Genomic DNA, 226,362 nt, shown 5'->3' on the forward strand with positions numbered 1-226,362 from the left:
TGGCTGGGATACCAGGATTCGAACCTGGGGATGCCGAGATCAAAACCCGGTGCCTTACCACTTGGCGATATCCCAATCTAAAGCTTTTTCGAAAAACCCGCTAATGCCAGCCTTTCTATATAATGGTACGGGAAGAGAGACTTGAACTCTCACACCTTACGGCACCAGAACCTAAATCTGGCGTGTCTACCAATTCCACCACTCCCGCACTGACTCTGTTTAACATCCAGAACACGATGCTCATTTAACCTTGAGAAGGTAGCCAGTCATATTTCTAAAACCTTGCGGCCTTAACTAACCAGCGAATCTCTAGTTTGACATCTTGAGAAGATGGTAGCAATGGCGGGACTTGAACCTGCGACCCCAGCATTATGAATGCTGTGCTCTAACCAGCTGAGCTACATTGCCACTTTATCTTACGTTGCCCTCGTCGTGAGGACGGGGCGTATTATGCTTATTCAGCGTATCGAGGTCAACTGCTTTTTTTAGCTATTTTCATCAATTGGCACTGTTCGGCTATAAGTTCACCAAACTGCGTAGCAAATCGGCATATTTGACCAAAAAAGTTAACCTCGACCGCTTGTTTGACTAATTAAAGTCTGCAAATACTATTTATACGTTGAATAAGAAATGCATTACATCGCCATCTTTAACGATATAAGCTTTACCTTCTACGCGTAACTTACCTGCTTCTTTAGCACCTGCTTCACCATTAAACTCGATAAAGTCATCATAGGCCATTACTTGGGCGCGAATAAAGCCACGCTCAAAGTCGGTGTGGATCACACCAGCAGCTTGTGGCGCACTGGCGCCTACTGGCACAGTCCATGCTCTTACTTCTTTTACACCTGCAGTAAAGTAAGTCTGTAAGTCCAATAATTCATAACCACCACGAATAACGCGATCAAGCCCTGGCTCATCAAGACCAAGGTCTGCCATAAACTCATCACGCTCTTCAGCGTCCATCTCAGCAAGCTCAGACTCAATAGCAGCACATACTGCAACCACCACGGCGTTTTCTGTCGCAGCAATGGCTTTAACAGCATCTAAATGTGGGTTATTCTCAAATCCATCTTCAGATACGTTAGCAATGTACATGGTTGGCTTTAGGGTTAAGAAGTTAAGGTAGGCAATTGCAGCCATTTCTTCTTTGCTTAACTCTAATGAACGCAGCATTTGGCCTTCATCTAAAGTTGGACGCATTTTTTCAAGTACTTCTACTTCAAACTTAGCATCTTTGTCGCCGCCTTTAGCGCGCTTTTGCTGACGGAAGATAGCACGCTCTAAGCTGTCTAAATCCGCTAACGCAAGTTCAGTGTTGATAACATCAATATCGCCTGCAGGGTCAACCTTGTTAGCAACATGAACGATGTTGTCATCTTCAAAACAACGTACAACGTGACCAATGGCATCCGTTTCACGAATGTTAGCTAGGAACTTGTTACCTAAACCTTCACCTTTTGATGCGCCAGCAACTAAACCTGCAATATCCACAAATTCCATTGTAGTCGGTAAAATACGTTCTGGATTAACAATCGCTGCTAATGCATCTAAACGTGGATCAGGTACTGGAACCACACCCGTATTTGGCTCAATGGTACAAAACGGGAAGTTAGCAGCTTCGATTCCTGCTTTAGTTAACGCATTAAATAGTGTTGACTTACCAACATTTGGCAAACCCACAATGCCGCATTTAAAACCCATATTTTTACCTTTATATAATTAAACTCACCTAGGAAGTGGTAAGTTGTGTCAAATCAATAATCAAAGCGCGGCTAATTAGAGCGCTTTGAATGTGTGTAATCGGTGCATCGCTTTCGCCATGTCTTGTTTAAACAATATTTCAGTTGAACGCACCGCTTCATCTATTGCTGCGTCCATCTTTTCTTGATCGCTCGCTGGCGCTTTACCTAAGACATAACCACTGACGCGGTTTTTATCTCCAGGGTGACCAATACCAATACGTAATCGGTAAAAGCCTTTTTCATTGGCAAGCTTAGCAATAATATCTTTTAAGCCGTTATGACCACCATGACCACCGCCCAATTTAAACTTGGCAACGCCCGGCTCCATATCAAGCTCATCATGGGCCACTAATATCTCTTCAGGTAAAGTACGAAAAAAGTTCGCTAATGCGCCCACTGACTTACCGCTTAAATTCATAAACGTAGTAGGTATAAGTAGACGCACATCTTTACCATCAATAGTGACTCTGGCGGTTAAGCCAAAATATTTACTGTCTGGCGCTAAGGTGGCGCCACATAAACGCGCTAACTCTTGTACATACCATGCACCCGCATTATGACGAGTGTGGGCGTATTCTGCACCTGGGTTAGCAAGGCCGACAATTAGTTTTATTTGACTCATTAGCACTCAATTTCAGTGGTTAAATGACTGCGTTATCTTCAATATCATTTATCCATCTTAATAGTTATAGACTAAGATTTTGTGATTTGAAGGCGCTAAAGCGCGGCATTTTAACACTCAAAACTGAACTCAACAAATACACTGTGATAATTAGACAGAATGGGGATAACCTCACTGTGAAAAAGTTCACAGTGAATATAGTTAACCGCCATTAGAAATTGCGTGGTGGGGAAGGCGTGATTGCTGATTAAATAGAATAAGTTACGCTAAACCCAATGCGTATTTAAGCACTTTCTGTTTGATCGGATTATCGTAGTTTGCCAGTTTCAACAACCCATTTCTTAACAGTTTTATTGGTAATAAATCATTACTAAAGCCTGCATAGAATGCATCCATTGCTGACATCATCAATAAATTATCGCTATAACGTTTGCATTGATACTGCTTTAAACAAGATGCTGTCCACCAAGGTTTATCATTGCCTACTGCATCGGCAATGGTTGCAATCAATACATCGACATCTTTAAAACCAATATTGACGCCCTGCCCTGCAAGCGGGTTAATGGTATGGGCTGCATCACCTAAAATCACAATATTATCTTGGCAATAATCTTGGGCATGACGTCTTGTGAGCGGGAAACTGCCTCTAGCTATAACGGTAAAGTTCTCATCAAGCCTTGATGGAAAGTTAAGCTTAATTTGCTCAGCCAGTTGTTTATGATTGAGCTGCATAAGCTGCTTAATGCGACTATTACTGTCATACCATACTAATGAGGCGTTATTACCCGGTAATGGCAGTAATGAGCGTGGCCCTTGAGGGGTAAACTGTTGCCAAGTTATGTCTTGCTGCGCGGTGTCAGTTTCAACATTAATGAGCATGGCTGACTGAGCATAATCCCAGCCAGTAATACCAATACCGGCCCATTGTCTTACTTGTGAGTTAGCCCCATCTGCGCCAACTAATAATGATGCATGTAATTCAACGCCACTTTTAAGGGCCGCTTTCATTCCTTGAGACAATGATTTTACGCCACTATTGCTCATTTCAATACGCTCGAACTTAGCAACGCTATCAGGGCAATAACAATGCACATTGTCCATCTTTTCAATTTGCTGCCACAGACTCAGTTGAATTAAGCGGTTCTCAAAAAAATAGCCCAGATGTGATTCATCGATCTGATCAGCATGAAAACGGGTAATGCAATCATCGAGCTCCCAGGTTTCTAAACCTTTATAGGCCACATGACGCATAGTGCGTAATTGCTCCATTACGCCCAAGCGTTCAAGTAATTGCTCAGAGGCCACACTAATAGCTGATACGCGTAAGTCTAAGGGCTGCTCAGGTAAATAGGCTTTAGGCGCGAATGCTTCAACCATGGCAACATTTAAGCCAAGCTGACCTAACCCCACAGCTACAGCTGCGCCCACCATACCTCCGCCAACGATGACGACATCATGTTCAACTACATTCGATGCTTGATGCATTGTTTATTTACCTTAATAAAAAGCTGTAATACTGAAACGCCATGACAGCGGCTACTATTATGTGCCAATAAGCGTCACTTAAACTATGTACAAAGATGTCTGTAACGCCTCAATCGTATCGATATGTTGCTATCTTGAGTTTGAGCAACACTTGCTTACACTGATTAAACTTTGACCACCAAACCTTACCTTATACTGAGACTGTCTAGTATGACATGCCTTGCAACCAACCCCTTAAATGCCAAGGTAAGAGAGGATAGTATGTTCAGTCAAAGCACCTATGTACAATCTAATAATGGAACCCTTAAATCACTAACAAGCAGCCGTAATACGTTAATGAGTTATGTAAAAAAGTTTACTAAGTCACTCTATACTATGCCGCTACTTGCAGGGCTTGTTGCTGGCGCAGCCATTATGCCAATGACAGCACAAGCCGAAGTACAACCGATGGAAACCATTACGGTTATTCACCGTTCATCCTTCGATTATGCCTTATATCAACAAACCACGGAAATGCTTACGCAGTTTAATAGAGAGCTAGCGCAAAAAATAATTGTTCAAGCAAGACAAGATAACGTCACAATGGCGAAACAATTTGGCTATTTTACCAATCAATCAAATGAGTTAGCCCAAATAGATAAACACCCTGAAAATATAGGGGTATTAGTCATTTCAGAATAATGCCGCTTAAGTGTGCACAAAGGCTAGCCAGCGAGCCTTTGTGCAGTTAAAATACTCGGCTATTTTTCTGTGGTAATAGAACGGCGTAACTGATGAGTAAAAAACTACACATAAAGACCTGGGGCTGTCAGATGAATGAATATGATTCATCTAAAATGGCTGACTTGCTGGACGATTATCAAGGTTATACCTTGACTGAGGATGCTGAAGAAGCAGACGTACTGCTACTAAACACATGTTCAATTCGCGAAAAAGCGCAGGAAAAAGTGTTTCATCAGCTTGGTCGCTGGAAAACCCTCAAAGACAAAAAACCTAATCTAATTATCGGTGTAGGTGGTTGTGTTGCATCACAAGAAGGTAAAGCCATTAAAGAACGTGCTCAGTGCGTTGATATTATTTTTGGCCCACAAACCTTACATCGCTTACCTGAGATGATCACCCAAATTAATAATGGCGATAAAGCAGTTATTGATGTGAGCTTTCCTGAAATTGAAAAATTCGATCGCCTACCTGAGCCTCGCGCTGACGGTCCATCGGCGTTTGTGTCTATTATGGAAGGCTGCAGTAAATACTGTTCATTCTGCGTAGTGCCGTACACCCGCGGTGAAGAAGTTAGCCGCCCGGTTGATGATGTCATTTTAGAAATCGCACAACTTGCTGAACAAGGTGTACGTGAAGTAAACCTGCTTGGTCAAAACGTGAATGCGTTTCGCGGTGCTACCCATGATGATGATATTTGCACCTTCGCAGAGTTATTGCGTCTAGTGGCATCAATTGATGGTATCGACCGTGTGCGTTACACAACGAGTAACCCCATTGAGTTTTCACAAGACATTATCGATGTTTATGAAGACACCCCTGAAGTGGTGAGTTTCTTACATTTACCAGTGCAATCGGGATCAGACCGCATTCTAACTAATATGAAACGTGGTCATATGGCAATTGAATATAAATCAATTATTCGTCGTTTACGTAAAGCGCGCCCTGATATCCAAATCAGTTCCGATTTCATTGTCGGCTTCCCTGGTGAGTCAAATGCTGAATTTGAAGACACCATGAAGTTGATTGAAGATGTCAGTTTTGACCACAGCTTTAGCTTTATCTACAGCGCCCGTCCAGGAACACCAGCGGCTGATTTGCCAGATGATGTCACCATGGAAGAAAAGAAAAAGCGCTTAGCGATTTTACAAGACCGTATTACCCAACAAGCCATGCGCTACAGCCGCCAAATGTTAGGCACTGTTCAACGTATTTTAGTTGAAGGCCCTTCAGTTAAGAACCCTATGGAGCTTCGCGGCCGTACTGAAAATAACCGCGTAGTGAACTTTGAAGCTGATCCTAAGTGTATTGGCGGTTTTGTGGATGTTGAAATTGTTGATGTATATACAAACTCGCTGCGCGGCGTATTTATTCGTGGCGAAGACGAGATGGATTTACGTCGAAGTTTACGTCCGTCAGATATCGTAGCCAAACACAAAACTGATGATGATATTGGTGTAAGCCAATTTACCCCAGGCAGCTAATTTAGCCATAAAACGGGTTTATCATTATTTAATAAAGGCGGCCTCGAGCCGCCTTTATTGTGCTTTTCAGTTAATACCGTGGTATTTTAACTTTTATACCTATTCGCATTCTTTTTCTTTTGGAGCATTATTTTTGTCCACTAAAGTTACTACCATGAATTTATACCTCGAGCCTGCTGAAACTCGAAGAATTGCCTCATTATGTGGTCCATATGATGACAACATTAAACAGCTTGAACGTCGTTTAGGTGTTGAGATTATCCATAAGAATAATCATTTCAAAATCGTTGGCCTGCCAAGACATGCCTTTAATGCTAATAATTTACTGAAACAGCTATACATTGAAACCCAAACTGTTAAAGGTAGCACCCCAGATTTAGAGCCAGAGCGAGTGCATTTAGCCATTCAGGAGGTCATTAACCTCGAAGCTGAATCATCGGCTGAAGATGACACCCTGCATATCAAAACTAAACGCGGCATCATCAAACCTCGCAACCCAAACCAGTCTGTGTATGTGGCGAATATGGCCAAACACGACATTACCTTTGGTGTGGGACCTGCCGGTACCGGTAAAACCTTTTTAGCAGTTGCCGCAGCTGTTGATGCCCTTGAAAGACAAGAAGTAAGACGAATACTCCTTACCCGCCCAGCTGTTGAGGCTGGCGAAAAATTAGGTTTTTTACCAGGGGATTTAAGTCAGAAAGTCGATCCCTATTTACGCCCGCTTTATGATGCCTTATTTGAAATGATGGGCTTTGAGAAAGTTGAAAAGCTACTTGAACGTAATATTATTGAAGTCGCGCCTTTAGCCTATATGCGTGGTCGAACCCTAAATGATGCGTTTGTTATATTGGATGAAAGCCAAAATACTACTGTTGAGCAAATGAAAATGTTCTTAACCCGTATCGGCTTTAACTCGAAAGCGGTGATCACCGGTGATATTACCCAGATAGATTTGCCTCGCAGTCAAAAATCAGGGCTTCGCCAAGCCATTGAAGTATTGAGTGAGGTCGATGAAATCAGCTTCAACTTCTTTATGTCTCAAGATGTGGTGCGTCATCCGATTGTGGCAAGAATTGTCGAAGCTTATGAAGCCTTTGATTCAAAAGAGCTAGCACAAAAAGCTGAAAAAGAGCGCCAGTATAAACAACGTCAAACGGCCTTTAATGAACAAATGGCCAATGTGGACGTTAACGCCAACGAGATCAGTAAAGACGGAGCAATAAATAATGAGTCTTAAACTTGATTTAGATCTGCAAATTGCCGTTACTGACAGCAGTAAGCTCCCCAGCCGAAGTGAATTTGAGCTATGGGTAGCGACAGCCCTTGGTAACACTATGGCGCAAGCTGAACTGACCATCAGAATTGTTGAAAATACTGAAAGCCAGCAACTTAATAATACTTACCGTGGTAAAGACAAGCCGACTAATGTATTGTCTTTCCCCTTTGAAGCGCCTCCAGGGATTGAGTTACCGCTATTAGGCGATCTCATCATTAGTGCTGAGGTGGTAGAACTTGAAGCAAATCAACAAAATAAGCCCCTTGTCGCACATTGGGCCCATATGGTTATTCACGGCTGCTTGCATTTACTAGGCTATGACCATATTATCGATAATGAAGCTGAAGAAATGGAGTCATTAGAGACTCAACTCATTGAAGGCTTAGGTTTTTCAAATCCATATAAGGAAGCGTAAATAAATCAGACGACTGCATATAACATGCTGATTTTGATTTAGTAAAATATTATGAGTGACGACATCCCACCGAGTACCAACGCCCGTAAGAAGAACTGGATTGGCAAAATTAGTCAGATGTTTCAGGGCGAACCTCAAAATCGCGAAGACTTAGTTGATGTAATTGCTGGCGCAGAAGAGCGCTCTTTAATTACTGAAGACACCCGCGAAATGATGAATGGCGTATTAGAAGTATCAGGGTTGCGGGTACGCGACATCATGATCCCTCGAAGCCAAATAGTCACATTGCAAATCGATAGCACTGTTGAAGAGCTACTAGAAACAGTCATTGAGTCTGCACACTCCCGTTTTCCTGTGGTCAACGAGGATAAAGATCATATTGAAGGTATTTTGCTTGCAAAAGATTTACTTAAATATGGTTTCAAACAATCAGCTCAACCTTTCTCATTGCATCAAGTCATCAGGCCTGCGGTTGTTGTGCCTGAAAGCAAACGCGTTGATGTACTGCTAAAAGAATTCCGCTCCCAGCGATATCATATGGCCATCGTGGTCGATGAATATGGCGGTGTATCCGGTCTAGTGACGATTGAAGATATCTTAGAAGAAATCGTCGGTGAAATCGAAGACGAGTTCGATCATAGTTCAGTAGAAGATACCGAAATCAAAAAGATCAGTAACACCGTGTTTATGATTAAAGCACGTACACCGATTGATGAATTTAATGACGCTTGTGGCACCCAATTTAGCGACGAAGAATTTGATACCGTAGGCGGCTTAGTTTCACACGCATTTGGTCACTTACCAGAGCGAAATGAAACTGTCGTTATCGATAATATCGAGTTTAAAGTCACCAATGCTGACACCAGACGTTTAATTCAACTTAGTGTGAAGTTACCCGATCAAAAACTGCTAGAAGAACTCGACGACTAACTCTGTGCTAAAAAATAAACTTTCCAAGTCATCAGTGATTAAAATGGTGACTGCATTTGTTGCAGGTGCTTCAACCACACTTGCTTTTGCCCCCTACGCTATTTGGGCTTTTTACCCCGCAGCAATGCTGTTTGTTTTATGGCAAAGTCGCAGCCTAACCCCGAAAGAAAACTTCTTTCATTGGTTAAGCTTCGGCTTTGGCTGTTTTGCATTTGGCATTAGTTGGGTACATGTCAGCATTGATACCTTTGGTGGTTTACCGCTAATAGTATCAATGGCATTAATGGCAATATTGGCGCTTTATCTGGCCTTATTTCCAGCGCTAGCAGGTTATCTCACTGCGAAACTGTCCCAATATCAGCAAACTCAAGGCTGGCAAGTTTATTTTCGTTACTTAGGGTTATTCCCCGCACTGTGGGTATTTACCGAGTGGATGCGCGGTTGGGTTCTCACAGGTTTCCCTTGGTTATGGGCAGGCTACAGTCAAACCCAAGGGCCATTGTCAGAGCTTGGCAGTATAATTGGCGCATTAGGCTTAAGTTATGTTATCGCACTGGTTTGTGGCAGTATCGCACTGGTGTTATATCAACGTTTTGCCAGTGTTATCATCATATTCTCTTTGATATTTATCAGCACTTACCTTGCGCCGCACATCTCCGACATAAGCCCACGAAATGAAACGGTTAAAGTGGCTTTAGTACAAGGCAATATTGAGCAAAGTATGAAGTGGGAGCCTGACGCACTATGGCCAACTTTACTCAAGTATATGGATTTAAGTCGGCCTAATTTTGATGCTGATATCATCATTTGGCCTGAAGCCGCGATTCCAGCGCCTGAAGCTATGGTGGCAGACTTTTTACATAATACCGACAAGGTGGCTAATTTAAATAATAGCGCCATCATTACCGGTATTATTAGCATGCAACAAAATGACTTTTATAACTCATTAATTGTATTGGGCAATGCCTATCATCCTCAGCAGACTGAGGGCGATTACGTTGGAAGTGGCATTAATGATTACAAGAAACATCATCTATTACCAATAGGTGAGTTTGTCCCTTTTGAAAGCCTTTTACGCCCAATAGCCCCGTTTTTTAATTTACCCATGTCATCTTTTGCACGTGGCACCTATGAGCAAAAAAACCTTAATGCTTTAGGCTATCAAGTGGCACCGGCTTTATGCTACGAAATCGTCTTTCCTGAGCAATTACGCGCCAATGTGAATAAAGACACTGATTTTTTACTCACAGTGTCTAATGATGCCTGGTTTGGTGACTCTATCGGGCCACTGCAACACATGGAAATAGCCCAAATGCGCGCAATTGAGTTGGGGCGCCCCTTAGTCAGAGCCACCAACAACGGTGTTACCGCTGTGGTCGATATTAAAGGCCGTATTACTCACCAACTGCCACAGTTCAAATCTGGAGTATTAGTGGCTGACGTTGCCTTATATGACGGTGAAACTTGGTTTAAGCGAATAGGCCAAACACCGTTACTCATATTATGTAGCTTGATAATTTTATTTAGTTTTATATATCAACTATTATTAAACAAAGGCAGAAAAAAATAGCAAGGAGGCCATGATTGCAGCAAGCATTGCCAGTTAAGCCAAATATATTCAATCCAAATGGATTTACATTAATTGAGTTAGTGGTGGTCATTATCATTTTGGCCGTCATTGCCATTATTGCTGCGCCAAAGTTTATCAACTTTGCCACTGAAGCCCGAATTAACGCATTATCACAATTACAGAGCAGCGTTAAAGCAGCTAATACCCTCGTTTATGCACGCACGCAAATGCCCAGTATTTCTACCCGAAGTGTTCCAGGTCGTGATGATTTAACCGATATCGATTTAGAAGGCGATGGCAGTTTCAATACCCGTTTAATAAACGGTTATCTTGATAATACTGATATCGAAAAATGGATTGTGTCGATGGACGATTGGGAAATCCAATATCGAGGTGCACCTGAAACCTATATTGGATATGATCTCAATGACGATGGTGAAGTGCGTGATGACAACTGCTATTTTTTGTACACCCAGGCCAGTAGTGAAGCTAACCCGCCAACATACCAAGTTAGCACCTCGGGTTGCTAAATATGCGCTTTAAACTCAGTTAATCGATAAAAAATTGACCATAAAACACTATTGCATAAACATAAGACGTAAAACACTATTACATAAACATAAGACGTAAAGCACTATTACATAAACATAAAACGTAAAACACTATGCCACTTAAGTCAGCTAGCATAGTTGCTGTCTCAAACAATCTCTAAAATCGTGCTATTGTTTGAAATAGGCAGCGCTTTAAGGCGTTAGCGCTTCTCGAGTGAACATTTCATTATCGCATTGTGGGCAATCTGGAATAATACTGGGGAATTCAATTTTCATTTCATGATTACACTCAGTACAAATCACTTTACCTTGGTTAATCACCTCCCCTGACATATAAAAACCCTGATGCTTAAAGTCTTGGGCAATTTCATGCCACTCTACTTGGCTGCGATCAGTAATTTCACCCAGCCAGTGCCATAAGGTGTTTTCAATACCAATGACAGTTGGGCTAAAACTGAGGTTATCGGCATTTTCCTCTTTTATGTAGCTGGCGATGTCACGCTTTAAAAAATCTTCTGCTAAAGCAAGCTCCTCGGCATCGGCGGCTGACTTTAATTGCAAATAATCTTTACACTGGGTCACAGAAGCAAAAATGCTCTTTGCCGTCAATGAGTTATCTTCATCATATTGTTTCTTAACTTGCTCAAAAAGCGTCTTATATAGTGCTAATAACGCTGAACTTCGTCCACTCATAGTAAATACTCCTTCATCTGAACCTTTTTAATGCATCACTTCTAGTTTATTCTATGCAGATCTTACTCGCGCTTTTTAGCGCTAGATCAAACAATGGGCGGCATTGGCCGGAATAGAGTGATGCAAGAGCAATATAATCCCTCAGAAATTGAAGCCTTGGTGCAAAAGCACTGGGAAGACAAAAAAACCTTCGAAGTAACTGAAGATGCAAACAAAGAGAAATTTTACTGTCTCTCTATGTTCCCTTATCCATCAGGCCGACTTCACATGGGACACGTGCGTAACTACACCATAGGTGATGTTGTTGCTCGTTACCAACGTTTGCAAGGTAAAAATGTGTTACAACCTATCGGTTGGGACTCATTTGGTCTACCTGCAGAGAATGCCGCAATCAATAATAAGACTGCGCCTGCGCCATGGACTTATGAAAATATCGACTACATGAAGAACCAACTTAAGCTATTAGGCTTTGGTTATGATTGGAGTCGTGAAATCGCGACTTGCACCCCTGAGTATTACCAGTGGGAACAATGGTTCTTCACCCAGTTATTTGAAAAAGGCTTAGTCTACAAAAAGACCGCCTCAGTTAACTGGTGTCCAAACGATGAAACAGTACTGGCTAACGAGCAAGTACAAGACGGTTGCTGTTGGCGTTGTGACACTGAGGTGGTTCAAAAAGAAATCCCTCAGTGGTTCATTAAAATCACCGATTACGCTGAAGAGCTATTAAACGATATCGATAAGTTAGATGAATGGCCTGAGCAAGTTAAGGCGATGCAACGTAACTGGATTGGCCGCAGTGAAGGGATTGAAATGACTTTCGGTGTTGCTGGCAGTGACGATAGCTTTGATATCTATACCACTCGTCCTGATACCGTGATGGGCGTAACCTATGTTGCAATTGCCAGTGGTCACCCTCTTGCTGAAGCTGCAGCAAAGAATAACCCTGAGCTTGCTGCATTCATTGAAGAATGTAAAAACGTTGATACTACCGAAGCGGCTATGGCTGCAATGGAAAAGAAAGGCGTTGCGACCGGTCTTAATGCAATCCACCCATTAACCGGCAAAGAAGTGCCTATTTGGGTCGGTAACTTTGTATTAATGAACTACGGTACTGGCGCAGTAATGTCAGTTCCAGCCCATGACCAACGTGATTATGAGTTTGCTAAAAAATACGGTTTAACCATTGAAGCTGTGATCAAGCCTGCTGATAGCGATGTGGATATCAGTGAAGCTGCCTTTACTGATAAAGGCGTGCTATTTAATTCAGGTGAGTTTGACGGTTTAGAGTTCCAAGCTGCATTCGATGCTATTGATGCCAAACTGACTGCTGAAGGTAAAGGTAAGCGTCAAGTGAACTTCCGTCTGCGTGACTGGGGGGTATCGCGTCAACGCTACTGGGGCGCTCCTATCCCTATGGTTACGCTTGAAGATGGCACTGTAATGCCAACACCAGCTGAGCAACTGCCGGTTGTATTACCTGAAGATGTGGTAATGGATGGTATTCAAAGCCCGATAAAAGCTGACAAAGAGTGGGCTAAAACCACGGTAAATGGCCAGCCAGCACTGCGTGAAACTGATACCTTTGATACCTTTATGGAATCATCTTGGTATTACGCCCGTTACTGTAGCCCCCATGCAGATCAAATGCTTGATCCTGCTAAAGCAAACTACTGGTTACCAGTGGATCAATATATTGGCGGTATCGAGCATGCTTGTATGCATTTGCTATACTTCCGCTTCTTCCACAAGTTGCTACGTGATATTGGTTTAGTTGACTCTGATGAGCCAGCCAAACGCTTGCTGACTCAAGGTATGGTATTGGCTGATGCTTATTACTATAACAACGAGAAAGGCGCCCGCGTTTGGGTTTCACCATCTGACGTTACAGTACAAGAAACTGACGATAAAGGCCGTGTAGTAAAAGCGGTAGACAGTGAAGGTCATGAACTGGTTTATACCGGCATGAGCAAGATGTCTAAGTCTAAGAATAACGGTATCGACCCACAAGAAATGGTTGATAAATACGGTGCTGACACCGTGCGTTTATTCATGATGTTTGCAGCCCCACCTGAGTTAACCCTTGAGTGGCAAGAATCAAGCGTTGAAGGCGCACATCGATTCATTAAGCGTTTCTGGAAAACAGCTCATGATCATATCGCTCAAGGTGATGTGGTTGAACTTGACCCTAAAGCACTTGATAACAATCAAAAAGCACTTCGTCGTGAATTACATAAAACCATTGCTAAAGTCAGTGATGATGTTGAACGCCGTCAAATGTTCAATACCGCCATTGCCGCTATCATGGAACTGATGAACAAGTTGCAAAAAGCCCCGTCTGCTAATGAGCAAGACAGAGCCCTGATGCAAGAAGCATTATCAGCAGTAACACGTTTGCTTTACCCAATCATCCCACATACTTGTTTCAGCATGTGGACAGCCTTAGGTAACCAAACTGATATCGAAGATAGCCTATGGCCAACAGTTGATGAGTCAGCACTAGTTGAAGACAGCAAACTGATTATCGTGCAAGTTAACGGTAAGCTGCGTGCTAAAATCACAGTAGCTGCAGATGCTGCTAAAGAAGAAGTAGAAGCCCTAGGTTTAGCTGATGAAAACGTACAAAAATTCACTGATGGCGTCACCGTACGCAAAGTGATTTATGTACCAGGCAAACTGCTAAACATCGTTGCTAATTAATCATTTATAAGTAACGATAGCTTGAAGGTGACAAATGACAAGCAATTAGCCTCGTCATTCGTCGCCTTCATAAAGTTAAAGATGTAACCTAATACCCATCTTATGCATGTACAGTTAAAGGATGCCAAAAACAGTGATGCTAATTAAACGCATTAACTTGGCCTTGTTGGCGCTCGTCATTATGACCAGTGCTGGTTGCGGCTTTAAATTACAACGTAGCTATTCAATTCCTGCCGAACTTGAAGAATTGCACCTGCGTTCCAATGACCAATACAGTGAACTGACCCGTCTAGTTAATGAACGCTTACGTATTCACCGTGTGGCAACCGTACCCGCATCAGATGAAACACCCACTTTAAGCCTCATCAATGACTCACTAGAGCGTGCTACCCTGTCTTTATATCCTACGGGTAACGTAGCTGAGTATGAGCTTATTTATGTGGTTAATTACACTGTTATGTTCCCAGGCAGCGAGCCACAGCGATTCGTATCTGAAATTCGCCGTGATTATCAAGACGATCCGCGTACAGCACTCGCAAAAAGCCGAGAAATGGAAATGTTAGTCAAAGAAATGCGTATTCAAGCGGCTGATAATATTATCCAAACTCTGGCCTCAATCGAGGTGAATTGATGCGGGTTTACCCAGATCAATTAAATCAGCATCTCAAAACACTCCATGGTTGTTATTTACTCTTTGGTGACGACCCATGGTTACTTGAAAACTGCAAAGCGCAAATTCTCAGCGCGGCTAAAAAACAAGGTTTTGAAGAGCGGGTACATTTAACTCAAGACAACAGCTTTAGCTGGAATGATTTGCAACAAGAGTGGCAATCAATGAGTTTATTTGCCAGTCGCCGCATCATCGAGTTGACGCTTCCCCAAGCAAAACCTGGCACCGAAGGTTCGGCAGCGTTAACAGCCATGATGCAAAATCCTAATCCGGATATTATTCTGATTATCCATGGGCCAAAGATATCTGCTGAAACCAAAAGCAAATGGTTTAAATCCCTTGATAACGACGGTATTTATTTACCTTGCGCTACCCCTGAAGGGAAACAGTTCCAGCGCTGGTTAGATAATCGCATTCATTTTTACAAGTTACAGGTGCAGATGGACGCCAAAGCCATGCTGTTTAACTTGTTTGAAGGTAATTTGTTGGCTGCTGAGCAAGCCTTGCAATTATTGCAATTACTCAGCCCTGATAAGCCAATCCACAGCGATCATTTAAACGATTATTTTGAAGATCAGTCGCGCTTTACTGTGTTTCAGTTAACCGATGCGCTACTAGGAAACCACCAAAAACATGCCCAGCATATGTTGGTACAGCTTAATGCTGAAGGCACTGCGATGCCAATTCTAATGTGGGCATTGTTTAAAGAGTTAAATGTATTACTCAGTTTAAAATCTGCAGTAGAGCAAGGCGAGCAACTGAATAGTTTATGGTCTAAACATCGTATTTGGGATAAGCGTAAACCCTTTTATCAAGCGGCATTAACCCGACTGAGCCTCAGTCAAATCGAACACATGCTAGCCTTTGCCTCAAAAATTGAGCGCAACCTCAAGCAGCATGGGGTAGAAGATTGGACCGCTATCAGCCATTTAAGTCTGTTATTTGATCCTAATGCCCACAGACGATTAGCCCATATAGAACTGCAAACATGAAGATTGGGATTTTAGGCGGCACCTTTGATCCCATTCATTATGGTCATATCAAACCTGCCATTGAAGTAAAACAACAACTCAATTTAGACAAAATTTGGCTAATGCCTAATCATATCCCGCCTCACAAACAAACCACTAAAGTTAGCAGTGAGCAACGCTTAGCTATGGCTGAGTTAGTTTGTCAGCAATATGATGAGCTTGAAGTGTGTGATATCGAAATTAATCGTGATAGTCCATCTTACACTGTGACCACTCTTGAGTTATTAACCCAGCGTTATCCCCAGCATCAATTTTATTTCATAATGGGCACAGACTCTTTTATTCAGCTAGCGTCATGGTATCAATGGCAGCAATTATTTGCCCTGTGCCATTTGGTGGTTTGTCGCCGCCCTGGTTGGTCAGCGAGCCATGACCATCCGATGATGCAACTGCTTAAACAAAAGCAAGTAGATTGTCAGCAAGCTGAGTCGATTGAGGCTAAAGTTGGCAATATATTCCCAGTTGAAGTGACCTTGCAAGATATCTCCTCTACTGAAATAAGGGCGCAGCTGACTCAGATAATGGCTAACGAAACTCACTTACCCACCCAAAGCACTAAACTACTCGCACAAAGCACTCATTTTTCCGCTGATGGCTCTTTGAAATTAGCAAAAGGCTCATTAAATAAAAAACTCCCAGCGTGCATCCAAGCCTATATTTTACAACATCAACTTTACCGTTAACCCCTCGTAATTCCCGCCTCAAAAATCGCTGCTGTTAAAATCAATTTCAGCTTCAATTGCGCTCGCATAGGTATTTTGCGTATAATGCCCCGTTATTTTTATATATCGAGGTAAGTGACGTGCAGAGCACGGAATTAAAAGATTTTGTTATCGATAAAATCGATGACCTGAAAGCCAAAGACGTTGTGGTATTAGACGTTGCAGAACAATCACAAATCACTGATTTTATGGTTATTTGCTCTGGCACATCAAAAACACACGTTCGCGCAATTGCGGAAAATATGATCGTTGAATCTAAAACTGCAGGCTTACAACCATTAGGTGTTGAAGGTCGTGAGAGCAGTGAATGGGTACTGGTTGATCTAGGTGGCGTAATCTTACATGTAATGCAAGACCAAACACGTGAGTTTTATGATCTAGAAAAACTATGGTCTGAAAACAACGCATAATGAAGTTACAACTGATTGCTGTTGGCACCAAGATGCCAGATTGGGTAACCCGCGGATTTGAAGAATACCAACGTCGTTTTCCTCGTGATATGGCGTTAGAGTTGATTGAGATCCCCGCAGGAAAGCGCGGTAAAAATGCTGATATAGCACGCATTCTTCAAAAAGAAGGCGAACTAATGCTAGCAGCAGTACCCAAAGGCAATCACATTGTAAGCCTAGACTTGCCTGGTAAGAACTGGGAAACCCCACAACTTGCCGAGCAACTCAGCAAATGGCAGCTTGATGGCCGTGATGTCAGTTTATTGATTGGCGGTCCTGAAGGTCTTGCGCCAGCATGCAAAGCTGCTGCAAGCCAAAGCTGGTGTTTATCCGCCCTCACTTTGCCCCATCCATTAGTTCGAGTACTGGTTGCCGAAAGCCTTTATCGAGCATGGAGTATAAATAACAACCACCCCTACCATAGAGAGTAAACCTTATTGGTCAAGGCTCTGGTAAAAGCAAAGCTAATTCAGCTAATATAACAAATCTGAATTTATTAGCCTGAATCTCATCGGAGAAAGCTTAAGTGTCGCCAAAAAAGCGCATTGCCATGCACGACCACGCTGCCGAGTCGTCGCTATTCAAACGTCGTGCTTTGTTCACTTTCCTGTGCGTGTTTATTCTCATCAGTGTTTTACTGTCTAACCTTTATCAACTGCAAGTTGTCTCATACACTGATTATGAAACCCGCTCTAATGACAACCGTATCCGCGTTGTGCCCGTAGCCCCGAGTCGCGGCTTAATCTACGACCGTAACGGCCAACTGCTTGCTGAAAACCAGCCGTTTTATACCCTAGAAGTCATCCCAGAAAAGTCTAAAGATATTACTGCGACCCTAGATAAACTCAATGAGGTTATTGCCCTTACTGAAGAAGAGCGTGAAAGTATCACTGAAAGATTACGTTATCATCGCCGCTTTAAACCATTAACCATCAAAAGCCGATTAACTGAAGAGCAAGTTGCCGCATTCAGTGTTAACCAACATCAATTCCCCGGTTTTAGAGTCGAAGCAGGCCTTAAACGCCATTACCCCTATGAAGATTTGATGACTCACGTATTGGGTTATGTGGGTAAAATTAACACCCGTGATCGCGCATCTCTTGAAAAATCGGGTACCTGGAAAAATTACGCCGCCACTAATGATATTGGCAAACAGGGGATTGAAAAGTTCTATGAGAGCCTATTATTAGGCACCCCTGGTCACCTTGAAGAAGAAGTGAATAACCGTGGCCGCGTGATCCGCACCTTGAAGGTGACCCCGCCAACGCCTGGGCAAGATATTTACCTCACCTTAGATTTAAAACTACAGCAAAAAGCTATGGAACTATTAGATGGTCGCCGCGGCTCAGTGGTTGCAATCGATCCACAAGATGGCGGCGTACTTGCGATGGTATCAAGCCCAAGTTATGACCCTAATTTATTTGTTCACGGTATTAGCAGCAAGGCGTATAACGCACTACTAAACGATAAATCTCGCCCTCTTATCAACCGTGCAACCCAAGGCCAATACTCACCAGCATCAACAGTAAAACCGCATATTGCACTACTGGGCTTAGAACAAAAAGCCATTAGCGAAAAAACCCGCATCTGGGATCCAGGCTTTTGGCAAATCCCCAATGTCGAACGTAAATACCGCGACTGGAAACGCTGGGGCCACGGCTGGGTTGATGTATACAGTGCCATCATGGACTCCTGTGATACCTTCTTTTATGACTTAGCCTATAAAGTCGGTGTCGATAAGATTGCTGATTTCATGAACCAATTTGGTTTTGGCGAATCAAGTGGCATTGATATCTACGAAGAAGCCAACGGCATCATGCCATCAAAAGATTGGAAGCGCATGCGTTACAATCAGCCTTGGTATATTGGTGATACGATTTCGGTGGGTATTGGTCAAGGCTACTGGACCTCTACACCATTACAGCTTGCTAATGCCGCCACCATTTTAGCCAATCACGGCACCCGTTATACGCCGCATTTATTAAAATCATTTAAAGATGACACCGCTAAAATCGATACCCCGATTGATGAGCGTGAACCAATAAAATTAAACGATGATAATAACTGGGAAATCATTAACGAAGCGATGCGAAAAACGGCTGATAAGTCTCGCTTTACTGATGCCAAATATACCGCAGCAATGAAAACCGGTACTGCGCAGGTATTTAGTGTTGCCCAAGATGAAAAATACGATGCTGATACCGTGTCAGAGTTTTTACGAGATAACGCCTTAATTATTGCCTACGCGCCTTATGAAAACCCTAAGATTGTTCTCGCGGTGGTTATTGAAAATGCTGGCTGGGGCGGAGTCAATGCTGGACCTGTCGCCCGGGCGCTATTGGATGAATACATGTTACGAGATCAATGGATGGTGGAACAATGAATACCTCACACCACCCACACAAACAGACTATTTGGCAAAAACTACACATAGACTTACCGTTATTGTTGGGCCTACTCGCGCTAATGATTTTTGGCTTGTTTGTGATTTATTCTGCCAGCGGTGAAGACTTTGCCATGATGGAAAGGCAATTAACCCGCTTTGGCTTGTCATTATTTGTCATGTTTATCTTTGCCCAAATAAACCCTGAAATTCTCAGGCGCTGGGCTTTACCCATTTACGTGGCAGGTATCATCCTACTGCTAGGGGTACACTTTTTTGGCACCATTAATAAGGGCGCACAGCGCTGGCTAAACTTAGGCTTTATGGAGTTTCAGCCATCAGAACTTATCAAACTCGCCTTCCCTATTACTATGGCGTGGTACATCAGTAAATTTCCGCTACCACCGAAAAAACGTTATTTAGCCGGTGGTTTGGTTATTCTGCTAATTCCTACGTTACTGATTGCTAAGCAACCTGATTTAGGCACCTCAATTTTGGTCGCCGCTTCGGGGATTTTTGTGCTGTTTTTATCAGGCATGAGCTGGGTAATTGTCGGCAGTTGTGTGACCGCGGTTTTAGCCTTTTTACCGGTACTGTGGTACTTCTTAATGCACGACTATCAGCGCACTAGGGTGATGACCTTGTTTGATCCTGAGCGCGACCCTCTCGGCGCGGGTTATCATATTATTCAATCGAAAATCGCCATTGGCTCAGGTGGTCTATGGGGTAAAGGCTGGCTGCAAGGCTCACAATCACAACTTGAGTTTTTACCAGAGCGCCATACCGACTTTATCTTTGCTGTTATCGGTGAAGAGTTTGGCCTGATCGGCAGTTTACTGTTACTTGCCCTGTATATGTATATCATCGGCCGCGGCTTGGTTATCGCATCGCGAGCGCAAACCTCCTTTGCTCGCTTACTGGCAGGCAGTATTACCTTAACCTTCTTTGTTTATATTTTCGTCAATATTGGTATGGTATCTGGCATCTTACCTGTTGTGGGAGTGCCCTTACCTTTAATCAGTTATGGCGGCACCTCGATGATGACATTGATGATAGGTTTTGGCATTCTGATGAGTATTCAAACCCATAGACGCTTTGTGGATAGGTAATCCCAGCCAAATCTAATGAAATAACTTAATAAGGAAAACTGCCGCACAGCTGAATTGACTTCACTTAGCGGTAGTCCAATTACACAGGACCTTAAATGCAAATAACAACTAAAATCGCAACAGCGCTGGCATTACTTCTCAGTTCAACAACACTTTTTGCGGCGCCAACGCCGCCAACAGAGCAAGAAGTCAGCGCACTAAAACAGGCTTTTATCACTGAACAAGTGAGCAAGGGCTTTACCGAACAAGAAGTTCAGCAATTCTTATCATCTGCTAATCATAATCAAGCCGTACTTGATGCTATTTCCAAACCTTGGGAAGCCAAACCTTGGCACCAATACTATCCCATCTTTTTAACTGACTCCCGTTTAGAAAAAGGCTTAGCCTTTTGGCAACAAAATGCTGAAACCATCAAGCAGGCCTCAGAAAAATTCCAAGTTGACCCGCAAATCATTGTTGCCATTATCGGTATCGAAACCTACTACGGCGGCTACATGGGTAACTATAAAGTACAAGATGCGCTGTATACATTAGGCTTTTACTATCCTCCTAGAGCCACCTTTTTCAGGAAAGAATTTGGCAACCTGATGTCATTAATTAAAGAAGAGCAATTAGATAATGACAATCTTAAAGGCTCTTACGCTGGCGCTATGGGTTATGGCCAGTTTATTCCTTCAAGCTATCGTCACTACGCGGTTGATTTCAGCGGTGATGGCCGCCGAGATCTATTGAATAGTAAGCCGGATGCTATTGGTAGTGTTGCTAATTATTTCCACCAACACGGCTGGAAAAAAGGCGCACCTGTTGCCCTTAAATTAAATCACACCGTTGAAACCGCGCCTAAAGCCAAGGTATGGCTTAAAGGCAAGCCGACACAAACTGTGGCTGATATCTTGACCCCAAGTTTATCCCTAGCGGTTGCCAAAGATATTGATGCTTCGCAATCTGCATTACTGATCAAACTTGAGCAACCCAAAGCAACAGACTACTGGTTAGGGCTTAATAACTTTTATGTGATTACCCGCTACAATCGCAGCCCACTATATGCCATGGCGGTATATCAATTTAGCCAGCAATTAGCAGCTGCGTACCACTCAGGTGCAGCCCCTGCACATGACAACAAATAAGATGCGCACTCACATGAACGGTCAAATAAACTGTCACATTAAATATGACATGCTAAAAAAGTCACTCATTAGTCTCGCCGTGGTTGGGTTGTGCGGTGCATTGGCTGCGTGTTCAAGTTCACCGACGCCAACTAGCCAAGATGACCGCTATCAGCTCAAAGATGATCGCGCCCCTAAAAGTGCCCCCGATGTCAGTAAGGTTGAAGATGCCCACCCAAAGTATGAGCCCTATAGTCGCCAAGGAAACCAGCAAAACTATACTGTGCGCGGCAAGTCATATCAGGTGATGTCGAGCGCGAAAGGTTTTAAACAAACGGGCGGCGCATCTTGGTATGGGTCAAAGTTTCATGGCCACCTAACATCAAACGGCGAAACCTATGATATGTACTCCATGTCAGCAGCCCATAAAACCTTGCCATTACCAAGTTATGTGCGAGTCACTAATGAGGCTAATAACAAACAAGTGATTGTCAGAGTCAATGATCGTGGCCCATTCCATGAAGGGCGCATCATTGATTTATCCTACGCAGCGGCCTACAAAATTGGTATGTTGCAGCAAGGCACCGCTAAAGTCAGCATTGAAGCCATTCATATTGAGTCACCAGAATCAATGGCACTAGATGAACTAAAAGACTCCAGCGTGCATTTTATTCAAGTGGTGGCCTCTAAAGATCTGCTGCGGATTAATGTGCTGGCAAAAGAGCTTGAACAAAAGTACCAAGTGCCGGCAAAAGTTGAAGCGGCTAATGGCTTTTATCGCCTACAACTCGGGCCAATTGGACAGCGTTATTTAGCGAATAAAGTATTAGTGCAGCTAAAACAAGATGGCCACCCTAATAGCTATATGATGTACCCTAAAAAATAACCAGTTTTTGAAAAATAATAAATTAGCCTGCCTGACAGTTTATTTATGTTAATGAAGCTTAATGTCAAATTGTCAGCGACTAATGATATAATGTTTTTAATTATGTCGTTTATTCATTTAAACCTACTAAAGATGTTTTAAAGTAATAATCTTGCTTGGTTTTTATGCTATTTTTGATAAATGCGTTTGTTGGTGCTTTCACTAGCACATCAAACACGGTAAGTTAAAAATAAACCCTAAACGACGTCACCTTCTACATTGACCAGAGATGTGCCAATTTAATGATGAATATTGTTAACACTCCCCTAAAATCTTTGCTGTTGCTTTCTGCGGTATCTTTTTCATCTCAAGCAGCCAACGCAGCTAATGCACCTATGGTTATGCCTAATGCGCCGACTGTCGCCGCTAAAGCTTATGTTCTAATGGATTACAATTCAGGGCGCGTGATTGCTGAAAGCAATGCCTATGAATCACTTAACCCTGCTAGCTTAACTAAAATGATGACCAGTTATGTTATTGGTCATGAAGTTAAAGTCGGTAATATTTCTTTAGATGATGAAGTAACCATCAGTAAAAAAGCTTGGTCTAAAAACTTCCCAGATTCGTCAAAAATGTTTATTGAAGTGGGTAAAACTGTCACGGTCGAAGATTTAAACCGCGGCATTATTATTCAATCAGGTAACGATGCCTGTGTGGCAATGGCAGAACATATCGCCGGCACCGAAGATGGCTTTGTTGACTTAATGAACTCATGGTCAAAGCAACTGGGCATGACCCAAAGTTACTTTGAAAACTCACATGGTTTAGATTCTGATAATCACAAAACCACCGCCTATGATATGGCATTGCTAGGCGCAGCGTTAATTCGTGATGTGCCAGATGAATACCGTGTTTATTCAGAAAAATCTTTCACTTTTAACGGCATTAAACAATATAACCGTAACGGCCTATTGTGGGATAACAGCCTTAATGTTGACGGCATCAAAACTGGCCATACATCAGGTGCGGGTTACAACTTAGTGTCTTCAGCGACCAATGACGGTATGCGTCTCATTACCGTGGTGATGGGTACTAACAGCGAGTCAGCCCGTAAAGCTGAAAGCAAAAAGCTGCTTAACTACGGTTTCCGTTTCTTTGAAACCATTACCCCATATAAAGCTGGCGACACCTTTGTTACCCAAAAAATCTGGTATGGTGATCGTGAAACGGTTGATTTAGGTGTCGTTACCGACACGCCTATTACCATTAATCGCGGTCAAGCTAAAAACTTACAAGCAAACTTTGAGCTAACTAAGCCACTAACGGCGCCGTTAGCGAAAGGCGAAACTGTTGGCCGTGTTTTCTTCCAATTAGATGGCAAAGACATAGCTCAATTCCCATTAGTCACTTTAAATGAAGTCAATGAAGGCAGCTGGTTTAGCAAATTGATGGATTACTTCAAGCAAATGTTTGAAGGCTGGTTTGGTGAATAATAAGCTAAGCTATTTTCTAAATAATTAGTAAAATGGTCAGTTAAACAAACTGATATCTACAATAAAGCCACCTTCGGGTGGCTTTATTGTTATCGAAGCAGCTGCGCAAAACTAACGCCTTAGGTAATAAATTACAATGGCGCAGTAAAAATGACCATCAAACGCTGCTCGCAGACTTGTATTACAGTATAATTACCCCATATAGAAGTGATAACAGCTTCAACTGTACCTGCTGTAATATCTACAAACAGGCGCATTCAACCGTAGAGAGCAAACACATGTTAGAAACAAACTTTGGCGAACTAATGGATTTTCCAAATTCATGCCCATTCAAAGTCATCGGTAATGCTGACGATACCTTAGCTGATCGCATCGTTGCTGTAGCGCAAAAACTCGCACCTGGCGATTATGCGCCAACAGTCAAAGCATCAAGCAAAGGCACCTACTACGCAGTATCAATTCGTATTACTGTTACCAGTAAAGAACATATTGAGCAAGTTTATACAGATCTTGCTGCAATTGAAGGTGTAAACCGCGTACTTTAACACCGCTCAAAATGGTATAAAACGTGATCCACCTATCACTTTGATGTTATTTCAGTGATAGGTGCGTATAATAAGCCAACTTTTTTGAGGGAGAGCTTGCCCTTGCAAACTCAGACGTTACATATCAGGCATCTTGGCCGCCAAGATTACGAGTCGGTCTGGCATGCCATGCAAAGTTACACTGACAATCGCGACAGTGACAGCAACGACGAGCTATGGATAGTTGAACATTCACCGGTATTCACCCAAGGCCAAGCAGGCAAAAGTGAACACATTCTCAATCCTGGCGATATCCCAGTGATCCAAGTGGATCGCGGCGGACAAGTCACTTATCACGGCCCCGGCCAACTGGTTGTCTATCCACTCATTGACATAAAAAGAAGTAAACTCGGTGTGAGACAATTAGTGAATAATATCGAGCAAAGCATCGTTGATATGCTCGCCATGTACGATGTCAATGCTTACGCCAAAGCAGATGCACCCGGTGTCTATGTTGACGAGCGAAAACTCGCGTCATTAGGGTTACGCATTCGTAAAGGCTGCTCTTTTCATGGCCTTGCCCTCAACGTCGATATGGATTTAGCACCATTTCTGCGCATTAATCCTTGTGGTTATGCCGGACTTGAAATGGTGCAATGCAAAGCCTTAGGCGGCCCACAAACCGTGACTGAAGCTGGCGATAAACTGATTCAAACATTAAGCCAAGTATTAGGCTACCAAGAACTTGTACATCATCAAGGATTAGCAGAATAAAATGAATAGGCCTGAAAGATTACAACCCGGTGTTAAATTGCGTGATGCTGAAAAAGTCGCGCGTATCCCTGTTAAAGTGGTTCCATCTGAACGTGAAACCATGTTGCGTAAACCAGATTGGTTAAGAGTAAAACTCCCTGCATCAAACCAGCGAATTACTGATATAAAATCAGCACTGCGTAAAAACGGTTTGCACTCAGTATGTGAAGAAGCCTCATGCCCTAACCTTGCTGAATGCTTTAACCACGGTACTGCCACCTTTATGATCTTAGGGGCGATTTGTACTCGTCGTTGCCCTTTTTGTGATGTTGCCCACGGCCGTCCACTAAAGCCTGATGCAGCTGAGCCTAAGAAACTCGCGCAAACCATTCAAGATATGAAGCTTAAATATGTGGTGATCACCTCTGTAGATCGTGATGATTTACGTGACGGCGGCGCACAGCACTTTGCTGATTGTATTCGTGAAATCCGCATCTTAAATCCTGAAATTAAAATTGAAATTTTAGTGCCTGATTTCCGTGGCCGTATTGACGCCGCTTTAGATATTTTAGCCACTGAGCCACCAGATGTGTTCAACCACAACCTTGAAACAGCGCCAATGCATTACCGTAAAGCGCGCCCTGGGGCAAATTACCAGTGGTCATTGGATTTACTAAAACGCTTTAAAGACCGTCACCCTGATGTTCCAACTAAGTCAGGTTTAATGATGGGCTTAGGGGAGTCAAACGAAGAAATCGCCGATGTATTACGTGATTTACGTGCTCATAACGTCGAGATGTTAACCTTAGGTCAATACTTACAACCAAGTAAGTTCCACTTACCGGTTGAGCGTTACGTGCCACCAGCAGAGTTTGATGAGCTAAAAGCATTAGCTGACGAGATTGGCTTTACCCATGCAGCCTGTGGCCCGCTTGTACGTTCAAGCTACCATGCGGATTTACAAGCGCAAGGTAAAGAAGTGAAGTAAGCTTTATTTGCTTCCTAAGAGACTAAAACGGCGCCTAGAGCGCCGTTTTTAATGTCTGTTATTAATAGTATTACTTACCAGCTTGAACCATTGCTTTAATCACATGGGCTTTAACGAAATGATCAAGTTGATGAGTTTCAATCCACCAAGTCGCAGCTTCCATCAATAATATCGGGTCATCGTTCTTATTGGCAAAAAAGGCATAAAATGATAAACCAACATTATCGCCTTTGGCGGCAATTTTTTTATCGCACACTTGGATTATTTTGGCTCTTAACGACTCTCTCATTTAACGCTCTTTATTGGTTTAACAATATTAATTTACTCAGCATATGATTCATTCAGTCATTTATTCTGGCAATAACCTGTAATCCATCAAGATAGCATCTTCACGGCCAGTTACGCTTGGGTAATAACCCGTGCGGCGACCTGCTTCAACAAAACCTAATGTATTATACAAGCCAATTGCAGCAAGATTAGACTGTCGAACCTCCAACATCACCACCACTGCCTGTTTCACTTTAGCATCATAGATAACATGATTAAGTAGCTGCTTTCCTAGACCCTTTCCTTGTTGATTCGGCGCAATACAAATATCTAATAACGTCAGCTCATCGACAATTTGCTGCACAATGGCAAAACCAATAAGCTCATCTTTATCAAAGACTCCATAAACGCGATATAAGCGGCCAAAACAGTCTTCTAAGCTTGCTAAACTCCAAGGGTGAGAATGTGCAGCAGACTCAATTTCAAACATTGCAGCTGTGTTTTCAGGAGATAATAACGAAATTGTTAAACTTGTTTGAGGAGAAGCTGAAGTCATAAGGTTTCTTCAATAGTGGAAGTTTGAATAATCGAAGCTTTAAATAATCGAAGCTTTAAATAATCACTGTTTTATATCGTCAATGTCAGTAACTAAATTCTAAGCTGACTTATCTGTATCAATCGAAGCCGTTTTATCAAGCTGCAAACCAAGCTGTTGCCACAGGTCTCTCTTACCTTGATGGCCTTGCAATAACGCCTCAATAGGATCGGTAATAATCCAAGCCACTCGTGGACGGACGCGCATTTTGCGCATATCCCAAATCACCTGCATGCCTTTGACCATTTCAGTATCAAACTCACATTGTGACTCATCAATATGTAATAGCGACAACACGCTTTTAACCAAACTATGCTGGCTAATATCATCACCGTCATCATGAATAATTAAATACGGCTTGCCTTGGCTATCAGCGCTGCGCCAACGGGTTACGCCCATGGCATCTAAAAAAGCTGATTTTTCCATAGTAATTCTCTATCAATGATCTCGTCACTAGAATAGCAGTTCATTAACCACAATGTGAGAGCAAATCAGCTTGAGCGGGTAGATTTAATCCAATTAAAGCCTTAACAACAAAAAACCGCAATAATTTAAAAACCTTGGTAAATACATATCTGGTTAATAGGAGCCCTAGGTTCTTCAGAATGAGCGATATTCACCACTCGCGATTCTAGTTTTAAGAATAATGATCCCTTAACTCTTTTCAACATCTAAAACAGATTCAGGTAGTGTGGTTGTCGGTAGATGAGATTGATAATACTGATGGGGCATTTCATTCTTTTTTGCGTGATACATGGCGATATCGGCATACTTAATTAAGGTTTTGCTATCTTGCCCATCCTCTGGATACTGAGAAATTCCAATACTGGCGGCAATGACAATCAAATGTCCAGCACAAGGAATGTCAATTAATAGTGCAGTTTCAATATCTTTCGCCACATCAGAAATATTCAGAGTGGCGGTATCAGGAATAATAATCGCAAATTCATCACCGCCAATACGGGCCGTTAAGCTATTTTCAGGTACGACTTGCAAGATCCGCTGGGCAATCACTGTTAAAATTCGGTCCCCTTCTGGATGCCCAAACGTGTCATTAATCATTTTAAAATTGTTAATGTCTAACATTAAGCAATAAAAACCTTCACTTTTTAGCGCTAACATTTGATCCATATGGCGATAAAAGTGCTGACGATTGGCTAATGTGGTTAACAAATCATGGTTCGCTTGATGGTGCTTTTGCTGCAATAACACATCAATATCCATAATTGTTTGCTTACTTAGGTTCGTCACCAAGTACACAAAACCGCCGCCAGCGAAGAAAATACCAGCCACCACTAATTGTATAAAATCAATCTCACTGGTAGAGCTAAATAATAAAGATAAATAACTGAGGTAACTGACAATAAATAATCCAATTAACAATAACAGCGTCAACCAGCCTTTATTACTAAACTGAGAATAAGCACAGATGACATAAGCTGGGCGTAACGATAACACCAGCCCGATGCTTCCAACCAGCACCAAAAATAAAGCAACATAATCCATAGCACACCCAAACAGTTGTCAAAATCACATTCGATTCATTTTATTCAGTTCTCGAAGCTCTTTGCCATAAAAGACATTGGCGTTGGAATTCACTGAAACCGATAAGGTTAATTAATATAAATATTGTTATATATTAACCTATTACATAATTTAAAGTATACCAGTTCATCGCAACCATCGATATTCAAGGTTTAGCCAACGGCCTACTAAATAAAGAGGGAGCATTGCGCTTTCGAGATGAATATTAACCACCAAAGTGCTACAGCCCTAGAGTCAAAGGTCTCTTTTCAAAACAAAGCAGTTAACATTTTGGTAACAGTGTGGCATTTTGTATTTAAGATACGCTAAAAACACAAATAATAAGAACATGGACCGGTTTAATCATGCTTAAGAACTATAAATTACTATTACTTACTTGCCTTTGCCTTCCCCCGTTAACAAGCCTTGCCCAAAGTAAACTTATCAATAATATCAATGGCTACACTGTCAGTAATGGTAAATTAGTTGAGTTTAAGGCATTACAATTTAACGGCGATGTCATTGAAAAAATCTACCTTGAAAATGAACATCTTCCCTACAGTACTAACACCAGTATTGTAAGAATTGATGGACAAGGCAAAACCTTACTACCAGGCCTTATCGATGCGCATGGTCATGTTTTAAGCTATGGATTAAGCCTGATGCGAGCCCAGTTACGTGGCAGCGTGACTGAACAACAAGCCGTTGAAACTGTTGTAGCATTTAGGCAATTACAACCAACAATGCAATGGATACAAGGACGCGGCTGGAACCAAGTGTTATGGCCACAACAAAACTTTCCCGTGGCTGCATCACTGGATAAAGTCTTTCCCGATACCCCTGTATGGTTAGTTCGCATTGATGGCCATGCTGGCTGGGCAAATAGCGCTGCGATGAAAATCGCTGGTATTAGCTCTGCCACCACCAGCCCTGAAGGTGGTGAAATTATCAAATATGCTGATGGTCAGCCGACAGGGGTATTTATTGATAATGCCATGAGCCTGATCACTACTAAAATCCCACAACCTTCTATCGACGAGCAACAAGAAATACTGCTAACAGCTCTTACTTCGCTGGCTAAGCAGGGATTAACAAGTGTCCATGATGCAGGTATTGGCAGTGACACTATCGCGGCTTATCAGGCACTTGATTATGCCGATAAACTGCCAATTCGCGTGTACGCCATGATAGATGCTCAAGACCCTGAATTTGACAAGATGATGCAGGCAGGACCGATGGCTTCTGGCTCAGATAAATTACACATCAGCAGCGTAAAAATATCCGCCGACGGCGCCCTTGGCAGTCGCGGCGCTGCATTGATTGAAGACTATAGCGATTTAGCTGGCCATAAAGGTTTATTACTCTATTCTGAAAAAGAGTTGGGCGATACGATTCAACAAGCGATGGATGCAGGCTTTCAGGTCAATACCCATGCCATTGGCGATAATGCCAATCAAATAGTGTTGGATCACTACCAAGCCAATATCGCCGCAAGTAACAGCCGTCATTTACGCCATCGAATTGAACATGCCCAAGTGTTGCAATTAGCCGATATTCCACGTTTTGCGCAACTCAATGTTATCGCATCAATGCAAGCAACCCATGCCACAAGTGATAAAAACATGGCATTAGACCGAATTGGTAATGCCCGTATAAAAGGCGCCTACGCTTGGCGTAAGCTACTTAATGCCAATACGATTATTGCCGCAGGCTCTGACTTCCCCATTGAGTCGCCAAATCCTTTTTATGGCCTGCACGCCTCGGTAACTCGTCAAGATCACGACAATCAACCTGTTGATGGCTGGTATCGCCGCGAAAGCATGAATTTAACCGAAGCATTAGCCACATTTACCACCCACGCCGCTTTTGCCGCCCATCAAGAGCAAATGATTGGCCAACTTGTCCCTAAGCGTAAAGCAGATTTTATTCTGATTGATAAAGATATCTTTGCTATTAACCCTGAAGATATTTGGAAAACTAAGGTGCTGGAAACTTGGGTTGATGGTGAGCGAGTAGAATAACGCCGCAATCATTTTTAATATGCCTAACCTAAAAGCCTAGCGATTAATTTAACTAGGCTTTTTTACGCCTATATTTTGCATTAAACGCCAAACGCCTAAAAAGTGCTTATTAAAAACTGACTTTTCTTAATTAGGTTTTATCGCGTCAAAAATAAAATTCAATAAATTAACCCTTTTCAAATTTGCTCTCGTTTATAGCTATAACAAGGTTACTACCAACCTCATTTATTGTTTGGAGCACGACATGACAACATCAACACATCGCATTATAAAAACAACCTTAATGAATGGTTTGCTAGCAACAGGATTACTATTTGGTTCACTGTCTCAAAATGCTATTGCTGCTGACTATAATTTTCCACATATTGAAACGGTTGGTACGAGCCATTTAAAAATAGCCCCTGATATGGCGGTAATTTCAGTTCAAGTCAGCCTAACTAAAGATGATGCTAAGCAAGCTAAAGTCGCTGTTGATCAAGCCGTCGCTAAATTCATCAAGCGACTCAAGGATGCTGGAGTCGATAAAAATGCGATATCTAGCGCTAATTTGAGCATTCAGCCGCAATACCATTACCCCTCGAAACAACCCAAAGAGTTAGTGGGTTACCGCGCTAACAGACAAGTGATTGTTACCATCAAGCAGTTGCCTAAGCTTAATGACATTTTAGATTCCGCATTAGAAGAAGGCATTAATCAGGTGCAAAATATCAGTTTGAAATCATCAAACGAAACTGCAGCGATTGAACAAGCAAGACAAGCCGCTATTAAAGATGCCAAACAAAAAGCCCAATCATTGGCCCAAGGGTTTGAGCGTGAACTTGATGGTGTTTGGAAAATCCGTTACTTAACTCAGCAGCCGGTACAACCTGTGATGATGCGTATGGCGGCAATGCAAAGTGACACGGCCGAAAGCTATCAATACGGTCAAGTCAGTGTCGAGGAGCGTGTTGAGGTCATTTACAAATTAAAATAGCTATAAACGTAAGTGGCGATTAACAGCAACAGTTCATCGCTGCCTTACTCGGTGGTATAAAGAACAGCGCATAAAGAACAGCAGCATTTATGCGCTCTAGTTAACACTCTTAAAAAATAATCACACATTTGTCATATTTATTGTTTTTAATCAATACCTCTATTGTCCCGCTGCATAAACTACCTCGCAATTTACACATGCTTTTTTATTGTTTATTCCACCAAGAGGACGCTTCATGAACATCGATTTATCCACTGAAATTGCTGGTATTAGCTTAGACAGTTACTTAATGAATGCCTCTGGCCCCAAGTGCACCACTTGGGATGAACTGCACACGATTGCCCAATCTCATTCGGCTGCTGTGGTCACTAAATCTTGTACCATGGAAGCGCGCGAAGGCAATCCTGAGCCACGCTATAAAGATTTACCATTAGGTTCGATTCAATCGATGGGCTTACCCAATTTAGGTTATAAAGCTTATTTAGCAATGGTGCCTCAATTAAAAGCATTAGGTAAACCTGTTGTTGTAAGCATTTCAGGCTTTAGCATTGAAGATAATATTGAAATGGTCAGCGCCTTTCAAAACAGTGATGTTGACCTAATTGAAGTTAACTTCTCTTGCCCTAATATCCCCGGTAAAGCGCAGGTCGCCTATGACTTTGAACAAACTGACAAAGCACTCGCTGCCCTAACAGCGCTAGGCAATAAACCAATTGGGATTAAACTGGCGCCTTATTTTGATATGTCACATTTTGTGGCAGCAGCCAATGTCATCAAAAAATATCCAGTAAAATTTATCACCTGCATTAACTCAATCGGCAACACTTTAGTTATCGACCCGTACACTGAGCAACCCATAATCAAGCCTAAAGGCGGCTTTGGTGGTTTGTGTGGTGATTATATTAAACCTGTCGGTTTAGCCAATGTGCGCGCCTTTCGTGAACTGCTGGATGATGACGTACAAATCATTGGCGTTGGCGGGATAAAAACCGGAATCGATGCCTTTGAATACCTACTCGCCGGTGCTGATGCGGTACAAATCGCGACCTGTTTTGAAAAAGAAGGTGAAGCTTGCTTTGAGCGTATTGAAACAGAACTCGCTGACTTCATGCGCGGTAAAGGTTACCAGTGTATTAATGACGCTAAAGGCAAATTAAAACCGCTTTAATGATACCTGTGGCACATTAAGCCTCTGAATATCTGTATTGAAACTCCCCCCTTCCCCTTTAAAGCCACTGTATTTACAGTGGCTTTTTAGCCGTTTCAAAAACATTGCATATAAATAAATTCAGTAAGATATTTATTGTACAAATTATCCCTAATCCAAACTAACACTGTTAATATTAAACTTGAGCAACAACTTTGTAGCATTATCAAAACATTAGCCTGCTAACGGTTAATGTGAGTTTACCCTCAAGCCCAGATAATAAATGGAACATAACTGTGTTTAAAAAATTACTTGCGATGACCAGTTCAACCCAAATGCTAGTGGCTATGTTTGTCGGCTTTGCTGTGGGGATATTCTTTGGCGAGTCCGTAGGCTGGCTTAGCGCTATCGGTAATGGCGTTATTTTATTAATGCAAATGACCGTATTGCCTTACATAGTGGTATCGCTTATTGGCGGTATAGGCAAACTGCAAAAAAGCACGGCCATATTAATTTTTAGCCGCGCTGGCGCCATTATGTTATTGCTGTGGTTAGTCGGTTTAGTTCTCACTGCGTTAATGCCATTGTCTTTTCCGTTTATTGAATCAGCATCGTTTTTCAGCACCAGTATTATCGAACCTGCCCAGCCGATTAATTATTTTAAGCTCTATATTCCTTCAAACCCGTTTGAGTCGATGGCGGAAGGCTATGTTCCTGCCATGGTGGTATTCAGTATTGCCTTGGGTCTCGCGTTAATTAGTATGGAGGGCGACAATAAAAAGCTGGTGTTAACCTTCATGCATACCATCACAGAAGCCTTTTCTCGGATCACCCAAGGCTTGGTTAAAGTGTTGCCTATTGGTATTTTTGCCATGTCAGCATCGGCAGCTGGCACTATGGGAGTTGATGAATTTGCCAGTATGCAGGTTTACCTTATTAGTTACTTTGCTTTGTGCTTATTGCTCACATTTGCAGTGCTACCTTGGATAGTTTCGTCATTAACGCCAATCACTTATAGGCAGACGGTTAACATAAGTAAAGCCAGTTTAGTTACCGCCTTTGCCACAGGTAATATCTTTATTGTTATTCCGGTAATTATTGCTGAGTGTAAGCAAATTATGCGTGAGCATAATAACTTAACTGAAGATGGCGTCACCCTGATTGAGATTTTGGTGCCTATTGCATTTACCTTCCCCAATATCGGTAAATTAACCGTTATCTTGTTTGTCTACTTTGCTGGCTGGTTTAATGGCACTCCTGTTGATATCAGCGCTATGCCATCATTGTCTGTTAGTGGCTTATTATCTTTATTTGGTAGTGTGTATGTCGCCATTCCTTTTATGTTGGACTTAGTGCAGCTACCAGCGGATCTATTTCAGTTGTTTGTCATGTCAGGCTTTATCACAGGCAAGTTCAACTCTATTGCCGCAGTAATGAACCTATTCGCCCTCACCCTATTAACCGTGTGCTTATTCCAAGGGACACTGAAAATTCGTCCGCCGCAATTAATTAAAATGTCGGTTGGGCTTTTAGCCAGTACCGCGGTCACCATTGTTGTTTGCCGCATAGGTATGGGATTATTTATACATAGCCCTGATATCACCAGTGAGGTGATCGCCAACATGAAAGTGGCTGACAAAGTGCCCACGAAAGTGACTCGCCAATACCCTGAAATCGGTAAAACGCCCACTCAAGCAATCGCCAGCGTCCATTCCATTCGCCAACGTGGCTTACTAAGAGTCGGTTACATTCCCAGTAATGTGCCTTTTAGTTACTACAATAATGCCGGCCAGTTAGTGGGCTTTGATATTGCAATGGCCACTAAGTTGGCGGAGGACTTGAAAGTCGAGGTAGAGTTTATCCCGTTCAAAAAAGATAAGCTCGCAGCGTCATTACAGGCTGGCTATTTTGATGTCGCCATGTCGGGGCTGTCAATGGATATCAAACAAATGGACAGGCTTAGTTATGGCGAACCAGTGCTAGAGCTTAACATCGCCATTGCCACTCAAGATCATCGGGTTAATAGCTTCAAAACTGATGAGTCCATTCTCGAAATGGAAAATACCACCATCGCCTATGTTGAACATGATGATAAAATTGCCGATGCCAAGAAAAAACTGCCTCATATTAATTTTGTTAAAATTGACGGTTATAAAGATTTCTTTAGGCAAAAAGCGCCCAAATACGATGCGGTGGTGATCAGCGCTGAAGCAGGTTCAGCTTGGACATTATTCTTCCCAGGCTACGGCATTGCCATTTTAGAAGGTAAAAATCGCTATCCTGTGGCTTATGCTGTCGCACAAACTAATCAGTCACTATTAAACTACATTAATAACTGGCAAAAACTGCGCCGAGTCGATGGCCACCAGCAACAATTTTATGATTATTGGATGCTAGGAAAAGGCGCAACCACACCAGTGCCGCGATGGTCGATTATTCGTGATGTACTGCATTGGGTTGACTAAATTAACCATCCATTAAAAAGGCTCCTTCGGGAGCCTTGGTGATAATGATTAGCCAAGGTTATTGCTTATGTACTTTACCTGATTTCATGACAAAATGAACATCAAGTAAGGCATCAATACTTTCAAGGGGGCTCGCTTTCATTGCAATAATGTCAGCATGCTTACCTTGTGCTAGCGTGCCTAGAGTATCGCTCATATCAATAAGGTCAGCAGCGTTAATGGTCGCGCTGACTAAGATATCTTGATTGCTCATCCCCGCCTGACTCATCAGCACAGCCTCTTTCGCATTATCGCCGTGGCGTGATACGCCGCTATCTGTACCAAAAGCAATGTTAACCCCCGCTTTATAGGCATTACCAAAGTTGTTTTGCATATCATGACCGACCCTAATCGCTTTGGCTTTAATTGCTTCAGACATAAAGTTGCCATCACTTTTAGCCATTTGAACCACAGTGTCACCCGCTAACAGGGTTGGCACTAAGTAAGCCCCTGACTTTTTAAATAGCTTAATCGATTCTTTATTGGCGTAACTGCCATGTTCAATGCTATCAACACCTGCTCTCAGAGCCGCATTAATCCCTTCAGCCGCATGGGCATGGCTGGCGACTTTACGCCCTAATGCATGCGCTGCATCAATGACTTCTTTTAACTCGTCATTGGCCATCTGCTGGCCTGTGCCGGTATTGGTATCTGACAACACGCCGCCTGTAGAGGTAATCTTAATCACATCAGCGCCATATTTTATCGCTCGACGCGTAGCACGGCGGCAATCAAAGGGACCATCACAAATGGTTTTAGAGGTTAGCATATCCAGTAAGTCAGGGCTTTTCCCATCCACATCACCATGACCACCAGTGACAGAGACGCCGCCTGAGGCAATAATTCGAGGGCCTGCCAACCAGCCTTTGTTAACCGCATCACGAAGCGCATAAATCTGCTCAGGCTTGGCGCCTAAATCTCTTACTGTGGTAAAACCAGCTAACAGTGTTTTATTTGCAAAATAAGCACTTTTCATTGCCACATCGGCATCTGACATGCGTAATGCTTCGCTGTCATTATTGGGCCCTAACTCCCCTTGTAAATGCACGTGCATATCCATTAAACCCGCCATGACAAAGCTGTCTTTGAGGTCAATATATTCAAGGGTATCTGCTTCAGTTATTTGGCTGGATGGAAGCTCAATATAGCCACTATTAATGGCGCTGATTTGACCATCTTTAATCACTATCGATTGCTTAGTTGTCGGCTTTTCACCTGCAACAGCAAGTAACTCCCCGGCATGGATAACGGTAAAGTCTGCTGCTTGAAGCGCAAATGGTGTGCTGCATAAACTCACCAGCAATCCCAGTTTATAGGCTTTTTGATAAGGCTTTTTGTTAGAAAGCGCATTTGTGAGTCTTGAATTAAACCTTGTCATAATTCCCTGCTTCTTATGAGTTAATTTCCTGAGTATTAACATGCCTAACCACAGGCGTGTTTACAAGCTATTCACATCTTCAGCAGCAAATTAATCCCGTTATTTAATGATAAAGTAATAGCTAATACCTTGCTAAGTTGATTTCACCACATAAAAAAGCCCGAACAATTGAGTATTGAGCGGGCTTTTTTCTATCCAACTTTTTCAAGCGTAAATTTTCCCTAGGACTAGAAACGAAAATCAATGCCAAAATACACTTGCTCGCTATCATTTAGGGACAATGACAAACTGTTGTCGTTACCAGCACTGGAACTGAAGTTATGTTTTAAATAGCGAAAACCAAGTTCAGAACTAAAGTCATGGCCTAAATCAAACAATAGCCCTGTTTGACCACCAAAAACGTAACTGCTACTGCTGTCTTGATAACTGCTATCTAAATTGGTGAGTTGAATTTGGTTACCACTTAATCCCGCCGATGCCCCAATAAACCAATTGATATGATGTGCATCGTCAATAGAAAATAGTTTGTCATAGGACACTAAAATCCCTTCATGTTGATTCATATCATCAGAGTTATAGGAATAAGCGCCATAGAGTCGATTACTGGGGTTAAGTTTAATGCTACTTCGATATTGGTAATTAATGCCACTTTCTTGAGTATCAGAAAGCCCCACAGAAGAAGCGCTATAATCGGCATAACCCACAACGCCGCCCACAATGGCCTCAGCACCATGACCAACACTGGGCAGCAAGCAAATAAAAGTCACCTTGAGTATTAACGCCAATTTGCTGTTATAAGCACGAGTCATTATTCCTCCACAAAGTTAGTGACCATCATTAATTTATACGCCCTAGCGCTGAGCAAAAAACGAACTAAGATCAAACTTTGATGATTAAGACGCGCTTAAAATACAGCTTTAATACAAAATTGTGAGCCGGTTACAATTTAATCGACAATTAATCAAACATTAATCTTGCCAACATAAGCCCTAAACGCAAAAAAGCCGCTTAAAAGCGGCTTTTAACATCCTAAACAAGGCTGATTTTAGCGATATTAGTTAGCGATTTTTAAATCCGCTTTATCGGTAATTATGTTCATATCAAAATCAAACTCATCAACTCGGATCGCACGTTCACGCTTTAAGTTGTAATCTTGCAGCTGCTTATGCTCATCGGCTGTAATAACCTTAGCTTCAAGCGCGGCATCCAGTGTTAACGAGAAACGAACCCCAGCTTTAAATACACGCTGTTTAAGGGCCTTTTTCACTTTAGCTAGCATAGGTAAACATGCCATTTTAGCTAAGTAAGCTTGCTCATTAATGTAGTTACCATCACCAGCAACAGGCTTAATTAAATGAGTTAACTGCTTTTTAAATGTGGTATCAAGCTGGGCTTGATGGGCAAGCTCTCTGACCAAATCATCATTCACTTTTGGCATTTTAGCTGAGTAAGTCATGGTGATTAAACGCATGAACTGACGAGTCGGCTTAGATGGGAAGTTCTCTAGGAAGCCTAGTAGTGCTTCTTCAGCTTTACATAGCGCCCAACGAGTCGCGTAATCAAAGTATGGCTTAGCTTGCGTGCGCTCATCTGCTGACACTTTTTGCTCGTAAAAACGAATCGATGCCATCGCCGCATAAAGGTAACTCATTACATCACCTAAACGTGCTGAGATCATTTCAGCCTGTTTAAGCTTGCCGCCTAATACAAGCAACGAGAAGTCAGCATAAACAGCCAGTTTAGATGCAAGCTTGTGTACTGATTTTTCGTAACCAATAACTTCAGGCAATGCAGATGAAGCTGGAGCAGTAAATGGCAATACGCCTAATTTGAATGCGCGTAAACTATTACCAACACTGTAACCTACGGTTTGTCTGAAAATACGGTTAAAGGTTTTATCAGCATCACTTGCATCACTATGAATTGATTCAACCATACTTTGTAAGTGAGGATGACAACGCATCACCCCTTGACCAAAAATCATCAAGTTACGGGTTAGAATGTTGGCACCTTCAACGGTAATTGCAATAGGTTGCGCCACATAACCTGATGCTAAGGTATTTTGTGGTCCACGTTGAATCGCTTTACCAGCTTGAATATCCATAGCAGAATCAAGAACATCACGTCCAAGCTCTGTCATGTGATACTTAGCAATAGCTGTTACTACAGAAGGTTTTAAGCCTAAACCTAATCCTTCAGTGGTTAGCACTCGCATCGCCTCTTGCAAGTAAGTTTTACCGGCAATATCTGCAAGCTTTTCTTGAATACCTTCAAACTTACCAATTGATAAACCAAACTGTTCACGCACAGCGGCATATTCAGCAGAAGACTTAAATGAACATTGGCTAACTGAAACACCTAAAGCCGGCAGAGAAATACCCCGACCTGCGCCTAAACAGCTAACCAGCATTTGCCAGCCGCGACCTATGTTGCTTTGACCACCAATAATAAAGTCCATTGGAATAAACACATTCTCACCACGGGTAGTACCGTTATAAAAACGACAGCCCATAGGATCATGACGGTTACCTAATTGCACACCAGGGTGCGCCTTAGGAATAAGCGCACAAGTAATACCAAGCTGTTCTTTGCCACCTAATAAACCTTGTGGATCTTCAACTTTAAACGCTAAACCGAGTACCGTAGCGATTGGCGCTAAGGTGATATAACGCTTATCCCAAGTTACTGATAAACCCAGTACTTGCTCGCCTTGATACTCACCCATGGTGACGGTACCAATATCAGGAATACCACCAGCATCAGAACCCGCTTCAGGGCTTGTTAACGCAAAACATGGAATTTCTTGGCCGTTAGCTAAACGAGGCAACCAAAAGTCACGTTGGCTATCTAAACCGTAGTGCATTAATAACTCGCCAGGACCTAAAGAGTTAGGCACCATGACCGTAACAGCAACCGCAGAACTTTTAGCAGCAATGGTCGCTACGATAGTTGAGTTAGCATAAGGGCTAAACTCAAGTCCACCGTAAGACTTAGGAATAATTAAAGAGAAGAATTTGTTCTCTTTTAAGTAAGTAAGAATATTGTCTGGTAAGTGTTTACCATTTTGAATCTCAAAATCATCAACCATTTCGATTAATGTTTGCACCGGGCCATCGAGGAAAGCTTGCTCATCAGCTGACAGCGTTGCCCCAGGAATGTCACGTAAGGCGGCAAAATCAGGAATGCCCTGATAAATAGACCCTTCTAACCAAACATCTCCGGCATCTAACGCTTCTTGTTCTGTCGTCGAAATACTTGGCAATACTTTTTTAAATGTTGTTCTTAAGCTCATAGTTTTACACTCATCAGACCAGACTAATAGTGTGCATTACGTCACAAAAATTAAATTAGATCAAACATTCTAATTAAAAATAAACTCAATAATTACAACAACAAAGTAACATTTAAAGAATAATACCAGCATTTCATAAACTTACACGTGTGCGCTGAAGCAAAAAATTTTTAAAAAATTTATACGCTCGTTTGAATTTTTAAAGTCGAGAATGCTATTTAAGCAAATTTTCAAAGCTACTCGACACAAATCATTAGTCAAACTCATGGGAAAAAATGCTACTTTAAGTGAATGGAAATAAAAAGGGGCCGAAATGATGTGTGGCAGAATTGAAATGCTATTTGATGGCATGAAGCAAACACTTGATGACTTGTTTGATATGCCACTGTCGATACAAACAAACCTTGATTTACGCCCAACAGATACTGTTACCTGCATCACTCGTACTTGCCCTGAAACAACCCCATCAATAAATGCCGCAGACCCTAGTAGCACTGCAATTGCAACAATAAGTCACTCGGCAAATATTCCGCCTTTAACTGTCATAAATAGCCTTTGGGGGATAAAACCTAATTGGTCTAAAAAAATCATTATTAATGCCCAAGGAGAAACCGCGGCCGACAAAGCAACCTTTGCCAATGCCTTTAAACAGCAGCGCTGTATCATCCCTTGTAGTGCTTGGTTTGAGTGGCGCGATGAACGCCAGACTAAAAAACAAAAGTATCGCTTCAGTCACGCAGCTAATAAGCCATTGTTTATGGCTGGCATACTGTACCCTGAAGAAAATCAACTGGTTACACTTACCATTAACCCTAATGATAAATGCGCTCAGTATCACCACCGCATGCCATTGTTTATTCCGTCTACCGAGATTAACAACTGGCTTTATCATGATGTTTCGCAGCTCCAGCCATTACTTAATCCACTACCAGATAAATGGATTAAGATCTGTCGCGCCTAAATGATTAAGCCGCTTTCTCCAAAAATTTCCCCCTGTTAATTCTGAACTCGGATAGGGTTAACACATTTTAATTTTCTAGAATTTTATTAAGCAGATCACAACCTTGAGAATTAACTAAGCTAGAAAATGCAAAACTGTAGCTTTAAGGGCAATTTTAAGTTTCAATTAACATAAATCGATAAGATAGTCTTCGAGTAAGGCAGTTTAGGCTGTATTACAAAGACTAATTTAAAAAATGTGCTATCCAATTTTCAGTGTTCTTAGTTTTAAAGTAACGGATTTATTTTCATTAAGATATTGGTTCATTGAGTATGCGCAGTTTGTTAAGGCCAACTTAGGTTCTTAGCATGGGCGATTAAGCCCCTTAACTGATGATGGAGTTACTATGAAATATTTATCTATGATTGCTGCACTTATGTTTGCAGGTTCTGCTTTTGCTGTTGATTGTGTTGATTGTCACAATGCTATCAATGTTGAAGAGCATGCTGAAATGGAAGCAAACATCGAAACTTGTAATGATTGTCACAGCCTAACTGACGCTCACGAGTTAGATACTGATCTACATACACCAGATCTTACTATTACTGAATGTGCTGATTGCCACACAGTAAAATAAGCTCCTTAACCTTGATGTAGCTTGACCATAATCCAGATTTGGCCAAACTCACAAAATCAAGTGTTAAACGCTCAGTAAGAGCACTTAAAAACCAGTTGCCTTGCAACTGGTTTTTTTGTGCCTGTCATTAACCAAAAATAACTGATAGTTACTCAGCTAACAGCTTGTTAATCGCTTTAAGGCTGACATTAACGTCTTTATAATCCAATGGAACACAATAGCTTTGCTGATCAATCGCCAATACCAGTGACGGAAAACCCTCATTAGGTAAAGACTGAGCAACATTAAGCTCAGACAGTAATTGCTGCTGCGTGGCACTGGAGGTTAATTTCGCCCTAAAGTCTGCTTCATCAATACCCAGTTGGCTTGCGAATGCAATGAGTGTGCTGTCATCTGAGGGGTTTTGCGCCTGCAAATAATAGCCTTGTTGAATGGCAAACAGCATTTGCTGCTCTAAACCATAGTGCCTTGCCACAAGGCAAGCCCGACAGGCGGGATAACTCGAACGCCTTGGCTTGCATTGACGCCAAAAATCAAAATTAAATTGGGTTCCTAGCTGCGTCGCTATTTTTTGCCAGGTGTTAGCTAAAAATTGCTGCATTTCTAGTGGCATTGGCACATCGGAGTCTGGGGCTAAGCCGCCTAACAGGTATGTCAGTTGCACCTGAGGCAACTGCAGCTTGATTTGCTCAGCTAATGCCAGCCAAGTGGGGCGATATCCCCAGCACCAACTGCACATAGGGTCGTAAACGTAAAACAATTGCACTTGCTTACGGGCTAATGGCTGATCCACTAACGGGCTGCTGAGTCGTTGAGGCATGTATCACTCATCTGTTTTAAAGGGACTAAGCTAGCTGTTATACCATCAATTCAACTAAAAATCAGAGTCAAACTCGGGCGATTAAATTCGATTCAAATTTTGCCATTAAACAAGGTATAATCTGGCCATTATTGATTGGAGAGTCCCCATGGCCAGAACCGCTGCAGCACTGCACATATTAGTTAAACACAAAACCCAAGCAGAAGACTTAATCAAGCAACTTGATAATGGCGCTAAATTTGATGTGCTAGCAAGAAAACATTCATCGTGCCCTTCAGGAAAAAGTGGCGGTAACTTAGGTGAATTTAAAAAAGGTCAAATGGTACCACAATTCGATAGAGTCTGTTTTACTGGTGAGCTTATTACCCCCCATTTAGTTAAAACCAAGTTCGGTTGGCATGTGATAAAAATTTTGTACCGCACCTAAGGAGTCACCTTAGTTTATTGCGTTTTCGGCGCACATTTAACTCACCATACCCAAGCCTAACATCATTGTTTCTTGAGTATTAATCGAGAGCAATCATGTCCAAAGTGTTTATCATTGGTTTGCCCAGAACTGGCACCACCAGCGTGAGTGCTGCCTTACTTGAACAGGGATTAAAAGTCGCCCATATCGGTTTAACCAAACGCGCTTTTGAAGTGGCCGATGTGGTTTCAGATGTGCCCTGTTTTTGTGATTACCCACAGTTAGATCAGTTATTTCCCGATGCCAAATTTGTCTACATCGACCGACCTATCGACACTTGGGTTGCGTCAATACAAATGCTGCTCACAAAAATGAGGCCAAACCTTGCCGATAAAACCGGCACCTTCCATCCGATCCTTAAGCGCTGTTTCAAACAAACTTTTGGCCCGTTAGACGCTGATAATCTGCTAGATCAAGCGCGTTTAAAAGCTTGCTACCTTGCGCATCAACAAGCTGTTTACCATTACTTTAAGCATCGAGATGACTTTCTATCGATAAAACTTAGCGATAACAATAGTCTGCAAACTTTACTCAACTTCATTGGTATACATGACAGCCCCACTGCTGAGTTTCCACAGCTTAATGTTGGCACCCATGTGGCAAGCTGGGGCGAATATAAGCACCCTAATAAAGTGAATACCAACTTAGCAGGCCCTGAACATCGCAAGTTTTTTGATTATCGAATTCCTAAAAGTTAGTTATGCCTAAGTTGTAACTCAGGCGAGCTTTGCTATAACTTAATGGAACGATTAAGCATTGTTTTGAACAAATAGTCACTGCTCGCTCAGCATCATTCAATGCCAATAGTGACCATACCCACTTCTAGCCATAATGAGAACACCATGAAATTACATCCACTTATCATCGGACTCCTCGTCATCATCACCAGCCCTGCAAGCTTTGCCGCTAGCGTATTAGATATTCCTAGTAGTGTTGATGTATTGCTATTGAATGGCCAACAATTGGATACTGATGAAGTGACTTTGGTTGAAGGTGACAATCAGCTGCTATTTCGCTATCAGGTTAATTACCGTGATAGCGGCATGCAAACGCAATTTAAATCTGAAGCGGTGATCGTAAAGTTTAGCGCCAGTAATGATACCTATCGCCTTAAACTGCCAAGCATACGCAATCGAAATGCCGCCAATAGCTTTAATAAATCGCCCCAATTAACCCTTACCAATAGCCAAGGTCTACCTGTGGAGTTTATACAAGATTTACTCCTAAAAGATGGGCTGCAATTAGGCCGCGATTTTGAGCTTGAGCTCAGCCAGTACAACCTTAGCAATAAACCTGCCGCCATGAGCTTTACGCCGCTAAGTGTCGATAACGCCAATCTCGCGACTAAGCCAGCGTTAACTGCTGCACCAACAATAACCTCGACAGCAACGATAACTCCTGCGTCAACGACCACAGCAGCACCTGCCACTGTCGCGGCTGCGCCAGCATTAGCTCCGACAGTGATGACACCTAAGACAATTGCTCAAGATCAGGCAGAAATCACTGAAATGCTCGATTATTGGTACAGTAAAGCCAATCAAGAAACTCGCGCTAAATTTAAAGCCAAAATTAATCAGCAATGATTAACTAACCCTAATTTATAAACGCTATTTTATAACGTTAAGTTATTTTGCTATAAGCAATAAAATGCTGTTAACAAACTAGTAACCTTGGTTATCATAGACTCGAATATTCTTTAGGGTCATAACCATGTCTATTAGCTTTACCAAGGTGTTGCAATCTAACGTCACCAAATACACGCTCACCAGCCTAGTCGTACTGATCATGCTGGTGTTATTAGCCATTTATAGTGTATTGCGCCTAAGTATGCCCAGCTTAAATACAAGCTTTAATAGCCAAGATATAACAGCGCCTGTCACCATTGAACGTGATGAACTCGGCACGGCGATTATCAGCGCCAGCAACCGCCTTGATGCCTCTTATGCCCTTGGCTATGCCCACAGCCAAGACCGCTTTTTTCAAATGGACTTATTACGACGCAATGCCGCAGGTGAACTGGCTGAAATATTTGGTGAAAAGGCACTTGAGCGCGATAAAAACCGCCGCTTTCATCAGCTACGCAAACGGGCACAAATGATATTTGATGGCTTAACCACAAAAGAAAAGCAAACCCTTAGGGTTTACACTAAAGGGGTAAATGCCGCACTGAAGGCGCAAACTCTGTCCTCATTTGAATACCTACTCACCCAATCAAGTCCTCAACCATGGCATGAAACCGACAGCTTATTGGTCATATTTAGTATGTATCTTGATTTACAAGGCAATACCATTAAGCGAGATATGGCCTTAACCCAAATAAAACAGACCTTTGGCCCCGATATGCTGGCATTTTTAACCCAAACAAGCCACCATCAGGCAGCTCTTGATGATAGCCAAATCCCCTACTTTGACGGCGATATCCCAACACTTGAGCCCCAGCTTTTGGCTCAAGCAAACAGCAGCACAATCACCGCCCCATTAGAGGTCGGCAGCAATAACTGGGCAGTGACCGGAGAGCTTACCAAGTCTGGCCGGGCAATGTTATCTGATGATATGCACTTATCGTTTGCCGTACCTATTATCTGGTATCGAGCGCAATTAAATTACCCCAGCATTAGCGATGCTAAAACCAATAATGTCCCAAATAATACCAATCCATCGGCGCAAATAACTGGCGTCTCATTACCCGGCGCGCCAGCCATTGTTGTGGGCTCTAATGGCAAGCTCGCTTGGGGATTTACCAACAGTTATGTGGACACCGCTGACTGGGTTGAAATTGACGCCAACACTGAAATAGCGCTTGAATATGAGCCGATTAAACTGCCCAGCTCAGAAGTGATGCATACAGTACAAGTCAGTGAATATGGCCCGGTAAAAACCGTTAATGATAAAAACTACGCACTATCATGGGTCGCCCATCAAGACTATGCGGTTAATATGGGCTTAATTGAACTAGAGCAAACAACCACAGTCGATCAAGCCATGGCATTAGCCAGCAGTATCGGTATTCCAGCACAAAATATGTTGTTAGCAGACAGCCAAGGTAACGCGGGCTGGAAGATAGCTGGCGCGCTACCAAGTCGTAGTAATCCTGCCAATGTCGCTCAAACAGCAACTGAAGTGCAAACCCAAGCTTGGCAGCAACCCCAACCCAATGTCCCAAGTGTCATTAACCCACTCAGCCATCGTATTTGGACCGCTAATTCACGGGTGCTCTCCACCCAAGATTTAGCCCAATTCGGTGATGGCGGCTATGCTCTTGGGGCCCGCGCTACGCAAATTCGGGACAGATTACATGAGCAAGAGCAATTTACTGAAACTGATTTTTTTAATTTGCAGCTAGATAATCAAGCACGATTTTTACAGCCTTGGCAGCAATACCTACTTAATCTGCTAAGCCAACAACCCAAACGGTTCGCTGAAGATGTTAAGTTCATCAATCAATGGGGCGATTGTGCCTGTGCAGACTCGGTGGGCTATAGCTTAGTAAAACATTTTCGCGCCGCCATGATAGATCAAAGCTTTGCGCCGATTGAAACTAATCTAACAAGCCAAGGCAGCAGCTTAGCTGTGATTAAGCGCTATTTAGAAACGCCTATGTGGCAACTGATCAATCAGCAGCCTAAAAGCTGGCTACCTAAGCAATTCCAAAGTTGGGATGAATTTGCCATCAGCGCCTACAAACAGGCTAAAACCGCCTTACTTAAACAGCACAGTCAAGATAGTCAGCTAGCTGATTTACGCTGGGGTGAGGTAAATAAGCTCGACATTAAGCACCCATTTTCAAAACAGATGCCCTTACTGAGCCATTGGTTAGATATGCCTGCTGCACAAGGTTATGGCGACAGCTTTATGCCAGCGGTGCAAGGTGCCTCATTTGGCGCCTCACAGCGATTTATTGTACAACCGGGCAATGAGCAAGATGCCATCATGAGCATTCCTGGTGGGCAATCTGGCCACCCGTTATCGCCTTATTATCGTAGTGGCTATCAGCAATATGTTAATAATCAAGCTACGCCATTATTGCCACAAACTATTGAGCACACATTAACCATTAAGCCGCGCTAAACTTGCGCGGATTTTGCCCTTCGGGGTTGGAAAAAGTGTAAATAGCACGCGGCCACATACACCACTACCACGGTGGCTATCGATAATTCTATAATAGCCAGTATCCGCACTTGCTGAATGTATTGCTCAGCCATATTAATGCTTTGCATCCAGCTGATCATTTTAAATAATGCTGTCGCGCCTATGACCATAGGGAAAGTAAACGCGGCATAGCCAGGGCTAAAAGGGAGGGTTAGTAACTTAAAGAAGGCTAAATAAATAATACTGGTCATCAGCACTGCAATGCCAAATAGTAAGGCAATGATAATGGGTGATGGCGTAGCCGTTACCGTTAAATAACCCGCTAGTGATAAGCTTGCTGGCGCCGCTAAAATTGCCATGGTCGGTTTAGCCGCATCAGGCACTTCATGGGTAAATATCAAACGATAAATCATCACCGGCAGCATCAAGGCATAGGCAAGCATGCCAAATACCAAGGCGATATGGGCGACTAATGTCAATTGCGGGTTACCTGAAAAAGACACATCGGCCACGATAATCCCCACCGGCGGCACAAACCAACTTGGCACCATATGATGTAGCTCAAATACTTTAGCGCGGTGATATAAAAAGCTAATCAAAAATACGATATGAAGCCCTACTGCAAATAACCATAAAGCATCACCGACTTGAGGGTAAAAATGCCCAACTGAGTTAGATACTACCATGGTGGCCATGGCAAAGGTCGGTACTACACTGCCAACCACAGGGTGCGCTAAATCTGCCTTTAAGGTATGAGACAGCAATAAAAACTTCAGCGTTAACACCAGTAATAATAGGCTCGCAATAGCAGCGCTGCCCCATTGACCATAACCCTGAAAATCGGCGAGATTCTCCCAGCACCAACCTAAGCTAGCAATCGCCAATGCTAAGCCTGCCATAGGGGTTGGAGCGGTCATTAATTTAGCTTTAGCGATGTTTATCATGGTGGCCTCAACTTAACTCTCGGATAAACCCCTTTGTTAGCAATCAAAGAGATTGCAATAAAAGAGTTTCAACTTTTTAGCTTGAGTTGATATTACTCTTGCTAATTGTTCAGATATATCCAATTATTTAAAACATGCGTTAAGTTTAATTGAACGTATAATTAGGCCATCAACAAAACAACTGACAATAAAAGCAAACTGGCGTTAAACCTAAGTCAGCGCTAATGATAACCATGAAAAGCGGGGATGATAACACCATGGCGATACTGATATCTTTGCGGCAGCTCAATGTATTTAACGCTATTACTCAGCACAACACCTTAACTGCAGCAGCTGAAAAACTATACTTATCAAAAGCGGCGGTAAGCATGGCGCTAGCAGAGCTTGAAAAACACTTAGGACAGCCACTATTTGATCGCGTAAATAATCGACTTATCCTTAATCAAGAAGGTCAAAAACTGCTGCCTTTGGCCGATGAATTACTGGATCGCGCCCAGCAAATCAATACCCTCTTTGATGATGAGCACGCCAATAGCGGTAAACTCAGGCTTGGTAGTAGTGACACCATAGGCAACCATGTTAGCCCTTATTTACTGAGCCAGTTTCGCCAGCAACAGCAACACTTCAGCCAAAGTTTATTCATTTCAAACTCCGCTACTATTTGCCAAAAACTGCTTGATTTTGAACTAGATGTCGCCTTAATTGAACGAGATAATTACCACCCTGATCTCCTCTCTGTGCCCTTCAGTGCCGATAACATGTGTGTTATTAGTGCTTCTGAGCACCCTCTAGCTAAGCTTGAAAAGGTAACTATTAACGATTTAGACAATCATGATTGGGTGTTAAGAGAGCCAGGTTCCGGATCGCGAGAATGCTTTATCAATACGCTGGCACCACAACTTAAACACTGGCAACTGGCCTTTGAGCTTAATACCACAGAGGCGTTAATTAGCAGTGTCTCAGCAGGGCTGGGCTTAGGTTGCTTATCCACCTTAGCCGCGCAATATGCTATAGAAAGTGGTCGAGTTAGTTTACTCAAACAACCAATTGAAATGCCGCGCAGCTTTTGGCTGCTGGTACATAAAGACAAATACCAAAGCCCACTACTCAAACGCTTTATGACGTTTTGTTTGCAATGGCAATCAAGTGTTCAGCTTTGATATCAATAAGGTATTGCAGCGGCAGTAATGCCGCCCATTTGTTTCTGATTGCTAGTACATAAAGACAAATACCAAAATCCACTACTCAAACGCTTTATGAGGTTTTGTTTGCAATGGCAATCAAGTGTTCAGCTTTGATATCAATAAGATATTGCAGCGGCAGTAATGCCGCCCATTTGTTTCTGATTGCTAGTACATAAAGACAAATACCAAATCCCACTACTCAAATGCTTTATGAGGTTTTGTTTGCAATGGCAAACGAAAAACTAAATAACTTGTTCATCGAGTCGAGCTGAAAATCACTTCGTAGTAGGTGCCGCTACCGTTATACGCTCTTGGTTAGATAAGCGAATTTGAATGCCATCCACAGTGGTAATACGCTGCGCTTCAATGTCTTTTTTGCGCACATAATAAGTTGCCGACATCGCTTCAACAGGCGATGAAATGGTCACTTGCACAATTTTATTATCGTCATACCATGACCAGCCCCAAAAGGCTGCAGTTACTAGCATCGAAACAGCGATCATCGGATAAATAATCAACTTTGAAAATAGCGGTGAAGAATCACTGCCCATTGACACTAAAGCCGGCTTTTTCTTTGTGCCACGACCGCTGCGTATGTACAGCACACAAGCGACGATCACTAACAAGGTTACCAGTATTTTTGTAAGCACAGCGTGTTCCACAGTTAATTAGCTTAAGTATAATTATACTGATTTTAAAGATATAAACCGTTATATAAAACACAGCCCGTTAAATTAACTATTGCTAATGGATAATGTTTTAACCCCAAAGCCAATAAGCCAGTCACAGCCGCTATTTCGATCTATTTAAGTGCGTTAATTATTCGCACTGCACCATTACGTAACAAAGCAAACGACCAACTGAGCGCCATCACAGACTTTCATTGGTTTAACTTAGTTACCGCTAGGCAATAGTAATGCTGCAACGCTATAACTTGTTAGCCTTTTGACTGAGTTAACATTGCGCACTGGCCACGTTTTGGAATGTTAGTTGCACTTAAAAGCAAGTATTTATGATTGGCGCTGATGAGCCATTACTTTTAGCTTAATAAGAAAATATATGACTCGAAAGCTCACCGTTTCAATAGGCCAATATTCCAACAAAGGCATTAAGGAAATCAATCAAGATTTTCATGGCGCCACGATCCCAAAGCAACCACTATTGACCTCTAAGGGCATTGCTATTGCCATTGCTGATGGGATCAGTAGTAGTGATGTGAGCCAAATTGCCAGTGAAGCTAGCGTAAGGGGCTTTTTAGATGACTATAGTTGCACGCCAGAATCTTGGTCGGTTAAAAAGTCCGCCGCTCAGGTGCTAACCGCCACAAACTCTTGGCTCTATTCCCAATCCCAAAAAAGTGAACATCGATTTGATAACGATCGTGGTTATGTATGTACTTTAAGCGCGATGGTCTTCAAATCGACCACTGCCCATATATTTCATATTGGTGATAGCCGCATTTATCGGTTGCGGGATAATGAAATAACTCAGCTTACTGAAGATCACCGCCTGTGGATAAACGCTCATAAAAGCTACCTTAACCGCGGCCTAGGTATCAGCCCCTTCTTAGAAATCGATTATGATGCTAAGGCACTAGAACTCGGTGATACTTTTATCTTAACAACCGATGGCATTTATGAATTTATTTCCGAAGACGAAATTAACTCATTAATAAAATTACATCATCAAGCCTTAGATATTGCCGCCCAAGTCATTGCAGAGGTTGCACTGGCCAATGGCAGCCAAGACAATTTAACCATTCAAATTATCCGCATTGATGACTTGCCGCTGCAAAGCGCTGATGAAGCTTTACAAAAACTCACCGAACAACCTTTTCCACCTATTCTTGATGCCAGAATGAATTTTGACGGCTATCAAATCCTCAGGGCTTTGCACCATAGCAGTCGCAGCCATGTGTACTTGGCCATGGATATCGACAACCTAGAAAAAGTTGTCATTAAAACACCATCAATAGATTTACAAGGTGATCCTGCTTATCTTGAACGATTTTTAATGGAAGAGTGGATTGCCAGAAGGCTAAATAATGCCCATATCCTTAAGCCTTGTCCGCCCACTAAACAGCGTAATTATCTCTATGTAGCCATGGAATACATCGAAGGCATTACCCTGAGCCAGTGGATGTTAGATAATCCACAACCCGCTATTGAAACCGTGCGTGATATTGTCGAGCAAATAGCTAAAGGCTTGCGGGCTTTTCATCGGCAAGAAATGATCCATCAAGATTTACGCCCTGAAAACATCATGATTGACATTAATGGCATGGTAAAAATCATAGATTTTGGCGCCACCAAAGTAGCTGGTCTTGCTGAAATATCATCCCCAATCGTACATGCCGATATTCTCGGCACAGTGCAGTATACCGCCCCCGAATACTTTGTAGGTGAAGTTATCACCCATATGGCTGATAACTTTTCACTGGCGGTGATCACCTATCAAATGCTCAGCGGCAAATTACCCTTCGACGGTAAGATGTCCCAAGCAAGGACCAAAGCGGCGCAAAACCGCTTGGTATATCAATCAGTACTGGATGATGAGCGCGACATCCCGGCCTGGATTGATGATGCGTTAAAAAAAGCGCTCCATCCTAATCCTTATAAACGCTACAGTGAATTATCAGAATACTTATACGACTTGCGTCATCCCACTCAAGCTTTTTTAAATAAAACCCGTGCCCCACTTATCGAGCGCGAGCCTGTTAAGTTCTGGCAAGGGATTTGTGCAATCTTAAGTCTCATCATCTTGCTATTAATATTTCGCTGATGTGCTAATTAACTTTACCTTAACTATGTCACTTAAACTGGAGCTGCACTATGGAAATCAACACCCTAAGTAAAACGATTTTAGCTGCCAAAAAAGCACAAAAACTCACCTTCAATGATATAGGTCAGATGGTGGGCCGAGATGAGGTCTGGGTGGCGGCATTATGCTACGGCCAAGCCTGTGCATCTGAAGCTGAAGCAATTCAAATTGCACAAGCCTTAGGTATCGAAGCAGAGCAAATGATGCCACTAACCAACTCCCAACTTAAAGGCTTAGGCCCGACAGTGCCTACCGATCCATTGGTGTATCGCTTTTACGAGATCATGCAGGTGTATGGTATGCCGATGAAAGCTGTGATCCATGAAAAATTTGGTGACGGGATAATGAGCGCAATCGATTTTAGTTTAAACATTGATAAAATTGAAGATCCCAAAGGCGATCGCGTATTAGTGACCATGAATGGTAAATTTTTACCTTATAAGAAATGGTAACTGGCAATTACAACTGAGCTAGACAAGGTGTAACTACCTAGACCATGCCTCGCCGATTAATAAATCCTATCGCCATTAATGGGCGGTGGGATTTTTGTAACAGTGACGCGATAAAGTTAACCGAAGCAGTGCTATTACCTTAATACTTTTGTGCCATCTATGTTGGGCAAATAACTGACGGGTCAAAGCCAATTGGCTATAGTGCCGAATATAATGCTAATTCATATTATTACTTCACCTTATTGCACTGTAAAAAAAGCCAATTTAAAGCCAGTTACAAATCTGGTTAAAACGCTTCCCTCGTCCACAGAAAAAGCTTTGTTACATTCGTAACACATTATATTTATTGCACTTTTTAACAATTCGATAACCCAAAAAATCTTGTATCCCCGTATTAATGAGCTTATAATTCAGCCGCTACATCATTGAAACAAAATTGCTAACTACCGTAAACAAAATGCGAACATCATACGATTTTCAATCGGCACACTTTACTAAGACTCTTTATGACTAAAATTTCAAAGTTCGTATTCATGTTAATTAGCTTTTTGATGATGATGAACGTATTACTGGTGTTAAGTTTTAGCCAGGGTATCGATGCTATTCATACTGAAAATTTTCACCACAACGTAATTAAGATTGCACCTGCCAATGTCATAGATACTAATTCCAATTGGGAAAAGTGGCTGTTTTTAGAAAATGATATCGTGAAATCTGGGCAGCATTACTTTGCGGTACTGGCTCGGGATGACAATGAACTCACCGTAGTCAAGGTCACAGACGTGTTTGGCGCTATGATGATGTTCAGTAATGTGCCATTACTACTCATGTTTCTATTTGCCTGCTTTATCCCTTTTTATATCAAAGCCAGTTCTGATAAGAAGAACAGTGCATCACTTGAATTTATCAGTAATGAAACCGATAAATTGTTAGCGACCTTCAAAATAAAGCAGCCAAACAATCACACTAACAATACTCTGTCACACATTAGCGTGGCATTAAATGAGTTAAATAGGCATGTAAAACAACAAAATATTGATACCCAGTTAACTATATTTCAAGACAAGCTCACCGGTCTTGTCGATCGCCATGCCTACCTTGAACACTTAGAAAAACAGTTACAACGCGCCCAAAAAGATGGCACCAAACAAGCCTTACTATTCATAGACTTAGATGGATTTAAACAGGTTAATGACTCCTTTGGCCACAGCTTTGGCGATGAAGTGCTCATTCAAGTTGCCAATCGATTATCCACAGTGATCAGAAACCATGACCTTAGCTATATCGGCTCTGGGGTAAATTTAGAGCTAAATCTATCCCGCTTAGGCGGTGATGAATTCTCTATTTTTATTGATCACATTGACGATGACAACCGTGCAGTGGAAGTCGCTAAAAACGTGCTACAAGAAGTTGAACGAGATTTCGTACTTGGTAATAAAATCATAAAAATTGGTGCTAGCATTGGCATTGCTAGCTACCCTGACAGCGCATCAAACCCCAATACACTATTACAAATGGCCGATGTGGCCATGTACCGCGCCAAAGCCGATGGTCGCGGTATTTTTCGTGTCTATTCGCCAGAAATGGGTAATAAAATTCGCCGCTATCACTACCTACTCGAAGAAATGCGTTTAGCCATTGCCAGCCAAAATTTCAGCTTATCATTTCAACCGATTGTCAGCGTTGATGACTGCAGTATCGATTACTTCGAATGCTTAGTCCGTTGGAATCACCCTATTGAAGGCCCAATCACCCCAACTGAATTTATCCCAATCGCAGAAGACTCAAACTTGATCATTGAACTGGGTAACTGGATTTTATTTGAAGCCTGTCGCCAAATGTCAGCTTGGCACAATGCCGGCATGAATAAAGTCCGAATTTCAGTGAATATCTCAGGGGTGCAATTAAAGCATGTGCCGTTATACGACTGGATTATGGACACCTTAGCGAAAACAGGCTTACCAGCTAGAGCATTATTATTGGAAATAACAGAATCATGTTTAATCCATGCATCTGACACTATTATTAATGATTTACAAAAACTACGCCGCCAAGGGGTATTAATTGCCATCGATGATTTTGGCACTGGCTTTAGCTCCCTTTCAACATTGGCTAATTTACCCGTTGATGTGATCAAAATTGATAAGCTGTTTATTGACCAAGCTACTATTAACCCTAAATACGAAAAGATTTTAGATTCGATTAGTAACTTGGGGAAAACCCTTGATTTAAAAGTGGTTGCTGAAGGCGTTGAAGTGGCCTCTCAATTTGAATTAATCAAAAAACTGGGCATTCATTGTGTGCAAGGTTACCTCATCAGTCGACCTGAAACCTCATTCAATGTTGGTTCTAAAGTGATTAAAAACAACCTCAACCATATTGCATTAACGGGCACAGGTGTGTGTAATCCGATTATCAATAAAGATGAATAAACCTAACCGCAGCTAGCCTTAATAAAGGGCATGATAGCAGCATCTACCTTGCCCTTCATTTTTTGGGATACGTCAAATTGACCACACTCAGTGAATAGAATGGCTAATCGCTATTACTGATCATCAACTGACTTCTAAGCTGGCTTTTTAACTTGCTGTACGACCCAATTTAGGCATAAAAAAACCGATGCATACATCGGTTTTTGGGGCTTAAATAACATCTTTTATGTGATTGCTTAACTGCGATCACCTAATTGTTATCATCTATCGTTTAAATCATTGCAGAATTAGCCGATATCAGAGCCTATTAAGCGTGCGCGACTTTACGTTTACTGTGGGCAATAATCAGCCCTACTAAACATATAATCCCAACAGCGATACCCACTGGCTGGCTTAACTCTTGTGGTAAACCAAGGCCAACACCCGCAGTCATAATATAAGAGACTGTGATAGAAGTACCGACGATTGCAGGTAAACTCACAATCCAATGGAAAGTACCACGGTTAAATAAGTACTTAGTTGCCAACCACAGTACACTGGTTGAAAGTAACATGTTGGAGAAGGCAAAATAGCGCCAGATTAATGAGAAATCAATCTTAGTCATAAAGTATGCAATCACCAGAATTGGAATGGCTAATAGCAAACGGTTACGCATACTTTGCGGGATTTTAAACGCATCAATGATGGTCAAACGTAATGAACGGAACGCGGTATCCCCTGAGGTTATCGGGAAAATTGCTACAGCAATAATCGCCATAATACCACCAGCAACGCCAAGATAAGTGCTCGCAACTTGGTTCACTACAAGGCCAGGCCCACCCGCATCAAGAATACTCTTAAGCTCAACATATCCACCAGGGAAAGCCGCAATACCTGCTGTTGCCCATACGCAAGCAACAATACCTTCAGACATCATTGCGCCATAATAAACTGGGCGAACATATTTTTCATTGGTTAAACAGCGAGCCATAATAGGGGCTTGAGTAGAATGGAAACCACTAATGGCACCACAAGTTATGGTGACAAATAATAACGGCCATACTGGTAAACCATCAGGATTTGGCTCCAGTAAATCATTGTTGTAATGGCTATGGTCAAAATAAGCAAAAATATCTGCAACCTCGGGCAATTGCGGCGCACTGATAAGCAGTGCCACTGCAATTGATACTGTCATCACAATCATGAGTAGACCAAATAATGGGTACAATTTAGTGATAATTTTATCAATGGGTAACAGTGTCGCTAAGAAGTAATAGCCTAAAATAACCAATACCCAAAAGGTATTGTTAGCCAAGATGGTACCTTCAAATAACTCTAAGTTACTTAACAGTCCCGCAGGACTCATAATGAACACCACACCAACGAAGAACAATAACATCGCAGTGAATACCAACATCACCCCTTTAAAGTACACATTAAAATAGTGACCGGCGATTTCAGGTAAGCTTTTACCGTCTTCTTTGATGCTCATAACTCCAGAGAAGTAATCATGCACCGCGCCGCCAATAATATTACCCAATACAATCCACACTAAGGCGATTGGACCGTATAATGCCCCCAGGATAGGACCAAAGATTGGCCCGACACCTGCAACGTTTAAAAATTGAATAAGGTACGCTCTAACGGGATGAACTTTGACGTAATCAACCCCATCGTCAAAACGTGTTTGAGGTGTTTTTGCATTTGGGTCAATGCCCGCTTGGCGCTCAACAAAAGGGCTGTAGAATTTATAAGCGAGGACTAACATCGCAATACAAATAAAGAAAATTAGCATTTTTTATTATCCATACTTGGTAGGGTATTTGGTTAGCATAGAGTGTCAGGTAGTTACTAACATTGGTCAAGCTATCCAGAGCTATACCAAGGTCGGGGTTGCGTTACTCAAATCATTAAACTGTAGATATATTACCAACCAAAAGAAACAATCATTCGCGTGACATCAAATCACCCCTATCAATAAAGCTTAAGCCACTAATAAAACGGTTATTTCAATAATTTAGTCAGTCTCTATGAAAACTGTATTTCAAAACTGTTGCTTAATTACTAATTAATAAACCTGCAAGCAAAAGCCATTTTTGTGATCGCCGTCCATACTTAGAAATTCAAAAGAACGTTCACATCTCAAAAAGTAGCAAGGTAGCTATTTATTAAAGAGCTTAGCAATTAAGCACTAAGCAGTTATAACCATACTCGCCGCAATGACAACGCCCCTACGTTATTTGCTGGGCGTTAAAGGAATATGTTGAGTAACCATTATTAGCTCAACACTAACTCTACGACCCCAAGTATCCTCTTAGCTCAAAGCTAGCTATTGATAAGCTCAGCTTTAATTAGCTTAAGTAAAAAGGTTTCACGTTCAATGGATAAACCTTTTTTAGCGCTATTGGCAATGGTATTAAGGTTGTGCTGAATCGCTTCATCAATATCAATCCATACAGGCTGCATGCCGTTGCTAATTTCGTGGGCTTCAAATCGGGTCTCACCCAGCTCACTATCTATCTCACAGCTAAAACAGTAGCTCAGCATGTTTATCACTTTATAGCCATCACGCTCCCAAGGGCGATACTCTTCATAAACCCCAAATGCGGTAATATTGCTAATAGATTTCGCACCGGTTTCTTCTTGTAACTCGCGGATCAACCCTTGCTCAATATCTTCATGGGCATCAACACCGCCACCTGGCAAGCTGTAATCGTGATAACGCTCGGTATATAACATCAAAATATTATTACCTTTTAATACAATTGCTCTAGTAGCAATTCGCGTCAGCATATGTGGTTGATTAGCAGCAACAAACTCGATAGGTGTGTCAGAGTGATGACAGGTTTTTAAGTGGCGCATAATATTCAATATGATGAAAAAGCGCATGATACGTGGCAAATAACTTGATTTCAATCTAAGAGGTTAGCGGCAACTACTGATTAATCGTTAATCATCGACTCGCATTCAAAACCTTGCCTCATTGAATCAAAGCGGCATTTAGACCCACATTGCCAAGGGGCATTCTGATAAGTGACAGACATATCTTGGGAGTAAATTTTGCATGCAGCATAATCATTAAAACCATCTTGCATCAAATAACTGGCTGACTCATAACCATTTTTATAAACAAATGATGTCCAAGTTTCGGGGCTATGGCTTTGGTGAGCCTTGGTAATATAGATCACCGCTGAAACCGTTGCTAACAGCAAGCTTAAAATGATGATAATTGATTGTTTATTAGCAATTGGGTTGCTGGACATAATTAGCCTAAAAAGCTGAAACTGAATTGTATAAACTAGTTATACACAAACTACGCGCAGATTAATATGCGCCCGTTAACTGCGGTTAAAACTCACCGCCCAAACAAGCTTTAAAGCATGGTGTTACTACTTCTAGCCGAATAACTTAACGCCCAACAATGCTTTGCTCAAACTTGCTAACAATTACAAGGTTGACATTTCCCCTTGGCTTAACAATATTGTTAGCTAATTTTTATCTAAAAAACGCTCTATAAATACTTTAATTACCAACAAGGAAGAAGATAATAATGAAAAAGTCCTTAATCGCCCTCGCCCTCGCCTCCAGTTTTTTAAGCGCATGCGGTACATCTGATGTCAAAGTCACTAATGAAGCAGCAGAAGTCACTGCCCAAGCCAAAGGCGCAGCTGAGCTTGGTAGCTTTGGGGTTGATTTAAGCGCCCGCAATGAAGCAGTTAAACCCGGTGATGACTTCTTTATGTATGCCAGTGGTACTTGGTATGACAACTTTGACATGCCAGCAGATAAAACTCGTTATGGCGCATTTACAGCATTAGCTGAGCGCAGTGAAACCCAAGTTAAAGAAATCATTGATGATATCACCAGCCGCAATGACTTAAATGCTGAAGAGCAACTTATCGCTGATTTTTATAATGCTTACATGGACACTAACACCATTAATAAGCTGGGTGTCAGCCCAATTCAAGCAACCCTTGATAGCATCAACAACATTAACAACACCGACGACTTAACCAAAGTCTTCGGTCAAACTTGGTTAACCGATGCTGCATCGCCAATTTATGGTGGCATGTGGTTTAATCGCATCAATCCAGATCAATATGAAATGTCTATTGGCGCAGGTGGTCTAGGTTTACCCGACCGTTCTTATTATCTAGAAGACAGTGAAAGATTCATTAACATCCGCAAAGCCTATGTTGAGCACATTACAGCCATGCTGGCTTTCACTGGTATCAAAGATGGCAGCGCTCGCGCTGAAGCCATACTGGCATTAGAAACAAAAATTGCTGAAGGTCAATGGCCAAGAGAAAAGCGCCGTAACCGCGACCTGACCCTCAACCAAGTTAAACGTGCTGATTTAGCAGCGCAATACCCAGGCTTTAATTGGGATTTATTTATCGAACAAACGGGCTATCAAGTTCCACAATTAAATATCTCACAGCCTGAGCCAGTTAAAGCAATGATTGCCTTAATTAATCAGCAGCCACTTAATGTTTGGCAGGATTACCTTAAGTTCCACACCATCAGTAATAATGCAGAATTATTATCTGAAGACATCTACAACACCAGCTTTGCTTTTTACGGTAAAGAGTTAAGCGGGCAAGAAGAGCCTAAACCACGCTGGAAACGCGCAGTCGCTGAAATGTCGGGCACGCAATCATTAGGTTTTGCGATTGGTAAAGTGTATGTGGCACGTTATTTCCCTGAATCATCAAAACAGCAAATGGCGGAATTAGTTGAGAACTTACGTACTTCACTGGGTCAACGTATTGATGGCCTAGATTGGATGAGTGCTGAAACTAAAGTCAATGCACACGCTAAACTTGCCGCATTTAAACCAAAAATTGGTTACCCAGATGTATGGCAACAGTTTGATGGTTTATCACTGACAAGCAAAGATTTAGTGGCGAACATCCACAACCTACGTCAATATTTTCATGCTGACAGCGTCGCTAAAGAGCTACAAAAAACCGACCGTAACCGTTGGGGCATGACGCCACAATTTGTCAATGCATATTACAATAGTTCATTCAACGAGATTGTATTCCCAGCCGCAATTTTACAGCCACCATTCTTTGACCCTAACGCAGATGCCGCAGTGAACTACGGCGGCATTGGCGCCGTTATTGGCCACGAAATGGGCCATGGTTTTGATGACCAGGGCTCAAAATCGGACGCCAACGGTATTCAGCGTAATTGGTGGACCGACTCAGATAGAGCGGCATTTGATGCTAAAGCTGACCAGCTAGCAGCGCAATACAGTTTATATGAGCCAATCCCAGAAAACTTCGTTAATGGCCGTAATAGCCTTGGTGAAAATATCGGTGATGTTGGCGGCTTAGCCATGGCGTATAACGCTTATCAACTGAGTTTAAACGGCAAAGATGCGCCGATTATTGATGGCCTTACAGGCGATCAACGCTTCTTTTTAGCATGGGCGCAAGTGTGGAAAGAAAAACGTACTGAGCAAAGTATGTTAAGTCAGCTTCGTGCAGGTACTCACGCGCCAGGGCGTTACCGCGCATTAGCGCCACGTAACCATGATGCATGGTACAAAGCCTTTGATGTTAAACCTGGTGACAAGCTGTACCTACCAGAAGATCAACGTGTGCGTATTTGGTAGTTAAGCAATAATCAGAGCTAATCAAACTTGATTAAAAAACCAAAATGCCAGTTCAATTGACTGGCATTTTTTATCTTTAAGTTATGTAATGAACCCACTTTAAAGTAACAGTCAATCCATATGATATTCGCAGCTGAACAATAACCAATGGTTATGAGCTTTATCATTGTTAATTTCGTATTAGTCCCAATATCTGATTTATACCCGCGCATATAACAACGCACGCTTTTAAAACACATGCTTTTAAAACAGAATAGTGACACAGATAAGGAAACATCATGAGCAACGAATATGTACCACCAAAAGTCTGGACCATGAATCAAGAAAACGGTGGTCAATGGGCAAGTATTAACCGACCAGACTCAGGCGCTCGTCACCAAAAAGAATTAGCTATTGGCAGCAACCCAATTCAGCTGCATTCATTAGCCACACCAAATGGCCAGAAAGTCACCATCATGCTAGAAGAGCTACTAGCCAAAGGGGTAAAAGAGGCAGAATACGATGCTTACTTGATTAATATTGGCGAAGGTGAGCAGTTCTCATCAGGCTTTGTTGATATCAATCCAAACTCTAAAATTCCAGCATTATCCGATAACTCAGGTGCTAAAGCGGTGCGAGTATTTGAGTCTGGCGCGATTTTAGTTTATTTAGCAGATAAGTTCGGTCACTTCATACCAAAAGACTTTGCTCTGCGCACAGAAACGCTAAATTGGTTATTTTGGCTTCAAGGAGCAGCGCCTTATCTGGGGGGCGGCTTTGGTCACTTTTATGCATATGCCCCAGAAAAATTTGAATACCCGATTAATCGCTTCGCTATGGAAACCAAACGTCAACTTGATGTGCTTGATAAGCAATTAGCGAAACATGCCTTTATTGCCGGTGATGAATACACCATTGCCGATATGGCAATTTGGCCATGGTACGGCAGTTTGGTGCTGGGCCATCTTTATGATGCTGCAGAGTTTTTAGATGTCGCAAGCTATCCGAACTTAGTTCGTTGGGCCAATATTATTGCCCAGCGCCAAGCAGTAAAGCGTGGTCGTATCGTCAATCGCTCATGGGGCGAAGAATGGGAGCAACTGCCTAATCGCCACAGTGCAGCTGATATTGATGAGGTACTGAATAAACAGCCGTAAATTAAGCGTCTTAAAATTCTTAATTCAGATAATAGCTATGCCATTTAAACAAAAAACCACGCTTAATCTAATTAGCGTGGTTTTTATTTAGCTCTGATTTATTCAGTTAGGTCAAAGGCCTTATAACTAAACATTGCGATACTTATTTATTAAAGCCAAATCATTAAAGCTCAACCTATAAACCTAAACCACTAAACTTTAATCGCTTTAAAGTGCTCTGAAGGTGTGACCAGCTCTTGCTGGGCTGCAATAGTTTGTAGCTCCCACTGGCGCTGATGGGCGGTCTCTTTTAACACGCCATAACAAGCATCTGTTGCATGTTCAAATGCCTCAACAGCAGATAAGCCTTGCACTAAACTTGCGGTAAATAACGCTGAAATTAAATCACCAACACCAACTGGCTGTTTTACGAACTCAAGTTGTGGACGCTGACTGATATAACAACCCTCTTGGGTTGCCAGCATCATGGTGAATGTCTCATCAGCGATGCTGTGTAAATGCTTAACCAACACAATATCAGGCCCTAAAGACAATGCTTTTTGGCAAGCTGCTTTAGCTTGCTCAAGATTGGTAATATCCATTTGAGTGAACTGACTCAGCTCAAATTGATTAGGTACAATCACATCAGCCAGAGGCATAACTTGTTTAATTAATTGCTCAGTAATACCATCAGCCAAAATACAGCCCTTTTCAGGGTCACCCATTACAGGATCACACACATAAATAGCCTGCGGATTGATCTCTTTAACCGTTTGAATGGTTTGGATCACTGCTTGGCACTGCTCAGCACTACCTTGGTAACCTGATAGCACCGCCTGACAATCTGCAAGCTTACCTATGTTACCAATACCCGCCACCAGCTCATTAATATCATCGGCAGAAAAAGCCCGCCCAGTCCAGCCCTGTTGGTACTGAGTATGATTTGAAAACTGCACTGTATGAATAGGCCAAACTTCTAAACCCATACGCTGCATAGGAAATACTGCTGAACTATTTCCTGCATGCCCGTAAACAACATGCGACTGGATCGAAATGACACCTTTCATAACACTCTCTTTTATTTATGTTTTAAGAATAATTAACTATCTACATTTAAAGAATATCAGTTAACGACAACCAATATAAACAACATCTAATGTAAGTCATAGACTAAAATAACGATATTAAAATGCTTCCCCGACAGAAAGATAAAGCGCATCATTATTATTGGATGAGCGAGCATAATCTAAGCGTAAATTGATTCGCTCTGCTGGTTGTAGCATAAAGCGCACGCCAATACCGTATGAAGGAATGATATCATCAGATTTATCCGCATGATTCACATCATCCAATTTACCTGCGCCAATAAAACCCACTAATCCCCAGCGCTTATGAAAACGCCAACGGGCTTCAGCTTCTGTTTCAATGGCACCTAAGGCCATATATTCAGTGGATGAAAAACCACGTAACCCTAAACGACAAGCTGCCCATAGCGGCACGTTACCCTCTTTCAAACAGCCTTTTAATTTATAAGCCACGGTTATCGACTCATGCACAGGAAAATAACCATCAAACTCTAATGAATAAGATTCAAAGTTGGTATCACTGCCAATGGCATCATCAAAAAAAGTGCCGTTGAGCTTAAAGTAATAACCATCATAAGGGTTAGTAGGCACATCACGAGAATCATAAATAATCCCAGCACCAAGTCCTGCGGAGACAATTTCATTTCGTAAATCGAAATCGATGGAGCTAATGTTAACATTAAAGTCTTGTTCAAAATCAATGAATACCCCATTAACTCCGACAAACCAATTACCACTAATGCGTCGCTCCAATTCAAGCAGTGCACCGTAGCCAGAAATATCCCAATCAACGTCGATAGGTAAACCAAGCAACTCGGTTGACACTAACGGCAGCTTTAAATCGGCATAGGCGACCCCACCTTTTAAATGCCAGTTATTATTATCCCAATAACTGGCATGGCCAACTGCCGCGCCCCAACTGTCATTACTGGAATAAAACCCTGCGATACCGGTAACAGAAGGAGGTTGTACCGCTTTTTGCTCTGCGGTTTGTGGATAAAAGTAGCCCACTAATCCGCCTAAACCTGAATCAATGGTCGGATTTGAAAACGGAATGGGCGCTGCCACAAAATTGCCTTTATTCACGGTTAAAGGTGCTTGGTTTTCTTTTAAATTTGGCACTAATGAGCTTGGCTCATTGGCAACGCTATCTTCAGCATTATCATTAGCAACAGCAGCCATAGGCGTCAGCAGCATACACAGCAATGGGCCAATAACAATAGAATTCAACCTGATCGTTCCCATAGATACTCCCTTAATTCATTTGCTCTAGTATCACGCAGCTAATACACCATGTCGCAATCTTGCCCAATTAAGCTTTGTTGCTGTTTTAATACTTTGTATAACTGTGAAATATAGTACAAAATTTTTCAATCAAGCATAAAAAATGCCAATCAAAAGATTGGCATTTTCATTTCTCAATCATCAGTCAATATTTGACTGATTAACTGCGGTATTGATTAACTAGCTTGCTTGATACTCTGCAAAGTAGCCATCAAGTACGACTCTTGTCGCACGACCAATTAACTCATAATCGTAGTGAGTTAGGTTAGCTAGTGATACACGCACTGAAGCATGAACAACATCAAATCCTTTACCTGGTAATAAAATTACCCCTGTTTTGTACGCTAACACAAAGAGGAAGTCTTGACCTTTATTGTTATCTTTAAACCATTGTACAAACTCATCGCCATAAAGTTTACCACCTAAAGCATCTAACTCTAGTAGGGTGTAGTAATCAACACGGTCTTCGTTTTCTTCAATTTCAACACCCATGTTTTTATACAATGTGATGTAACGTTCACGAATAATACGTTTACAAGCTGCTTTGTAATTATCTTCCAAGTCCATTAAACAACTTAATGAAAATAATGCCATTTGCACCTGTTGTGGTAATGCTAAACCAGCTGTGTGGTTTAGGGCTACAGCACGACTGTCGGCAACGATACGGTCAATAAACTTAATGTCTCTTGGTTCAGGTGTCAGTGTTTTATAACGGTTATCTAACTGTAATTGATGCGCTTCTGGTAACGCACGCATTGCATCATCAAATACGTTTTCATAATGAATACCGATAGTACCTAAACGCCAGCCGGTTGCACCAAAGTATTTTGAGAATGAATACACACATAAGGTGTTGTATGGCAGTTTGGCAAATAGCGAAATAAAGTTGTCTGCAAATGTGCCATATACGTCATCAGTGATGATGAACAAATCTTTGCGCTGTGTGTTAACAAAGTCAGTTAAACGGTCTAACGTATCGTTTGAAAACTTAACCGATGCAGGATTGGCAGGGTTAACCACACACAATAGTTTGATACCGGTATCAGCTAATTTTTCAATTTCTGATTGTGGTAACTGCCATGTATTTTCGTCTAAGCGTAATTCAACAATTTCTAACTCATATTCAGCAAGCTCTGGAATCTCTAAATAAGGGGTAAAGATAGGCGTCACTAACGCCACTTTGTCGCCTTTTTTAAGTAAACCATTGTTGAACATTGTCGCAAAAGTATAAGTCATAGACGCAGTGCCACCTTCAGTAGCGAACAGGTCAAAGTCAGTTGTCATTGGCATTGGGCCATACATTTCTTCACCTATGTACTGCTTAACCACTTTTTCAATGTTGGTTAACATACGTGAAGGCACAGGGTAGTTACAGGCTAAAAACGCGTTTACAAATTCGTGTAAAAAAGCTTGCTTATCAATACCTAAACGGTCATTAGCATAGCTAATTGCTTTTTGTAAAAACTTAACGCCATCTCTGTTTAGGTTTTCTTTAGCAAAGGTATCAAAACGCTCTACCACGCCAACACCATCCGGAATACCACCAAAACCTTCGTTTAAGTATGAGTAGCTGCGCTCTGATTCTTCGATAGCAAAATCGCCTAAACGTAAGAATGCTTTACGAGGTAAGGTGGCCAAGAAGTTGGGGTTACCGCGGCCCGCATCCAATAAAATACGATCTGGAACGGTTTTAGCCATTTCAATCAATTTATCTTTTAATTCAAATGGGCTTAAGTTGGCAAATTTAGTGAAATCGATTGTTGGTACAGTTTGAGTATTTGATGTAGTCATAATATTTTACCTATTTATCAATTTAAAAGGGTGAATTTGGGGTGATAGTCGATAAGAGGAGACGTCACTCTCATCGACTATCTAGGGTAATTATTGGGTTGAAATAATGCCGACAATGATTGGACCCCAAAGGGTGAGTAATACATTGGCAATGGCGTAAGTGACCGTGAAAGCAAATACCGGTGTTGCATTACCTGCTTTTTCAAGTAGAGCTGCAAAGCCTGGATTAGCGCTGCGGCCACCTGCAACACAAGCTAGTGCTTCAATCGGGTTCTTAATCTTCAATACGTAGTAAGAGATAAAGAAAGAGATAATTTGTGGAATAATGGTTACCGCGACACCTAGGAACAATAAGGTTAAACCGTTTTCTTTAACCATATCGATTGCCTGAGGTCCTGCTTGTAAACCGACAACCCCAACAAATACCGCTAAACCAAAGTCACGTAAGAAGTTTGAAGCGCCCAGTGGCAGTGATCCCATATTTGGTTTACGACTACGTAACCAGCCCACAAATAAACCTGAAATCAAACAACCTGCACCTGAACCAATTGTCACTGGAATACCGGCTATTTCGAAGTTAATCAGACCAATTAATAAGCCACCTACCATACCTAAACCAAACAGTACGTAGTCAGTTGAAAATAATGAAACTAAACGCTTACCGATGCCTTTTTCGATACGGTTAATATCTTTTGCAGAGCCAGTGACTTGAATAATGTCATTTTTATGGACGATAAAATCGGCTGAAATATTTTGCGAGTTACCACCACGGATCACGTCGGTAACATACACACCACGTAAGGTATCCACGTTAGTTTCAGCTTTAATCTGTGCAAGTGTTTTACCAATTAATTGCTTGTCATTAGCAACAAGTTGACGATTTTCTTCAATTAATACGGTGCCACGTGGTAATGCCACTTCATGCTTGGCTGACTCTATGTGTCCAGCGATAGCTTGGCGAAGACCGGTTACCACTAAGATGTCACCCGCTTTTATCACCACTGATTTATCAACTTCAATGTTTTGACCATCACGTGAAATCATTTCGATAGCGGTATCAAGCAGATCACCGTTTACAGTTTGAATATCTTGACCAATTAATCGACTGTCTGTAGGAATTTTATAAGCACGTGACACAAGATCTGTCATCGCATTAAATTCACCTGGCGCCAGCTCAGGCTTACCGTCAGACATTTTTTCAGCTAGCTTTAGTGCTTCTTCGCGGATATCCCATTTCATAAAGGTCGGAATTAACCATGACACCATTAAAATTGGGCCTAACGAACCAAAGATGTATGTTACGGCGTAACCCACAGCCACATTGGTTTGCATCAAGCTTTTAGCTTCTTCGGTCATGCCACCTAATTGAGATATCGCATCACCAGCAGTACCAATAATGGCTGATTGCGTTAAGCCACCGGCAGCAAGACCTGCTGCAGTACCACTGTCTAAGCTAAATAACTTAGCTGCCACTAATACCGTAATTAAACCGGTTACCGTCATCACGACAGCGGAAAGTAAAATGTTGATAGTTTTGAAGTTAAGCGCACCAAAGAATTGAGGCCCACCTTGATAACCTACCGCATAAATAAATAATGCGAAGAAGATGGTTTTGACACCTGGGTCTATTTGCACACCAAATTGGCCAATTAATACTCCCATCAACAAGGTACCTGCAATACCACCAAGAACAAAACGTCCTATGGTAATTTTGCCGATCAGATAACCAAGTGCCAGAGTAATAAACAACGCAATATAGGGCGAAATAGCAAAAAGATTTTGGATGATATTCATAATCATTGCTGCCTTACAGGTTAAGTTTACATATTAAGAATTAGGTGGAGCGAACTGACTGGCATATTTGCTAGAATTAACACTGCTGAATCCAGATTGAACCTTTCAATCCTACCGTTTGACCAGTGATACCTTGTGTCTTTCGCTTCCTTGGAAAACATCATAGGGATAAACATACAATCCAATTAATACATTTTGATGGATCTAACCCTTCGTAAAAGGCAAAATAAAGTCAAACCATCAAATACCAATAAAAACCCCTTGATAACTATAACCTTAAGCCATACTCACTTAGGGGTAGTTGATTTCTAAGATTGCTAGACTTATTAAAATAAATTAAAAAGCTAAAAAATAGACGAATTAGATAGGAAATGGCGAACTATGCCTTCGCGTTCAGAATTGAGCGCCAAGTAAAGTTAGCTTAACTCACCGACTAAATGATTATGAAGTATCAGCAAGCTTAGCGGTTTAGCGGTTTAGCGGTTTAGCGGTTTAGCGGAGGACTATCCAACAATATAATGGCTTTGATTGGGCTCTTTACCCATACCTCGACCACACAACATAAAACTCTGTTTTATATATTATTAACATAAATTTTAGGTACAAAAAAACCTAACCTCAAACACCATTTTAGCGTTATTGCCGCAACAGTATCGAAGATTAGGTTTTAGTTTGTCAGCCTTTTCAAGCAAAGACGCTAGGGCTGGCTCGGTAGCACCGCATATAACAGTATATAAATCACAATTTCATTAACTTACATTAGTCGTATTCGGTTAATAACAGTTTAATTTCACGACTAAAATCGCCGCCATATTTAGCATCTCGCAAACCGTATTCAACAAACGCTTTCATATAACCAAGCTTATCGCCACAGTCATGGGATTTACCCGTCATATTAAAAGCTTCCACCGCATCTGATTTAATCAGCATATCAATAGCATCAGTTAATTGAATTTCATCCCCTGCGCCCGGCGGCGTTTGGGCTAGTAAATCCCAAATTTTTTCGGACAACACGTAACGACCAACCACGGCTAAGTTTGACGGCGCTTGACCCACTGCAGGCTTTTCAACCATTTTATACACTTTGACTGACTCTCCAGCCATCACGGTTTCACCAGCGCAATCTGCAATGCCGTACTTATTCACTTGCTCATCAGGTACAGGGGCCACCATAATTTGACTGGCTTGGGACTCCTGATAACGCACCAGCATAGAAGCTAAGTTTTCAGTTCGCTGATCCGCTGAGTAGGCATCTAAAATGACATCGGGCAACACCACTGCAAATGGATTATTTCCAATACAGGGTTTTGCACATAATATCGCATGGCCTAAGCCCTTAGCCTCACCCTGACGCACATGCATAATGGTGACATTTTTAGGGCAAATAGACTGCACTTCATGTAATAACTGACGTTTAACCCGTTTTTCTAAGGTTGACTCTAACTCGTAAGATTTATCAAAGTGGTTTTCAATTGCATTTTTACTGGCATGAGTCACCAATACAATTTCTTTAATTCCCGCACTGACACATTCATCAACAATATATTGAATTAAGGGTTTATCAACAATGGGTAACATTTCTTTAGGTATGGCTTTGGTAGCTGGCAACATACGCGTGCCTAAACCTGCAACGGGAATGACAACTTTCATAAAATATCCTTATTTAACTAGCGCTAAATTGTATAGTAAAAGTAAAACTAAAATGATTTTCGAGCCTTTCGCTGAGGCTCAGAAGGTAAATAACGAACCGACCAACACAGGGTTATTATGGTTAAAAACAGTAACGTATTGGCTGGTGCTTGTAGATGGAAATCAACCGAGATATGCAAGAGCATATATACGATAGCCATAGCACAACCAAATGCGATACCCTTATAAAGCTTGTTATTGCGTAGATACATTGTTCGACAAGCAAGCCAAAACGAATACAACACCCAAGCGCCTAATATCACCGTCATAACAACACCATACTCAATTACAAATTGCACATATTCATTATGGGCATGATCATAAAAACCAGAGTAAAACTGGGGTTGGTATTGCGGAAAAACCGTATAAAAGCTGCCTCCTCCTGTACCTGTAAAAAGATTATCTTGAATGATAGGTAAGCTATCAATAACCACATTATCGCGGGTTTCTGAAGCAAAGCTGGTCTCAGCTAAGCGCTGCTTAACTTTTTCAATCCCAAAAATCGAACCAACAATAATCAAATCTAAAATAAAAATACTGATAACTAAGGGTTTAAACAATGTCGGCGGGCGGCGGTAAATAAATAATGCAATAACCGACATCAGGCCTAAAGCAGCAAAAAAGCCCGCATTGCCCATCCGCGAACGGCTCATTATTAGTCCTATAACCATCAACACGATTGCTAAACGTAAAATTAATTTTCGACTTAATAGTGTTGATATCATCCCGATAAGCATGGCGCGCTTATCTTGATCGTGCTTAGTGGTTTTAAGCTCTGATAACAGCCAACCAAACGCAATGCTTAAACATAAGGCTAAATAATTAGCAAAATGATTTTGATACACAAAGGATCCACGGGCCTTTTCGCCATCACTAAAACCTAAAATGGGCGAGGCATCTAACTGCAGTAGATTCAGAATCACCCCATAAAAAGCCTGCAAACACCCTGATAAGATAATTGCTATAAACAGCCACCTTAAGGTTTTAGAATGCTGACAATATTGGCTTAATAAGAAAATAAAAATTGAATAACACAGAGTCTTAAGGAGTTGTTGTTGAGTCTGGTAAGGGTCGACACTATCAATACCTGGAAGCCAATTAAGATACTGTAAAAATAAATATATCAATAACAGCCCTGGGGGGAGCAATAATTGCTTTTGCCACTGGTAGCGAAAAAATGCACTATCATGCTTCAGGCAATAGCCAAGATGTACTATCCCCAGTGATATTGTTGTAAATTCAAGGATCGCCAACGCCCAAATACGATTACTGCCTAAAGGGATTGGCATCCAAATAATCACCACACACAGAGCCAATATCATAAAATGATCAAAGCGTCCGCTGAAAACCTTCGTTGGTTTGGCAAGAGTATCCATTAACGACACAGTTCCTTTTCAACCCAGTTTTTATCTTTGGGAGTAAACTCTGGGGTGATAAATTTAAAGTAGGTACATACTATTGGCGTCATGTCATATTGCGTGGCTAAGCGCTTCAAATCAGTGCGCACGTCCCAGCTAGCCATAGCTGAAATCCGCGCCGTTTCAAAAACGTTTTTCTTTTGTACTAGGGTTAACTGAGGCCAATATGCAAAACCGATGGCTAGAATTTGATGCAATACTTCAGGGGTATAAGGACCGTACAGTACAGCCTTATCTAATAAAGGCCATACTTGTGACACATCATGCTGAATGAAGGCTAAATTATATGCGTAATCACTATAAGCATTAGGCCATGTCGGCCTTTGGGAAATGGCATTGGTATATAACTGGTTAAATAGTGCGTTATTGGCAGCGGCAAAATTTGCATATACGCCCCACTCCATGACTTTTGCCAAGGTCAATAAATAGTGAGGGTTTTTACTATCAAGGTTATAAGCATTATCAGCGGCCAATAATGCCGCTGAGTATTGAAGCTGGGTAGGAGGGTTATTTTTCTGCCAATGATCAATATAGAATCGGGATTTAAAATGATACGCACTGGCCATGCCTTTTTGCACAATAACCGGCAATATCGCCGCTAGCAAAAGGAGTAAAAATACATATATCAGCCTTTGCCTTGACCAAGTGAAGTTTTTTATCATTTTAAACTTCAACATTTTATGTCATCACCTTATGATTATTGAAATAGCGAATTAGAAATAGTTCTGGGCATCTCTGTCGTTAATGCAAAAGCGTACTCTTCATCAACTAAGCTACTAACCAATTGCTTTGCTTGGGCAATTTTAGGTGGGCGACGTTTTAAGGAATGGCAATCTGAAGCGATGATGGAATAAAAACGCTCTTTTAAAAATTGCTCACTCAATTGCTGCGGCGCCGAGCCAAAATCGCCAATTAGCGACGCTGCTGTTAACTGAAATAAACAGCCAGCTTGGACAAAGGGCTTAATTCTATGGGGGTGGTTTTGCAGCTCTCTATTACGTTCAGGGTGAGCAATCATCGGTAATACATTTTTACTCAATAACCAGCTAATTAACCTATCTGTTCCCGCTGGGATATGGCTACTGGGTAACTCTAATAGTAGGACATCTTTTTGCTGATAATGACCAATAAAAGGCAATTTATGTTGCTCAACAAACAAGACGATTTCTGGTGAAATCCGCACTTCCGCTGCCGCGCGCAATTCAATAGCAATGTTAGAGCTAACTAGGGCTTGTGAAAGCGCCTTATAAGCTGCAGATATTGAGTTGATATCATTGTCATATATGCCTAGATGGATATGCGGGGTTGCCACCATGCGGGTTACACCTTGCTCCTGTGCTAAAGCCATTAAACTCAGTGCTTCATCAACGGATTTAGCTCCATCGTCGATATTGGCTAATACATGGCAATGTAAATCAATCATACTTTTATATTGTCCAAGTCAGAAAACGGCTTGGGCTTATCTTTGGCGGCATAATCTGCAAACTGCACAGGTTTATCTTTAGGAGTCTGATCTGCGCCGTAAGCTTTATAGTAGCCATAGTCACCTTGGTAATGCTGTGCATCTTTCGTATTAAACTGGTTTAGAACGACACCAAAGACTTTACTTCTCGCTTGATTTAATTTTGCTAAGCTTAATTTAATCACTTCATTACGGGTATGATCGGCTTTTACCACTAATACCGTTGCATCACATAACGAAGTAATAATCAATGCGTCACTGACGGCATGTATTGGCGGGGTATCGATAATGATTTTACTATACTGAGTTTTCAGCAAGGTTAATAACTTCGGAAACTGGCTCGAAGAAAGTAACTCTTGAGGGTTAAGCGGCACCGCTCCTGCAGGCATAAAGTCGACATTAGGTTTAACATCAGCAACGATACAATGAGGCAAGCTTTCTGTACCTGATAATATATTAGCAAGCCCTGGCTGATAAGAGGGTAAACCAAAACGCTCGCCCATACTGGATTTACGTAAGTCCGCATCAATTATCAATACTTTTTCCATCGTAGAAAAAGCAAAGCCTAAGTTCATTGAAGTGCTGGTTTTCCCTTCGTTAGGCGTCGATGATGTCACTTCAATGGTAGAGAAGTCACTGCCCATGGCCATTAATGACATCGATGTTCTTATAGTGCGAACCGCTTCTGCATGTAAAGGCTGATTATTATCGTAAAAGGCGAAGTTAATCTCTTTATAAGTAGCTCTTTTCTTGGCTTTTGGAATATAACCTAATGCCCGCTGCGATAATATTTTCTCTACGTCATCGCTATTTTTAACTGTGTCATTTAACCCATCCAGTATTAATACCATCACCACCCCAAAGCCTAAGCTGGCAAAAAAGGTCAATATTACAATCAGCTTTTTATTGGGTTTAGTAGGATAGATTGGCACAATCGCTCTGTCAGTAAAGCGGGCGATAGGCGAGTCAAAACTGCCGGTCACTTCGGTTTCTTTTTGACGAGCAAGAAAGCTATCAAACAATTGTTGATTAGTATCAACTTCACGCAGCATGCGACGGAAATCAGTATCTATAGTGCTCAGGTTTTGAAAAGAGCCTTTTGATTTATTAAACTGCGCTTCTAACCCCTTCAGCTTACGTCCTGCTGTTTGCGCTTCTTCTTCAATACCTCTCACTAATCTTGCTATTTGGCTATGTAAATTACTCTGTACTGATTTAAGCTCAGCTTTTGCCGCGATCATTTTTGGATGCTTTGGCCCATAAATTTGCTCAAGCTCAGAAACTTTTCTTTCAACAATCACCACTTCACGCTTAACATTTTGAATCGAGGGATGGGAGGTTACTTCAGGTAAGCTTTCTAAACGGCTGATATCAGTAGCACCGTAGCGCCTGACCACGGTAATAAAACTCTCTGCCTGCGCTTTGCGTGAGCGTGCCATGGCAATTTCATCACTTAATCGTTCGAGCTCTTTAGCATCTAACGCTGTGACCCCTTCAACATCAACCAGACCATTCGCCCGCTTAAAAGATTCTAAGCGTGTTTCAGATTCATCTAGCTTTAATCTTAGCTCTTCTAGCCTTCCACCTAACCAAGTATTGGCCTTTTGTGTCATGCCAACCTTTGCTTCCAATTGACTTAAAATATAGGTATCTCCCACCACATTAGCCACTAATGCGGCCAAGGCGGGATCTGAGCTTTCATAACGAATATGGACCAATTGCGTTTTTCTAACCGGTGAAATACTGATATCTTCGGCAAAGGTATCGATTAATTGTTGCTTAACAATTTCTTGGTCAACATTTTCTGTAGCACTCCCTTCAGGCAATAAGTCATCAGGTAGGTACTCTTCGGGAATATATTCTTTTGGAATAAAATCGAGTAAATAGGCTAGTTGACTAAGCAAACTTGGTTCTGAGACAAATGCAGGGTGATTTATTAAATCTAATTCGTTAAATACTCGCTCTGCAATTGAGCGTGATTTTATAATTTCAAATTGAGTTAAATAATATTCTTGCTGCCCTGAATTAATACCATAAACTTCATCTATTTTAATAGCATTAGCCTGTTCTGATTCGATCAATAAGGTAGACTTTGCACTGTATATTGGCGTCATTTTCAATACGACAAAAATAACCAAAGCAGTAATCAACATCGCAAAGGTTAATATGCGCCATTTAAAACGCATAACAGGTTTTATTAGCTTTTTGAAATCAATTAGCTGATCCATTTGAATTTGAGGCAATGGGTTGGCTCGCCTTTCCTGCTGAGTCATTTAAAAGAACCTCTGTTCAATGGTAATAGTATCACCAGCAAAAATCTTACTGTTAATGTTGCCACGCTTGGAGTTTACCTTTGCGCCTTCTCGGGAAATATTGATTTTGTCTTCTGAAGCCCGCTCAGTCAGCCCACCGGCTAGTGCGATGGCTTGGTTAACTGTCATTCCTGGCTGATATGGATAGCCACCCGGTTTTTTAACCTCGCCGTGAATATAAAAAGGTCGATATTCCACCATTCCGACATAGACACTAGGCTCAACAAAATAATCCCCTTTAAGACCCTTATAAACAATTTGCTCCACTTGTTTTATGGTCAAACCGTTAAGTTTAATTGGGCCTAAAAAAGGAAAATTAATGGTGCCACTATTGGTGAGTTGAGTTTCCAAGGTTAAGGCGTCCTCACCATACACTTGAATAATAATGGTATCACCAGCCCCTAATAGGTAACTATCATCAGACTCGACCGCCTCTGCAGTCGATGTCAGCATCATGGATACAAGAGCTAAAACTAGACTTAAAAATAGAAATCTCATGATTGCACCAATAATTACAAGGTCATTTCGGCAGTGATAAAATAGATATTACGATCGTAATCAAAGCGTTCTTGTATTGATGTATTGTCAGCAATATCTGCACCTGCTCTTAGCGTCATCCAGCGCAACACTTCAAAATTGAACGAAACGCGATAAACATTGGTGGTATCTTCACGCTCAAAGCCTGTGTAATCGTCTTGTATTCGATCGTACCCGAGAGTGGTACCAAACAAGTCGCTCCAATCATGGTTCCATTTAACCCCGTAAGTGGTCTCACGAACATAATCACCAAATGTATCAGGGTCCTCACTACTGCGACCGGTATAGAAGTCAAACTGACTATAGGTCAATGGTTTCCAAGTTAACTTGGCATCCCAAGCTACACCGCTAAAATCTTCCCGCTCTTGATTATCAAATGCTTTTTTCTGATAGCCGATCCTAATAGAACCCTCAGTGGTACTGGTTGCTTCCCACTCAACACCTAACTGTAAATTTTGGGTATCACTGTCTCTATCTCCGCCAGGATCCATGACGTCATAAGCGGTTTGAATATATTGGTAATCAAGAAAAATACTAGTGGCTGCTCGAGTATCATAAAAAACGGTAGCCCCTAATTTAACGTTATCTTTATTACGGAACTGGGTTAATTCTTTAAAGTTTGTATATTCCTTAGAATCATATAAACCATTAATCCTAACTCTTGCCGGCGTTGATTTAGCGCCATACTCATAATAACCACCACCTTGAAAAATATCATAGGTAGCAGGTTCTGTTGGCAGTCCATCATCAAAGCCAAAATCGAACACACCAGTACCACGATCTTCGTGACCGTAAAAATACTTAGCTTCAAGATTGAAACGATTGCTTTGATTTAACTCTACCTGAGCGCGAGCTTTTAATAGTGCATCAAGGTAGTTATCGTCGCTACTATCGAAATAATCACCGTACTCAATACCGGCATCAATAGTATAAATGTTATTCCCATCGAGCATCTTTGCCTGCACCGCAGGGGCTACGGTTAATATCCAACTTTCTTCTTCATTTGTACTTCTACTGGCAATATTATCGTCATATTTTAAGCCTGCATTTAATGCTGGAATAAAATCAACACCGGACTCAGTGGTAATTACCCCAGCTTTTTCTTCAGCACTCACATTTGCTATCCCAGCTGAGATGACTAATAGTGTAAATATATTTAGCTTTGTTCTCATTGTTATCACCTATTCCTTTGATTGTGATTTTTAGTAAACATGTTTACCGACAAAACCTTTAAAGCATGTCATAAAGACAATTTTCACATCTAACCAAATAGACCAATTTCTTATATAAGCCAAGTCGAATTCGATTCTTTTTTCCATTTTATCAAGGGTATCGGTTTCACCACGCCAGCCATTTATCTGGGCCCAGCCCGTAATACCAGGTAATACCTTGTGCCGAAGCATGTAATAAGAGACTAAATGTCTGTACTCTTCATTATGAGCAATAGCATGAGGTCTTGGGCCAACCACTGACATATCCCCCATTAGCACATTAAAAAATTGTGGCAATTCATCCAGCGAGCTTTTACGTAAAAAGCCGCCGATACTGGTTATTCGAGCATCTCCCTTCTTAGCTTGAATAACGACATCGCTATTTTCAGTCACCGTCATAGAGCGAAATTTCCAAACTTTAATTTTACGCCCATCAAGTCCGTACCTATCTTGTTTAAAAATAATAGGACCTTTTGAATTTAATTTAACTAACAGAGCAATAACTAATAAAACAGGGCTTAATATAATCAAGGCTACAAAACTAAACATGAGATCAAAACTACGTTTATAAAAGCGCATCATCCCATTTACGGGGGATTCAAACACACTTAAGGTATCAACTTCCCCCACGCTCCCGATACGAGCATGCATTAGGTTCTTCAATAAAAAGTCTGGGGTAATTAATACATCAACAGTACTATCGCCAAGAGCTAAAATAATATCGGCAATTCGCTGCTCTGCAATCATAGGTAAACAAACATATAACTTTTGAATATCCCCTCGGCGAGCAACATAAACCGCATCATTCACCGTGCCTTTTAAACATGACAAATCTAAATTTTCGATACGATTTGGGTCTCTATCATCATAAAAACCCACACACTCGAAACCTAACTCATCATGTTTCTGTATTTGAGTATATAAGCGTTGCCCCGCCTCAGTTAAACCTACAATGGCTACTTTTTGGACGCTATAACCTTTTTTACGACGAAAACGTTTAAACTCACGCACACACAGTCGCCAACTCACTAAAGATATAAGTGTTAAGACATACCAGCCTCCCACTGTTACCCGAGAATAAACTTCACTGTATTTAAATACGAATAATAATAATGTCATGAGTAAAAAGGCGAGAGTTACATTTAAACACATAATTCTGCACATGGTAGAAAACCGCCCCAAGCGCCAAGAACGGTATAACCCTAAAGATTCCCCTATATAACTATAAAAAAATAACACCCCAATCAGCACTAATAAGTAGTCCTTATTGAAAGTAATATTATAGCTATGCATCATGATCATTAATGCGGCGGCAATAATGGCAATATCAAAGATACGCAATAAGAAACTAGAACGGGTACCGACAAATTGAAGTGTTGATGGACTTTCCATTTAGCTCACCTAATTAACTAACGATGCATTTAAATTGATGTTCAATAACTGATACAAAGTATATTCAACTAATTTTTTAGCTTTGGATATAGAATCACTTTCGGCGTAACATCTAAATTCCGGAGCATTACCCGATGGTCGTAAATGAACAATATTGCCATTAGTAAAACTTAAGCGTAGTCCATCTTTAGAATTAACTTCTACTAATTTATTTTCAGATAGGTTTAATTGCTCAAGTAAATACTCTGGCTGCTGTAAACCTAATTTAATAATGTGCTTACTGCGTTCAGTGCTAAAATCTGTCAAACGGTCGCTATGGGTAAAGCGTTGGGGTAATTGTGCTACTAATTCTGCAATAGAGTTGGAAGAAGTTTTACTCAAAGCGCTATGAAGTACCATCAAAACAGGCAGTACTGCATCGCGAGTAGGTAGTGCAGACAAACTATGTCCATTAACCTCGATAGTAGACCCCAGCAAGAAGCCCCCATTAGCTTCAAATCCAGCAATTCGACTACTTTGCCTTTCTACCTCTGAAAACGCGGCTATCACATGGGGAGAGCCAATTTTAGTTCTTACGACTAGATCAAAATAGCGGCTTAGTTCTATGGCGGTATTACAGCTAACGGGTACAACTAATCCATCGATATCTAACGCCTTGGCGGAAAGTAACCCCAGAATGTCACCACGCAGCCAGTTACCTTGCTCATCAGCGAGCAATGGTCTGTCACCATCACCATCAGTGGAAAATAACGCATCAAGCTGATACTCGTGCGTCCACTCGATCGCTTTTTGACAATCTGCGTCACTAACTGCTTCAGTATCAATAGGCACAAAGGTATCACTGCGACCAATGGATATAACCTCGGCACCCAGCTTTTCAAAAATGAGTGGATATAAATCGCGCCCAGCACTTGAATGTTGATAAATGCCAATGCGCTTACCAGTTAACCATGGCGAATCAAATAAACTCACATAACGATCTATGTAATGATTTTCAGCAGCATTATCCACGGTAAGCAAGGGTAGTTGCTCTACGCAAGGATAATAATATTCACTATTTAAAATCGCTATTTCATCGGCTTTAGTAATCTCACCATCAGGCCGATAAAACTTTAATCCATTTCGGTCAAAGGGAATGTGGCTTCCTGTCACCATGATACAAGGAACCTCTTGGCTCATCGAAATACAGGCTAATGCTGGCGTTGGGATAACACCATAATAAACAACCTTTACATCACACAGCTCTAGAGCTGCAGCACAGGCTTGTGCCATCGTAAAACTACTTGGACGATTATCTATAGCTATTGCGATTGTGTGAACATTAAAAGAGTCTTGCAAGGTGTTTAAAAAAGACACTGTGAAAGCTGCGCAGACATCAACAGTGAAATCACATACCAAACCTCTGGCACCGCTGGTTCCAAAACCGATATGACTTGAAGCTATCACTTGTTTTGAATTAAGCATTTGATACGCCTTTTGTTGCTACACGGCCATATCTGTCTTCAAAGCGGACAATATCGTCCTCGCTGAGATAGGATCCCGATTGCACTTCAATTAATTCTAGAGGCACTTTACCTGGGTTTTCTAAGGCATGGATAACACCAACAGGGATATAAGTAGATTGATTCTCAGTTAATAAAATGTCTTGATCGCCATTGGTTACTTTCGCAGTTCCCGATACCACAATCCAATGCTCTGCTCGGTGATAGTGCATTTGCACTGATAACTTTGCCCCAGGCTTGACAGTAATTCGCTTGACTTGAAAACGTCCGCCATGATCGATGGAGTCATATTTCCCCCAAGGGCGATAAACTTCGCGGTGGTGTTGCCACTCGCTGCGTTCATGAGTTTTCAATTGTTCTACAATATGTTTAACTTGTTGAACATCAGCTTGTTTTGAAACTAAAATCGCATCCTTAGTTTCAACAATAACCACATCATCTAAGCCGATAGTTGCCACCAGTTTTTCAGTGGCTTTAACATAACTATTGTTGGTATCTATACCAATAACATCGCCTTTAAAGACGTTTCCATGGGGATCTTTATCTTCAATCTCCCATAATGCAGACCAGCTGCCGACATCGCTCCAACCGCAATCCATAGGCACAACCACTGCATGCTTGGTCTTTTCCATAACAGCATAATCAATTGAGTCTTCGGGACTTGTAATAAAAGCCGCTTCATCGACACGAATAAAGTCTACATCATGAGTAGTGTTGACCATTGCGGCTTCACAAGCGGCAAAAATATCAGGGCTATATAATTTAAGTTCTTGTAAATAAACACTGGCTTTAAACAAAAACATGCCGCTATTCCAATAATAATGCCCAGTGGCAATATAATCTTTCGCAGTTGCTAAATTCGGCTTCTCAACAAACTGAGAAACCTCAAACCCAAGCTCATCAGCGAGTAACTCACCCCGTTGAATATAGCCGTAACCTGTTTCTGGCGCTGTCGGCACAATGCCAAACGTCACTAATTGGTTATGTTCTGCTAGGGTTACCGCTTTGGTGACAGCCTCACAAAATGCGGTCTCATTCTTAATGACATGATCTGCGGCTAGCACTAATAATAAAGGGTCTTGCCCATTGCGAACCGCATACATAGCAGCAAGTGCAATTGCGGGGGCGGTATTTCGCCCTTCGGGTTCTAATATAATTCCGCTGTTATCTATATTGCCTAAACGAAACTGCTCAGCAACAGAAAAACGATGTTCTTCATTACAAATAACTAAGGGCGCTGAATGAATAATTCCATCTAGTCGGTTCGCTGTTGTTTGCAACATTGAATGATTATCTAACAAAGTAAGAAACTGCTTAGGAAATTGCTGGCGAGACAATGGCCACAAACGAGAGCCTGAACCACCTGCCATAATTACGGGTAAAATCATATTCAACCTCGATAAAAATTATTTTTACAGTGACCAATAGGGAATTTAACGTTAAAAAAGGAGCGATGAGCGTTACCAATCACTTTAATAAGGATTAATTAATGCTTTTGATGAATGTACTTTATGAATATCGGAAAAATTTTAACGCCATTAATAACATACCGACCAAATAACCTTCTTGGTGATTGCATTAATCTAAAAAACCATTCTAGTGATAGTTTTTGAAATATCACAGGCGCTCTTTTTTCCTCACCACTTAAAAATAAAAAGGAAGCACCAACACACAAAGCCAGACCTGAAGCACCTGCCTGTTTAAGTTTTTGGCATAGAATTTCCTGTCTTGGTGAGCCCACGCAAAGAAATATTAATTTAGCAGGATTGGCTAATACAAAATCAACACACTTACCTACTTCAATATCATCATCAATAAACCCCATCGGAGGATTATAATGATTAACTGAGCGTAACTTATATTTAGCTTTTACAAAGGATATAGTTTCATCTGAGCAACCAATAACTGTTATATCAAAATCTTTTTCTGGCAAAGTCTCTATGATTCGTTTGGTTAAATCACTACCAGGAATAACATCTCCGATATCAACCCTAGCCAGCTTAGATAAGAGATTTAAAATTCGGCTATCATTGACAGTAATATCAGCTTTATCATATATAGTTTTAAAGCTTGAATCAGAGTTGTACCTGATGACATGGTCTACATTAGGCGTAACTAGCATTGAATATTCACCATTATAATTAACAATATGATGAACCAGATTATCGGCTGTAAAGTCATTAAAATTCACACCCAAAAAATTATTCTTTTTTGTAAAATCCATTTTATTCACCTTATGAAAAAGTCAGTAACTTTAATTTTGTTAGAAAAAAGAAAGACTAACCCTACACAGGTTTTTCTTGCTGTAATCAGCATCAATGCAAGTGAGCTAAAGCAATGATTCTTTAACACGCCGAAAGAGCCTTTGAAGTATCGATATCTGAACTCAGCAATGGGATCGCGATGGCCAATTAGGTTTGAGTTGCTAAACCATATATATTTAGATAACAACATTGCTCTAATGGCAAAATCAGTATCTTCACCACCATTATTTTCACTGCCAACACCGAAACTCTCATTAAAACATCTCAATTCAGCGACAATCTGACTTTTATAAATAGTGGTGTTTGAAGACGCGTTTTGAACCAATTTATAAGCAGAATGCTTTTCAATACCACCAACAGCATCTATCGGGCTGGAACAAAACTTGGTATAAAAAAGGTCGCAATCATTGGTACTTACTAACCCTTCAAAATTGAGCCAAAAACTCGTAGGATACCAGCAATCATCATCGGGAAAGGAAATGTAATCATAATCACTAAGAAGATCGAAAACTCTCTCGATAATAAAATTTCTTGCTTTAGATAGTGAAATGATATCTTTAATGTAAAAGTGTTCGGCACAATAATTATCATTATTAGCAGGTTGAATCATTTCAGTCTGAGTGTAGTTTTGAAATAAAACAGCATGAAAGAAGACGGCCTCACTACTTTGCGAGTGCAAGCTATTAACTAGGCGTTTAAAGTCTGAGTAGTTAGTTTCATTATAAACGCAAGTAGTTATAAGTAACACTTTCATAAATCAATACCTAAATAATAAATGGGTGAATCAATAACAAAATCTAGAAAACTACCATTATATATATATGCTGTATAAGTAAGCTTCAGGTTGAAATAGGTAAAGCCTAAGATCAAACAAGAAGTAAAAATACTTAAATTAGCATTTTTGTAATATGAGAGCTTAGTGCTGAAATAATTAAAGATGATAAAATAGTTAAGCCACTTAAAAGAATCATAAAAGGTTAAAAATCTTAGAGGTAAAAAAGAACTAATATGACAAAACATCAGAGCAATGAATAACACCACTAAAAAACGGTAAACATTCCTATATTTTGAGTCATAAAAAAATACAATTATCCCACTAAAAATAAAAATACTAAAATCAATCAGTTTAACAACTAGACCTCTTGATTTATCTTCGAGATCTTCATAGTGACCACTAAGGTTAAAGTATACAGCAACATAAAAAATAGATAACAACACCGTTGCCGTTAGTAATAGCTTGTATGATATGTAGTTAATATTGTACAAACAAAACAATAATATTAGTGCGGCCATCAAAACCGTTGAATTATGAGTAAACACTGAAACAATAGAGAAAAACAAACAAAACCATGGCTTTTTTATATACATAAAATAAAAAGTCAGCACCAGAAACGAACTGGCCACCTGTTGTCTGATTAAATTATATGCATTACCAAAATCATAAAACACCAACATTTGAAACAAAACCAAAGAGCAACATATCAAGACATTTACTTTTTCGCGCTTACAGATCTCGATAATCACAAAGGTTGGAATCAGATAAATCACACAGTGTACCCAGAGAATATAAGCTGGATAATATCCATTGGTCGCTTTACTCGAGATATAAACAAAGAAATGATACAGGGGCTCACTTGCTTTCAATGACACGCTAGCCAGATCATCTTCAAAAGCATTAAAAAAACCTAATTCATAATCTGAAAAATTAGTAAAGTAAGTATAATACCATTCTAGGTCGTTACCCTTTACGAAAAACTCCCGATTAAAATTGATTAAAATAAAGAAAAACACAAGCGATATAGGTAGTAGCTTTACCAATTTATAGTTGTGAGTATAAACAATCAAAAAAGCACAACAAAGAAATGATAAAAAAGGAGTAAATATAGAAAACAATATTAAAACAGCAAAAACAAATGAAAACTTAACATTTAGAATACTATCATCATCGCTATATGATAAGTGACTATCCACAAGTACTCCTTGTTAATTACTATGTTTTATTTTATAAGCCATTCTTTTTATCAAGAAAGGTAAGCCTGTTACGGTTTTCAGTGCATAAAAAAATGATTTACCATTAATAAAAATAGCATTACCATCTTGCTCTATCGAATACAAAAATCTTTTGGTACCAATAAACCTTTTTTTAAAGGAGTTGAGTCTTGGCATCACTATATAATAAAAACAAAGATATTTTTTCCTATATAATATAATCGCTTTCAATCTCTGATACTCAGCATCGTCTAAATTAAGACTGTTGAGTAACTTTTCTTCATATTCAAATCTAAGCTTAACCGTCTGATAAGAACACGGTGTATTTGAAATTCGATACTCATCATGATCCACATGGATAAATGTTGGCTGCTTAAAAAACAGCACACTTAGCTTGCTTAAATGTATTTTAAGGATTAGCACATGGTCTTGGTATTTTTTACAATTATCAAAGCCACCAATTTGCATCAATGCTTTTTTTCTGCCCATAACCATAGGAGTATAACAGTTACCATCTTCGAGTAATTCAATCGGAGTGGTTCCCTTGAAGTGGCAGAAATCTAACTGATATTTTTTCCCATTAAACTTAGAGTACATATCACTGCAACAAATATCGTACTCGCTGTGCTCATTAAAAAATTGAAGTTTAGCTAAGGTTGCTTCAACAAGCAGCATATCGTCATCATCTAAAAAAGTGACGATTGAGGTTTTGGTTAATTCAACCCCTTTATTACGTGCTATACAAGCGCCTGAATTATCATTTAAAGCATAATATAATAAGCGGCCATTAAACTCAGGGGCTACGTTATCTATTAGTGCTTTAGTTGAAACCTGGTTAGGTGTATCTAGTCCATTATCATCTATCACCACAATTGATATATCTGGATGCTGACAAGAATGTATTGATTTTAAAATCTTTTCAGCTCTGCCATAAGTAGGGATCACCACGGTCAACTTGTTAACATCATTGTCTTTATCCAACATACTACCTACCTAACACGTAATGAGTCATCCAACTATTACTACTTAATAGTTTATCAATAACAATAGAGCCTGCGATGCCTGCTGTAAGCCCAACCATAAAAACTAAACTCGTATTTAATACATCAAAATAATTTAAAAAAATCCGGCTTGATGCCGTAAAGAACACATGGAACAAATAAATAGAAAAAGAATAAACTCCAATGTACGAAAGCCATTTCATCTTTATTTTCAATAAAAACAGAGTAAAACAAAAGCTAAATCCAATGCCAATTCTTAATGCTCTGTCATCGAAGTCAAAGTATAACGATAACCCGTAAGACACCAGTATCGCTAAACTAACAGTTAACATTTTTTGCACAGCAGAGGGGAACCTTGAGTTCATCATGCCAAATAAAAAGAATGGTAATAAGTAAAAAAAACCATCTAAAGATAAATAGTTAACATCAACGCCTAAAAGGTAAATAACGATAGAAAGAACCAAAATAAAAACAGACGTTAGATAACTATTGAGCAGATTAAAAAACTCAAACAAAGTAACTAAACAAAAAACTAAAAAAATCGCCTCTAAAAACCAATAATGGTCGACAGGAATAATATGCATAAGCCAAAAGTTTATCGTTTCTCGATTAGTCCCTGGCACATAAAACTGTAACAAAGCAAACAAAGTTCCAACCGTTAGCATAGGGTATAGCAATCTTGCCGTTTTCTTTTTTAAAAAAGGAATAAAATTGCTTTTTAAGGGTCTCATACCATATATGAGTCCTGATAAAAATGAGAAAAGCGGCATACGAATATAAATAAACACATCATTAATATCACGTAATACGCCTGAGTCTATTCTCATTCCTTGCGTAGATGAAGATCCAATTACGTGATAACTAACTAACAATATACATGCCAACCCCCGTAACGTGTCAATTTCAAGCTTTCGACTAGCCAACATAATTAAATCCTTATGTTAAAGCATCTTACGAAAACAAATTTCCTATAAATCCATTTAAAAGATAAATATTGTTCATTAAAATAATGCTATCAACTAAAAATTATCATTTCACATTCATATAAAAACAAAATAGACAATGAGCAATAAAATGAATATTTTTTATACTTGCTATTCTTTGAAGAATCTACAACGGGTTTAGATAAAATCCTGTTTAAAATCAATCTTGGATTCTTAATATAATTCTTATATGACTGGGGAAAAAAAGGTAAATGACCTTTCGAAAACGCAAACAAGGTCGACAAAGCCAAAGGGGGATCTATTTTATCTCCTGCCAATTTAAATACTGAGATAACTGAATGATTTTCGGTATTTATTTTTTCATTTTTTATGTAGGATGACTCTCTCAAAGCCACCTCAACTCTAGAAGAAACAACCTCTTTTGAACGGTTAACAGTTAAGGTACCAACACCTCTGGTCACACAATAAAAAACTTCATCCAACACACTAATTTTATTCGCTTTACTCCCTGACACTAAAGAGAACATCACATCATTAGATGCTAAAACCTCATCAAAGCGAACATTATTCTCAACTAAGAATTTACGTCTAAACACCTTGCTCCAGGGGACATAAAATTTATAGCGGATATCTTCACATTCAGACTGTAAATAGTTATCAATCAATTTAGCATATCGAACATGCCTGTCTGACTTTTCTTTTTCAACCAAACAAAAACTGGTTGGTTTAAAGTAGCAAATGTCACAATCTTTTTTAAGACCAGAACAGATAGTATCAAAAGCATTATCTACAAAATAATCATCGGAATCAGCAAATATGATAAATTCTCCTTTAGCATGCTTTATCCCAATATTTCTTGCCGCGCCAGCACCTTTATAACCTGATTCATTAGTCAGCACAGTCAAGTTTTCATAATGCTTAACCATAAACTCATCTATATAGTCAGTCACTTTCGAATGACTATTATCATCTACAATTATAACTTCCACATAGTTTTTGGAAGGTATTGTTGATAACAATTTATTCAAACCATTGATATTGTTATAGTGAGGGATAATGACTGTATATTTATAACTCATTTGCTAAGCCCTTTACCTATCTTTAATAGTGCTAAATAAACCATTAAGAACCCATTCAAATAAAATGCATATTGAACATGTAAAGTAAAACGGAGAAAAATTAAAATAAATCACTGACTGACACCAAATATTAATAATCAAAAATTAGTCGCTAATACAAAATTTGCAGCTAAAATAATTACACTGCTGATAACCCCGTAGGATATCGTACCAAATACACTTGACAGGCCTGAAGGAAAAATATGTTTACTCATTAGCAGGTAGCATTGAATAAAATTAATTGTAAAACTGATAACTATTAACCAACAAAGCGTTTCTAAACCACCTAAATATACCCCGATAACAATGGCACTTACGCTGGTGAGGGCATGGTAAAAGCCGCATTTCAATAATAAATCTGCTCTACCCGCAGCTTGGTAAAAACCACCACTTGAACTAATCACCACTTGAGTTGGAATTGAAATAGAAAGAATTCTAAGCAATATAGATACATCCCCCCATTTATCACCAAGTAAAATGAACACGATTTCATCGGCAAAGATACATATTAATATTCCGACTAAAGCACCAAGCAATGACATATATTTAGTAAACTTTATATGTAACCGTTCAAATTCAGGAGGGTTTTCTCTAAGCTCCTTCATAACAGGTTGTATTGCCGGCGCCATTGCAAATGTTAATATTAACAGTGGGTATCTCATCAATCGATAGGCTTTATCGTATATCCCTAGGCTTGTTGCACCTAAGTACTTACCCACTAAGATATTATCTAAATTTTTTGAAAAGTAGTTTAAAAAATTAAAGCCGGCTTGATCCTTTGAAAAAGCCAATATTTTTTTAACATGGCCTAATTCTCGGCCAAAGTGCGGAATACCTTCTTCTGTATTCTTAGCGGCAAACAGTATCAAAATATATCGAAAAATTGAGACGACCAAAGGCTTTATCGCTAGCGCCCATATAGGTTCAAAATAGTCTAAAGTGAGCAGTAAAAAGACAACGGAAATGATCTCTGCTATTGCTTCACATCGCGCTATGGTAATAAATTTTTTCTCTCGGTTTAGTGCAGACATCGGCACTATAACCGAGGTGTTAAACACAATACTAATGCCAACCGGAATAACTAAATATTGATATATGTCATCACCATAAAACCAAGCAATAAGTGGAGATATGATAAAGAAAATTACAGAAACCGCAGCACCCAAAACCCAAGTAAAACTGTAAATACCATCGCGCATCTGCGTTGATATTTTGGATTCATTAATTAAAGCAGGCCCAAAACCCATCTCGCTTAATAGGGCAAAAAATACAGCAAATACTTGAATAACAGCAAATATACCAAAAGTTTCAGGTGTAAATATTCGCGCTAGTATCATCATTGATAGTAACTGCACTAAATACACTAAGTATCGACCTGTTACGCTATAGAGCATTGAACTAGCTAATTTTTTCCCATTTGAAATTTCAGGCATGAATCACTTTTAGTCCTTTAACAGTACCGAGGTTAGTTGCTCTTTCGTTTCAAATATTCACAAAGTTCCAAAGCGACTAATAGTCATTGCCAAACAAATCTCGGGTATAGACTTTTTCTAATACATCATTTAAATCGGCTGTAATTCGATTAGATACAATCACATCCGCACTAGCTTTAAATGCTGCTAAATCTCGGTACACTGGTGAGTTAAAAAACGTATCTTGCTCCATAACAGGTTCATAAATAATCACTTCTATGCCTTTACTTTTAAGGCGCTTCATCACGCCTTGAATACTTGAGGCCCTGAAGTTATCTGATCCTGACTTCATGATTAATCGATAAATACCTACAGTGTTAGGGTTTCGCTTTAGAATAGAATTAGCAATAAAGTCTTTTCGAGTGGTATTAGAGTCAACAATTGCTGTTATCAGATTATTTGGCACATCAGCATAGTTAGCTCGCAGTTGTTTAGTATCTTTTGGTAAACAGTAGCCGCCATAACCAAAAGAGGGGTTATTATAATGATTGCCAATACGAGGGTCTAAACCTACTCCATCGATTATCTGCTTGGTATCTAGGTCAAGGGATTCTGCATAGGTGTCTAGCTCATTAAAATAAGCCACTCTTAAGGCTAAATACGTATTTGAGAATAGTTTGACCGCCTCAGCCTCTGTCGACTCGGTAAACAAAACTTTGATATCTTGCTTTAATGCCCCTTGAACCATTAACTCAGCAAATATTTCAGCGCGTTTACTCTTCTCTCCCACAATTATTCTTGAAGGATATAGATTGTCGTACAGTGCTTTTCCCTCACGTAAAAATTCCGGTGAGAAAATAATGTTATCGCAATTTAACTTTGCCTTTATCCGTTCGGTATATCCAACTGGCACAGTAGATTTTAAGATCATCACAGCGCTAGGGTTAATCGAAGTCACTTGTTCAATAACCATTTCTACAGAAGAAGTATTAAAATAATTTGTTTGAGGATCATAATCCGTAGGAGTGGCTATAATCACAAAATCAGCACCTTGGTAGGCGCTGACTTTATCTAAGGTCGCTGTAAAGTTTAACGATTTATTTGCAAGAAAATCTTCAATTTCAGTATCGGTAATTGGCGACACCTTGTCATTGAGGAGGTTAATTTTGGACTCAATAATATCTACAGCAACAACCTCATTGTGTTGAGCAAGTAACATAGCGTTCGATAAGCCAACATAACCTGTACCAGCAATTGCTATTTTCATTTAAAACAACACCCTTTTTAACATATAAGTTAATGTTTTGTGGTAAATTTTATCGGTAAATTCAAGAGCAAAAAATTATAATTCCACATATCTCTAGATGGCTTTAGCCACGCTACCGCACTGAATTTTAGCTTCCAGATTGCTATAAAAGTTATGAATAATTTAGCTAATAATTTACAAATTTGATTGGTTGTTAGGACGCTTCAACTTTCAAATCCAACCAGAAAACTTAGCAACAAATGAAAGTATAGACACTCACATGAATCTCGGTACAAAGTATGAAAATCAAAATTGATCTTCATTAAAGTCTACGCCATCTAAGTTAATCGGCTTCATCAAGCCCACTTAACAATGATGTTACATTGAAGCATACATGAAACCCCTGTCAGTTTTTTGAAACCCTATAACCTCAATTCAAAAATCAACCTAAAGTAGCCTAATTACTCACCTCGGTATCAAACTAAGTACTATTACTGCGAGCCAAGAGTAGTACTTTAGTATAGGTCACCCTTGCACTTGGTGGATCCTCAGAGCTTAGAACGCATCCATCTATGCCTGAGGCTGCTGTATTTTGGTGCAATGTTAACTTTAATAAACACCAACCACTTAGGGGAACTAAAGCTAGCAACAACAAAAAACGATTAAATACAATAACTAAAAATCAAAATTAAGCGTGTTAAGTAATAATTATAAAATAAGGCCATTAAATCGCCCTAAATAGCTGTACATAATTCAATCAAGATCCGTGCCAAAAACAAAGCAAGTTAGTAAGTACCAACAAACAATGTAACAATTTTGCAATAGTTTAGTCCCTAGAAATCTCGGAGCTTAAACTTAGAACACTGCATGAGGCACCTAATTAAATACGTCATTATATTGACGATCATTAAGGCCAACTTCGCTATGATGAAATTTACAGATCCCTTATGGCACATTTTTGCTACAGTTTTAGCATCTCTATGGATAGGTTGGGTGAGAAAATTAATTCATTGCGTGTTGATTTGAATTGGCAACGCTATTGGCTGTTAATACCAATAGTGTTTTCTGCTGTTTGCTTTTCAACAATGAACCACAATATTTTTTCTGGCGCGTTTTTTACTCAAATTGAACTAAAATATGGACTTAACAGAATCGATGACTTTCATAAGTGGCAATCAATTATTGAAAAGGGAGCTGAGTTTTCTGACAGTGAACGCTTGCACTTGGTTAATCAATTTGCCAATCGACATATTAATTTTGTCAGCGATATCGAACATTGGAATAAAAATGATTACTGGGGGACACCGATAGAGTCATTGGGCACTAAAGGTGGCGATTGCGAAGACTTTGCAATTTTTAAGTACTTTACTTTAAAAGCAATGGGAGTCAGCGAAGAAAAAATGCGCTTAATGTATGTTAGAGCGTTATTAATTGACCAACCACACATGGTACTTATTTATTTTGATAACCCTAAGGCCATGCCCTTAGTATTAGATAATTTGACAACAAGCATTAAAAAATCAAATCAACGGACTGATTTAAAACCAATTTACTCATTTAACAGTCAAGGCTTATGGTTAACTAAAGCACGGGGATTAGGTTCAAATCGCCCTGTTAGTACTGGCTCTAAAAGTTGGACAGATCTCGTTAATAGAATAGAGAATGGTGAATAACATGCGAAAATGGAATTGGAGTCGCTGAATGGTAAACAAAGGAATGTCGCTAAAATTACAAGTATTTTTACTTATTAGCTGCTTAACAGTTTTTAGTTTCAGTTTTGGTTTATATAACAATATCTCGACCATGAAAGACTATTTAAATGAACAACTTGCTTCTCATGCTCAAGGCGCGGCACATAGCTTAGGGCTTTCAATTTCGCCTTATATGAACGAGCAAAACCTTGTTGTTGCAGAAACAATGACTAATGTCATTTTTGACTCGGGTTATTATCAACTAATTCAATTTACTGACATCGATGAAGTTGTTCAATTTAAGCGAACGATTGATTTTCCCACTTTATCTGTGCCCAATTGGTTTATGGCCAGTTTTCCATTACAACCTCCCATAATGACCAGTGAGGTAAGTGATGGTTGGCGTTTAGCCGGGCAGTTATCAGTGCAGTCCCATGTTGGTATTTCCTATAATAACTTATGGCATCATGCAGTAACGAGTCTCACTACCACTTTTATTCTATTAATTATTACCTTATTAATCGCTTACTTCATTTTAAAAGCAGTACTAAGACCGCTAAAAACCATTGAGCAACAAGCCAATTCAGCGTCAAAAAAACGCTTTATTACCAACCCAATTATTCCTTTTACTACAGAGCTTAAAGCGGTCGTCGATGCTATGAATCAGATGATTGCTAATATTCAGCGGGCCTTTAAAGAACAAACCCAACTTGCTGAAAATCTAGCAAAACATGCCTACATAGACTCTTTAACAGAATTACCAAACAGACGCGCTCTATTAAAAAATTTCGAATCGATTCAATCAACAAATACACCACAAAAAAATCAGTTCTATTTAGGCTTGATAGCCCTGCCATCGCTAAAAAGTATCAACGATAAACAAGGATATGCCGCCGGTGATGCCTATATTAAGTTAGGGGCCAATATTATTAGCAAGCAACTTAATCAAATCACCGAAATACAGCTTTATCGAGTTTCTGGGTCAGAATTTGCTTTTCTATCGCCATTAACAGAGGATGCTGTCAAATTAGTCCATAAGCAATTAATCGATATTTTAGTGGCTAACAAAACAGAACACGACGTTGAAGATGGTTTTGCAAAATATACAGTGACTTGTATTGGTGCCAATGAAAGCTTTAGCGACACACTCAAACGATTAGACTCTCAATTAACCACTAACCCATATTGCGACAAACACGCTGAGTTAATACTGTCACAAGCTGACAATAGCCATCATACACGGGAAGAATGGGCTCACATTTTAACTCACTTTACTGAATACTTTATCAACGAGCTTAAACACTGCAACCAAGATAATTTTGAGCTTAAATGTATTCCTTTAGATGACTTTTTTGATTTACTGCTACAACCGGTAGTCGATAACCAACAATCAATTATGTATGTTGAATCCTTTGTGGGCTTTAAATTTAATGGAGAGTCTTTACCCACACTAGATGTATTTTCCATGGCCGATAAATTGGGCTTATTACTTGAGCTTGAGCAAGCAATAACTTGTTTCATCTTTTACAAATTAACACACATAAAAAAAACACCCATAGCTATTAATATTAGCAACCAAGCGATACAAAGCTCTGCCTTTACTCATTGGCTATTTAATTTATATCAACTACAACAAAAAAAACTTCCACCACTTTTGTATGAAATTAAAGAATCTGGCGTGATACTTTCGTCAGCTGTTACAACCTCATTTATTAATAAAGCTAAAGAATTAAAAATTGATATTGTCATTGAAAACTTTGGCTCAAACTTAAACTCATTTCACTATATTCGTAACTTAAACGTTGATTTTACTAAATTAGATCCTTGCTTTGTACATGATATAGATCAAGCTGACACACGCTTTTTTGTCCAGACAGTTACCCAAATATGCCATGGTATTGGATTAAAAGTCATCGCTGCGCAATTGGAAACACCAGCCATGATAGGCATTTTTTCCAATATCCATGTGGATGGTCTTCAAGGCAACGGTTTGTATGCTGTTCAAAATTTGACTACTCTTATACCAGTGACATTAGATAGTTCATGGAGCTGTACTTTACAACTCAGTGACTTTTGTCCCCCATCAAACCATGAGGCAGAATAAATGTACCCTAACAAATTAACGCTCATTTTGATTGCTGCAATATCTTCAACGGCGTTGTCAGCAGGAGCATATGCTGTATCTCAAACAGATTTTACCAATGGCGTTCAGACAGCTGCTAATTCAGGGACAAGTTTAGCTGATTACACGCTCACTCAAATGAAATCATCACCTGCAGAACAAACCAATATCCTTGCTTTTGCTTTACAGGCGACTTTTGGCAAAACCGCAACTATATTAGAAGTGCTTAGTGCTGCACAAACTGCAGGAATGAACGCTGATGATGCATTGGCTATCGCTATTGCAAATGGTATAGACCCTTCAATTGTTGCAGAGGTCTTTGAGGAGACACTCACTGCCAGTGGTGGCACATTTGGAGCAGCTCCAGCGCCTGGTGCTCAGGGTTTCGGTGGTGGCTCTGGTGGTGGTGGAGTAACGGCTTCCAGCAACTAATTAGTGTTTATCAAGCACCCTTGCCTTTTATAAAGAACTTGGGTGCTTTTTTATAGCTATTATTAGTTAAAAATAACCGCGATTAAATTTAGCTCATTAACGAGTATTTGTTGCTTAAACTGCAATGAAACCCTACAAACTCATTATCATGCAAGGGGTTGGACGTATATAAAAACAATGAATTATTGTTTATTTCTAGTAATCCTTTCAGCTAACAAACTCTCAACTAATCCTCTCTGCTAATAATCTGTTAGCAAATAATCTCTTAGTCAGTAACCTATTACCTAACAAACTCTTAGCTAACATGCTCTTATATTGTGGCGTTAAATGACTTACGTAAAGAAAGCGTACTAGCCCCTAAATATGGCTTTAATTAAAGCTCTGACTCGCCATTCATTTTCCTTATCAGCCAATCCGGTAAAGCATGCCAACCACCATAATGAGGCGAAGCGTCATAGCTTTCATCACCTGATTGCCAGTTAATACTGCCGTCTTCTTGTTGAGTTACATGCCAATAAAGCAATTCTTTATTGGCCAGTAAGTAATGCTCTAACGTCAAGGCGAATTCTGGGCTCTTGATTAACACCCCAAACTCAATATTTAAAAAATCTGAACGTGGATCAAAGTTCGATGATCCAATGTAGGAATATAAGTCATCAAAGATAAAGGTCTTATTATGGTAATAAGTATCACTATGGTAAAAATGATCACTATTTTTAGCATGATCTTTATATTCATATAAATCCGCCCCCATATCTAATAACAGTGGGCGATGCTTTTCAAAGTATGCCGGCACAAACCCCGAATCATTTGATGCCGATGAATTTGTGATTAAAGTGATCTGTGCATTATTGGCACTAAGCTTTTCAATAATGGTAAATTTATTATCGGTTGGAATTAAGTAAGGCGTTGAAATTACGGCTTTCTTGGCATCATTCACCGGATCAGTCATTAGATTTTCAACTCGACTTCTAAAATATGGCTTACTGTCTTTCATCTTTTCAAGCGAATCAAAGACAGGTTTCACAACAGCTGCGGTATAACCCACTTCTGTTAAGCTCTGCACTTGCTGATTAATCGCATTCACCACTTGTTGGCGGTTTTCAGTTTGTTGCCGATAAGTTTTTTCAAACTCGGTAAATACTCCCACCTGCTTCACTTCTACAAGCATTTCGATTGGGATCAAATAATCAGTGCCCCACAGCCCATCAAAATTCGCTTCAAAAGCCTTAATGACATCACCTTTAAAAATGACATCTAAATCAAAAAAGTTTGCCTCAGTGCTATAGCCAAAGTAGTCATCGCCAATGTTTCTGCCACCTAAAATCATATTGTGACCATCAACGTTAAAGTACTTTTCGTGCAGGCGATTATCCAGCTGTTGCTGATGAATTTGAAAGTCCATCGCACGGCCAATCCAACCCATTTTTCGAGAGTCGAAAGGGTTAAAAATACGAATATCGATATTTTGATGGTGGGCGAGCTCTGCAAGCCACTTTTCATTAAACACCAACAAGTCATCAAGGGTTACTCTGACTTTTACACCGCGATCGGCAGCTTGCTTAATTTCGGCAAAAAGCATTAATCCCGAGGTATCTTTATTCCATGAGAAGTAAGTCATATCAATAAAGCTTTTGGCTTGACGCACTAGCTCAATACGCCTCGCTAAGGCTTCTGGTGCAGTAGGGATTAAGTACAAATCAGCATGGTATTTTTTCGAGTCCCAATCCGTTTGAAAACCGTCCTCAACCTCAGGGTAAGACGTTGCGCAGCCAGTCACCACTATGGTAACAATAATAAAGCTAAGTACAGTTAGGCACTTAGAAATAGAATGCATGTTCATTGATATACCGTCATTATGGTTAAAAAATTACGGCTAGCAAATGCTAGCCGCCAATCAAAGCGATAAAGATAAAGCTTATTTAGTCATTAATTAAAGTAGCCTAAAATTAAGCCTAAATCCTCAAGACCCGTTAAGCGACCTTCGCGTAACTCTGGGTCAATACCTGGTTGTTTTCTTTTGTCCCAATCTGCTTCAATTTGTATATTTGTATCGCCATCAATCACTAACACATTGTCATCACTGGTATTGAATTGATAGTTATCAAACAGCTCATCACTAAACCAAAGACGTGACAATTTATCCATTAACATCATATCACTATCACTTGGAGTAACCTTGTTACCTGTCACGGTATAAGGTTTATTGAACACAAATGGTAATTCCGCACCATTACAAATGTTACCAATGCAGCTAATTGATTTAATTAGCGCTGCAAGGTCAATGGATGTTGCTTCATTACTTGTGGTCCACACATTAAAGCTTGGTTTGTAATCAAAGTTATAAAAAGTCACTGGCACCACACCATTATCACTGGTTTGCTTGGCCATAACCCGTGCTGGACCACTAAACAGCATATCGTTTACGAGTAAATTAAATTGCGCCATATTACCTGTGGCACCGCTTAACTCACTTTCATCGTTTGGATAAAAGTCCGTTAATTTAAACAGTTCATCTATGATAGCGCCATTGCCTAAACCAAAGAAAAAGCGGGTAATGGCGTCATAGGCTGTGCTAGGTAAAATGTCACCTAACTCAACTTGGGCTTCAACATCTGAGTTTGTTATGGCCATTAACTCTTGCTCTAACAATGCCAAGTTATCTTGGGATTCTAACCAAGCCTGAATATCTAAAGCGGCTAAATCAGGATCTTCAGGCGCATCATTAAGCTGTTGGATTAAATTGATAATCGTCGGTATTAATGAAGTTAAACTCGGCAGAAATGCCGTTGTTCTTGAATCATTACTGTTAAAGCCTAGTACTGTTGGTACATTTAACTCGCTAAGTACTGGCTGGGCTGTCAAGTGATAACCACTGATTTCAGGTTTAAAAGTTGGAAATCCAGTACCTGCACGGTATTCAACATAAGGCGAAAAAGGCTTTAAATTGGCTAACGGCGTAGTTTCAGCGCTAAGTTTAGAGGTTAAACATAAACCACTGCCTACTAAGTTATCCACATCAATACAGTCTAATCCTGACCAAGCGCCAACTTTCGCTAATGGATTTAGTGCCTTTTCCTGCACTTGCATGATTTGTTCAAGGGTTAACTCATCAAGTACCACAGAGCCTTCTTCAGCAAATAACTCATCGCCATAATCTTGTAACTTACCTTGAAAGGTTTTGGCTTGATCATAAGACTTATAATCAAAGCCATAAGGGTTGCTTTGCATAATAGCGCGCTGGAAATAGTCACCAGCAAAACTTTCACTGTTTTCGGTTTGCTGTAAAATCCCTACTGACATGGCGCCAGCGCCTTGGCCAACAAGGGTAACCTTATCTGGGTTACCACCAAATAATTCAATATTGTTATTGACCCATTCAAGCGCGCGTTTTTGGTCACCTAAAGCAAAATTACCGCCTTTGTCGTTCTTACTACCATCAAGCCAGTAGCTACCTAAAATACCTAAACGATAATTTAGAGTGACCGCAATAAATGGTTTATCATCTAATGCCCCCTGAGCGACAACATTATCGCCTTGTACTAGCGGGTCTGAGCCTGAACCAAATTCAAAATCACCACCATGAATGAACACATAAACAGGTAAATCAGCGGACTCGACCGTATCTTCTGGGCGCCAAATATTAAGGTTTAAACAATCTTCTGATTGCTCCTGCACCGTTAAATCAAGTTGCGGGCAAGCATCACCAAAAACCGTTGCATCGACCACATCTGTTAATTCTGTGACCACACTGTGCTCAAAGCGCGCAGAAGTCGCATAAGTAATGCCTTTAAACGCCTCTAACTCAACTCGCGTTGCCGTACCCTCTACATCATTAATCACCACTGACTCTTTAAGCCCCATTACGGTGCTATCACCAATGATCCGATCAATCTGCTGTGGTGGCAGTGGCTCGACAACGGGTACTTCAGGTTCTGGATCTGTAACACTAGGGCTGTCATCACTGCCACAGGCCACTAATGTTAATGAAATAAGCACTGCAAGGGTAGAACGGTAAAACACGGTCATAATTAACTCCATGTATCTCTGATTGCTAGGGTTTGGCTAGTGAATCATCAAAGTAGCTCAAGCCTAATATTAGGTTAAAGTTTGCATCTTTGCTGTATGAGCCTGAATAATTAAATTTATAGTAATTAATTTAACCCTTACCTTGTAATCGCTTATGAAGGATCGAACCATCATCATTAACATTGAAGTAATAAAATTAACCGCTATAGAGTAGTAAAAGCGTGAGATTTACACGGTTTAAAATCGATAAATCGCCCATCTACCCCAATTGACGATAGCAATTCACGTTAGCCGTTTTGTGAGGGTTAAATCCTTCAAACGCGATTTAACAGATTACACAATGTCCATTAACCTTCTAATATTAATTATCAGCAGATCATAGAAACCGCTTTCGCTTCTATAATATTGCTAATTTGATTTAAAATATCTTTAGATTTTTAGCCGCTAAACGGCTAAATGGAGACACTAATGAACACCCCGAAGAACCTTATTAAGTTAATATTTTTTGCCTTGTTCATAACGGCCTGTAGCTCAAATCATCAACTTGAACAACGGGTTGATGCTAATAATTACAAAGATGCTCTCGTGGCGGCGGATCAAACCGAAATAGCTGAACCTTATCGATTTTGGGCTGATGAACAACCTGCGTTTTTATATGATGCAACCACCAACACCACACCATTAGCAAGTGCGTCAGAAAAGCTAAATATATTAGTGTTATCGGGTGGTGGTGCTAAGGGTGCTTATGGCACCGGAGTAATAAACGGCCTTTATGATAGTAATCAACTACCGCAATACACCATTGTCACAGGGATCAGTGCAGGCTCTTTGATTGCACCATTTGCATTTATTGGTGGTGATGAAATTCATCGATTAAAGCAAGTCATGCTAGGCCTTAACGATAAGGCTATATTAGGTAAACGCAATTTTTTAAATGCTCTTTTTAAAGATGCCTTTACTGATGGCAGTAGTCTATATGAGCTAGTGGAGCAGTTTTACCCTGCTACAATGATTGATAAAATAGCGACTGAACACCAAAAAGGGCGTCGACTATTTATTGGCACTACGCAGTTTGATTCTGGCGAGCTGATGATCTGGAATATTGGCCAAATTGCTGCCAGTAACTTACCAAATAAATATGACTTAGTTCATCAAATTTTAGCCGCAAGCTCGTCAATTCCAGGGGTGTTTCCACCACAATTCATCAATGTTGAGATAGATGGAAAGCCTCTAGAAGAACTACATGTTGATGGCGGCATGAACTCACAAATGTTTGTCGACCCAGGTAATTTCGATTATGGGTTAGTCAATCAGGCTTTAGGTTATCAGCAACCAACTAATATTCACGTTATCCGTAACGGGGTATTAAAATCACCTTATATTTCCCTACATGATAAAGGCCTTGAACTACTGAATCGCAGTTTGAAAAGTATGACGATTCAACAAGCTAGAGGTGATTTATATCGAATGCTGTATTACAGCGAAGTAAATAACTACGATTTGTCATTCACTTATATTGACGACAAGTTTGATGCAGAACCTGCCACCAAGAAAATGTTTGATCAGCAGTACATGGAAGCCTTATACCAAAACGGCTATGACAAGGCGGTAAACAACAATTTATGGCAAAACCAAGTTCCTTATTAAAGAAGTTATAGTTTACTTTCACGACTCTCCCAAGTCATTACTGGGAGAGTAAAATCAAGCTAATACGTCATTATTAATCCCACCTTTTTACCATTTTATCAGCATTTTTAGTCGCTTTAGTTATGACTCTACACTTTTTGGAATAACTTACCATGTTGAGAACGACTTGAAACACTGAACATAATGGCGGCTTTATCAATAAGCTGCAGCTAAGTAACTCCTCTTCTTAATACTGTCTGTTGTTAGCGATTGCGCAATGCCTTAATGATACTACTATCAACCAAAGCAGCTGCATTCATCCATCAATATTCATGCCTCCCATCAAATACATTCCATTCTTCATAATATCGTTTCAGCGCCAGCGGTTCATGGCATGACACGTATGAATAGCACCTTGCAGAGGCTACTCAATTTCATCAGTATTCCAGTTGAAGTCAGTCCCTATAAAGGTTTAACTCATGCTCAACGTTAATGTGACGGGTTACATTGCAGTATTATCAGTCATTTAGGGCTTATAAAAGCCGAACCTAAAATTTTCCACCTTCCTGTGAAATAGTGACTGTTTAAAATGGAGACTAAGCTGCTGATTTAATCTTTTAAAAATACTCAACACAAAAAAGCCCATCAAGAGTACATGATGGGCTTTAATAACAGGGACAGAATAATCAATTAGAAAGGTGTTACAAGCTATAATTTAAACGACCAAATATAGTTTATAAAACTGTGATGATATCTTGTTCAGGTAAGCGTGATTTAGGTAGGCCAAAGTTATAATCTTCGCCCTCTTTGTGATAACCCATTGCTAGCGCAAACTCACAAACGTAACCATCTAACTCTTCTTTAAAAATCTCACCAATTAAGCTTGGGTCAACGCCTTCCATCGATGTAGAAGCAATCCCTAAACGAGCTAGCGTATGCAAGGTATTACCAATAGCAATATAGGTTTGCGCTTTAGTCCAATGGCCATTAAAACCACTGTCATCAGTATTTTGCTCTGCAAAACCAAAAGCACCATTTAGCATGTTGTCATACATGTCTGCCGGTAAATGACCTGACGACACTTCAACATCAACAACTTTTCTGTAGTCATCTTTAGTGAACTTAGGGTTATGGGCAAATAAAATCACATGGGAGGCTTCAGTAGCATGAGGCTGATTAAACTGGTGCATATTGGCAAACGTTTCATGAAAACGTTGTTTTGCCACATCAGTTTCTAATACGATAAATTTCCACGGCTGTGAGTTAATAGAAGAAGCAGTTAAACGAATCGCTTGTTTCACTACGTCCATATCCGCTGCTGAAATACGCTTACTTGAATCATACTTTTTCACAGTATAACGTTTATTCAAATCTGCAATAATTGGGTGTGACATAATGATTTTCCTCATAGGTGATGCCGATGCGGTGCATTTTAGGCTTTTCCATTGAGAAAAAAAGAGTGCTAGACACCAATCTTTATGGAGTTTTTAAACCATAAAAAATCCGTAATAGCGGGTGCAGATGGCTCTATAGCGTAACTATACGTAGAAAAAATGACAAACCCATGGCTGTTCACTGGTTATTTTGACTAATTCAGCTGGCTACTTTCACTATATCATTTGCATTTATAAAGGTTAAAAACGATAACGCAATGCTGCAAGAATGATAAAGCACTGTTTTTATATAGCATCTTTAAACTGGCCTGCACATTGCATTAATTTAACTTAAATACAACATCTACCCTAGTGACTAAAATCTGAGTCACTATGTACTATAAAGTCCAAGGAGTGACATTATGGCCGTGATTTTAGAAGATCGCCCTATTGAGCAAGTCAGAGAACAAGTTATCGATCAGTTAATTGTCAATTATAGCCACGGCATTATCTCTGCTGAAGCCTTTGAAAGACGCCTTGATGAGGCAATGAACTCAAGTGTTCATCAAGAGATAATCGCACTGGTCGCAGACCTAACCTTAACCGCTGATACTGACTATAGTCAGCAAAAAGACCACCAGTTTGCGCCAAACTATGGCAGCAAAACTGCCACTGAAGATATGCGCTTAACCAGCATATTAGGTAACAGTGAACGTAGCGGCCAATGGGTGGTGCCAAAGGTTATTAAGGTTAATAATATTATAGGTGAAACCACACTGGATTTTAGTGATGCCATTTTTCAGCATCAACATGTCACCATTGAGATTAATTGCTTTTTGGGCAGTAGCAGTATCTATGTTCCTGAAGGCATTAATGTGGTGTGTAAAACTTACGGGCTCGTCAGTAGCATTGAAAACAAAGCGCCTTCTATCGCAACCCGCCAAGCTCCTGTCATCACCATTGAGGGTAAGGTTATTTTGGGCTCGCTGGAGGTGTCTATCAAGCGCACCATTAAAGAGAAATTTATCGAGTTTGCTAATAATTTAAAATCGGCATTTGATACTAAAAACTACTTTTGATACTAAGAACACAAGATCCGAATATAAGGCAAACCTCAACGATAATATTTGCCTTATTTCGGCCATTAAATCAGCTCTAAGCCATAAGTAACTCAATACCTAGCAATCGCCAAGCTGGGATTAGATGATGCTTCAATCAAGCGCTACTCTAAGTAATCACACTAAATACTCTAAGCAAGTCATCAATTGTTACAACAACCCCAACTTAAATGATGCTCGTAAGTTACCGCTTAGCTGTTAACTTGTTATAATCAGCGTCAGCTTTAAATGACCTTATAGAATCATCAATGCAATGGTTCCAATACAAGCGTTATGAATACAATCGTTATCAATGAAAACGCTAATAGTCACTCAATCCTAATCAATGCCATTAAACATCATGGAATGATAATTAAAACAACAGGAAATAACATGTATCGAATCGTCACTGCGGGACTGGTTACGCTCTCATTTGTGGGAAGTACCGACGCCTTAGCCAATGAATACGTGCTAAGTAAAGTCGCCAAGCCACTATCACAAAGTATTAAGCTCAACTTAGATCCAGTAAAAGATCAGTTTTCAGGCAGCACAGCCATTCAAATTGAAGTGCTTGAAGCCACTAAGCAATTACAACTTAACGGCTTAGAATACACTGCTAGCAATATCCAGTTAGATGCCAAATCAGCTAACAACAAAGACTGCCAACTAGATGTAATCATGCAAGATACTGGGGTGGTTTTGTTTAACTGCCCACATACTATCGAACCTGGTGCATATTCTTTCTCAATGGATTTCACAGCCCCTTATAACCGTCAATCTGTCGGCCTGTATAAAACCATTGATGGCGGCCAGCCCTACTTATTTACCCAATTTGAAATGAGTGATGCGCGCCGCAGTTTTCCAAGCTTTGATGAACCAGAATATAAAATCCCCTTTCAAGTCACCATCACAGCCCCAAGTACTGAAAAGGTTTACAGCAACACCCCAGAGCTTTCAGTTGCAACCAAAGATGGCCTGACAACTCACGTATTTGCTCAAACCAAGCCAATATCCTCTTACCTTGTTGCTTATGCTGTGGGTCAATTTGAAGAAATTGAAGTCACAGGCATGAAAGTCCCAGGGCGCGTAATAACCACTAAGGGGAAAATCGAGCTAGCCAAATATGCAGCCGAGCAAATGCCGTTAGTTCTAAAAGCATTAGAAGATTATTTTGGGGTCGATTACCCTTATCAAAAGCTTGATAGCGTTGCAGTACCTGAGTTTCCTTTTGGGGCGATGGAAAACGCAGGCTTAGTCACTTATCGTGAAGATATTTTGTTAGTTGATGAGCAAACCGCCAGCCAAAATAGCAAAAAAACGGCCGTTTCAATTATTGCCCACGAGCTAGCACACCAATGGTACGGTAACCTAGTGACCATGCAATGGTGGAATGACCTATGGTTAAACGAAGCTTTTGCCAGCTGGATGGCTGCGAAAGTGACCGAGCAAATTCACCCAGAATTTGAATCTAACTTAGCATTATCCAAAAACTACGTGATGTCATTAGATGCACGGGTATCGACCAAGCCTATCCGCAAGCCCATTAAAACCGAAGCCGACATTATGGACGGTTTAGGCCTTGCCTATAGTAAAGGCGAAGCTGTGCTAGATATGGTAGAAAACTATATCGGCGAGGCTGAATTTAATAAGGGTATTCGTCAATACATTAAAGATCATGCCTTTCAAAATACTGAAGCTGATGATCTTTGGAATGCCTTATCAAAAGCCTCTGGTAAAGATGTTGGCAGTATCTTAAGCACCTTTATTGAACAATCGTCTTACCCTTTAATCGATGTGTCATTAGCAGGTGATAAGCTAACCCTTAAACAAAGCCGCTTTGTAAATGCTGGCACTGTAGCAGCAAAGCAGTCTTGGACTGTGCCAGTATCGGTTAAATATGGTAAAGGTGACAAAGTTGCAACCGAAACCATTTTACTCACCAGTCAATCGCAAACCATCAAATTAGCATTCAGTCCTGATTGGATTTATCCAGATTCAGACGCCATGGGTTACTACCGCTGGTTGTTAGATGAAACACAAATGAGCAACTTATTAGCCAATGCTAAAACCCAGCTGACAGCTCGTGAGCGTAAAGCCTTGATCTCAGCAGCTGATGCCTTATTAGATGCCGGCTTTATCTCAGGTGGTGAGTTACTGAATATTTTAGGCGCATTTATTGATGACCAACATCCGCAAATCGTCTCTGCCGCATTAGGTTACTTACAATCTCAAAAACGCACCTTTATTGATGACACCAACCAAGAGCTATGGGCTAAGTTCATTGCCTCAAGAGCACAAAGCGCAATCGAGAAGTACGGTGTTACTGCAAAAGTTGATGAAAAGTCATCTATTAGTAAGTTACGCCCAACATTGATTAACTTATTAGCTTTTGAAGCCAAAGATAAAGCCACAATTGCAACCGCTAAAAAACAAGCTGACTTGTACCTTAATGGTAATAACGATGTTGACCAGTACCTTATCGGCACTTACCTCAATATTGCAGTGTATTTTGGTGACAGTAAGGTATTAGCGAAAGTAAAAGCTGAATTTGAGGTAACGAAAGACCCGCAAAAACGCACTCGTTTAATGTATGCCTTAGGCTATGCGCCTACTGAAAAACTACAAAACAGCGTGCTAGATTATAGTTTGACCGATAAAGTCAATGCGCCAGATTTACGCTATATCTTTGCAGGGCAAGCTTATACCGATGAGCGTAAACAACGCTTTAGAGATTGGATCTATGCTAACTTCAGCGCCATAAAAGCGAAACTACCTCCCTTTGCGGTGGCGATGATCCCATCGTTTACCGGTAGCGGTTGTGATTTAGCGGCACTGGATACAACCAACACATTCTTTAAGCCAAAAGTCGCGCAAACACCTGAGTTTGGCCGTACCTTAGCCAAGCTCGATGAAAGTGTTAAAAACTGCGTCAGCTTAAAGCAGCGTGAACTTGCCAGCGTTGAGAAATACTTAAACCAGCTCTAATCGGTCTGTAGAGCCTTAACTAAAAAGCCAGTCTCACGACTGGCTTTTTGTTGTTAGTGCATCAGTTAGCGTTTTTAGGTGGCTTAGACAGCTTAATATAAACACTTAGGGATATAAAAATCAGCGCACCGCCAATAACTTTTTGCAGCGAAATTTGCTCATCTAACAGACTAAAGCTTAAGATCATGGTCCAAATAGGCTCTAAAATCATAATCAATGCCGCGGTTTCCATCTTAACTTGATACTGGCCTAGAGTCTGAAATACATAACGCACTGACGTAGCGATAACAGTAGAGACCACAAACCAAAATATCAAACTATCATTGACCTCAAAGCTTAATTGCTGGGTAAAGGCAACATACACAGCAGCAACTAAGCCAACCATAAATAACTGTAAACATATCGAATCAAGTGGCTTAATACTGAGACTAATTTTTTTGTTCAACACAAAATGAACAGACAGCAATGAAGAGGCAAGTAAGAAATACCATTGACTGGTCTCCACTTGCCAGCCATTACTTAAACTCAGTAACATCATCCCTACCACACTGATGGGTAAAGCTAACCAAAATGCGCGGTGAGGCTTAACTTTAAACAAAACCCAGGCGGTCATAGGCGCAATGATCATCGCTAAACTCATGATAAATGCCCCTTCAGACAGGCTATTACTGATCGATACCGCAAACACCCAAATCTGTAACGACATCCCCAAGAAAATGCCTACTCCGCAGGCTAATAGCAACTGCTTGGCTCTTAATCGCCAAATACTTTTATAGCAAAAAGGTAATAAAATCAGACTAGCTAACATAAAGCGGCTAGCAATAAACACTTCGCCGGGCATTTCATCAACCACAAGCTTTGACGAAATCCAGCCAACAGCAGCCAACAAGGTGGCAATAAATAAATATAACGCTCCGCGCATTGATAATTCTCTAGAGTAATATTGAAACAGACACAGCTCATCAGCGCCTAAAACAAGCAGGCCGCAGTGAAAATAAGATTAACTAAAGTGCTGTATCAATATGCATGGATCGTCATGCATTGATAAAAAGAAAGGTATTAGCGGTTAGCTTAACCACCCCCTCATATAGTAAAATAGCCACTTTACAGTGAAGTAAAGTGGCTATTATATTTTAACCTGTTTAGCGACTGCTTAACTAGCAAGCGTGCGCTTTATAGGCATTAGTTGCTAGCATACTCACAATAATCAGTTAAGCCTTTCTCATCACCACCAAATAAGGTGGCTGGATCATGCGCAGCCAATGGGTAACCATGCTTAATACGGTTAGGTAAATCTGGGTTTGCCACAAATGGGCGGCCAAAACCAACCATATCCACTAAGCCATCTTGTATCGCTTGCTCTGCGGTATCGGCGTTATACTTACCGGCATAAATGAGTACCCCTTGATATGCTTCACGTACCGCTTTTTTAAAGCCTGCTGGGGTTTCAGGAGCATCATCCCAATCCACTTCTGCAATATGTAAATACACAATCTTATGGGTATTTAATAACGCTGCTGCAGCAGTGTAAGTTTCAACAGGGTTAGCATCAACGGTGCCATTTAATGAAGTAAATGGAGCTAAACGCACCCCAACTCTGTCAGCGCCAATCGCCTCAATCATAGCGCCAACCACTTCACTTAAAAAACGTAAACGGTTTTCTACTGAGCCGCCGTATTCATCGGTGCGGTTATTCGCCTCTGAATCAATAAACTGGTTAATTAAATAACCGTTAGCAGCATGTAATTCAATGCCATCAAAACCCGCTTCAATCGCATTAAGCGCCGCTTGACGATATTCTTCAATCACAGCGTTAATATCTGCTTTGGTCATTGCCCGTGGCTCAACCACATCAACAAAACCAGGCTCTTGGGTGCCGTTGTCGATAAAGACTTTTACATTTTCAGCTTTAAGGGCAGAAGATGAAATAGGTTGCTCGCCACCAATATTATCAGGGTGAGTAACGCGGCCAACGTGCCAAAGCTGAGCAAAAATAACCCCGCCTTGTTGATGAACTAAATCAGTGGTTTTTTTCCAACCCGCAATTTGTTCAGGGCTGTAAATACCCGGTGTCCAAGCATAACCTTGACCCATTGCAGAAATCTGCGTGCCTTCAGCCACAATTAAACCCGCTTGTGCGCGCTGAGCATAATATTTTGCCATCATGTCATTAGCCAAGTTTCCTGGCTGTGAAGCACGTGAACGGGTCATTGGTGGCATTACAATGCGGTTGGTTAGTGTATGACGGCCTAGTTGCAGCGTTTGAAATAATGCTTGTTTCATGTTGTCATTCCTCGAAAAATGGGTCATTGAGCAGCCGATGTAATAGGGCTTTGAGATAACGAGCTCAGTTCAGTTAGCTCGGTTCAGTTAGCTCAGTTGAATCAGCTCAATTTGATAGTTATCAGGGTCAGTGATGAATGCGATGTGCGTCGCGCCGCCTTTTACAGGGCCGGGCTCACGAGTGACTTTTCCGCCTAAATCTTTAATCTTGTCGCAAGCAGCGTAAATATCATCCACACCTAAGGCTAAATGACCAAAGGCATTACCCATATCATACTGGTCTGTATCCCAGTTGTAAGTCAGCTCAATGCTAGTGCCATCTGGCTGATCGGCATAACCAACAAACACCAAGGTATAACGATATTCAGTGTTTTCAGCTCTATCGAGCACACTCATACCCAGCACATCAGTATAAAATTCAATCGATTTCTCAAGATCTGCAACTCTGATCATAGTGTGTAAAAATTTCATAATTTGCCCTTAGCTTCACAGAGATGAAAGCGCTGTTAGTAGTGATAACAAAATAACAATCTAAAACGCTTGCGTTGATTTAATAGGGCTAGTTTACGGCAATGGAGAGGATTAAAATAATTATTAAAAATTCTTAAAACGATAATTTTTTATTATTCGTATGAGCTATAGATTTTATAGCGCTACAAAAATGAATCACTCGCTAGCGACATGCTACTTAGCGGCCACAGCGTTTGTGCGCCAGCCAATCAATTCGACATTCTTATTTTACATTCTTGTTCTACACTGTTATTGCCATAAACGTATTACATAAGCGTTAACCATCACCCCTTTGTGCTTTTACCTAAAGCAATATCTGCAAGGAGCGACAATGAAACAAAGTTCAACAAACACGATATTGATAGGTAAAGGCGATAATCCCGTTGAGCTACAACTGCGTTATGGTAATCGTCATGGCTTAATTGCAGGAGCGACAGGTACGGGTAAAACGGTCTCGCTGATGATGTTAGCTGAAAACTTTTCCCGTCAAGGTGTGCCGGTTTTTGTTACTGATATTAAAGGGGATATTTCAGGTCTAGCCGCTGCAGGCAAGGTGTCAGATAAACTATTAGCCCGCGCTGATAAAATTGGTATTAGCAATTTCAGCCCCCAAGCTAATCCATGCGTTTTTTGGGACTTACTCGGCCAGCAAGGTCACCCTATTCGCACCACCGTCAGTGAAATGGGGCCAACATTATTAGCCAGAATGCTGGGGCTAAATGACATCCAAAGCAGCATTTTAGACATCGTTTTTGCCTTAGCCGATAGCCGAGGCTTATTACTGCTGGATTTAGACGACCTTAAAGCGCTTCTGACCTTGGTCTCAAAAGAGCGTAAAACCATCAGTGCTGAATACGGTTTAGTCAGTGCGCAATCATTAGCGGCGATTCAGCGATCGCTGATGAGTTTAAAGCGTGACGGTGGTGAGGTTTTCTTTGGCGAGCCCGCCCTTGAGCTAAGTGACATCATGGGCGTTGATGAGCAAAACCATGGCTTAATCAATATTCTGGCGGCAGATAAATTAGTATTAACCCCAAATTTATATGCCAGTTTTATACTATGGTTGTTATCAGAGCTATACGAAAACCTGCCTGAGGTCGGCGATGCCGACAAACCTAAGTTGGCCTTTTTTATCGATGAAGCCCATTTACTGTTTGAGGATAGCCCAGATCATCTACTTAAGCGTATCGAGCAAATTATGCGCCTAATCCGCTCTAAAGGGGTTGGGGTGTATTTTTGCTCACAATTTCCTGACGATATACCCGATGCGATATTGGGGCAATTAGGTAATCGTATTCAACATGCTTTGCGGGCTTATACACCAAGGGACCAAAAATCGGTTCGCGCCGCCGCTGAAACCTTTGTGGTAAATCCTAAACTGGATATCACCGCAGTGATTTCGAGCTTAGCCGTGGGTGAGGCCTTAGTATCAACCTTACAAGATAATGGTGTGCCCAGTATGGTTGAGCAAACGCTGATATCCCCGCCCCGCTGTCGTATGGGGCCATTAACACTGACTGAGCGTAATGCTTGTCGCGCCCAAAGCCCTATCGGCAATCATTATGATATCGCCATTAATCGCGAGTCGGCTTATGAACGCCTCAATCAACTCGAGCAACTTGAAAAAGCCCCTGATGCCAAGCCTCCTATAGAAAAAGCTGACACTAAAAAGTCTACCCCAAAAAAAACAAGCTCAACACCCCAAAAAGATAGCGAGGATGAACAAAGCAATTGGTTTAGCGAATTGCTATTTGGCACCAAGCGCCGTCAAGGTCTAGTACAGAGCTTTTCAAAACAAGCTGCACGCGCGGTGGGCAGTAAGTTTGGCAAACAAATTTTGCGGGGAATACTGGGCAGCATTAGCGGCAAAAGCGGTAAATAATTGTTCGCGGTTATATTGCTCTAGCCAGTCATTTTAACTCATCCTTGACCTGTAAATAGGAATTTTTAGCCATAACTGCCTAGAAAGATCACCTTGTGACAAGCTATATTTTTTTGATTAAATCAATAATATCTAACTTTGAAAAATTTCAGCAATCCCTTTGGTTAACTTAGTTGTAACTTCACTAATAAATGCGCTATTGTTTAGTTAATGGAGTTTTTAGAGGTGATTAAGGATGAGCCAATTTTTCACTTTACTCAATCTTAGTTTACTAGACGTCACGTTAGAATATGTCACGTTAGCTGATGCCTCTGTAATAGATAGCATTACTCAGGCCAATGCCTTTCAAACCACTTATGTTGTTATTCTTCGCTATTTTACAAGACCTTCTGACGTTATACGCGCAGCTAGCATCAAACACCTCAAGCACTTAGTGGCATATTACGCCCCTGTGCTTCCATCAGCCCTTATTAGTCACAATAACTTAATAAGGGGCGACTTATAGATATGATTTACCTGCATTTAAGAAAGTCATTATTATTTGGACTGATTGTATTTTCATTCTGTATATCAATTCTGTATCTAGATAATCGCTCAGAAGATTTTGTCATCGATAAGCAAAAACAGCTTATCAGCGAAAACTTATTTAAATTAAAAAAAGAGCATATTACTGATCTTGTTTCATCGGTGCATATCGCAGCTGAAGCAACCCTTAAGCGCGAATACCAAAAACAACAAACTAATCTACAAACGCATTCGCAACAATTCAAATTAGTACTTAATAACACCCCTGAACATCAACGCTGCCAAGTGCTACAAACTTTAGCCGCTGACGATGATGAGTTTCAATACCAATTAACACAATCAGGACAAGCTCTTTGTCAGTCATCCCATAAGCCAAGTTTACACTCCTCTAAGCCAGACAATACCTTGGCTGAAATAAGTATTAACACAGCGATTGCTGATGATATGCAAATGACACTGTCATTATTACCACCTCAAGTTATCAATGAAGCGAAAAAAAGGATCGCTGCCTTTATTAGGCTAATTAAACTGCAGAACCCAGAAACCTACGTTTGGGTAAATGAAGTGATTAATTACGCCGGTGGTGATGACTTTGCCATTAGAAAAGTTCACCCTAGCCAGCCTGAAACCGAAGGGCTGCTATTATCAACCCTCAGTCAAGACATCAAAGGTAACTACCCCTTCCAGATGGAGCTTGATGGCATTAATGCTCAAGGTGAAGTTTACTTCGAATATTATTTCAAACGTAAAACCAATGATGAAATCGTTAAAAAACTGGCCTATGCCAAATTATATAAGCCTTTTGATTGGATTATCGCCACAGGGGTATATGTGGATGATTTAGAATTTGCAGTAGATCAAGAGATCAACAAGCTGATGGTTGAGCTCAATTTTTACAATAATCTGGTTGCCATTATCGCCATCTTTTTATCCGTGTTACTGGTTATATGTTTATACGTGATAGAAAGAAATGCCCTTAATAGTAAAGAGCGAGAGCTGGCACTAAAACACAAGCAACAAGATGTAAAAAACTACCGTCAAGTACTATCATCTATGCTTGATTTAGTGGAGCGGCGCGATAGCTACACCGCTGGTCATACGCGGCGGGTTGCACAATACTCAGTGATGATAGCTAAAGAGATGGGCTTTAGTAATGCTGAAGTGGAAATCCTCTATGAATCAGCAATCATGCATGACATAGGTAAGATATCTACACCCGATAGTATTCTACTAAAACCAGGTAAACTCACCTCGCAAGAATACAAAATTATTCAGCAGCATTTAGACAGCGGCTACAAGCTACTGGTATCGATTAAAGCCTTTAAAAAACATGCTGAAATCATCAGGTGCCATCATGAACACTATGATGGGACGGGTTACCCTCGGGGACTTAAAGGCAAACAGATCTGCCCACTTTCTCATATTCTCATTTTAGTTGACGCCTTTGATGCAATGACCTCAAAACGTATCTATAAAATGAGTAAATCGAAACAAGAAGCTATCGCAGAAATAAAGGCGCTGGCAGGTAAACAATTTTGCCCTGATACGGTAAAAGCAGCTGTGCCAGTGCTAGAGAGTGCTAATCTAATTCCTGTTGATCATAATTATTTAAAGGATGAGTTTGAAGAAGCAAGGCTTGCCTATTATTACAAAGATTCGCTTACCGGTTTATATAACTATCGATATCTAGAGCACGTTATTACGTTAAACGAAGAGCTATTTAGCAAACATTATCATTGCTGTTACGTCATCAGTTTGTTCAATTTTGGTCAATACAATAAAACCCACGGCTGGCTCGAAGGTGATAAAAAACTTACCTTTATAGCCAACAAGTTAACTGCATTTTTGCCAGAGTCGTTAATTTTTAGAGTGTTTGGCAATGACTTTCTTATCTTAACCCTAGAGCATATAGAGCTAGATGCAAAGTCGCTAATCGCGCAACTAGAACTTGATAACCTTAATATTGAACTTGCGTTAGAGCATATCAATATTGACCAGCAGCAAATCCACAATGTAACTCAATTTACTGAGATTATTAACAAGATAGTTAATAAGAAGACTTGCCCCAATATGCCCTAAAGTTCTGTATCAGGCTTGTAAAGCAACAGCATGAATAGAGGGTATTCATGCAATACTGTCTAACTAATAGTCACGAGATTAATCATAAAATAATCGATCAAGTAGCCCAAATGCGAAATAAAAATTAACTAAAAAATTAACTAAAAAATTAACTAATACTATAATGTTAACTGAGGGTTTGAGTCGTATCTCGTAGTATTAATCTAAGGAAGTCAATAATGAAATGGTTACCTGCTAAGTGGGTGTTAGATAAAGAGGCAGAACTATCATTTCAACAATCTTTAAATCAACGCTCACGCACAAATGCAGTAATGATGAGTTACATCTTAATTACGGTGTTGCTATTTTTTACCCTATCTTCATTTGCAGCCACTAATTATACTTTCGCCGACATCTTAACCCGTATTGTCAGCCTCCTAATTGCAATGGTAATGATTTTCAGTATTAAAAAATCAGCCACCTGTTACCTTGATTCGATACTGTTATTTTTTGCGGTGCTGTTTACCCTCATCAATGGTTTATTCTTTTATAGCTATGCTATTAACCATCAAGAGCTCCATGAAGGCGGCCCTATGCTGTCAGCCATTTTTATTACAGCCATTCCCATACTTCACTTAGGTCAAAAGTTCATTATTTGGCTGTTACTGGGTGTTGCTCTGCTTATAATCCAATTCAACACCGAGGTGGATATCATTTGGAGTATAAACTTCTATGTGATAACAGTTGCTATCATGACCGCGATGCAATATCAAACGGATGTGCTGCTGAGAAAACAATATAAATACGAGTTAATTCAAACACAAAAAGCGCAAACTGATAAGTTAACAGGGATTCATAATCGCTATAATTTCGATAAGCAATTCTCGACTCTGTTACACAATTTAAAACAGGGGCAGTACCTTTCATTGTCGATGATCGATATTGACCACTTTAAAAAATATAATGACCGCTACGGGCATTTAATGGGCGATAAAGCCTTGGTCAGCTTTGCCCAGTTACTTTCAAACCAAGGTGCCGATATGGTGGTGCGCTTTGGTGGCGAAGAATTTATTTTGGTTTCTGTCAGTTCAAATCAAAATAAGCACTGGCTTGAAGATCTCCCCATGCAGCTTAAGCGGCTCGAGATTGAGCATAGCGATTCAGCAACCGGGTTTCTGTCAGCATCCGCTGGGGTGGTAAGTGTTAGTGCCAATCAGCGTCACCTAGTTAATAAAACCAAGCTTTTAACCTTAGCCGATCGCTGTTTGTACCAAGCGAAAAAAGCCGGTAGAAACCAAGTGTGTCACCAAAAGGTATCTTGTGAAGAATAAGACTTAAGTTAAGCTTGAGGCAAAAGTTGCAGTTGAGGCTGAGAATGAACTTGCGCTCACCGCCAGATAGCATCATTCGGAGGAGTCTTTTTTATTTGCTTCTCTAGCAACCAAAATAAAGGTTAAATACATTTTAGTTGGCAGTGACAGCACCATGCCAAAAGCGACACACATCGAACTGATGATAATTCCCTTAACGCCCATTGCGGCTAGGGTATCATTAAAGTTGTGTAAATAAATCCCAAGTAAAATTAAGCAAATACCAATGGTAATACTGGTTCTAAGCAGTAGTATTAATTGTCTATTGCTCACTTAATTCTCCTCAGCTTAATGGTACACACCTTGGCATAGCACACCGACATTGTAGTCAATATATAGCTAAATTATGCCACCATTGTCAGTGAGTGTCGCGGCACAGGTTACGTTAAATATTACCAAGCAGTTAAAGAGCTTATTCTGACAAAAGATGGGTTAACCAGCTAAGCTTTTAGCTTTTAGCTTTTATTAAAATAGCTCTCTTAAAGCCAAAAAAGGCTACCAGGCTTAGAAGATTAAATGCGTTCCAGCTAGCGCTTTAGTTGCAGCATTTTTAGTTACTAAGCTTAAGCGCCTTGATGTGATACACAGATCGTTATACCTTGAATTTCAGACACAAAAAAGCGAACCCAAAGGTTCGCTCTTTTAATAATTACGATAAATAGGTAAACCTAAAAGCGTAATTATTTGAAGTAACGTACTGGCTAGCCAGTGACGTCGACTTTCAAATTAGATAGCAACTACGTTAGCTGCTTGTGGGCCTTTTTGACCTTGCTCTAAATCGAAAGAAACTTTTTGGCCTTCAGCTAAAGTTTTGAAACCTTCAGAAGCGATAGCACGGAAATGTACGAATACATCTGCGCCGCCATTGTCTTGAGTGATGAAGCCGAAACCTTTGTCTTCGTTAAACCATTTTACGATACCAGTAGTGTTAGACATAATGTGTCCCTTATATAATTAAGAATTAAAAAATTTATCGCGAAAATGCGATGCGCTGAGAGCTGAATTATTTAATGTGACGATGAAGCTAAGGGAAACACAGAGGAACAACGATAACGTAGAATTCTGAGGCTTTACTTTTACTTGATGTTTCATTAATAACTCTGAATGTCAGAGCGAGGTGAATCTTACATTAGTTTAAAAAATTGTAAAGGTATTATTTTATTTAAATATCAAAACAGCCAGATATCTGACCACTGACTAACAGGTATATAGCACAATTAATCGCTAATATACTTATGCTTAGCAGTAATTATAGCTCTGGTTGCTATGGTTTAGCTGTGATTGATAATAATATAGCTTGTCACTTGGCTATGACGGTTATCATGGATATTTACAGTGGATTAACTTTTTTCAACGCCCCGAAACGATCAGCATCAATCCCTTGCTTCCAATAGCCAACAGCAAAGATGTTAAGCCTTTCAAAACCAAGCTCTTGTTGTAATACGGGCTTCAAAGCGCGTATTTGACCAGCTTCTAGCCCCATAAAGACATGACTATCCTTGGGTAAGTCTTTAGCGATTAGTTGTACTTGTTGCTCAAGGGTTATTGTTGACTCATCTTCAATAAACCAATGAGTATTTTTTGAATCGTCATAATCCATCTCAATGATATCAGCACGGGTAGGCACGCTAATAATGGCCTTTAATTGGGCATCAGGATTAAATCTAGGCACGTAACCATTTATGGCATTTACAGAGGTGATATCCCCCACCAGCAAGTAACTATGGTGATTAAAGTCAGTTAATTTCATCAAACCTGGGCCCGCTATACTAATACGGTCGCCCACTTTTGCCTTTTTTGCCCAACTGGTGGCAGGACCTTGGTGACGGTTAATCACAAAATCTAACCCTAGCTGGTTAGTGTGTGGGTTAAAAAAACGAATCGTGTACGAACGCATTTTTTGCGCTTCATCGCCCGTCGATGGCAAAAACACTTTAACGTGCGCGCCTTCAAGCCCCTGCGGAAAACCTTGTAAACTGGTTCCGCTAAAGATAATTCGACGTAAATGAGACGACAGCTCAATAATCTCTGCAACCTGTACAGAGCGCAAATTGGGCTTTCTAGGCTTCATAGAGACATCCTCTTCGACTTGAAAAAAAGCTAGTAAGTTGATAAGGTCAACTATAGTTAGCATTGTTGACTAAGTCAACTAATTATCAGGACCAACCAAAAATGAGTCACTTATCCATTTCTGATGCGATTTTTAACATCGCACATTCATACCGTTTAGCCATGCGATCTTCTCTTAAGGCTAATGAAATTGGCTTAAATGCCATGCATGTTAAATGCCTTAGCTTGATTAACAACAGTCACACTTGCACCGCAAACGATATCGTTAACCTTTTAGCCAGAGATAAAGCACAAATTGCTCGGTTAATAAAAGAAATGATGGATAACCAATGGCTAACGAAAACGGCAAACCCAGAAGATAAAAGAAGTCAGATATTATCACTGACTGCAGACGGTAAAAAACTCGCTGTACTGATTGCAAAAACCCAAAACGATGTGAATCAAAAAATGCTGCGAAACCTGCCAGTTGAAGACTTGGCCACATTTACACGCATTGCTGATGCGCTCTTTAATAACCTTAATGACAATGAAGAATAAGCGGCCTTTTAGTTAGTTGCCTTTATCTTAGCCGGTTTTTAGCATGACAAGTCTTTCCTAGCACTAAGGCTTGTAAGCCGAGCGATATCAGTGCTAAATACTTGGCAGTAGCTTTGACGCGAATAGCCACAAATTTGCTATTGAAACGAATCGAATAACAGATTAAAATGCGCCCAAATTTGAGGGAGTAGCCGTTCTGTCACCACGACAGGAGGTTGTGTCAACATAATTGGTCGAAGACCATGGTGCAATCAACGCTTAGCATTAAGCGTCTGGCGAGACTCGAATGACCACACGCATATAGCTAGGGCTGGGCGTGGGTTTTTCGTGTCTTAACACAACCAGCCCTTGCAGTGCGTTATATTATGTTGTCATTATTTTTACCTTTACTTGCACTCGTTGCAGGTCTTATCGCTTTATCTGTCAGTGCCGACCGGTTGATCGCAAGTTCTGCGACTCTGGCTAAGCATTGCAAAGTCTCTATGTCCTTTATCGGTATGACTGTGGTGGCTTTTGGCACCTCAGCTCCAGAACTTCTCGTGTCCTCTATCGCAGCCCTAAATGGTGCTGGCGAACTCGCTATTGGTAATGGTATTGGCTCTAATATCGTTAATATAGGATTAGTGCTTGGCATTTGTGCTTTACTCGTGCCGTTATCCATTAAAGTCCATTTCATTCGTCGGGATTTACCTATCTTAATCGCGGCAATCTTATTTTGCGCCCTGTTAATGTCAGACGGCAATTTAGACTTCCCAGATGGCTTATTACTACTAGTAGCGTTAGCGGCATATTGTGGTTACCTAGCCTTTTTAGTGGGTAAAGGCGAAGCTGACGCAGAAGAAGTTGAGTTTTTAGAAATATCTAAAAGCCGCTCTGCTGTGGAAACGCTATTAATGCTAAGTGTGCTGTTAGCCGCCTCACAACTGATGGTTTGGGGCGCTGTAGAACTGGCTAAAGCTGCCGGGATCAGTGAGTTAATCATTGGGCTAACCGTTATTGCCTTTGGTACCAGTTTACCAGAGTTAGCAGCAGCCATTGCTGGAGTGCGCCGCGGTATGCATGACATGGTATTTGCAACTGTGATTGGTTCAAATATTTTCAATATACTTGGGGTGATTGCCTTCCCTGCGCTGTTAGGTGACAAGCAGCCATTACCAGAATTATTGGTCGCCCGTGATTACCCTATGATGCTGTTACTCACCGCTATCGTCGCTGTGGCATTTATGGTTACTTATTTTAAACAAAGAAACATCCCTGCTACTGAAAAAAGTTATACCTTTGGCCGCACTGCGGGGGCGCTGTGTTTAGTGAGCTTTAGTGGCTATATGCTTTATCTCGGCGCTGTGACAATGCAGGCCTAGTTGGCTAGGTAAATATTAACTAGGTAACCATTGGCTAGGTAAACAAAAGACAAATAACAGTGGGGTTCGAGTGCCCCACTGACCTTTACCCTTCGCTTACTTAACCTTCTCATTCCTATTCTGTGTTTTCTTGATTACTGCCAAGCGCTATCAGGCTTCCAACTCTCTGCCCACATTGGTAATTGCTCAGCAGGCATTGGCCGTGCAATACCATAACCTTGCGCTAGCATGCAGCCCATAGACAATAGCTGGGTTCCATGTTCGATGGTTTCAACACCTTCAGCAATAACTTGGCGATGAAAAGCCCGCGATAAACTAATCACCCCCATCACAATGGCGCGGTCATCAATATCAATCAGCATGCCTTTGACAAAACTCCGATCAATCTTCAGTAGGTTGGCAGGTAAACGTTTAAGGTAAGTGAGTGATGAAAACCCTGTGCCAAAGTCATCAAGCGCAAAGCTGACGCCAATATTAATGCATTGCTCCATTGTCGCCAGCACTTGCCCCATATCCCCCAGCGCGCTGGTTTCTAGTATCTCAAGCTCCAATGAACTCGGTTTAATCAACGGTCGCTGCGCTAATGCTGCTGAGAGTTTGGCAGTAAAATCTTTTTGTTGTAATTGTAAGGCGTCAATATTAACGCTGACAGCAATATCAAAGCCAGCAAGGGTCCATGAATACATCTGTGAAAGCGCGGTATCAATAACCCAATTTCCCAAAGTGACACTGATGGAATGATTATCAATAAAAGGAAGAAACTCCCCAGGTAATAGCAAGCCTTTCTCTGGGTGCTGCCAACGGATCAACGCCTCACAACCGATCACAGTGCCTAATTTCATATTCACTTTCGGCTGGTAATATAAAACAAACTCATCTTGCTCAATCCCCCGCTGAATATCATCAATCACCTCAAGGGTGCTTTGTAAGGATTTGTCTTTATTGACATCAAACAGGTGATAGCGGTTTTTGCCACTTTGTTTAGCTATATACATGGCCTGGTCGGCATGGCGTATCAGTTGATCTGCACTCACACCATCTTGAGGGTACAAGGTAACGCCAATACTGGCAGACACCTGCAAAATGGCTCCAGCAGCTTTAATCGGACAACTTGCTACCTCTAGCATCCGCTCTAGAACCAACTCACAATCGTGCATGCTTTCTAAATCCACCAGTAAAGCAATAAATTCATCACCACCAATACGGGCCAGAATGTCTCCATCTCGCAGAGTTTCGCTCATTAACTGCGACAAAGTAATTAGCAACTCGTCACCGACATTATGGCCATAGGTGTCATTAACGGCTTTGAATCCATCTAAATCAAGGTAAGCCACGGCTAAAAATTTTCCGCGTCTGATGCTCTGACTCATTGCATGATCCAGTCGTTCCGCCAGCATTACCCGATTGGCTAACCCTGTTAGCGGATCATAATGGGCAATGTGTTCTAGTTGTTGTTGATGGCGCTTCATTGAGGTGATATCTGAAAACAGTGCGACATAGTTTTGGGTTTGCCCCTCGGAATCTGTAACCGCACTAATGGTGATTAGCTCGGCAAATATGTCGCCATTTTTACGCTTATTCCACAGCTCGCCTGACCACTGCTTATGTTGTAATAACGATGCCCACATCCTGTTGAAGAACTCGCTGTTGTGCCTACCTGAGTTTAAAAAACGTGGGTTTCTGCCAATGACTTCTTCTCGCTCATAACCGGTAATCGCGCTAAAAGTGGCGTTAACATCAATAATAACCCCATTAATGTCGGTGATCATGATGCCCTCACGGGCATGAGTAAAAACACTGGCTGCGAGTTTGAGTTGATCTTCAATTTTTTTATTATTACTAATATCAATAACTTCAATAACTCGTGCATTACAGCCTTTATAAGTAATATTTTTTCCCTTAATGCTTAGTGGATATCGTGTTCCGTCCTTGCGAAGGCCTTCAGCCTCAAAGCTATTTCTATCATCTTGATGCATTCTTATTTTTACCGTTTCAAGATACTCTTTCGCGATTAATTTCAAACCATCCATACCAATGAGCTCTGAGTAACTGAAACCAGTAATAGTGGATAAACCATTATTACACTCAAGGATACGGCCCTGATCATGGATAACAATACCGCCATAGGTTGCTTCGCTAAGAGCCCTAAAACGCTCCTCACTTTGCTGTAAAGTCGTTTTAGCCTCTGCCAAACGTCGATTAAACAAGTGCATATAGAGAGTGATACTACTGGCTAAAACCACCAAAAAAAGCGCTATGGATAATACCGGGTAGAGCCAGTTAGGAGTTGATGTAGGGCTATCATTATAAATAAAGCCATCAAGGTGACGAATATCATTGACCACACTGGCCTTAGCAAAGGTATTTGCCATATGTTGCCAGCGATCAGAGTTCATATGCCCAATTTGGATCAAATTAGGCAGAATCAAGTTTTGCATTGCATTAGCTTCATAGAGCAAATGCTCACGGGTTTTATTAACCTGATACTTAGCCATTAATATATCGACTATTTCTTCAGGGTTGTCCATGGCATAGCGCCAACCTTTGAGGGTCGCTCGCCTCATTGCCGCTACACGTTTTGGATAATTATTTAACTCAGCTTCAGTAGTGAAAAAAATATCACTGTAAAAATCAACTCGGTAGCTTACTGGATCAATAATGTCATAGGGGACATTAGCTTGAGCAAGTACATAGGGTTCATTGGTAATATAAGAGTTAAAAGCATCCACCTTGCCCGTGATTAAATCATCAAGCTGAAAGCTGCTGGGGACGATCTCAAGCTGTGACAAGGAAATGCCTTCATTAACTAACATGGTCAAAAAGTCTGCATCTTTATCCTTATTCGCCAGCATCACTCTTCTGCCAATAAGGTCATGGGCAGAGCGTATTCCTGACTCTTTTAACGTCAACAAGATAGATGGTGAATGCTGAAAGATAGCAGCCAAAGCAATAAGTGGTTCACCTAAAAGGCGATGGTATAGCACCTCACTGTTACCTACTGCATATAAAGCATTACCCGATAACACTTCGGCTACCGGTAAGCGTTGCGGATCGCCTTCAAGCAAACGAACCTCAAGACCTTCTTCTTGATAAAAACCCTTTTCTAACGCAGCATAATAGCCGGCGAATTGAAATTGATGATGCCAACGTAACTGCAAATATACGATATCCACTGCTTTTGTTGACGCTAGTGATAACGATTCTGATATTTGGGTTATTTTGAGCTGTGCTGAGGTTTTTACAGAGCGTTCAACTAAAGGCTCAGATTTAGGCTCTGATAAGGGGGCAGATAAAGCAGCAGCGAACGAGCTAGATACGCTTACGATTAACAAAGTCACTAAGACAAATAGCACACACACAACTGCTGCACGACGCATCATCGAAGCATAGATACAATTTCTGAGCGATAATAAACCAAACCACATGCAGTAAACCTTAGCGCTAACAGTCGATAAAGGGTGCTAAATGCTGTACTTAAACCATGAATTTATTGGTACTGAGATTAAGAAATAAACGGCATTGCCATCGCAGGGAGGGGAATATAACTAAAGCTATTAGAATCTAAAAATTGCTCTTCTTCCCTGATATTAAAATCGACTTAAACCGCTAAAACTACTTTTTATCTTTGCAGCCAAAACACTGAATAATAAAAGTATAGAAGATAACAACACCTTCGCCATCAGCCAGGCTAGTTTAATCTAAAAAAGTGTCAAATAACGCCAATTTGTGGCAAGTATGTATTCAAGCTGAGTGTGAATAGCTTGGATATACTGCCAATAAAATATGCAAACCGATAAGATAACACAGCAAAGAGTTCACCTGACTCTGAACTCTGGAAAAATAGCACTGAGCAGGTGGGCAAGTTAACACATGCCCACACACAGCTTAGCGCTCAACTCTGGCTAGTCTTGCTTCAAAAAATGCCACGGTTCTTGACCAAGCAAGTTCAGCATTTTTCTCATCATAACGGCCGGTAGAGTCATTATGAAAACCATGATTAGCATTGGGATACATGTGCATAACGTAATCGACATTGGCCGCTTTTAAATCCGCTTCATATTCTGGCCATGACGCATTAACCCGTTTATCAAGCTCACCCAATTGGATCATCAGTGGCGCCTTAATATTTGGCCGTAAGGCTTTGGCCGCTGGCGTACCATAAAATGGAACTCCGGCATCAATCAGATCGCTTTCTATCGCGGCTAAATAATTCACCATATAGCCACCAAAACAAAAACCTACTGCCCCCAGTTTACCGTTAGATTGCTGATGTGATTTTAAAAACTTAGCAGCGGCAACAAAATCATATTGAATTTTTTCACGCTCAAGGGTGCGCTGCATGGATCTGCCTTCATCGTCATTGCCAGGATAGCCACCTAGCGGAAACAAGGCATCAGGCGCAAACGCAATAAAGCCTGCTTTAGCCAGCCTGCGGGCCACATCTTTGACGTAAGGGTTTAAACCTCTATTTTCATGAATAACCAATACCACAGGGAATTTACTATCAGGGTTTTCTACAGCTTGGGTGGGTAACACTAAATAGCCTCGACCTTCGCCATGGCCTTGGGGGGACGCAAAGTTCTGATAACTGGCTTTAATGTCACTATCGTTAAATGACACTTGCTCGGCTAAGGCATAATTAGGTAATAGCGCACTGGTTAATACTGTCATGGAATAGCCCAGCGCCACTAAACCGGTTAATTTTTTCATAAAAGTACGACGGTCCATGCCGCCATGTGCATATTCATCGTACCAATCAAAAGCTTCTTGTGGAATATTATTATTTTTCATATTTTACCCATATCAAATTAGCGGCGCTGGTGTATTGACTTGATTACTATTAACTCATCGCAGCATTTACCTAAACAAATGAGAATAACAATCAAAACCATTTTGACTAATTAATATGCGGTAAGCTTGCTTAAAAAGCAAACATAAAGCAGTTGATTTATTTACACTAAAACATAAGCAAATAACGGCGCGCCAATCACCATAGCAATACCGGTAAAAATCATGGTTAGGCTGGCAACAACCCCTTCCTCTTGGCCAATTTCAGCCGCCTTGGCCGCGCCCACACCATGGGCAGCGCCGCCTAAAGCTGCACCTTTTGCCAATGGGCTTTTAATTTTGGCTAATTTAAATACAGGGCCGCAAAGTAACATGCCTAGCACCCCAGTAATTAATACTAAGGTTGCAGTTAAATCAGGTGCACCGCCAAATGCGGTAGTTGCCTCAATAGCAAATGGGGTTGATACTGAACGCACCAGTAAACTGTGTGATAGCTCAGGCGGTAAATAAACAAACTGCTCAATCAGCCATGAAGATAATAATCCCACCAGCAAACCAGTAATCACCCCAATGCTAATTGTTAATGGATAACGGCCAATTAACTTACGCTCACGGTATATGGGCAGCGCAAAGGCAATAGTTGCTGGCGCAAGCAAAGCGCTAAGATAATGGTTATAAACAAAATAAGTAGGTAACGGCACTGAAAAAATCACTACCAATACCATTAAACTTGCCGGTGTTGAAATAATCGGTGACAACCACCAGTAATGGTAATGACGGTATAAAAACTTACTTGTAAAATAAGCCACTAAGGTTGCTAGCAGACAGATTAGCGCAGCGGTTTGTGATGTCATCCATGGCGATGTCATTAAGGTCAATGAGCTAAGAAACTGCATATTAAACTCCCACCGTATCTGACGTTGCCAGCGCTGCATCTGCTAACATTTTTGTTGCTCTTTTGCGACTTGCGCGGTTTCTACGGCGCTCGAATCTAAATACCCTATCGATAACAAAACCGGTGATCACTAACACTGAAATACTGCCCAGCACTAAGGTGAACATCAAACTCATCCCAAACTCTTCAAACATCGGAGCATAATGGATTGAGGCGATAACCGGAGGAATAAAAAACAGCAATAATTCACCAATTAACCACATTGCGCCAACGGCCACAAACCGCTCAGGTAACCACTTAAATGCCAATAGAATGTACAAGCAAATCAGGCCAATCACACTACTTGGTATGGGTAACGCTAGCAGCTCAACCAAGTATTGAGCGCTAAAAGCTAACCCACACAAAAAAGCCACTTGTAACAGCAAATAGGAAGTTCGTTTTACAAACATCAGGGAGGAAGTCATAACACATCAGATTAAATTCGTTTCGAGGTGGCTATTTTACCCTTGCAATAAAAATAAAAATAATGAATATTATTTACCAATTAAATAACTAAAAGCTATGTAATTATGGATCTTAAAACGCTGCAATATTTTGTCGACATCGTAAACTGTGGTGGCTTTAATCGCGCTGCAGAAAAAATCCATATTAGCCAACCTGCGCTGTCAAAATCCATCACCCAATTGGAAGCTGAACTTGAGCTTACGCTACTCACCCGTGGTAAACGCGGCACAGCCGTAACCCTTACCAGCTACGGCCAGCTGGTGTATGACTATGCGCAGCAGTTACTCAGCACCAAACAAGCGCTGTTTGATGAAATAGCCTTACTGAAAGGGCTCCATAAAGGGCAGTTAAAATTAGGCTTAGCGCCACTGGGCAGCGCCGAGCTATTTGCGCCAATTATTGCCAAATACCAGCAACGTTATCCACACATTAATAATCAGCTGTTAGTTCGCGGTGGAGTGCAACAAACCTTAGCATTAAAAAATGGCGAAATAGAGCTAGCAACAGGTATTATCGAGCTTAATCAAGAGTTTGAAGGAATAGCAATTCATACCGAGCCTATGGTCGTGGTGCTGCCAAGTCAGCACCCGCTGGCAAAGCAGCCGCAAATATCCATCAAGGCACTGGGTAACTGCGAGCATATCTTATTTGAAGCAGAGTTTTCACTGCATGAGATGGTCATTAATGCTTATCAACAGGCTGGTATCAGCATAGAAAGCCCAACCTTAGTGAATCAACCTGAGTTTGGCATAGCGCTGGTTGCTGCAGGCACTGGGATAATGTTATTACCTAAGTTTATTGCCGAGCGTTATCAACTGGAAGGCGTGGTGCAGCGTGAACTTATTGATACCAATTTAAGCTGGAAGATGAATTTATTTTGGAGTAAAGGCAAGCCATTATCTTTTGCCGCAATTGCCATGATTGAGCAGGTTAAAGAGCACCTTAACCAGCTAGCGCTTTAAATGCTAAAGTTGAATCATTTCAGATGAGATATCTCGCTATCAAACAACCTGAAAGTGATAATAGAAATGGATCGATTCTAAAGACAATTTAGGGCATAAGTGATTGAGTAATGCCGCAGTGGACGAAAACCCGGGCCAAGCGGCGGCTTTTTGCTTTTTCTGGCAGACCTTGTTAAAAGTAGTCACGACTGACCCAAGATGCGCCAGTGAACGAACACGCAATGACATAAGAGCCATGACAAAGTTTTCGCTTCTTTACATGTACACTTTAGCATTCTCGTGAAATCTAGTACGCTCTGATTTCCATCAGCTATCCTTACGGCCATACCCATGATTGAAGTTTCAAAGAACTTCATTAGCTGTTGAGTTGACATCATCCTTTTATTATCTTCCGCAGCTTCATGTGCTATGAATTTCTCGCCTTTCCAATCTAACAAGTTTACTAGCAAGAATCAGGGCAAGATAACGATGCCAATTTACAATAGAATACGGTCTTAGATGTTATATCACATTCTAAGACCTTCTATTACTTAATAGGATCCAGTTAAAAGCTATAGCCAATATCTGTACCGTTACTGATACTCAGAGTTTCACCGAGTAAGGTGAAACTCATTTCTGATGAATCATAAGTAGTGACTTTATAGCAAACTTATTAAAGCTTTTTTGCAGATGAAAGTTCAGCTTCTAGCTCTTTCATCGCTTTTTGAGTTTTAAATTCAGAATAAAGTACGGCTTCATCGTTAGGATCTAGCTTTTTACCAGACTCTTTAATTAACTTGTCAAATAAAGGCTTAGTATTTTCCATAATGACTAATGCACACAATTGTTTTTGATCATCAATACGAGCAAAAGCGACTTCTTTTGGTATTGCGCCTACAAGACTTTGTTCAGCAATCTGTTTGCTTACTTGTGCAAAGCTTGAACTACTTGTAGTCGTGTCATCTTCTTGTTGCTGTTGGTTAACTAGCTTATCCATCACCATTGCTTTAGTGTTTATTTGCGCAGCTAGATCTGCACGTGCGTTGGCAATCGCTTGTGCTCTACTTGCAGCCATATTACCGCTCCACTGAACACAGCTTGAAGATGCTAAGCCTGTTTCATGTGTCGGCATCAATACCCAACTCGGGACACTGTCATTTTCAGCTAGCGGTGTCGACTGAGGCTCTTGAGTGCTACTACATGCACCAACTAAAAGAAGGGTGCTAGCGATCATTAAATGTTTCTTCATCATAATTTACTGTTTCCATTCCATGTGGGTAATTTTGCTTGGTATTGCTCTTCTAATTTACGAACTTTTTTAAGGTAATTCTTAGTTTCAGAATAAGGTAAATCTTGCATTAGAGTGTGATAAACCTGCTCACTAGACATGGTATTTATTTTCCCTAATGCTTGTTTAACATTGCGATTGCTACCACCATTAAATGCCTTAGCGACATTACCTGCACCGGTATTGTAAGCCGCTATAACGCAGTATTTTCGACTTTGAGGATCAATAATGCCCTTAAGGTAGCGCTCAGATAATATCGAAAGATAGCCTGCTCCATAGAGAATATTTGTTTCTGGCTGATAGAGTTCGTTTGCGGTGGGAGCAGCTTCTTGTTGAAGCAACTTATTAGCCACATCCATTCCTGCCGATCTCGGGACAATCTGCATTAAGCCAAAGGCTGGTATATGGGATTTTGCTTCTGGATTAAATGATGACTCAGCATGGGAGATTGCTAACAATAAAGCCAGTTCTTGTCGCTGCTCACTGGCTTGTGTATTAAACGAATCCAAATATGGTGATGCCTTTTTATATAAATAGTCGTCAGGTAACGCAATCGTATACGACTGTATATTCTTATACTTCACATCCTTCTTTTTAACTTGCTCTACTTGTTTTTCAAGGTTTTTAACTCGTAACTGCTGTTGCTTATCAAGCTGTTGCTTCTTAGTCTTTAGCTCAGTTTCAGTAAGCCTTTCGTCAGCCTCAAAGCTATTTACGACTTGCTCATGCTGCACAATAATTTGTTGTTTTAGCAAAATTTCAGATGCTTCGACTTGAGGTTGCTGAATCATTTTTGGCGTTGTTTGCTGTAACAATTCAAAAGAATCGTCATTGTCGATGACGATTTTTACTAACGTCGCTGTATTGCTTTTATCCAGTTCTGCTGACGTTAAAGGATCATCCCCAACAAGCTGCTCTATGGTTAACGTATTGGCTTGTTCGTTAACAATAATCCTGCTGTTTAAATCGTCACTATAAACAATTTCTTGCTCAATTGAGCTTTGCGCAGGTGCAGCCCATTGCTCTAGCAGTTGGCCACGAAATGCATCATATTCTGCCAAGTATTGCTGCCTAAATGTGTCATATTCTTGCTGTCTTTGTTGGCTGAAATCCTGTTGCTGCTGTTTCCAGCCTTTTTTAAACTCATCAAAAGAGGCATCTGTTGCGAGTACCAAAGACGGTAGAAGTATCATTGGTAGCAGTAGTTTACGCATGACTATGTCCTTAAAAGTAAGCATTGAATTCATACTTTGTCAGCAATGAATCTGCAATATATTGCGGTGAAATCTCAGAAATGCCATAAAAATTAGCAGTATAAGCCGCTAGTTTTTGTGTTAATTGGCTTACCTCTGCAGAATTGTCTTCTAACGTTGCATGTTCAAGCTCATTCAAGGTTAAAGTGGCATTTGTTTGAACTTGTTCATATTCAGTGAAACCGGCCAACAAATTTAAGTACATTCCCTGTGCCCCTAATTCTTTAGATTGCAGGTAGTAACTCACATTTTGATAATCATAAAAAAATAAATTTGAATCAGCTGTTATATCTGCAATGGTATTGGCTTTAAGTAAGTGGTCAGTAAAAGGTACTGCTGGGGTGAACTCAGCAAGTAACGGATTTTCATGTTGTAAGCTATGTAGCACAATTCCCACAATGCGCTGCTCTTTGTTAATTAGCGTCAGCAGATATTTAGGATCTTTATAATAACGATATTCGATATTGGGATCTAAATTCGAGGTTTTAATCACCTGAGGAATACCCACACTCTGCTGCACAAACTCAAGATAATTACCAATATCCAAAGCTGCTACTCTTTTATCCTCTATCTGGTGAGTAAAATGAGTAATGAATGCTTGATAACCCTCTGTAAGTAATTGCTTGGTGTCAGCCCAATTACCCAAGCCCATTAGCACCACCATCAGCACTAAAAAGCCTGAAGCGACTCGAGCAAAAAAGCCTTTTTTCTTGGGCTGGCCACCGGTATTGACGGTGTTTTTATTTAAAATATCTTGAGCATTCATTCGCTAAATTTTTATCCTTTACGTTTTACAATATGGCTTTATTGTTCTTAGTGATTAAAAATAACTACTTAAATCATCGGCTTGACTAGCTTCAATTTGTTGTAATTTGTCCTCTGCATTTTCAAGCAATTGCAGACAGACTGGCTCATCACAGGCCCCCATTAAGTTCACCACTTCATCAAATTTTTCAGCGGCTAACCATATTTTCCCGACGGCTATTTTACTTTGGTTTAGGGTTAATTTTTCAGGGTGTAAATGTTCGTCTAAATAGGCTAAAGCTGATGCTAAATCAGTTTGGCTCGCAATTAATGCCACCGCATCGGCTTGTGTTCGCCTATGCTGTAACGCCACCTTTAGCATCGCACGTAATAACTCAATATCACCGTCTTCTGCTGCCCACCAAGCGCCAGTGAGTGCCAGCCCGGCTATATTATATGAAGCATCACTAGAACTAACCTTACCTTCACAATTCAAACCATCGTGTGTTTTTTCTTGTTGATAATCCGTAATATTGGCATCTATAAAACTCAATGGTTTTGGCAGTACTTGCGACGTACGCGCCATTAAATCAGCGCGCACTTGCTCTCGTAGCGGTAACGTTAACGCACGCCGACAAGCTGCTTGTAAAGCAGCTTTTGAGTGTGTTTTTAAAGCCACCACTTTAGCGCTACTACCATTTGCCTCACTAATAAAAAAAGGGCTAGTTTCTCTAACGACACCACTACTATCTACGGAAATGTCGCCAGAGAAAATCGAGGCAGCTAAAACAATAGATAGCATTAAAGCTCCTCGGTGCTCGATACCTTGCCTGAAGCTGCTTGTGGGTTTGCCGCGTTATTATTTACACCGCCAACAGCCTTAATTTTGCGAGCTGAGTTATCGCTGGCATTTAAACTTTGCCCACCCACTTGCATCTCTTTATTGGCTTTTTTCGCTGTAGCTTCAAGGCTTGGTGAATACACTGCAATACTGTACTGCCAGTAACCATCTTCACTACTAAAGCTTTTTACACTGACACCCGCAGGCAGTGTTCCCTTTGCTAGTGTCGAGTAATCATCAGATTGTTTAAATTGGTTAACAAAGGTTTCACGATCATTTTCAAGCACTTTTACTTGCTGAGGATCTTGCATGTAAGGGTCGTCATATTGAAATTGTGAAGAACCTTCCATTTGCTTTTCATCAAAGCTACCTTCCCAATACACTTTCTCACCTTGCATGGTTGCCAATAATGCTGAGCGAGCTCGGGTTTGCGATTGTGACTTGGCTGCAGAGCGTAACTTATTGGCTACAGACTTATTTTTATTTTGTCGAATAATCGCAGAGCCATACCCCATAACAACAACTTCACCGGTTTCTGCATGGGTGAGGATTTTAGCGCCGACTGGAGGTAACACCCCACCTTTGATATCGCTAACAACTTGTTTAAAAATGCTATTAGGATCTGTGGTGACCGCTACTGCACCATGCTTTTGACGCACTTGAGCACGTGTTTTAGGCGTAGAAATTAAACTCACACGCACATTACTTGCTGCAACATCGTCATACACATCAAATGTCACGAAGCCTGCAAGAGAACCTGAGATCGACTCCTTACAGGCTTCCATCATTTTTGTTTGTGTATTGGCAACACTATCAACGCCAGTATCAATCGCATCCATACTGGTCTGAACGAGATTACTACATTGATGATCAACCCCTGTCATGTTTTCGATTAGCTGCTTTTTTGCGATCAAGTAAGCTTGGTTATAGGCGCCTCGCTTAGATAGTAATGTGGCATTGAGGTTGTCATAGGTGGTGTAACTGACGCTACCAATAGACAAAATCCCTGTTCCACTACCAACCTGGATCATTTTGACACCGTCTTCATCATTTTCAATCAACGCTTGATGTGCAACCGCAACCGCCAAACTGGCATCATCAGCGACGATGGCATCACCTTGCACGAGCACATCATCGCTATCAACCTGTTCAGCACCAGGTCTTGCCGGCACCATATCGGTTAAATCAAAGTCATCGCTCGCCATTGCTGGCATAGAAAGCGAAAGCGCTAGAGTTAATATTCTTAATTTCAAAATAGTTTCCTTACTTTTTAATATCTAAGAGTAAAATCATTTTCAATACTGATGGCGGATAATCTGTTACCAGTGGTAGTTAACACTTGATGCACGGCATCAGCGAGGTCACCTGTCGCGCCTTTATATCTCAGGCTAGCAACAATGTTGTTATCTTTTTCATATATGGTCACATCAGACACTCCGCCCAAGGTACTTAACAATGCTTGAAGTTTTTGCGGTTGCTTGATTTGGGATTGGGGTAACCATATTTGGCGGACTAGTCCGCCTCGAGCAACAACTTGAGTAAACGCCTGTTGCAACGCTTGTTGTAAATCTTGGGCTTGTTGTTCATGGGCAAGATGAACTGACATTAAGTCTTGTTCAACTCGCTGACCACTGGGCAAAGCTAATAGCGCAGGGTTATTTTTCCAGTGGCCATAGATATTACCGCTCAAATCTTGAACGCTCACATTGAGGTGTAATCGACTGGTATTGGTGGTATTCGCTAACTCAGCAGCGGCCAATACCACTAAACTAGCCACGTTAGCGACTTCCACACCTTGCTCACCTAACCATAAGGTTAATTCGGTTTTTAAAGGCTCTGGCGCAATCACTTTCACCCGCGGCGAGCCTATTACTGATAAAAGCTTGGATGCTTGCTGCACTAGCGGTTTTTTTTCAACTACCGCATGCAATGTCACTTGCAAACCATCATTATCGATATTTTGGCTATCTAAAATCTGCCACTCTTTAACTAAACCTTCGCTATGGCTGGATAACTGTTGCCCAATAAGCTCTTGCATTTGGGTGGTTTCAGTATCATTTAACACCTGTAAGTTCATCAATGATGACTGACTGTGCTGCTGGGTTAACCACACGCCAACCACCTGTGAAACAGCTCGTTGTAAAGCATCCATTTCAGCATGATGACGAGCGGTTTTGCCATTTTTAGGCCAACCTTCACCCGACACGGTAACACTGATATTTTGAGTACCTTCTTCCCAGTTTTGATGGCTAGGAGCAGGAATATCCAGCAAAGACAAGCTAACGCTGACACAAGTATCATTACCACTTAAGCTAGGTGATGAGGTGTTTAATGGAATAGCCCCCATACTTAACCCCTCAATAATGTCACTACGTTGCTGCTCATAAAGGCGCACAGTGTCATCATCTAACGATGCTCCTAAAAACTGATTATTGTCGGTAATAGCTAAACTTTTATTACCTTTAATAAATGCTGCCAGCTCTGCCGCAGCTTGGGTTTTAGCACTAGAAATAGCCAAGTTACCACGACCATAAGCGCAGGCAGTTGTTTCCATCATGCCATCAGGGAGAACCTTCACCTCTGCCGCCAGTGGCGTAGACAATAAGGCTAATAAACTTAAGCCTATTGTTCTCATGTGCGTTTCTCCAAAAAGCCTTGTGGCGTCCCTACAGAAACAGCAAATACCTTACTGTTAGGATTAGGGCGATAAATTCCACCTTTAGCTTTTTTCTTGATTGAATCCGCAAGGTCATTATCTTTCCAGCGAATGATCTCGCCAATAGAACTATTGGCAGAAGGAGTCACATGAGCAACACCAATAGGTTCAACAAACCCTGCTTCATAGCTAAATACAATCATGGTTTCATTGGGTAATACACCTGCATTTTGACCGCGGTCTAGACTTAGTTGATTACCTTTTATACCCATTACCTGAGTAGTTGCAGGCATTTCTGTCAGCATACGCGTTAATAAAATATCAATGCCACGAGAAGCCATATCATTGACTACGGCATTAACATGAGCACTATCAAAATAACGGAAGCCACTCACATAACGATTGCTGGCAGTGACGTATTTGAGTTCAGACCGCTGGCGCACATCTTCAGATTTAACTCTAATTTTGCCTAAATTAGGGTGAGATAATTTTTCACGAGTGTAAGGATTAAGCACCGAACTGGTTAGCTCTAAGGTGTAATCCATCCAACTGGTGATACTGCCTTCATTTTTAACCGTTCGTAGTGAATCTAATTTAACGATGTAATCTGGATGAAGCACTTGCTGGCGACTGACTTTTTCAGCTAATGCTTTAGCCCCTTGCTGATCAAGAACTGTTTGTTGTTCTTGTGAGACAGTTTTATCGTCACGGGTAACAATTCTAAAACGATTAATGCCAGCAAACTGATTCTCTAGCATCATTAACAGTTGCTGATCTTCAAAGGCACTTAATGCTTCAACCCCTTCCCCTTCACCAGTAACCCTAGCGACGTCAAAATACATCCGGACAATAGGTTTTTTCAGTGGGCAGCCATCATTTTCATTGTTTACATCGAAACTACAGCGGTCTAAACCCTGAGTATCAAAATAAGACGGAACACGAATGTCACTGTCTTTAAATTCGTAAGCACTTTTTGCCACTTCCGCATTAGATGCTCGATTACTGACTTTATCTGTGCGAGTCTGCTGTGCAGGAGTACTTTGACAACCCGCCAGCACAGCTAAAGCGAGTAGAGAAAAAGAAGCATATTTTACAAATTTCATAACAAATCCTAATTATCGAACATCCAATTACTGATAGGGTCTTGTACTTGTGTTTCTAACTGCTGCAGAGCAATTGACTTAGCTATCGCAGAATCAGCACCGACGCCTTCGGCAACAACATTGCGCTGATGTAATACTCTAAAAGGTGACTTGGTTTCTGTAATCGACAGCAACAAATTGGCTTGGGCTAAGCGCTTAGCACCACGATTAGCGTATTTCCATTTCAGATTAGCTTTGACCCACAAAGGCGTATTACCACCTTGAGGAAGTGCGCTGCTTAATACTGATTTAACCGTAGCTAATTCATGACTGGCGATGACTTGGCAGGACACAGAATCAAATGCCTGCCGCTTATGCGCCATAAAACCCTCAAGCTGTTGATAAAAATCACTATTACTAGCATTGAGTAAGCTCAGTACCCTTAAGCGTTTATTGGCAACATCGAGGGTTTCATCATAGCGAAGCGCCCAAATAAACTTCTGGCTGGTTTTTGCTGGAGGGGGTGACAGACGGGACAAAATAGCCAACTCATTTTCTAAGTTAGCGATGAGTGTCGATTTTTTTATTCCAAGCAGTAAAGCTGTTTCAGTGTTGACTTGCGCAGCCTTTAACTCCTCTACACCTTCGAGTGTAAAAGGCAAACTACTCATCTGACTCGTTTGCGTAAATTGGCTTTCTGCATGGCTGTTTTTAGTCGTTATAACCTGAGTTTGTTCAACGCTATAATCAACACTTAATTGCGCTACGATCTCGCTTAAAGCCGCATCTCTGGCAGCGATACGATCGCTGCCAGTCCCAATACCAATGATGTAATCATCATTGGTCGGTGTATGCGTTACCCACTCAGGCCAAGCATATACAGAAGCGCTAAAAGCAATTGCCATAAAAAAGGCAAATAGGCTTTTAATCATTAGCTTTTAGCTTCCTGCTCTTGTTGAAGCTGTTTAACTGCATCAATTGTTTCTTTTTCTAAATCAATAATTTCATTAGCTTCTAGTGCGAGTGATAATTGATCCGTGGCTTTTAATAACGCAGTGCCAAGATCTTGTGGATCCTCTTCAGCTTCTTCATCAGATATAATAGAATTGAATATAGAACCTGCTGCATTGATTGCCGTTGCTTGCGCTACTGCTGTACCATGTTCAGATAAGATATAAACAGACTTAGCAATTTCTACTGTCAAAGTCGTTGTTAACTCAACATTTTGGTTGTAAACATTTTCATTAGCTTGGCTATAAGCATTAATTTTTGGTGCAATTTTTTCTTCTTCAGTTTTAGCGCCAGCATCAAACTCTGCAATGGCAAGCTCAAGCTCTTCAGGAGTGGCATCTTTATAAGCATATAAAAATGCTTGCACGTCTCTAAAGTTTTCAGTTTGTGTTCTATATTCGCCAATAACTTTACGTTGACGCTCCAATATAGCTGCAGCCATATTCAAAAACTCATCAACGCCTGGTTGAATAGTTACTGGGTTATAGCCTAAGTTATCCATTTTGACAGTAAGCTCTGATACAGCTTGATCTCGATCAAGCGTTGCAGCGTTATCAGATGTTGAAGCACAGCCAGTAAATAATGGTACGCAGATTAATGCACAGATGAGAGATTTTTTCACGTGATAGTTCCTTTGATAATAGAATTATCAAGGAAGAAGGCGCAGGCAAATATTATAAAAAATGGATCTTCCATAATAAATTTCTTAACTCTTCCCTGAATCGTGGTTTCATACTACAACAATAAAAAAATATAAACCACAGGAAAGTAACGCATTTTTACATCACAATCACAAATTTAGACACTCAGCACAAACCGACAACAACCCAGTAAATAGCATGTACATTAGAAAAAAAACACAAAATAAAACTATTACAAAAACAAATTACAGAATAAAATTCCGCATATAAATTAAAAAATAACAACTAGGTTATCGTGAACGATAAAATTCACTCAATATTTATTAATTTAATATAAAAATATTAATATCTTTATATTAAATTTTTGAAATATATAAAAAGTACTTTTCTCTTCCTCCTCTATACCTCAATTAAGAGTGTGCAGTTATTATTTGAATTCGGGTTTTCAATGCTTAGCTAAACGTAATATATAATTTATTATTAGGCATGTTGCCATGATACATACCTTAAATAATCGCCATAAAATAATAGTTTCACTAATGCGCATCTAGTTAACCAAGAGATATTTAGCATTTAAGCCAGCCTAAGCGAAAAAATCCCTAGCTTAGATAGCTAGGGATTTTTTGTTGGTGAACTAACTCGTCTGCCTTTAACATTGAATGTTACAAATCGATTATACTCGTTCCCCTATGGCACAATTTTAAACGATGGGTTTGCTTGGGTTAGCGACTTAGCGAGTTTTTGAATTACTGTCTGATCGCCTTGTAAACTGGCTTGCTTGGTTTTCAGTAATTCCGCGATGCTCACCTGCTGTAAACTAAACTTATCAACATCTTCTTTGTTGATGGTAAAGGTTGCATCTGCAGCGCTCTTTTTAGTCACTTTGATGTTGTTGAGGTTACCGTTACTCATTTCAACATAGTAAGTTTCGTTAATATCAGGCAGTACGATATTCATGGTAAAGCTATTGTGTTGGGCAACACTGGCATCAACTTGCACTGCCAGATAATCTAAAATCATCCCCATGTCCATTTCACTGATCACATCAGCAGAATTGCCTTTTAACACTGTTTCTTGAATGCCATGGCGCAGTTCATAAGCACCACTTAAATACACGTTGCGCCAGCCCGCGCCTTCACTTTGATAGCCCAGTTGCTCGTAGGTATCAGCCAGTAAGTCGCGGCCTTGTTGTAGCTCAGGGCAAGCGGTTACGACTTTATTCATTGCCGTGGCAACAAAATTATATTCGCCTTTATCAAAGTCGCCCTGCGCTTTGGTTAACACCGCTTTACAGCCTCCCATGTACTCAACAAACTTAGCCGCTTCAGCTTGGGTTGGCAGTGGGTTAAGGTTTGCCGGATTCATATCAAAATAGCCAAGATATAAGTTATATACTGCTCTGGCATTATGGCTGTAGGTACCGTGGTACCCATTGGTATGCCATGCACTTTGAATGGTTTCTGGGATCAGGTTTTGGATCTCCCAGCCAATGTCTTGCATCACTACGCCGTTATTGGCTAAACGCAGCGACTGATTATGAACAAAGCCATAGTTGTCTCGTTGCAGTTTAAGAAAATCATTTAAATCTTCATTGCCCCAAATCGGCGCTGAGTGCGCAGCAAATAACACATCCGCTTCAGCACCAAACTCAGTGATCACCTCATTAATTTTCTTTGACCACAGTAGCGCATCTCTGGTTTTCGCACCGCGTAAGGTGTAAATGTTATGCATGCCTTTATAGGTCAGCTCTGCTGCCCAAATGGCGTTCATACTTGGAATATAGGCCACAGCTTCTGAGGTCGCCTCTGTACCAGACGCATTCATGAAAATAAATTCAAGTCCATCAATAGTCCAAGACTCAATATCAGCTTTATGATTAGTTTCAATTGGTTTGACGTAGCTTAGCTCGCCTTTAGTGACCGCATTTGATAGCGCTGCATCAACAATACCGGTTTCACCAATTGGCAATACGGTGCCATATTGATAAGACACGCGGCGTGACATGGCATTACCCGCTAGCACGTTTTCATCAACTATTTCTTTGGTGATGTTTTTAGAGCCATAAGCCACTACATCAGGGAACATTTTTTGAATACCACGCGCGCCGCCAAAATGATCGCCATGGGAGTGGGAATAGATCATCGCTACCACAGGTAAATCGCCGTCTTCTGGTAAGTTGTTTAACGCAAAACGAAGCGATGCTTCAGCAGCCTCTGGGGTCGTTAACGGATCTAAAATAATCCAGCCTGTTTCACCTCTAACAAGGCTCATATTGGCAAGGTCGGTGCCGCGTACCTGAAAGATTTTATCTGAGACTTGATACAAGCCTGCCGCCTCATGGTTCACTTGCCCTTGACGCCATAATGATGGATTCACTGTATCAGGGGTTTTACCTTCTAAAAATCGATAATCATTCCAAATGATGGCTGCGGTTGTTTCATCAAATTCGGCGATTAAGCCTTTACGGGTTTCTTCAAAGCCCTTGGTATTGTTAAAGTCTAAGGTTTTGGCAAAAGCTTTATTGGCTGCAATAGTCGCTTTGGTGGCTGGCTTTCCTTGGTATTCGAATGTGGTCGTAAGCGCATGCTCATCGGTGCCTGCGCTATGGTCATGATCGTGCGCCACGACAGCTGAAGAACATACAGACAAAATTACTGTAGTAATAATTGATTTTTTCATAAACACCTCGGTTTAAAGTAAAGCCAGATATCAGTTTAAGGGGACTAAATATCATCAATAGGTGTATTATATATAAGCTGTGACAACGATGAATAAGCTACAAGTGATGTTAAGCATAAGCCTGACTTATATTAAAGAGGCCGTAATATGGATTTGAATCTGCTAAACACCTTCATGAAAGTGTATGAATTACAGTCATACACTAAAGCTGCCGAGCATTTTAATATCAGTCAGGCGGCGGTGAGTATGCGCATAAAACAACTTGAAGCCGATATCGCTAATACGTTATTTATCCGCAAAGGCCGCTCTATTGAGCCTACTGCCCATGCCAATTACATGATGACTAAACTCGCGCCAGCGTCAGATTTAGTTTATGAAGCCCTATTTAAAGTCGGCCATAAAATTTATGCCCCTGATTTATTGGTTTATGACTTAGCCAGCCTCGACATTGACGTGTATACCCCACCGCTGAATCAAGAGCAGATTTTTACTGATATCAGAAATCGAAAGGTCGACTTGGTATTAGACTTTGTCACCATTAACGACCCAAGCGTGGTGAGTGAAAAGGTATCTGAAGAAGAAGTGATGGTTGCCGTAAGACAAGATCATCCTCGGATTGTAGACTCAATCACTGAACAAGAGTTTTATAATGAGCGCCATGTATCCATCAATGTCAGGCGCGAAAAGTCGAACTTATTTATGCTATTAAGTGACGCGCCAAAACCCAGAGATATTGCCCATGAGGCCACTTCGCTAGTCTCACAGCTTGCCTATGTCGCCCATACTGATGCCATATCCATCACCCCGAAACGACTTGCCGCGATTGCAACAAAGCTAGGCGTAAAGCTACTTGCTTGCCCAATGAAAATGAATAAAGCGCCCATCTCGATGCTTTATCATCGATCATTTTTACATAATGATGAGCATATAAAATTAAGGCAAAAAGTGAAAAATAAAATCAGCCTTCGCAATTAAGGTTAAGCAACTGATTTTTTTATTTGAATGTTGAGATAACAAGATAGTTACCCCCAAAAAATATGCTGCCCAATAATGTTAAGGACAACTAATGACCGTTTGTGTAAACACCACCAAATTAATCTGTTTTTTATTATTACTAACTAGTCAAAGCTATGGCTATGCCTCCTCGTTATTAGGTAATACAGCGCCTAAAAAAGTCAGCATTACAACTACATCAATAGCAAGGTTAATCAAGGACACCATAGATGATTCACCTCAGCCATTTAGTGGCAGCGTCATTTTACTAGAAAATGGTAAGCCACTGCTCAAGTTACAAAAAGGCAAAGAAATTACCCAAGGTTCTAGCTTTGTTATAGCATCTCTTTCTAAACAAATTACCGCCACTTTGATTCTGCAAGCTGTCGATGCTGGTCAGCTAGACTTAAAGGGTTCACTGAATAGTTATCTTTTTGATGAGGCTGCCCCTAATCAACCCAAACAGCACAACAGTATTGAGTCGAGCTCAATCGAAAAAACTCATTTTGATCCTAAACGATATAACGAAACAATTACCATACATCACCTCCTTAGTCACACCTCTGGAGTTGACAAGTTAGGCCAGCCCAATAAATTTGAACCTGGCAGTCAATTTCAATACTCTAACTTTGGTTATTCTCTTTTAGGGCAACTACTCGAACAGGTAAACCAACAATCATTTGCTCAACAGATTGTGCAGTTTTCACAAAATAATAAGCTAGACGAGCTTTATGCAGAAGTGGGCAGTATTGATAATATTCGACGAAAAGTGACTTCACTGGCTGTCGGCCTAAATGAATCAGATGTTCTTACAGCTACAGATTTAGTGATTGACGAAGCACTTCTCCCTGCAGGAGGGTTAATTGCATCCACAAAAGCTTTTGCCTCATTTCAGCATAAATTACATTCTGGTAAGTTTATCAGCCCAAAAAGTTATGGGCTTATGACACAGTCTCATAGCAAGATTAAATTTTTATGGCCGGACATGAGTTATGGCTACGGGCTTAGGATCAATAAAGAAGATGGCATTTTAGAGTACAGCCATACTGGCTACTTATCTGGCTACATGTCTATGTCACTCCACTACCCAGAATATAATGTAGATTTGGTCATGTTAGAAAACATATCCTTAAATCTAAATGATCTCAGCCGCGTCTTCGAGCTTCACACCCAGATACGACAAGCTATTCGTCACAATTTATCCCTCAACAAACGATAACGCCTCTGTAAACATTAACTCCCCAGTAAATAAAGTGAAGCGCTCAAAATTAACTCCTCAATATTAACCAGCCAAGTAGCATGGCTGGTTAATCTTTTAAGCAGACAAGCGCTGCAAAAGCTAAGCAAAAAAACTTTAGTAACAGAAATTTAGTAAAAAAGTTTAGTAAAAAACTAGCTCAAGCTTTTAGCCAAGTCCTCAATCGCATTCAGCGCATTAGATAACTGCGCATTTGATAAGTATGGTGCGGGGCCAAAGCGTAACTGATTGCCGCGACTGTCACATAAAACGCCTTGTTTCCCCAGCGCCACAACCCACTGATTGGCTTTGGCGGTGGTTAAAGACAAAAATCCAGCATTATCAATGATGTTATGTGACGGCAAAGCTAAAACGTCACGGCTTAAGCCCATAGTTTCAATCCCTTGCCATAAGGCAGTAATTTGCTGCTGACTTATCGCCCTCAGCTTGATGTCAGTAAGCTTATGTTGCTCAAAAAAATCAAACACTTCAGCGGCGCGGTAATGGCTGGCGGGATCATAAGTCGAGCCTGCAAAAGCGCTTTGACCCGGGCCATAACCCACTTTCCCCGGTACGTGATCAAGTACCTCAAATTCCGCATACCAGCCAGTGATAATCGGGCTGCCCTGATACTCTGCAGGAATGCGCAGCATGCAATTGCCCTCACCTGCCTGACAATATTTGTAGCCACCAGCCACGATAAATGCCGAGGTGAGCTGCCATGCATCGAGATTAAATGGCAGCACATTAAGGGCATGATAGGCATCAACCAAACAAGGGATGTTTAAATCTTGTGCCGCTTTTGCCACCAAGCCAACGTCGTTAAATATCTCACTGGTGCCAAAAAATACTGCTGATAACATTACGGCATCGGTATCGCTATCAAGCTTGTTGATGATGCGCTCAGCTAAAGTGTCACTTGGCTGCACCTCAACCACTTCAATATCAACATTGATGTCTTTTAAACGGCTCAGCTGGCGCCTCAAGGAGTGAAATTCACCATCTGTAGTGATAATCTTAATCGGGCGTTTAAGGGGTTGTTTAAAGCAATGCAAGTCGGACAAAAAGCGTAAGATCAGTTCATGGGTTGAAGCGCCTAAGGCAATTTGCGCTTGGGGCTCACCCAATAAACCACGGTAAAAGTCACGCACCCGGTCAGCTTTTTCAAAGGCTAGTGACCATTTTTCATCTATGTGTTTTGCGGCATCATCAAAGCACTTTACTAAGCCCAGCTTTGCTACATCAGGCCAGGCTTGATGAGAGTGGCCCGACAATAAAATACGCTCGCTCACCTTAAAGCTTTGATAGTGAGTTTGTAGTGTTAGCGCAAAATCCTGATCCATGCTTGCTCTCCAAAACCGATTATTTTTATTGGTAATCTTGTGTTATTTGTAACTGATACTATTACTGATATCGCTACTGATATTGCTGCCCGCGCTCGTACTTGTGCTAGCAGGGTTGTAAATATAGTAGTAAACCCGTAATCAAATTTACAGATGGGTGCGTAACTCAAACAGCTCAGGGAAAAAGCTAATATCCAGGGCTTTTTTCAAGAAGCCCACCCCAGATGAGCCGCCCGTACCCATTTTATTGCCAATTATGCGCTGCACGGTATACATATGCTTAAAGCGCCACTGCTGAAAACTGTCTTCGATATCAATTAACTTTTCGGCGAGTTCATACAGTTGAAAGTGCTCGTCGGCATTTTGGTAGACGTTTAGCCATGCATTTAACACTGAATCATTACGCTCATAGGGCTGGCTAAAATCACGATTTAACTGCAATGCTTCAATATGTAAACCACGCTCATGCAATACTTTTAAAGTGACATCATACAAACTAGGCGCTTCGAGAATTTGCGTTAACTCTTGATGCACCACAGGATCGCTTTCATGCACTTTTAGTAAAGAGGCGTTCTTGTTACCCAATAAAAACTCCAACTTACGATAACCATAAGACTGAAATCCCGATGAGTGGCCTAAAGAATCTCGAAATTTAAGGTAATCCACAGGGGTAAGTGTTGAAAGAATATTCCACGACTGAGTTAACTGGTTAAAAATCTGTTTGACCCGAGAAATCACTTTAAAAGCATGACCAAAATCGCCCTGCTGGATATTGGTAATCGCCACACTGAGTTCATGCCCTGCTAGCTTTAGCCACAATTCACTGGATTGATGGATCACAATAAACAACATCTCATCATGTTGATCTGATAATGGCTGCTGCGCCGACAACACTTGATTTAACTGTAGATAATCGCCATAGGACATATCATCTTTAAAGTCGGTGTGAATATCCTCTTCCATCGCCCGATAGTTACTGTGGGGACAACTCATGTTTATCGCTCCGGTTATTATTTTTATGCCTCAAAAACGATTTATTTAATCACGAACACTGCCTCAAGTCAGTGAGGACTGAATATTAACGTCATGCCTTACTGTACGCCTGAGTTAACACTGACGTTACAAGTGCCGATAACAAAACTGACAGCTCAACCGATAACTAAACCAACAGCCATTGTCCAAAAGCCAGTTAATTGATCAAAAAAACAGAGATGATTAACTGAATCAATCTTGACAAAGCACACATAACACACATATCTTTACAGTATAAAGTTTACACCGTAAGGATTGCTTTTTAACTTTGCCTTACTCGTTCGAGCCTTATCTGTTCAAAGGGACACAAGGGATTTATACCGCAAGTCGATATAACAAATTGATACTAACAATGGAGCTGAAACCACAATGACAGATTTTGATGCGATTGTAATTGGAGCAGGGAACGCTGGCTTAACCGCAGCAACCACCTTGCAAAGAGGCGGAGCAAGAACATTATTGCTCGAACGCCATAATATTCCTGGAGGTTGTGCCACCTCTTTTGTGCGCGGTAATTTTGAATTTGAAGTGGCTCTGCACCAACTTAGCGGCATGGGCACTGAGCAAAATCCGTTTATCATGCGTCAAATATTCACTGAACTGGGCATCATGGATCAACTTGATGTGGTTGAAGAGCGCGAGCTATATCGCTTTGTGATGCCATCAGCTAACGGCGCTAAGCCTGAAATTGATATTACTTTGCCAGCACATTGGAAAGCGCTGGGTAAAACACTGGTGAGTCACTATCCAGAAGAAGCAGACAATATTGGCCAGTTTTTAGATTTATGTGCAGGCCTTGCCATGGAATGCTTTATGGTCATGCCTAAAGTAAGGCATTCAAATGATGAAGCAGTTTTAAAAGCAAGCTGCCCGTTATTTGTGAAGTACGGCTTAAGGCCAGCCAAAGAATTACTGGATCAATTTTTTACCAATAAAGATCTTAAAGCCGTTATCGCCGCCTACTGGTGCTATCTGGGTTTACCGCCAAAAGACTTCCCGTTTCGTGACTTGGCAGTGATGCTATATGCCTACGCATCATTCAAACCTTGTCATATTAAAGGCGGCTCACAAGCTATTTCTAGCGCCTTATTGGAATCATTCCTTAATGCGGGTGGTGAGGTTCGTTTTAACTGCGGCGCTGACAAAATTATTACTGATAAAAACCAAGTTGTTGGGGTTAAAACTGAGCACAATGAGATATTTACTTGTAAGCAAGTTATCTCCAATACCAGCCCATTACACACCTTCAATGAACTGCTGGATATCCCAACGCCGAAACAAGCCGCATTTGATATGAAGTCGCGCCGTATTGGCACCTCTGCTTTTGTGCTTTACCTAGGGTTAGATTGCTCCCCAAGTGATATCGGCGTGACTGCGGCATCCAACTTTATTATTGATGATCGAGATGAAGAAGTGGCTCATGAGATCATGCAATCGTTAACGCCGCCAAAACACACCATGATGACCTGCTATAACCATGATGATCCCAGTTTTGCCCCGCAAGGTAAGTCGGCATTATCTTTACTTTGTTTGCAGTATGGCGAACCTTGGCAAGCACTCAGCCCTGAAGATTATGCTCGTACCAAATACCAGTTTGCAGAAAAACTCCTTGATCACGCCGAGCGAGTATTTCCTCACATTCGTGAGCATATTGAAGAAGTAGAAGTGGCCACCCCATTAACCATGATGCGTTACTTAAATACCCCCCATGGGGCGATATATGGTTTCCAGCAAAACACCCAAGATGCCAATATATTTCGTCGCCGCGTCAGTGAAGTAGCCGGTCTCAACTTAGCAGGTTGCTGGAATGGCATGGGCGGCTTCCAGCCAACCTATATGGTCGGTCAAAGCACCGCCAAAGAAGTACTAAAGCAATTATCAAAGCCTAAAGCGGCCTCGCAACCACAACAGGAGTTATCACATGCCTAATTCAGTCATCGAAAAAGAACAACGCCCCGTGGTGAATATTTTGCATGCGGTCGACGGTTACAATGAAGCGCTAGCACACCAAAAAAACTTGTATCAGGCAGGCACCGACTTTAACGAACAAAAAGGCAATGTGGCCCAAACTATCGCTCGGTTACATCCTAAAAGATTAAAGCTCACTGTCAGTGAGGTGATTGTCGATACCCCAAGCACAGTCACCTTGCGCTTAACCTCAAACACCCAAACCCTGCCGCCATTTCAGGCAGGCCAATATATTAATTTATTTGTCGATATTAACGGCACTAAAACCGCTAGACCTTACGCCATATCCTCAGCGCCCCAGCAGCGAGAATATTATGATTTAACCATCAAACGGGTTGAGGGTGGCTTTGTATCTAACTATTTACTAGATCAAGTGAAAACAGGCGATAGCTTTGAAAGCACAGGTCCCATGGGCACCTTTTACCATAACCCGCTATTTCACGGTGATGACTTAGTCTTCATTGCAGGCGGTTCAGGCATTGCCCCAGCCAGAAGTATGATCAAAGACATTGTTGCCAACACCTTAGTTGAGCGTAAGAAAAACCAAAAGCTGCATCTTATCTATACCAGCAGTTATCAAGCTGATGTGATTTTTGATGAAGAATTAAAGCAACTTGAAAAAGAGCATGATTTTTTGCGCATCAGTTGGATCATTACCCGTCCCAACGAGCAATACCAAGGGATGACAGGACGGATTAATGTTGAGCGGCTGACACAATTGTTAGGGGATGACGCTGAAAAATTATCACAGAAGATGTTCTATGTATGCGGGCCTACCAGCTTTCATGACCACTGCGCTGAGCAACTCAGGCTACTTAACGTCAAAGCCAGACGAGTACGAATAGAATGTAATGGCCCGCCTAAAAACCCACAAAACTTAGCGGGATGGCCGAGCAATGTTAACGCCTCAGATGTGATTAAGGTGACGATTAAAGGCCAAGGCAGTTTTGAAGCCAGAGTGGATGAGCCATTACTCAACAGCATGGAGCGTTATGGCTTTAGCGCCGAGAATGCCTGCCGCTCTGGTGAATGCAGCTTATGTCGAGTGAAGGTGCTAAACGGCGCGGTATTTAACCCCGCAGAAGCAAAGCTACGCTCAACCGATGAAGCTTATGGCTGGTGTCATTCTTGTGTGGCTTTTCCCTTAAGCGACATTGAAATTATGATTTAAGCTTGAAATAAACCGAGCTGGCGTCAGCTAAATATTGTTTTAAGTTAACCCCTTGCGGTAACTGAATATGGCCTTCGGTCATAAGTGCCGCCATGCCGTGTACCATAGCCCAAGCGCCAATTGCTTGGGCTTTTACTTTTTGGTTGTCTTCATTTTGTAAGGCAAAGGCGGAGCGAAGCAAATTAAATGGTCGTCTTAGTTGCTCATTTTCATTATGACTATTCTCACTATGGTTATTTTGTTCAGTCGACGAACTTGTCTTTAATGCTGGCGTTTTCATTGCTGAAGCCTCAACTTGACCAAGCATCAAACGGTATAGTTGTGGATTCGCGATGGCAAACTCTAAGTAGCTCACCCCATAAGCCAACACTAACTCTCCCGCTACCGCAGCATCATTTTTATCTAGATGTGCCGTGCAGTGTTCCATCGCATCAGCCATGAGTACAAAACCAGACTCAATAATATGACTCAGCAATTGTTTTTTGTTTTTGAAATGCGCATAAGGTGCCATATGAGAAACACCCACTTCAGCCGCTATCGCCCGCAGTGACAAGGCATTAGCGCCATCGCGTTGCAAGATAGTATTGGCTGCAGCAATCAAAGACGCCTTTAAGTCACCGTGATGATATTGTTTATCACTCATAAAACTCATACACCTTAAGTCTAATATGTTAATTATTATAATGAGGGCAACGTGAGAAATCATTAGAAATATATAATAAATCCAATATCTTGCTTTAAATTAGATGACGAGTTTTACAATAATGCTTGTACCCAATAGCCAAAAAGCCTATTTAACGATTAGCGCCACTGTCACGCAGTAGTCTTTATTCCCCCTCAACAATCCGCTGACCCTTTTTTGAGATAGCAAATCCGCCAAACAACATAGGCTCTTTAAAATAACGACAATGTTATAAATTGATTTAAAATAGAACGTTAGCCTAAGACTTAAAGTGCATTAGGCTTGTCACGCCTCTTTTATTGCTTAATCGTTAAGGTTAATCATCATCCTGAAAGCGATCGGCAATTTTAATAAACTCTTCTTGAAGCGCATCAAAGGCATCTGCTATATGTGGGTCGAAATGACAGCCGCGGCCTTCTTTGATTATGCTTGTAGCCTGTTCGTGTGTAAAAGGCGGCTTGTAAACTCGACGACAAATAAGTGCATCATAACAATCGGCAATGGCCATAATCCGTGCCGACAAGGGAATATCTTCTTCAGCTAAACCTTCTGGATAGCCGCTGCCATCCCAACGCTCATGGTGACTATAAGCTATCTCTTTGGCGATGCTTAAATAGCTTGAATTTCCGTATTCATTTTCAGCACTTTCCATTGCTGATTTACCATATTCGGCATGCTTTTTCATTTCACTCCATTCGCCTTCATCAAGCTTGCCTGGCTTTAGTAAAACGGCATCCGGAACCCCCACTTTACCAATATCGTGTAACGGCGCTGATTTAAACAATAGGTCAATGTAAGCATCATCAATACTCGCAGAATAAGGTGAGTTTTCTCTTAAATATTCAGCTAAGGCTTTAACGTAATATTGAGTGCGACGAATATGTTTACCGGTTTCATTATCACGAGTTTCTGCTAGCGAGGCCATACAGTAAATAGCGACATCTTGGGTTCGAGATATTTCAGCCGTTCGCTCAAGCACTTTGGCTTCTAAGTCATGGTTTTGCTCTGCCAGAGCTCTATTTGCCGAAGTTAAGGCCAAATGGGTTTTAACTCGAGCTCGAATAATGGGAAGGCTAAAAGGTTTGGTGATGTAATCAACAGCACCCAATTCAAAGCCCAATATTTCTTCTTCTATTTCAGCCTTTACCGTCAAAAAAATTATCGGTATGTTGCTAGTGTCAGGGTTACTTTTTAACTTTTTACATACCTCATAGCCGTCTAATCCAGGCATCAAAATATCCAGTAACACTAAATCAGGCATAAAGCCTTGGGCGATACGCTCCAGTGCTTGTTCGCCACTTTTCGCCACAGAAACATGGTATTTACTCCCCAAAACCTCGATCAATACACTAATGTAAAATGCTTCATCATCAACAATTAATATTTTATCTTTAAGATATGGTGACATGTTCAGTTTCCTGTTCAGTTTCCTGTTCTGCTTGGGCTATGACTTGGGCGATTAATTCTCTAGCATTATCAAACTCAAATTCATTGACCTGCTCGATAAGTTTCTCAATCAGATGACTATCGACCTCGCCATCGAGGGCTAATATGTTTTCTTTAGCTTGCGGATTTCCAGCTGCTAATAGCTCATCAAGCGGTGATAAAACCCTGCTTAAATTGGCTGATACTTTAAACGGCTGTCTTATGTCAGTGCTATTACTTACGGATTGATTAATCCATTGGCATTGCTCAAGCCCTGCGATTAATACCGTAAGACTATCGGTAAAAGCTTGCCACTCAGGGACATCAAAGGGGGATGGGTGACTATGCAGTTGGCTTTCTAGATTAGCCGACGCCAGCTCTAGTTGTTTAGCGCCAATATTGCCAGCAACACCTCTTAAAGTATGAACGGCTCGTATGGTTGATTTTAAATCGTCAGCATCTTGATAACTCTGCAACAAGTGCAACTGATCTTTGTGACGCTGATAAAACTCACCAATAAGTTGCGCATAAAGCTGTTGGTTGCCCCCTAATCGCTTAATACCCCAGTGCACATCAACTCCCTCTATGGGGGCAAGCGACATATTTTGCTGCCCCTGAACTTTCTGGCTTTGTTTATGGGTAAGGTAGGGGCTAAGGGCTAAATAAAGCTGATCGGGCTCAACGGGTTTAGCCAGGTGAGCGTTCATCCCAACTTGTAAGCACTTATCGCGATCCCCTTTCATCGCATGGGCGGTCATCGCAATAATCGGGAGTTGTTTTTTATCAAAACGGCTGCGGAGGATTTCGGTGGCTTCGAAACCATCCATAATCGGCATTTGTACATCCATCAAAACAACATCAAATGTCTGCTCATCAACCATTTCTATTGCTTGCTTACCATTGTCGGCTACTGCTGAGGTTAACCCCATACGCTGTAAAAATTCAGTAGCGACCTGTTGATTAATCGATTGATCTTCTACCAATAACACATGGCCCTCTAACTGCTCAATCGTATTCTTCTCTGTTGCTGGCCCCATGGGCTGCGAAGGCTCAAAGATTTTCATCAAGGTATCAAATAGCACTGACGCATTAAGCGGTTTAATTAAAAATGCATCCAGCAAATCATTTTCCACCTCATTCATCACATCTTCACGCCCGTAAGCGGTAATTAAGATTATTGACGGTTGCTTACGCAGCGGTAAGTATTTAATGCTTCGGCTAGCCTCAATGCCATTCATTTTTGGCATCTGCCAATCCATTAACACTAATTGATATGGCCGCTCATCTTCCATATTGTTGATCACGCTAAGCATTTCAATCGCTTGCGCACCACTGACTGCGGTCTCAACTTCAAAGGAAAATGACTCCAGCAGCTCTTTTAAAATTTCTCTGGCATTGTCATTATCATCAACCACAAGCACTCTCATCCCTTTAAGGGAAGCACATTCCGTAATGACTGATTTTCGACTAGAAGTGACTTTAGGCACTGCAAGATTAAGCCTAAAGCTAAAGGTGCTACCTTGATCGGGTTGACTGGTTGCAGAAATATCACCTTGCATTAATTCAACTAATTGCTTACTGATGCTCAAGCCTAAACCAGTACCACCATGGAGCCGAGTAATACTGCCATCAGCCTGAGTGAAGGCATTGAAAATACTAGTTAAATTAGCTGGTTCAATCCCTATACCTGTGTCTTTAACTGAAAATTCTATGGCTACTTGCTCGTCTGTTTGCGACAGCATTTTAGTACGCAGCAATACCTCACCTTTTTCGGTAAACTTTATCGCATTTTGGGTTAGGTTTATTAGCACTTGCTCAATGCGTAACGCATCACCAATAATTGTTTCTGGTATTTTAGGGTCTAACTCAAACTGCAGCTCAATGCCTTTATCGACGGCTTTTATCCCCAATAGGTTGGCAATGTTAGTAAATACTTCATGTAAGAGGAACTCGCTCTGTTCAATTTCGAGTTTACCCGCCTCTACTTTTGAAAAATCGAGTATGTCATTAATAATCCCCAACAAACTTAAAGACGCTCGTCTTATTTTTTCAGAATAATCCTGTTGTTTATGATTTAATTCTGTCCCTTGCAATAAATGCGTCATACCAATAATGGCATTCATGGGGGTGCGAATTTCATGGGACATATTGGCAAGAAACTGACTTTTAAAAGCGCTAGCCTGTAATGCATCACGCTTTGCCTCCTCAAGTTTTTTACTACTTTGTGTTAATTTAAGCCTTGCTTTATTAAGCTTTCTATTCCAAACAAGGGTATACAGTATCATTGGCAACAATATGCCACAGGTAATTAAGATAGCCCGCCAAATCTGATAATGATTATCCTGATGTTCAAACTGCACAGAAAACCACTTATTTTCGATAGCTTGCCGTTGCTGAGGATCAATTCTCGCAATCGCGAGATTGACAATTTCCAACAATTCAGGCCAATCTTTGCGAATACCGATTGATTGTTTAAAGGTATAAGGCGTGGTTGCGGTCACTTTTACATTACGAATACCGAGTTCTTCTAATGTCCAAGATGAGGCATTTAAATTACCAATATAGCCATCAATTTCACCAGCGCTTAGTGCAATCAGTGCCTCTTTATTGGATGAAAATGGTACTAAATTAAATTGTGGATAATCATGTTTTAATGTCTCTTCGATGGCATAGCCTTTAACCACACCGACTTGCTTATTATCAAGATCATCAAGACTGGTCACAAAACGGGTATCTTGATGAACTAACACCATATATGGACTTTCCAAATAAGGGGTAGAAAACAGCATCACCTCGCGCCGTTCAGGTGTGGGGGTTACAGCAGGTAAAATATCTAGCTCTCCAGCGGAAAACTCTGCCAACACTTGGGACCAGGGTTTGTTAACAGGGGAAATAAACTCTGCACCAATTAAATTTGTCAATCTGGACATCACATCTGCCGACATCCCAGAATAAACACCGTTATCATCAATAAATTCAAAAGGCGGCCAGCTGTTATCAACTCCTAGTCGCCAAGTGGGATGAGCCTCCAACCATGCATGCTGTTTTTGAGTAAAAATAAGTGGACTGCTAATTTTACTGTCTTGATTAATCCAATCAGTATGTATCTGCTGGCGTCTTGACACACTTATCGAATCGAGGGCTTTATTGAGAATGCCAAGCAAGGGCTCCCATTCAGGATCTTTATAAATGGCAAATCTTTGATGAGCGGGCGCAAACATAGGATCGCCACTAAAGGTTAAATTAGTCAGCTGCAAACTATCCATAAGCCAAGTGACAACCGCTTGATTGCCAATATACGCATCAACTGTACCGAAAGAGACCGCTTTCAATGCCTCTTCAGTTGTTGAAAAGGTCATTAGATTAATCTCGGGATGATTATTGCTAATTTCATCGACTAAATAAAAGCCTTTCTCTAATGCTAATCTCTTGCCATACAATTCTGTCAATTTGGAATATTGTTGTGCGCCAGTTTTAGAAACAATCACCTTAATCGCACTAAAATAAGGCGCACTAAACCACAGGTTTTTGGCACGGTCTGGTTTTTTTACTAATGTTGCACCTAGTTTTAAATTTCCAGAACTAACCGCAGAAAGCATATCTTGGAAACTACCAAACACTCGAGTGTCAAAGCTCACTCCTAACTGCTTTTCAAAAAGGGTTAAATAGTCATGTAAAATTCCCGAGTGCTCACCATTAGGGTCGATAAAATCTACCGGCGGCCAACGACCGTCTACGCCAATAGGAATAATCGGATGAGCAGCTAGCCATGCTTTTTCTTCTTCTGTAAGGGTAATAATTGGCTGTGTCACTAATAACGGTTCAGCTAAATTTTGATACTCCCAATGAAAACCACTCCACTTAGCAGATATCGCATCTTTTTTCTTATTATCTATTTGTTGTATGCCTGTATCTATTGTTTGCAGTAATTCAACGTTTCCCTTCTTCACTGCTGCGCGAAAAGGATGTGAATATAATGCGGATTCAATGGTTTTGAATTTAGTCGTTGCAGGTGTTTGTTTTAAATAGGTGTCAAGGTAAAGCGGCTGGCAGATAAACAGGCTTATTTCGCCATTAATTGCAGCATCAAATAATGCTTTATAGCCTTTGAAAGTCCTGATGTCGGCATTGGGGAAATATTTTTTTAGCCAATTATGATGAAAACTATTGTGGGTAACACCAATACGGTATTGTGGTATTTGTTTAATAAATTCAATACCTTGCTCTACAGCATTGGCATATAAGAAATATTCACTATGTAACAGTGGCGCAGAAAAAGACATACTTTTAGCGCGTTTTTCATTTTGAAATACCCCAGCCAACAAATCGACTTTATTCTGCGCTAACCAAGTTTGCCCTTCTGCATTAGAGCCTGGTACAAATTCAACGGCTTTACCTGTGATTTGCGACCAAGTACGCCAATAATCAATTAAAATACCAGCAGCTTGGCCTTTGTCATTAAGATATTGCAACGGAGTGCTATCAGTTCGGTAAGCAATACGCACTACTTGCTCATCATTAGGAATTGCTTCAGCTTCAGCTGCTGCCGTAAGGTGACAGAAAAAAGGACAAAAAAAACCGAGGAATAGGCAAGCTAACCTCAATTTCATTGCAAAGTGGCTTACTAAAAGTAGACGAGGCATCCTTGTGAAGCGACTCATGCTAACTCCCTGTATGAGCTTAAAATAATAAATTCCTTATGTGCTTACCTGCACTGAATTAATCTTAGCACTCAAATGGCCAGATGCAATTTTGGCGATAAAATTTCAGCATCAAAACAGTAATTAATAATTCATTTTTAAATCCTTTTATTATTTATTGAAAACAAGTCAACCTAGAGAAAGTTCGTCCCTGAAAAATGACATACCCACCAATGTAAAGCACATAATAACTCCGCAAGTCATTAATGCTATTGACCAACGCAGCCCAAAAAGTACAACGAGACGGTTAGCCAAATAAATTAATACCTTGCGTCAACTCATCATGTGTACGGGGGGAGTAATTTAAAATGAATTATTTAAGGTTTTGTCCCCTAACTAAGATTAATAACTAAAATCAAACATGTACAACTGAATAGCATTTTAGCTTTAGCAATTAAGCGTTATAATGACGCAGATATTAACTCAGCAGTTACGGACGGATTATACGCCTTTTATTAATTCGCTTTTTCTTAGATAAAACCAAGTAGAACAGCCCCATGAGCCCAGAACGTTTAGCCCGAATAAATCAGATGCTTGATAATCGCCAAGTCGACCTGACAGTTTGCCTCGATAAAGTCCATAAATCGCAAAATATTGCAGCCGTGGTGCGCACCGCTGATAGCGTTGGCATCCATCAAATTCATGCGGTTATGCCCGATAACAGCCTTTGGGTTTCAGGCAATACTGCATCTGGTAGTCAGCAGTGGGTTAATACCGTCAATCACCGCAATTTTGATGATGCAAATAAGCAATTTAAAGCGCAAAAAATGCAGGTGTTAGCCACCACATTTTCAGACACTGCGGTAGATTTTCGCGAAATCGATTATACCCGTCCAACTGCCATCATCATGGGTAACGAGCGTGATGGTGTCAGCCCTGAAGCCATCGCAGCCGCCGATCAACATATCATCATCCCTATGATTGGCATGGTGCAATCACTGAATGTATCAGTCGCTGCAGCCTTAGTCATGTATGAAGCCCAGCGTCAACGCCAACAAGCTAATATGTACGGTAGCCGCCAGCTTGATCACAGCTACTGCCAAACCATGTTATTTGAACAAGGTCACCCAATATTCGCCAAGGCCTGCCGTAGAAAAAACATCCCATACCCAGCTATCGATCTGCAAGGGCAAATTGATGCTAGCGATGAATGGTGGCAGCGCATGCGCGCGCCAGATCCACAAGCTGAGCTCGGTTAACATTAACCTTTACTGATATTAAACAAGATAAGAATATCCTCAACACTGAGGCCTAGAGTCTCAGTGTTGTCGGCTCTCGCTTCCTCAATAAACATCCTCTAGCGGCTCTTTGATAAATAAAACTCCAGTTGTGAGCAACTTAACCGCTAACAGCGTCTATGCTTATTGTTGTAAATAAAAATTACTTACATAAGGAAATAGGTATGGGGATAACTGCTAAGAATCATTCAAGGGTAAAATTAACAGGAGTTGCCTTAGCAACACTACTTGCGCTTTGTGGCTGTCAATCAACCACCTCTGTCATCAGCGCTAAAAAAGACCTCGATATCAGCGTGACACAAAACACTGGCAGGTGCGTGACGGATAACAATGCCAATATCGGCTCACTCAGCGTATTTACAGCCAATACCCTATCAGGCTATATCGTTGATAATAAATTTGACCAATATGCTAAAGCCCATATTCAGCAATACCAAACCGACATTGTCATCAAAGATATATACCAAAGCGAAGATGCCAGTTGGAGTCAACTTTGTGTCAGCACCCAATTAGATATGACCTTTACCGATAAAGCAGATGCCAGCAAAACATTAACGCTACCTCTATATTTATCATTAGATAAAGGCAGCCCTGTACTTGAGATCCACAGCAATAAAACTGATATTGAGTCAGTAAAAGCCAGTGTCTTTCAAAATAATGCTCGCCCAGGTAAGGCGACGCTAGTGATGAAATGGGTCACCCAATGGCGAGAAGATAATCAAGGAAAAGAACTGCAGCTTTGGAACGGCGAGCTGTTATCGTTTACCTTTGACGATAAAGGCCAAATAAGCGTAGATGGACAATCAGGGCAACCCTATGTCACCTTCCCAATGCCATCGTATTCTATGGTCAATAACCAGCCGTCACAGTCGGTGCAAAAATTAACTTTTACCCTGACAGTGGTTAATGACCAAGCTGACTAAGGTTTATTCTACTTGCGAATGATGACCATGCTTGTTCAAACTCCATTTGAGCAACATGGGGCCGATTAACGTGGTGATTGCTATGATCACCACTAACTCGGTAAATAATTTATTGTCGATAATGTTCGTCTTCAGCCCCATTTCAGCAAACACTAAGCCGACCTCCCCTCGCGGCACCATAGCGCTACCCACAATAAGTTTCTTTTGCCAGTTACCACCAGCAACCGTGCCGGCAACCAGTTTGCTGGCAATGGCTAACAATGACAGCCACAGCAATACCCCGCTAGTACTGTAATCTAGCTGGCTCAGATCTAAGCTTATTCCAACGTAAACAAAAAATATCGGGGTAAAAACGTCAACTAATGCCTTACTTGATTGCTCCATTTTGTGGGTAAAGGCAAAAGGGTTAACTAGGTAGCGATTGAGTGGTGAGGTAAATTGGCGGCTAAGTGCTAAGCCAACCGCAAAGCCGCCTAACAAGGCTGGCGCACCGAATAAGTGTGCTAGCCATGCAAACAAGCACACTAAAATCATAGTGATGATAACTTCATAACCTGAATTATCGCTAGCCGGTTTTAGTACTCGTGCAAAATACAATAACACCCTAGCCACGGGCGGCGTCAGTAACAAAAACACCAGCACTTTAGTGATAAGTAATAGCGTGCTAAATACATCAAACTCCCCATGGGCTGCAAAGTTGAACAAAATGCTGAGCAAAATCACTCCGCCGATATCATCAAACACGGCGGCGCCTAAGATAATATGTCCCGCGGTCGTTTTTGCATGATTGGCATTAACCAACACCCGTAATGAAATGCCAATACTCGTCGCTGTTAAGGCACACCCAAGAAAAATAGCGGTGAATATTGAGTCGGTAAGATAGTAGGCACCACTCACGCCCATCACAATAGCCGGAACAATTTCCCACTAAGGCCACGCTTACCGCGCGACCACCAGCTTGATAAAGTCTTTTAATTGAGCTTTCACAGCCAATGGAAAACAGCAGCAAGATCACCCCAAGCTCTGCCAATACAGTCAAAGTAGGATCAGGGCTGATAACATTAGTAAGCGACGGGCCCAATAATAAGCCCGCAAGAATCTCTCCCACCACCTCTGGCAGTTCGAAGCGTTGAAAAATCTCGCCAAAAAGTTTGCCCAAAAACAAAATCAGGCAAAGTGAAATAACAAACTGGTCAACGTTCATATTAACCTTAATCTTTTTATTGTTATTGATTAAATATTGAGCGTTTAGATGACAAAGATCAAGGTTGATTTTTAACCAACTGCTAAGCTTATACTTAGTGTCAGAGGAAATGAAAATGAGTAAATTATTTATTATTTCACAACAGCATCAGCAGCAAACTAATGCCATAAAAGAAGGGATTAACCTCGCTAAACAGTTAGGCTTAGTTCCTGAAATCATGTCCTACAGTTATGAGTCCTTAAGTGGCGATGCTTACTATAATCCCCGTATTGCCGGCGTGGTTCGAGAGCAAGTTCGCGCCGATGATAGCGCCGCAGTGAAGCAACAACTGAGTGTTCTCAATGCCAATGAGGTACAGTTTACTAATATGTGGTGTAAGCATTTAGTTGAACATGTATGTGAGTATGTCACCCCCGACAAGTACGCCATGATGCTAAAATCTATTCATGAATCAGCCTGTTTTCGCCCTTTAGATTGGCAGCTTATTCGTCATATCAAAGTACCGTTGATGTTATTGAGTAATCACCCCTTGCATAAGGCAAATTCAATTTTAATGGCGCTGGACTTGGGCACTAGCGATCCACTAAAACAAGCCCTCAACCAAGATGTAATTACCCAAGCCCAGCAACTTGCTAAGGCTACGGGTTGTGATTTACACCTAGGCTACGTGGTGCGTTTTCCGCAAATACTGCGGGATATGGATATCGTCAATACTCACACCTTAGTGAAAGAAGCTTACCAGCGTTATGACAGCAAGATTGCAAAGCTTGGCCTAGATAAGGAGCATGTGCATATCCTGACAGGCAATGCCGATCTATGCCTGTTCGAATTAAGTTGTCGCCTAAAAGCTCAATATCTTGTTATAGGCGCTCGCCAGCGAGAAGGCATTATTGGATTTATGCTCGGAAATACCGCTGAGTCGATCTTAGAGCGAGTTCGCAGTAACGTTTTAGTGGTGCCACATCGCTTGGCAGATTAATGCCATTGCTATGACCAAAGGTTTTAAGTTACTTGCTAGCTTCATTTTGTACCTCAAAAAGATTACTTAGGACTTAAACGTCTGGTTCGATTAAATCAAGCCCTACCATCGATATGTGCTATCGTTTGATGGTTGAATTGTATAAGGAAAAATTCAAAGCACGATATCGATTGTAAAGGGTCAGCCCCTCTGCAAGATGTAAACAGCCAACTTATTAGCTATGTATGCTTTCAATCATTGAATAATGGCCACAAACTCACTAGGATCAACTCATCAGATAGCAAACAAGAATTTTCCTATGACCACCGAGCTTTATTTCATCTACGACTCACATTGCCCTTGGAGCTACGCCGCAACACCTTTGGTGAATGCATTACAAGAAGCCTACCCTGAAATGAATGTAAACTTATTACATTGCGCCAATTTCATCGGCAAAGACAGTGCTGGCGAAGAGCAAATGGAAGCGGCAGCAAGAATGAGTGGACTTAAGTTTGGCAGAGATCATATTCGTTATGCCAATAGCCCTAAAAACTCAGTCAAAACCGCTAACCTAATGGGATGGTTGCAAAGCAAGCAAGCGAATAAACAACTGCCTGTACTTAATGCGATTCAAAGAGCACACTTTATCGAAGGTAACCCGCTTGATACTAAGCATGATTTCAATGCTATCGTTGAAAAGTTTAAACTGTCGCCATCAAATAAAGTCTTTAAAGATGAGCTGAGTATGGACGCTGAATACGTACTCGAAGGCATTGCCGAAATCCAACAGGTCATTGGTACTAACAGTTTTCCAGCATTAGTGATGACTGTAGGTGATAACGCTATATTTATCGATCACTCAAAATACATCAGTAGCCCGCATACTGTGGTGGCAGCTGTTGAGCAAGAAATAGCTGCGTTTAAGAAGTAATATAGCTAAGGCTAGTCACAAACAAAAAACCACGGTATTTACCGTGGTTTTTTATTGAAATTAAACCTTTAGAGTTTAATTTAAACGCTGAAAAGCGACCAAGGTTTACAGTAACGCCATTAACTCTTTTAAGGCCACAGCCGATTCAGCGCTGATGTTCTGTTAGAATGCAGCCCATAATAATAACCATATGTATTTATTGGGGTTCCATGAAAGAATTTATCATCATTGGCGCAGGGCAGTCTGGCCTTGCTATGGCGTATAACTTATCGAGCAATAATAAAGACTATCTCATTCTCGATGCCAATGAATATATAGGGGCTCCATGGCTCAAGCGCTGGGACTCTTTAACCCTGTTTACTCCCACTGAATATAACCATCTACCGGGTATGAAATTTCCTTTTCCCAAAGGTTATTACCCCAATAAATATGAAGTGGCAGACTACTTAAAAAGTTATGTAGATAAGTTCTCGATACCGATTGAGTTTAACCAAAAGGTCACCTCGATTAAAAAAGTGAATGGTATTTTTGACATAACTACTGCCAGCACAAGCTATAAAGCCAAACAAGTCATCATTGCCACCGGGCCGTTTCATACCCCTTACACCCCACCTTGTCATGCTGATATTGCCAAAGATGTTGTTCAACTGCACAGTGAAAACTATAAAAGCCCATCTCAACTGCAACAAGGTGATTGTTTAGTCGTGGGTGCGGGTGATTCTGGGGTGCAAATATTATCTGAAATAGCCGATACCGGCCGCACAGTGCATTTTTCTGGCACCAATAAAATCAAAGCCATTCCCCAAGCCTTTTTAGGTAAAACCCTATGGTGGTGGTTCACCAAAATCGGCTTTTTATCGGTTAACCGTTTTAGCAAAATTGGCAAGTGGTTGAGCAGCGGCGTGCAACCTGTCATTGGCACTGACGTAAAATCACTACTAGCAAAAGACAATGTCATCCACATGGGCAGAACCTTGTCAGCCGATGAAAGCAGTATTAAATTTCAAAAAGGCAGTGTGAGTAGCATCAGAAATATTATTTGGGCTACAGGCTTTAAACCCAACTTTTTTTGGATTGACGGTATCTCATTTGATGAAATGAACTACCCCAGCAATTATCGCGGTGTCAGTAATGATATTGAGGGCTTGTATTTTATTGGCTTGCCGTGGCTTTATACCCGAGGCTCTGCCACCCTAGGCGGCGTTTACAAGGATGCGCAGTACTTAATGAATTACATCTCTGAAAACGTTAAAGCGGCTTAAAAGCAGATATCAAGAACACGCTATGAATATTAATGGTTTGTTCTCTAAAACAAAAAACGGAATGAGTGGCAGCTCATTCCGTTTTTTATTTTTAAGCAAAGTCGCTTTAAAATTCAATACCTTATATTGGCCTAACTAATGCTTTGCACTTGAGAAGCTAGCAACCAAATGGCTAAGGCAAAAAATATCAATCCCATAAACTTATTTTGATAGGTTCTAAACTTGTCATTTTTAAGCAGCGGCTTACCTAAACTGCCCACTAAAGCCACCAGCAGTAAATTAAAAGCGAGCCCCATGACGTTCAGTATCAGCCCAAGAGTCAACATCTGCTCGCCTGAGCTGGCACTAAGCTGGGTTGAGACAAACTGCGGCAAAAATAACACAAAAAATATCAGCGCCTTGGGATTAAGCAGGTTACTCATTACCGCGCGGCGATAAAGTAATTTGGCTAAATTATTTTGCTGCTCAATTTCAGGGGCATCAGCTGCGCTGCTGCGCATACAATCCCAGCCCATTTTTAATAAATAAGCGCCGCCTAGCACCCGCAGCACTTCTAATGCCATCGGGTTCATTGCCACTAACGCCGACACACCCATAGCTGCCAGCAAAGTTAAAATAAGCCCAGAGGTCGCATTGCCAAAGCTTGCATACACGCCCACCTTGCGGCCATAACTTAAACTCGAGCTGGCGATCAGCAGCATGTCAGGCCCAGGTATTAGCAGTAAAGCGACCACAGTGGTTAAATAAACAGGAAGTAAAGCCAGATCAATCATGATAAATACAAAATTAGTGATAAAACAGCCGCGGATTCTACAGTTATCCAACATGAATAAAAGTCATCTTGTGTTTAAATGAGATCTTGAGTTGGCAGAGTTTATTTACAGCTAATATTAGAGGCTGATGTTAAAGGCTGATGTTAAAGGCTGATGTTAAAGGCTGAATTAAGCTAAAGATAGCGTAAGCTGAAACAAGCTAAATAGAATTAGCTGCTATTACTTCGCAGCTGCATAGTTCATCAAATTACGGTATGAATCCACATGATACTTGTCACTGCCTCTCACTAAATATAGCCAAAGCTTAAAACACCCAAATCTAAAAAAGTGTTATTGCTGAGCGGCTGCATAGTTCATCAGGTTAAGGTATGAATCGACATAGTACTTGTCACGGTTGGCCGCTAAATAAGCCAATAGTTCAGCATGAGCTTTGGATGATACCGATAAGTAATCACCGCCCACCCCATGAAAAACTAAGTTAATCAGCAAGGTATCTGTAGAGGTATTATTAATATAAGCAATTAACGCTTTACCGGTTTCGCCGGTTGGGTAAATGATGGGGTTAAAGCGTGTGTCAGCGCCGTGGCCTTTAATCGCGGTAAAGAGGTGGTTTACTTTGTTAAGGTACTCTTGACCACCAGTCGAGTCATCATCTAAGCGTAAAGCACTGCCCACCAGTAAATCACCGCAAGGGACGGTATAGGTGCGCTCAGTTTTACCATCAATAGCATTTAAAAAAGTATTAGCAGCACTAAGCTCATCAATCATCTGTGTGACACTATAATGATCAAGGTCTTGCTCTACCTTAACCCAGCCCCTATTGGGCAATGAGGCGCGGCAAGGATGCTGCATACTGTGATTACCTAGCTCATGACCTTGTTTAACTGCAGCTTGCCACTCACTCTTTCGCTGCGCTAATACCGAAGACGTGGAGATAACATAAAAAGAGCCCTTAAAATGATGCTTATTCAGTGCTGGCAACACATTATCTAAATGGCTGTTTAAGGCATCATCATAAGAAAGGCTCACTGCTAGTTTTTCGCCGTTAGGCCAAGTAAACCTTTGAGTTTCAGCTGCCGACGCTGAAAAACAGGCCAATGGGAGTAAGACCATTGACCTTAAAATCTGTAATATTTGTTTATTGATAATCAATTTCGCGCCCATAAAAGTCATGCCAGCGCAGATTTTTATAAATCCAAATATAAAACAAGCTATAAACTAACATATAAATCAGCCTATTATGCATACTCTGACTTTCACTGAGTCGTTATTATTTCGAAATAACAATACGTGGATCTGTGCCTTCATCACAACCTTCAAGCATCACCAAATAGTCAAAGCTTTCCCCAACGTCAAGCTCTTCTTTCACTTTGCACTTTACTTTACCTTTTTTAAAATTCTTACCACATTGTTCTTTAAGCGGCGAATTTTCGCTAAACTTTAACTTAAATTTGGCTCTATTATTATCGCTCATTTCCCAAGTGATAAAGTCACCTCGCTTAGCGCAGATACACGCTTCAACCCCTTCACATTGCCCTTGCTCACAGCCGCTACCTTCATTAGGTGTTACCGTGACAGCGCACTCACTGGCAACCAAACTAATGGTTTGATCTTCAGCAAGACTTTGTCGTGAAAACATCCCCAATAGACCTATGAGTGTAACTAAGGTTAATGCTCGAGCTGTGAGTAATGGTTTTATAGTAATATTCATTGCCTTCTTCCTTGTTTTATTGCGTTATGGCATCGCCATGTTGACGTAAACACCTTGAAACTGAATATCTCTAGCCAGCAACTTTTTCGAATAGCCTAATTTAAGGGCATTATCGATATACTGAATAGCCAGTTGTTTTTCATCACAATTTATCGCCGCAATGGCCATATCATAAAAAAGATATGGATCGGGGCTATCTTGTAATTGAGTTGAGGTTATTTTTTGCAATGCCGGTTCACACTCCCCAAGCTCTGATTGATATCTGGCAAACATTGCTTGCATAACATGGTCGTTAGGATTAACTACAAATTGCTCACGAGCTAATTTATAGGCTTGTTGATAGCTTTGAAGGGCTTGAGTGGTATCACCGGAAAACTTTTCTGCATCCGCTAAATTAGCCCACAACACAGGGTCGTTGGGGCTCAGCTTAATGGCTTTACGATAACTTTGGGCTGCATCAGTAAACTCATATCTAAAAAAGAGTGCTGTCCCAAGGTTTGAGTAAGTTAACGCATTAGGTGCTAAAGATAATGCGGTTTGCCACGCCATAGTGGCCTTTTCTAATTCATCATCAAGAAAATAGGCGCCGCCTAAACTACTGTAGCCATTAGCGTAGTTAGGCTTTAATAATGTGACTTTAAGGTATTTATCTTTGGCTTTTTTATATTGACCATTATTAAAGTAATAATTGCCAAAGCGCTGATAATTTTTCCAGTATCCCGGCTCTAATTGAATCGCATTAGCAAATAAATCCACCGCCTTATCATTGTGACCCAGTTGAGTCTGACTGTCGGCTGCGCCAATAATTGCTTCAATATTTTTAGGGTTAAGGGTTAATGCCTCGTCAAAAAACGCAATAGATTGTGAATAACGGCCACTTAAGCGCTCTAGGTTACCTAAGGCAACTAAGCCTTCTTCTTTTAAATTCGACACCTGAGTCAGTGCATTACAAATTTGCTGGGCTGATTCAAACGTCGCAAGTTTTTTATTTATCTGGTATTGATTTAGATAGGTTTGGCATAAACCAGCGCTGGCTAAGGTAAATTCCCCATCAAATGCCAACGCCTTCATAAAATGAAATTCAGCTTGGGCTAATGTGGCCTGAGTGGGAGCTTTAAACAGCTCGCTTTTACCTTGTATATAACTGTCATAAGCTTTGAAATCATCGGTGCTGATAAGGTCCTGACTATCTAATTCACTCGACTGTGCAATCAGTGATAAGGCATTAAAAAGCTCACGATATATTTGTTTTTGCACCAACAAAATATTGCCGACATCACCTTTAACAACCGAAGACCACACCTGTAAATACGTTTTGATATCAGTAATATGTAATATTATTGAAAATTCACCTGCATTTTCAGTAATGGCGCCATCGACTAAATATCGCACCCCGAGTTTTTCGGCATAGGTGGATAGTTTGCTGTTTTGGGGAATTTCATTTACTGCCCGCTGAGACATTAAATTAAAAGCGCTTTGCTTGCTTAAGGCGCTAATCACTTCGCCTTGAAAGGTGGATTCAAAATAATGTGGTAATTGGCTTTGCTCATCAAACACAAAAGGGATAACCGCAATGAGATTATCTTGAATAGGTAGGCTAGTTTTCAGCGCTGCGACCTTGGGTTTTTCATTATAAATAGAGTCAATTAAATGCAGCGATAAAAAGCCACCTAAAATGGACAACGCGCCAATAAAGAAAAAATCAAACGCCAACTGTTTGTAAAACACCTTTTTCTTCGGATGATTTCTATCAGCTTTAAATAAGTCTTTTTTGACATTAATATCCTGAAACCATGTGTAAATAAGTAATATTGGAAAACCGACAACCAGTACTAAAACAACAATTTTAATGCCCCAATCAGGCACATTAAAAATCGGAAAGATAATGGCTATAATTTGAATAATGAGCCAAGTCATAATCGAAAAAGCCACGCTAACACGAAATAAATTAGAGTTTTTTAACAGGGCAATATTTAAGTGCCATTGCGGTGTATGTGCGCTATCGGCAGAATGCGTGGTAGACAACGGCGCTTTTAACGCAGCACGCTTTCGGTTAAGCGCCTCTTCATCAAGGGGGGCGACTGTCGCGATTAATCGATAGCCCTTTCGGGTAATGGTTTGGATAAAAACAGGGGACTCTTTGTGATCATCTAAGGCGTGGCGAATTTCGCTAATTACATGGCTCAAATTTCTACGCTTTCGATTAAGTTTCCCCCAACCAAAAGCGAGCAATCGCTGACTTGAAAGCAACTGCTCAGGGTTTGAACATAAATATAATAAGATTTCAAAAGCTTTAGGAGGCAAATGACGCCGTTCCCCATGAACAATCACTTCACCATCGTCGGGTAATACCACAATGTCATTTAACACAAAACCTTGACGTAAGTTAGGGTCGATTCCTTCCATATCGCTTTGATTTCTGCCCTTTGAGTCCATAAAAATTGAGCCTTATAGATTCTAATATTCGCTTGATTATGCGGAAACTTACACTGTTAAATGGGGAGAAACTTGATATTAAACTGAATGTTCAGTCTAGGTAGGTTTTGTATATTGCGCAAACCATGTGAGCCCCTTGATTCAGCGGTGTTTATCACAGGAAAATGACTCTAAAGCGGCCATATCAGGCGATATACGCGCTAAGCGTAAATGTTGCTGACTCACTTTAGTAACTGAAATTACATACATAAGTAGTACAAGATAATAGAGTCTTATATGTACTTTAGTTGCATGCTTGTTATTGTTTGAAGCTAAAATTTTAGCACTCATTGATAACAGCATATTAATACAGTAGGCAACCGGCACCTATCGACCCAATGATTGCCCCTCTAAGCCAAAAATAAAAAGCGCCAGTGATAACTAGCGCTTTTTGGGGGTAACTCCTTTAAATTAGTCTTCGTTCAACTGAACGGTGACGTTAGCAACATCATTTGCCTCGTTACCTTCATTATCTTTAACCACCACCTCAACGAGATCGGCAAGGTTACTGGCATAAGGGGTAACGTCACTGGTGTCATATTTAAACACATTTTCAGCGGCGTCATTTTCAGTGGCAAGCAGATGCACATCGAACTGACATTCATAATAATCGTTAGCTAAAATGATTTGTGTACCATCAGTGCTACAACTGCTGTTACTCACCTCAAATGAGTTCGAATTAATTGCCGTACCGGAATCGGGGACGACCTGATCAAATCACCAAATTAATGTGCCGCCAACGGATGGCAAGGCTGCATTTCAAATGCTTAGTTATTTTTCAGCAAACCAAGAGGTGCAAATACCTCATAGTGGTGAATCCCATCAATTAGACTCACTATCAGTTTATTCGTCTAACCAGCCTTAATGACACGAGCAAAGACTAAACCGAACAACAAACCGTAGATGCCCTAAAAATTGGCAACACAAAAGATAGCCATGTTTTGTTTATCCCCATTCAGATAAAAACCATCAAAACGATTGAGCTTAAAAGCGCCAAAGTCTGACTTTATGAACTAACTTGATAGATAGCCATATCGAAAAGCAGTGACTATCGCTTTCATCATACGCCAATTGTGGGAGGTAAAAAGTGGGTAGTCATTCAACCTGAACACCTAATGTACTGCGCCTTATGGCAATCATATTGTGCAAGCTATGCTGCTAAAAGCGGCTTAGGGTTCTACATACTAAGGAAGTTAAGCTATGAATAAAAACACCACAAATACTGGTGGCAAATGTCCAGTAATGCACGGTGCTACGACCGACAACAGCATGCCAAATACCAAGTGGTGGCCTAAAGCGCTTAATCTGGATATTTTGCATCAACATGATGCTAAGACCAACCCCATGGGCGATCGCTTCAATTATCAAGAGGAAATTAAAAAACTCGATGTCGCCGAGCTAAAACTAGATATGCATGCACTGATGACAGATAGTCAGCCATGGTGGCCTGCTGACTGGGGGCACTACGGCGGCTTAATGATCCGTATGTCTTGGCATGCGGCGGGCACTTATCGCACTGCTGATGGCCGCGGCGGTGCTGGCACAGGTAATCAGCGCTTTGCTCCGCTTAACTCCTGGCCTGACAACGTCAACCTCGATAAAGCCCGTCGGCTACTGTGGCCAATTAAGAAAAAGTACGGCAACAAGCTCAGTTGGGCAGATTTAATTGCCTACGCAGGCACCATAGCCTATGAATCCATGGGGCTTAAAACCTTCGGTTTCGGCTTTGGCCGTGAAGATATATGGCATCCTGAAAAAGACATTTATTGGGGAGCTGAAAAAGATTGGCTGGCTCCAAGTGGCAGTGAAGGCAGTCGCTACTCAGGTGAGCGTAATCTCGAAAACCCACTAGCGGCAGTGATGATGGGGTTAATTTACGTCAACCCAGAAGGCGTTGATGGTAACCCTGACCCACTAAAAACCGCCCATGATATACGGGTGACCTTTAAACGTATGGCCATGGACGATGAAGAAACAGTGGCCCTTACCGCTGGCGGCCATACCGTGGGTAAAGCCCATGGTAACGGAGACGCAAGTCTACTGGGCCCAGAGCCAGAAGCCGCTGACATTGAACAACAAGGCATGGGCTGGAATAACCAAGCGAACCGCGGTATTGGTCGTGATACGGTTTCCAGTGGTATAGAAGGCGCATGGACGACTCACCCAACCCAGTGGGATAATGGCTACTTTCAACTGTTACTTAACTACGATTGGGAGCTCACAAAAAGCCCAGCAGGTGCTTGGCAGTGGCAGCCCATCAATATTAAAGAACAAGATAAACCTGTTGATGTTGAAGACCCAAGCAAACGTTACAACCCCATGATGACTGATGCTGATATGGCGATGAAAATGGATCCTGAATACCGAAAAATCTCCGAGCGTTTCTATCATAATCCTGATGAGTTTTCTGATGCTTTTGCCAGAGCTTGGTTCAAGCTGACTCACAGAGACATGGGGCCTAAAACCCGTTATGTCGGCCCTGATGTGCCAGATGAGGAGTTGATTTGGCAAGATCCTATTCCCGCAGGAAACCGCCACTACGATATTCAATTGGTAAAAGAGCAAATCAGCGCCAGCGGGTTAAGTGTTAGCGAAATGGTAACAACAGCATGGGACAGCGCCAGAACCTTTAGAGGCTCAGATATGCGCGGCGGAGCCAATGGTGCCCGTATTCGTTTAGCACCACAAAATATGTGGCAAGGCAATGAGCCGACACGCCTGTGTAAGGTATTAACTATACTTGCCCAAATCGCGACAGATACCGGCGCCAGTATCGCCGATGTGATTGTTCTAGCAGGTAATGTCGGGGTTGAACAAGCTGCCAAAGCGGCAGGTTATGAGATGATAGTGCCGTTTTTTCGCGGCCGTGGTGATGCAAGCCAAGCGATGACCGATATTGACTCCTTTGCCGATTTGGAGCCGCTTCATGATGCATTTCGTAACTGGTTAAAGAATGATTATATTGTCAGCGCCGAAGAGTTAATGCTTGATCGCAGTCAACTGATGGGGCTCACTGCCCCTGAAATGACGGTACTTGTGGGCGGTATGCGGGTGCTTGGCACCAACTACGGCAATACATTACATGGGGTATTTACCGATAATGTTGGCGTGCTCAGTAATGACTTTTTTGTCAACCTCACCGACATGAATTATAGCTGGCAACCAAAATCAGATAATCTGTTCGATATTTGTGAACGTCAAACAGGCAAACTCAAGTGGACGGCAACACGGGTAGATTTGATTTTTGGCTCAAACTCACAGCTGCGTGCCTATGCTGAAATGTATGCCCAAGATGACAATAAAAAACGATTCGTTCGCGACTTTATTACAGCGTGGGCAAAGGTGATGAACGCCGATCGTTTTGATTTAATCTAAGTCGTAAACAGGCATGAACGCAATTTAAGTCTAATGCTAACAAAGCGTCGAGATTAAAAAAACAAAAAAGCGAATCAATCGATTCGCTTTTTTATGCTTTAAGTTAACAACTCAAGCTAATGCTTTTTGATCTTAACTCAAGCTACTGATTTAAAGATTAATCAGCTTACTTGTAAAAGGCTTCAATAGTGCCTTTAACTGTCATCATTAACGGTTGACCGCGACGGTCTAACGCTTTGTGAGACGGTACTTTAACCCAACCTTCACTGATGCAATATTCTTCAACGTCAAAACGCTCTTTACCGTTAACGGTAATACCAATGTCGTGATCGAAAATGGCAGCCACATGATGTGGGCTACGTGGGTTAACGGAAAGGCGATCAGGTAAAGCGAGTTTCTCAGTTGAGTCAGTCATGGTCTGCTATCTGTAGTAATAAATATATCCGCTATTGTAGGCAATAGCGCCGTTTTGCTCAAGCGCAGCAGTCATAAATATCAACTAACTAAATAGCATAGACTTTCAAATCAAAAGATTTGTTTAACTATCGATATCGCTTAGGTCAAATCATTCACGTAACTTTCACACTTGTTGCGTAAAACTGTTAGCTGTTTCAAATTTCGCTATTGGTTAATCCTGTAAACTTCGCGCCAACAAAAGCTATGTTGGTAAGAGTAAATTTTACCAGATAATGTGTATAACAAATTTGTTTACTACATTTGTTTACTACAATAATCGCAGGTCACTAACGCTTATAGCGCTAAGTGGATCTCTCACCCAATACCATAAGGTTTTGGGGCTCTACCTGCCGTAGCTATGTAGCCAATGAATACTCATTGGTTAACTGATATTTAAGAGATCAAAGGTTATCTACTATGACGTCTAAACAGACCACCAAGGCTACTGCAGCCTCTGCTCCATTTATCGATCGCTATTTCAACATTTCTGCCCGTGGCAGTACCTTAAAACAAGAACTCATTGCCGGTTTAACAACTTTTTTAGCCATGGTGTACTCGGTGATTGTGGTGCCCAATATGCTTGGCACTGCAGGTTTCGACCCTGAGGCAGTATTTATCTCCACTTGCTTAATTGCCGCTTTTGGTTCTTTACTCATGGGGCTATGGGCTAATTTACCCATGGCCATTGGTTGTGCCATCTCACTCACAGCATTCACGGCATTCAGCATGGTACTGGGTCAGGGGATATCAATTCCGGTGACATTGGGCGCTATTTTTCTTATGGGTCTCATATTTACTTTTGTGAGTGTTACAGGGATCCGTCAGTGGGTACTGACTAATTTACCTAAAGGTATTGCTCACGGTACAGGTATTGGTATTGGTTTGTTCTTACTTTTGATTGCCACCAATAGCGTGCAATTAATCGTCTCTAACAATGCTGGCTTACCGGTAAAATTAGGTGACATCAATAGCCTGCCCGTTATTGCTACCATTATTGGACTTGCGGCCACCATTGGCCTTGAACGACGCGGGATACCAGGCGGTATTTTACTGGTGATCATTGGCTTATCGCTATTTGGGTTATTGTTTGATCCCAACGTGACCTATCAAGGCTTGTTTGCCTTACCTGATTTAATGTCTGATAAATCATTAATTGGTCAGCTCGATATTATGGGCGCATTAAACCCTGTAGTACTACCCATTGTCTTGGCTTTGGTGATGACCGCTATTTTTGATGCCACAGGTACCATACGTGCCGTTGCAGGCCAAGCAGAATTACTTGATGACAAAGGTAATATTATTAGTGGAGGTAAGGCACTTACCTCAGATTCTGTAAGCAGTATTTTTGCAGGCGCAGTCGGTGGCGCCCCCGCGGCAGTGTATATTGAATCAGCTGCAGGTACAGCGGCAGGGGGGAAAACAGGACTAACCGCAACCATCGTTGGTGTATTATTTTTACTGATGATGTTTTTGGCGCCATTAAGCTATTTAGTGCCTGCATATGCCACCGCGCCCGCGCTGATGTATGTTGGCCTGCTGATGTTAAGTAATGTCAGTAAGCTTGATTTTGACGATAAAGTCGATGCTATGGCTGGGCTAACTTGCGCAATCTTTATTATTTTAAGTTGTAATATCGTCACCGGAATTATGCTAGGGTTTGTCACCTTAGTCATTGGCCGAATATGCAGCGGTGAGTGGCGTAAGCTTCGAGTGGGCGTTGTCGCCATAACCCTTGGTTTAGTTGTTTTCTACATGGGTGGTTGGGCGATTTAATCCCCTAAGATCCTCATTACTAAGGCCAGCCATTGATGCTGGCCTTTTTTATTTTTTATTTTTTATTTTTTATTTTTTATTTTTTATTTTTTATTTTTTATTTTTTATTAATGATCAGCCATAAAAAAGCCTATCCACGCAAGGTGGCGGGCAATTCAATAGGCCCTCTGTCACTTCTGCGCATAACATCACTGCATCACCATTAACCACGACAAAAAGTCGACTACGAATGTGAAAAATACCAAGTGTAAACCAAAGTAAAGTTAGTTGATAAAGTCAATCAACTTAGGGTAAATTGCGCTGATTGCAGCAATCTATTTTCATGTCAGTCAATGAATATGAATCGCTAATTGGGATAATAAAATGTCATCGATGATGGTTAATGGAAACTTGATAAATGAAAACTTGGAAAGACGATTTAGGTAAAACACTCTACGTCATGGATGCACTACTGTTAATTGGATTTATATTAGTTTGCGCCCCTAAAGCCACAGGGGTTTTATTGCACGAATGGTTAAGCTTATTGTTTATAGTCCCTTTGGTTATTCACCTATTACTGCACTGGGACTGGTTAAAGTCACTGCCTAAAAAGTTTGTCAGCCAATTATCTGGTGAAGCCCGTTTTAATGCTGTGTGGGATTTTATTTTCTACCTAGCAATGGTGATGGTTATTTTAAGTGGCTTTTTGGTGTCAGAAGTGATGCTACCTCAGCTAGGGATTCATTTTGACATCCTTCCGGTATGGTCAAAAATACATCACGACCTAGGCAATCTATTGATGCCAATGCTAGGGATCCACTTAGCAATGCACTGGAAATGGATTAAGGGTATGAGTAAAAAGTTTTTCAAAAAACAAACAGCAAAAAAGGCCTAAATTATGAAATACCTTAGCCACAAATGGAAAAGTCGTAGTTTTATTATTCTGTCAATTTCACTACTATTCACCGCTTTATTGTGGACAATATCCCTGAGTGAGTGGGCGACAACTATCAATATGGTTATTAGTGAGCCCCACTCAGAACCGAATATTTCACCATTACTTATCGGTGTTATTTCACTTGTCAAAGTCACCTTGTTAACACTGATACCGGCTGTGTTGTGTTTTGGAATTATGACTTTTGTCAGTTCAATATCGCGCTTTTTAAAGTTTCGTTCCCACAACATGAAGCTAAAATCCTAAGGATTAATACCTTGCGCTAGTATTTAATTACAACAACCGAACTGTAACATCCTCAATCCTCAACTTACTTAAGTCATAGCTAAAGTAAGTTGTGTTGCTTTTCTCTTTATCGAATCGACCACTCAGTTACACCAGTTCCTATAACGTCCTATGCTCTTTGTTTTATCAGAGTATCAATAGCTAATCTTGTCATTTATAACCCCAAAACTAAAACTAAAACCTCCCCCATAGCAACCAAAAACGATTTAAGTTATTGTAGTACAAATAGGTATAACTCGATGATAGTCCCTGTAAACGTTAGTAGTGCAGTGTGAGCTAAGCGCCTGTCAATAAGCTTATTGGAGCGATTATTCAAGATTGAAATATGGTTATTTAGCCTATTATTCAACGTTAACGCCTTCTATAACTTGATTAAATTTACAACTTATTCTGTTTTTAACTGATTTAACTTAACCGCATTTAAGGTCTAGCCGTGCCCTCTCAGTCCTATGTAAAAAAGAACCTTTCCCTTGCTTGGCCATTAGCATTAAATGGACTGCTGATGCAGTCCATGTTGATGATAGATACCTTATTAGTATCGCCTTTAGGCGAAATCCCCTTAGCGGCTATGGGCATAGCCACTGCTATTGTTGCTGCTATTTTGGGTATTCAAATGGCATTGGCCAATGGTACCCAATTGGTGTTAAGTCGCGCCGTTGGCTCTGGCAATAATCAAACACTATCAAAAGCATTCTGGTCTGGGATGATGATTAACTGCTCGGTGGGCTTGCTTTTTTGGATATTGCTAACCCTGTTTGATCGCCCTTTAATTGGCCTGCTGACAGACAATGTGTTGTTACAACAAGAAATTGCCAGTTACTTAGTGATTTCAAAATACATCATACTTTACACTGCACTAACCCAGGTGATGATTGCCCTGTTTAATGGCTTGGGTCGCACTAAAATTCCCTTTAAAGGGTATCTCATTGAGTTGCCCATTAACGCCGTCTTGTCCTATTTACTTATTCATGGTTATCAGTTTAGCGATACGATCGCAATTGAAGCTATGGGCGTTCAAGGCGCCGCACTAGGTAGCATTATTGCCATAAGCGTGCGGCTTATGTATCTGGGATCATATATGAAATTCAGCCCTGTAATCGAAATCACGCTGCCAGATAAAAACACCTCAATGAGCCGCAATATTCGGCTGCATTTTATTGAGATATTCCCGATTGCAGCCAACGTCACTATGCTGATGATAGGGGTGACTGTGTATCAGTTGCTGTACTCACAGCTCGACATTAATGCCTATGTCGCCATCACCTTGGTGATGCCTTGGATTAAAGCGGGAACCCAATTTATTGCGGCTTGGTCGCACTCATCAGCCATTACCATTAGCCAAGCTATTGGTTCTAATAAGATGGATGATTTGAGTAAAAACGTTGATACCAGTATCGATATTGCGGTGGTTATTTCAGTGATTTGCGCAATGCTGTTTGGTCTTATGAGCATTTTTATTGCCGATATTTACCCACATTTAGATGCAGCAACCTATCAAGCGTTAGCTGTCATTGCGCCGCTATATATCTTTTTGCCCATCGTGCGTGGTTACAACACGGTTCATGGCAATATATTACGAGCAGTGGGTAAAACTACCGCAGTATTCAAAATTAACTTTACTGGCCAATGGGTGATTTCAATCCCCTTATGTGCACTGATCATTTTAGTCTTTGATGGGTCAATTTTTTGGGCCTTTGCTATTCAGCCATTTGAAGAAGTCGTTAAAGCCCTGCCGTTTAGGCAACTCGCCAGAAAGTCGCTAAAAGAGTTCGATCATAAAAAAGCCCAAGCATTGATGTATGACTAAAACCTTTGTCTACAAAGTGCTGCTATTGTCAGTGACAAGTAGAGAATTGATACACTCAACAGGTTTAGATTTTTTCAGGCGCTATTGAGCTAGGCAGATTTATTGCCTTTACCAGCTAATCCACCATTTTATGATCTCGGCCAAATTACCAAATGCTAATACTTGCTAGTATCGCGGCAAATTTCACTGAGTAATAAATATGCAATTAGATTTAAATGGTATGACGCCACAACAGTTTCTTGAACAGTATTGGCAAAAGAAACCACTGGTGATCCGTCAAGGCTTTAAACACTTTGAAGACCTGCTTTCACCAGAAGAAATGGCAGGGCTTGCTTGCGAAGACGTGGTTGAATCGCGCCGCGTGTTTAAAGCAAACGATGAATGGCAAGCTGAGTTTGGCCCATTTGAATCCTATGAAGAGCTCGGTGAAACTGACTGGACCTTAATTGTCCAAGCCCTTAATAACTGGGTGCCAGAAGCTGAAGAACTGCTCAAATGTTTTGATTTTATCCCTCGCTGGCGCTTAGATGACGTCATGGTCAGTTATGCGACACCGGGTGGCGGCGTTGGTCCTCATATCGATCTCTATGACGTATTTATCTGCCAAGGTTCTGGCCGACGTCGTTGGAGAGTTGGCGATCTTGGGCCGCACAAAGAGTTTGCTGCTCACCCTGCATTACTGCACACCGAAGCATTCGACCCGATCATTGATGTTGAATTACTCCCTGGCGATATCTTGTATCTGCCACCAGGCTACCCTCATGATGGGGTAACCCTTGAGCCATCAATGAGCTTTTCTGTGGGTTACCGCACTGCATCGGCAAAAGATATGATCAGTTCAATGGCCGATCACATTATCGACAAAGATTTGTGCAATGAGCAAATTGCCGATCCTGACCGCGCCTTAAGCGAACACTCAGGTATTGTGAACAGCAGCGATCTTGAGCGAATTAAACAGCAACTTTTTGCCACCCTTGATGACAAGCTAGTCAGTGAATTTAGCGGTCGCTACCTGACTCAGTCTAAGTGCGAACTTGATTTACCAGAAGAGAGTTTAGGGTTTCAAAGTTTAGATGTGACTGAGCAGCTTAAGCTGCAACCTTTAGTAAAGCTTGGCGGCCTGCGCACGCTGTACTTTGAAACCAGCGTTGCTGATGGCGTGCTGTATATCAATGGCGAGCAACTGCAACTATCTGCGGGCAAAGAAGCCTTAATCGCACTGCTATGTGATACCCAAGAGCTTAGTGCACAAGACCTAAGTCCATGGTTAAACGATAACGATGTGCTTGAGCAATTAACCGCTTGGGTCAATGCTGGTTACTGGTATTTTGACGACATCGACTAAATCAGATTGGCTCAGATAAGCTGCAGTTGATGAACTCACATCAGTAAGTCAATTAACATCGCGTAAAAAAGCGAACCATCTGGTTCGCTTTTTAATCGACAAGTTTTAATGGACAGAATAAAAGTTAAAAACCCGCAATAGTTGCTTTTCGCTGTTTATTTACAATGCAAAAATTACCGCGCTTAGTGCGGCATTTTGAGCAGGTTTCACATAGGGCTTGTGCTCTATCACCATTGTGCCAACGCTTCACTAGATCAGGCTCTGACAATAATGGTCTTGATAGGGCAAAGTATTGAATATTGGTATTCGCGGCAATGGTTTCTATGGCATCAATGTCCGTTAGCCCGCCTACAGTAATAACTGGTATATTCACTTCACGACTTATCACATCGCCATATTGATGAAAATAACCCTGTGGCTGAATGGTATGCCCCTCAAACGACTCACCAATCATGTCATTAGCTTTACCATGAATATTGCCAGAAATGATAATGGCATCAACGCCAATGGCTGCAAGCTTTTTACAAATAACACGGGTTTCAGCAAAGGTTAAACCACCTTCAAAAAAATCACAGGCGGTTAATTTCACCAGTATCGGGTAATCATCACCCACCAGCTTTCTGGTTTCCGTATAGATTTCAACTAAAAAGCGCAGGCGGTTTTCTAGGCTGCCACCATATTGATCATCTCTTTGATTGTAATAAGGGCTTAAAAACTGATTGATTAAATAGCTGTGGGCCCCATGAATTTCAACCCCATCAAAACCTGATTGTTTTGCCCGTAAACTCGCTTTCGCAAATGCCTGCACTATGTAATCTATCTCGGCAATGGTCATGGCTTTACCTAAGGTTTTTGTGCCACGCTCGCAAACCTCACTTGGGGCAAAAATCACTCTTTCACCCACGTTGTAAGTGGTTTTGGTGCCACCATAGGCCAGCTGCATGGCTATTTTGGCGCCATTACGGTGAACTAATTCCGTTAGCTGTTTGTATTCCTCGATAAAGGAGTCGTCGTACATGCCCATCATGCCCGCATTGGGTTTTTCTTCTGCGACGATATTGGCATAACCTGTAATGATCAGGCCGACTTCACCTTGAGCAAGCTCTTTGTATATGGCGTATAACTTTTCTGTCATATGGCCATCTTCAGTTGCCATATTTTCCCAAGTCGCACTGCGGATAAAGCGGTTCTTTAACTGCATGCTGCCAATGTGGGTTTCTGTATACAAAGTGCTCAAGTTACATCCTCTAAAAAGCGTCATCTATTAAACGGCGGCATTATAAAGGGCGTTGTTCAACAATCAAACAACTACAAGTCAGAAGTGAGACCTAGCTATATAGTCCAAAAGAGGTAATTAACTAGGGCGATTGAATAAGAATATCCGCTAAGGGGGCGGCTGGTGTACTACATGAGGTTGATCTAAAGCTCTTTTTACGAAAAGCGTTATGAATGATGGCGCTTTGCCGTATTATTCAACATAGCAAACTAAATAGTCAATTAAGCCAAAGCAGCTATCTTTGCGAGCAAAACAGCTAAAAATAAGTATCGCGGTAAAGTGTTAACTATTTAAAAAGGCTAGGCAGTTAACTGCCTAGCCTCAAAACCTTTAGCTAGCATCAAAAGACAAAGTTCACCGTCAAGCTTAATAACTCAACATCGGTACTTTCACCCCAAATAATTGGTGGTGCGGCAAATTGCGCTCGGTTTATTGGATTATCCCCTAAAATGGACTGGTACTCAGCATTAAGTGAAATCGATGAAGTCACATCATAGCGAAGCCCTATAGTCACCCCTTGACTCTCTCTAAGCTCACGACTCTCGGCATAAACCACATAGGGAGTAAAATCATCGATTGCATAACCAACACTGGCGTACCAATTACTTTGCAGCTCATCATGTTCAAATTCAGCCATAAACTGCCAAGCATCTAAACTGTATTCTGCCCCCAAAGTAAATACACTTAACTCATCAGCAGTAGGGGCTGGGCGTAAAGTATATTTAGACCGTAAAAATCCAGTATGGATACGATAATTAAACCCAACTAAATCGACATATATTCCGGTGGTATAGTCAGAATCAAATTGCATCAATATCGGCCCTAAATTCACCTCAGTTAAGCCGCCGAAACCATAATAAGGTGAAACGGTAAGTGATATTTCATCAGATAATTCATATTGCCAAGCCAGCGAAACACCATCGTATGAGGTGGTACCTAAAATCGAGTCGTAAATCTCACCCGGCGGCCTTGCCCACGCATAGGCTTGGCCAACAAAATAAAACTCAGAGACTAAAAACAAGGGTAAGCGCAATCGGCCAGCCCTTACTTTAAAGTCACTAAATTCATAACTTAGGTAGGCCCATTCTAACTCAGGTTCGCTCCATTTATCTTGGGTGCGCTTAACCACTTGAGCTGATGCATCAAAGCCCTCAAACACATCTAAATCAAGTTGTATTCCAAATAAAGTATCACAGTCATAACAGGTTTCATCTGTTATTTCCCGGTTAATAAATAATGGCGCTTTATTGTCTGATTTACTGATAGATGTTGAACCAAAACCACTGATGGAAAAGTTATCAGTCAGCTCTATCGCAGCTTGTGCATTGGTTGCCATGCCAAGGGTTAATAGTAAAATTATGTATTTTCGGTTTAATAACATGGCTACTCTCCTTGTGGCACTGTGATTAAGATATTAACTTCTTCAGGCACCGACTCTATCGGAGCATATGCAATACCATTAGGATTGTCGTTCAGCCATTTGAGGATCTTCTTTATATCATCACTGTCTAACTCTTCTGGTGGCGAGCCTTTGCCGGAGAAAGCCAACCCGGCCCAATAACCATTCATTTGTGAGACCGATTTACCCAGCAACATGCTATAAAACTCTTCGCGGTGCATGGAGGTTTCAGGTAGATCAACTAAGACAATTTTAAAGCTACCTCCGACTTTTTTAGACTTACCTCGATATAACATTCTCGCCTTACTTTTACTTAAAGGCGGCATGTCATCATTAAGGCTAAAAATAGCGAATTCGACCTCAGAGCTTTTGCTGGTATCAGCCTCTAAAGCCCAAGTTGATGGGGATAAAATTAATGCAGTAAGAAAGATAAGCCGCCTTGTGCACAATCGACTCAAAAAAAAATGCTTCAGGCTCAATAAAAAGGCTTTGTGGTTTAATCCATTAATCATATAAAAACCTTCATTCCTAGATAGTTTTTGTACTATGCTAAACATAGTCAGAAGTTTTACTAATCTAAACTTAGCCAAGAACCCTACGATATACAACTTTATAGTTAACTTTTTTATGGCTAATTTTTACTCAAGGAGCTGAGATGAATTTATTGAATCGTATTTCAATAAAAGCAAGGATGTTGGCACTAGTCTTGTTACCATTGGTTTTTGCAGGTTTTTTATCAGCGTTAGAAATCCAAAAACAAACTGATAATGTGCAAGCTTTAAACAGCCTTAACAACAAAGTGACCTTTTTAGAGTTATTTTCCCAGCTTAATCGGCAAATTACTCAAGCGCAAGACGCGCTCAGCGGCCAAGATGAGCCCTTTGTATTATCCCAATTCACATCTATTACGGAGCAACTGTCTGCGTTATTACCCACAAGCTTTAGCGCTCAACACAGTGAAGATATTCAAGCATGGTTTAACAGCACTGAAGAAGCCTTAGCTGAATCGCCAGCCCTTACCAAAGAGGATTTATTTGATTGGTCAATTTGGATGAACGAATTGCAAAACCAAGGGTTGATGACGCTAGAAAAAGATAAGCTTGATGTACCTGAAAAAATTAACCAGAACTTGACGATTTTATTTCAATTGCAATGGCTATCACTGTGGTCTGCAGAAGAAAAATGGCTAATGGATCAACTGATAACGAATCGAGGCGACGAAGATCTGCTGAGTCAATTGAATATGAGCGCTGAAAGACAACAACTGTATGTCGATCGCTTTATTAATATTAGCGCCAAGCCTGAGCAAGTAGACCTGTTATTAACTACCTTTTCAGATCAAGCATTCCAACAAAGTTATCAGCTGCGCAGCCAATTTCTGCAAGGGAATGAAATTGTTGATAATACAGATGCTAACTTGGAGGTGTTTAATCAGCGTTTGAACTTAATTCAATATGTTGTCACTTCCATTTCAGAGCAATTATCCACCAATATTCACTCTGAAATAGCAAAGTCTAAACAGCTTATTATTATGTTCTGCGTTGCATTGCTAATATCGCTCGTTACTATTGGCACCATTGGCGCAAACCTTTACCGCCGCATTCTAAAGTATCTGCATCATGTGATTAAAACCATGTCAAAAATTGAAAAAACACATGATTACTCAAATAAGATAAACGAAAGTGGTAAAGATGAATTAAGCTACTTCTCTAAAAAGCTCAATAACCTAATTCATGAACGCTTTTTAAATGATGCCAAAATCTTGCAAGCAAAATCAGATGCAGAAAGAGCTAACCAAGCCAAAAGTTCTTTTTTGGCCAATATGTCCCATGAGATTAGAACACCGTTAAATGGCATTATTGGCATGTCGGAGATAATGTCAGGCACAAGGTTAACTCCTTTGCAAAATGAGTACCTGCAAACCATAGAAACATCCTCACATACCTTATTACTATTGATTAACGATATTCTGGATCTTTCTAAAATTGAGTCGGGTAACCTGTCTATTGCTTACAACGACACCAATATTACCGAGGTCATCTATGACACCCTCACTATGGTGTTAGCTAAAGTCGTTGAAAAGCAACTCGACCTTAAAATTGAAATCCCTGAACATATGCCTCACCTAGTATCACTTGACGAACATAGAATGCGCCAAGTATTAATGAACCTTCTGTCAAATGCAGTTAAATTTACCAATAACGGCTTTATTAAAGTCGCTGTGAGCTGCGATTACGACGAAGCTAACTATGCCAATATGAAAATTAAAATATACGATAGCGGTATTGGTATTAAAGAAGAAAATCAACAACAAATCTTTTCACCTTTTATCCAAGAGGATGGCACCATCACTCGTGAATTTGGTGGTACAGGGCTTGGGCTGGCAATTTGTAAACAGCTAGTGGGGTTAATGGGCGGCGATATAAAAGTTAGCTCAGAAAAAGGTAAAGGCAGTTGTTTCAGCGTTGAACTTAAAGCCCGCATCATTACCAAAGAGCAGCCTAAAAGAGACGAGTTTAAACACCTGACTACGGCAATTATTTCCAGTAATAATGATATTATTGATGCTATTGATGCTGCCTGTAGTAAACATGAATTTAGCATAAATTACCGTTACCCATCACCGTTTGACTTGTTACAGGATAAGCAAAAGTTTGATCTGTTATTTATTGATAATGCCTCAATGAACCGAGAGGCTTTAAAAGCATTACCCGAATTACTCATGCTGCAAGATAGCTTTTCCATTGCCATTAATAGCCCCTCAGAGCAGCGAACATTAGATAACATCGACGCCTCTATCACCTTGCCTCTGCTTGGCAGGCGCTTTAGCGATGCCATTCGTAATGGCATCGAAAGTCGTACTCTGCGCAACAAAGTCACCCCAGCTGAAAAAAAAGCCGCCAATGATGGTATTGATAAGCAAGAACAACCACGCACCATTCACGGCATGATTTTGATTGTCGAAGATAACCTCGTTAATCAAAAGGTCGCCTCAGTGCTAGTCAAGCAAGCGGGCTATAACTTCGTAATTGCTAATAATGGGCTTGAGGCGTTTGATTTTATTAGTGATGGCAAAATATTTGATGCAATCTTAATGGATTGTATGATGCCCATTATGGATGGTTTTACTGCCACCCAAAAAATCAGAGAGTGGGAGCAAATAAACCCATCTGTGCAACGGCTGCCAATCATTGCACTTACCGCCAGTGTACTGGATCAAGATATTGAGAAATGTTATGAATCAGGAATGGATGATTATTTGGCAAAACCATTTGAAAAGCATGTTCTTATCGAGAAAATAAAACAGGTCACCAAGCTTGCAGGTTAGCTGTAAGAGTATTTGCAGTAATTGAATTTAGGCTAACACCAATAAGCTGATTGTATAAATGCCTGATTTGCTGACTGTATAAATATCTGATTATATAATTGGCTGATTACCTGATTGTATGAATGCCTGATTTGCTGATTATCTTGAGATGCAACCAAACATCGAAAAATCACTAATCGCTATCAATTACCTTCATATTAAGCGTTTCTGCTGCAATAATTTTTGTTTTTCCTTTTGTTTTTTATCTCGTGATAAATGTTTTGAACTTTTTAGGCCGACACATTTATCACGCTTAAAGCGTCGCCAGCAGGGCATTTCATTACTGGCAACGCTATATTTTGCGATTAAAATCGCCACTGAATTATAACCTGAGCTATACCTTAACCTTAGCAGCGCCAAAGCTATTTTCAAACTCTTGATCTAGATTGGCATTATCGACTTTATTGCCCTTTAAACGCTCAACCACAAGGTAATTTACCGGAACCAAAATCAAGGTGATAAAGGTGGCAAATATAATCCCAAAGCCCAATGATATCGCCATTGGAATTAAGAACTGCGCTTGGGTCGACTTCTCTAATAATAGCGGCATTAGGCCGATAAACGTGGTTAAACTGGTGAGCATAACCGGTCTAAAACGTTTTGCACCTGCGGTTAATACCGCCTCCGCTAATGCCATACCATCGGCGCGTTTTTTGTTAATAAAGTCCACCAGCACTAAAGAGTCATTGACCACAACGCCCACTAGCGCCAACATCCCCAATAAACTGAAAATGGTCAGTGGCGAGCCCATTAACCAATGACCTAGTACTGCGCCAATTAAGCCAAAGGGGATCACGCTCATCACAATTAATGGCTGAATGTAAGACTTAAACGGAATTGCGAGTAGGCTATAAATCATAAACAACACAAACACTAAGCCCCATTGCAACGACCCAAAGCTGTCTCGCTGTTCACGAGCTTCGCCTTCAAGTGAGTGCCTTACTCCAGGGTATTGCTGCACTAAACCATCAAGGTACACCTTAAGATCTGCTTGTAGCACAGTCATATTGGTATTGTCTTTATCCACGTCGGCAGTGACATTTAACACCCGATAACGATCGATGCGTTGAATACTTGATGGGCTCTTACCTGAGGTCATTTTAGCCACATGACCAAGCGGCACTTGCGCGCCCTGACTGGTGGTAATCAGGACCTTTTTAAGGTCATCTAATGACTGACGTTCATCTAGCGGCAAGCGCAGCATTACTCGCACATCATCACGGCCACGCTGGATGCGCTGCACTTCTGAGCCAAAATAAAAGCTTCTTATTTGACTTGATACTTCCTGTCGAGTGAGCCCTAGCGCTTTACCTTGCTCGGTTAACTCAATTAGCAGCTCTTCTTTACCGTTAGATAAACTGTCGGCAATATCAAATACTGTCGGGTAAGTTTTTAAATGCTGTTTAACCTGATCGGCAATCTCACGTAAGGTATCAAGGGAGTTTGCACTGAGCTGCACATCAATAGGATCAGAGCTTCGGCCAATTTCAGCGCGGTAAGTCACTGACTCAGCCCCAGGAATTTCACCAACACTTTTACGCCATTCAGTTAATAGTTGCCTAGAGGTAATATCTGATTCACGCTTCTCTGCTGGGGTTATTTCAAAACGAACCCCACCTGCATTTGAGCTACCGCCGCGACCACCCGTTGTGGCCAAAATATTGATGATCACGCTTTCACCGGTTTCTTCATCACGATACTTTTCTTGCAGCGCCTCCGCTTTTGCAGCAATGCTAATGATATGGCCATTGGTCACTTCAAATGGGGTACCCGCTGGCATGGTCAAGTTAAGCCTGACGGTTTCACTGGGAATGCGCGGGAAGAAGGTAAACTTAGTCCACCCCGTGGCCAACAGTGCCGCTATCACTAACAACACACTGAGAAATAAGCTCAAGGTGGCGGTTTTATGCTTTAGCGCTATGCGTAAAAATGGTTGATAGAACTGAATGATTGCTCGTTCAAATCCATCAGCAAACTTTTGCTGAAAAATCTCAAACTTATTATAATTTTCCTTCTCGCTGCGCATCTTAATATATTTAAGGTGAGCGGGTAGCACAAACTTAGATTCGATTAACGAAAACAATAATACTGGGATCACCACTATCGCAATTTGACCAAATATCGCCCCGCGAGTGCCTTCGATAAACAACATAGGTAAGAAAGCGGTCACTGTGGTTAAGATGCCAAAGGTCACTGGCGCGGCCACTTCTTGGGTACCAAGAATCGCCGCTTGCTCGCCATTGGGCGCAGTCTTAAGGTGGGTGTAAATATTCTCGCCAGTGACAATGGCGTCATCGACCACAATCCCCAATACCAAGATAAAACCAAACAGGCTGATGACGTTTAACGACACATCAAAAAATGGCATCACAATGAATGCGCCCATAAACGAAACTGGAATACCAATAAATACCCATATGGCAATTGATGGACGTAAAAACAATGTCAGTAATAGCAACACAAGTATGCCGCCCTGCAGCGCACTGCCTGTTAGGGTAGCAATACGGTTTTTAACGATTTCAGAATCGTCATCCCAATAGCTAAGGCCATAGCCTTCAGGCAAGGTTGCCTGACGAGAATCAATGTAGTCTTTAACCTTATCAGCCACATCAATCGCGCTTTGCTGACCAATACGATACACATCGATAAATGCTGCTTGTTGACCATTAAAGCGAGTTCTTACAGGGGTTTCTTCAAAGCCATCAACCACATTTGCAATATCGCCTAAACGAATAATGGTGCCGTCAGCGGCAGATTTAATGGCAATATTGGCAAACTCATCTTTGTAATAAGCTTGGCCTTTAGAGCGCAGTAAAATGTCGCCACCCTGAGTTTTTAAATTACCCGCAGAGATATCAGTACTAGAGGCATTAATCGCCCGTGATACTTCACTCAGAGTTAAGTTGTACTGGCGTAATTTGTTTTGCGATAAGGCTAATGACACTTCATAGTTACGCACCCCGCTTAAATCTAGTTGGGTGACACCCTCTAGGCGCAACAATTCATCGCGCACCACTTCAGCAAACTCGATGGTTTCTTTTTCGCTATATTTGCCGGTTACCGTTACTGCGATGACTTCACGCTTACGCTGGGCAAGGGCAATGACAGGTTTTTCGGCATCAACCGGAAAGGTGTTAATGGCATCGACGCGGCTTTTAATGTCCGCTAGCATTTCTCGGGGGTCGTAACCACTGTCAACTTCAATGGTGACCTGCGATGATGCCTCTGAAGAGCTAGAAGTGATTTTTTCTATACCTTCAAGGTCTTGCACCGCCTCTTCAATACGAATTGTTACCCCCTTTTCAACATCTTCAGGGGTCGCGCCACGAAGCGATACTCGAACAGAGATCCTTTCAGACTCAACTGTCGGAAACACTTCAAGTGGGATCTGCGTTGACAGTGAACCTAAACCTAATACCAGCAGCAACAACATTAATAAATTGGCCGCTACGTGATTTTTAGCAAACCAAGCAATCATGGCTGTGACTCCTCTTTACTAGCAGGTTTGGTTTTACGCTCGCCATCAGGCTTACTGCGAGACTTGCCATCGGCTCTGCCCTCACCTCTTGAGCCTCGCTGTGGTTTAACTTTATTCGTTGCGCCAACAACAGTGACAGGGGTGCCTGAACTCACTTGTCCAAGGGAGGTAATAACCAGTTCATCGCCACTTTTCAAACCTGTTCTAACTACCGAGTCTTGGCTGTTTTGCCATCTAATGGTCACTTCTCTGCGTAATAACTTGCCATCATTAACCACATACACATAGCTACCTTGATAGATTGCTTTAGTCGGGATTACGATCGCTTGGCTCAGCTTTTTACCGGCAATATTGGCTGTCAGGTATTGACCAATTTTCAGTGGCATTTGCTGATTAGCTTGATAATCAAATGGATCATCAATTTGCGCCACCACATACAACTGCTGCGAGTTACTATCGATTGCACCTTCGGTGCGAATCAACTGCCCTTCCCATTTTTGCAGGCCTATTAAGTCAGACTCAAAACTCACTTTAGCCACCACAGACTTACCTTGCTCAGGTAGTTCTACCAGTGCTAAATCACTGTTATTGATTGGTAAACGTATTTCCACATAATCGGTGGCGTAAATCGTTGCCAGCTGACTATTGGTCGAAACCACCCGGCCTACATCAACATGTTTTTCTAAAATTCGCCCAGAAAAGGGGGCAACAACTTGGGTACGTTCCAAGGCCAAGTTGGCTTGTTCAAGTTTCGCTTGGTTAGATAGCATTGCCGCTCGCGCTGCAGCTAATTGCGGCTCACGCAACACCAGCGATGTCGGCTCGCGGCCATTACTCAGGCGCTGCCAATCTGCTAAGGCTTGATTAGTACGTGCTTGTTCTTCTAATAATTGTTGCCTAGCCAACATTAACCCAGCTTCAGCAATTTTAACTTCAGCTTGATAATCTCTATCATCAAGCTCAACTAACACTTCGCCAGTTTCAAAAAAACCACCTTCACGAAAGTTGGGGCTAATAGATAGAATTTGACCTGAAGCCTGCGTCACTAACGAGCTTTGGGTGCGCGGTTTTACCACCCCAAAACTGCTCACCTGAATTTGATAATCTTGTGGCTTAAGCACCTGAGTTTCAACCGACATGGCAGCTACAGCCATCGGTTTGCCACGCTTAGTGGTAGGTGGGTTTGAGGTAATCACCATAATAGTGGCAACCGCAACCGCAACAATGCTTACTGGGATCAGGTATTTCTTATTCATCATATTTTTCTTCTTCTGTCACACTGGCATCTAAATCGCCACCTAAAGCAAGGTGTAATCCGATACGGTTGGCAATGATTTGGTTTTTTAAGCTGATAACCGAACTTTGGGCCACAAAGGCACGATTTTGGGCATCCAGTACTGTGGTATAGCTGACAAGGCCGATTTGGTATTGCTCAAATGATAGGGTTTCAGCTTGGAGGGCATTGTCTTGCGCTTGTAAAGTTGAGCGATATTGCTGCTGCAAACTGGCATCAAGATCAAGGTTGTTTTCAACTAGCTCAAAGGCACTAAACAAAGTATTTAAATACTGCTGCTCTTGCTGCTTTAATTTCAGCTTTTGCTGCTCGGTTTGTGACTTTAAGCGACCGGCGTTAAAAATCGGTGCGGTAATACCGGCAAATACTGACCATGAACTGTAATCACCACTTAATAAGTTAGCAATATCATTACTGGCGGTGCCAATATCAGCCCCTAAACGTAAGGCTGGATAACGCTGCTTTTGAGTAAAGGCCACGACGGCATCTTGAGCGAGCAACTGATACCAAGCGGCTTGCAGTTGTGGTTTACGTTTAACGAGCTCGCTGGGGACGCCAATTTTAATCCCTTGTGGCAATAGCGGCAGTGTTTCATCTATCAGTAATTTACCTGCTGGATAGCCGCCTAATAAGCGCTCTAAGGTTCTAATATCTTTATTGCGCTGACTGCGCTGTGCCAACAGGTTTGAGTTTTCACTGTGAAACTCATTTTGAGTTAAATACACATCCAGCGCGGTGTTTAACCCTTGCAGGTAACCCGACTCAATGATGTCAAAATTAAGTTTGGCATTTTCGGTGCGACGCTCAAATAGCTTAACGAGCTCTGTTGAGGTCACTACCTTGTAGTAGGCAATCACCACATCAGCAACCAGTGCATCCCTTGCTTGCTGATAATTGGCCTCAGCAGTGAGTAAATTCAGTTTTGAGGCTTTAGCGCTATCGGATAACTTGCCCCAAATATCTAGCTCATAGCTAACATCAAGACTAAGACTATTGGAGCTAGACGTTGCATCACTATTTCCCCCTCTAGCACTATTAGCCGATAAGCTTAACTCTGGCCAAAAGCTGGCATCACTGACATTAAGCTGCTGCTTGTTAACCTCGACTTCAAGAGCTAACTGAATTAACTGCTGGTTGGTGTTCAGGCCAATACTGATAAGTTCTAATAACTGATCGGTAGCGATTGGTGTTACCCAACTTTGATTGTCTTTTAATGATTTGGCGTCGGTATGCCACGACGCAGGCAGCTCAGGTTTAACCAAAGACTCGTCAAGATAGGATGAACTGCTGCAGGCAGATAAAATGAATAGCGAAGTTGCAACCGCCACTAGCGTATAGCGTGTTTTCATTAACTGGAAATCCATTTTCGTTTATTATTATTTAATATGATTTAATATTATTTAGATGTTACGTGATTGATTTTAATTAGATCACTTTATAAAGAAAACTGCCAAAGGGTAACTTTGCATAGCTTTACATAGGTTATGTGAGTAAAAGCAATGTATTGCAGCTAGGGACAAGTTTGTCGGCGGCTGTATCAGGCATTAAAGCAGAGGTTTCACCCAAAGTGGGCAATGATGCAGGCTTATTAAATGTAACAAGCCTGCCGGTTTTTATTAAAAATTGTAATCAAGTTTTACCCAAGCGGTTCGACCCGGCTCATTAACTTGAAATAGTGGTGAACTACCAGGAATGTCATTACCCGCTCCAGAGCGACTAACATGTTCGGCATAGGTAATATCAAATAAGTTCTCAATACCAAAACTCACTAAAATATCATCATGCTTCCAAGAGCCATTGATGGCCAATGTGCCAAAACCACTGCTTTCAGCCAGATCTTGTCCTGAGATATTACCTTGACCAATTGCGACTCTATCTTGCGCCGCAACCATCCGCCAAAATAACCCAGCGGTCCAATTTTCAGCTTCATAATTCACTGAAATACGACCCTCTAAAGGGGATATTTGCCCTAGTGGTGTATTGTCAGTGTCATTCTCACCATGGCTATAACTGACGGTGGTTTGCGCCGACCATTGATCAGTAAATGGATATAGCAGGCCTAATTCGCCGCCCCAAATCGTTGCATCAATATTGTAAGCTGCGGTCTTGGCAGTATTAGCATCAATTAAGATGTAGTCTGCCACTTTGCCGTAATAAAACGCCGTGGATATTTCAATATCGTCTTGATAAATCCAGCCAACATCAAGCTGGGTGGTTTTTTCAGCATCTAAATCAAATGCCTTAAGTGACAAATCATTATTGTCTGCCTTCATGAACTCCCAATAGTCAGGAATACGTTGGGCATGGCCGCCGCCAATATAATATTGGCTTTTATCAGTCTCAAACTCGTAGCGAACAAAGCCACTGAATAAGTCATCATCACGGCTGCCTTGCTGGGCCACATATAAACTGGTTTGCCATTGATCCATTCTTAGCCCCGTCAAGATTTTACCTTGGTTAAGCTGATAACTTGATTCAACAAATAAGCCGGTATTGATATAAGCCATGTCCTGCATAAAGGGTTTTGCTAATAAATCATCTAGGCCATTATCTTCTGCTTGATTGATGCTGCGTCCTTTGTGCTTACTGTCCATATAGTCAAGCCCGACAATGGTTTCCCATTTTTCATTGGCTGAAATATCAAACCATAAATGACCACCTGCGGTTTTTCGTCTGACATTAGTGCCTGCATTTACGCCGCGGTCAAACTGATCCATAACGTGATCGTTTTCATTACTATATAACTGAAAATCAATATTATTCAGCCAGTAAAAATCAACATCCTTTTGCAGCAGAAAGGTGACATTTTCATTATCGATCACACGAGCTTTATTGGTTCTGTCAGCGTACTCAGCCTCACCGCTTGAGCTGCCATAAGCAAGCTCAACCACGGTTGACTCGTCGGGGGTCCAACCTAAAGCAAAATTGTAATTATTACGGTCATAAAGGGATTGAATGGTGGTGCCATCACCGTCTTGATAATGATCGCTTTTAGACTTATTAGCATCAAAATCAATGTAATGGGTTTCAGTACCTGCTTTTATTTCGACTAAGTAATCTTCACGGCCAAAACTGCCACCGGTTACGCTGGCGCGACCTTCAAGGCTTTTCTCACTAAAGCTATGGCGATCTTTTTCAAATAATACCGTCCCTGCGGAACCTACTGGGCCATATTTTACTGTTTGTGGGCCTTTAATCACTGTAATGGCATCATAGGCTTCTGGATAAATATAAGCTGTTGGCGGATCCATACGTCCGCCACAGGTGCCATAAACATGCTGGCCATCATCAACAATACTGATGCGTGAACCGCCCATGCCTCTTAAAGAAGGGTCGCCACCTGCGCCGCCTTTTCTGGCGATACTAAAACCGGGGATGGTTTTTAAGTAACCTGCACCGTCATAAGCGGGCAGCGGTAATCTGGGCTTTTTGGGATCGGTGACAACTTTGGCAGGATCGCGCATTAACTCCCCAGTCACCACAAGGTAGTCATCACAGCTTTTATTATCGCAGTGCTGCTTGTGTTTTTTTTCTTGGGTGGTTTCAACAGCCTGAGTGTCTGTGGGATTAGCCTCAGTGGCTTGAACGAAGGAAGTGGGTAAAAAACCTAAAGCGACAGCGATAGAAATCATCAATTTAGAGCGGTACATAAACAGTCCTATGACAAACCTATAATATTTGTGCGGACATTTATAAATTAACCAGAACAGGTTTCAACTTAAAACCAACAAACTGCGACACTATGTCACAGGCTAATTAAAGGGAGGTCAAAAATACTAAACTCTTATAAATAAAAAACCTTTTATTCAAATAGATAAGTAGGGGTAGCAGCCCATTTGAAATAACATCGCTGCCAAATAATAAACTGAATAAATGGATTTTTGAGCCATGGCGCTTAACCATAATAAGGGTTTTACCTTAATTGAGCTCGTAGTCGTTATCATTATTCTTGCCATTCTAGCGGTTACTGCCGCACCTAAATTCATCAATTTATCAACCGATGCCAGAATTGCGGCATTAAACGGCGCAGCGATAACTCAATAAAGTCACCTCCTCAGCCAAGTACATTAACCACAACTAATAGGGAAAATGTGACTCTGCTTGCTCTATATTCAAACCCACAGACAGATAAAATCATCTGAGTTAAAACTTATCGCCGACTAATTTAAGTGGTTATTAATTATTTCAAAAAATACCCTTTTTCGGCCTTAACAAGGGTCAAAATTTAAGACACAATGGAGATAACATCCATCTAGACGGCTAAACATGAAAAAATCATTAAAACAGCGTTCATCCGATCATCACCGTGGGATCTATTTTATTGGTACAACCCCACCAAAAATCGATACTGATTTTGAATCGGTCAGTATTATCGCTGATAAATTGTTAGCTCGCCTTGATGAGATAAACTTTGATGGTTTGATCATCTACGATATTCAGGATGAAACCAGCCGCATTGATACCCCAAGGCCTTTTCCCTTTAAAGCCACTCATGATTCTGGTACTTACGCTCAGCTAATCAATCAAAAGTCAGGCAAGCCAGTTATTGCTTATAAGAGCGTTGCCGGTCTTGATGAACAGGGCTTTAGTGAGTGGTTGTCCCGCGCTTGGTATCAAAATAATGTCAGAGACTTGGTATTAGTGGGATCGCCATCGACTCAGGTTGCAAGTTCATTACCATTAAATGACGCTTACCGCGTATTAGCGGCGCACTCTCAAGCGTTCTACCTGGGTGGCGTGGCCATTGCAGAGCGCCATTTAAGTAAAAAAAATGAACATATTCGCCTGTTAGGTAAATCAAACCAAGGCTGTGAATACTACATCACTCAGGCGGTGTATAACGCCCAAGCAACCATTGATATGTTAACCAGCTACGCCAAAGAATGTGCGTTAAACAATATCAAGCCTAATCGCATCATCCTGACATTTTCACCTTGCGGCAGTGCTAAAACTCTGGAGTTTATCAACTGGTTAGGTGTGTCGGTACCCGAAGCTACCAGCCAGCGTATTTTGTCGGCAGAAGATCCTCTGTATGAGTCAATTAAGATTAATCACAGTAACCTGCTGCAAATTTTGGCTGCTGTTATACCGCTTAATATCCCATTAGGGCTGAATATTGAAAGTTTAACTAACCGTAAAACTGAGATTGATGCCTCGATTTTGATGTACAAACTGCTAAAGGGCACCATGGATCAAGCCTTAGCCCAAAATCAAATTGATCAATTTGTGCTAAATAAATAGTCCTCAGCGATAAAATCTTGCCCTATGGTGTTAATAGCCGCCATAAGGCAAGCTTTCAGCGTCAAGCGCCAGTAACAAATGGCTTAGCCATAAGCGCTTAAATTGACTCTAAAAAATCACATAAACCACAATTAAATATTGAAAAAAACCAATAATATCAGTTATTGTTGAATTAAATATGGGGGGATAACTGTAAATTAGCAGTAATGGTTAAAGGTCAAGTGTTAGCCTATAAGTCAGCAAGGTGCTTGCTAAGTCGAAGCATTAACCAACAGCGCTAAAGGCCCTCAGTTATCTCATCAACGCATTTCAAACAAAGGCACAGTCATCACTTAAACTTGCCTAATTTTTTACTACTTTTGCTTCAATGATAACCAGCAATGAGCTTTATTATGACTATAATAGCATTAGGTTTTGTCGACTTTTAACCTCGCGCATAAGTTCAATTTGTATCTGTTCAATTGAGGACTAACTATGGATAGCCAAAAACTCAATACACTACTTGCCACTGTGACTGACAATGCCATTAATGCATATTGTCAATTCGGTGAAGAAATGCTGGTAGAAATTAATCGCTGGATTTCAAAGCCCGAGCAAAGTCGTTTTTTAAATGGCAATTCGCTGGACTTATTAATCAATAATCACCGCAACCACCTTGGGTTTATCTCCCAGGTTATTGAATCCCGTGATGGAACCGCTTTAGTGAAAGCACTTCCCTGGGTCTATCAAGCTTATCACTCCCAAGGGGTGCCATTTCTCTACTTTAAAGAAGAACTCGAAAAATGGCAGCAATTGATTTTAAAGACAATTCCACCAATTGAGGCTGCACAATTAGTGCAAATATACGATTGGATGCTTAGGGCCCATGATGAGTGCTGTAGCCTAATAAAAGGCGACCGAGAAGAAGAGTTTATTGCAATGGATAACCCCTTTCTCCACTATATTATTACAGGTGATCACCGTAACGCCTACAGCTATGCATTCAATAAAGTCGCTACATGGGAAGACTTTGAGCGTTTTTTTAATAACGAGGCTCAGCCCGCTCTCTATCAAATAGGTTTGCTTTGGCAAAATGGTGACGTATCAGTATCCACCGAACATTTAGCCACAGCCATTACCAATCGTGTGCTCACTGGGCTGCTAATGCACCTAGACCTTCCAGAAATAACTAAACCAAAGATATTGGTAACTTGCGCGGCATCTGAACAACACCAAATTGGCTCATGGATGGTTGCCACAGCGTTAGAAGCAAATGAATGGGATACAACCTATCTTGGTGCCGACGCACCTAAAGATGCCATTCTTGATTATATTACAAATGAGTCACCTAAAGCCGTAATCATCAGCGTTACCATGCCTTACAATATCAAAAAGGCTCGAGAGATCCTCCAAGAAATCGACGCCTTATACCCACATATTAAAACCATTGTAGGCGGTCAGGCGCTGTCTTTTTTCCATGAACCGCAAGAAGTGCTTAAAGCCGATTTCATCACCAGCGATTACAAAGAAGCGATTCAAAAGCTCAACACCTGGTTAGCTTAATGAATATCCCCAGTGAACTTGCAATAGATATCGCAGAAAATTCGCACGTATTGGCTATCGCTGAGTTTGCTTACGATGGCACATTAATCAGTCACAACCGGGGCTTTCACTTACTGTTTGCTATTTTTCTATCTGAAACAAACAATTGGCATGACTTTTTTGCCGGTGCCCCTCGAGTGACACAAATAAAAGACCTTGACTCAGATCCGCAACTACTTAAAACCACAAAAGGTGAAGGGCTTTTATGTTCGTTTCGTAAAATGGAGTCCTCGTTCTATTGTATTGCTGAAATGTTGGAGCTAAAAGATGAAAAGCTAATTGAAGAAATAAGCAGTCTTAGTAATCTAATGGCGCAACTCAATTTTCAGCTTCGTCGCGAAAAACGGCAACTTATTAAAGCCCAAAAAGACATAGAAAGAATTGCACGTGAAGACCCACTGACATCCTTGCTAAACCGACGAGCATTTTTTGACATCATTAATCCCAAGTTGTCGTTAGCCAAACGACAAAACATGGAGGTAACCCTGTTCTTTATTGATTTAGATTTTTTCAAATCGGTTAATGATAATTGGGGGCATAATATCGGAGATATACTACTTGTGGCGATAGCAAATATGCTTAAAAAGACCCTTAGACTTGAAGATATTATTTCTCGCTTTGGAGGAGAAGAGTTTGTCGTTGTCCTTACAGGGCAATCGTTAACCGATTCGTTCATATTGGCTAACCGTATCCTAGAAAATTGCAGAGCGCTCAAAATTGCATCACTGGACAGAGTAAATACCCTTTCAATCGGCATTGCCCAGTGGGATAAAAACGAAGATATTAACAAACTGATTAAACGAGCAGATGATGCATGTTACATGGCGAAAAACAGTGGCAGAAATAAATACATTGCCTTAAGCCCTGAAACGGCAACAAGCCATTAATCATGGCTGCCCATGTTATTTTCAGAGACAGACCCAAGTGATTTAGTTCGGGAAATTAAAATATAAAAAAAGCCTGAAGCGATACTTCAGGCTTTTTGGTGTAAACGATAGCCAGTTTAACACTTGCTATCGTTTGTAAAACGAGTCGTTAAAACTGGTTCATTGTGTTGTCTTTACCTGACGCTTTAAGCGCTTGGTCACCAGAGAAGTACTCTTTATGTGCATCACCCATATCAGAACCTGCCATGTTTTGGTGTTTAACACAGGCAATACCTTGACGGATTTCCTTACGTTGAACATTAGCAACATAACCCAACATGCCTTGGTCACCGAAGTACTCTTTAGCCAAGTTATCAGTTGATAGTGCTGCGGTATGATAAGTTGGTAGCGTGATAAGGTGATGGAAAATACCCGCTTCACGTGCAGCATCAGCTTGGAAAGTACGAATTTTTTCATCAGCTTGAATAGCAAGCTCAGTTGTATCGTAATCAACACTCATTAATTGATCGCGGTTGTAAGCTGAAACGTCTTGTCCTGCTGCTTGCATTGAATCAAATACTTGCTGACGGAAGTTAAGTGTCCAGTTAAACGATGGTGAGTTGTTATACACAAGTTTAGCGTTAGGTATCACCTTACGGATTTCGTTAACCATGCCGCCGATTTGAGATACATGAGGCTTTTCAGTTTCAATCCACAGTAAGTCAGCACCATTTTGCAGTGAAGTAATACAATCAAGTACACAACGCTCTTCACCCGTACCCGCACGGAACTTAAATAAGCCATTGGGTAGACGAGCAGGTTTTACCAACTTTCCAGCTTGTTGGAATACCACATCGCCATTTTTAAGTGTTGCTGCATCAACCGCTTCCACTTCAAGGAAACTATTGTATTTATCACCTAAGTCACCAGCTTCATTGGTTACGGCAATTTTTTGTGTTAGACCAGCACCTAGTGAATCGGTACGGGCAACAATCACACCGTCATCAATACCCAATTCTAAAAAGGCATAACGAACCGCATTAATTTTCGCTAGAAATTCAACATGGGGGACGGTCACTTTACCATCTTGGTGGCCACACTGTTTTACATCAGACACTTGGTTTTCTAATTGAATACAACAAGCACCGGCTTCAATCATCTGCTTTGCCATCAAGTAAGTGGCTTCTTCGTTACCAAAACCTGCGTCAATATCAGCAATAATCGGTACAACATGGGTTTCGAAGTTATTAATTTTGTCTTGAATCGCCGCTTTTTCTGACTCGCTGGCATTATCTAATTGGCTGAACAGGCCACCCAATTCACGTGCGTCAGCTTGACGTAGAAAAGTGTATAGCTCTTTAATTAACGCAGCGACAGAGGTCTTTTCATGCATTGATTGGTCAGGTAATGGACCAAACTCACTGCGCAGTGCTGCAACCATCCAACCCGAAAGGTATAAGTAACGACGTTTGGTGGTTAAAAGATGCTTTTTAATAGAGATCATTTTTTGTTGGCCAATAAAACCATGCCAGCAACCTAGAGACTGAGTGTACTGCGATGAATCTTTATCGTAGTTATCCATGTCTTCACGCATAATCTTAGCAGTGTACTTTGCGATGTCTAACCCAGTTTGGAAACGATTCTGTAGACGCATACGAGCGACTGATTCTGGGTTGATGGCATTCCATGCACTACCTTCTGAATTAATCAAGGTAGCAGCTTCATCGATATTACTTCTGTAGTTAGTCATGTGTATATTCCTTTAACAAATTGATTAGCGGCAAATGATTACGTTGAAAATAATAGTTAGATTTGGTTAAATAAGTCTAATTTATACTTACTATTTTCGGTATTCATCTTATGAATGTATCTCGTATCGACTTGAACCTCCTTGTTTATTTAGATGTTTTGCTACGTGAAAGAAATGTAACTAAAGCAGCTGACCAACTTGGTATTAGCCAGCCTGCAATGAGTAACGGCCTAAAACGCTTAAGAACCTTGTTTGATGATCCCTTACTTATTCGCACCAGTCAGGGCATGACGCCGACAGAACGTGCTAAAGAGTTGCAACCCATAATCAGTACCTTGATTATCGGGCTAGAAAAAGCCGTACAGCCTCGCGCCAAATTTGACCCACAAGAAAGTGACAAAGTCTTTCGAGTCATGGCTAGTGATTATGCTGAAGCGACCTTACTACCTCCGCTAATTGCAAAACTTCGGACTCAAGCACCCAACATTATTTTAGACATCATGACCCCAAGTGATGTCAGTTTCCCTGATGTAGAACAAGGAAGAGTCGATATGGTGATCAATCGATTCGACACTATTCCGCAATCATTTCACCAGAAAGTTTTGTGGAATGACGACTTCAGCTGCTTGATTAGTAAGACGAATCCAGTTTTACACAAGTTTTCTTTAGACAGTTATTTGCAAGCCAAACACGTGTGGGTGAGTAAAACCGGAATGGGCGTTGGTGTAGGGATGGATCCTGCTGATGTTCAGCGCTTAGGTTGGGTGGATGAAGCATTAACTCGAATTGGCGTAAAACGGCAAATCACGGTTTTTACTCGCCATTACCAAGCCGCGTGTTTGTTGGCTGAGCAACAGGATTTGATCGCAACCATACCAAGTAAGATGGCTCGTCATCACAACAATAATGATCGGGTGAGTATTGTTCCGCCGCCATTTATTATTCCACCCATTGCATTAACTATGGCTTGGAGCCCCTTGCTTCAACATAATCCAGCACATCAATGGATGCGCCAATTAATCACTAAAACGGCAGATGAAATAAATAGAGGCGACGTTTAATCTTGTTGTTATTTTGATTTTTAATTACTGATACGTTGCAAATTAACCAAAAAAGGGTGATTTACCATAGATTTGATGAATATTGGTGATAACAAGTATAAATTGGATAAATAAGATTAATTTGATATAGAGTAAAGTCTTGCTGCGAATTAACGATTAATAATAGATTTGAGTGGTTTTTAAGTTCAGCGCACAGGAATTAAAGGTAGGGATAAACATGACAGCACGTATTCAAGTAGGTGGATTACAAGTAGCACAAGCATTGTGGCAACTGGTCGATAGTGACATTTGTCCAGGTACAGGCATTGATTCAGCAACTTTCTGGGCAAAATTTGAGGACATCATTACCGAATTTGCTCCCATTAATGTGGCCTTGTTAGAAAAAAGGCAGCAATTGCAGCAACAAATTGATCAATGGCATACAAAGCACCCAGCTAAAGACGTTAACCCAGACCAATACAAAGCTTTTCTATCCGAAATCGGCTACCTAGTGCCTGAGGGTGACGATTTTCAAATTAGCACTGAAAATGTCGATCATGAAATTGCAGCGCAAGCTGGGCCACAATTAGTTGTGCCAGTAAAAAATGCACGTTTTGCCCTTAACGCCGCCAATGCACGTTGGGGCAGTTTATATGATGCGCTATATGGTACTGATGCCATATCACAACAAGACGGCGCCGAGCTGACCAAACAATACAACCCCATAAGGGGCAATAAAGTTATCGCATTTGCAAAACATCACTTAGATACCGCAGCCCCATTAGTGCAAGGCAGCCATGCTGATGTAACGCGGTATTATATTGATGCAGGCCAACTACGTATGCAGTTAACTGATGGCACAATCACAAGCTTAACCCAAGCACAAAAGTGTGTCGGTTACCAAGGTAGTGCAGATGCGCCCAGTGCGATTTTGCTGGTTAATAATGGTTTGCATATTGAGATCCAAATTGATCCAGACAGTGTTATTGGCAGCAGCGATAGTGCTGGCGTAAAAGACTTGTTAGTTGAAGCCGCTGTTACCACCATTATGGATTGCGAAGACTCTGTTGCTGCGGTTGATGCTGAAGACAAAGTTGAAGTTTATCGCAATTGGTTAGGTTTGATGCAAGGTAACTTAGCTGCCTCACTGACTAAAAATGGTAAACAAATCCTTAGAGAGCTTAATGATGATAGGGTTTATACCGCTGCTAATGTTAATGCTAGTACAGACGCTAACACCGTAACGTTACCCGGCAGAAGCTTACTCTTTGTACGTAATGTTGGCCACTTGATGACGATTGATGCCGTACTAGATAAACATGGCAATGAAGTACCAGAAGGAATATTGGATGGCATGATCACTGTGCTTGCCGCTATGCATGACCTTAAAGGTAACAATAATGGTCGCAGTAATAGCCGCAAAGGATCGGTGAATATTGTCAAACCTAAAATGCATGGCCCAGAAGAAGTGCAATTTACTTGTGACTTATTTACCAAGATAGAAGATGCACTCAACCTCCCCCGTAATACCATTAAAGTCGGCATTATGGATGAAGAGCACAGAACCACACTCAACTTAAAAGAGTGTATCAGGGTCGCGCAACAGCGCGTTGTCTTTATTAATACCGGCTTTCTTGACCGTACCGGTGACGAACTCCATACCTCAATGTTAGCGGGCGCCTTTGTCCCCAAATCTGTGATGAAGCAGCAAAAATGGATTAAGGCTTATGAAGACTGGAATGTCGATATTGGACTTGAATGTGGCTTACAAGGTCGCTCTCAGATTGGTAAGGGTATGTGGCCGATGCCAGATGAAATGGCTGCCATGCTAGAACAAAAAGTGGCTCACCCAAAAGCGGGGGCAAACACGGCTTGGGTACCATCGCCCAATGGTGCCGTACTGCATTCTATCCATTATCATCAAATAAATGTGGCGGAAGTTCAACAGCAACTTAAGCATCGTAAGCGTGCTAGCATCGATGACTTGTTGACGATTCCATTGCTTGATGACACGACAACATTAACCCAGCAACAAATTACCTTTGAGCTAGAAAATAATGCTCAGGGCATACTGGGCTATGTGGTGCGCTGGATTGACCAAGGCGTCGGTTGCTCGAAAGTGCCTGATATTAATAATGTAGGTTTAATGGAAGACAGAGCGACTTTGCGGATCTCGTCGCAATACTTAGCTAATTGGCTTGAACATGGCTTATGCAGTGAAGAAGAAGTGATGGCGGCACTGAAAAAAATGGCTGCTGTGGTAGATGCTCAAAATGCAGGCGATCCACTGTACATTAATATGGCCCCTAATTTTGACGGCATAGCCTTTAAAGCGGCTTGCGACCTTATATTTAAAGGTAAATCGCAACCTTCTGGTTATACAGAGCCTTTACTACATGCATACAGGATCCAAGCTAAAGCAGGTTAATCTTTAGCGTTAATACTGGCTCTGTGTTTATGTAGTCACTCAATCAATAAGCCCTGATCTTGCAAAGATTAGGGCTTTTTTGAATGTTCAAGTTGGGGGATGAGATTAAGCCTACGCTCACCTTAACGGCACCCACTGATTGAAAGCAAAGGAGATCGTTAGATATTCAGCCACTTGGAGTGGGTGGCCGCATTGTTCAATATCTTCAACCAGTATGTAGTGGTATAGCGAATTTGGCCACTCTATTGAAGGTGATATTAGATTATTGAGGGTAAATACAAATGACTAAACCTCGAGAGATATCCATTTCAAACACATTTCGGGGCATAAACGATTTAGAGTGAACAATAATCTAAGTCGCTTTTATCCCTTAGCAATTTGCTAGCTTCAATTAAAGTTGTGAAATATAGAGATAAAAACAGAGACTTAAGAACCAATAAAACACAATTAAGTTTGTGAATAAGACGATATATGGCTGGAAACCAATGAGCATTTTTCAATTAAAATTGTGAAAGATATCTTTAACCAATGATTTAACGGTTAGTTGAACGGATAAAACTTTAACTGCTGTTCTTACCCACCAAGCTTTGATTTTTAGTGACTAACGAACACTAGCCACAATTTTAGAACCTATCGAACTAATTTATAATAATTTTCTAGTTAAGAACTTGTTTGATAGTGAACATTTACAAATGATATTATATGCAAATAGTGCGTTAAACTATAAATCAGTGGCTAGATCGCTAATGTTTTTCTAAAAAGTTATATTACTCTTTAAATCCTTATTCTGTTCAGTAAATCTTCATTTTAAAATTGGTCAAAAATGATTAGTATTCGGATTGAACATACTAAATAAAAAAACACACACTCATGCAGTCGCCCAGTTCTTATCTCCCAGCCCTTCTTAAATGGTCAATCCCAATTAAAACTAATTATTTTTGTAGATTGTGATTACTGCCCGATAGAAATGATTGATAAGCATATAGATAGTTAATACCATGCATCCGCACCTCTAAAGTGGAAGTGATAATTTGAACCATATAATGGTAGGTTTTTATGAACATAAGTAACGCCGTTAGAATATTGGATGATTCTGAATTGTTGCAGGGATGGCAAAGCAGAAACAAATTACAATCTGATGCTTTTTTCACCGCAGCCTATGATGATATCTATAGAATAGTTGAAAACCTTAGACGTTATCACGCTCCAGCAAGAACTCTTCTGCATAGTGCAGGCACTACCGAACTGACCCATGAAGCGATTTTAAAACTTAATCGCTGGCGCCAGGATGAAACTCCATTAAGCCAGAGGAAAGATTTTCTCGATTATGTTCGTTGCTCTGTGTGGCATCTTCTGTTTGCCAAAAATGAATATCAACAAGCAAGAGAGCATCTCAAAGCCGATTATTACCTATCGCAAAACAGTAAAACACAATCTTTCTCTCCTAATTTCCAGCTTAATCACGATCTGCAAGCAGCCTTAAAATCACTCAAAGAACGTCATCCAAAAGAAGCTCAAGCTTTTGAATATAAACACTTCAGTGCTTGTAGTAACCGGGAGATTGCCGAGGTCCTTGAGATCAGCGAGCGTACTGTCAATTCTCGAATTAAGTTTGCGACCGACCACCTTAGAATGCTGCTGGCTTAATATGGATGCCTCGGATATTTATGCTGAGCTGATTGAACTCTCGGCCGATGAGCGAAAGGTAAAATTGGCTGAGGTTAATCAGCATAATTCACGACTAGCAAATGATCTTGCAGCCATGCTAGCCATGAACTGCACCGATGTGACTCAATACGGTCATAAGCTATTCTGTATCAATGATGATGTGTCCGAGCAAAACTATTTAGGTTGTGAGGTATTGGGTTTTACCCTGACTCGCTTACTGTCTGATGCTGGCGCCACGGGCGTAGTATTTCTGGGTGAGCAAACGATTGAGTCGGCGGTTACAGACGAAAATTGCACCCATTTCGCAGCCATTAAAGTACTCAAGGTCGAGAGGTTAGCCAAAGAACAGACCGACAACCTGTTTTTTCGCGAATCGAGCAATTTAATAGCCTTGAATCATGCCCGCATCTGTCGTTTATATGGTGTAAGTAATATAAAGAGGAACCCTTGTCTTATTACCGAGTTTGTCGATGGTAAGCAACTCGATGCTCATCTAAAGCAAGACTGCCCCTCGCATAAACAACGATTGCAGATTTTTGAACAGCTTTTGGAGGGCATGTCACATGCACACAGCCGTAGCCTTTATCATGGCGATCTGAAACCGCAAAATATCTTGATTGATGCTCAAGGTGAAGTAAAAATCATTGACCTTGGTTTTGCCCGTCAATTTGAGCAAAATACCTCATCGCTCGAGCAACACTATATTCATGCCTTCTCTCGCCACTGGAGCGCGCCGGAGCAAGTGTCTGGGATCTGGTGCAAATCTCGCTCGGATGTCTACTCGTTAGGCGTGCTGTTGTTTTATCTTCTCAGTGGGCACTTACCCGAAAGTCATGGGTTTGATACCGATGTCCAGTGTCCGGCGTCTTTGCAGCTTATCCCTGAGATAAATGCAGAAAGCGCCGCTATGATAGCCAAGGCGACCCACAGCGATCCTTTGTATCGATATAGAGAAGCCGATGAGTTTTTAAATGACTTTAAAAATTGGCAGCAAAAGCGCCCTGTTTTGGCCTATTCCTCAGCCATAAGCTATCGGTTTAAAAAAGCGCTATATCGTAACCCTGTGATGTCTGGGATCTCCGGCGCATTATCACTGTCACTTCTAGTCATCACGATAAATTTTATTGTGCAGTATTTTGCCATTTTGTCAGAGAAGAAAACCAATCAAGAGGTTATCGCGCAGTTGTCCGATATCTTGCTTTATACTCGCCCAGAGCTTAGTCATTCATTTAATAGCCCCAAGCTCGACGAAGTGTTTATCTATGCGGCCAAGCGCTGGCAACAGCAGCAAGATAAGCTGACGGGATCAGCACGTTATGAGACGGCACAAATATACCTCAAAGGATTATTATCTTTAAACGAACTTGATTCTGCTACCGAACTGTTGGATCAATTAAAACAAAAGGAGACATTAGATGCGTTAACATCTTATCAGCGCGCAGGGCTCGATATTCTTGAATTAATAATCCTCCAGCGGCAAGACTTGCCCAAGTCACAATGCTTTGATACTGAATCAGTTGAGACGCAAGGAGGTGAGAGCCAAAGGGTCAAAATATGCCCTAGCCAGAATATGGCTAATACCTTGTTAATGCGCTATAAGCCGAAAATCACCACTGATATAGCCTCACTATTGGTGATCGTCAGCGCGCTGCAAACGGCGGGAATTGGGGCTAATACCTCATCAGAATATGCTCAGTATGCTTTGGCCTCGGTGGTTAGCTTGATACGCCATGATGAAAAAGCATGGCGAGCCCTGCCATTGCAAGATAAGCACGCATTATTCCAGATTTTTGCTTTGCCTCATGTACGCCCAGATTTTTCAATATTAACCGAGCAAGACAAACTGTGGATTAGCCAGCAACCACAAGAGTGGCTCACTAGTTCAACGAGTATTGCCAATCAGTATATGACGCTGCAATTGGCTAAAATGGTAGCGTACAACTTAGATCAAGTTGAACTCACTGTAAATTATACGGCTCAAAAACATGCATTGAGCCAATCAGCGCTAAAGATGACGCCATTTCGTTTATCCTTCGAGCCACTGGCCAAGGTATCGCTATCAGATATTAATACCAGTCAAAGTGAACTTGCTAAAATGGAGCAGGTGATCATCGAGAATTATAGCGAGAGTATGGCTACTACGTTAGCCGCCATTAATTCACTGGCCAGTGCTTATCTTTATATTGGCGATCTACACCAAGCAGAAGCTACGTTGATGCTGCCTTTCTCTGCTAAATTTATTGCTAAGCATACCGATATGGGCTTGTTTGGCACGTACCCTACGCAGATGGAACTGGCGATATGGCACCGTGATTGGAATCAATTTAAACGTCATTTCCAAGACTACCAAGCGCTGTTAAGTCCAATGTTAACAAATCAAGGAAGTAATAGAGGGATACCTACTCAAACTCATTTTTCTTTGTTCGATTTTCTGCTATCAATTGAGCCAAATAGCCTCACACCTGAACAATTGCCCGAGATAAAGCAGACCTATCTATCCTTGGAAACAGACAATGGTGCCGATATCTATCTGACTTATGTATTAGCCGTAACAGGGCATAAGCAAACGGCAGATGGGCTAGCAAAGACGCTAATATCGATACCAATCACAGAATTTTTTGATCCCTATGCGGTAACTGCCGCGGGATATTCTATGGCACCAGCATGGGATGATGCTGTAATCTTTTACGCCAGACTATTGACCCACAGTGGGCAGGGAGCTCGCTCTGAGGCGCTATTAGCCAACAAAATAGCGAACAACAAATACAAATATACAAGGCTAATGCGCCTAGCGCTGGGTGAAAGTTTACTGCAGCAAGGAAAACGCAATGAGGCAAGCAAGCTGTGGCAAGTTATCCAAGCCGATAAACATGGGCTACCTTTGTTCCGCAAGGACTTTATCGCCATGTATGACAAGCTTGAGTCAATCTGATATGACCAGATTGTCGTGCCAAATTTTGCAATTCTATACCACTAACGAGCTTGTATAGAAGTCGCGCATTGTCGCAGCATAAAAATATTCAAAAATTTTTGCGTAAATTTGAACACGCTTTGTCACTAGTTGGAATGGATGATTATCTGCATTATGTAGCTATCGAATTTTAACAGGTAAAGAGCATGAGTATTCAAGATACAATTTCACACGAACGCATTCGTAACCAGATGAAAAATAAAATTGTCGGTATTTTACTGAGTTTTTGTTTTCCGGGTGCCGGACATATGTACGCCGGTCAGATCATGAAAGGAGTGATCATCTTAGTGACGTTCACGCTATGTGTTATTACTTCATTCTTAATTGTTCCGGGATTAATTGCCATGATTCTGTGGGGGTGGGCAATGTACTCTGTGAACAATCTGGTCATTGAGCATAATGACCGATTGCTTGCAAATGAATTAGAGAATCAAAAGTCCATTTAATAGGAATAATGGTATTACTTATGAAGCAAAATTTACTGATTAAATCATTAGTGCTGGCTATGTCGCTATTTTTGGTTGGATGTGGGGTAGAAACTCCACCAACAGAGGTTGCACATCAAGCAATGAAGCAGGCTATTTCGCAAGCCACTATGGGCATGGCGGATGCAAGCTTCGCCAACTTGGATATATCGGATTGTGAAAAGTTTGATCTCGATGGCAATGCAGAGTTAACAGTGGACTGTGAGGTTTCTGCAGAGGTATCTTTCTCCTTATTTGGTATGAGTTCAGGGGATCCCGAGACCATAACCGAAAGAATCGTGTTTGAAAAACGCCAAGGGCAATGGTTTGTGATTGGTTAATATAGACTCATTGAATGGCAATGCTAAATAAAACTAGCTTAGCGTTGCCATATAGCCAATTGATATTAGGTTAAATAATCGTATTGAGTTTTATTAACTTTTAGAGTTACAAAAGACAGATTTTATGCAAAATATAAACGATAACATTATCAATATTGCTGATTTCTTACATCTTAAAAAAACAGCTAAGCCGATTACTCGATATTCTCAATATCAGCAAGAAGAACTTGCATATATCATTATGATACGTGCTACAGGTCTAACAGATTTTTATGAAAAAGCCGATTTTTATCATAAGTATGCTACTGAGTTTTGTTTTGCACATGGACTAGAAGTCAGAGATATCAATATTGAACGTAGGCTTCGCCAGTCCAATCCAGCATTGCAGATGCCTTATTAACCCTTGTGGTTTTAACCCTATCATTTGGAAGTTCTCAGGGTGGACAAAACAGAAATAACCAAAGTGATGTCAGTGATTGAAAATGCAAAGATGCCAGATTGGATTTACGCTATTTATCTGCCTATTTTAGTTTTTGGTTTTTCTTTATCGGTATTTTCGATGGGAATGATTTTAGTTAATATACTCCATTTTGATGCTCCTATTGAGAAGGTACGTTACCTGATACTTTTTCTGTCCGGTTTTGCATTGATAACTGCGGATATAAAATTGTGTGAGTTAAGTGTGTACCACGACACTATGCGTTTATTACGCGTTTACCAACCAAGTGTTACGTCTATTGAGTTGGTAATTAAGTGCACACCTTATGGGGAGCGAACCATAAAATTTGACGCATTAAAGGATTGGGTTGCCAATAGCGAATAAATACATAGCCACCCATTATTTTGAAGTTATAACATAACGCTTTTCATTTTAAGTGAATAAATACATAGCCACCCATTATTTTGAAGTTATAACATAACGCTTTTCATTTTAAGTTGCTAACACCAACAATCATTTACTGAAGGGATGAACCCTGCCAAAGGACTGAAAATTTCATAATTAATCGCCAAAATTAAGTCATAAACTAAATTCAATCCAGCAGAAAAGCTTGATATCAATCAAGTGGGGAATACTTTTACTTGAAATTAAGAAATGATTTATTAAGCGCACAACCATCGCTGACAGTTAGCTGCACCTTGTCGCCGCTTGCGCTCTAGATGTTCACAATATTCAGTTAATGCAGGTAACGCCCCTACAGCTCCTTTAAATAATGCACCAAACTCAGTAGTGATTTTTAACCAGTTTTCAGCAGGAATATTCAATCTATTGAGAATATCCTGGCTACTCGCGCTTATGGCACCGCGTTTGTCATCACGAATAATCCGCCCTGTATCTTCAACCAGCACAATGTAATCTTTGACGCTAAACATCAAACCATTAGGCATATCCAAACGTTCATTGCCCACAAAAGGCAGTAACTCCGCGGGTTGCTCACCTTTCATGGCTGAGTTGATCCGGCGCTGAATGCTGGTGTAATCGGAGCTTTCAGGGGCTGTAGCCATCTTGGCGCGGATAGGGTTTAAGTCCACATAGGCCATGCACGCAAGTACTGCAGCTTCATCTAATAATGCTTGGGATTTAAAGCGCCCCTCCCAAAATCGACCAGTGCAGTTATCTTCTTTATTGGCCATTCGGGCAATAGGTTCACACAGTGAACGCATAAACCAACTGATATCAGTCAAGCGTAGTCGGTATTGAGTAATACAGTCATTCACAGCCTGTAACTCAAACTCATTAAGCACTTCACCTTTAACAAACTTATTGGTCAGCAATGTGCCTTTAAAGCCTTTATGCCATTGGGTAAGCACCTCGAAATCAGACCAGTTTTTGGCGGTATCAATATCCACTTTTAGCACCACATGTAAATGATTACTCATCACCGAATAAGCACAAATATCAATGGCAAAAATCGTCGCAAGCTCTAATATCCGAGAATCAACCCACTCACGGCGATGCTCATAGTTATCACCAGAGCTTGCATCAAAACCACATAGAAAGGCTTTACGCACCACTCTAGAACAGCAGTGGTAGTAAGGCGTATCTTCTAAACTCACGAGTGTTTCTCTTGGTCTGGCCATCATCTATCACCGATTATTAAGCAATAACCAAAGCCTAGTACAGTGTTGATAATTTAGCCACTTAAAGTGGGTGGCCATGTTATTTCTGAGAGACTGAAGCCACTTATTACAAAGGCTGATTAACGATACAATCTGTAACACCCTACTTTTAAATGATTTTATATCAATTGTTCGGACAAAACAGTGCGCTAAACCATTGCAATAAACAGACCCAATAGCGTAATCTGTAACCAACGAAAAACAAACGCAGGCCAAGCTCTTAATCCAATAAGAGAACGCCTTTCAGGGAAGAAGAAGCCAATCATTCGCTTGTTTCACTTAAAGGATTATGTGATTACATGATGTTAAGAACCATATGTACTTTATTTTTATTTTTCAGCCCAATAGCACATTCAGAAACTGAGCTTGAAATTGAAGAAGGCGTTAGCGAAAAAGCAGTAAACGCAATAGTCAGCAATTTCGAACAAGGGTTTCCAGAATATTATTTAGGCATGTATGTTCGCACATTGAAAAAGACAACCGTATGTTGGATTGGACGTGATAAAGATGGAGTATTTTTAGTTCGTACTGGTTGCCATGATTATGGCTACTGGAGTTACGAAGTTAGATATCGTTGCCCACATATCGATGCAGCATGTTTTTGGGAGCTTGGCAGCGAAATGGCAATAGTTCACACAGGACGACCATCTATTCGAAAACGTTAGCAATACACACCCTTTCAAAGATAAAAAATTAAGTTTACTCTGACCCCACTTATTCATGAAAAGGATTGATATGAGCATTGCAGAGAAAGAAAAAGAATTATTTGAATCTTGGGAACCTCAAAGAAAAGGGTTTGTGAAAGATGGGGTGGTGTCAGAACAGGATTACTTGAAGTCAGGCATCAAAATTTGTTTTATTCTCAAAGAAGTGAATGATGACGGTGAAGATGGTGGCGGCTGGGATTTAAGAAAATACCTCTATGATGGAGCAAGAGGAAGCACTTGGAATAACGTTGTTCGTTGGACTAGGGTAATAAGAGCAATAAATGAAAACATTCATTGGCATGAGCTTGAAGATGTTTCTGATAAGCATAGAAAAGAGCAGCTGCGATCCATTTGTTCAATGAATTTAAAGAAATCACCAGGTGGCATGACAACAGTTCATTGGGAACTAGATCAAGCCGTGATTGAAGATAAAGAAAAGCTACGGCATCAGTACAATCTCTATGATGCCGACATCACCATCTGCGGAGGGACAGGTTGGCATATGCTGGATGTTTTAGATATCAATAGAGATGAAATCAAGACAACTAGCCGCGGAGTAAACTACTTTACTAATACTTCAGGTAAACCAGTTTTGATGTACAACCACCCAGCAGCCAGAACATCGCATGCGATGTTAACTTATAGCCTTTTAGATGCCGTCAGAGAAATATTGAAATTTACTGACTAATTATAAGAGGATGGTTGTAGATGCATAAATTAGCAACACCAAAACTAGCACGCTATTTTTTAATAATTTTATATCAACTTTTTGGACGAAAAAGTTCGCTAACCCATTGCAATAAAAAGAAAAAATAGAGTAATGCATAACCAATAAAAACAAACGCAGGCCAAGCTCTTAATCCAATAAGAGAACGCCTTTCAGGGAAGAAGAAGCCAATCATTCGCTTGTAAAAATCCCGTTATTAATTTCTTACTCATTGAGATTTAACAATGGATGGCCTTGTTATTACTAAAAAAATATAGGTTAACTAGACTCAAAAGTCTAAGCCATTTCTGCCCATAAATTGGTTAGTGGATAAGTCGCTTTTATCCCAAACATCGACGCTACTTACGTCATGTCTGTTCACCACAGGTCAAAATAAGAAAGGAAGTCGAATTGAATCACGCTAGATTTCAGTCACTAATCAAACAACTTTACAGCACTGTCAGTAAATTAGAGAAGATGTTTCCGGGTAGACACTTCACACCAGACGGCCATATGGTGGGAAGTATAGGTGAGTGTTTAGTAGCTGACGCTTATGGTCTAAGCCTTCAAACGGCATCAAACAAAGGTTTTGATGCTACTAGCGAAAATGGTCTAAAAGTAGAAATCAAAGCAACTCAATCAAATCGCGTCGCATTCCGCAGTTGCCCTGAGCATGCGATCGTCATAAAAATCGACAAAAGCGGTACTTTCGAAGAAATCTATAATGGCTCTGGGGCTAGGGTTTTCGAACATTTCACAGGGAAACCTCTGCCAAGTAATGGGCAATACCAAATATCAACATCTAAGCTAAGGCAACTTCAAGGTCTTGTGCCAAATGAAGAGGCACTGCCTCAGCTCGAACAAGGGGGAAACGATGCCTGAATCTACAAGGCACCATAACATCCAAGTGCTTACAAATAATGGTTTCGATCAGTTCTCAAATACTACTGTATTTTTCAAAGAGGCAATAAGCGTCATATCACCATCAGTTGCTCAAAATAGCACTGGTGGTTATTGGTTTGATTTACGTAAAGTCAATCTCGACCGTCTATCGACAAATGCGTACCTTTTAGTACGAGTGGTTCCTGACCAATTTATCCTGATAGCACTCTCCGGCATCAAAAGCCTTATTTCAGAGGAATTAATGGATAATCGCCCTCACTCGGGAGATGTTTGGGGTGTAAAAATGGACTTTGACAATAGCAACTGTAAAGTCCAGCTCTACAGCAACAAAGACTCATCATCGAGGGTTTACAGCAATGTACTTACTGTCGATAGCGTAACAAAAGCTTTGCAATCACTCTAAGGCGCTTTTGTCCAAGAAGCAATTCAGCTGGAACGTCAACTTATCAATTTACGGGACAAGCCTAATAAAAAAGGCGAATCAGAAATGATTCGCCTTCTTATATATTTTGATTAGCCAGTCACAAACTTAATTCCCGACTGACACCAAGCAGCTGATGCCTACGAATTAAGATTGTGACTAAAGTTGTTGATTTTAAATAGCAAGAATTAGACAGTTCTTTAATAAAAAATGTGACTGGGCGATTAACTTTGATTTTCACCTTTCTCGCCCCAGAATTAAGTTTGTGACTGCGACACACAAAGTGTGGATACTTTACCTATACGTAACTTTCAATAACTTCAGTAAAAAAAGCACGTCCAGCATCAGACAAAATGTAGCTTTCTTCACTAGGCTTCTCAAGCATAATATTACGATTAACTAAGACATTCTTTATCTCAGCATGCAAATCGCTTTTAAGTTTAGCTTTCTCAATCAACTCAACTGTGTCTTCTTCCTCTTGTATTGCCTCAATGTCAGCTCTAGTAATCCCTCCAGAAGGTTCAGTTAGTTTTGATAACCTATAGTTATTCTCATTTATGTACTTACCAAGGATAAGAAGCAAGATACAAGCTTTCATGGTGATATCTGTTTTTAGATCATCTCGGCTGCTTGCTCGATCTCGAATAAAAATGAACTCTGACTCATCAATAAACTCACAGCCACTCATTTCGTATTGTGTCCGGTAGTCTTTTAGATTCTCCATAACTTCTTTAAAAAGAGGATTCGCCGTAAACTCCCCACTATTATTCAGTACAGTCCTATTAATCACTTTTCCATTCATCAGCTCATGGAAAATCAAAGTGCTCAAGCTTGAATCGTACATAAGCGTTCCTCCTTGCACAGCTCCAGCGCTATGTAATCAAAATAATATTGGTTATCAGTCAGACGTTTCTTTTCATAAGTGGGTCGCAACGTATTTTCATCAAACATTGGGAATACTTCCTCCAAACCATATAAAAGGTCGGCTAAAGTGAAATCCTCCAGTGATTCATAAAGAATTCTACCCAAATATTTATGTATATCAGTAAGGTGATTGGGCCATTGAGTCAGATAGAGCATTTTAGAAATCAAAATTTGGCGCTCTTGATCCAGCTTCATTTCTACAGGAAGCGGAACTAACTTCTTCTCTCTGGCTGGGGAGGCTTTTTCGCTATTTATAGTAGAAAGGTACTCCTTAAAGCGAAGCTTTGTCAGTTCGGCATTCCAGGCCAGTCTTGATGAGTAACTCGAACGACGGTCACTCAAACCATCTAGGCTTGAAAACCTCGTAAAAACATCAGCATTTCTAGTAAGGTACTTGTTTCTTTGTTTACCATGACGCAATAAAGCAACGTTTTCCATCAACTCACTATAAGCAGCTTCAATTGCTAAGAACTGATTCCTATCTCGCTCTAAGTGATTTGAAAACTGCTCAAGCTTTTTAACTAAATAAGAAATATCTTTGTAGTAACTGGTAATTGCTGTTCTTCGGTACTGCATAGCATTTGCAATATCAAAACGCCTTGTTCCATTTTCACCATGAAAATCGACGAGTTCTTCAACTGCCCTAGAAAAAGACTTTGTCTGAACCATTTCCATATTTGGATTAATGAACTCATAACATGGTATAACGTAACGTTTGTAAAGCGTTGTTACTCTTTCATAAAGCTCAAACAGTGATACCTCTGAACTGCCTGAATCATAAACTTTGTAGTCTTTTGCAACCGAATCAACCTGAGCAGTTAGCCCTGCTACACTTTCTTTAATCTTCGAATGAATTTCACTGAGCAGCTCGTTATAAGAACGCATGGCATCATGGTAATCTTGAGTTTTCGAATCCGATGACTGTATTTCCTGCCCGATTTCGACAGTTCGTTTCCTTAATTGCTCAAAATCAAAATGTGTAAGCTCCTTCGCCCGTTTAACATCAAGAAACCGCAGCAAATCAACAATTACACGCTCTACAGCAACCATCCCTGTATGCTTGTCATTATGAATGAAGACCCCATTCTCGATTAGTGATTGCAAAGAGAGATGCATCTGCGTATTGGCATCATCCCCTGCACAGATCTCATTGTTATAGATTTTGATATACAAGTATTCGGGAAATTCCAAAGCTCCATCATTCGAATCGATATAATCCAGAAGCTTAAAAAAGCAGCTCTGATGCTTCACAATCCCACTAATCAAAACATCTCGATTAAGTCTCATGCTCGCACTCCCCAAACCCCTCTATATGGTGAGGTAGGATATTCATATGACATTTGCTAACGATGGGTTTATCTACACGCTTCCTATCTATCATCACCCAACGCCCAACCTTTCGGCTTATGTAGCCTGAGAAGCTTGGTGTAGCACAGAATATAGAAAAACCATGATCACTAATCTGCTTTATCGTAGAATCAGTATTCTTGAAATCTAAAGTACTGATTTCATCTACAATAATGGGCATTTTTAGAGTTACATATGGGGGGATGAGACGCCTTAACAACACAGAGAGAACAAAGGCAGTAATTGTACTTGTAGTACCTCCTGACTGACTTTTTGTTACAGTTTCGCCAGTTTCTTTCAGCGTATAGTGATAATTGATCGACGAAATAATGTCATGCATCTTCAAGCGTCGAGTCTTCTTGTTGAAGTACGATTCAACAAATTTTGCTAGTGATACGTAGAAATCAGCTTCAAGCAGCGTGTCATCTTCAATATCATGTTTTTCGAGCGTTGCTAGAAGCGACTTAAAGCGATTATCAATCGAGAGATTCAGCTTTATCTCTGATAAGTTAGAAACATGCTTTTCATTCAACTCACTGTTAATTTCACTAATAAAGTCAGATAGAAAACGCTTAGCTTCTTTTAACTCATTGAGTTGATTACTTACAAGTTGATTATGTGAGCGTATTTCATTTCGATGCTGATTCAAATCATAGTCAAGAGTGGCATACTGGTGCTCATAAGCCATTACGACTTCAGATAGCTCACTAAAACCAAGATAATCTTTGTGCTGCTCCACGTTAGGGAGAGGAACTTTAGTCAGAAGCTTATGCATTAACAGGGAAAAACTCGTTTTCAACTTACTCACTTCAGTCGCTGCATTAACTAGCTGAATTGGTAGTTGCTCTGTTAAGTCAATTTTTTGAAGTTCCAAATTCTCATCCTTCACAGGTTTAAATAGCGAAAGAGCGGTTTTCAGAGACTCATCAACGCTTTTAATAATTCGTTGTTGGTCTACTAATAATTGCTGTTGATGCTCTGCAACTCCTAGAACTGATGAGATTTCTGCGTGCTTGTTTTTAAGCCCTTCTAGTGAAATATTATCACTTTGTAGCTTTTCCCGGGCTTTTTGAATCGCATCACTCTCAATACGTATACTTGACTCTAGAGACGCCATTCCTGATATATCTTCGATATCTTGAGCCGTCATCTTTCGATCTTTTTCAGCTTCTGCAATAAGCTTTTCATTATCGCCACTTCGCATAGCTTGACTACAAACAGAGATCTCTTTTTCAAGCTTATTAAGTTCAGCACTGCCATCTTCAATTTGTATTTTCACCGTTTGAACAATGTCATTTAGATCATAGGTAGTGTATTTGCAATCCGGAATATCCTCACCTAAAAGCGTAAGTTTTCCACTATCAGTTTTTCCAAGTAATTCTGAAAACTTTAAAATCCGAATTCTCTGTTCCTCAGTTACAGGGGCTAATACTTGGCTTAACCCCTTGTTTAGTGAGCTGAGTAGACTGGAGCTAGTGTCATCTAGGAGCTGATGAAGAGTAGATTTTTCAGTTTCTTTAACGAATGTTAAATTCCGGCTCAGCATTATACGTAATTTGTTTTTTTCAGAAATCAGCCGTTGTAAATGGTCGCGAACGCCATTTTCGGCTTTATATTGTTCGAGTTTGGATTCAATCTCACGGAGATAATCAGCTAAATTTGAAGTAATATCCTCAACATTCGTTGAGCCATATGCACCAATCTTCTGTTTCGTTTTGGCTAATTTTGTATTGTCGCGTTTTAACTGCTTTTCTCGATATTCAAGTTGACTGCTATCCTTATTAACAGAGCCCAGTAAAGTATTCATAGTTAGCTGCAACTCTTGAACTTTTCGCTTCAACGGAGCAGCTGTTTTGCCATGTTCCTCACTCTCAATGAGGTACGCCTGCTTTGCTGTCGCAACGGTTCTTAGGGCCGAAGAATAGAGCTCAGAATACAACTTAACTTTACTCTTCACATCACCAAAATTATCCGTTATCCGCTGGAAAGTAGGATATTCGTTAGCTATGGACTGAAGCCATCCTTCTTTCTGAACGAGTTGACTGTGTTCTTCGGAAAGCTTGCTTAAATTAGCATCCAATCGCTCTTCATCTCGTCCACGTCCCATCTCTAAAAGAGTGGCAATAGCCTTAGGAAGTGACTTAGTTTCAGAATCGCTGGTATCAAATGCCAATTGGTAAATATTACGGAATGCTTCAATTGAGTCGGGTCGAGCATCCTTCAGTGGTAATACACAAAAACGCTTATCCCTTAGGCCTCCACGGATACTGTCATACATTAAATACACAATATTCTTCGCACTGTTCTCCTGAATCCCATCGCTTTGCTTAACAAACTTTTGGACAGATTTAATGCTTAGTTCTGTAGCGAAGTCGCTTTCCTCTTCATCCCAAAAAACATGGCGAATTTCATCATAAGCAAGAGGAACAAAGAATCGACCGTAACGATAATTTCCCATTTTATAGAGCACCATGCAGAACATCCCTTCAGGGTTTTCCACTTCCAGCGCTATAAAAGATTTGTGATCAGGAAAATAGAAATCATATGACTCTTCCATTGAGTACTTTCCATTCTTCCCCTCGAACCGGAACTTGTTGCCACAATTTCTAAAATCTACTTCCGGGAAAAGCAGTAGTTTGGTTCCCGCTAAACTTGCTGTTTTACCTGCATTATTGTCCCCAAACATTGCTAAGTGATGATCTAGTAGAATTTCTGAATAACCATGACTTGCAGAGTTCACATAAACCATTCGCTTTAGAATGTACTCTTCAGTTAGTAGCCCACAATCAAGATTATTTGACATACAGATAACTCTCCTGCTCTAAGGTTTTACGATAATCCTTTATTATTTTCGCTGCTGGAGCTAATAAAGGTATGGTTAAGCCGATTTTGATTGCCTCTTCGACTTTGACCGGTGAAGTCACTTCAACAACATCATCAAGACGCCTTCCGATATCATCAGGAAGTAGAAACGAAAAGGACTGTTCAGGTAAAAGCTTTAATAGATTTGCAGCTATCGTTAGACCTCCAACATCTAGGTCCAAGAAAAGATTAATGTGCTCAAAATGATTTAAAAAATCTTTATGAAGGGAGTTGCTAATCTCATTCCCTTCAGCAAAAATTATCGTTAATTCTGCAAATTCATCAGTAAACTGACTCACAAACTGAGTTAAGAACAAGTCAGTTTTTTCAATAGAAATAAAGTTTTGTCGATTCTCGATCAATAAAGCCGTTTTACCCAATGAGCCTGGATAAGTATGTCTGCCAGTTCCTTCAAACATCACCACCTGCGGGTAGCCTGTTCCTCTTCTAAGCACCAACAGAGAGCCCTCAACTTTACATTTATGACTCCTATTTTGCCTAGCAGCTCCTACTCGATTGTTCACGGGCTCTGCAAGCAAAAACTCAAGCTCTGCTTTTAATTGATAATCTAAAGACATCACCAAATATTTCTGCCCTGAAATCTTTCTAGCAACAATATCTTCTGGCTTGAGATGCCTTCCTAACGATAGAAGTTCTAAAGAACGCTTAAACTTAGAAAGGTCGATCGGCACTTGCATATCAATATCACGCATAGACTTACGTAAACCACTAAGTTTCATGTAAAAATCCTTTTTAAACTTAATACTCACCCTAGATATGCTCAATTATAAAGCGAATAAAAAGATTTGCTAGAGGTTTTATATACAGTTTATAATGATTCTAAGTATCATTTTGATAGCGTTAATTTATATGAATAAGCTAAAACTCATTGATTTTCTTTTGATGTTTACGGGAAAGGTCCAACGCCAGCAACTAATGGATATAGCAAACATAGCGATAGCTACGGCGTCACGTACGCTGACTGAATATCGAGAACTCTATCCAAGCAATATTCAGTACGATATTGGTAAAAAGAGCTATTTAATCACTGATGATTTTGTACCAGCATTCGAGCATGATGCAGAGAGTGCGCTACGCACACTAGCTTATGGAGAGCGAATTGAATCAACAAACCTTAGTGTTATCAGCCCTCAGACAGCACCAATAATAAAACCCACTACTCCAATAGAAATTGCAGCACAACTTTGCCGTGCGATCATTGCTAAGCGAGCACTAGAAATTGAGTACATCCCATCTAGCGGCTCAAAAATCAAAGAGACGGTGCTACCACATGCTATATTTGAAAGTAAGAAGAAATGGTATTTTCGAGCGCAGTTTTGTGAGAGCAAAGAATTTAAGACATTCAAACTCTCAAGGGTTAAATCATCCGATATTAATAATGAACATTCTGTTAATTGCAATGCAAACGATGATGTCCAATGGACACACCAAGTTTGCCTAACACTAGGTCCGCACCCTAAACATCCTCATCCTGAAGCGTTACGGTTAGATCTAGGCTTAACAGATAAGCATGTGGTAAACATCAATACATCAGCAGCACTAGCGGGATTGTTGCTAGCAGAATGGGGAGTTGATTCTTCTCAAGACGCTTGCCTTGACCCATACTTTTTTCAGTTTGCGTTATTAAATCGTCATGAATTGGCAGAAGTAGAGTCAATGAAAATTGCACCAGGCTACATAGCTACGTCATGTCGTCCGATTAAAAATCATGACTAATGGTTCAATAGCATTTCCAATGCATCAAAGTAAGCCGTTAACTCTATCTAAGGGTCAACGGCTTTCATCGTTTTCTGAGAGTACTAAATAAGCTGAAAAGCCTTCACAAAGTTCTTGGAATGCTGATGAAATCGAATGTGCCCTGGAGCATTCAGTCTACGCTTTTTTTGAGTAAACGGGCGAGTGATATAGCCCCAGCTTCCTACCCTAGAAAAATAGATCACGTAATCGATTTTTACATCGCCCCACTTGTTTTCAACTTCAATACATTCGTCATTAGTTTCAACCGACTTGATCTGTATTCGATAAAAATAGGGGCCGTCAGAAATGACAATATCGGTCTTTTGACCATGGTCAATCATAGGCATAAAGACGTCCCAACCATCGTTGAGAAGCCAACTTGCGGCGAGAGTTTCATAAGAAAGGCTTTTGTAATGTTTTATCGCACTTGATGGAGGAGTGGCATTTTTTATAGGCATAGCAGTATCCAATATAAAATTGATGCCGTATGTCAGCCAGTGGCCTACTGAATACGAACCGGATTAGCGTTACTGCTTAATCCCCAATTTAATATCACTATACTGCTGCTTGCATGTATCGAGTTGTAAGGGCTGCCGGCCCTGACATTGTCCTGTATTGGATCCCGTCATTAATACAACTATCAGGCCCGCATGAGCCGTGAAATATATGAATTTTCAATTTAATAGATAAATACAATACTGTCAACTCCACGATAAATAACCGTTGAATCATCCAATAAACCTACCGAACACGGCTCAATTAAAACCAGCAAGCCTATGATTCGTCGATAATATTTTGACTAGTTCAGGCTGCATGTATTGGTACACATCTTCAATATTAAGCACTTCAACTTTATCTAAAAAACTCTTACCTGCGTATTCGGAGATAACTTCTACATGTGCAGCTTCCATGACAAAAACTCTATCAGCCCAATTCAAGAGCGCTATAGTGCAGAGCGTACTATTGTTCTTAGCACAATACTTTTCACTAAGTCCTGCGGATTTAAATTCATCTCTAGTATTGCGAGCACTAAAGTAATCTTCTGCTGTTCTTGAGCGATGCACATTTGCCGTGCATAGAAATAAAATATGCATCATAACTTAAGAGAAATCCCCTGTTTTCATACGTTCTAACATACCAATGACGGTATCTACCCCGTCTTTGGTTCTCAACAATGCTCTAGGTGTTGCACCGCCCAATGGTCTTTTGGGCTTATTTAACCACGCTTCTATACAAGCATCGTCATCATTGAAAACATCTTCCAGCATATCTAAGACCGCTTTAGGGATAACAGCCTCAAACTGAGCGATATAGTCTTTAATCACCGCATCTAATCGCTTATTTAATTCACTTTCTGAGTCTGCACTAACACGACTTATTACGTCAAAATTGACTAAGCGGCAGCCTCTTATCTCAAACTGTTTCCCCGCTGTTTTTCTAACATAAACAGCAACTCCTTTGTTGTCATCGATGACGCCAGTGAAGGACTCATCACCATGTATTTCAAGCTTCATTTTATCTTCCTCTACACCTTTAAAAATTGTTAGTAATATTCAGCCAACGCAGAGCAATTGAACGTTCGACAGTCCCTCTCAAGCCTTTACCTGACAGTACGTAACATGTACTCGCCGTGACAAATAAGCCAGGGTGAACATACTGCTCTAGCGCTGAAGATAGTATCCAGTCGTCTTGAATACTTGGAGAAGCACTTATAATGTTTTCAGCGAATAGCATAGCTTCAACACTAAGCCCATTTTTACGCGTTCCACTTGACTCAAAGCCTATCCAAAACCACTCCTGAACCACTACGATTCGCTTACCACAGAAGTAATAAAAAGCATCATCAACTCTCTGGTTTAGCTCAGAGGCTTCGCATCCTTTATCTGTATCTACATCAGCAGATAAAGTCTGAATATGTCGCTTCAATTCAGTTTTATTCAGCACCTATTTTCTCCCCCAATATTTTGCTGGTTGCTTGGCTGGTAATACTCGATAAAGCCAAGCCTTGTCGTACCTAAACAACCATGTGTAGTCGGTTCGCACAGCTTGCTGTAATGAACTTCGAGTACAATGAGGTTGTTTACGCATAGCGACAATTAAGTTGGCTCGATGAAAGTGACATTTACGCATAAACCGCTCCTTTCTTCGATGTTCTACCACTGTAGGATGCTGCGATAAAATTTGCTCTACCGCTCCCACTGAGCAATTCATTAAAATGGCAATCTCTTGTGTTGATTTGAGCCTTTTAAGGTCTTGCAAGATAAGCTCTCGCTCCATTGCAAACAGCTTTTGTTCACGGCGCTGAATACTAACGTTATGACTAACAGCTATTTGCTTCACTTTCCCAATACTTAAACCACTTGCGTTGCATGATTGACGTAAACTACTGCCAGCTTTAAGCGCTGCTAGTGCAAGCTCCATCTTCACTTGCTTATCAATTTTATTTCGGTGAACTTTATTGCTCATGGCTTGATTACTGATAATGCTTTTGTGGAAATGAACTAGCTCTCCTATTGATTCAAATATCATTCCTATCATTAGTAGGTGCTTTAAAGGATGGTGGTGAGCACTTGCTTGATAGAACAAACAAGTAGGATAGGTATGGCCACCTCCTAGCTCAAAAATATGAGCAATGGTCTCTTCCTGAAGCACCAACCCCCAGTATTCTTTTAAAGAAACACGCAGTTCGGCTTGATGTATATTCAACCTTTCTGATGCCAGCCCCATTTCTAATAGCCGGTGGCGATATATCATCGCCATGACTTCTCCCTCGAATAGTGGTGGTTCGAATGAAAGAAGCTCAATACTCAACTGGGCCAACTTTAAAGCCCTTGGGCTGGCACAAATCAAATCCTCTTTCACAACGGTTTGAGGTGGCCTTAATAGGCCTCTGCGGTACTTTTTAACTCCCTTTAAATTAAGACCATGCGTAACGCATGAAGATAAGCCAGGCAACTGATGGGCAACATGCCAATATGCGATACCCCATTGATTAATGTCGTCCTCAACACATCCAGGGCAAAAATTTAAGTAGCGGCTCTCCTTTATCCGACCGGCTATTAATGACATTTTTGAGTGTGTAGATTGAGTCTCGCCGGAATGCATATCCTTGAGCGTTGAACAATACAAACTCTCATTACAGAAATGTCTAAAATAGGGCACCAGAGTATGTGCATTGATAAGTATTGCTTCACTAATCGACGCTTGCTGTGCCAGAGCCACTACATAGCTCGGAAATAATGAATCTAGTTGCTTACTGTGTGAACCGAGCATACGCTCAAGTATGAGGTTTATGCTTGGCGACGGAGTACTGTACACCCAGCGAGACAGCCAACTGTATAGCGTCTCGTCAGCAAACACTTCAGGGCAATACTGTATTTGGCTAGACTCTATCATTAGTCTATTCCACGACTCGTTTTGTTAGCTCATGCTCCAGCTCAAGAGACTTGAGCATTAATAACAAACTAATAGGAGGCACCTGTGACCCCCTGTAAACCGTAGTGACGATGTTAAGTAGTTTCTGCCCTTGCTTAAAAACCGCCTCTCGTTCACGATTAAAATATGCAGGAAAGAGACTATCTTCGATGCTTTGAACAAACTTGAGCTGTATTTCACCCACCTCTTTACGTAAAGCCAAGCTGGTATTACTTGGCAATGACTGATAACCAATCTTACTCTTCATTAACTCAGTCAAACTCTCAAAACTCAACTCCGATTGCAGCCCCTGCAACCTAATGCTGACCGCATCAAGCCAATGAGATGTTGGCGATGTCAAAACTACCGGAGGTGTAATTGCTTCTTCGCACTCCAAACACCGACCATTTTCAGGCGGCAGCCAATGCCGCTGAAAAAACAAATATTGAAAATCACAATGCTGACAAGAAGATATTAAGGGGACTTGATGCTTATAGCATCGCAACATCGTAGGTATTTGGTGATAAGTATGCCAATAGGTTATTCCATATTTATCAAAGTCCTCTTTTGCACATTCATTACACCAACGCCAATGGTGAGCAGCCTTAATATTATTTTGTAGCCCAGGCAACACTTTGAGGTTAGCTTGCTCAATTACACCACTGTCTAATAACCTATCCTGTACCTCGGTAGGTAAGAAAGTCAGGTAATACGGTACTAATGTGTGTTCATAGATGACTCTATGTATGCCAATCGTATCCTGATAATGCTTAGCCAAATCAGCATACAATGGTCGCCATATTGCCGCAGGAGTGAGTATTGTTAAGTTATTAGACACTCGTTTACACGTCATCAAAAAATCATTTCTGCCCGTTGTATCAAACCAGCGAGCTAACACACTGAATATATGTTCGTTTTCAAATGGAGCAGGTAGTTCGACATTATTCATCCTCCGCTCCAAATCCTGATTGGAATGCCCCAAAGCTTTTATCTAGTTCTAAATGGCCAATACCCTCGACAGGTGCATCGGCTGACTTAACGACTGTTGGTAAAACCACCTTAGGCGCTACATCAGACTTAGTAGCATGGTCATTAGATGGAGAGGAAATCTCAGCGACACTGGACTTATTGTTCGAAGGTTTCTCTAAGCCCCCACCTTGCTCATTTCTAAGCGAGATAAGTGCAGGCTCTATCAAGTGAAACTGATTCTTGAACACTCGGTTTAACAATTGAATATCGAAGGTTGTATGGTAGCTTTTAGCTTTATCGGGATTTTGCAAAAGTGATTGCAGAGTTTCGTGATGCATATGTGCAAGGCGAGTCATGATAGCGGTTAAGCCACAAGTTAACTTATGAAATACGCGTTTAAATTCAGCGGTGTCATCAGGTAAGTCTCCATAAGCAAGACTCGGTAAAAATAACACATCGAATAACTGGTTAAAGTACTCAGAATGTTGTGAATGGGTTGAGAATTTAAACTCTCTATCATTAAGCATTCGCCTTACCGTAGTAAGATCGTGACCAAGCCTGTGATCACTTGATTTTAAAGTATCGAACAGCTCAACACCTTGTTGTGTCGAACTCTGAATAATGGGTATACCTATTTTGTTGAATAACGTTTCAAGAATTTGCAATGACGGACTGTCTTTTATCTTTTTATATCCGAGCATAAATTGGAGCTCATCAATATGTACTAGCCCTAAGCAATGCGCAGATGCTACGTTTTGCATTGCCGCCAATAACTTATCAACAGAGAACTTCCCATGGTCGCTCCACTCTGCGGTGTATTTCGTTCCCAACGCAGCATCAACAGCCCTGAAAAAGTTGGCAGTCATTGCTTTCGGAGAACCATTTGGAGGTAAATCAAATGATACCCAAACAAGCTGTGTTTTCTTGAAATGCTCTCCCTGATATAGCGTGTGTTTTATCGCTTGGGGGATCTGACTCAAGATTCTTCGAATTGCAGTTGTTTTACCCGAACCTGATTCACCGTACACCAAAGCAGATGGAGCGGTTGAAGGACCGTGAATACCACTATTACCATGAGTAAAAACCTGACCTTTTCGCATAGCGTCAGCAACCTGTCCATTGAACATGCGCATATCTTTTGACAATGGATTTCGATGAAAGTAGCCATACAAAATCATACTTATCATTTTGCTATAAAGCCCCCAAGTCTGAGGGACCGGTATATGAATTTCGGTTAATTGCCGTAATTGTGTTTGTTGATAAATAGCCGGCAACTCCCAAAAGTCAGGTTGAATAACAGGAATAACGGTCAATCTTTCAATAAAACGTTTTCGATTCAGCTCTATATGAATCGCTTCACACAATGGATTGTTATTTAAATTTTCATCCAAATGGGTTTGATACTCAGCATTGATTATCATCACAAACTCCTATTCGTACATTTCATTGTCTAAGTCATCGAGCTGGCCAATGTTTGTAGTAAAAGAGTCATCCTTGTTACCGTTCATTAAGGCTTCTTGCGCTTCAATCGCGTGCTTCAACTGCTGCATCGCTTTGAACTGCGCTTGTCGCTCCTTAACTCTGGGCTGCATGCTGATCCGAGTATTCTCCTTAACACCTTGGAGTAGCTCTTCATTTATCAACTTCAATTGCTCAGTAAGCTGCTGTTTAAACACTCTAAGTTTTTTAGCATTTAGGCGGTTTTTATGTCGCTTATCTTTAAACTGTTCAAGCAAGTGCAATACAGGCTCCCAATGTTGCCCAACAAAGGGGCTCTCATCGTTTACATTTTTCAAGTCAAACGCGACATATTGATTAGAATCAGTCTTATGCCAGATATTGGAGGTCCAATCTTTTGGGCGTTTAATGGGTATTTTGAAAGGTTTATCATGCTTAGCTTTGCTAAACCAACCCGCCTTTTTAGCGTAATCAGAGTAATAAACTAAGCCCTTAAAATAGATACCATCAGCTCGAACGGTAGCTTCTTCCTCTGGTAAAAACGCCCAACGAAGTCTTCCAGGGTCTTCTAAACGGCCATCACGCCCACCGTTCATCTCTTGCTTTAAGCTATGTAAATACAATGCGTTTGGAGTGATATCGATGTTTGTGCGAATGGCATTAATATCTAAGCGATGAAGTCGGTCAGCAGTATTGTTATGCAAAATGATTGATTGAATGATCTCAGCAATTAGTGAGTCGTAATCCCAAAAAGCTCGGTTTGACGCATGCTGTTCCCCACGTTGTGCAGCTTCAGGAATAGCACCAGCAGTAAAATGGATTGATTCATTGTTGATGCAATTGAACTTGCTCTCGACAGTCCCCTTTGCATCGCCTCGAAAAACAGCTGTAAAGTTATATCCTCGAATACCAAGTTCAGACTGTAGTACTGACAAAATGATCTTATCGGGATGCTCCGTGCCATTATCGACGGTAACTTGAACTGGAATATGATGAGCAGGCCAGTCTCTTTCTGATATCGAAACGCCATAGCGTGCAGAGAACGTAACTTTACAAGAGCAGGCATTCAATAAAGCTTGAGATGCCCCTTCCCAATTAGGCCCATCAAACCCTAAATAAAAGCCCACAATCATTGTGGAATACACATCAATGACAAAATACAACACCGGACGCCCCATACTGTATTGCCCTGATACGTCGAAAGGGTAACGAACATACAAATCAAGCACGGTAGCATCAATTTCATAACGATAAGTTGCACCAATAACACCATCATGTGCAGCCCCTTGCCTATCAGCAAAGTCTTTCTCATACGATATTTGCCCATGACGTATTTGCAGATAGAGCTTCTTATCTACGATGCTTTTCAGGTGATAACGGATTTGTTCTTGTGAAAGAGACTGGGTTTCCTCAAATGGTATTCGGGTTTCATGCGTTGTATTTTCAATATTTCTTTCTACGACCGATGTTTCATATTGATATTGGTAGAGCTCTATCGCCTTCTTGAACGTGAATTTTGGAAACCATTTCTTACCGTCTTTAGACTTCATATACGCAACAATTTTACTGAGCTGTGCCTTATGGAGTTGCGTTATACCAATGCTTTTTGAGCGACTAGTGGTGTTATTAGCGCCTCCTCTGCCACGCTTAACGTTATTGGCACCTGGACTCGCAGGGATTAGATAATTCCGGCCAATGTTCTTATTTTTGAAAGGTAATAACGCATTAACTTGGCACCCGAACACAATATAGCGATTTAATGCATTGTAATAGGCACCACGCGTCGTCCAAGCCATTTCAGGAAAGGTATCCATGTTTGACGTTAAAAGCGCTGTAATCTCTTCTGAGAGCCCTCCACGATATAAGTATTGAGCAATCAAAGCTTCTGATGTCAGTGGCTCAATTAAAGCAAACTTCTTGTCCCGCTTTTCAAGCCATTTGTCTCGATTCATGCCTATTAGCACTTTATCACTGTATGACATCTCTGCTGGAAGCTGATGCTGCGATGACGAAGCAGAGTTTTTCTTCAACAAAGTATGCAACTCGTCAAAGGAATAAATGTCCGGCTTTGCAATATTAATTGCTATGTCAGCTATGTTCATATCAGCTACAGCCGCTTGCTGACAGGCATGACTCACGTGGCATACCCGCAGCGCAAGACCTTGCTTTTCATCAACGATATATTGACCAACGTAAATCATAGAGACAGCTCCACAGGGCGAAAAACTCGAATGTATTGGTCGGTTTTAATAGGAAGGAAATGATACAGACAAGCATATTGAAACAAGCTTTGAACACGTTGAAATGGTGTGTTCAGTTTTTGTTCTAACGTTTTAAAGTGCTGCTGAAGCTCTGCTCGGGGAGTGTTAACCCAACTATCGATAAAAGCGATACCAAACGCCTCAACCTCTCCCAGGGTTGTTTTTAAGTCGTGTGCCAATTCAAAGTAATCAAAATTCCAAGCTTCCGGCTTAGTTGCATCACGCTCAGTAATCACACGGTATTGAACCCCTCTGCGCAACCAATATTGACGCTCTATCTCGAACTTTTGCCAAGTCCGCATTTTAATCTTTTCGACTGCTCCATCTTCGCTCGCTTTATAGATTTGGTCCCAGTATTTAAACGTATAGGCAACTCGGTATAGGCTCTGGTCTTTACGTCGATAAGTTGCCACAAAATCTGTGGTCATGACGTAGGCGAGGTTTGTTTTCCAGTTACGCGGGTGGATAAGATTTAGCTCTACTGCGATATCCAAAGTTTCATCGATATCTAAAGCAAACTGCTCTTCAACAATTACCGTACTGGGCTTTGATATGAGTTTTTTGTAAGCCCGAGACTCTCCGTCTGACAGAAGATGAACTTGTCGCTTTTGCTTAGGGCAGAATAGCCAATGCCTTCGACCAATTTTATTAACGTCTCGAACTGTAAGGTAGGGTTTGTATTGACCAGAAAGCACTATGCCCTTCTTCCAAGCATTGAATTTTTTGATAGTCTTTTCGGAGATACTAATTTGAGTTTTGGCCATCACTGCTTTCCGTTTCAAAAGAAGTAGCGTAGCAAAACGAACCTAATCCCGGCAGTCTACAAAAACAATCAAGCACATGATATAATTAAGGAAAATACATACTATATCAATAAATAATTTAAATGCGGTTATGGAAATAACTCCATATTAAAAAATCAAAATCAGCCTATTTATACTAAGCCTTTCTAAAGACAGAACTTTAAAAAATCCTGCCTCACTTACTATTTCAGTAGCTATTCGAACTGGCAAAAAATCTATGATTTCGGCCTAGTACTTCAGGCAAACCTAATTGATGAAAATAATTTAAATTATTTTTGGTAAGGGAGAAATTTAGCGAGTAACAATGAAGATTTAGCTGGATTTTATGGGTTGTAGGCAAAATATAAGGACATAGTTTTGAGGGATAAGAAAGCCAGCATTAGCTAGCTGTCAATTACTAGCCATAAATCAAAATTGGACAAAAATGAGTTTGAGTATCAGATCTATCGTGAGTGACTAAGATGAGATAAAGTATCTCAATTTTTCTAATTCGCTCCGATCCCTTTATCTCTTTTCACATTCGTTTGAAGAACTTGTTAGGCTTATTTTCCCCAAACCCACTGCTTCTTTCTTAACACACTACTTTTGTTTTTAAGAAGAAAAGAGAAGAACTCATACATATGCGGCACATCTTCAGGAACCTTCTCACGTAGACAGTCTTGCATTTCATGCAACTTTAGGGTTTGTGCTTTTAAAAGATAATAGAAGGGGCGCAATAGTGAGATAATTGACCAACTCACATGATAACTGGCTTTTTCTGTTGCTGTGAACAAATAATAAAAATCGATACCTGTAATCAATTCCCCGTTGATGTTTTGATACCAGCGGCTTACATCACCATATTTAAGAGCATCTTCTTGTAATTTTTCTCTCACGTCACTTCTTAACCCCCAAATATGATACTGAATTACAGATAACCACTGCCCTATAGGATCTTTATTATTATTTTGGGAAGTAAGCTCATCTAAGTTGTAATATCTTGAGCCTTTAGCAAAGTCAGATAGCACAAGTAGCATGTCATTTTGAACATCGTTTGGGATCATTTCAATATGAACTCGATGCTTCTTTGCTAGCTCTCCACAAGTATTATAAAGCTCACATATATTGTGACCAAAACTTCTCAGCTGTTTGTTCGTTGGATTTTCTAAGTTGTTTGAAATTTTGTGTTCAAGCAAAACAACAATCTTCATTAGCCTTTCAAAACCTGTAGCAAGTTCAAAAAGCCCGGAATAGAAAAGTCCTCGGTGAATGTCATCAATATTAGCTTTCCGTAAAGAGTTAAGCCCCCCAACCAAACTAGACATAGTCAAATGCCCTTCTTGAACAAGTAACCTATATTTTGTTTCGGTGATCAAAAGCAACTCCAATGTAAGCCTTACGCCCCAAGCAGGGCAACTTTTAAGCTGGCTAAAATTAGGCGCGAAGCGACGAGAGCCAGCTCAAATTGTCCCGTTGACTTGTTATATTTTTGCTAGTTTGGCATAGAAACCCAGCCTAAACTCAACAAAATACCATAAGTAAAAACACCACCTAAACCACCAATAAGGATTAAGCCAAATGGTTTTTGATACCATTCAATTTTAACTGGCCTATGATGTTCAAGCGCTATAAGGGCAGCGTCTATTCTTGCACCATACTTTTTACTTTCACCTAGCCTTGTTTCTGATTTTATACTTAATAAATTAGCCTTTGCGGATTTATATTCACTTTCCGATAATTCAGGGCTATTTGCCTTTCTAAATAGTTTTTCTAAATCTTGGTCTGTAACTTTCATCCGATGCCCGAAAAATCTAACATTTGTATAGTGCGCATGCTCGTTTATTTGGCAAAACGCTAATGCACATTAAATAAACCTATTATTTAAGGTTTACTAAAATAAAGCTATTGATTTGTAAGAACTCTAGCAGAATGGTGTTGGATAAACGAGCATTAAAAATTGCAAAATGAGCATTGATATTGAGGTTTAATCGAAAGTAATCAATGACTGCCACTTATTGTTCAGTAAAAGTAGCTCAACAGGCTCATATGCGTTCAATTTCGCATATAGATTGTAACCAATAAAGGGGCAAAAATGACTCAGCGTAGACCTCTCTGACTCAAAATTGGACAGAAATCATTTAGAGCTGAAACTCTGAAAGCAACGACTTCCATTAGGTAAAGTATGGCGACCTGATATGTGGTAACGCCTCATTAATGGGCGAAAAATTGTTGGCTAAAATGTTGAGGAACGAAAACAGCCAACTGTTTTTTGTCCCTGTTTAATGACTGTTAGCTATACACAAGCACAGTAATCAGTTTAATTTTTTAAACACTTTTACTGGAAGCTTACCATTGATGGTTAAGAAAAAAGTAATAACCATAAACACTATACAAAATATAACACCAAACAATAACATTAAAATTAACAACCACTCAAAGGTTGAGCACTCAAATATAAATAGAGTGAATTGAAGCAATCCGTAAGAAGACAAACAAAACAATATTGCAGTAAGTATACGGAAAAAAGGGCTAATATAATTTGAGTTGGATTGCATACTTTCCCTGTATAGCTTACGGAGTCCGATTGACTGGCCTTGTTATGAGCTGATTTCATTGTATTTTGCCAATATCTCCGTAGCTGACCAATTACGCTGTATATAAATACTAAGGCTAGCATGTAATAAATGCCACCATGTCATGCCTTTAGTATTATTTATTGCTGATATTTGCCGCATGTGTGTAATTGCTATTTGTGATGCCATTAATGATGAATTTGTATGAGGGTCTAAACCCTTTACTGAAAGAAAATCATTGAGGACTGCAACCGATAGCCATTTATAGAACCAAAATGGAGTAATATTATGAACCTCGATTAATTGAACATTTGGCTCATTTTGGCTCCATTGCTTTTGCAATTCATCGTTTGTGATGTTTAGTTCGATTGCCTTAGATGGCATTGAATCAAGAAGTGACAACGCATGATTATAAGTCACTAGTGGCACAGCAATTAAAATTGCTGAAACTAACACTAGTAATAATATCGCGATTTTCTTGATCACTTGACTCCCTTCAATGCCTCATAACGCCTTACTAATGGGCGCATAAATGCTTGGCTAAAATTAGCGACGAAGGAGCACAAGCCAAGCGTTTTGCGTCCTTTTGAGTAACTTGTTATACCTTAAAGCACTCTGAGGTTTTATTTGTTTCTGGATCCTTAGTTACCCAAATTTCCGAGTCAATTGACTCAGTAATAATAGGTGCTTCGTCTTCCATAAAGTCCACTTTCATTTGCTCTAATGTTTCTTCAGTTAGAATATCTTCATAGTCAAAAATAACTTCTATTTTCAGGTCATTAGTACGGTAAGTTAAATGGCTTTTTTCATACTCCCAGCTCCCTGACTCCAAAAGCCTGATTTTAGCTATCGGTAAGTTACCGCCATAAATGAAGGTTATTGTTGAGTCTGAACTATAAGTCATGCTATCCGAGTTGTAGTGGTCGGTTGCAGTACCTTTTAACTTAATTTCATCAACGTCTATATCAAGAGGGCAATCCCACTTACCAGATAATAGATTAATTTCTCGACTGTCAGAAGCACTTGCAAAATGAGAAGTTAATAATAGTATTACTAGAATATATCGCATGATCATCCTTGAGGTATAACGCCCGCCTAACACGCAATGTGTTGGCATGGCTTTTTGCGTTGTTTGCCAAAAACATGACAACTTTACATTGTCGGAGTTTAGGCGTTTGTTATACATCACTTTCTACATAAATAATGTAGAAAGCACCTTGTTCGCTAATTGCTTGTTGCCAATCTTCAGGTACATCTTTGTCTGAATACTCAGATATTAACAATTCGCTATACTCATCAATTACTACATTACTCCAATCATTGATTGAGAGTAATTCAGTGATATGTTCGATAGCGCTATCTATATTAGCTTTATCGATGACAGCTAAAAAAGGATATTCTTGACCTGTTTCATAATCACTAGAAGCACCACTAAAAGTTGTTAGTCCTCGAACGGTATAACCTTGTTTTGCTGAGTTTGCTAACCTCTCCCACGCTGAAACCTTACTTTTGATTTTTTTCGCCAATCGGGTAAACAACGCATGACTCCTGTGATGTATAACAGCTTATTCAATAGCAGCACAATAATGTTCCAGGCTGCTCAATTCAAACTTCAAAGATACCATCGCTAAGTTATTGTTGTAAATCGAATATTTTTGCGAATACGTAAATAATGCTCAAAATACTGCCGGAAAAACAATGCGTCTTTGTTTACGAGGTCTATACAACACTTTAAAAAATTTCGCAGTAGACTGATATGTATGGGTTTTCTAGAATGTTA

The 226,362-nt window shown here is 40.9% G+C and carries 182 protein-coding genes, 3 tRNA genes and 2 pseudogenes; 82 read left to right on the forward strand and 105 right to left on the reverse strand.

What is annotated here, in order from left to right; translation table 11 throughout:
• The 6 genes from Q4546_RS00005 to Q4546_RS00030 form a co-directional block, all read right to left on the reverse strand.
• Positions 1–75, reverse strand: a tRNA-Gln gene (locus Q4546_RS00005).
• Between the two features lie 48 nt (positions 76–123).
• Positions 124–208, reverse strand: a tRNA-Leu gene (locus Q4546_RS00010).
• Between the two features lie 123 nt (positions 209–331).
• A tRNA-Met gene (locus Q4546_RS00015) sits at positions 332–408 on the reverse strand.
• A gap of 204 nt (positions 409–612) precedes the next feature.
• The gene (ychF, locus tag Q4546_RS00020) at positions 613–1,704 is read right to left on the reverse strand and encodes a redox-regulated ATPase YchF (RefSeq protein ID WP_102438973.1); all 1,092 of its coding nucleotides are present in this window, start codon (positions 1,702–1,704) and stop codon (positions 613–615) included.
• Positions 1,705–1,779: 75 nt separating this feature from the next.
• Positions 1,780–2,367: an aminoacyl-tRNA hydrolase gene (gene pth, locus Q4546_RS00025; RefSeq protein ID WP_303445451.1), complete on the reverse strand. Its 588-nt coding sequence runs from the start codon at positions 2,365–2,367 to the stop codon at positions 1,780–1,782.
• 261 nt (positions 2,368–2,628) lie between these two features.
• Positions 2,629–3,852 (reverse strand): FAD-dependent monooxygenase, encoded by a 1,224-nt coding sequence (locus Q4546_RS00030; protein ID WP_102532058.1) that lies wholly within the window; start codon positions 3,850–3,852, stop codon positions 2,629–2,631.
• 261 nt (positions 3,853–4,113) lie between these two features.
• Here Q4546_RS00030 and Q4546_RS00035 point away from each other — a divergent pair, with 261 nt between their 5' ends.
• From Q4546_RS00035 to Q4546_RS00065, 7 genes are all read left to right on the forward strand, one after another.
• Entirely contained in the window at positions 4,114–4,533 is a 420-nt protein-coding gene (locus Q4546_RS00035) for a hypothetical protein (RefSeq protein ID WP_102438979.1), read from the forward strand.
• A 92-nt stretch (positions 4,534–4,625) separates the two neighbouring features.
• A complete protein-coding gene (miaB, locus tag Q4546_RS00040) occupies positions 4,626–6,056 on the forward strand; it encodes a tRNA (N6-isopentenyl adenosine(37)-C2)-methylthiotransferase MiaB (protein ID WP_102438981.1) in 1,431 nt (476 codons plus the stop codon).
• Positions 6,057–6,189: 133 nt separating this feature from the next.
• Positions 6,190–7,296 carry a PhoH family protein gene (locus tag Q4546_RS00045; RefSeq protein ID WP_102438983.1) on the forward strand — a complete coding sequence of 369 codons (1,107 nt, stop codon included), beginning with the start codon at positions 6,190–6,192 and terminating at the stop codon, positions 7,294–7,296.
• Complete coding sequence (gene ybeY / locus Q4546_RS00050; RefSeq protein WP_102477091.1) at positions 7,286–7,750, forward strand: rRNA maturation RNase YbeY; 465 nt, start codon at positions 7,286–7,288, stop codon at positions 7,748–7,750. Before Q4546_RS00045 ends, ybeY begins: the two co-directional genes overlap by 11 nt.
• A gap of 51 nt (positions 7,751–7,801) precedes the next feature.
• Positions 7,802–8,680, forward strand: coding sequence for a CNNM family magnesium/cobalt transport protein CorC (gene corC, locus Q4546_RS00055; RefSeq protein ID WP_102438987.1), 879 nt, complete (start codon positions 7,802–7,804; stop codon positions 8,678–8,680).
• 43 nt (positions 8,681–8,723) lie between these two features.
• Positions 8,724–10,250, forward strand: a complete 1,527-nt coding sequence (gene lnt / locus Q4546_RS00060) for an apolipoprotein N-acyltransferase (RefSeq protein WP_102532072.1) — start codon at positions 8,724–8,726, stop codon at positions 10,248–10,250.
• A 14-nt stretch (positions 10,251–10,264) separates the two neighbouring features.
• Positions 10,265–10,780, forward strand: coding sequence for a prepilin-type N-terminal cleavage/methylation domain-containing protein (locus tag Q4546_RS00065; protein WP_102438989.1), 516 nt, complete (start codon positions 10,265–10,267; stop codon positions 10,778–10,780).
• A gap of 213 nt (positions 10,781–10,993) precedes the next feature.
• Here Q4546_RS00065 and Q4546_RS00070 read toward each other — a convergent pair whose 3' ends face one another.
• Positions 10,994–11,494 (reverse strand): zinc ribbon-containing protein, encoded by a 501-nt coding sequence (locus Q4546_RS00070; RefSeq protein WP_303445452.1) that lies wholly within the window; start codon positions 11,492–11,494, stop codon positions 10,994–10,996.
• Between the two features lie 120 nt (positions 11,495–11,614).
• On the opposite strand from Q4546_RS00070, the gene leuS reads away from it, so the two are divergent.
• From leuS to lipA, 14 genes and pseudogenes are all read left to right on the forward strand, one after another.
• On the forward strand, positions 11,615–14,194 hold the full coding sequence (leuS, locus tag Q4546_RS00075; RefSeq protein ID WP_102439165.1) for a leucine--tRNA ligase: 2,580 nt from the start codon (positions 11,615–11,617) through the stop codon (positions 14,192–14,194).
• Between the two features lie 136 nt (positions 14,195–14,330).
• Positions 14,331–14,825, forward strand: coding sequence for an LPS assembly lipoprotein LptE (gene lptE, locus Q4546_RS00080; RefSeq protein ID WP_102438991.1), 495 nt, complete (start codon positions 14,331–14,333; stop codon positions 14,823–14,825).
• Positions 14,825–15,856 carry a DNA polymerase III subunit delta gene (gene holA, locus Q4546_RS00085; RefSeq protein WP_303445453.1) on the forward strand — a complete coding sequence of 344 codons (1,032 nt, stop codon included), beginning with the start codon at positions 14,825–14,827 and terminating at the stop codon, positions 15,854–15,856. Before lptE ends, holA begins: the two co-directional genes overlap by 1 nt.
• Positions 15,853–16,467, forward strand: a pseudogene (gene nadD, locus Q4546_RS00090) (nicotinate-nucleotide adenylyltransferase); the annotation flags it as partial. The gene holA and the pseudogene nadD, both read left to right, overlap by 4 nt.
• A 230-nt stretch (positions 16,468–16,697) precedes the next feature.
• Positions 16,698–17,027, forward strand: a complete 330-nt coding sequence (gene rsfS, locus Q4546_RS00095; protein WP_076543101.1) for a ribosome silencing factor — start codon at positions 16,698–16,700, stop codon at positions 17,025–17,027.
• Positions 17,027–17,497, forward strand: a complete 471-nt coding sequence (rlmH, locus tag Q4546_RS00100) for a 23S rRNA (pseudouridine(1915)-N(3))-methyltransferase RlmH (protein ID WP_076543100.1) — start codon at positions 17,027–17,029, stop codon at positions 17,495–17,497. Before rsfS ends, rlmH begins: the two co-directional genes overlap by 1 nt.
• A gap of 95 nt (positions 17,498–17,592) precedes the next feature.
• Positions 17,593–19,449, forward strand: coding sequence for a penicillin-binding protein 2 (mrdA, locus tag Q4546_RS00105; RefSeq protein ID WP_102438997.1), 1,857 nt, complete (start codon positions 17,593–17,595; stop codon positions 19,447–19,449).
• The gene (gene rodA, locus Q4546_RS00110; RefSeq protein ID WP_102477087.1) at positions 19,446–20,558 is read left to right on the forward strand and encodes a rod shape-determining protein RodA; all 1,113 of its coding nucleotides are present in this window, start codon (positions 19,446–19,448) and stop codon (positions 20,556–20,558) included. Before mrdA ends, rodA begins: the two co-directional genes overlap by 4 nt.
• A 95-nt stretch (positions 20,559–20,653) precedes the next feature.
• Positions 20,654–21,685, forward strand: coding sequence for a lytic murein transglycosylase B (gene mltB, locus Q4546_RS00115; RefSeq protein WP_102439001.1), 1,032 nt, complete (start codon positions 20,654–20,656; stop codon positions 21,683–21,685).
• Positions 21,686–21,734: 49 nt separating this feature from the next.
• Entirely contained in the window at positions 21,735–22,550 is an 816-nt protein-coding gene (locus Q4546_RS00120) for a septal ring lytic transglycosylase RlpA family protein (protein WP_102439167.1), read from the forward strand.
• A gap of 281 nt (positions 22,551–22,831) precedes the next feature.
• Complete coding sequence (locus Q4546_RS00125; RefSeq protein ID WP_076543096.1) at positions 22,832–24,022, forward strand: serine hydrolase; 1,191 nt, start codon at positions 22,832–22,834, stop codon at positions 24,020–24,022.
• A gap of 278 nt (positions 24,023–24,300) precedes the next feature.
• On the forward strand, positions 24,301–24,567 hold the full coding sequence (gene ybeD, locus Q4546_RS00130; RefSeq protein ID WP_076543127.1) for a DUF493 family protein YbeD: 267 nt from the start codon (positions 24,301–24,303) through the stop codon (positions 24,565–24,567).
• Between the two features lie 102 nt (positions 24,568–24,669).
• The gene (lipB, locus tag Q4546_RS00135) at positions 24,670–25,320 is read left to right on the forward strand and encodes a lipoyl(octanoyl) transferase LipB (RefSeq protein ID WP_076543095.1); all 651 of its coding nucleotides are present in this window, start codon (positions 24,670–24,672) and stop codon (positions 25,318–25,320) included.
• Between the two features lies 1 nt (position 25,321).
• Entirely contained in the window at positions 25,322–26,287 is a 966-nt protein-coding gene (lipA, locus tag Q4546_RS00140) for a lipoyl synthase (RefSeq protein ID WP_076543094.1), read from the forward strand.
• A gap of 70 nt (positions 26,288–26,357) precedes the next feature.
• On the opposite strand, the gene Q4546_RS00145 is transcribed toward lipA, so the two are convergent.
• From Q4546_RS00145 to Q4546_RS00160, 4 genes are all read right to left on the reverse strand, one after another.
• Positions 26,358–26,576, reverse strand: a complete 219-nt coding sequence (locus Q4546_RS00145) for a DUF6500 family protein (protein WP_076543093.1) — start codon at positions 26,574–26,576, stop codon at positions 26,358–26,360.
• 60 nt (positions 26,577–26,636) lie between these two features.
• Complete coding sequence (gene rimI / locus Q4546_RS00150) at positions 26,637–27,044, reverse strand: ribosomal protein S18-alanine N-acetyltransferase (protein ID WP_241901127.1); 408 nt, start codon at positions 27,042–27,044, stop codon at positions 26,637–26,639.
• A 165-nt stretch (positions 27,045–27,209) separates the two neighbouring features.
• Positions 27,210–27,575, reverse strand: a complete 366-nt coding sequence (locus Q4546_RS00155; RefSeq protein WP_102439005.1) for a hypothetical protein — start codon at positions 27,573–27,575, stop codon at positions 27,210–27,212.
• A gap of 228 nt (positions 27,576–27,803) precedes the next feature.
• Positions 27,804–28,655 carry a GGDEF domain-containing protein gene (locus Q4546_RS00160; RefSeq protein WP_303445455.1) on the reverse strand — a complete coding sequence of 284 codons (852 nt, stop codon included), beginning with the start codon at positions 28,653–28,655 and terminating at the stop codon, positions 27,804–27,806.
• Positions 28,656–29,038: 383 nt separating this feature from the next.
• Between Q4546_RS00160 and Q4546_RS00165 the strand changes: the two genes are divergently transcribed.
• The 4 genes from Q4546_RS00165 to Q4546_RS00180 all read left to right on the forward strand — a co-directional run bounded on the left by Q4546_RS00165 (position 29,039) and on the right by Q4546_RS00180 (position 35,279).
• Positions 29,039–30,694, forward strand: coding sequence for an amidohydrolase (locus tag Q4546_RS00165; RefSeq protein WP_102520815.1), 1,656 nt, complete (start codon positions 29,039–29,041; stop codon positions 30,692–30,694).
• Between the two features lie 268 nt (positions 30,695–30,962).
• A complete protein-coding gene (locus Q4546_RS00170) occupies positions 30,963–31,667 on the forward strand; it encodes an oxidative stress defense protein (protein WP_102439169.1) in 705 nt (234 codons plus the stop codon).
• Between the two features lie 235 nt (positions 31,668–31,902).
• Entirely contained in the window at positions 31,903–32,835 is a 933-nt protein-coding gene (locus Q4546_RS00175; RefSeq protein ID WP_102439011.1) for a dihydroorotate oxidase, read from the forward strand.
• A 275-nt stretch (positions 32,836–33,110) separates the two neighbouring features.
• Positions 33,111–35,279: a cation:dicarboxylase symporter family transporter gene (locus Q4546_RS00180; RefSeq protein WP_303445456.1), complete on the forward strand. Its 2,169-nt coding sequence runs from the start codon at positions 33,111–33,113 to the stop codon at positions 35,277–35,279.
• A 58-nt stretch (positions 35,280–35,337) separates the two neighbouring features.
• Here the strand turns inward: Q4546_RS00180 and Q4546_RS00185 are convergent, their stop codons facing one another.
• The 3 genes from Q4546_RS00185 to Q4546_RS00195 all read right to left on the reverse strand — a co-directional run bounded on the left by Q4546_RS00185 (position 35,338) and on the right by Q4546_RS00195 (position 39,988).
• Positions 35,338–36,696 (reverse strand): amidohydrolase family protein, encoded by a 1,359-nt coding sequence (locus Q4546_RS00185; protein ID WP_303445457.1) that lies wholly within the window; start codon positions 36,694–36,696, stop codon positions 35,338–35,340.
• A gap of 227 nt (positions 36,697–36,923) precedes the next feature.
• On the reverse strand, positions 36,924–37,505 hold the full coding sequence (locus Q4546_RS00190; protein WP_303445458.1) for a hypothetical protein: 582 nt from the start codon (positions 37,503–37,505) through the stop codon (positions 36,924–36,926).
• Positions 37,506–37,750: 245 nt separating this feature from the next.
• Positions 37,751–39,988, reverse strand: a complete 2,238-nt coding sequence (locus Q4546_RS00195; RefSeq protein WP_102439019.1) for an acyl-CoA dehydrogenase — start codon at positions 39,986–39,988, stop codon at positions 37,751–37,753.
• 313 nt (positions 39,989–40,301) lie between these two features.
• On the opposite strand from Q4546_RS00195, the gene Q4546_RS00200 reads away from it, so the two are divergent.
• Complete coding sequence (locus Q4546_RS00200) at positions 40,302–40,949, forward strand: SOS response-associated peptidase family protein (RefSeq protein WP_102439021.1); 648 nt, start codon at positions 40,302–40,304, stop codon at positions 40,947–40,949.
• Between the two features lie 385 nt (positions 40,950–41,334).
• On the forward strand, positions 41,335–41,565 hold the full coding sequence (locus Q4546_RS00205; protein ID WP_102439023.1) for a cytochrome c3 family protein: 231 nt from the start codon (positions 41,335–41,337) through the stop codon (positions 41,563–41,565).
• Between the two features lie 148 nt (positions 41,566–41,713).
• Here the strand turns inward: Q4546_RS00205 and Q4546_RS00210 are convergent, their stop codons facing one another.
• Entirely contained in the window at positions 41,714–42,385 is a 672-nt protein-coding gene (locus Q4546_RS00210; protein WP_303445459.1) for a DsbA family protein, read from the reverse strand.
• 148 nt (positions 42,386–42,533) lie between these two features.
• On the opposite strand from Q4546_RS00210, the gene Q4546_RS00215 reads away from it, so the two are divergent.
• The 4 genes from Q4546_RS00215 to Q4546_RS00230 all read left to right on the forward strand — a co-directional run bounded on the left by Q4546_RS00215 (position 42,534) and on the right by Q4546_RS00230 (position 46,919).
• A complete protein-coding gene (locus Q4546_RS00215; protein ID WP_102439027.1) occupies positions 42,534–42,812 on the forward strand; it encodes a peptidylprolyl isomerase in 279 nt (92 codons plus the stop codon).
• 95 nt (positions 42,813–42,907) lie between these two features.
• Positions 42,908–43,549, forward strand: coding sequence for a sulfotransferase family protein (locus Q4546_RS00220; RefSeq protein WP_303445460.1), 642 nt, complete (start codon positions 42,908–42,910; stop codon positions 43,547–43,549).
• 144 nt (positions 43,550–43,693) lie between these two features.
• A complete protein-coding gene (locus tag Q4546_RS00225) occupies positions 43,694–44,434 on the forward strand; it encodes a DUF2057 domain-containing protein (protein WP_303445461.1) in 741 nt (246 codons plus the stop codon).
• Positions 44,435–44,561: 127 nt separating this feature from the next.
• Positions 44,562–46,919, forward strand: coding sequence for a penicillin acylase family protein (locus Q4546_RS00230; RefSeq protein WP_303445462.1), 2,358 nt, complete (start codon positions 44,562–44,564; stop codon positions 46,917–46,919).
• On the opposite strand, the gene Q4546_RS00235 is transcribed toward Q4546_RS00230, so the two are convergent.
• Positions 46,916–47,884, reverse strand: a complete 969-nt coding sequence (locus Q4546_RS00235; RefSeq protein ID WP_303445463.1) for a TDT family transporter — start codon at positions 47,882–47,884, stop codon at positions 46,916–46,918. The two genes, Q4546_RS00230 and Q4546_RS00235, sit on opposite strands and share 4 nt — an antisense overlap.
• A gap of 263 nt (positions 47,885–48,147) precedes the next feature.
• On the opposite strand from Q4546_RS00235, the gene Q4546_RS00240 reads away from it, so the two are divergent.
• Positions 48,148–49,044 carry a LysR substrate-binding domain-containing protein gene (locus Q4546_RS00240; protein WP_198589366.1) on the forward strand — a complete coding sequence of 299 codons (897 nt, stop codon included), beginning with the start codon at positions 48,148–48,150 and terminating at the stop codon, positions 49,042–49,044.
• 299 nt (positions 49,045–49,343) lie between these two features.
• Here Q4546_RS00240 and Q4546_RS00245 read toward each other — a convergent pair whose 3' ends face one another.
• The gene (locus Q4546_RS00245) at positions 49,344–49,718 is read right to left on the reverse strand and encodes a hypothetical protein (protein ID WP_102520808.1); all 375 of its coding nucleotides are present in this window, start codon (positions 49,716–49,718) and stop codon (positions 49,344–49,346) included.
• 409 nt (positions 49,719–50,127) lie between these two features.
• On the opposite strand from Q4546_RS00245, the gene Q4546_RS00250 reads away from it, so the two are divergent.
• The 3 genes from Q4546_RS00250 (at position 50,128) to Q4546_RS00260 (ending at position 54,772) form a co-directional block, all read left to right on the forward strand.
• On the forward strand, positions 50,128–51,849 hold the full coding sequence (locus Q4546_RS00250; RefSeq protein WP_102439037.1) for a bifunctional protein-serine/threonine kinase/phosphatase: 1,722 nt from the start codon (positions 50,128–50,130) through the stop codon (positions 51,847–51,849).
• A 50-nt stretch (positions 51,850–51,899) separates the two neighbouring features.
• Positions 51,900–52,340: a cyanase gene (gene cynS, locus Q4546_RS00255; RefSeq protein ID WP_102439039.1), complete on the forward strand. Its 441-nt coding sequence runs from the start codon at positions 51,900–51,902 to the stop codon at positions 52,338–52,340.
• Between the two features lie 506 nt (positions 52,341–52,846).
• Entirely contained in the window at positions 52,847–54,772 is a 1,926-nt protein-coding gene (locus tag Q4546_RS00260) for a bifunctional diguanylate cyclase/phosphodiesterase (RefSeq protein WP_241901124.1), read from the forward strand.
• 307 nt (positions 54,773–55,079) lie between these two features.
• Here Q4546_RS00260 and Q4546_RS00265 read toward each other — a convergent pair whose 3' ends face one another.
• From Q4546_RS00265 to Q4546_RS00275, 3 genes are all read right to left on the reverse strand, one after another.
• Positions 55,080–56,546 (reverse strand): carbon starvation protein A, encoded by a 1,467-nt coding sequence (locus Q4546_RS00265; RefSeq protein ID WP_102439041.1) that lies wholly within the window; start codon positions 56,544–56,546, stop codon positions 55,080–55,082.
• Between the two features lie 530 nt (positions 56,547–57,076).
• Positions 57,077–57,613 carry an NUDIX hydrolase gene (locus Q4546_RS00270; RefSeq protein WP_303445464.1) on the reverse strand — a complete coding sequence of 179 codons (537 nt, stop codon included), beginning with the start codon at positions 57,611–57,613 and terminating at the stop codon, positions 57,077–57,079.
• Between the two features lie 80 nt (positions 57,614–57,693).
• Positions 57,694–58,014 carry a hypothetical protein gene (locus Q4546_RS00275; protein ID WP_303445465.1) on the reverse strand — a complete coding sequence of 107 codons (321 nt, stop codon included), beginning with the start codon at positions 58,012–58,014 and terminating at the stop codon, positions 57,694–57,696.
• A gap of 287 nt (positions 58,015–58,301) precedes the next feature.
• Here Q4546_RS00275 and Q4546_RS00280 point away from each other — a divergent pair, with 287 nt between their 5' ends.
• Together Q4546_RS00280 and yghU are read left to right on the forward strand one after the other, a co-directional pair.
• Positions 58,302–60,374: a M13 family metallopeptidase gene (locus Q4546_RS00280; RefSeq protein WP_303445466.1), complete on the forward strand. Its 2,073-nt coding sequence runs from the start codon at positions 58,302–58,304 to the stop codon at positions 60,372–60,374.
• Positions 60,375–60,652: 278 nt separating this feature from the next.
• A complete protein-coding gene (yghU, locus tag Q4546_RS00285) occupies positions 60,653–61,510 on the forward strand; it encodes a glutathione-dependent disulfide-bond oxidoreductase (protein ID WP_102477068.1) in 858 nt (285 codons plus the stop codon).
• 191 nt (positions 61,511–61,701) lie between these two features.
• Here yghU and pdxY read toward each other — a convergent pair whose 3' ends face one another.
• The 22 genes from pdxY to Q4546_RS00395 form a co-directional block, all read right to left on the reverse strand.
• Positions 61,702–62,556, reverse strand: a complete 855-nt coding sequence (gene pdxY / locus Q4546_RS00290) for a pyridoxal kinase PdxY (protein ID WP_102439051.1) — start codon at positions 62,554–62,556, stop codon at positions 61,702–61,704.
• Positions 62,557–62,673: 117 nt separating this feature from the next.
• Positions 62,674–63,819: a BamA/TamA family outer membrane protein gene (locus Q4546_RS00295; protein WP_102439053.1), complete on the reverse strand. Its 1,146-nt coding sequence runs from the start codon at positions 63,817–63,819 to the stop codon at positions 62,674–62,676.
• A gap of 219 nt (positions 63,820–64,038) precedes the next feature.
• Entirely contained in the window at positions 64,039–65,649 is a 1,611-nt protein-coding gene (locus Q4546_RS00300; protein ID WP_303445467.1) for a bifunctional aspartate transaminase/aspartate 4-decarboxylase, read from the reverse strand.
• Between the two features lie 90 nt (positions 65,650–65,739).
• Positions 65,740–67,443 carry an aspartate-alanine antiporter gene (gene aspT / locus Q4546_RS00305; protein ID WP_102439057.1) on the reverse strand — a complete coding sequence of 568 codons (1,704 nt, stop codon included), beginning with the start codon at positions 67,441–67,443 and terminating at the stop codon, positions 65,740–65,742.
• A gap of 759 nt (positions 67,444–68,202) precedes the next feature.
• Positions 68,203–69,093 carry a UTP--glucose-1-phosphate uridylyltransferase GalU gene (gene galU / locus Q4546_RS00310; RefSeq protein ID WP_102439059.1) on the reverse strand — a complete coding sequence of 297 codons (891 nt, stop codon included), beginning with the start codon at positions 69,091–69,093 and terminating at the stop codon, positions 68,203–68,205.
• Positions 69,094–69,140: 47 nt separating this feature from the next.
• The gene (locus tag Q4546_RS00315) at positions 69,141–70,508 is read right to left on the reverse strand and encodes an O-antigen ligase (protein ID WP_102439061.1); all 1,368 of its coding nucleotides are present in this window, start codon (positions 70,506–70,508) and stop codon (positions 69,141–69,143) included.
• Positions 70,508–71,227, reverse strand: coding sequence for a hypothetical protein (locus tag Q4546_RS00320; RefSeq protein WP_102439063.1), 720 nt, complete (start codon positions 71,225–71,227; stop codon positions 70,508–70,510). The genes Q4546_RS00315 and Q4546_RS00320 overlap by 1 nt, the downstream gene beginning before the upstream one ends.
• A 20-nt stretch (positions 71,228–71,247) precedes the next feature.
• Positions 71,248–71,973, reverse strand: coding sequence for a tyrosine-protein phosphatase (locus Q4546_RS00325; RefSeq protein WP_102439065.1), 726 nt, complete (start codon positions 71,971–71,973; stop codon positions 71,248–71,250).
• Positions 71,970–74,285: a polysaccharide biosynthesis tyrosine autokinase gene (locus Q4546_RS00330; RefSeq protein ID WP_102477066.1), complete on the reverse strand. Its 2,316-nt coding sequence runs from the start codon at positions 74,283–74,285 to the stop codon at positions 71,970–71,972. Before Q4546_RS00330 ends, Q4546_RS00325 begins: the two co-directional genes overlap by 4 nt.
• Complete coding sequence (locus Q4546_RS00335) at positions 74,286–74,822, reverse strand: polysaccharide biosynthesis/export family protein (protein ID WP_102477065.1); 537 nt, start codon at positions 74,820–74,822, stop codon at positions 74,286–74,288.
• 14 nt (positions 74,823–74,836) lie between these two features.
• Positions 74,837–76,033 (reverse strand): outer membrane beta-barrel protein, encoded by a 1,197-nt coding sequence (locus tag Q4546_RS00340; RefSeq protein ID WP_102477064.1) that lies wholly within the window; start codon positions 76,031–76,033, stop codon positions 74,837–74,839.
• A 30-nt stretch (positions 76,034–76,063) separates the two neighbouring features.
• Positions 76,064–77,464, reverse strand: coding sequence for an undecaprenyl-phosphate glucose phosphotransferase (locus tag Q4546_RS00345; protein WP_102520800.1), 1,401 nt, complete (start codon positions 77,462–77,464; stop codon positions 76,064–76,066).
• Between the two features lie 9 nt (positions 77,465–77,473).
• On the reverse strand, positions 77,474–78,928 hold the full coding sequence (locus Q4546_RS00350; protein ID WP_303445468.1) for a phosphomannomutase: 1,455 nt from the start codon (positions 78,926–78,928) through the stop codon (positions 77,474–77,476).
• Positions 78,921–80,354 carry a mannose-1-phosphate guanylyltransferase/mannose-6-phosphate isomerase gene (locus Q4546_RS00355; RefSeq protein ID WP_303445469.1) on the reverse strand — a complete coding sequence of 478 codons (1,434 nt, stop codon included), beginning with the start codon at positions 80,352–80,354 and terminating at the stop codon, positions 78,921–78,923. Before Q4546_RS00355 ends, Q4546_RS00350 begins: the two co-directional genes overlap by 8 nt.
• A gap of 98 nt (positions 80,355–80,452) precedes the next feature.
• Positions 80,453–81,190 (reverse strand): WecB/TagA/CpsF family glycosyltransferase, encoded by a 738-nt coding sequence (locus Q4546_RS00360; RefSeq protein WP_102439080.1) that lies wholly within the window; start codon positions 81,188–81,190, stop codon positions 80,453–80,455.
• Positions 81,191–81,195: 5 nt separating this feature from the next.
• Positions 81,196–81,984, reverse strand: a complete 789-nt coding sequence (locus tag Q4546_RS00365) for a glycosyltransferase family A protein (protein WP_102439082.1) — start codon at positions 81,982–81,984, stop codon at positions 81,196–81,198.
• Entirely contained in the window at positions 81,981–83,201 is a 1,221-nt protein-coding gene (locus Q4546_RS00370) for an EpsG family protein (protein ID WP_102439084.1), read from the reverse strand. The genes Q4546_RS00365 and Q4546_RS00370 overlap by 4 nt, the downstream gene beginning before the upstream one ends.
• Before the next feature lie 12 nt (positions 83,202–83,213).
• Positions 83,214–84,203: a glycosyltransferase family 2 protein gene (locus tag Q4546_RS00375; protein WP_303410619.1), complete on the reverse strand. Its 990-nt coding sequence runs from the start codon at positions 84,201–84,203 to the stop codon at positions 83,214–83,216.
• Position 84,204: 1 nt separating this feature from the next.
• Positions 84,205–85,146 carry an acyltransferase gene (locus tag Q4546_RS00380; RefSeq protein WP_102477059.1) on the reverse strand — a complete coding sequence of 314 codons (942 nt, stop codon included), beginning with the start codon at positions 85,144–85,146 and terminating at the stop codon, positions 84,205–84,207.
• An 89-nt stretch (positions 85,147–85,235) separates the two neighbouring features.
• A complete protein-coding gene (locus tag Q4546_RS00385; RefSeq protein WP_303445470.1) occupies positions 85,236–86,243 on the reverse strand; it encodes a glycosyltransferase family A protein in 1,008 nt (335 codons plus the stop codon).
• A 137-nt stretch (positions 86,244–86,380) separates the two neighbouring features.
• Entirely contained in the window at positions 86,381–87,715 is a 1,335-nt protein-coding gene (locus Q4546_RS00390) for a lipopolysaccharide biosynthesis protein (protein ID WP_102477057.1), read from the reverse strand.
• A gap of 76 nt (positions 87,716–87,791) precedes the next feature.
• On the reverse strand, positions 87,792–88,961 hold the full coding sequence (locus Q4546_RS00395; RefSeq protein ID WP_102439094.1) for a nucleotide sugar dehydrogenase: 1,170 nt from the start codon (positions 88,959–88,961) through the stop codon (positions 87,792–87,794).
• A 926-nt stretch (positions 88,962–89,887) separates the two neighbouring features.
• On the opposite strand from Q4546_RS00395, the gene Q4546_RS00400 reads away from it, so the two are divergent.
• The 3 genes from Q4546_RS00400 to Q4546_RS00410 are packed head-to-tail and all read left to right on the forward strand — an operon-like array spanning position 89,888 to position 93,185.
• Positions 89,888–90,613: a transglutaminase-like cysteine peptidase gene (locus Q4546_RS00400; RefSeq protein ID WP_303445471.1), complete on the forward strand. Its 726-nt coding sequence runs from the start codon at positions 89,888–89,890 to the stop codon at positions 90,611–90,613.
• Positions 90,614–90,641: 28 nt separating this feature from the next.
• Positions 90,642–92,735, forward strand: a complete 2,094-nt coding sequence (locus Q4546_RS00405) for a LapD/MoxY N-terminal periplasmic domain-containing protein (protein WP_303445472.1) — start codon at positions 90,642–90,644, stop codon at positions 92,733–92,735.
• A complete protein-coding gene (locus Q4546_RS00410) occupies positions 92,736–93,185 on the forward strand; it encodes a hypothetical protein (RefSeq protein WP_303445473.1) in 450 nt (149 codons plus the stop codon). It abuts the gene before it with no gap.
• 373 nt (positions 93,186–93,558) lie between these two features.
• Here Q4546_RS00410 and Q4546_RS00415 read toward each other — a convergent pair whose 3' ends face one another.
• Positions 93,559–95,028, reverse strand: a complete 1,470-nt coding sequence (locus Q4546_RS00415; protein WP_303410630.1) for a phospholipase D family protein — start codon at positions 95,026–95,028, stop codon at positions 93,559–93,561.
• An 86-nt stretch (positions 95,029–95,114) separates the two neighbouring features.
• On the reverse strand, positions 95,115–97,214 hold the full coding sequence (locus tag Q4546_RS00420; protein ID WP_303445474.1) for a carboxylesterase family protein: 2,100 nt from the start codon (positions 97,212–97,214) through the stop codon (positions 95,115–95,117).
• Between the two features lie 468 nt (positions 97,215–97,682).
• Between Q4546_RS00420 and Q4546_RS00425 the strand changes: the two genes are divergently transcribed.
• A complete protein-coding gene (locus Q4546_RS00425) occupies positions 97,683–98,861 on the forward strand; it encodes a patatin-like phospholipase family protein (RefSeq protein WP_102439104.1) in 1,179 nt (392 codons plus the stop codon).
• Positions 98,862–99,574: 713 nt separating this feature from the next.
• On the opposite strand, the gene Q4546_RS00430 is transcribed toward Q4546_RS00425, so the two are convergent.
• Entirely contained in the window at positions 99,575–100,234 is a 660-nt protein-coding gene (locus Q4546_RS00430; RefSeq protein ID WP_102520790.1) for a nitroreductase family protein, read from the reverse strand.
• 401 nt (positions 100,235–100,635) lie between these two features.
• Here Q4546_RS00430 and Q4546_RS00435 point away from each other — a divergent pair, with 401 nt between their 5' ends.
• The gene (locus Q4546_RS00435; protein ID WP_303445475.1) at positions 100,636–101,292 is read left to right on the forward strand and encodes a LiaF domain-containing protein; all 657 of its coding nucleotides are present in this window, start codon (positions 100,636–100,638) and stop codon (positions 101,290–101,292) included.
• Positions 101,293–101,703: 411 nt separating this feature from the next.
• Positions 101,704–104,295 carry a M1 family metallopeptidase gene (locus Q4546_RS00440; protein WP_303445476.1) on the forward strand — a complete coding sequence of 864 codons (2,592 nt, stop codon included), beginning with the start codon at positions 101,704–101,706 and terminating at the stop codon, positions 104,293–104,295.
• Between the two features lie 61 nt (positions 104,296–104,356).
• On the opposite strand, the gene Q4546_RS00445 is transcribed toward Q4546_RS00440, so the two are convergent.
• The 3 genes from Q4546_RS00445 to gloA all read right to left on the reverse strand — a co-directional run bounded on the left by Q4546_RS00445 (position 104,357) and on the right by gloA (position 107,049).
• Entirely contained in the window at positions 104,357–105,217 is an 861-nt protein-coding gene (locus Q4546_RS00445) for a DMT family transporter (RefSeq protein ID WP_102477050.1), read from the reverse strand.
• 260 nt (positions 105,218–105,477) lie between these two features.
• Complete coding sequence (locus Q4546_RS00450) at positions 105,478–106,578, reverse strand: alkene reductase (RefSeq protein ID WP_303445477.1); 1,101 nt, start codon at positions 106,576–106,578, stop codon at positions 105,478–105,480.
• 87 nt (positions 106,579–106,665) lie between these two features.
• A complete protein-coding gene (gloA, locus tag Q4546_RS00455; protein ID WP_102439116.1) occupies positions 106,666–107,049 on the reverse strand; it encodes a lactoylglutathione lyase in 384 nt (127 codons plus the stop codon).
• Between the two features lie 370 nt (positions 107,050–107,419).
• Between gloA and Q4546_RS00460 the strand changes: the two genes are divergently transcribed.
• The 4 genes from Q4546_RS00460 to Q4546_RS00475 all read left to right on the forward strand — a co-directional run bounded on the left by Q4546_RS00460 (position 107,420) and on the right by Q4546_RS00475 (position 112,884).
• On the forward strand, positions 107,420–108,970 hold the full coding sequence (locus Q4546_RS00460) for a helicase HerA-like domain-containing protein (protein WP_368389899.1): 1,551 nt from the start codon (positions 107,420–107,422) through the stop codon (positions 108,968–108,970).
• 235 nt (positions 108,971–109,205) lie between these two features.
• Positions 109,206–109,475, forward strand: a complete 270-nt coding sequence (locus Q4546_RS00465) for a hypothetical protein (protein ID WP_303410649.1) — start codon at positions 109,206–109,208, stop codon at positions 109,473–109,475.
• 2 nt (positions 109,476–109,477) lie between these two features.
• Complete coding sequence (locus Q4546_RS00470) at positions 109,478–111,574, forward strand: HD domain-containing phosphohydrolase (protein ID WP_303445478.1); 2,097 nt, start codon at positions 109,478–109,480, stop codon at positions 111,572–111,574.
• A gap of 218 nt (positions 111,575–111,792) precedes the next feature.
• Complete coding sequence (locus Q4546_RS00475) at positions 111,793–112,884, forward strand: GGDEF domain-containing protein (protein WP_303445479.1); 1,092 nt, start codon at positions 111,793–111,795, stop codon at positions 112,882–112,884.
• Between the two features lie 72 nt (positions 112,885–112,956).
• Here Q4546_RS00475 and Q4546_RS00480 read toward each other — a convergent pair whose 3' ends face one another.
• The 3 genes from Q4546_RS00480 to Q4546_RS00490 form a co-directional block, all read right to left on the reverse strand.
• Entirely contained in the window at positions 112,957–113,196 is a 240-nt protein-coding gene (locus Q4546_RS00480) for a hypothetical protein (RefSeq protein WP_303445480.1), read from the reverse strand.
• 453 nt (positions 113,197–113,649) lie between these two features.
• Positions 113,650–113,859 (reverse strand): cold-shock protein, encoded by a 210-nt coding sequence (locus tag Q4546_RS00485; RefSeq protein ID WP_076539522.1) that lies wholly within the window; start codon positions 113,857–113,859, stop codon positions 113,650–113,652.
• Between the two features lie 394 nt (positions 113,860–114,253).
• Positions 114,254–114,994, reverse strand: a complete 741-nt coding sequence (locus Q4546_RS00490; RefSeq protein ID WP_102520781.1) for a siderophore-interacting protein — start codon at positions 114,992–114,994, stop codon at positions 114,254–114,256.
• A 101-nt stretch (positions 114,995–115,095) separates the two neighbouring features.
• On the opposite strand from Q4546_RS00490, the gene Q4546_RS00495 reads away from it, so the two are divergent.
• Together Q4546_RS00495 and Q4546_RS00500 are read left to right on the forward strand one after the other, a co-directional pair.
• Positions 115,096–115,530, forward strand: coding sequence for a MarR family winged helix-turn-helix transcriptional regulator (locus Q4546_RS00495; RefSeq protein WP_102439129.1), 435 nt, complete (start codon positions 115,096–115,098; stop codon positions 115,528–115,530).
• A gap of 365 nt (positions 115,531–115,895) precedes the next feature.
• Positions 115,896–116,891 (forward strand): calcium/sodium antiporter, encoded by a 996-nt coding sequence (locus tag Q4546_RS00500; RefSeq protein ID WP_303445481.1) that lies wholly within the window; start codon positions 115,896–115,898, stop codon positions 116,889–116,891.
• A 134-nt stretch (positions 116,892–117,025) separates the two neighbouring features.
• Here the strand turns inward: Q4546_RS00500 and Q4546_RS00505 are convergent, their stop codons facing one another.
• From Q4546_RS00505 to Q4546_RS00520, 4 genes are all read right to left on the reverse strand, one after another.
• Positions 117,026–120,316, reverse strand: a complete 3,291-nt coding sequence (locus tag Q4546_RS00505) for an EAL domain-containing protein (RefSeq protein WP_303445482.1) — start codon at positions 120,314–120,316, stop codon at positions 117,026–117,028.
• Positions 120,317–120,776: 460 nt separating this feature from the next.
• Positions 120,777–121,682: a dienelactone hydrolase family protein gene (locus tag Q4546_RS00510; protein ID WP_102477040.1), complete on the reverse strand. Its 906-nt coding sequence runs from the start codon at positions 121,680–121,682 to the stop codon at positions 120,777–120,779.
• 161 nt (positions 121,683–121,843) lie between these two features.
• Positions 121,844–122,575: an LrgB family protein gene (locus tag Q4546_RS00515; RefSeq protein ID WP_241904037.1), complete on the reverse strand. Its 732-nt coding sequence runs from the start codon at positions 122,573–122,575 to the stop codon at positions 121,844–121,846.
• A 1-nt stretch (position 122,576) separates the two neighbouring features.
• A complete protein-coding gene (locus Q4546_RS00520; RefSeq protein ID WP_303445483.1) occupies positions 122,577–123,023 on the reverse strand; it encodes a CidA/LrgA family protein in 447 nt (148 codons plus the stop codon).
• 120 nt (positions 123,024–123,143) lie between these two features.
• On the opposite strand from Q4546_RS00520, the gene Q4546_RS00525 reads away from it, so the two are divergent.
• Positions 123,144–124,040 carry a LysR substrate-binding domain-containing protein gene (locus Q4546_RS00525; RefSeq protein WP_102477038.1) on the forward strand — a complete coding sequence of 299 codons (897 nt, stop codon included), beginning with the start codon at positions 123,144–123,146 and terminating at the stop codon, positions 124,038–124,040.
• Positions 124,041–124,692: 652 nt separating this feature from the next.
• Here the strand turns inward: Q4546_RS00525 and Q4546_RS00530 are convergent.
• The 10 genes from Q4546_RS00530 to Q4546_RS00575 form a co-directional block, all read right to left on the reverse strand.
• Positions 124,693–125,271: an LPP20 family lipoprotein gene (locus Q4546_RS00530; RefSeq protein WP_241901119.1), complete on the reverse strand. Its 579-nt coding sequence runs from the start codon at positions 125,269–125,271 to the stop codon at positions 124,693–124,695.
• Positions 125,268–126,521: a transglycosylase SLT domain-containing protein gene (locus tag Q4546_RS00535; RefSeq protein WP_157936439.1), complete on the reverse strand. Its 1,254-nt coding sequence runs from the start codon at positions 126,519–126,521 to the stop codon at positions 125,268–125,270. The genes Q4546_RS00530 and Q4546_RS00535 overlap by 4 nt, the downstream gene beginning before the upstream one ends.
• Before the next feature lie 10 nt (positions 126,522–126,531).
• Positions 126,532–127,326 carry an ETEC_3214 domain-containing protein gene (locus tag Q4546_RS00540; protein ID WP_241901118.1) on the reverse strand — a complete coding sequence of 265 codons (795 nt, stop codon included), beginning with the start codon at positions 127,324–127,326 and terminating at the stop codon, positions 126,532–126,534.
• A gap of 54 nt (positions 127,327–127,380) precedes the next feature.
• Entirely contained in the window at positions 127,381–128,106 is a 726-nt protein-coding gene (locus Q4546_RS00545; protein ID WP_102439142.1) for a hypothetical protein, read from the reverse strand.
• On the reverse strand, positions 128,106–129,398 hold the full coding sequence (locus Q4546_RS00550) for a hypothetical protein (RefSeq protein ID WP_102439143.1): 1,293 nt from the start codon (positions 129,396–129,398) through the stop codon (positions 128,106–128,108). The genes Q4546_RS00545 and Q4546_RS00550 overlap by 1 nt, the downstream gene beginning before the upstream one ends.
• Positions 129,399–129,415: 17 nt before the next feature.
• Positions 129,416–130,780 carry a hypothetical protein gene (locus Q4546_RS00555; protein ID WP_102477036.1) on the reverse strand — a complete coding sequence of 455 codons (1,365 nt, stop codon included), beginning with the start codon at positions 130,778–130,780 and terminating at the stop codon, positions 129,416–129,418.
• Positions 130,777–131,904, reverse strand: coding sequence for a hypothetical protein (locus Q4546_RS00560; RefSeq protein WP_102520776.1), 1,128 nt, complete (start codon positions 131,902–131,904; stop codon positions 130,777–130,779). The genes Q4546_RS00555 and Q4546_RS00560 overlap by 4 nt, the downstream gene beginning before the upstream one ends.
• An 8-nt stretch (positions 131,905–131,912) precedes the next feature.
• Positions 131,913–132,815 (reverse strand): LPP20 family lipoprotein, encoded by a 903-nt coding sequence (locus Q4546_RS00565; protein WP_303445484.1) that lies wholly within the window; start codon positions 132,813–132,815, stop codon positions 131,913–131,915.
• Positions 132,815–133,516: a hypothetical protein gene (locus tag Q4546_RS00570; RefSeq protein ID WP_303445485.1), complete on the reverse strand. Its 702-nt coding sequence runs from the start codon at positions 133,514–133,516 to the stop codon at positions 132,815–132,817. The genes Q4546_RS00565 and Q4546_RS00570 overlap by 1 nt, the downstream gene beginning before the upstream one ends.
• 706 nt (positions 133,517–134,222) lie before the next feature.
• Positions 134,223–136,214 (reverse strand): alkyl/aryl-sulfatase, encoded by a 1,992-nt coding sequence (locus Q4546_RS00575; protein WP_303410681.1) that lies wholly within the window; start codon positions 136,212–136,214, stop codon positions 134,223–134,225.
• A 147-nt stretch (positions 136,215–136,361) separates the two neighbouring features.
• Here Q4546_RS00575 and Q4546_RS00580 point away from each other — a divergent pair, with 147 nt between their 5' ends.
• On the forward strand, positions 136,362–137,189 hold the full coding sequence (locus tag Q4546_RS00580; RefSeq protein WP_102440445.1) for a LysR family transcriptional regulator: 828 nt from the start codon (positions 136,362–136,364) through the stop codon (positions 137,187–137,189).
• A gap of 91 nt (positions 137,190–137,280) precedes the next feature.
• A complete protein-coding gene (locus Q4546_RS00585) occupies positions 137,281–138,426 on the forward strand; it encodes a serine hydrolase (RefSeq protein ID WP_303445486.1) in 1,146 nt (381 codons plus the stop codon).
• A 173-nt stretch (positions 138,427–138,599) separates the two neighbouring features.
• Here the strand turns inward: Q4546_RS00585 and Q4546_RS00590 are convergent, their stop codons facing one another.
• Together Q4546_RS00590 and kynA are read right to left on the reverse strand one after the other, a co-directional pair.
• Positions 138,600–139,787 (reverse strand): kynureninase, encoded by a 1,188-nt coding sequence (locus tag Q4546_RS00590; protein WP_303445487.1) that lies wholly within the window; start codon positions 139,785–139,787, stop codon positions 138,600–138,602.
• 147 nt (positions 139,788–139,934) lie between these two features.
• Entirely contained in the window at positions 139,935–140,780 is an 846-nt protein-coding gene (gene kynA / locus Q4546_RS00595; protein ID WP_102476692.1) for a tryptophan 2,3-dioxygenase, read from the reverse strand.
• A gap of 408 nt (positions 140,781–141,188) precedes the next feature.
• Between kynA and Q4546_RS00600 the strand changes: the two genes are divergently transcribed.
• Together Q4546_RS00600 and Q4546_RS00605 are read left to right on the forward strand one after the other, a co-directional pair.
• Entirely contained in the window at positions 141,189–142,748 is a 1,560-nt protein-coding gene (locus Q4546_RS00600; protein ID WP_102440441.1) for an NAD(P)/FAD-dependent oxidoreductase, read from the forward strand.
• Positions 142,741–143,958, forward strand: coding sequence for an FAD-binding oxidoreductase (locus Q4546_RS00605; protein WP_102531899.1), 1,218 nt, complete (start codon positions 142,741–142,743; stop codon positions 143,956–143,958). The genes Q4546_RS00600 and Q4546_RS00605 overlap by 8 nt, the downstream gene beginning before the upstream one ends.
• On the opposite strand, the gene Q4546_RS00610 is transcribed toward Q4546_RS00605, so the two are convergent.
• The 3 genes from Q4546_RS00610 to Q4546_RS00620 all read right to left on the reverse strand — a co-directional run bounded on the left by Q4546_RS00610 (position 143,948) and on the right by Q4546_RS00620 (position 150,726).
• Positions 143,948–144,601: a TetR/AcrR family transcriptional regulator gene (locus Q4546_RS00610; protein ID WP_198589377.1), complete on the reverse strand. Its 654-nt coding sequence runs from the start codon at positions 144,599–144,601 to the stop codon at positions 143,948–143,950. The two genes, Q4546_RS00605 and Q4546_RS00610, sit on opposite strands and share 11 nt — an antisense overlap.
• A gap of 355 nt (positions 144,602–144,956) precedes the next feature.
• Complete coding sequence (locus tag Q4546_RS00615; RefSeq protein WP_303445488.1) at positions 144,957–146,048, reverse strand: two-component system response regulator; 1,092 nt, start codon at positions 146,046–146,048, stop codon at positions 144,957–144,959.
• A complete protein-coding gene (locus Q4546_RS00620) occupies positions 146,032–150,726 on the reverse strand; it encodes a transporter substrate-binding domain-containing protein (RefSeq protein WP_303445489.1) in 4,695 nt (1,564 codons plus the stop codon). The genes Q4546_RS00615 and Q4546_RS00620 overlap by 17 nt, the downstream gene beginning before the upstream one ends.
• A gap of 536 nt (positions 150,727–151,262) precedes the next feature.
• On the opposite strand from Q4546_RS00620, the gene trmH reads away from it, so the two are divergent.
• Both trmH and Q4546_RS00630 read left to right on the forward strand, forming a co-directional pair.
• The gene (gene trmH, locus Q4546_RS00625) at positions 151,263–151,964 is read left to right on the forward strand and encodes a tRNA (guanosine(18)-2'-O)-methyltransferase TrmH (RefSeq protein ID WP_102476688.1); all 702 of its coding nucleotides are present in this window, start codon (positions 151,263–151,265) and stop codon (positions 151,962–151,964) included.
• Positions 151,965–152,167: 203 nt separating this feature from the next.
• Complete coding sequence (locus Q4546_RS00630; protein WP_102476687.1) at positions 152,168–152,926, forward strand: hypothetical protein; 759 nt, start codon at positions 152,168–152,170, stop codon at positions 152,924–152,926.
• 3 nt (positions 152,927–152,929) lie between these two features.
• Here Q4546_RS00630 and Q4546_RS00635 read toward each other — a convergent pair whose 3' ends face one another.
• Both Q4546_RS00635 and Q4546_RS00640 read right to left on the reverse strand, forming a co-directional pair.
• The gene (locus tag Q4546_RS00635; RefSeq protein ID WP_303445490.1) at positions 152,930–153,829 is read right to left on the reverse strand and encodes a cation:proton antiporter; all 900 of its coding nucleotides are present in this window, start codon (positions 153,827–153,829) and stop codon (positions 152,930–152,932) included.
• On the reverse strand, positions 153,720–154,130 hold the full coding sequence (locus Q4546_RS00640; protein ID WP_303445491.1) for a cation:proton antiporter: 411 nt from the start codon (positions 154,128–154,130) through the stop codon (positions 153,720–153,722). Before Q4546_RS00640 ends, Q4546_RS00635 begins: the two co-directional genes overlap by 110 nt.
• Before the next feature lie 115 nt (positions 154,131–154,245).
• On the opposite strand from Q4546_RS00640, the gene Q4546_RS00645 reads away from it, so the two are divergent.
• From Q4546_RS00645 to Q4546_RS00655, 3 genes are all read left to right on the forward strand, one after another.
• A complete protein-coding gene (locus Q4546_RS00645) occupies positions 154,246–155,109 on the forward strand; it encodes a universal stress protein (protein WP_102440449.1) in 864 nt (287 codons plus the stop codon).
• A gap of 298 nt (positions 155,110–155,407) precedes the next feature.
• Positions 155,408–156,019, forward strand: a complete 612-nt coding sequence (locus Q4546_RS00650; RefSeq protein WP_102476685.1) for a protein-disulfide isomerase — start codon at positions 155,408–155,410, stop codon at positions 156,017–156,019.
• Positions 156,020–156,228: 209 nt separating this feature from the next.
• Positions 156,229–157,281 carry an NAD(P)/FAD-dependent oxidoreductase gene (locus Q4546_RS00655; RefSeq protein ID WP_102476684.1) on the forward strand — a complete coding sequence of 351 codons (1,053 nt, stop codon included), beginning with the start codon at positions 156,229–156,231 and terminating at the stop codon, positions 157,279–157,281.
• A gap of 131 nt (positions 157,282–157,412) precedes the next feature.
• Here the strand turns inward: Q4546_RS00655 and Q4546_RS00660 are convergent, their stop codons facing one another.
• From Q4546_RS00660 to Q4546_RS00680, 5 genes are all read right to left on the reverse strand, one after another.
• A complete protein-coding gene (locus Q4546_RS00660) occupies positions 157,413–158,054 on the reverse strand; it encodes a LysE family translocator (protein WP_198589375.1) in 642 nt (213 codons plus the stop codon).
• A 330-nt stretch (positions 158,055–158,384) separates the two neighbouring features.
• Complete coding sequence (locus Q4546_RS00665; RefSeq protein ID WP_102440447.1) at positions 158,385–159,167, reverse strand: polysaccharide deacetylase family protein; 783 nt, start codon at positions 159,165–159,167, stop codon at positions 158,385–158,387.
• 157 nt (positions 159,168–159,324) lie between these two features.
• On the reverse strand, positions 159,325–159,765 hold the full coding sequence (locus Q4546_RS00670) for a hypothetical protein (RefSeq protein WP_102520881.1): 441 nt from the start codon (positions 159,763–159,765) through the stop codon (positions 159,325–159,327).
• Between the two features lie 24 nt (positions 159,766–159,789).
• A complete protein-coding gene (locus Q4546_RS00675; RefSeq protein WP_303445492.1) occupies positions 159,790–162,201 on the reverse strand; it encodes a winged helix-turn-helix domain-containing protein in 2,412 nt (803 codons plus the stop codon).
• 450 nt (positions 162,202–162,651) lie between these two features.
• The gene (locus Q4546_RS00680) at positions 162,652–162,903 is read right to left on the reverse strand and encodes a hypothetical protein (protein WP_102440429.1); all 252 of its coding nucleotides are present in this window, start codon (positions 162,901–162,903) and stop codon (positions 162,652–162,654) included.
• A 537-nt stretch (positions 162,904–163,440) separates the two neighbouring features.
• Here Q4546_RS00680 and katG point away from each other — a divergent pair.
• On the forward strand, positions 163,441–165,615 hold the full coding sequence (gene katG / locus Q4546_RS00685; RefSeq protein ID WP_102476679.1) for a catalase/peroxidase HPI: 2,175 nt from the start codon (positions 163,441–163,443) through the stop codon (positions 165,613–165,615).
• A 166-nt stretch (positions 165,616–165,781) separates the two neighbouring features.
• Here the strand turns inward: katG and Q4546_RS00690 are convergent, their stop codons facing one another.
• Positions 165,782–166,030, reverse strand: a complete 249-nt coding sequence (locus Q4546_RS00690; RefSeq protein ID WP_076539562.1) for a DUF3297 family protein — start codon at positions 166,028–166,030, stop codon at positions 165,782–165,784.
• A gap of 458 nt (positions 166,031–166,488) precedes the next feature.
• On the opposite strand from Q4546_RS00690, the gene Q4546_RS00695 reads away from it, so the two are divergent.
• The 4 genes from Q4546_RS00695 (at position 166,489) to Q4546_RS00710 (ending at position 172,215) form a co-directional block, all read left to right on the forward strand.
• A complete protein-coding gene (locus Q4546_RS00695) occupies positions 166,489–167,844 on the forward strand; it encodes an NCS2 family permease (RefSeq protein ID WP_303445493.1) in 1,356 nt (451 codons plus the stop codon).
• 397 nt (positions 167,845–168,241) lie between these two features.
• Positions 168,242–168,718: a cytochrome b/b6 domain-containing protein gene (locus Q4546_RS00700; RefSeq protein ID WP_198589374.1), complete on the forward strand. Its 477-nt coding sequence runs from the start codon at positions 168,242–168,244 to the stop codon at positions 168,716–168,718.
• Between the two features lie 778 nt (positions 168,719–169,496).
• Positions 169,497–170,870 (forward strand): MATE family efflux transporter, encoded by a 1,374-nt coding sequence (locus Q4546_RS00705; protein WP_102435658.1) that lies wholly within the window; start codon positions 169,497–169,499, stop codon positions 170,868–170,870.
• Positions 170,871–171,069: 199 nt separating this feature from the next.
• Positions 171,070–172,215, forward strand: coding sequence for a cupin domain-containing protein (locus tag Q4546_RS00710; RefSeq protein WP_303445494.1), 1,146 nt, complete (start codon positions 171,070–171,072; stop codon positions 172,213–172,215).
• Positions 172,216–172,339: 124 nt separating this feature from the next.
• On the opposite strand, the gene Q4546_RS00715 is transcribed toward Q4546_RS00710, so the two are convergent.
• From Q4546_RS00715 to Q4546_RS00725, 3 genes are all read right to left on the reverse strand, one after another.
• The gene (locus Q4546_RS00715) at positions 172,340–173,452 is read right to left on the reverse strand and encodes an NADH:flavin oxidoreductase (protein ID WP_303445495.1); all 1,113 of its coding nucleotides are present in this window, start codon (positions 173,450–173,452) and stop codon (positions 172,340–172,342) included.
• A gap of 379 nt (positions 173,453–173,831) precedes the next feature.
• Positions 173,832–174,872, reverse strand: a complete 1,041-nt coding sequence (locus Q4546_RS00720) for a porin (protein ID WP_303445496.1) — start codon at positions 174,870–174,872, stop codon at positions 173,832–173,834.
• A gap of 2 nt (positions 174,873–174,874) precedes the next feature.
• Positions 174,875–175,348, reverse strand: a complete 474-nt coding sequence (locus tag Q4546_RS00725; protein WP_241901131.1) for a hypothetical protein — start codon at positions 175,346–175,348, stop codon at positions 174,875–174,877.
• Between the two features lie 197 nt (positions 175,349–175,545).
• Here Q4546_RS00725 and Q4546_RS00730 point away from each other — a divergent pair, with 197 nt between their 5' ends.
• The gene (locus Q4546_RS00730; protein WP_102435668.1) at positions 175,546–178,218 is read left to right on the forward strand and encodes an ATP-binding protein; all 2,673 of its coding nucleotides are present in this window, start codon (positions 175,546–175,548) and stop codon (positions 178,216–178,218) included.
• Positions 178,219–178,591: 373 nt separating this feature from the next.
• Here Q4546_RS00730 and Q4546_RS00735 read toward each other — a convergent pair whose 3' ends face one another.
• The 4 genes from Q4546_RS00735 to Q4546_RS00750 form a co-directional block, all read right to left on the reverse strand.
• The gene (locus tag Q4546_RS00735) at positions 178,592–181,735 is read right to left on the reverse strand and encodes an efflux RND transporter permease subunit (protein WP_303445497.1); all 3,144 of its coding nucleotides are present in this window, start codon (positions 181,733–181,735) and stop codon (positions 178,592–178,594) included.
• Entirely contained in the window at positions 181,732–182,994 is a 1,263-nt protein-coding gene (locus tag Q4546_RS00740; RefSeq protein ID WP_303445498.1) for an efflux RND transporter periplasmic adaptor subunit, read from the reverse strand. Before Q4546_RS00740 ends, Q4546_RS00735 begins: the two co-directional genes overlap by 4 nt.
• Entirely contained in the window at positions 182,984–184,378 is a 1,395-nt protein-coding gene (locus Q4546_RS00745) for an efflux transporter outer membrane subunit (RefSeq protein WP_241901130.1), read from the reverse strand. The genes Q4546_RS00740 and Q4546_RS00745 overlap by 11 nt, the downstream gene beginning before the upstream one ends.
• A 267-nt stretch (positions 184,379–184,645) precedes the next feature.
• Positions 184,646–186,679 (reverse strand): TonB-dependent copper receptor, encoded by a 2,034-nt coding sequence (locus Q4546_RS00750; protein ID WP_303445499.1) that lies wholly within the window; start codon positions 186,677–186,679, stop codon positions 184,646–184,648.
• A 238-nt stretch (positions 186,680–186,917) separates the two neighbouring features.
• Here Q4546_RS00750 and Q4546_RS00755 point away from each other — a divergent pair.
• The 4 genes and pseudogenes from Q4546_RS00755 to Q4546_RS00770 form a co-directional block, all read left to right on the forward strand.
• Positions 186,918–187,055 (forward strand): annotated as a pseudogene (locus Q4546_RS00755) (type IV pilin protein); the annotation flags it as partial.
• 240 nt (positions 187,056–187,295) lie between these two features.
• A complete protein-coding gene (locus Q4546_RS00760) occupies positions 187,296–188,270 on the forward strand; it encodes a methylenetetrahydrofolate reductase (RefSeq protein ID WP_102520870.1) in 975 nt (324 codons plus the stop codon).
• A 474-nt stretch (positions 188,271–188,744) separates the two neighbouring features.
• Positions 188,745–189,812, forward strand: a complete 1,068-nt coding sequence (locus Q4546_RS00765; RefSeq protein WP_303445500.1) for a B12-binding domain-containing protein — start codon at positions 188,745–188,747, stop codon at positions 189,810–189,812.
• Complete coding sequence (locus Q4546_RS00770) at positions 189,812–190,738, forward strand: GGDEF domain-containing protein (RefSeq protein WP_303445501.1); 927 nt, start codon at positions 189,812–189,814, stop codon at positions 190,736–190,738. Before Q4546_RS00765 ends, Q4546_RS00770 begins: the two co-directional genes overlap by 1 nt.
• Positions 190,739–190,886: 148 nt before the next feature.
• Here Q4546_RS00770 and Q4546_RS00775 read toward each other — a convergent pair whose 3' ends face one another.
• Positions 190,887–192,467 (reverse strand): isocitrate lyase, encoded by a 1,581-nt coding sequence (locus tag Q4546_RS00775; RefSeq protein WP_303445502.1) that lies wholly within the window; start codon positions 192,465–192,467, stop codon positions 190,887–190,889.
• Positions 192,468–192,577: 110 nt separating this feature from the next.
• On the opposite strand from Q4546_RS00775, the gene Q4546_RS00780 reads away from it, so the two are divergent.
• The 8 genes from Q4546_RS00780 (at position 192,578) to Q4546_RS00815 (ending at position 202,202) form a co-directional block, all read left to right on the forward strand.
• Complete coding sequence (locus Q4546_RS00780) at positions 192,578–193,528, forward strand: LysR family transcriptional regulator (RefSeq protein WP_102435682.1); 951 nt, start codon at positions 192,578–192,580, stop codon at positions 193,526–193,528.
• A gap of 217 nt (positions 193,529–193,745) precedes the next feature.
• A complete protein-coding gene (locus Q4546_RS00785; RefSeq protein WP_303445503.1) occupies positions 193,746–195,935 on the forward strand; it encodes a malate synthase G in 2,190 nt (729 codons plus the stop codon).
• A gap of 1,056 nt (positions 195,936–196,991) precedes the next feature.
• The gene (locus Q4546_RS00790; protein WP_303445504.1) at positions 196,992–197,582 is read left to right on the forward strand and encodes an ECF-type sigma factor; all 591 of its coding nucleotides are present in this window, start codon (positions 196,992–196,994) and stop codon (positions 197,580–197,582) included.
• Between the two features lies 1 nt (position 197,583).
• Positions 197,584–200,535 (forward strand): serine/threonine-protein kinase, encoded by a 2,952-nt coding sequence (locus tag Q4546_RS00795; protein ID WP_303445505.1) that lies wholly within the window; start codon positions 197,584–197,586, stop codon positions 200,533–200,535.
• A gap of 185 nt (positions 200,536–200,720) precedes the next feature.
• Complete coding sequence (locus Q4546_RS00800) at positions 200,721–201,020, forward strand: DUF6677 family protein (RefSeq protein WP_303445506.1); 300 nt, start codon at positions 200,721–200,723, stop codon at positions 201,018–201,020.
• 20 nt (positions 201,021–201,040) lie between these two features.
• On the forward strand, positions 201,041–201,379 hold the full coding sequence (locus tag Q4546_RS00805; RefSeq protein ID WP_303445507.1) for a hypothetical protein: 339 nt from the start codon (positions 201,041–201,043) through the stop codon (positions 201,377–201,379).
• A gap of 124 nt (positions 201,380–201,503) precedes the next feature.
• Positions 201,504–201,779 carry a hypothetical protein gene (locus Q4546_RS00810; protein WP_303445508.1) on the forward strand — a complete coding sequence of 92 codons (276 nt, stop codon included), beginning with the start codon at positions 201,504–201,506 and terminating at the stop codon, positions 201,777–201,779.
• Between the two features lie 39 nt (positions 201,780–201,818).
• A complete protein-coding gene (locus Q4546_RS00815) occupies positions 201,819–202,202 on the forward strand; it encodes a hypothetical protein (RefSeq protein ID WP_303445509.1) in 384 nt (127 codons plus the stop codon).
• A 278-nt stretch (positions 202,203–202,480) separates the two neighbouring features.
• Here Q4546_RS00815 and Q4546_RS00820 read toward each other — a convergent pair whose 3' ends face one another.
• On the reverse strand, positions 202,481–203,458 hold the full coding sequence (locus Q4546_RS00820; protein ID WP_198590889.1) for a transposase: 978 nt from the start codon (positions 203,456–203,458) through the stop codon (positions 202,481–202,483).
• A 338-nt stretch (positions 203,459–203,796) separates the two neighbouring features.
• On the opposite strand from Q4546_RS00820, the gene Q4546_RS00825 reads away from it, so the two are divergent.
• The 4 genes from Q4546_RS00825 to Q4546_RS00840 all read left to right on the forward strand — a co-directional run bounded on the left by Q4546_RS00825 (position 203,797) and on the right by Q4546_RS00840 (position 206,216).
• On the forward strand, positions 203,797–204,162 hold the full coding sequence (locus Q4546_RS00825; RefSeq protein WP_303445510.1) for a hypothetical protein: 366 nt from the start codon (positions 203,797–203,799) through the stop codon (positions 204,160–204,162).
• A 70-nt stretch (positions 204,163–204,232) separates the two neighbouring features.
• The gene (locus tag Q4546_RS00830) at positions 204,233–204,892 is read left to right on the forward strand and encodes a hypothetical protein (RefSeq protein WP_303445511.1); all 660 of its coding nucleotides are present in this window, start codon (positions 204,233–204,235) and stop codon (positions 204,890–204,892) included.
• Positions 204,893–205,321: 429 nt separating this feature from the next.
• The gene (locus Q4546_RS00835) at positions 205,322–205,792 is read left to right on the forward strand and encodes a hypothetical protein (protein ID WP_303445512.1); all 471 of its coding nucleotides are present in this window, start codon (positions 205,322–205,324) and stop codon (positions 205,790–205,792) included.
• Positions 205,785–206,216: a hypothetical protein gene (locus Q4546_RS00840; RefSeq protein WP_303445513.1), complete on the forward strand. Its 432-nt coding sequence runs from the start codon at positions 205,785–205,787 to the stop codon at positions 206,214–206,216. Before Q4546_RS00835 ends, Q4546_RS00840 begins: the two co-directional genes overlap by 8 nt.
• A 316-nt stretch (positions 206,217–206,532) precedes the next feature.
• Here Q4546_RS00840 and Q4546_RS00845 read toward each other — a convergent pair whose 3' ends face one another.
• Genes Q4546_RS00845 through Q4546_RS00860 form a run of 4 tightly spaced genes read right to left on the reverse strand, consistent with a single transcriptional unit; the run spans position 206,533 to position 212,107 of the window.
• On the reverse strand, positions 206,533–207,078 hold the full coding sequence (locus tag Q4546_RS00845; RefSeq protein WP_303445514.1) for a hypothetical protein: 546 nt from the start codon (positions 207,076–207,078) through the stop codon (positions 206,533–206,535).
• Positions 207,060–208,445 (reverse strand): hypothetical protein, encoded by a 1,386-nt coding sequence (locus tag Q4546_RS00850; protein ID WP_303445515.1) that lies wholly within the window; start codon positions 208,443–208,445, stop codon positions 207,060–207,062. Before Q4546_RS00850 ends, Q4546_RS00845 begins: the two co-directional genes overlap by 19 nt.
• Positions 208,435–211,308, reverse strand: coding sequence for a hypothetical protein (locus Q4546_RS00855; RefSeq protein ID WP_303445516.1), 2,874 nt, complete (start codon positions 211,306–211,308; stop codon positions 208,435–208,437). Before Q4546_RS00855 ends, Q4546_RS00850 begins: the two co-directional genes overlap by 11 nt.
• Positions 211,298–212,107 (reverse strand): hypothetical protein, encoded by an 810-nt coding sequence (locus Q4546_RS00860; RefSeq protein ID WP_303445517.1) that lies wholly within the window; start codon positions 212,105–212,107, stop codon positions 211,298–211,300. Before Q4546_RS00860 ends, Q4546_RS00855 begins: the two co-directional genes overlap by 11 nt.
• A 130-nt stretch (positions 212,108–212,237) precedes the next feature.
• Here Q4546_RS00860 and Q4546_RS00865 point away from each other — a divergent pair, with 130 nt between their 5' ends.
• Positions 212,238–213,104, forward strand: a complete 867-nt coding sequence (locus Q4546_RS00865; RefSeq protein WP_303445518.1) for a WYL domain-containing protein — start codon at positions 212,238–212,240, stop codon at positions 213,102–213,104.
• An 83-nt stretch (positions 213,105–213,187) separates the two neighbouring features.
• Here the strand turns inward: Q4546_RS00865 and Q4546_RS00870 are convergent, their stop codons facing one another.
• From Q4546_RS00870 to Q4546_RS00935, 14 genes are all read right to left on the reverse strand, one after another.
• Positions 213,188–213,583: a hypothetical protein gene (locus Q4546_RS00870; RefSeq protein ID WP_303445519.1), complete on the reverse strand. Its 396-nt coding sequence runs from the start codon at positions 213,581–213,583 to the stop codon at positions 213,188–213,190.
• A 297-nt stretch (positions 213,584–213,880) separates the two neighbouring features.
• On the reverse strand, positions 213,881–214,222 hold the full coding sequence (locus Q4546_RS00875) for a hypothetical protein (protein WP_303445520.1): 342 nt from the start codon (positions 214,220–214,222) through the stop codon (positions 213,881–213,883).
• Positions 214,223–214,225: 3 nt separating this feature from the next.
• Positions 214,226–214,639, reverse strand: coding sequence for an MbcA/ParS/Xre antitoxin family protein (locus Q4546_RS00880; RefSeq protein WP_303445521.1), 414 nt, complete (start codon positions 214,637–214,639; stop codon positions 214,226–214,228).
• A 19-nt stretch (positions 214,640–214,658) separates the two neighbouring features.
• The gene (locus Q4546_RS00885) at positions 214,659–215,069 is read right to left on the reverse strand and encodes a hypothetical protein (RefSeq protein WP_303445522.1); all 411 of its coding nucleotides are present in this window, start codon (positions 215,067–215,069) and stop codon (positions 214,659–214,661) included.
• Positions 215,070–216,521, reverse strand: coding sequence for a TnsD family Tn7-like transposition protein (locus Q4546_RS00890; RefSeq protein WP_303445523.1), 1,452 nt, complete (start codon positions 216,519–216,521; stop codon positions 215,070–215,072).
• Positions 216,522–216,525: 4 nt separating this feature from the next.
• Positions 216,526–217,488 (reverse strand): TniQ family protein, encoded by a 963-nt coding sequence (locus tag Q4546_RS00895; protein ID WP_303445524.1) that lies wholly within the window; start codon positions 217,486–217,488, stop codon positions 216,526–216,528.
• Positions 217,481–218,929, reverse strand: a complete 1,449-nt coding sequence (locus Q4546_RS00900; protein WP_303445525.1) for an ATP-binding protein — start codon at positions 218,927–218,929, stop codon at positions 217,481–217,483. The genes Q4546_RS00895 and Q4546_RS00900 overlap by 8 nt, the downstream gene beginning before the upstream one ends.
• Positions 218,930–218,938: 9 nt before the next feature.
• A complete protein-coding gene (locus Q4546_RS00905) occupies positions 218,939–221,167 on the reverse strand; it encodes a hypothetical protein (RefSeq protein ID WP_303445526.1) in 2,229 nt (742 codons plus the stop codon).
• On the reverse strand, positions 221,164–221,991 hold the full coding sequence (locus Q4546_RS00910; protein WP_303445527.1) for a TnsA endonuclease N-terminal domain-containing protein: 828 nt from the start codon (positions 221,989–221,991) through the stop codon (positions 221,164–221,166). The genes Q4546_RS00905 and Q4546_RS00910 overlap by 4 nt, the downstream gene beginning before the upstream one ends.
• 581 nt (positions 221,992–222,572) lie before the next feature.
• The gene (locus Q4546_RS00915; RefSeq protein WP_303445528.1) at positions 222,573–223,385 is read right to left on the reverse strand and encodes a hypothetical protein; all 813 of its coding nucleotides are present in this window, start codon (positions 223,383–223,385) and stop codon (positions 222,573–222,575) included.
• 116 nt (positions 223,386–223,501) lie between these two features.
• Positions 223,502–223,804: a hypothetical protein gene (locus Q4546_RS00920; RefSeq protein WP_303445529.1), complete on the reverse strand. Its 303-nt coding sequence runs from the start codon at positions 223,802–223,804 to the stop codon at positions 223,502–223,504.
• An 802-nt stretch (positions 223,805–224,606) separates the two neighbouring features.
• On the reverse strand, positions 224,607–225,068 hold the full coding sequence (locus Q4546_RS00925; RefSeq protein ID WP_303445530.1) for a hypothetical protein: 462 nt from the start codon (positions 225,066–225,068) through the stop codon (positions 224,607–224,609).
• A gap of 112 nt (positions 225,069–225,180) precedes the next feature.
• Positions 225,181–225,651: a hypothetical protein gene (locus tag Q4546_RS00930; protein WP_303445531.1), complete on the reverse strand. Its 471-nt coding sequence runs from the start codon at positions 225,649–225,651 to the stop codon at positions 225,181–225,183.
• A 109-nt stretch (positions 225,652–225,760) separates the two neighbouring features.
• Positions 225,761–226,120: a hypothetical protein gene (locus tag Q4546_RS00935; RefSeq protein ID WP_303445532.1), complete on the reverse strand. Its 360-nt coding sequence runs from the start codon at positions 226,118–226,120 to the stop codon at positions 225,761–225,763.
• Positions 226,121–226,362: the final 242 nt, after the last annotated feature.

It is taken from the genome of Shewanella sp. 4_MG-2023 (assembly GCF_030548015.1).
Lineage (GTDB): Bacteria > Pseudomonadota > Gammaproteobacteria > Enterobacterales > Shewanellaceae > Shewanella.

What these genes read in the sequence shown, in the direction of transcription:
- Q4546_RS00375 (WP_303410619.1), bottom strand. Translation starts at nt 84,203, where the DNA reads ATGTTGGATAAAGACAATGATGTTAACAAGTTGACCGTGGTGATCCCT.
- yghU (WP_102477068.1), top strand. Translation starts at nt 60,653, where the DNA reads ATGAGCAACGAATATGTACCACCAAAAGTCTGGACCATGAATCAAGAA.
- Q4546_RS00820 (WP_198590889.1), bottom strand. Translation starts at nt 203,458, where the DNA reads ATGGCCAGACCAAGAGAAACACTCGTGAGTTTAGAAGATACGCCTTAC.
- Q4546_RS00775 (WP_303445502.1), bottom strand. Translation starts at nt 192,467, where the DNA reads ATGACTAACTACAGAAGTAATATCGATGAAGCTGCTACCTTGATTAAT.
- ybeD (WP_076543127.1), top strand. Translation starts at nt 24,301, where the DNA reads ATGTTAGAAACAAACTTTGGCGAACTAATGGATTTTCCAAATTCATGC.
- Q4546_RS00600 (WP_102440441.1), top strand. Translation starts at nt 141,189, where the DNA reads ATGACAGATTTTGATGCGATTGTAATTGGAGCAGGGAACGCTGGCTTA.
- Q4546_RS00475 (WP_303445479.1), top strand. Translation starts at nt 111,793, where the DNA reads ATGAAATGGTTACCTGCTAAGTGGGTGTTAGATAAAGAGGCAGAACTA.
- Q4546_RS00405 (WP_303445472.1), top strand. Translation starts at nt 90,642, where the DNA reads ATGGTAAACAAAGGAATGTCGCTAAAATTACAAGTATTTTTACTTATT.
- Q4546_RS00340 (WP_102477064.1), bottom strand. Translation starts at nt 76,033, where the DNA reads ATGAGAACAAAGCTAAATATATTTACACTATTAGTCATCTCAGCTGGG.
- Q4546_RS00035 (WP_102438979.1), top strand. Translation starts at nt 4,114, where the DNA reads ATGTTCAGTCAAAGCACCTATGTACAATCTAATAATGGAACCCTTAAA.
- Q4546_RS00890 (WP_303445523.1), bottom strand. Translation starts at nt 216,521, where the DNA reads ATGATAGAGTCTAGCCAAATACAGTATTGCCCTGAAGTGTTTGCTGAC.
- Q4546_RS00710 (WP_303445494.1), top strand. Translation starts at nt 171,070, where the DNA reads ATGCAATTAGATTTAAATGGTATGACGCCACAACAGTTTCTTGAACAG.
- Q4546_RS00645 (WP_102440449.1), top strand. Translation starts at nt 154,246, where the DNA reads ATGAGTAAATTATTTATTATTTCACAACAGCATCAGCAGCAAACTAAT.
- lptE (WP_102438991.1), top strand. Translation starts at nt 14,331, where the DNA reads ATGCTAATTAAACGCATTAACTTGGCCTTGTTGGCGCTCGTCATTATG.
- Q4546_RS00430 (WP_102520790.1), bottom strand. Translation starts at nt 100,234, where the DNA reads ATGTCACACCCAATTATTGCAGATTTGAATAAACGTTATACTGTGAAA.
- Q4546_RS00070 (WP_303445452.1), bottom strand. Translation starts at nt 11,494, where the DNA reads ATGAGTGGACGAAGTTCAGCGTTATTAGCACTATATAAGACGCTTTTT.
- Q4546_RS00900 (WP_303445525.1), bottom strand. Translation starts at nt 218,929, where the DNA reads ATGATAATCAATGCTGAGTATCAAACCCATTTGGATGAAAATTTAAAT.
- Q4546_RS00265 (WP_102439041.1), bottom strand. Translation starts at nt 56,546, where the DNA reads ATGCTAATTTTCTTTATTTGTATTGCGATGTTAGTCCTCGCTTATAAA.
- Q4546_RS00905 (WP_303445526.1), bottom strand. Translation starts at nt 221,167, where the DNA reads ATGATTTACGTTGGTCAATATATCGTTGATGAAAAGCAAGGTCTTGCG.
- Q4546_RS00530 (WP_241901119.1), bottom strand. Translation starts at nt 125,271, where the DNA reads ATGATGAAGAAACATTTAATGATCGCTAGCACCCTTCTTTTAGTTGGT.
- Q4546_RS00830 (WP_303445511.1), top strand. Translation starts at nt 204,233, where the DNA reads ATGAGCATTGCAGAGAAAGAAAAAGAATTATTTGAATCTTGGGAACCT.
- Q4546_RS00750 (WP_303445499.1), bottom strand. Translation starts at nt 186,679, where the DNA reads ATGTACCGCTCTAAATTGATGATTTCTATCGCTGTCGCTTTAGGTTTT.
- Q4546_RS00665 (WP_102440447.1), bottom strand. Translation starts at nt 159,167, where the DNA reads ATGGTCTTACTCCCATTGGCCTGTTTTTCAGCGTCGGCAGCTGAAACT.
- Q4546_RS00460 (WP_368389899.1), top strand. Translation starts at nt 107,420, where the DNA reads ATGAAACAAAGTTCAACAAACACGATATTGATAGGTAAAGGCGATAAT.
- Q4546_RS00215 (WP_102439027.1), top strand. Translation starts at nt 42,534, where the DNA reads ATGGCCAGAACCGCTGCAGCACTGCACATATTAGTTAAACACAAAACC.
- Q4546_RS00185 (WP_303445457.1), bottom strand. Translation starts at nt 36,696, where the DNA reads ATGACAAGGTTTAATTCAAGACTCACAAATGCGCTTTCTAACAAAAAG.
- Q4546_RS00235 (WP_303445463.1), bottom strand. Translation starts at nt 47,884, where the DNA reads ATGATAAACATCGCTAAAGCTAAATTAATGACCGCTCCAACCCCTATG.
- Q4546_RS00805 (WP_303445507.1), top strand. Translation starts at nt 201,041, where the DNA reads ATGAAGCAAAATTTACTGATTAAATCATTAGTGCTGGCTATGTCGCTA.
- Q4546_RS00390 (WP_102477057.1), bottom strand. Translation starts at nt 87,715, where the DNA reads ATGCCTGAAATTTCAAATGGGAAAAAATTAGCTAGTTCAATGCTCTAT.
- ybeY (WP_102477091.1), top strand. Translation starts at nt 7,286, where the DNA reads ATGAGTCTTAAACTTGATTTAGATCTGCAAATTGCCGTTACTGACAGC.
- Q4546_RS00695 (WP_303445493.1), top strand. Translation starts at nt 166,489, where the DNA reads ATGACGTCTAAACAGACCACCAAGGCTACTGCAGCCTCTGCTCCATTT.
- Q4546_RS00840 (WP_303445513.1), top strand. Translation starts at nt 205,785, where the DNA reads ATGCCTGAATCTACAAGGCACCATAACATCCAAGTGCTTACAAATAAT.
- Q4546_RS00425 (WP_102439104.1), top strand. Translation starts at nt 97,683, where the DNA reads ATGAACACCCCGAAGAACCTTATTAAGTTAATATTTTTTGCCTTGTTC.
- Q4546_RS00470 (WP_303445478.1), top strand. Translation starts at nt 109,478, where the DNA reads ATGATTTACCTGCATTTAAGAAAGTCATTATTATTTGGACTGATTGTA.
- Q4546_RS00395 (WP_102439094.1), bottom strand. Translation starts at nt 88,961, where the DNA reads ATGAAAATAGCAATTGCTGGTACAGGTTATGTTGGCTTATCGAACGCT.
- Q4546_RS00295 (WP_102439053.1), bottom strand. Translation starts at nt 63,819, where the DNA reads ATGGGAACGATCAGGTTGAATTCTATTGTTATTGGCCCATTGCTGTGT.
- Q4546_RS00490 (WP_102520781.1), bottom strand. Translation starts at nt 114,994, where the DNA reads ATGAAGCCTAGAAAGCCCAATTTGCGCTCTGTACAGGTTGCAGAGATT.
- Q4546_RS00575 (WP_303410681.1), bottom strand. Translation starts at nt 136,214, where the DNA reads ATGAAAAAATCAATTATTACTACAGTAATTTTGTCTGTATGTTCTTCA.
- Q4546_RS00330 (WP_102477066.1), bottom strand. Translation starts at nt 74,285, where the DNA reads ATGACTCAGCAGGAAAGGCGAGCCAACCCATTGCCTCAAATTCAAATG.
- Q4546_RS00640 (WP_303445491.1), bottom strand. Translation starts at nt 154,130, where the DNA reads ATGAACGTTGACCAGTTTGTTATTTCACTTTGCCTGATTTTGTTTTTG.
- mltB (WP_102439001.1), top strand. Translation starts at nt 20,654, where the DNA reads ATGCAAATAACAACTAAAATCGCAACAGCGCTGGCATTACTTCTCAGT.
- Q4546_RS00540 (WP_241901118.1), bottom strand. Translation starts at nt 127,326, where the DNA reads ATGAATGCTCAAGATATTTTAAATAAAAACACCGTCAATACCGGTGGC.
- Q4546_RS00275 (WP_303445465.1), bottom strand. Translation starts at nt 58,014, where the DNA reads ATGTCCAGCAACCCAATTGCTAATAAACAATCAATTATCATCATTTTA.
- Q4546_RS00565 (WP_303445484.1), bottom strand. Translation starts at nt 132,815, where the DNA reads ATGATTAAAAGCCTATTTGCCTTTTTTATGGCAATTGCTTTTAGCGCT.
- Q4546_RS00855 (WP_303445516.1), bottom strand. Translation starts at nt 211,308, where the DNA reads ATGTCAAATAATCTTGATTGTGGGCTACTAACTGAAGAGTACATTCTA.
- Q4546_RS00770 (WP_303445501.1), top strand. Translation starts at nt 189,812, where the DNA reads ATGAATATCCCCAGTGAACTTGCAATAGATATCGCAGAAAATTCGCAC.
- Q4546_RS00545 (WP_102439142.1), bottom strand. Translation starts at nt 128,106, where the DNA reads ATGCTATCTATTGTTTTAGCTGCCTCGATTTTCTCTGGCGACATTTCC.
- Q4546_RS00720 (WP_303445496.1), bottom strand. Translation starts at nt 174,872, where the DNA reads ATGTTATTAAACCGAAAATACATAATTTTACTATTAACCCTTGGCATG.
- Q4546_RS00880 (WP_303445521.1), bottom strand. Translation starts at nt 214,639, where the DNA reads ATGAAGCTTGAAATACATGGTGATGAGTCCTTCACTGGCGTCATCGAT.
- Q4546_RS00120 (WP_102439167.1), top strand. Translation starts at nt 21,735, where the DNA reads ATGCTAAAAAAGTCACTCATTAGTCTCGCCGTGGTTGGGTTGTGCGGT.
- Q4546_RS00605 (WP_102531899.1), top strand. Translation starts at nt 142,741, where the DNA reads ATGCCTAATTCAGTCATCGAAAAAGAACAACGCCCCGTGGTGAATATT.
- Q4546_RS00260 (WP_241901124.1), top strand. Translation starts at nt 52,847, where the DNA reads ATGACTAAAATTTCAAAGTTCGTATTCATGTTAATTAGCTTTTTGATG.
- Q4546_RS00350 (WP_303445468.1), bottom strand. Translation starts at nt 78,928, where the DNA reads ATGCTTAATTCAAAACAAGTGATAGCTTCAAGTCATATCGGTTTTGGA.
- Q4546_RS00400 (WP_303445471.1), top strand. Translation starts at nt 89,888, where the DNA reads ATGGCACATTTTTGCTACAGTTTTAGCATCTCTATGGATAGGTTGGGT.
- Q4546_RS00740 (WP_303445498.1), bottom strand. Translation starts at nt 182,994, where the DNA reads ATGATGAATAAGAAATACCTGATCCCAGTAAGCATTGTTGCGGTTGCG.
- Q4546_RS00795 (WP_303445505.1), top strand. Translation starts at nt 197,584, where the DNA reads ATGGATGCCTCGGATATTTATGCTGAGCTGATTGAACTCTCGGCCGAT.
- Q4546_RS00510 (WP_102477040.1), bottom strand. Translation starts at nt 121,682, where the DNA reads ATGAAAAATAATAATATTCCACAAGAAGCTTTTGATTGGTACGATGAA.
- pdxY (WP_102439051.1), bottom strand. Translation starts at nt 62,556, where the DNA reads ATGAAAGGTGTCATTTCGATCCAGTCGCATGTTGTTTACGGGCATGCA.
- lnt (WP_102532072.1), top strand. Translation starts at nt 8,724, where the DNA reads ATGGTGACTGCATTTGTTGCAGGTGCTTCAACCACACTTGCTTTTGCC.
- Q4546_RS00635 (WP_303445490.1), bottom strand. Translation starts at nt 153,829, where the DNA reads ATGGGCGTGAGTGGTGCCTACTATCTTACCGACTCAATATTCACCGCT.
- Q4546_RS00030 (WP_102532058.1), bottom strand. Translation starts at nt 3,852, where the DNA reads ATGCATCAAGCATCGAATGTAGTTGAACATGATGTCGTCATCGTTGGC.
- Q4546_RS00610 (WP_198589377.1), bottom strand. Translation starts at nt 144,601, where the DNA reads ATGAGTGATAAACAATATCATCACGGTGACTTAAAGGCGTCTTTGATT.
- Q4546_RS00745 (WP_241901130.1), bottom strand. Translation starts at nt 184,378, where the DNA reads ATGAAAACACGCTATACGCTAGTGGCGGTTGCAACTTCGCTATTCATT.
- Q4546_RS00845 (WP_303445514.1), bottom strand. Translation starts at nt 207,078, where the DNA reads ATGTACGATTCAAGCTTGAGCACTTTGATTTTCCATGAGCTGATGAAT.
- Q4546_RS00205 (WP_102439023.1), top strand. Translation starts at nt 41,335, where the DNA reads ATGAAATATTTATCTATGATTGCTGCACTTATGTTTGCAGGTTCTGCT.
- corC (WP_102438987.1), top strand. Translation starts at nt 7,802, where the DNA reads ATGAGTGACGACATCCCACCGAGTACCAACGCCCGTAAGAAGAACTGG.
- Q4546_RS00865 (WP_303445518.1), top strand. Translation starts at nt 212,238, where the DNA reads ATGAATAAGCTAAAACTCATTGATTTTCTTTTGATGTTTACGGGAAAG.
- katG (WP_102476679.1), top strand. Translation starts at nt 163,441, where the DNA reads ATGAATAAAAACACCACAAATACTGGTGGCAAATGTCCAGTAATGCAC.
- Q4546_RS00525 (WP_102477038.1), top strand. Translation starts at nt 123,144, where the DNA reads ATGGATCTTAAAACGCTGCAATATTTTGTCGACATCGTAAACTGTGGT.
- Q4546_RS00440 (WP_303445476.1), top strand. Translation starts at nt 101,704, where the DNA reads ATGTATCGAATCGTCACTGCGGGACTGGTTACGCTCTCATTTGTGGGA.
- Q4546_RS00355 (WP_303445469.1), bottom strand. Translation starts at nt 80,354, where the DNA reads ATGATTTTACCCGTAATTATGGCAGGTGGTTCAGGCTCTCGTTTGTGG.
- Q4546_RS00345 (WP_102520800.1), bottom strand. Translation starts at nt 77,464, where the DNA reads ATGGAAAGTCCATCAACACTTCAATTTGTCGGTACCCGTTCTAGTTTC.
- Q4546_RS00515 (WP_241904037.1), bottom strand. Translation starts at nt 122,575, where the DNA reads ATGCAGTTTCTTAGCTCATTGACCTTAATGACATCGCCATGGATGACA.
- Q4546_RS00450 (WP_303445477.1), bottom strand. Translation starts at nt 106,578, where the DNA reads ATGAAACAAGCATTATTTCAAACGCTGCAACTAGGCCGTCATACACTA.
- Q4546_RS00735 (WP_303445497.1), bottom strand. Translation starts at nt 181,735, where the DNA reads ATGATTGCTTGGTTTGCTAAAAATCACGTAGCGGCCAATTTATTAATG.
- kynA (WP_102476692.1), bottom strand. Translation starts at nt 140,780, where the DNA reads ATGAGTTGTCCCCACAGTAACTATCGGGCGATGGAAGAGGATATTCAC.
- Q4546_RS00300 (WP_303445467.1), bottom strand. Translation starts at nt 65,649, where the DNA reads ATGACTACATCAAATACTCAAACTGTACCAACAATCGATTTCACTAAA.
- rimI (WP_241901127.1), bottom strand. Translation starts at nt 27,044, where the DNA reads ATGTTTGAAATTGAGTCTGCTGCACATTCTCACCCTTGGAGTTTAGCA.
- Q4546_RS00410 (WP_303445473.1), top strand. Translation starts at nt 92,736, where the DNA reads ATGTACCCTAACAAATTAACGCTCATTTTGATTGCTGCAATATCTTCA.
- Q4546_RS00910 (WP_303445527.1), bottom strand. Translation starts at nt 221,991, where the DNA reads ATGGCCAAAACTCAAATTAGTATCTCCGAAAAGACTATCAAAAAATTC.
- rlmH (WP_076543100.1), top strand. Translation starts at nt 17,027, where the DNA reads ATGAAGTTACAACTGATTGCTGTTGGCACCAAGATGCCAGATTGGGTA.
- lipA (WP_076543094.1), top strand. Translation starts at nt 25,322, where the DNA reads ATGAATAGGCCTGAAAGATTACAACCCGGTGTTAAATTGCGTGATGCT.
- Q4546_RS00495 (WP_102439129.1), top strand. Translation starts at nt 115,096, where the DNA reads ATGAGTCACTTATCCATTTCTGATGCGATTTTTAACATCGCACATTCA.
- Q4546_RS00145 (WP_076543093.1), bottom strand. Translation starts at nt 26,576, where the DNA reads ATGAGAGAGTCGTTAAGAGCCAAAATAATCCAAGTGTGCGATAAAAAA.
- Q4546_RS00250 (WP_102439037.1), top strand. Translation starts at nt 50,128, where the DNA reads ATGACTCGAAAGCTCACCGTTTCAATAGGCCAATATTCCAACAAAGGC.
- Q4546_RS00650 (WP_102476685.1), top strand. Translation starts at nt 155,408, where the DNA reads ATGACCACCGAGCTTTATTTCATCTACGACTCACATTGCCCTTGGAGC.
- aspT (WP_102439057.1), bottom strand. Translation starts at nt 67,443, where the DNA reads ATGAATATCATCCAAAATCTTTTTGCTATTTCGCCCTATATTGCGTTG.
- trmH (WP_102476688.1), top strand. Translation starts at nt 151,263, where the DNA reads ATGAGCCCAGAACGTTTAGCCCGAATAAATCAGATGCTTGATAATCGC.
- Q4546_RS00505 (WP_303445482.1), bottom strand. Translation starts at nt 120,316, where the DNA reads ATGTGGTTTGGTTTATTATCGCTCAGAAATTGTATCTATGCTTCGATG.
- Q4546_RS00615 (WP_303445488.1), bottom strand. Translation starts at nt 146,048, where the DNA reads ATGTCACCATATCTTAAAGATAAAATATTAATTGTTGATGATGAAGCA.
- Q4546_RS00555 (WP_102477036.1), bottom strand. Translation starts at nt 130,780, where the DNA reads ATGAGAACAATAGGCTTAAGTTTATTAGCCTTATTGTCTACGCCACTG.
- Q4546_RS00790 (WP_303445504.1), top strand. Translation starts at nt 196,992, where the DNA reads ATGAACATAAGTAACGCCGTTAGAATATTGGATGATTCTGAATTGTTG.
- Q4546_RS00920 (WP_303445529.1), bottom strand. Translation starts at nt 223,804, where the DNA reads ATGAAAGTTACAGACCAAGATTTAGAAAAACTATTTAGAAAGGCAAAT.
- Q4546_RS00325 (WP_102439065.1), bottom strand. Translation starts at nt 71,973, where the DNA reads ATGATTGATTTACATTGCCATGTATTAGCCAATATCGACGATGGAGCT.
- Q4546_RS00200 (WP_102439021.1), top strand. Translation starts at nt 40,302, where the DNA reads ATGATGTGTGGCAGAATTGAAATGCTATTTGATGGCATGAAGCAAACA.
- Q4546_RS00620 (WP_303445489.1), bottom strand. Translation starts at nt 150,726, where the DNA reads ATGAGTCGCTTCACAAGGATGCCTCGTCTACTTTTAGTAAGCCACTTT.
- ychF (WP_102438973.1), bottom strand. Translation starts at nt 1,704, where the DNA reads ATGGGTTTTAAATGCGGCATTGTGGGTTTGCCAAATGTTGGTAAGTCA.
- cynS (WP_102439039.1), top strand. Translation starts at nt 51,900, where the DNA reads ATGGAAATCAACACCCTAAGTAAAACGATTTTAGCTGCCAAAAAAGCA.
- holA (WP_303445453.1), top strand. Translation starts at nt 14,825, where the DNA reads ATGCGGGTTTACCCAGATCAATTAAATCAGCATCTCAAAACACTCCAT.
- Q4546_RS00520 (WP_303445483.1), bottom strand. Translation starts at nt 123,023, where the DNA reads ATGTTTGTAAAACGAACTTCCTATTTGCTGTTACAAGTGGCTTTTTTG.
- Q4546_RS00535 (WP_157936439.1), bottom strand. Translation starts at nt 126,521, where the DNA reads ATGCGTAAACTACTGCTACCAATGATACTTCTACCGTCTTTGGTACTC.
- Q4546_RS00560 (WP_102520776.1), bottom strand. Translation starts at nt 131,904, where the DNA reads ATGAAATTTGTAAAATATGCTTCTTTTTCTCTACTCGCTTTAGCTGTG.
- Q4546_RS00335 (WP_102477065.1), bottom strand. Translation starts at nt 74,822, where the DNA reads ATGAGATTTCTATTTTTAAGTCTAGTTTTAGCTCTTGTATCCATGATG.
- galU (WP_102439059.1), bottom strand. Translation starts at nt 69,093, where the DNA reads ATGAAAGTTGTCATTCCCGTTGCAGGTTTAGGCACGCGTATGTTGCCA.
- Q4546_RS00160 (WP_303445455.1), bottom strand. Translation starts at nt 28,655, where the DNA reads ATGGATTATGTTGCTTTATTTTTGGTGCTGGTTGGAAGCATCGGGCTG.
- rodA (WP_102477087.1), top strand. Translation starts at nt 19,446, where the DNA reads ATGAATACCTCACACCACCCACACAAACAGACTATTTGGCAAAAACTA.
- Q4546_RS00365 (WP_102439082.1), bottom strand. Translation starts at nt 81,984, where the DNA reads ATGAAAGTGTTACTTATAACTACTTGCGTTTATAATGAAACTAACTAC.
- Q4546_RS00485 (WP_076539522.1), bottom strand. Translation starts at nt 113,859, where the DNA reads ATGTCTAACACTACTGGTATCGTAAAATGGTTTAACGAAGACAAAGGT.
- Q4546_RS00875 (WP_303445520.1), bottom strand. Translation starts at nt 214,222, where the DNA reads ATGATGCATATTTTATTTCTATGCACGGCAAATGTGCATCGCTCAAGA.
- Q4546_RS00580 (WP_102440445.1), top strand. Translation starts at nt 136,362, where the DNA reads ATGGATTTGAATCTGCTAAACACCTTCATGAAAGTGTATGAATTACAG.
- Q4546_RS00930 (WP_303445531.1), bottom strand. Translation starts at nt 225,651, where the DNA reads ATGCGATATATTCTAGTAATACTATTATTAACTTCTCATTTTGCAAGT.
- Q4546_RS00785 (WP_303445503.1), top strand. Translation starts at nt 193,746, where the DNA reads ATGACAGCACGTATTCAAGTAGGTGGATTACAAGTAGCACAAGCATTG.
- Q4546_RS00810 (WP_303445508.1), top strand. Translation starts at nt 201,504, where the DNA reads ATGCAAAATATAAACGATAACATTATCAATATTGCTGATTTCTTACAT.
- leuS (WP_102439165.1), top strand. Translation starts at nt 11,615, where the DNA reads ATGCAAGAGCAATATAATCCCTCAGAAATTGAAGCCTTGGTGCAAAAG.
- Q4546_RS00800 (WP_303445506.1), top strand. Translation starts at nt 200,721, where the DNA reads ATGAGTATTCAAGATACAATTTCACACGAACGCATTCGTAACCAGATG.
- Q4546_RS00175 (WP_102439011.1), top strand. Translation starts at nt 31,903, where the DNA reads ATGAACATCGATTTATCCACTGAAATTGCTGGTATTAGCTTAGACAGT.
- Q4546_RS00420 (WP_303445474.1), bottom strand. Translation starts at nt 97,214, where the DNA reads ATGACCGTGTTTTACCGTTCTACCCTTGCAGTGCTTATTTCATTAACA.
- Q4546_RS00465 (WP_303410649.1), top strand. Translation starts at nt 109,206, where the DNA reads ATGAGCCAATTTTTCACTTTACTCAATCTTAGTTTACTAGACGTCACG.
- Q4546_RS00210 (WP_303445459.1), bottom strand. Translation starts at nt 42,385, where the DNA reads ATGCCTCAACGACTCAGCAGCCCGTTAGTGGATCAGCCATTAGCCCGT.
- Q4546_RS00380 (WP_102477059.1), bottom strand. Translation starts at nt 85,146, where the DNA reads ATGTTGGCTAGTCGAAAGCTTGAAATTGACACGTTACGGGGGTTGGCA.
- Q4546_RS00190 (WP_303445458.1), bottom strand. Translation starts at nt 37,505, where the DNA reads ATGACTCGTGCTTATAACAGCAAATTGGCGTTAATACTCAAGGTGACT.
- Q4546_RS00585 (WP_303445486.1), top strand. Translation starts at nt 137,281, where the DNA reads ATGACCGTTTGTGTAAACACCACCAAATTAATCTGTTTTTTATTATTA.
- Q4546_RS00780 (WP_102435682.1), top strand. Translation starts at nt 192,578, where the DNA reads ATGAATGTATCTCGTATCGACTTGAACCTCCTTGTTTATTTAGATGTT.
- Q4546_RS00895 (WP_303445524.1), bottom strand. Translation starts at nt 217,488, where the DNA reads ATGAATAATGTCGAACTACCTGCTCCATTTGAAAACGAACATATATTC.
- Q4546_RS00230 (WP_303445462.1), top strand. Translation starts at nt 44,562, where the DNA reads ATGTCTATTAGCTTTACCAAGGTGTTGCAATCTAACGTCACCAAATAC.
- gloA (WP_102439116.1), bottom strand. Translation starts at nt 107,049, where the DNA reads ATGAAATTTTTACACACTATGATCAGAGTTGCAGATCTTGAGAAATCG.
- Q4546_RS00870 (WP_303445519.1), bottom strand. Translation starts at nt 213,583, where the DNA reads ATGCCTATAAAAAATGCCACTCCTCCATCAAGTGCGATAAAACATTAC.
- Q4546_RS00690 (WP_076539562.1), bottom strand. Translation starts at nt 166,030, where the DNA reads ATGACTGACTCAACTGAGAAACTCGCTTTACCTGATCGCCTTTCCGTT.
- Q4546_RS00825 (WP_303445510.1), top strand. Translation starts at nt 203,797, where the DNA reads ATGATGTTAAGAACCATATGTACTTTATTTTTATTTTTCAGCCCAATA.
- Q4546_RS00590 (WP_303445487.1), bottom strand. Translation starts at nt 139,787, where the DNA reads ATGGATCAGGATTTTGCGCTAACACTACAAACTCACTATCAAAGCTTT.
- Q4546_RS00155 (WP_102439005.1), bottom strand. Translation starts at nt 27,575, where the DNA reads ATGGAAAAATCAGCTTTTTTAGATGCCATGGGCGTAACCCGTTGGCGC.
- Q4546_RS00655 (WP_102476684.1), top strand. Translation starts at nt 156,229, where the DNA reads ATGAAAGAATTTATCATCATTGGCGCAGGGCAGTCTGGCCTTGCTATG.
- Q4546_RS00630 (WP_102476687.1), top strand. Translation starts at nt 152,168, where the DNA reads ATGGGGATAACTGCTAAGAATCATTCAAGGGTAAAATTAACAGGAGTT.
- Q4546_RS00125 (WP_076543096.1), top strand. Translation starts at nt 22,832, where the DNA reads ATGATGAATATTGTTAACACTCCCCTAAAATCTTTGCTGTTGCTTTCT.
- Q4546_RS00165 (WP_102520815.1), top strand. Translation starts at nt 29,039, where the DNA reads ATGCTTAAGAACTATAAATTACTATTACTTACTTGCCTTTGCCTTCCC.
- pth (WP_303445451.1), bottom strand. Translation starts at nt 2,367, where the DNA reads ATGAGTCAAATAAAACTAATTGTCGGCCTTGCTAACCCAGGTGCAGAA.
- Q4546_RS00385 (WP_303445470.1), bottom strand. Translation starts at nt 86,243, where the DNA reads ATGAGTTATAAATATACAGTCATTATCCCTCACTATAACAATATCAAT.
- Q4546_RS00760 (WP_102520870.1), top strand. Translation starts at nt 187,296, where the DNA reads ATGAAAAAATCATTAAAACAGCGTTCATCCGATCATCACCGTGGGATC.
- Q4546_RS00765 (WP_303445500.1), top strand. Translation starts at nt 188,745, where the DNA reads ATGGATAGCCAAAAACTCAATACACTACTTGCCACTGTGACTGACAAT.
- Q4546_RS00730 (WP_102435668.1), top strand. Translation starts at nt 175,546, where the DNA reads ATGAATTTATTGAATCGTATTTCAATAAAAGCAAGGATGTTGGCACTA.
- Q4546_RS00280 (WP_303445466.1), top strand. Translation starts at nt 58,302, where the DNA reads ATGAAAAAGTCCTTAATCGCCCTCGCCCTCGCCTCCAGTTTTTTAAGC.
- Q4546_RS00850 (WP_303445515.1), bottom strand. Translation starts at nt 208,445, where the DNA reads ATGAGACTTAATCGAGATGTTTTGATTAGTGGGATTGTGAAGCATCAG.
- Q4546_RS00195 (WP_102439019.1), bottom strand. Translation starts at nt 39,988, where the DNA reads ATGAGCTTAAGAACAACATTTAAAAAAGTATTGCCAAGTATTTCGACG.
- Q4546_RS00445 (WP_102477050.1), bottom strand. Translation starts at nt 105,217, where the DNA reads ATGCGCGGAGCGTTATATTTATTTATTGCCACCTTGTTGGCTGCTGTT.
- Q4546_RS00675 (WP_303445492.1), bottom strand. Translation starts at nt 162,201, where the DNA reads ATGGACTCAAAGGGCAGAAATCAAAGCGATATGGAAGGAATCGACCCT.
- Q4546_RS00225 (WP_303445461.1), top strand. Translation starts at nt 43,694, where the DNA reads ATGAAATTACATCCACTTATCATCGGACTCCTCGTCATCATCACCAGC.
- Q4546_RS00435 (WP_303445475.1), top strand. Translation starts at nt 100,636, where the DNA reads ATGGCCGTGATTTTAGAAGATCGCCCTATTGAGCAAGTCAGAGAACAA.
- Q4546_RS00660 (WP_198589375.1), bottom strand. Translation starts at nt 158,054, where the DNA reads ATGATTGATCTGGCTTTACTTCCTGTTTATTTAACCACTGTGGTCGCT.
- Q4546_RS00220 (WP_303445460.1), top strand. Translation starts at nt 42,908, where the DNA reads ATGTCCAAAGTGTTTATCATTGGTTTGCCCAGAACTGGCACCACCAGC.
- Q4546_RS00700 (WP_198589374.1), top strand. Translation starts at nt 168,242, where the DNA reads ATGAAAACTTGGAAAGACGATTTAGGTAAAACACTCTACGTCATGGAT.
- Q4546_RS00860 (WP_303445517.1), bottom strand. Translation starts at nt 212,107, where the DNA reads ATGAAACTTAGTGGTTTACGTAAGTCTATGCGTGATATTGATATGCAA.
- Q4546_RS00320 (WP_102439063.1), bottom strand. Translation starts at nt 71,227, where the DNA reads ATGTTGAAGTTTAAAATGATAAAAAACTTCACTTGGTCAAGGCAAAGG.
- Q4546_RS00415 (WP_303410630.1), bottom strand. Translation starts at nt 95,028, where the DNA reads ATGAACATGCATTCTATTTCTAAGTGCCTAACTGTACTTAGCTTTATT.
- Q4546_RS00500 (WP_303445481.1), top strand. Translation starts at nt 115,896, where the DNA reads ATGTTGTCATTATTTTTACCTTTACTTGCACTCGTTGCAGGTCTTATC.
- Q4546_RS00670 (WP_102520881.1), bottom strand. Translation starts at nt 159,765, where the DNA reads ATGAATATTACTATAAAACCATTACTCACAGCTCGAGCATTAACCTTA.
- Q4546_RS00270 (WP_303445464.1), bottom strand. Translation starts at nt 57,613, where the DNA reads ATGCGCCACTTAAAAACCTGTCATCACTCTGACACACCTATCGAGTTT.
- Q4546_RS00315 (WP_102439061.1), bottom strand. Translation starts at nt 70,508, where the DNA reads ATGGATACTCTTGCCAAACCAACGAAGGTTTTCAGCGGACGCTTTGAT.
- Q4546_RS00360 (WP_102439080.1), bottom strand. Translation starts at nt 81,190, where the DNA reads ATGGATTTTACAAAAAAGAATAATTTTTTGGGTGTGAATTTTAATGAC.
- miaB (WP_102438981.1), top strand. Translation starts at nt 4,626, where the DNA reads ATGAGTAAAAAACTACACATAAAGACCTGGGGCTGTCAGATGAATGAA.